This window comes from Streptomyces sp. NPDC000878 (genome assembly GCF_053599695.1).
This window is the reverse complement of the sequence record NZ_JBSFMT010000003.1, coordinates 111,282-339,604: the sequence shown is the minus strand read 5'-3', so window position 1 is coordinate 339,604 and position 228,323 is coordinate 111,282. Positions and strand designations below refer to the sequence as shown.

At 70.6% G+C, this 228,323-nt stretch carries 189 protein-coding genes and 9 pseudogenes (2 of these 198 cut by a window edge); 80 read left to right on the top strand and 118 right to left on the bottom strand.

All coding sequences use genetic code 11. From position 1 onward, the window contains the following. The 5 genes from ACWDR4_RS05095 to ACWDR4_RS05075 all read right to left on the bottom strand — a co-directional run. Positions 1-1,505, bottom strand: partial view of a nickel-dependent hydrogenase large subunit gene (locus ACWDR4_RS05095; protein ID WP_450404006.1) — the 5' portion only. 280 nt of this gene lie to the left of the window's left edge; the window shows 1,505 of its 1,785 coding nt (coding positions 1-1,505); its start codon is at positions 1,503-1,505; its stop codon lies beyond the left edge, outside the window. 91 nt (positions 1,506-1,596) lie between these two features. After that, on the bottom strand, positions 1,597-2,670 hold the full coding sequence (locus ACWDR4_RS05090) for an NADH-quinone oxidoreductase subunit B family protein (protein WP_450404003.1): 1,074 nt from the start codon (positions 2,668-2,670) through the stop codon (positions 1,597-1,599). Between the two features lie 63 nt (positions 2,671-2,733). After that, positions 2,734-4,506: an enoyl-CoA hydratase-related protein gene (locus ACWDR4_RS05085; protein WP_450404000.1), complete on the bottom strand. Its 1,773-nt coding sequence runs from the start codon at positions 4,504-4,506 to the stop codon at positions 2,734-2,736. Between the two features lie 193 nt (positions 4,507-4,699). Continuing rightward, positions 4,700-4,957: a hypothetical protein gene (locus ACWDR4_RS05080; protein WP_450403997.1), complete on the bottom strand. Its 258-nt coding sequence runs from the start codon at positions 4,955-4,957 to the stop codon at positions 4,700-4,702. Continuing rightward, positions 4,944-5,258: a DUF6400 family protein gene (locus tag ACWDR4_RS05075; protein ID WP_450403994.1), complete on the bottom strand. Its 315-nt coding sequence runs from the start codon at positions 5,256-5,258 to the stop codon at positions 4,944-4,946. Before ACWDR4_RS05075 ends, ACWDR4_RS05080 begins: the two co-directional genes overlap by 14 nt. 674 nt (positions 5,259-5,932) lie before the next feature. Here ACWDR4_RS05075 and ACWDR4_RS05070 point away from each other — a divergent pair. The 5 genes and pseudogenes from ACWDR4_RS05070 to ACWDR4_RS05050 form a co-directional block, all read left to right on the top strand. Continuing rightward, a pseudogene (locus tag ACWDR4_RS05070) lies at positions 5,933-6,409 on the top strand (barstar family protein); the annotation flags it as partial. A gap of 184 nt (positions 6,410-6,593) precedes the next feature. Beyond that, entirely contained in the window at positions 6,594-8,090 is a 1,497-nt protein-coding gene (locus ACWDR4_RS05065; protein WP_450403992.1) for an APC family permease, read from the top strand. A 2-nt stretch (positions 8,091-8,092) separates the two neighbouring features. Beyond that, positions 8,093-8,509, top strand: a complete 417-nt coding sequence (locus ACWDR4_RS05060) for a universal stress protein (protein ID WP_450403989.1) — start codon at positions 8,093-8,095, stop codon at positions 8,507-8,509. Between the two features lie 383 nt (positions 8,510-8,892). After that, entirely contained in the window at positions 8,893-10,578 is a 1,686-nt protein-coding gene (locus ACWDR4_RS05055; protein WP_450403987.1) for a ribonuclease J, read from the top strand. A gap of 137 nt (positions 10,579-10,715) precedes the next feature. Further along, positions 10,716-11,444: a spermidine synthase gene (locus tag ACWDR4_RS05050; protein ID WP_450403984.1), complete on the top strand. Its 729-nt coding sequence runs from the start codon at positions 10,716-10,718 to the stop codon at positions 11,442-11,444. 96 nt (positions 11,445-11,540) lie between these two features. Here ACWDR4_RS05050 and ACWDR4_RS05045 read toward each other — a convergent pair whose 3' ends face one another. The 9 genes from ACWDR4_RS05045 to ACWDR4_RS05005 form a co-directional block, all read right to left on the bottom strand. Continuing rightward, positions 11,541-14,528: an esterase-like activity of phytase family protein gene (locus ACWDR4_RS05045; protein ID WP_450403982.1), complete on the bottom strand. Its 2,988-nt coding sequence runs from the start codon at positions 14,526-14,528 to the stop codon at positions 11,541-11,543. A 135-nt stretch (positions 14,529-14,663) separates the two neighbouring features. After that, entirely contained in the window at positions 14,664-15,599 is a 936-nt protein-coding gene (locus ACWDR4_RS05040) for an ABC transporter permease (protein WP_450403979.1), read from the bottom strand. Further along, positions 15,596-16,717: an ABC transporter permease gene (locus ACWDR4_RS05035; RefSeq protein WP_450403977.1), complete on the bottom strand. Its 1,122-nt coding sequence runs from the start codon at positions 16,715-16,717 to the stop codon at positions 15,596-15,598. The genes ACWDR4_RS05040 and ACWDR4_RS05035 overlap by 4 nt, the downstream gene beginning before the upstream one ends. Continuing rightward, the gene (locus tag ACWDR4_RS05030) at positions 16,714-18,300 is read right to left on the bottom strand and encodes an ABC transporter ATP-binding protein (protein WP_450403974.1); all 1,587 of its coding nucleotides are present in this window, start codon (positions 18,298-18,300) and stop codon (positions 16,714-16,716) included. Before ACWDR4_RS05030 ends, ACWDR4_RS05035 begins: the two co-directional genes overlap by 4 nt. A 16-nt stretch (positions 18,301-18,316) precedes the next feature. Further along, entirely contained in the window at positions 18,317-19,408 is a 1,092-nt protein-coding gene (locus tag ACWDR4_RS05025; protein ID WP_450403972.1) for a BMP family lipoprotein, read from the bottom strand. A 112-nt stretch (positions 19,409-19,520) separates the two neighbouring features. Then, positions 19,521-20,270 (bottom strand): purine-nucleoside phosphorylase, encoded by a 750-nt coding sequence (gene deoD / locus ACWDR4_RS05020; protein WP_450403969.1) that lies wholly within the window; start codon positions 20,268-20,270, stop codon positions 19,521-19,523. Next, entirely contained in the window at positions 20,270-21,019 is a 750-nt protein-coding gene (locus ACWDR4_RS05015; protein WP_450403967.1) for a glutamine amidotransferase, read from the bottom strand. The genes deoD and ACWDR4_RS05015 overlap by 1 nt, the downstream gene beginning before the upstream one ends. Before the next feature lie 84 nt (positions 21,020-21,103). Continuing rightward, positions 21,104-22,144 carry a LacI family DNA-binding transcriptional regulator gene (locus ACWDR4_RS05010; protein ID WP_450403966.1) on the bottom strand — a complete coding sequence of 347 codons (1,041 nt, stop codon included), beginning with the start codon at positions 22,142-22,144 and terminating at the stop codon, positions 21,104-21,106. Then, on the bottom strand, positions 22,134-23,501 hold the full coding sequence (locus ACWDR4_RS05005; RefSeq protein WP_450403964.1) for an amidohydrolase: 1,368 nt from the start codon (positions 23,499-23,501) through the stop codon (positions 22,134-22,136). The genes ACWDR4_RS05010 and ACWDR4_RS05005 overlap by 11 nt, the downstream gene beginning before the upstream one ends. 210 nt (positions 23,502-23,711) lie before the next feature. Between ACWDR4_RS05005 and ACWDR4_RS05000 the strand changes: the two genes are divergently transcribed. Next, complete coding sequence (locus ACWDR4_RS05000) at positions 23,712-23,903, top strand: DUF6381 family protein (protein ID WP_450403961.1); 192 nt, start codon at positions 23,712-23,714, stop codon at positions 23,901-23,903. Between the two features lie 320 nt (positions 23,904-24,223). Continuing rightward, a pseudogene (locus ACWDR4_RS04995) lies at positions 24,224-24,532 on the top strand (transposase); the annotation flags it as partial. A gap of 468 nt (positions 24,533-25,000) precedes the next feature. On the opposite strand, the gene ACWDR4_RS04990 reads toward ACWDR4_RS04995, so the two are convergent. Continuing rightward, positions 25,001-25,906 carry an AraC family transcriptional regulator gene (locus ACWDR4_RS04990; RefSeq protein WP_450403959.1) on the bottom strand — a complete coding sequence of 302 codons (906 nt, stop codon included), beginning with the start codon at positions 25,904-25,906 and terminating at the stop codon, positions 25,001-25,003. Between the two features lie 143 nt (positions 25,907-26,049). Between ACWDR4_RS04990 and ACWDR4_RS04985 the strand changes: the two genes are divergently transcribed. From ACWDR4_RS04985 to ACWDR4_RS04975, 3 genes are all read left to right on the top strand, one after another. Further along, positions 26,050-26,367 carry a putative quinol monooxygenase gene (locus ACWDR4_RS04985; protein WP_450403956.1) on the top strand — a complete coding sequence of 106 codons (318 nt, stop codon included), beginning with the start codon at positions 26,050-26,052 and terminating at the stop codon, positions 26,365-26,367. 119 nt (positions 26,368-26,486) lie between these two features. Next, a complete protein-coding gene (locus ACWDR4_RS04980; RefSeq protein ID WP_450403954.1) occupies positions 26,487-27,455 on the top strand; it encodes an alpha/beta hydrolase in 969 nt (322 codons plus the stop codon). 57 nt (positions 27,456-27,512) lie between these two features. Beyond that, a complete protein-coding gene (locus ACWDR4_RS04975; protein ID WP_450403952.1) occupies positions 27,513-28,274 on the top strand; it encodes an SDR family NAD(P)-dependent oxidoreductase in 762 nt (253 codons plus the stop codon). A gap of 128 nt (positions 28,275-28,402) precedes the next feature. On the opposite strand, the gene ACWDR4_RS04970 is transcribed toward ACWDR4_RS04975, so the two are convergent. Further along, entirely contained in the window at positions 28,403-28,570 is a 168-nt protein-coding gene (locus tag ACWDR4_RS04970; RefSeq protein ID WP_450403949.1) for a hypothetical protein, read from the bottom strand. 67 nt (positions 28,571-28,637) lie between these two features. Next, positions 28,638-29,063, bottom strand: a complete 426-nt coding sequence (locus ACWDR4_RS04965; protein WP_450403947.1) for a TIGR03618 family F420-dependent PPOX class oxidoreductase — start codon at positions 29,061-29,063, stop codon at positions 28,638-28,640. A gap of 135 nt (positions 29,064-29,198) precedes the next feature. On the opposite strand from ACWDR4_RS04965, the gene ACWDR4_RS04960 reads away from it, so the two are divergent. Further along, positions 29,199-29,765, top strand: coding sequence for a TetR/AcrR family transcriptional regulator (locus ACWDR4_RS04960; RefSeq protein WP_450403944.1), 567 nt, complete (start codon positions 29,199-29,201; stop codon positions 29,763-29,765). A 77-nt stretch (positions 29,766-29,842) separates the two neighbouring features. On the opposite strand, the gene ACWDR4_RS04955 is transcribed toward ACWDR4_RS04960, so the two are convergent. Then, the gene (locus ACWDR4_RS04955) at positions 29,843-31,183 is read right to left on the bottom strand and encodes a mucin-1 (protein ID WP_450403942.1); all 1,341 of its coding nucleotides are present in this window, start codon (positions 31,181-31,183) and stop codon (positions 29,843-29,845) included. Between the two features lie 180 nt (positions 31,184-31,363). Between ACWDR4_RS04955 and ACWDR4_RS04950 the strand changes: the two genes are divergently transcribed. The 5 genes from ACWDR4_RS04950 to ACWDR4_RS04930 all read left to right on the top strand — a co-directional run bounded on the left by ACWDR4_RS04950 (position 31,364) and on the right by ACWDR4_RS04930 (position 36,678). After that, positions 31,364-32,383 (top strand): LacI family DNA-binding transcriptional regulator, encoded by a 1,020-nt coding sequence (locus tag ACWDR4_RS04950; protein ID WP_450403940.1) that lies wholly within the window; start codon positions 31,364-31,366, stop codon positions 32,381-32,383. A 95-nt stretch (positions 32,384-32,478) separates the two neighbouring features. Then, positions 32,479-33,822, top strand: coding sequence for an ABC transporter substrate-binding protein (locus ACWDR4_RS04945; protein ID WP_450403937.1), 1,344 nt, complete (start codon positions 32,479-32,481; stop codon positions 33,820-33,822). 64 nt (positions 33,823-33,886) lie between these two features. Beyond that, positions 33,887-34,894: a carbohydrate ABC transporter permease gene (locus ACWDR4_RS04940; RefSeq protein ID WP_450403934.1), complete on the top strand. Its 1,008-nt coding sequence runs from the start codon at positions 33,887-33,889 to the stop codon at positions 34,892-34,894. Positions 34,895-34,902: 8 nt separating this feature from the next. Further along, on the top strand, positions 34,903-35,754 hold the full coding sequence (locus ACWDR4_RS04935) for a carbohydrate ABC transporter permease (RefSeq protein WP_450403931.1): 852 nt from the start codon (positions 34,903-34,905) through the stop codon (positions 35,752-35,754). Between the two features lie 180 nt (positions 35,755-35,934). Next, positions 35,935-36,678 carry a phosphotransferase family protein gene (locus tag ACWDR4_RS04930; protein WP_450403929.1) on the top strand — a complete coding sequence of 248 codons (744 nt, stop codon included), beginning with the start codon at positions 35,935-35,937 and terminating at the stop codon, positions 36,676-36,678. Here the strand turns inward: ACWDR4_RS04930 and ACWDR4_RS04925 are convergent. Further along, positions 36,635-37,543 (bottom strand): helix-turn-helix domain-containing protein, encoded by a 909-nt coding sequence (locus ACWDR4_RS04925; protein ID WP_450403927.1) that lies wholly within the window; start codon positions 37,541-37,543, stop codon positions 36,635-36,637. The genes ACWDR4_RS04930 and ACWDR4_RS04925 overlap by 44 nt on opposite strands. A 180-nt stretch (positions 37,544-37,723) precedes the next feature. Between ACWDR4_RS04925 and ACWDR4_RS04920 the strand changes: the two genes are divergently transcribed. Both ACWDR4_RS04920 and ACWDR4_RS04915 read left to right on the top strand, forming a co-directional pair. Continuing rightward, positions 37,724-38,647: an alpha/beta hydrolase gene (locus tag ACWDR4_RS04920; protein WP_450403925.1), complete on the top strand. Its 924-nt coding sequence runs from the start codon at positions 37,724-37,726 to the stop codon at positions 38,645-38,647. Positions 38,648-38,829: 182 nt separating this feature from the next. Further along, positions 38,830-39,540, top strand: coding sequence for an alpha/beta fold hydrolase (locus tag ACWDR4_RS04915; RefSeq protein WP_450403923.1), 711 nt, complete (start codon positions 38,830-38,832; stop codon positions 39,538-39,540). 20 nt (positions 39,541-39,560) lie between these two features. Here the strand turns inward: ACWDR4_RS04915 and ACWDR4_RS04910 are convergent, their stop codons facing one another. The 12 genes from ACWDR4_RS04910 to ACWDR4_RS04855 form a co-directional block, all read right to left on the bottom strand. Then, positions 39,561-40,613, bottom strand: coding sequence for an LLM class flavin-dependent oxidoreductase (locus ACWDR4_RS04910; protein WP_450403921.1), 1,053 nt, complete (start codon positions 40,611-40,613; stop codon positions 39,561-39,563). Between the two features lie 102 nt (positions 40,614-40,715). Continuing rightward, a complete protein-coding gene (locus ACWDR4_RS04905; protein WP_450403918.1) occupies positions 40,716-41,912 on the bottom strand; it encodes a MalY/PatB family protein in 1,197 nt (398 codons plus the stop codon). A 64-nt stretch (positions 41,913-41,976) separates the two neighbouring features. Continuing rightward, a complete protein-coding gene (locus tag ACWDR4_RS04900) occupies positions 41,977-43,749 on the bottom strand; it encodes an MOSC domain-containing protein (protein ID WP_450403916.1) in 1,773 nt (590 codons plus the stop codon). Further along, a complete protein-coding gene (locus ACWDR4_RS04895) occupies positions 43,734-44,834 on the bottom strand; it encodes a C45 family autoproteolytic acyltransferase/hydolase (protein ID WP_450403913.1) in 1,101 nt (366 codons plus the stop codon). Before ACWDR4_RS04895 ends, ACWDR4_RS04900 begins: the two co-directional genes overlap by 16 nt. Further along, positions 44,804-45,838, bottom strand: coding sequence for a P1 family peptidase (locus tag ACWDR4_RS04890; RefSeq protein WP_450403910.1), 1,035 nt, complete (start codon positions 45,836-45,838; stop codon positions 44,804-44,806). Before ACWDR4_RS04890 ends, ACWDR4_RS04895 begins: the two co-directional genes overlap by 31 nt. Next, positions 45,835-46,557, bottom strand: a complete 723-nt coding sequence (locus tag ACWDR4_RS04885) for an ABC transporter ATP-binding protein (protein ID WP_450403908.1) — start codon at positions 46,555-46,557, stop codon at positions 45,835-45,837. Before ACWDR4_RS04885 ends, ACWDR4_RS04890 begins: the two co-directional genes overlap by 4 nt. Beyond that, on the bottom strand, positions 46,554-47,522 hold the full coding sequence (locus tag ACWDR4_RS04880; protein ID WP_450403906.1) for an ABC transporter ATP-binding protein: 969 nt from the start codon (positions 47,520-47,522) through the stop codon (positions 46,554-46,556). Before ACWDR4_RS04880 ends, ACWDR4_RS04885 begins: the two co-directional genes overlap by 4 nt. Further along, a complete protein-coding gene (locus tag ACWDR4_RS04875; RefSeq protein ID WP_450403904.1) occupies positions 47,519-48,547 on the bottom strand; it encodes an ABC transporter permease in 1,029 nt (342 codons plus the stop codon). The genes ACWDR4_RS04880 and ACWDR4_RS04875 overlap by 4 nt, the downstream gene beginning before the upstream one ends. Beyond that, complete coding sequence (locus tag ACWDR4_RS04870; protein ID WP_450403902.1) at positions 48,544-49,515, bottom strand: ABC transporter permease; 972 nt, start codon at positions 49,513-49,515, stop codon at positions 48,544-48,546. Before ACWDR4_RS04870 ends, ACWDR4_RS04875 begins: the two co-directional genes overlap by 4 nt. 6 nt (positions 49,516-49,521) lie before the next feature. Next, entirely contained in the window at positions 49,522-51,120 is a 1,599-nt protein-coding gene (locus ACWDR4_RS04865) for an ABC transporter substrate-binding protein (RefSeq protein WP_450403901.1), read from the bottom strand. A gap of 200 nt (positions 51,121-51,320) precedes the next feature. Further along, a complete protein-coding gene (locus ACWDR4_RS04860; RefSeq protein ID WP_450403899.1) occupies positions 51,321-52,343 on the bottom strand; it encodes a LacI family DNA-binding transcriptional regulator in 1,023 nt (340 codons plus the stop codon). A gap of 6 nt (positions 52,344-52,349) precedes the next feature. Continuing rightward, positions 52,350-55,268, bottom strand: a complete 2,919-nt coding sequence (locus ACWDR4_RS04855; protein WP_450403897.1) for an aminotransferase — start codon at positions 55,266-55,268, stop codon at positions 52,350-52,352. 216 nt (positions 55,269-55,484) lie between these two features. Here ACWDR4_RS04855 and ACWDR4_RS04850 point away from each other — a divergent pair, with 216 nt between their 5' ends. From ACWDR4_RS04850 to ACWDR4_RS04835, 4 genes are all read left to right on the top strand, one after another. Then, complete coding sequence (locus ACWDR4_RS04850) at positions 55,485-56,531, top strand: iron-siderophore ABC transporter substrate-binding protein (protein ID WP_450403896.1); 1,047 nt, start codon at positions 55,485-55,487, stop codon at positions 56,529-56,531. A 68-nt stretch (positions 56,532-56,599) separates the two neighbouring features. Further along, entirely contained in the window at positions 56,600-57,523 is a 924-nt protein-coding gene (locus tag ACWDR4_RS04845; RefSeq protein WP_450404061.1) for a FecCD family ABC transporter permease, read from the top strand. Continuing rightward, positions 57,520-58,584: a FecCD family ABC transporter permease gene (locus ACWDR4_RS04840; protein WP_450403893.1), complete on the top strand. Its 1,065-nt coding sequence runs from the start codon at positions 57,520-57,522 to the stop codon at positions 58,582-58,584. Before ACWDR4_RS04845 ends, ACWDR4_RS04840 begins: the two co-directional genes overlap by 4 nt. Beyond that, a complete protein-coding gene (locus ACWDR4_RS04835; protein ID WP_450403891.1) occupies positions 58,581-59,387 on the top strand; it encodes an ABC transporter ATP-binding protein in 807 nt (268 codons plus the stop codon). Before ACWDR4_RS04840 ends, ACWDR4_RS04835 begins: the two co-directional genes overlap by 4 nt. On the opposite strand, the gene ACWDR4_RS04830 is transcribed toward ACWDR4_RS04835, so the two are convergent. After that, entirely contained in the window at positions 59,384-59,911 is a 528-nt protein-coding gene (locus ACWDR4_RS04830; RefSeq protein WP_450403889.1) for a GbsR/MarR family transcriptional regulator, read from the bottom strand. The two genes, ACWDR4_RS04835 and ACWDR4_RS04830, sit on opposite strands and share 4 nt — an antisense overlap. Before the next feature lie 182 nt (positions 59,912-60,093). Continuing rightward, the gene (locus ACWDR4_RS04825) at positions 60,094-60,417 is read right to left on the bottom strand and encodes a putative PEP-binding protein (protein WP_450403886.1); all 324 of its coding nucleotides are present in this window, start codon (positions 60,415-60,417) and stop codon (positions 60,094-60,096) included. A gap of 207 nt (positions 60,418-60,624) precedes the next feature. Here ACWDR4_RS04825 and ACWDR4_RS04820 point away from each other — a divergent pair, with 207 nt between their 5' ends. The 3 genes from ACWDR4_RS04820 (at position 60,625) to ACWDR4_RS04810 (ending at position 63,413) form a co-directional block, all read left to right on the top strand. Then, positions 60,625-60,894 carry a PTS transporter subunit EIIB gene (locus ACWDR4_RS04820; protein WP_450403884.1) on the top strand — a complete coding sequence of 90 codons (270 nt, stop codon included), beginning with the start codon at positions 60,625-60,627 and terminating at the stop codon, positions 60,892-60,894. 475 nt (positions 60,895-61,369) lie between these two features. Then, positions 61,370-62,233 (top strand): helix-turn-helix transcriptional regulator, encoded by an 864-nt coding sequence (locus ACWDR4_RS04815; protein WP_450403883.1) that lies wholly within the window; start codon positions 61,370-61,372, stop codon positions 62,231-62,233. Between the two features lie 274 nt (positions 62,234-62,507). Next, on the top strand, positions 62,508-63,413 hold the full coding sequence (locus ACWDR4_RS04810) for a hypothetical protein (protein WP_450403881.1): 906 nt from the start codon (positions 62,508-62,510) through the stop codon (positions 63,411-63,413). Between the two features lie 127 nt (positions 63,414-63,540). On the opposite strand, the gene ACWDR4_RS04805 is transcribed toward ACWDR4_RS04810, so the two are convergent. From ACWDR4_RS04805 to ACWDR4_RS04790, 4 genes are all read right to left on the bottom strand, one after another. Further along, a complete protein-coding gene (locus ACWDR4_RS04805; RefSeq protein WP_450403879.1) occupies positions 63,541-64,332 on the bottom strand; it encodes an ABC transporter permease subunit in 792 nt (263 codons plus the stop codon). Continuing rightward, positions 64,329-65,246: an ABC transporter ATP-binding protein gene (locus ACWDR4_RS04800; RefSeq protein ID WP_450403876.1), complete on the bottom strand. Its 918-nt coding sequence runs from the start codon at positions 65,244-65,246 to the stop codon at positions 64,329-64,331. The genes ACWDR4_RS04805 and ACWDR4_RS04800 overlap by 4 nt, the downstream gene beginning before the upstream one ends. Positions 65,247-65,368: 122 nt before the next feature. Continuing rightward, a complete protein-coding gene (locus ACWDR4_RS04795; RefSeq protein ID WP_450403875.1) occupies positions 65,369-66,037 on the bottom strand; it encodes a response regulator in 669 nt (222 codons plus the stop codon). Further along, positions 66,034-67,224 (bottom strand): sensor histidine kinase, encoded by a 1,191-nt coding sequence (locus tag ACWDR4_RS04790; RefSeq protein WP_450403873.1) that lies wholly within the window; start codon positions 67,222-67,224, stop codon positions 66,034-66,036. The genes ACWDR4_RS04795 and ACWDR4_RS04790 overlap by 4 nt, the downstream gene beginning before the upstream one ends. Before the next feature lie 138 nt (positions 67,225-67,362). On the opposite strand from ACWDR4_RS04790, the gene ACWDR4_RS04785 reads away from it, so the two are divergent. After that, positions 67,363-67,926: a dihydrofolate reductase family protein gene (locus ACWDR4_RS04785; RefSeq protein ID WP_450403870.1), complete on the top strand. Its 564-nt coding sequence runs from the start codon at positions 67,363-67,365 to the stop codon at positions 67,924-67,926. A gap of 74 nt (positions 67,927-68,000) precedes the next feature. Here the strand turns inward: ACWDR4_RS04785 and ACWDR4_RS04780 are convergent, their stop codons facing one another. The 4 genes from ACWDR4_RS04780 to ACWDR4_RS04765 form a co-directional block, all read right to left on the bottom strand. After that, positions 68,001-68,714, bottom strand: coding sequence for an anti-sigma factor family protein (locus ACWDR4_RS04780; RefSeq protein WP_450403868.1), 714 nt, complete (start codon positions 68,712-68,714; stop codon positions 68,001-68,003). Further along, entirely contained in the window at positions 68,711-69,286 is a 576-nt protein-coding gene (locus ACWDR4_RS04775) for a sigma-70 family RNA polymerase sigma factor (RefSeq protein ID WP_450403865.1), read from the bottom strand. Before ACWDR4_RS04775 ends, ACWDR4_RS04780 begins: the two co-directional genes overlap by 4 nt. Before the next feature lie 76 nt (positions 69,287-69,362). Then, positions 69,363-70,298: a DUF1996 domain-containing protein gene (locus ACWDR4_RS04770; RefSeq protein ID WP_450403864.1), complete on the bottom strand. Its 936-nt coding sequence runs from the start codon at positions 70,296-70,298 to the stop codon at positions 69,363-69,365. A gap of 174 nt (positions 70,299-70,472) precedes the next feature. Then, positions 70,473-71,450 (bottom strand): CHRD domain-containing protein, encoded by a 978-nt coding sequence (locus tag ACWDR4_RS04765; protein WP_450403861.1) that lies wholly within the window; start codon positions 71,448-71,450, stop codon positions 70,473-70,475. Positions 71,451-71,621: 171 nt separating this feature from the next. Between ACWDR4_RS04765 and ACWDR4_RS04760 the strand changes: the two genes are divergently transcribed. From ACWDR4_RS04760 to ACWDR4_RS04750, 3 genes are all read left to right on the top strand, one after another. Continuing rightward, positions 71,622-72,104 carry a COG4315 family predicted lipoprotein gene (locus tag ACWDR4_RS04760; protein WP_450403859.1) on the top strand — a complete coding sequence of 161 codons (483 nt, stop codon included), beginning with the start codon at positions 71,622-71,624 and terminating at the stop codon, positions 72,102-72,104. Positions 72,105-72,365: 261 nt separating this feature from the next. Further along, positions 72,366-73,364, top strand: a complete 999-nt coding sequence (locus ACWDR4_RS04755; RefSeq protein ID WP_450403856.1) for an SCO0930 family lipoprotein — start codon at positions 72,366-72,368, stop codon at positions 73,362-73,364. A gap of 175 nt (positions 73,365-73,539) precedes the next feature. Further along, entirely contained in the window at positions 73,540-74,571 is a 1,032-nt protein-coding gene (locus tag ACWDR4_RS04750; RefSeq protein ID WP_450404059.1) for a threonine ammonia-lyase, read from the top strand. Between the two features lie 303 nt (positions 74,572-74,874). Here ACWDR4_RS04750 and ACWDR4_RS04745 read toward each other — a convergent pair. From ACWDR4_RS04745 to ACWDR4_RS04735, 3 pseudogenes are all read right to left on the bottom strand, one after another. Next, positions 74,875-75,036, bottom strand: a pseudogene (locus tag ACWDR4_RS04745) (polyketide synthase); the annotation flags it as partial. 31 nt (positions 75,037-75,067) lie between these two features. After that, positions 75,068-75,313: pseudogene (locus ACWDR4_RS04740) on the bottom strand (thioesterase II family protein); the annotation flags it as partial. A 46-nt stretch (positions 75,314-75,359) separates the two neighbouring features. Continuing rightward, positions 75,360-76,482, bottom strand: a pseudogene (locus ACWDR4_RS04735) (IS256 family transposase). A gap of 374 nt (positions 76,483-76,856) precedes the next feature. Between ACWDR4_RS04735 and ACWDR4_RS04730 the strand changes: the two are divergent. Beyond that, entirely contained in the window at positions 76,857-78,827 is a 1,971-nt protein-coding gene (locus ACWDR4_RS04730; protein WP_450403855.1) for a potassium transporter Kup, read from the top strand. A gap of 95 nt (positions 78,828-78,922) precedes the next feature. Here the strand turns inward: ACWDR4_RS04730 and ACWDR4_RS04725 are convergent. The 13 genes and pseudogenes from ACWDR4_RS04725 to ACWDR4_RS04665 form a co-directional block, all read right to left on the bottom strand. Next, positions 78,923-79,024 (bottom strand): annotated as a pseudogene (locus ACWDR4_RS04725) (cation transporter); the annotation flags it as partial. A 14-nt stretch (positions 79,025-79,038) separates the two neighbouring features. Next, positions 79,039-79,461, bottom strand: coding sequence for a hypothetical protein (locus ACWDR4_RS04720; RefSeq protein ID WP_450403853.1), 423 nt, complete (start codon positions 79,459-79,461; stop codon positions 79,039-79,041). Continuing rightward, positions 79,458-79,725, bottom strand: a pseudogene (locus ACWDR4_RS04715) (hypothetical protein); the annotation flags it as partial. The gene ACWDR4_RS04720 and the pseudogene ACWDR4_RS04715, both read right to left, overlap by 4 nt. A gap of 225 nt (positions 79,726-79,950) precedes the next feature. After that, a pseudogene (locus tag ACWDR4_RS04710) lies at positions 79,951-80,289 on the bottom strand (aminoglycoside phosphotransferase family protein); the annotation flags it as partial. Positions 80,290-80,354: 65 nt separating this feature from the next. Beyond that, positions 80,355-80,498 (bottom strand): annotated as a pseudogene (locus ACWDR4_RS04705) (NAD(P)-dependent oxidoreductase); the annotation flags it as partial. 109 nt (positions 80,499-80,607) lie between these two features. Continuing rightward, positions 80,608-80,922: a hypothetical protein gene (locus ACWDR4_RS04700; RefSeq protein ID WP_450403851.1), complete on the bottom strand. Its 315-nt coding sequence runs from the start codon at positions 80,920-80,922 to the stop codon at positions 80,608-80,610. After that, positions 80,919-81,590 (bottom strand): sigma-70 family RNA polymerase sigma factor, encoded by a 672-nt coding sequence (locus tag ACWDR4_RS04695; RefSeq protein ID WP_450403849.1) that lies wholly within the window; start codon positions 81,588-81,590, stop codon positions 80,919-80,921. Before ACWDR4_RS04695 ends, ACWDR4_RS04700 begins: the two co-directional genes overlap by 4 nt. Next, positions 81,587-83,179 carry an ATP-binding cassette domain-containing protein gene (locus tag ACWDR4_RS04690; protein WP_450403847.1) on the bottom strand — a complete coding sequence of 531 codons (1,593 nt, stop codon included), beginning with the start codon at positions 83,177-83,179 and terminating at the stop codon, positions 81,587-81,589. Before ACWDR4_RS04690 ends, ACWDR4_RS04695 begins: the two co-directional genes overlap by 4 nt. Further along, positions 83,176-84,909 carry an ABC transporter ATP-binding protein/permease gene (locus ACWDR4_RS04685; protein ID WP_450403845.1) on the bottom strand — a complete coding sequence of 578 codons (1,734 nt, stop codon included), beginning with the start codon at positions 84,907-84,909 and terminating at the stop codon, positions 83,176-83,178. Before ACWDR4_RS04685 ends, ACWDR4_RS04690 begins: the two co-directional genes overlap by 4 nt. After that, a complete protein-coding gene (locus ACWDR4_RS04680) occupies positions 84,896-85,126 on the bottom strand; it encodes a hypothetical protein (RefSeq protein ID WP_450403843.1) in 231 nt (76 codons plus the stop codon). Before ACWDR4_RS04680 ends, ACWDR4_RS04685 begins: the two co-directional genes overlap by 14 nt. Next, positions 85,123-86,124, bottom strand: coding sequence for a cytochrome d ubiquinol oxidase subunit II (locus ACWDR4_RS04675; protein ID WP_450403841.1), 1,002 nt, complete (start codon positions 86,122-86,124; stop codon positions 85,123-85,125). Before ACWDR4_RS04675 ends, ACWDR4_RS04680 begins: the two co-directional genes overlap by 4 nt. Beyond that, positions 86,121-87,539, bottom strand: a complete 1,419-nt coding sequence (locus ACWDR4_RS04670) for a cytochrome ubiquinol oxidase subunit I (protein ID WP_450403839.1) — start codon at positions 87,537-87,539, stop codon at positions 86,121-86,123. Before ACWDR4_RS04670 ends, ACWDR4_RS04675 begins: the two co-directional genes overlap by 4 nt. Before the next feature lie 36 nt (positions 87,540-87,575). Further along, positions 87,576-89,057, bottom strand: coding sequence for an MFS transporter (locus tag ACWDR4_RS04665; RefSeq protein ID WP_450403837.1), 1,482 nt, complete (start codon positions 89,055-89,057; stop codon positions 87,576-87,578). Positions 89,058-89,171: 114 nt separating this feature from the next. On the opposite strand from ACWDR4_RS04665, the gene ACWDR4_RS04660 reads away from it, so the two are divergent. Continuing rightward, positions 89,172-89,681: a MarR family winged helix-turn-helix transcriptional regulator gene (locus ACWDR4_RS04660; protein ID WP_450404056.1), complete on the top strand. Its 510-nt coding sequence runs from the start codon at positions 89,172-89,174 to the stop codon at positions 89,679-89,681. A gap of 676 nt (positions 89,682-90,357) precedes the next feature. On the opposite strand, the gene ACWDR4_RS04655 is transcribed toward ACWDR4_RS04660, so the two are convergent. Next, on the bottom strand, positions 90,358-90,855 hold the full coding sequence (locus tag ACWDR4_RS04655; RefSeq protein ID WP_450403835.1) for a MarR family winged helix-turn-helix transcriptional regulator: 498 nt from the start codon (positions 90,853-90,855) through the stop codon (positions 90,358-90,360). 86 nt (positions 90,856-90,941) lie between these two features. On the opposite strand from ACWDR4_RS04655, the gene ACWDR4_RS04650 reads away from it, so the two are divergent. From ACWDR4_RS04650 to ACWDR4_RS04630, 5 genes are all read left to right on the top strand, one after another. Continuing rightward, entirely contained in the window at positions 90,942-91,517 is a 576-nt protein-coding gene (locus ACWDR4_RS04650; RefSeq protein ID WP_450403834.1) for an NADPH-dependent F420 reductase, read from the top strand. 102 nt (positions 91,518-91,619) lie between these two features. Next, positions 91,620-92,120, top strand: a complete 501-nt coding sequence (locus ACWDR4_RS04645) for a VOC family protein (RefSeq protein WP_450403832.1) — start codon at positions 91,620-91,622, stop codon at positions 92,118-92,120. A 68-nt stretch (positions 92,121-92,188) separates the two neighbouring features. Continuing rightward, complete coding sequence (locus tag ACWDR4_RS04640) at positions 92,189-92,563, top strand: nuclear transport factor 2 family protein (protein WP_450403830.1); 375 nt, start codon at positions 92,189-92,191, stop codon at positions 92,561-92,563. A gap of 30 nt (positions 92,564-92,593) precedes the next feature. Then, positions 92,594-93,613 (top strand): hypothetical protein, encoded by a 1,020-nt coding sequence (locus ACWDR4_RS04635; RefSeq protein WP_450403828.1) that lies wholly within the window; start codon positions 92,594-92,596, stop codon positions 93,611-93,613. Between the two features lie 133 nt (positions 93,614-93,746). Further along, positions 93,747-94,769: a DNA-directed RNA polymerase subunit alpha gene (locus tag ACWDR4_RS04630; RefSeq protein WP_450403827.1), complete on the top strand. Its 1,023-nt coding sequence runs from the start codon at positions 93,747-93,749 to the stop codon at positions 94,767-94,769. A gap of 197 nt (positions 94,770-94,966) precedes the next feature. On the opposite strand, the gene pgm is transcribed toward ACWDR4_RS04630, so the two are convergent. Together pgm and ACWDR4_RS04620 are read right to left on the bottom strand one after the other, a co-directional pair. Then, entirely contained in the window at positions 94,967-96,607 is a 1,641-nt protein-coding gene (gene pgm, locus ACWDR4_RS04625) for a phosphoglucomutase (alpha-D-glucose-1,6-bisphosphate-dependent) (RefSeq protein ID WP_450403826.1), read from the bottom strand. Between the two features lie 109 nt (positions 96,608-96,716). Continuing rightward, a complete protein-coding gene (locus tag ACWDR4_RS04620; protein ID WP_450403824.1) occupies positions 96,717-97,460 on the bottom strand; it encodes a VOC family protein in 744 nt (247 codons plus the stop codon). Positions 97,461-97,656: 196 nt separating this feature from the next. Between ACWDR4_RS04620 and ACWDR4_RS04615 the strand changes: the two genes are divergently transcribed. Further along, a complete protein-coding gene (locus tag ACWDR4_RS04615) occupies positions 97,657-98,469 on the top strand; it encodes an acyl carrier protein (protein WP_450403821.1) in 813 nt (270 codons plus the stop codon). A gap of 124 nt (positions 98,470-98,593) precedes the next feature. On the opposite strand, the gene ACWDR4_RS04610 is transcribed toward ACWDR4_RS04615, so the two are convergent. Then, entirely contained in the window at positions 98,594-99,178 is a 585-nt protein-coding gene (locus ACWDR4_RS04610) for a TIGR03086 family metal-binding protein (protein WP_450403818.1), read from the bottom strand. A 226-nt stretch (positions 99,179-99,404) separates the two neighbouring features. On the opposite strand from ACWDR4_RS04610, the gene ACWDR4_RS04605 reads away from it, so the two are divergent. Further along, positions 99,405-100,583 (top strand): serine hydrolase domain-containing protein, encoded by a 1,179-nt coding sequence (locus ACWDR4_RS04605; RefSeq protein ID WP_450403815.1) that lies wholly within the window; start codon positions 99,405-99,407, stop codon positions 100,581-100,583. 73 nt (positions 100,584-100,656) lie between these two features. On the opposite strand, the gene ACWDR4_RS04600 is transcribed toward ACWDR4_RS04605, so the two are convergent. The 8 genes from ACWDR4_RS04600 to ACWDR4_RS04565 all read right to left on the bottom strand — a co-directional run bounded on the left by ACWDR4_RS04600 (position 100,657) and on the right by ACWDR4_RS04565 (position 125,460). After that, positions 100,657-101,952, bottom strand: coding sequence for a diaminobutyrate--2-oxoglutarate transaminase (locus ACWDR4_RS04600; RefSeq protein ID WP_450403813.1), 1,296 nt, complete (start codon positions 101,950-101,952; stop codon positions 100,657-100,659). Between the two features lie 56 nt (positions 101,953-102,008). Then, the gene (locus tag ACWDR4_RS04595) at positions 102,009-103,010 is read right to left on the bottom strand and encodes a TauD/TfdA family dioxygenase (RefSeq protein ID WP_450403810.1); all 1,002 of its coding nucleotides are present in this window, start codon (positions 103,008-103,010) and stop codon (positions 102,009-102,011) included. Between the two features lie 40 nt (positions 103,011-103,050). Beyond that, complete coding sequence (locus ACWDR4_RS04590) at positions 103,051-103,260, bottom strand: MbtH family protein (protein WP_450403809.1); 210 nt, start codon at positions 103,258-103,260, stop codon at positions 103,051-103,053. A gap of 39 nt (positions 103,261-103,299) precedes the next feature. Continuing rightward, positions 103,300-119,853, bottom strand: a complete 16,554-nt coding sequence (locus tag ACWDR4_RS04585; RefSeq protein WP_450403807.1) for an amino acid adenylation domain-containing protein — start codon at positions 119,851-119,853, stop codon at positions 103,300-103,302. Positions 119,854-119,855: 2 nt separating this feature from the next. Then, positions 119,856-120,140 (bottom strand): acyl carrier protein, encoded by a 285-nt coding sequence (locus ACWDR4_RS04580; protein WP_450403806.1) that lies wholly within the window; start codon positions 120,138-120,140, stop codon positions 119,856-119,858. A gap of 165 nt (positions 120,141-120,305) precedes the next feature. Beyond that, positions 120,306-122,054, bottom strand: coding sequence for an acyl-CoA dehydrogenase (locus ACWDR4_RS04575; RefSeq protein ID WP_450403805.1), 1,749 nt, complete (start codon positions 122,052-122,054; stop codon positions 120,306-120,308). Continuing rightward, on the bottom strand, positions 122,051-123,727 hold the full coding sequence (locus ACWDR4_RS04570) for an acyl-CoA dehydrogenase family protein (RefSeq protein WP_450403802.1): 1,677 nt from the start codon (positions 123,725-123,727) through the stop codon (positions 122,051-122,053). Before ACWDR4_RS04570 ends, ACWDR4_RS04575 begins: the two co-directional genes overlap by 4 nt. Beyond that, the gene (locus ACWDR4_RS04565; RefSeq protein WP_450404054.1) at positions 123,724-125,460 is read right to left on the bottom strand and encodes a fatty acyl-AMP ligase; all 1,737 of its coding nucleotides are present in this window, start codon (positions 125,458-125,460) and stop codon (positions 123,724-123,726) included. The genes ACWDR4_RS04570 and ACWDR4_RS04565 overlap by 4 nt, the downstream gene beginning before the upstream one ends. A 158-nt stretch (positions 125,461-125,618) precedes the next feature. Here ACWDR4_RS04565 and ACWDR4_RS04560 point away from each other — a divergent pair, with 158 nt between their 5' ends. From ACWDR4_RS04560 to ACWDR4_RS04530, 7 genes are all read left to right on the top strand, one after another. Continuing rightward, complete coding sequence (locus ACWDR4_RS04560; RefSeq protein WP_450403800.1) at positions 125,619-126,578, top strand: ABC transporter ATP-binding protein; 960 nt, start codon at positions 125,619-125,621, stop codon at positions 126,576-126,578. Then, a complete protein-coding gene (locus ACWDR4_RS04555; protein ID WP_450403798.1) occupies positions 126,578-127,480 on the top strand; it encodes an ABC transporter permease in 903 nt (300 codons plus the stop codon). The genes ACWDR4_RS04560 and ACWDR4_RS04555 overlap by 1 nt, the downstream gene beginning before the upstream one ends. A gap of 186 nt (positions 127,481-127,666) precedes the next feature. Beyond that, the gene (locus ACWDR4_RS04550; protein WP_450403795.1) at positions 127,667-128,839 is read left to right on the top strand and encodes an LLM class F420-dependent oxidoreductase; all 1,173 of its coding nucleotides are present in this window, start codon (positions 127,667-127,669) and stop codon (positions 128,837-128,839) included. After that, positions 128,826-129,539 (top strand): thioesterase II family protein, encoded by a 714-nt coding sequence (locus tag ACWDR4_RS04545; RefSeq protein WP_450403794.1) that lies wholly within the window; start codon positions 128,826-128,828, stop codon positions 129,537-129,539. The genes ACWDR4_RS04550 and ACWDR4_RS04545 overlap by 14 nt, the downstream gene beginning before the upstream one ends. Before the next feature lie 54 nt (positions 129,540-129,593). Then, a complete protein-coding gene (locus tag ACWDR4_RS04540) occupies positions 129,594-130,418 on the top strand; it encodes an SDR family oxidoreductase (RefSeq protein WP_450403791.1) in 825 nt (274 codons plus the stop codon). 47 nt (positions 130,419-130,465) lie between these two features. Then, a complete protein-coding gene (locus ACWDR4_RS04535; protein WP_450403790.1) occupies positions 130,466-133,075 on the top strand; it encodes a non-ribosomal peptide synthetase in 2,610 nt (869 codons plus the stop codon). Between the two features lie 344 nt (positions 133,076-133,419). Further along, on the top strand, positions 133,420-134,262 hold the full coding sequence (locus tag ACWDR4_RS04530) for a phosphotransferase family protein (protein WP_450403788.1): 843 nt from the start codon (positions 133,420-133,422) through the stop codon (positions 134,260-134,262). Between the two features lie 22 nt (positions 134,263-134,284). On the opposite strand, the gene ACWDR4_RS04525 is transcribed toward ACWDR4_RS04530, so the two are convergent. Then, the gene (locus tag ACWDR4_RS04525; protein ID WP_450403787.1) at positions 134,285-134,719 is read right to left on the bottom strand and encodes an ROK family protein; all 435 of its coding nucleotides are present in this window, start codon (positions 134,717-134,719) and stop codon (positions 134,285-134,287) included. Positions 134,720-134,795: 76 nt separating this feature from the next. Between ACWDR4_RS04525 and ACWDR4_RS04520 the strand changes: the two genes are divergently transcribed. Both ACWDR4_RS04520 and ACWDR4_RS04515 read left to right on the top strand, forming a co-directional pair. After that, positions 134,796-135,581, top strand: a complete 786-nt coding sequence (locus ACWDR4_RS04520; protein WP_450403785.1) for an SDR family NAD(P)-dependent oxidoreductase — start codon at positions 134,796-134,798, stop codon at positions 135,579-135,581. 122 nt (positions 135,582-135,703) lie between these two features. Further along, a complete protein-coding gene (locus ACWDR4_RS04515) occupies positions 135,704-136,546 on the top strand; it encodes a sugar phosphate isomerase/epimerase family protein (protein WP_450403783.1) in 843 nt (280 codons plus the stop codon). Between the two features lie 24 nt (positions 136,547-136,570). On the opposite strand, the gene ACWDR4_RS04510 is transcribed toward ACWDR4_RS04515, so the two are convergent. Continuing rightward, entirely contained in the window at positions 136,571-137,083 is a 513-nt protein-coding gene (locus ACWDR4_RS04510; protein WP_450403781.1) for a HepT-like ribonuclease domain-containing protein, read from the bottom strand. A gap of 266 nt (positions 137,084-137,349) precedes the next feature. Here ACWDR4_RS04510 and ACWDR4_RS04505 point away from each other — a divergent pair, with 266 nt between their 5' ends. Beyond that, positions 137,350-137,904 carry a VOC family protein gene (locus tag ACWDR4_RS04505; protein WP_450403778.1) on the top strand — a complete coding sequence of 185 codons (555 nt, stop codon included), beginning with the start codon at positions 137,350-137,352 and terminating at the stop codon, positions 137,902-137,904. Between the two features lie 83 nt (positions 137,905-137,987). Continuing rightward, positions 137,988-139,577 (top strand): FAD-dependent oxidoreductase, encoded by a 1,590-nt coding sequence (locus tag ACWDR4_RS04500; RefSeq protein ID WP_450403777.1) that lies wholly within the window; start codon positions 137,988-137,990, stop codon positions 139,575-139,577. A gap of 27 nt (positions 139,578-139,604) precedes the next feature. On the opposite strand, the gene ACWDR4_RS04495 is transcribed toward ACWDR4_RS04500, so the two are convergent. Then, on the bottom strand, positions 139,605-140,588 hold the full coding sequence (locus tag ACWDR4_RS04495) for an NAD(P)/FAD-dependent oxidoreductase (protein WP_450403775.1): 984 nt from the start codon (positions 140,586-140,588) through the stop codon (positions 139,605-139,607). 83 nt (positions 140,589-140,671) lie between these two features. Further along, entirely contained in the window at positions 140,672-142,219 is a 1,548-nt protein-coding gene (locus tag ACWDR4_RS04490) for an MFS transporter (protein ID WP_450403773.1), read from the bottom strand. A 273-nt stretch (positions 142,220-142,492) separates the two neighbouring features. Here ACWDR4_RS04490 and ACWDR4_RS04485 point away from each other — a divergent pair, with 273 nt between their 5' ends. Together ACWDR4_RS04485 and ACWDR4_RS04480 are read left to right on the top strand one after the other, a co-directional pair. Continuing rightward, positions 142,493-142,774 carry a ferredoxin gene (locus ACWDR4_RS04485; protein ID WP_450403770.1) on the top strand — a complete coding sequence of 94 codons (282 nt, stop codon included), beginning with the start codon at positions 142,493-142,495 and terminating at the stop codon, positions 142,772-142,774. A 58-nt stretch (positions 142,775-142,832) separates the two neighbouring features. After that, the gene (locus ACWDR4_RS04480) at positions 142,833-144,272 is read left to right on the top strand and encodes an aromatic ring-hydroxylating oxygenase subunit alpha (RefSeq protein ID WP_450403768.1); all 1,440 of its coding nucleotides are present in this window, start codon (positions 142,833-142,835) and stop codon (positions 144,270-144,272) included. A gap of 109 nt (positions 144,273-144,381) precedes the next feature. On the opposite strand, the gene ACWDR4_RS04475 is transcribed toward ACWDR4_RS04480, so the two are convergent. Next, a complete protein-coding gene (locus ACWDR4_RS04475; RefSeq protein WP_450403766.1) occupies positions 144,382-144,852 on the bottom strand; it encodes a cupin domain-containing protein in 471 nt (156 codons plus the stop codon). A gap of 99 nt (positions 144,853-144,951) precedes the next feature. Between ACWDR4_RS04475 and ACWDR4_RS04470 the strand changes: the two genes are divergently transcribed. Further along, positions 144,952-145,413, top strand: a complete 462-nt coding sequence (locus tag ACWDR4_RS04470; RefSeq protein ID WP_450403763.1) for a hypothetical protein — start codon at positions 144,952-144,954, stop codon at positions 145,411-145,413. A gap of 55 nt (positions 145,414-145,468) precedes the next feature. On the opposite strand, the gene ACWDR4_RS04465 is transcribed toward ACWDR4_RS04470, so the two are convergent. After that, complete coding sequence (locus ACWDR4_RS04465) at positions 145,469-146,338, bottom strand: IclR family transcriptional regulator (protein ID WP_450403762.1); 870 nt, start codon at positions 146,336-146,338, stop codon at positions 145,469-145,471. 234 nt (positions 146,339-146,572) lie between these two features. On the opposite strand from ACWDR4_RS04465, the gene ACWDR4_RS04460 reads away from it, so the two are divergent. Then, entirely contained in the window at positions 146,573-147,979 is a 1,407-nt protein-coding gene (locus ACWDR4_RS04460) for a MarR family transcriptional regulator (protein ID WP_450403761.1), read from the top strand. Here the strand turns inward: ACWDR4_RS04460 and ACWDR4_RS04455 are convergent. The 6 genes from ACWDR4_RS04455 to ACWDR4_RS04430 are packed head-to-tail and all read right to left on the bottom strand — an operon-like array spanning position 147,976 to position 155,127. Continuing rightward, positions 147,976-149,430 (bottom strand): glycoside hydrolase family 3 N-terminal domain-containing protein, encoded by a 1,455-nt coding sequence (locus tag ACWDR4_RS04455; RefSeq protein ID WP_450403759.1) that lies wholly within the window; start codon positions 149,428-149,430, stop codon positions 147,976-147,978. The genes ACWDR4_RS04460 and ACWDR4_RS04455 overlap by 4 nt on opposite strands. Then, entirely contained in the window at positions 149,427-150,509 is a 1,083-nt protein-coding gene (locus ACWDR4_RS04450) for an ABC transporter ATP-binding protein (protein ID WP_450403757.1), read from the bottom strand. The genes ACWDR4_RS04455 and ACWDR4_RS04450 overlap by 4 nt, the downstream gene beginning before the upstream one ends. Further along, positions 150,506-151,510, bottom strand: coding sequence for an ABC transporter ATP-binding protein (locus ACWDR4_RS04445; RefSeq protein WP_450403754.1), 1,005 nt, complete (start codon positions 151,508-151,510; stop codon positions 150,506-150,508). Before ACWDR4_RS04445 ends, ACWDR4_RS04450 begins: the two co-directional genes overlap by 4 nt. Then, positions 151,507-152,409 (bottom strand): ABC transporter permease, encoded by a 903-nt coding sequence (locus tag ACWDR4_RS04440; RefSeq protein ID WP_450403752.1) that lies wholly within the window; start codon positions 152,407-152,409, stop codon positions 151,507-151,509. Before ACWDR4_RS04440 ends, ACWDR4_RS04445 begins: the two co-directional genes overlap by 4 nt. After that, the gene (locus ACWDR4_RS04435; RefSeq protein ID WP_450403749.1) at positions 152,406-153,476 is read right to left on the bottom strand and encodes an ABC transporter permease; all 1,071 of its coding nucleotides are present in this window, start codon (positions 153,474-153,476) and stop codon (positions 152,406-152,408) included. The genes ACWDR4_RS04440 and ACWDR4_RS04435 overlap by 4 nt, the downstream gene beginning before the upstream one ends. Positions 153,477-153,513: 37 nt before the next feature. Continuing rightward, the gene (locus ACWDR4_RS04430; RefSeq protein ID WP_450403747.1) at positions 153,514-155,127 is read right to left on the bottom strand and encodes an ABC transporter substrate-binding protein; all 1,614 of its coding nucleotides are present in this window, start codon (positions 155,125-155,127) and stop codon (positions 153,514-153,516) included. Between the two features lie 245 nt (positions 155,128-155,372). Here ACWDR4_RS04430 and ACWDR4_RS04425 point away from each other — a divergent pair, with 245 nt between their 5' ends. From ACWDR4_RS04425 to ACWDR4_RS04410, 4 genes are all read left to right on the top strand, one after another. After that, entirely contained in the window at positions 155,373-156,665 is a 1,293-nt protein-coding gene (locus ACWDR4_RS04425) for an alpha-L-fucosidase (protein WP_450403745.1), read from the top strand. A gap of 169 nt (positions 156,666-156,834) precedes the next feature. After that, positions 156,835-158,058: an MFS transporter gene (locus ACWDR4_RS04420; protein ID WP_450404053.1), complete on the top strand. Its 1,224-nt coding sequence runs from the start codon at positions 156,835-156,837 to the stop codon at positions 158,056-158,058. 247 nt (positions 158,059-158,305) lie between these two features. Next, positions 158,306-158,401: a putative leader peptide gene (locus ACWDR4_RS04415; protein WP_405540124.1), complete on the top strand. Its 96-nt coding sequence runs from the start codon at positions 158,306-158,308 to the stop codon at positions 158,399-158,401. A gap of 158 nt (positions 158,402-158,559) precedes the next feature. Then, entirely contained in the window at positions 158,560-159,384 is an 825-nt protein-coding gene (locus ACWDR4_RS04410; protein WP_450403742.1) for a DUF1684 domain-containing protein, read from the top strand. Positions 159,385-159,431: 47 nt separating this feature from the next. Here ACWDR4_RS04410 and ACWDR4_RS04405 read toward each other — a convergent pair whose 3' ends face one another. Further along, a complete protein-coding gene (locus ACWDR4_RS04405; protein WP_450403740.1) occupies positions 159,432-160,397 on the bottom strand; it encodes a D-2-hydroxyacid dehydrogenase family protein in 966 nt (321 codons plus the stop codon). A 173-nt stretch (positions 160,398-160,570) separates the two neighbouring features. Between ACWDR4_RS04405 and ACWDR4_RS04400 the strand changes: the two genes are divergently transcribed. Further along, on the top strand, positions 160,571-161,326 hold the full coding sequence (locus tag ACWDR4_RS04400) for a dienelactone hydrolase family protein (RefSeq protein ID WP_450403737.1): 756 nt from the start codon (positions 160,571-160,573) through the stop codon (positions 161,324-161,326). Positions 161,327-161,783: 457 nt separating this feature from the next. Here the strand turns inward: ACWDR4_RS04400 and ACWDR4_RS04395 are convergent, their stop codons facing one another. Both ACWDR4_RS04395 and ACWDR4_RS04390 read right to left on the bottom strand, forming a co-directional pair. Then, positions 161,784-163,178: a cryptochrome/photolyase family protein gene (locus tag ACWDR4_RS04395; protein WP_450404051.1), complete on the bottom strand. Its 1,395-nt coding sequence runs from the start codon at positions 163,176-163,178 to the stop codon at positions 161,784-161,786. A gap of 99 nt (positions 163,179-163,277) precedes the next feature. Beyond that, the gene (locus ACWDR4_RS04390) at positions 163,278-165,422 is read right to left on the bottom strand and encodes an alpha-galactosidase (RefSeq protein ID WP_450403734.1); all 2,145 of its coding nucleotides are present in this window, start codon (positions 165,420-165,422) and stop codon (positions 163,278-163,280) included. Between the two features lie 123 nt (positions 165,423-165,545). Here ACWDR4_RS04390 and ACWDR4_RS04385 point away from each other — a divergent pair, with 123 nt between their 5' ends. The 5 genes from ACWDR4_RS04385 to ACWDR4_RS04365 all read left to right on the top strand — a co-directional run bounded on the left by ACWDR4_RS04385 (position 165,546) and on the right by ACWDR4_RS04365 (position 172,427). Then, entirely contained in the window at positions 165,546-166,583 is a 1,038-nt protein-coding gene (locus ACWDR4_RS04385) for a LacI family DNA-binding transcriptional regulator (protein WP_450403731.1), read from the top strand. 114 nt (positions 166,584-166,697) lie between these two features. Next, complete coding sequence (locus ACWDR4_RS04380) at positions 166,698-168,032, top strand: ABC transporter substrate-binding protein (RefSeq protein ID WP_450403728.1); 1,335 nt, start codon at positions 166,698-166,700, stop codon at positions 168,030-168,032. Between the two features lie 33 nt (positions 168,033-168,065). Continuing rightward, on the top strand, positions 168,066-168,989 hold the full coding sequence (locus ACWDR4_RS04375) for a carbohydrate ABC transporter permease (RefSeq protein ID WP_450403727.1): 924 nt from the start codon (positions 168,066-168,068) through the stop codon (positions 168,987-168,989). Positions 168,990-169,021: 32 nt separating this feature from the next. Continuing rightward, the gene (locus ACWDR4_RS04370; RefSeq protein WP_450404049.1) at positions 169,022-169,846 is read left to right on the top strand and encodes a carbohydrate ABC transporter permease; all 825 of its coding nucleotides are present in this window, start codon (positions 169,022-169,024) and stop codon (positions 169,844-169,846) included. A gap of 100 nt (positions 169,847-169,946) precedes the next feature. Next, the gene (locus tag ACWDR4_RS04365; RefSeq protein WP_450404047.1) at positions 169,947-172,427 is read left to right on the top strand and encodes a CBM35 domain-containing protein; all 2,481 of its coding nucleotides are present in this window, start codon (positions 169,947-169,949) and stop codon (positions 172,425-172,427) included. 138 nt (positions 172,428-172,565) lie between these two features. On the opposite strand, the gene ACWDR4_RS04360 is transcribed toward ACWDR4_RS04365, so the two are convergent. The 6 genes from ACWDR4_RS04360 to ACWDR4_RS04335 form a co-directional block, all read right to left on the bottom strand. Then, entirely contained in the window at positions 172,566-173,768 is a 1,203-nt protein-coding gene (locus tag ACWDR4_RS04360; RefSeq protein ID WP_450403725.1) for a cytochrome P450 family protein, read from the bottom strand. 46 nt (positions 173,769-173,814) lie between these two features. Then, complete coding sequence (locus ACWDR4_RS04355; RefSeq protein WP_450403723.1) at positions 173,815-174,648, bottom strand: NAD(P)H-binding protein; 834 nt, start codon at positions 174,646-174,648, stop codon at positions 173,815-173,817. 101 nt (positions 174,649-174,749) lie between these two features. After that, a complete protein-coding gene (locus ACWDR4_RS04350; RefSeq protein WP_450403720.1) occupies positions 174,750-176,138 on the bottom strand; it encodes an acyl-CoA reductase in 1,389 nt (462 codons plus the stop codon). Further along, on the bottom strand, positions 176,135-177,478 hold the full coding sequence (locus ACWDR4_RS04345) for a hypothetical protein (protein WP_450403717.1): 1,344 nt from the start codon (positions 177,476-177,478) through the stop codon (positions 176,135-176,137). The genes ACWDR4_RS04350 and ACWDR4_RS04345 overlap by 4 nt, the downstream gene beginning before the upstream one ends. A 44-nt stretch (positions 177,479-177,522) precedes the next feature. Further along, a complete protein-coding gene (locus tag ACWDR4_RS04340; protein WP_450403716.1) occupies positions 177,523-178,227 on the bottom strand; it encodes an ABC transporter ATP-binding protein in 705 nt (234 codons plus the stop codon). Between the two features lie 47 nt (positions 178,228-178,274). Continuing rightward, positions 178,275-179,516, bottom strand: coding sequence for an ABC transporter substrate-binding protein (locus ACWDR4_RS04335; protein ID WP_450403713.1), 1,242 nt, complete (start codon positions 179,514-179,516; stop codon positions 178,275-178,277). 138 nt (positions 179,517-179,654) lie between these two features. Between ACWDR4_RS04335 and ACWDR4_RS04330 the strand changes: the two genes are divergently transcribed. After that, complete coding sequence (locus tag ACWDR4_RS04330; RefSeq protein WP_450403711.1) at positions 179,655-182,357, top strand: ABC transporter permease subunit; 2,703 nt, start codon at positions 179,655-179,657, stop codon at positions 182,355-182,357. A 54-nt stretch (positions 182,358-182,411) separates the two neighbouring features. Here the strand turns inward: ACWDR4_RS04330 and ACWDR4_RS04325 are convergent, their stop codons facing one another. The 5 genes from ACWDR4_RS04325 to fabG are packed head-to-tail and all read right to left on the bottom strand — an operon-like array spanning position 182,412 to position 187,881. Beyond that, on the bottom strand, positions 182,412-183,206 hold the full coding sequence (locus tag ACWDR4_RS04325; protein WP_450403710.1) for an SDR family NAD(P)-dependent oxidoreductase: 795 nt from the start codon (positions 183,204-183,206) through the stop codon (positions 182,412-182,414). 18 nt (positions 183,207-183,224) lie between these two features. Continuing rightward, entirely contained in the window at positions 183,225-184,433 is a 1,209-nt protein-coding gene (locus ACWDR4_RS04320) for an acetyl-CoA acetyltransferase (protein ID WP_450403707.1), read from the bottom strand. Then, positions 184,430-185,866 carry an OB-fold domain-containing protein gene (locus tag ACWDR4_RS04315; RefSeq protein WP_450403704.1) on the bottom strand — a complete coding sequence of 479 codons (1,437 nt, stop codon included), beginning with the start codon at positions 185,864-185,866 and terminating at the stop codon, positions 184,430-184,432. The genes ACWDR4_RS04320 and ACWDR4_RS04315 overlap by 4 nt, the downstream gene beginning before the upstream one ends. Before the next feature lies 1 nt (position 185,867). Beyond that, positions 185,868-187,112, bottom strand: a complete 1,245-nt coding sequence (locus ACWDR4_RS04310) for an acetyl-CoA C-acetyltransferase (protein ID WP_450403701.1) — start codon at positions 187,110-187,112, stop codon at positions 185,868-185,870. A gap of 22 nt (positions 187,113-187,134) precedes the next feature. After that, complete coding sequence (gene fabG / locus ACWDR4_RS04305; protein ID WP_450403698.1) at positions 187,135-187,881, bottom strand: 3-oxoacyl-ACP reductase FabG; 747 nt, start codon at positions 187,879-187,881, stop codon at positions 187,135-187,137. A 113-nt stretch (positions 187,882-187,994) separates the two neighbouring features. On the opposite strand from fabG, the gene ACWDR4_RS04300 reads away from it, so the two are divergent. Then, positions 187,995-189,212 carry an acyl-CoA dehydrogenase family protein gene (locus ACWDR4_RS04300; RefSeq protein ID WP_450403695.1) on the top strand — a complete coding sequence of 406 codons (1,218 nt, stop codon included), beginning with the start codon at positions 187,995-187,997 and terminating at the stop codon, positions 189,210-189,212. 29 nt (positions 189,213-189,241) lie between these two features. On the opposite strand, the gene ACWDR4_RS04295 is transcribed toward ACWDR4_RS04300, so the two are convergent. The 3 genes from ACWDR4_RS04295 to ACWDR4_RS04285 are packed head-to-tail and all read right to left on the bottom strand — an operon-like array spanning position 189,242 to position 192,406. After that, complete coding sequence (locus tag ACWDR4_RS04295) at positions 189,242-190,075, bottom strand: carbohydrate ABC transporter permease (protein ID WP_450403692.1); 834 nt, start codon at positions 190,073-190,075, stop codon at positions 189,242-189,244. Next, positions 190,072-191,127: an ABC transporter permease subunit gene (locus ACWDR4_RS04290; RefSeq protein WP_450403690.1), complete on the bottom strand. Its 1,056-nt coding sequence runs from the start codon at positions 191,125-191,127 to the stop codon at positions 190,072-190,074. The genes ACWDR4_RS04295 and ACWDR4_RS04290 overlap by 4 nt, the downstream gene beginning before the upstream one ends. A gap of 1 nt (position 191,128) precedes the next feature. Continuing rightward, a complete protein-coding gene (locus ACWDR4_RS04285) occupies positions 191,129-192,406 on the bottom strand; it encodes an extracellular solute-binding protein (RefSeq protein ID WP_450403688.1) in 1,278 nt (425 codons plus the stop codon). Between the two features lie 390 nt (positions 192,407-192,796). Between ACWDR4_RS04285 and ACWDR4_RS04280 the strand changes: the two genes are divergently transcribed. Both ACWDR4_RS04280 and ACWDR4_RS04275 read left to right on the top strand, forming a co-directional pair. After that, a complete protein-coding gene (locus ACWDR4_RS04280) occupies positions 192,797-193,549 on the top strand; it encodes a DeoR/GlpR family DNA-binding transcription regulator (RefSeq protein WP_450403685.1) in 753 nt (250 codons plus the stop codon). Then, positions 193,546-194,907, top strand: coding sequence for a 6-phospho-beta-glucosidase (locus tag ACWDR4_RS04275; protein WP_450403684.1), 1,362 nt, complete (start codon positions 193,546-193,548; stop codon positions 194,905-194,907). The genes ACWDR4_RS04280 and ACWDR4_RS04275 overlap by 4 nt, the downstream gene beginning before the upstream one ends. Here the strand turns inward: ACWDR4_RS04275 and ACWDR4_RS04270 are convergent. Further along, positions 194,892-195,473, bottom strand: coding sequence for a DUF2889 domain-containing protein (locus ACWDR4_RS04270; RefSeq protein ID WP_450403681.1), 582 nt, complete (start codon positions 195,471-195,473; stop codon positions 194,892-194,894). The two genes, ACWDR4_RS04275 and ACWDR4_RS04270, sit on opposite strands and share 16 nt — an antisense overlap. Continuing rightward, positions 195,470-196,336 (bottom strand): enoyl-CoA hydratase-related protein, encoded by an 867-nt coding sequence (locus tag ACWDR4_RS04265; protein ID WP_450403679.1) that lies wholly within the window; start codon positions 196,334-196,336, stop codon positions 195,470-195,472. Before ACWDR4_RS04265 ends, ACWDR4_RS04270 begins: the two co-directional genes overlap by 4 nt. Before the next feature lie 189 nt (positions 196,337-196,525). Here ACWDR4_RS04265 and ACWDR4_RS04260 point away from each other — a divergent pair, with 189 nt between their 5' ends. From ACWDR4_RS04260 to ACWDR4_RS04250, 3 genes are all read left to right on the top strand, one after another. Further along, positions 196,526-197,329 carry a FadR/GntR family transcriptional regulator gene (locus ACWDR4_RS04260; protein ID WP_450403678.1) on the top strand — a complete coding sequence of 268 codons (804 nt, stop codon included), beginning with the start codon at positions 196,526-196,528 and terminating at the stop codon, positions 197,327-197,329. Between the two features lie 104 nt (positions 197,330-197,433). Next, positions 197,434-198,615: an amidohydrolase family protein gene (locus tag ACWDR4_RS04255; protein WP_450403675.1), complete on the top strand. Its 1,182-nt coding sequence runs from the start codon at positions 197,434-197,436 to the stop codon at positions 198,613-198,615. Positions 198,616-198,735: 120 nt separating this feature from the next. After that, complete coding sequence (locus ACWDR4_RS04250) at positions 198,736-199,263, top strand: hypothetical protein (RefSeq protein ID WP_450403673.1); 528 nt, start codon at positions 198,736-198,738, stop codon at positions 199,261-199,263. A gap of 35 nt (positions 199,264-199,298) precedes the next feature. Here ACWDR4_RS04250 and ACWDR4_RS04245 read toward each other — a convergent pair whose 3' ends face one another. Genes ACWDR4_RS04245 through ACWDR4_RS04220 form a run of 6 tightly spaced genes read right to left on the bottom strand, consistent with a single transcriptional unit; the run spans position 199,299 to position 204,154 of the window. Continuing rightward, positions 199,299-200,405 (bottom strand): serine hydrolase domain-containing protein, encoded by a 1,107-nt coding sequence (locus ACWDR4_RS04245; RefSeq protein ID WP_450403671.1) that lies wholly within the window; start codon positions 200,403-200,405, stop codon positions 199,299-199,301. After that, on the bottom strand, positions 200,398-201,861 hold the full coding sequence (locus ACWDR4_RS04240) for a class I adenylate-forming enzyme family protein (protein WP_450403668.1): 1,464 nt from the start codon (positions 201,859-201,861) through the stop codon (positions 200,398-200,400). The genes ACWDR4_RS04245 and ACWDR4_RS04240 overlap by 8 nt, the downstream gene beginning before the upstream one ends. Positions 201,862-201,866: 5 nt before the next feature. Next, positions 201,867-202,289 (bottom strand): MaoC family dehydratase, encoded by a 423-nt coding sequence (locus tag ACWDR4_RS04235; protein WP_450403665.1) that lies wholly within the window; start codon positions 202,287-202,289, stop codon positions 201,867-201,869. Beyond that, positions 202,286-202,741 (bottom strand): FAS1-like dehydratase domain-containing protein, encoded by a 456-nt coding sequence (locus tag ACWDR4_RS04230; protein ID WP_450403662.1) that lies wholly within the window; start codon positions 202,739-202,741, stop codon positions 202,286-202,288. The genes ACWDR4_RS04235 and ACWDR4_RS04230 overlap by 4 nt, the downstream gene beginning before the upstream one ends. Positions 202,742-202,782: 41 nt before the next feature. Beyond that, positions 202,783-203,643 carry an enoyl-CoA hydratase-related protein gene (locus ACWDR4_RS04225; protein WP_450403660.1) on the bottom strand — a complete coding sequence of 287 codons (861 nt, stop codon included), beginning with the start codon at positions 203,641-203,643 and terminating at the stop codon, positions 202,783-202,785. Between the two features lie 4 nt (positions 203,644-203,647). Beyond that, positions 203,648-204,154 carry a PaaI family thioesterase gene (locus tag ACWDR4_RS04220; protein WP_450403658.1) on the bottom strand — a complete coding sequence of 169 codons (507 nt, stop codon included), beginning with the start codon at positions 204,152-204,154 and terminating at the stop codon, positions 203,648-203,650. A 147-nt stretch (positions 204,155-204,301) separates the two neighbouring features. Here ACWDR4_RS04220 and ACWDR4_RS04215 point away from each other — a divergent pair, with 147 nt between their 5' ends. Then, positions 204,302-205,522, top strand: a complete 1,221-nt coding sequence (locus tag ACWDR4_RS04215) for a CaiB/BaiF CoA transferase family protein (protein WP_450403657.1) — start codon at positions 204,302-204,304, stop codon at positions 205,520-205,522. A 248-nt stretch (positions 205,523-205,770) separates the two neighbouring features. On the opposite strand, the gene ACWDR4_RS04210 is transcribed toward ACWDR4_RS04215, so the two are convergent. Genes ACWDR4_RS04210 through ACWDR4_RS04195 form a run of 4 tightly spaced genes read right to left on the bottom strand, consistent with a single transcriptional unit; the run spans position 205,771 to position 209,381 of the window. Then, on the bottom strand, positions 205,771-206,526 hold the full coding sequence (locus ACWDR4_RS04210; RefSeq protein ID WP_450403655.1) for an SDR family NAD(P)-dependent oxidoreductase: 756 nt from the start codon (positions 206,524-206,526) through the stop codon (positions 205,771-205,773). After that, entirely contained in the window at positions 206,526-207,050 is a 525-nt protein-coding gene (locus ACWDR4_RS04205; RefSeq protein ID WP_450403653.1) for a nuclear transport factor 2 family protein, read from the bottom strand. The genes ACWDR4_RS04210 and ACWDR4_RS04205 overlap by 1 nt, the downstream gene beginning before the upstream one ends. Beyond that, positions 207,047-208,228, bottom strand: coding sequence for an acyl-CoA dehydrogenase family protein (locus ACWDR4_RS04200; protein ID WP_450403651.1), 1,182 nt, complete (start codon positions 208,226-208,228; stop codon positions 207,047-207,049). Before ACWDR4_RS04200 ends, ACWDR4_RS04205 begins: the two co-directional genes overlap by 4 nt. Before the next feature lie 28 nt (positions 208,229-208,256). Continuing rightward, positions 208,257-209,381: an acyl-CoA dehydrogenase family protein gene (locus tag ACWDR4_RS04195; protein WP_450403648.1), complete on the bottom strand. Its 1,125-nt coding sequence runs from the start codon at positions 209,379-209,381 to the stop codon at positions 208,257-208,259. 139 nt (positions 209,382-209,520) lie between these two features. Between ACWDR4_RS04195 and ACWDR4_RS04190 the strand changes: the two genes are divergently transcribed. Both ACWDR4_RS04190 and ACWDR4_RS04185 read left to right on the top strand, forming a co-directional pair. Continuing rightward, positions 209,521-210,342, top strand: a complete 822-nt coding sequence (locus ACWDR4_RS04190) for an enoyl-CoA hydratase/isomerase family protein (RefSeq protein WP_450403647.1) — start codon at positions 209,521-209,523, stop codon at positions 210,340-210,342. Positions 210,343-210,379: 37 nt separating this feature from the next. Continuing rightward, positions 210,380-210,880 carry a MaoC family dehydratase gene (locus ACWDR4_RS04185; protein ID WP_450403644.1) on the top strand — a complete coding sequence of 167 codons (501 nt, stop codon included), beginning with the start codon at positions 210,380-210,382 and terminating at the stop codon, positions 210,878-210,880. Here the strand turns inward: ACWDR4_RS04185 and ACWDR4_RS04180 are convergent. Then, on the bottom strand, positions 210,859-212,274 hold the full coding sequence (locus ACWDR4_RS04180; protein ID WP_450403641.1) for a family 1 glycosylhydrolase: 1,416 nt from the start codon (positions 212,272-212,274) through the stop codon (positions 210,859-210,861). The genes ACWDR4_RS04185 and ACWDR4_RS04180 overlap by 22 nt on opposite strands. 108 nt (positions 212,275-212,382) lie before the next feature. Next, the gene (locus tag ACWDR4_RS04175) at positions 212,383-213,249 is read right to left on the bottom strand and encodes a crotonase/enoyl-CoA hydratase family protein (protein WP_450403640.1); all 867 of its coding nucleotides are present in this window, start codon (positions 213,247-213,249) and stop codon (positions 212,383-212,385) included. Positions 213,250-213,388: 139 nt separating this feature from the next. Between ACWDR4_RS04175 and ACWDR4_RS04170 the strand changes: the two genes are divergently transcribed. The 4 genes from ACWDR4_RS04170 to pepN all read left to right on the top strand — a co-directional run bounded on the left by ACWDR4_RS04170 (position 213,389) and on the right by pepN (position 218,886). After that, positions 213,389-214,174: an enoyl-CoA hydratase/isomerase family protein gene (locus ACWDR4_RS04170; protein WP_450403637.1), complete on the top strand. Its 786-nt coding sequence runs from the start codon at positions 213,389-213,391 to the stop codon at positions 214,172-214,174. A gap of 3 nt (positions 214,175-214,177) precedes the next feature. Further along, positions 214,178-215,320, top strand: a complete 1,143-nt coding sequence (locus tag ACWDR4_RS04165; RefSeq protein ID WP_450403636.1) for an acyl-CoA dehydrogenase family protein — start codon at positions 214,178-214,180, stop codon at positions 215,318-215,320. Continuing rightward, positions 215,317-216,339: a TIGR03617 family F420-dependent LLM class oxidoreductase gene (locus ACWDR4_RS04160; protein WP_450403634.1), complete on the top strand. Its 1,023-nt coding sequence runs from the start codon at positions 215,317-215,319 to the stop codon at positions 216,337-216,339. The genes ACWDR4_RS04165 and ACWDR4_RS04160 overlap by 4 nt, the downstream gene beginning before the upstream one ends. Before the next feature lie 108 nt (positions 216,340-216,447). Beyond that, positions 216,448-218,886: an aminopeptidase N gene (gene pepN / locus ACWDR4_RS04155; protein WP_450403632.1), complete on the top strand. Its 2,439-nt coding sequence runs from the start codon at positions 216,448-216,450 to the stop codon at positions 218,884-218,886. Between the two features lie 25 nt (positions 218,887-218,911). On the opposite strand, the gene ACWDR4_RS04150 is transcribed toward pepN, so the two are convergent. The 6 genes from ACWDR4_RS04150 to ACWDR4_RS04125 form a co-directional block, all read right to left on the bottom strand. Beyond that, on the bottom strand, positions 218,912-219,670 hold the full coding sequence (locus ACWDR4_RS04150) for a FadR/GntR family transcriptional regulator (RefSeq protein ID WP_450403630.1): 759 nt from the start codon (positions 219,668-219,670) through the stop codon (positions 218,912-218,914). A 5-nt stretch (positions 219,671-219,675) separates the two neighbouring features. After that, complete coding sequence (locus ACWDR4_RS04145) at positions 219,676-220,077, bottom strand: Zn-ribbon domain-containing OB-fold protein (protein ID WP_450403627.1); 402 nt, start codon at positions 220,075-220,077, stop codon at positions 219,676-219,678. After that, on the bottom strand, positions 220,074-221,225 hold the full coding sequence (locus ACWDR4_RS04140; RefSeq protein ID WP_450403625.1) for a thiolase family protein: 1,152 nt from the start codon (positions 221,223-221,225) through the stop codon (positions 220,074-220,076). The genes ACWDR4_RS04145 and ACWDR4_RS04140 overlap by 4 nt, the downstream gene beginning before the upstream one ends. Positions 221,226-221,229: 4 nt before the next feature. After that, positions 221,230-222,819, bottom strand: a complete 1,590-nt coding sequence (locus ACWDR4_RS04135) for an AMP-binding protein (protein WP_450403623.1) — start codon at positions 222,817-222,819, stop codon at positions 221,230-221,232. Positions 222,820-222,847: 28 nt separating this feature from the next. After that, positions 222,848-224,338, bottom strand: coding sequence for an aldehyde dehydrogenase family protein (locus ACWDR4_RS04130; protein WP_450403620.1), 1,491 nt, complete (start codon positions 224,336-224,338; stop codon positions 222,848-222,850). Between the two features lie 110 nt (positions 224,339-224,448). Then, complete coding sequence (locus ACWDR4_RS04125; protein WP_450403618.1) at positions 224,449-225,591, bottom strand: acyl-CoA dehydrogenase family protein; 1,143 nt, start codon at positions 225,589-225,591, stop codon at positions 224,449-224,451. Positions 225,592-225,676: 85 nt separating this feature from the next. Between ACWDR4_RS04125 and ACWDR4_RS04120 the strand changes: the two genes are divergently transcribed. The 3 genes in view from ACWDR4_RS04120 to ACWDR4_RS04110 are tightly spaced (at most 31 nt apart) and all read left to right on the top strand, a layout consistent with a single transcriptional unit that may run on beyond the window. Further along, positions 225,677-226,432 (top strand): SDR family NAD(P)-dependent oxidoreductase, encoded by a 756-nt coding sequence (locus tag ACWDR4_RS04120; RefSeq protein ID WP_450403616.1) that lies wholly within the window; start codon positions 225,677-225,679, stop codon positions 226,430-226,432. A gap of 1 nt (position 226,433) precedes the next feature. Beyond that, positions 226,434-227,213: an enoyl-CoA hydratase/isomerase family protein gene (locus tag ACWDR4_RS04115; RefSeq protein ID WP_450403614.1), complete on the top strand. Its 780-nt coding sequence runs from the start codon at positions 226,434-226,436 to the stop codon at positions 227,211-227,213. 31 nt (positions 227,214-227,244) lie between these two features. Next, positions 227,245-228,323 carry the 5' portion of a CaiB/BaiF CoA transferase family protein gene (locus tag ACWDR4_RS04110; RefSeq protein ID WP_450403612.1) on the top strand. The gene runs 76 nt beyond the window's last position, so only the first 1,079 of its 1,155 coding nucleotides appear in the window; it begins with the start codon at positions 227,245-227,247; its stop codon lies off the right edge, out of view.

Here is a 228,323-nt window from a genome sequence, read left to right as displayed (position 1 = left end):
ATCACCATGTGGTGGGAGAGGACACCGCGGACCGCCTCGGTGAAGCCGACGCCGAGCCCCTCGTCCGGGACCTCGAACTTCTCCCAGGTCTGGGTGCGTCCGGCGCGGACCTCCGCGAGGCCCTTCTCGGCGCAGTGCAGGGCGACGGCGGCGGCGTACGCCTGGAAGTAGGTGCGGGCGCGGTTGCGCTCCAGCGCGTTGGACCACTTCGGGATCTTCCACTCGAAGGTGGTCTCGGGCTTGGTCATGGTGCGCGGCAGGTTGATGACCACGCTGTGGCCGGTCGCCTTGACGTACCCGATGTCGACGAGGCCGGACAGCGCGGTCGACCACAGGCGGGCGATGGGGCCGCCGCCGGTGTCCAGGGCGAGGTGGTCCTTGCCGTCGAACCAGCGCGGGGACATGACCCAGCTGTACTTGTCGTCGAAGTCGCGCTTCTGCGGGGCGGGGATGGTGTGCTGGTTCCACGGGTGGCGCGGGTCCACCGGGTTGCCGAGCGGGTCGTGGGTGACGAACTGCTCCTGCCCCTGCCAGTCCTCGTAGTAGGAGCTGCCCAGCAGGATGCGGATGCCGAGGTTGATGTCGGTGAGGTCGTTGGTGACCAGCTTGCCGTCGACGATGACACCGGGCGTGACGAACATACGCCGGCCCCAGTCGGTCATGTTGGCGTAGGTGAAGTCGCAGTACTCGGGGTCGTTGAGCGCGCCCCAGCAGCCGAGGAGTACCCGGCGGCGGCCCACTTCCTCGTATCCCGGCAGCGCCTCGTAGAAGAAGTCGAACAGGTCGTCGTGCAGGGGCACGACGCGCTTCATGAACTCCACGTAGCGCATCAGGCGGCTGAGGTAGTCCGTGAAGAGCTGTACGGAGGCGATGGTGCCGACGCCGCCCGGGTAGAGCGTGGAGGGGTGCACATGGCGGCCCTCCATCAGGCAGAACATCTCGCGCGTGTAGCGGCTGACCTGGAGGGCCTCGCGGTAGAACTCCCCTTCGAGGGGGTTCAGCGAGCGCATGATGTCGGCGATCGTGCGGTAGCCGTGCTCGGCCGCGTGGGGGGCCTCGGTGCGCTCGGCGAGTTCGAGGACACCGGGGTTGGTCTCCTTGACCATCTTCTCGCAGTAGTCGACCCCGACCAGGTTCTCCTGGAAGATGTTGTGGTCGAACATGTACTCCGCGGACTCACCGAGGTTGATGATCCACTCAGCGAGGTGCGGGGGCTTCACGCCGTACGCCATGTTCTGCGCGTACACCGAGCAGGTGGCGTGGTTGTCCCCGCAGATGCCGCAGATCCGGCTGGTGATGAAGTGGGCGTCGCGGGGGTCCTTGCCGCGCATGAAGACGCTGTAGCCGCGGAAGACCGACGACGTGCTGTAGCACTCCGCGACCCGCTTCTGCTTGAAGTCGATCTTCGTGTGGATGCCCAGGGAGCCCACGATCCGGGTGATCGGGTCCCAGGCCATCTCCACCAGGCCGCTGCCGTCGCCGGCCGCCTTCGTCTTCGGTGCCATCTGTGTGCCGTGCCCTTCGTTGCGCGGGAGGTTGATGTGGGGGGGTGCACGAAGCGGGGAGCGGATTACTCGCGTCACTCGCGGCGGATGCTCACCACGGGGGTCGGTAGCCGGTGGTGATCTTGTCTCCGGCGCGGCGCCACTTGGGCTCCTTGTCCACCGTCCTGGCAGTGATCGACCGCAACCTGCGGACCACGGCGCCGTACGCCCCGCTGGCGCTGCTGGACAGCTTGGCGCCGGGGGGCTCGTCCATGAACGGCATGAACTTGTCGGGGAACCCGGGCATGGTGCAGGCGATGCAGATGCCGCCGACGTTGGGGCAGCCGCCGATCCCGTTCATCCAGCCGCGCTTGGGCACATTGCACTTGACGACCGGGCCCCAGCAGCCGAGCTTGACCAGGCACGTCGGCGAGTCGTACGACAGCGCGAACTGGCCCTGTTCGTAGTAGCCCGCGCGGTCGCAGCCCTCGTGCACGGTGGCCCCGAACAGCCAGGTGGGACGCAGCTTGTCGTCCAACGGGATCATCGGGGCGGAGCCGGCCGCCTGGTAGAGCAGATAGGTGAGCGTCTCGGAGAAGTTGTCGGGCTGGATCGGACAACCAGGGACGCACACGATGGGGATGCCGGCGTGGGACTTCCAGTCCCAGCCGAGGTAGTCCGGCACGCCCATGGCGCCGGTCGGGTTGCCCGCCATGGCGTGGATACCGCCGTAGGCGGCGCAGGTGCCGATGGCGACGACCGCCAGTGCCTTCGGGGCGAGCCGGTCGATCCACTCGCTGGTGGTGATCGGCTGGCCGGTCTCCGGGTTGTCGCCGAAGCCGCACCAGTAGCCCTCGGGCTTGATCGCCTCATTGGGAATGGAGCCCTCGACGACCAGGACGAACGGGTCGATCTCGCCCCGCTCCCCCTTGAAGAACCACTCGATGAACGTGTCCGAACCACCGACCGGACCGCACTCGAAGTCGATGAGCGGCCAATGGACGGCGATCTTGGGAAGACCCGGCAGCGCACCCAGCACGATCTCCTCGATGCTGGGCTGCATCGCCGCCGTCAACGCGACCGAGTCGCCGTCGCAGCTCAGCCCCGCGTTGATCCAGAGAATGTGGATCGTGGGTGTCTCGTCGGCGGGCGCAGCGCCGACCGTCTTCGTCGTCGCCTCAGTCATGGGACCGCCTCCTGGGGAGGTAAGGGATGAAAGCCTGCATTTCGGCCGTCGTTCTTCTTCGTATCAGCCGTTCGGCCGTGACGAGACACCTTCGAGGGCCGTTCCGGTGACATCCGCGGCAGAGGGGGTCGGACCGGATTGCGCAACCGCGGACGGACCGAGGTGCGGCGGGGTGCACGCCGGCCGCTCCTTGTGGACGAAGGAACGGCGCAGGGCGTGGTACGGGGCGTCCGGGTCGTCGAAGGTCCGGCGCATCCGGGCCAGCTCCCGCTCACGGAAGCCGGCCAGCGGGGTCGCGCTCTCCAGCCGGTCCAGCTCCGTCTTCTTCGCGGTGATCCGTGATGCCGTCGCCGGAAGTGACGCCAGGCGCGCCGCCAGGCCACCGATCTCCCGCGCGAACTCATCAGGATCGCAGTCGACCACCCGGTCGACGAGCCCGAGGCGCAGTGCGCTCGCCGAACTCACCGGGAGGGCCTCATGCATGAGCCGTTCGGCGGTCGCGGGCCCCACCCTGCGCGGCAGGGTGTGGGTCCAGTACTCGGAGCCGTACAGGCCCATCAGACGGTAGTGCGGGTTCAGCACGGCGCCCGAGCGGCACCAGACCTCGTCGACCGCCAGGGCGAGCATCACTCCGCCCGCCGCGGCGTTGCCCGCGACCGCCGAGACCACCAGGCGGTCCGTCGTCGTCAGGACCGCCTCGACCAGATCGTCGATGGCGTTGATGTTCGCCCAGGACTCGGCGCCGGGGTCTTCGGCGGCCTCGATGACGTTGAGGTGGATCCCGTTGGAGAAGAAGTCCCGTTCGCCGCCCAGCACCAGCACCGACGTGGGCCGCGCGCACGCTTCCCGGTAGGCGTCCAGCAGACGTCGGCACTGCTCCGTGCTCATGGCGCCACCGGGGAAGGAGAACGACAGGAAGCCCACGTTCCCGTCCTCCCGGTAGCGGATGTCCGTCCAGGTGGGGTGCCGCACCTCGGGCAACAGGGGCAGGGGGTTCTCGGGCAGCGGGGGCAGCCGGTCGCCCAGGGCCCGCGCAGCGGGCAGTTTGAACGTGGGCGGCTGCCCGGGCCCGCGCCGGGGCCGCAGTTCGGGGATCCACACGGCACCGTCCCTGGTGGCCCGGCAGACGGCCCCGGCCCGGGTGGCCAGCAGCTCGCCCGGGCGGCCCCGCAACACGCTCTCGGGATGACCGCCGTGCAGATACCACTCACCGCCGAGCAGCACGTCCAGCACACCGGGCTGAGAGTCGGCCGCCCTCAGCTTGCGCAGCACGGTCCGCGTGGAGTCCTCGGCCCAGTCGATCCGCCGGACGCTCTGGTCGAGGTAGGGACGCGAGCGCGTACGGGCACCCGTCGCGTCCTGCTTGCGCGGTACGTGGGTTCCCCCGGCGAAGCGCTCCACCGCGAGCATGACGGCTTCGATCGCGGCGTCGGCGATCTCACCCCGGTACAGCTCGCTCTTGGGCACCTGAGGGATCCGACACTCGACGGAGGCCCACACGTCACCGGCGTCCATCTCCCCGTCGGCCTGCAGGACGGTGACGCCCCACTGATCGACGCCCTCGTGAATCGCCCAGTCCAGGGAGGACGGTCCTCGGTCGCCCACGGGCCCCGGATGGACGACGAGGCACGTGTGCGCCGCCCACACCTCTTCGGGAATCTCCGTCTTCAGCATCGGCGCCACGATGAGCTGCGGCGCGTGCCGCCGCACGGCTTCCGGCAACGGGCTGCCGGGCAGGGCCAGTTCCACCGCCACGGTGTGGCCGCGGTCGCGCAGTTCGGCGTGGGCGCGCTGGGTGAGGCTGTTGAACGCGCTGGCCAGGATCAGGATGTGCACGGCTGCCTCCGGGCGGACGAACGGCAGGCAGGGATGACCGCCGACCGCGATCCTCGGCCAAGGCGGCCTGCCGTTCCCGACGGCAGACGGTGAGGTCATCCGAAAGCGGGCGCCGATCCGCCGTCCGGCCTCACCGGCCATGGCCCGCGGCGACACCGGCGACCCGGCTCACCGAATCAGCCGTTGTCAGTGATCACTGTCGTCGCAGGCCGCTGGTAATGCGCTCCCACGGGGAGCGGGTGGCACCGAAACGGGTCTCGTGCGTCCAGATGTGGGTGCACGACCGGCACTGCAGGTGGAGCAGGCTGCCGACGTTGGAGAGCAGGTAGCGCCAGTGCTCGGAGCAGGTGCGCCCCTGCTCGCAGGTGCCGCACCCGCGACGGTCGTCGCAGCTCGGGCAGGCCACCCAGGCACGACGCCCGATGTCGGCCTGCGGGTCAAGCGGCAGCATGGCCGTCCCCTCTCCGCGGAAGAACACCGGCGGAGACCAGCTCGTCGTACACCCGCTGCTGCTCCGCGCCGAGGCCGGAATACAGCAGCTCGTACGCCGCTGCCTCGCCGTGCAGTGCGGCGACGGGGTCCCAGTCGGAGCCGAGAGCGTCCAGGACATGAGCGCGCCGGAGCAGTTCGTGTGAGCTCAGGTCTACGGCGAAGTCGACCGTGGGGAGGGCGCCAGGTCGGTCCGCCGCAGGCATGCTCGTCTCAGCGGGTTCGTCCGGTTCGCCAGGAAGGCCACGGCCATGGGAGGACATGCGACCGAACGTAGGTAAGCGTTCCTCGCCCCGGCAAGAGCAGGTGGGAGAAGTCACACCAGGTCCGGGGTCCCGGGGCGTCCGGAGGCGGACCCCGCATCGGCCGGATCTGAGGATCAAGATCCGGACCATTCACGGGCCGGCCGCCCCGCCCACGGCAGCTCCAGGCATCATTCGTGCCGGCCAATGGCAGTGCGGCGCGGGTGAGGCGATTGGTCTTGGCGTCGAGTAGCGGCTCTGTGCCCTGGTATGTCAGTGGCACCGATGATGTTGCTGAGCATGACAAGTTGGATCAACTGCGGCGTCATAGCGGGGATGAAGAGGCCGGTACGGGGACGTCCAGACCTACGCCGCCCAGGCCAACGGCACCATGCACCTGTACAACATCAACGGGGACCGTTCCCATCTGGACCGAGGTCTGCGGTCGCTCGGCCATCTCCGACAGGAACAACCAGGACTCCATGTCACCCTTCGGCGGGTCCGGCGGGTTCAGTAAGAAGATGCGCCTCATGGCCAAGGACGCCTACCGGCTGACACCCGGAACCCAGCCGCAGCTGTGCGTGGGGCCGCCCCTTCCCGGGGCGGCTCCACAGAGGTCACTCTTCACGCCATCCGAGAGACCCGTCCTCCACCAGTGCGCGCTGAACGTCCCAACTGCCGCGGTCCATTCCGTCATGCATGAGGACGAAGACGATCGCGGGCGGGCACGATACACGCTGACCGGGACGGAGCACGGCCATGCCTGGGGCGTCTACGCCGAGGCGGAGGGGCTGTTCGGGGAACCCCGGCGTGGGACATACGAGCTGTTCGGCTGGGCCGACGAAGGAGCCGAGGTGCGCGGCTGGGCCTGCAGCCGGGTGTGGTTGGTGCCGGAGGACGAGGCACTCGGTCCTTGGCTGCTGGAGGACGCGGAGAGCGGAGGGCAACTGCTCGCGACAGACAGCCTCGTGCTCACCGGTCTGGACGACTACGAAGGTCCGCCCGAGGGGCACAGGGGTCCCGTCCGAGTGCACGACGGGCACCGGTGGCTGGGCTCCTGCCGGGAATTCGCCCGTGTTCTGCCACCCGAGCAGGTGGCGCCCCCGCTCGTCCTGCAGGGGCTCGCCCAGGATGATCGCCTCCGAGGCCTGGCACGGCAGCGGAGTGCTCGGCCCTGAGGCACTACTTCCCCGGCCGTTCCTCGACCTCGACCTGCTGACGGAGTACGGCCCACCGTGGTCCATGCGCGAAGACGTTCCCGCACACGAGTGATAGATACACCGGAATCACACTAATAACACAGAAAGTGTATTTTCAGCTGTTTGATGGGGTCACGCACGATCAAAGCGAGGCACCATGGCCAGCGACACCCCGGACACACACCCGCCCGACGGCTTGAAAGCCAATGCGATCGGGTTCGTCGACGCACTCGTCATCGGGCTCAACGCCACCTCCCCGGCGTACTCGCTGGCTGCGGCCATCGGCCCGGTCGTGGCGCTCGTGGGCATCTACGCCCCCGGCGTGATGGTCGCCTCATTCGTACCGATGCTGCTGATCGCATCGGCGTTCTACTACCTCAACAAGGTCGACCAGGACTGCGGGACGACCTTCTCGTGGGTCACCCGGGCGATGGGCCCCTGGACCGGATGGCTCGGCGGATGGGCCATCGCGATGACCGGAGTCCTCGTGGTCGGATCACTGGCGGACGTGGCGGTGACCTTCGCCCTCCTCGCCTTCGGCCTCGACAGCTGGGTGGACAACGACCTCGTACGCCAGTCGCTCACGGTGCTGCTCATCCTTGTGATGACGGCCGTGTGCGTCATCGGCACCGAGGTGTCGGCCAGGGTGCAGAACATGCTCATCCTCGCGCAGGTCGCCTGTCTGCTCGCCTTCGCCGTGGTGGCGCTTTACCGCGTGTACGCCGGAACCAGCACTCTCGACTCCACCGACCCGTCGATCAGATGGCTGGACCCCTTCGGTGCCGGAGGCGCCTCGCTGACCGGGGCCCTGCTGCTGGGCGTGTTCATCTACTGGGGCTGGGAGTCGGCGGTCAACCTCACCGAGGAGGTCGAGAACTCCGCCACCGCTCCCGGCAAGGCGGCCGTCTGGTCGACGGTCATCCTGCTGGTGACCTACGTGTCGGTCGCCTTCGCGGTCGTTGCCTACGCCGGTACGGCGTTCCTGGCCGAGAACGCCGAGGAAGAGGAGTTCGTCTTCGCCCTGCTCGCCGAGGAGGCGATGGGAGGCTGGGACTGGGTCGTGCTGCTGGCGGTCTCGACCTCCGGGCTGGCATCGACGCAGACGACGATCATCCCCGCCTCGCGCACGGCGCTGTCCATGGCACGTCGTCGCGCGCTGCCGGCGCACTTCGATCACATCCACACACGGTTCCGCACCCCCGACGTGAGTACGTGGTGGGTCGCCGGCATCGCCATCGCCTGGTACCTGGTCGTCCGCCAGATCAGCGAGAACGCCCTGTTCGACTCGCTGACCGCACTGTCCCTGCTGATCGCGTTCTACTACGCGCTCACGGGCGTCGCGTGCGCGGTCTACTACCGCCGCCATCTGACCGAGAGCCTGCGCCACTTCGTACTCATCGGCCTCGGTCCGCTGGTCGGCGCCGGACTGCTGGCCTGGCTGCTGGTGGAATCGGTCGCCGACATGTCCGATCCCGCGAACTCCTACAGCGGCGTCTCGTGGTTCGGGCTCGGTCCTCCGCTGGTCATCGGTATCGGCATCTCCCTCACGGGTGTGGTCCTCATGGTCGTGTGGCGCGTGGTGTCGCCCGCCTTCTGGTCGGAACGCCCCGGAGTGGCCGACCCCGAACTCGTCCACGGCGACAAGGAGCTGTGAAGATGTCGGTCGTCCTCGGATACGACGAGTCCCCCGGGGCGGTCCGCGCGCTGCGCGTCGCCATCGAGGTGTCGTCCGCGTTCGGTGAACCGCTCGTGGTGGTCTACGGCGCCGCGGCACCAGGCGCCGTCGGCGAGGAGTACACCGCTCACAGCGAGGCCGTGCACGAGGCCGGACGCGTGGCGCTCGGTCACGCCGTCAGGGTGGCCGACGAGGCCGGAGTGCGGACCACCGTGGAACTCGTCGACCGGAAGCCGGCGGAGGCGCTGATCGACGCCGCCTCGCGCCATGCGGCAAGATTCATCGTGGTCGGCAGCTGGGGCGAGAGCCCCCTTCGCGGAGCGCTGCTGGGCTCGACGCCCCACAAACTGCTGCACCTGTCCCCCACTCCGGTCCTGTGCGTGCCCACCGAGCCGTGAGCCACCCCAGCCGTCATCGCGTCCAGGACGACGCCGCGTCACCAGCGCACCGCGACCGACGGGCCCACCACAGAACTTGACCAGCCCCCGGCAGCGGGTGACGTCGCCACAAGAGATCCCGCGCCCGGAACTTCAGGTCGCGTTCACGGCTCTGGCAAGATTTTCGTAGGCGGATGTCATCTGGGTGCCGTGGTCGGCCGGTCCGCGTAACGGGCAGCCTTTGGGTGTGCTCTGTTGAACTGCCTGCCTCGCGCGCGCTGTCCCGTCCGCTGCCGTAGCAGCCCCCGCTCCACCCACTGACCGCGCCTCGGCCGCGCCGTGTTGAACCGGCTGGTGGGGCAGTCAGTGGATCACCTCGGCAGACTCTCCGGTAACGTCGGAATATGAGTCATCCGCATCCCGAACTGAAAACCGCCCCTCCCCTGCCTGAAGGAGGGCTGAGGGTCACCGCCCTGGGCGGTCTGGGCGAGATCGGCCGCAACATGACCGTCTTCGAGCATGCCGGCAAGCTGCTCATCGTCGACTGCGGCGTGCTGTTCCCCGAAGAGACCCAGCCCGGCGTGGACGTGATCCTCCCGGACTTCACCTCGATCCGCGATCGTCTGGACGACATCGTGGCCGTGGTGCTCACCCATGGCCACGAGGACCACATCGGTGCCGTGCCGTACCTCCTGCGAGAGCGCTCCGACATCCCTGTCGTGGGCTCGAAGCTGACACTGGCGTTCCTTGAGGCCAAGCTCAAGGAGCACGGAATCCGGCCGCGCGCGGTGCGGGTACGTGAGGGCGACCGGCGCGGTTTCGGCCCCTTCAACTGCGAGTTCGTGGCGGTGAACCACTCCATCCCGGACAGCCTCGCGGTCGCCATCCGTACCGGGGCCGGGATGGTGCTGCACACGGGCGACTTCAAGATGGACCAGTTCCCGCTCGACGACCGGATCACCGACCTGCGCGCCTTCGCCCGCCTCGGCGAGGAGGGCGTCGATCTCTTCCTCACCGACTCCACCAACGCCGAGGTCCCCGGCTTCACCACGTCCGAGCGCGAGCTGAACCCCGCGATCGAGCAGGTGATGCGTACCGCCCCGCGCCGGGTGATCGTCTCCAGTTTCGCCAGCCACGTGCACCGCATCCAGCAGGTCCTGGACGCCGCGCACCAGCACGGCCGCAAGGTCGCCTTCGTGGGCCGCTCCATGGTCCGCAACATGGGCATCGCCCGCGACCTCGGGTATCTGAAGGTTCCCAGCGGCCTGGTCGTGAGTACCAAGGAAATGGAGAAGCTGGCGGACCACAAGATCGCCCTGGTGTGCACCGGATCCCAGGGCGAGCCGATGGCAGCTCTGTCCCGGATGGCCAACCGCGACCATGTGATCCGCATCGGCAAGGGCGACACCGTCCTGCTCGCCAGCTCCCTGATCCCCGGCAACGAGAACGCCATCTACCGGGTGATCAACGGGCTGACCCGGTGGGGCGCCCATGTCGTCCACAAGGGCAACGCCAAGGTGCACGTCTCCGGACACGCCAGCGCCGGTGAGCTCGTGTACTGCTACAACATCGTCAAGCCCCGCAATGTCATGCCCGTGCACGGCGAATGGCGTCACCTGCGGGCCAACGCAGACCTGGCCATCCGTACGGGGGTCGATCCCGAGCGAGTGGTCATCGCCGAGGACGGCGTCGTCGTCGACCTCGTGGACGGGCGTGCGTCGATCACCGGCAAGGTGCCCGCGGGCAACGTCTATGTGGACGGCATGGAGGTCGGCGGAGCCACCGAGGCGTCTCTGAAGGACCGCGTCACCCTCGCGGAGGAAGGTGTGGTCACCGTGGTGGCGATCGTCGACGCCGACACGGGCGCGCTCGCCGAGACTCCCGACTTCCTGGCCCGCGGGTTCGTCCATGACGACACCACTTTCGAACCGGTCATCCCCGTCATCGAGAAGACTCTGGCGACCGCGGCCCAGGAAGGCGTCGGCGACGCACACCAGTTGGAACAGCTCATCGCCCGTGCCGTGGCGAACTGGGCCTTCCGTACCCACCGCCGCAGGCCCCTCATCATCCCCGTCATCATCGACGCCTGACCGGCGGCCCCCTTCCCCTCTCCGTCCCTGCCCTGTCGGCAGGGCGGAGACAGTTTCGCGCCTGCGTCCACACCTGCGCAGAGCGACGTTCCAGGCGCCGGCTTCGAGCACCGACGGTGCGTCAGAAAGGTAGACGGATGAGCGCGCGTTTCGAGGAGATCGACTGGCGCCCGACAGCCATGGGCGACATCAGCCTGCGGCGCCGACGCGACCCGGCATCGGACACCGATGTGTACGAGGTGAAGCTCGGCGACGAGTTCCTGATGTCCAGCCTCTTCACAGCCGGCGAGATCGCGCTCGCGGAACTCGGACTGGCGAAACTGCCCGGCACCGAACTGGACGTCGCCGTCGGCGGACTCGGACTCGGGTACACCGCCGTTGCCGTGCTGGACGACCCCCGGGTGCGCTCGCTGGCCGTGATCGACACGCTCGCCGAAGTCATCGACTGGCATCAGCGGGGCCTGGTCCCTCTCGGCGCCCGGCTGACTTCGGACGCCCGCTGCCGCCTGGTCCAAGGCGACTTCTTCGCGATGGCGGCTGATTCGGGCGGTCTGGACCCGAGGGAGCCGGGCCGCCGCTTCGACGCCATTCTGTTGGATGTCGACCATTCACCGCGCCATGTGCTCCACCCGCGCCACGCGGCGCTCTACCAGCCTGCCGGGCTCCGGGCTCTCACCGAACACCTCCGCCCGGGCGGGGTCTTCGCCCTGTGGTCGAACGACCCGCCGGACAAACAGTTCACCTCCGCACTCACAGAGGTCTTTCCGCAATCAGCGGCCCACGTCGTCGACTTCGACAATCCCCTGCAAGGCGGCACCTCGACCAACACGGTCTACGTGGCCAGGACAGAACCGGGCCAGCCGTAGGCAGACAATTCGGCCGGATCCGGGCCGGTCATCGCCGTCACCGCATACGAGGGCCGCATCAGGTGGAGGTGCGGCCCGGGCAGGCCGGGGCCGTGGTCAGGGCAGTTCGGTCACTCGGTCGGTGCCGGGTGGGGTGACCGGGCTGTGGGCGGTGAGGTGGTCGGTGAGGGCCGCTATGTCGTCCCCGCCGCCGACGGGGTCGGTGCCCTCGGCGAAGGTGGTGAATCCGTCGCCGCCCGCGGCGAGGAAGGTGTTCGCGGTCACCCGGTAGGTGGCGTCCGGCTTCAGTGGTTCGCCGTTGAGCGTGATCGACGTCGGGTCGATGCGGTCGCCGACCGGGGCGCCACGCGAGAAGGAGTACGTCAGGCCCTTGGAGACGCCGAGCATGAGGGTGGGTGCCCGGGTACCGGAGTCGTTGAACTGCTCCTCCAGGATCTTCTCGATCTGGGCCCCCGTCAGGTTCACGGAGACCAGGGATCCGGCGAAGGGCTGTACGGCGTAGGCCTCCGCGTAGGTGATCTCGCCGGGCGCCTCGCCGCCCGTCGATGATGCGTGCACCAGGTCCGCCCGTACCCCGCCCGGGTTCATCAGGGCGATCTGGGCCCCGCCGCGCTCCGGTGCCGAGGTCGCGGCCAGTTGGGCGTCGGCGATCAGGTTCGCCAGGTCGGACTCGGCGTCGCGGGTCTCGGAGCGGGTGATGTCGGCGGTGACGCTGCCGACGATCCGGTTGGCCAGTGGCGCCGACAGTGCCTTCCACTTGTCGATGACGGCGGTCTGGTCGGTGTCCTTGGCGCCGGTGCGGGTGACGAGGTGGTTCATCGCGGCGACCTGGTCCCGTACGACATCTCCGGTGCGGCGATCCACCGGCAGCCGTGTCTCGGTGATCACCCGGCCGAACGACGACGCGGAGGTGACCAGGCGGGGACGGCCGGCCGGGTCGGGCAGGGAGCAGATGTACGGCTGGTGTGTGTGCCCGGTCACCACGGTGTCGATCGCCGGGTCGAGGTTCTTGGCGATGTCGACGATCGGCCCTGAGATGCCGTCGCACTGGCCGTACGACCCGGCCTGCACGCCCCCTTCGTGGAGCAGCACGACGATCGCCTCCACGCCCTGGCGGCGCAGTGCGCGGGCGGAGGCGTTGGCGGTCTGCACCTCGTCGAGGAAGCGTACGGAGGTGATGCCGGACTGGCCGGTGACCTCGGGGGTGCCCTCCAGGGTCATGCCGATGAAGCCGACCTTCACCCCGTCCACCCGCTTGACCCAGGTGGGCGCCAGGAGAGGCTTGCCGGAAGCGCGGTCGATGACGTTGGCGGCCAGCCAGGGGAACTCGGCGCCGTCGTACGGCTCGTCCTTGATGAAGCAGCCGTCCTCGGGGTGGCAGCCCCCGTGCTGCATGCGCAGCAGTTCGTCGGTGCCCTCGTCGAACTCGTGGTTGCCGACGCTGGTGACGTCCAGGTGCAGCTTCTCCATGGATTCGACGGTGGGTTCGTCGTGGAAGAGGCCGGACAGGAAGGGGCTGGCGCCGATGATGTCGCCCGCGGCGACGGTCAGCGAGGTGTCGGTGCCCTGCCTCAGCTGGCCCAGCCGGGCCGCGAGGTATTCCGCGCCGCCGACCGGCGTGGACTTCGGGTCGAGCTTCGAGCCGAGGTTGGCGTCGCGGCCGGTGGGCGGTTCCAGGTTTCCGTGGAAGTCGTTGAAGGACAGCAACTGGACGTCGACGGTGGACGGCGGTTTCTGGGTGGTGGGAAAGGCGCGGGTGTACGAGATCCACAGGCGGACGTCGGCGGCGTCCGTACGGCCGTTGCCGTCGAGGTCTCCGGCCGGGCCGGCGGTCGGGACGGCCGCCAGGTCCTTGGCGCTGACGGCGCCGTCGCCGTTGACGTCCGGTGTGCGGTGCGCCAACAGCCCCGAACGCACCGACAGCAGATGGAACTTGGTGACGCTGCCGTTGAAGCCGAAGTTGTCGTCGGCGACGAGGACGAGCGAGCGGGAGCCGTCGGGCAGTCGCGGCCCCCAGGTGATGCCCTCGACGTTGTCGGCGTCGGTGCCGGAGGTGGTGAAGTCGTACAGCAGCTTCTTCGGCATGGGCTTCTCGGTGCCGGACAGGGCGTCCTTGCCGTTGACGTCGGTCGCGCCGATGGTGCTGGTCCAGTAGAGGCGGATGGAGAAGCCGACACCGGAGGCGAAGGACCGTTCGACGGTGAGGTAGTCGGTCTCGTTGATCGCGAGGATCTCGGAGACGCCCCGGTCCGCCGAGTAGGTGCCGACCGGGGCGGGCAGGGGTGCGGTGGGCGCGTCGGAGATCGGGTCGACCTCGTAGACGTGCTCGGCCTCCGGCTTCCCTGTACGACGGTCCATCAGCAGCAGGCGGGAGGGGCTCTTGGCCGTCAGCCCGGCCGCCGGGCCGTCCTGGACGAGGGCGTTCTCGGTGATGGTGGTCACCGTGCGCCCGTCCGGGGAGAGGGTGAGCCCCTCCAGGGCCTGGTTGTTGCGCACCCCGGCGGTGAGGGTGCCCGAGGCCGATCGGACGGGGGCGTACGCCTTGGGGAGCGGCAGTTCGCGGACGTACCCACCGGACGTGGCAGCCTCGCGGACGAAGGCGGGCTGACCGGCGGAGGAGGCTCCCTCGCTGGTCCAGAGCAGGCTCTTGCCGCCCGGGGTCCAGCGGATCGCCTCGGGGTCGACCGCCTTGGGGGCGAAGGGTTCACCGGTGGTGTCGGCGAGCACGGTCAGGCCGTCGAGGGCGGGCTTGTCGTCGGCGAAGGCCGCCCCGTCGAGCGGCAGTCGGAGGGTGTAGAAGCGGGCCTTGCCGTTCTCCGAGCGGTCGTCGCTGAGGGCGACGTACTCGCCGGACCGCGGGTCGTAGTCGATGCCGGACAACCCGCCGAACGGCATGCCGAACTCGGTCGTTCCGGCGGGCACCGTGAGGGTGTCGAGGAGCCGCACGTCCTGCGGCTTTCCCGAGTAGTCCGCCCCGGATCGCGCCGCGAACCCGTTCGTGAGCCCGAGGCTGCCGAGGAGGCCGGCCGTGGCAAGGCAGCTGAGAAGCGCGCGTCTGCGGCGCGCTGGAGATCTGTGGCGCATGGGTGTCCTTCGGAAGGGGAGGCGAAGGGAGCGTGCGGGCATGGCTCGCCGCCCCGTTCGCTCGGCGAATCGCGGGTGGTGGGAGAGCTCTGTGGTTGAGGGAAGAGTTGAGGGAAGAGGGGTGTGGCCGAGGCGTCAGAGTGAGGCAGCGGCCGGCACTGCACGGCCCCGGCGCTTGCGGCGCCAGGCGTACAGCGCGAGCGCGACCAGCGTCATCACGTACGGGATCGTCGACACCAGCTGCGGCGGTACGTCGAGCGTGCCGAGCTGCACGGCCAGTGCCTCCGCCGCTCCGAAACCGAGTGCGGCGAGGAAGACACCCCACGGCCGCAGGCCGCCGAGGAACACGGCGGCGAGGGCGATGAAGCCGCGGCCGGCCGTCATGTCCCGTACGAAGAAGGAGACGTAGCCCATGCTGAGGAAGACGCCGGCAAGTCCGGCGAGTGCCCCGCTGAGGGCGAGTCCGGTGTACTGGACACGCCGTACCGCGATCCCCACGGACTCGGCTGCGTCGGGCATCTCGCCGACCGCGCGCAGGTGGAAGCCGAAGCGGGTGCGGTAGAACAGCCAGGCGACGAACGGCGCGGCCAGGAAGGCCAGCCAGGTGACCATGTTCTGGCCGCTCAGCACATCACCGAGCACCGGCACGTTCTCGATGCCCGGCAGGGTGACCGTCGGCAGGCTGCCGCTCTTCAGGCCGGAGGTGCCGCCCTTGTCGTCGAGGAGGCTGTAGACGGCGTAGGCGGTGCCGCCGGAGGCGAGGAGGTTGAGGCCGATGCCCGCGATGATCGCGTCGGCGCCCAGTTCCAGCCGCAGCGCGGCGAGCAGCACACCCAGCAGGGTCGCCATCGCGACGCCGCTGACCGCGCCCAGTGCGACGGAGCCGCTGTAGCCGGCGACCAGCGCCCCGGTGCAGGCGGCGGAGAGCATCTGGCCCTCCAGGGCGATGTTGCTGATCCCGGCGCGTTCGGCGACCAGCCCGCCGAACGCGGCGAGCAGATACGGCGTGGCGATCCGCAGCACGGCCGCCAGGAAGGCGCTGCTGAGGACGACGTCGAACACGGAACTCATCGGACACCCACCTGCCTGCGCGCGATGCGCCGCTTGAGCAGGTTCGGCAGGGCCTGGGCGGTGACCAGCAGCACGATGACCGCCTGGATGACCACCACGATCTCGGTGCCGACGTCCGTCTGCTGTTCCATGATGTCGCCCCCGGCGCGCAGGTAGGAGTAGAAGAGTCCGGCGACCACGACGACCAGCGGGTTGTTCCTGGCCAGCAACGCGACCACGATCCCTTCGAAGGCGAGGCTGCCGGCGAGCCCCGGTTCCAGTCGCCCGTACACGCCCTGGATGAGATGGGCACCGGCCAGGCCCGCGACGGCGCCGCCGATGACGAAGCTCCACTCGATGACGCGGGGCACGCGGATACCGCCGTACGCCGCGAAGTCGGGGTTGGCCCCGGTCATCCGGATGCGGTAGCCGAGCGGGGTGCGGGTGATGAGCAGCCACAGCGCGACGGCGGTCAGCAGCATCACCCCGAAACCGATGTTGGCGCGGCCCAGCGGGACGCCGAACCAGTCGCTCAGCGGAGTGAGCGCGGAGTCCTGCTGGATGGACTTCGAGTGCACGGCGCTGCTGCCCGACTCCTTCAGCGGGCCGTTGACCAGGTAGTCGTAGACACGCACGACGATGGCGTTGAGCATCAGCGTGGCCACGATCTCGTTGGCACCGAGGCGTGCCTTCATCGTGCCGGGCACCAGGCCCATTCCGGCGCCCGCGGCGGCAGCCGCGGCCATCGGCACGATCACGGCGACGACGGGCGGCAGCGGCACGAAGATCGCGACAGTCGCCGCCGCCAACGCACCGGCGTAGACCTGGCTTTCGGCGCCGAGGCTGATCTGCCGGGCGCGGAAGGGGATCGCGACCGACAGCCCGAGCAGGGTGAGCGTGGTGGCGTCCTCCAGCCAGCGGCCGACGCGGAAGGAGCGTTCCAGCGGGCCGGTGAGCATCACCTCGTAGGCCCGGATCGGGTCGTTGCCGGTGGCGAGCATGACGAGGAAGCCGATGGCCAGGGCGGCCAGGATGGTGGCCAGGGCCATGCTGAGGTCGACGGCGAAGTCGCGGCGCCGGGTCGTTCGGTACTGGCGCCGGTCTTCGGTCTCGATCGCTGTCAGGGGGGTGGTGGTCACGGGGCCTCCTCCCCCAGGTCTTCCAGGCCGGCCGTGAGCCGGTCCCGGTCGTGCTGCTCGACGCCGAGCATGTAGAGGCCGACCCGCTTCTCGGTGAGGCCGGCTGTGTCGTCGAACCGGGCGACCAGGCGGCCGTCCTTGAGGACGAGCAACCGGTCGGACAGCGCGAGGAGTTCGGTGAGGTCGGCGGAGATCAACAGGACGGCGGCGCCCGCGTCACGCGCGGCGACCAGGCGCTCGTACATGAACCGCATCGCGCCGATGTCCACCCCGCGCGTGACCTGCGAGGCGATCAACAGGCGTGGCCCGGCGGAGAGTTCGCGGGCGACGATCACCTTCTGCATGTTGCCGCCGGACAGTGCGCGCACCGGGACCGACGGGTCGGGGGTACGGATCGCGTACTGGTCGATCAGCCGCTCGGCATGGGCGCGTACGGCACCCGGGCGCAGGACGCCACGGCGGGCGAGGGGCGGTCGGTCGTGACGGTCGACGACGAGGTTGTCGGCGATCGACGCGTCGAGGGCGGCGCCGTTGTGCAGCCGGTCCTCCGGTACGTAGCCGATGCCGGCCCTGCGGTGTCCTGCCACGTCGAGACCGGCCGTGTCGGTGCCGTCGATGTGGACGGTGCCCTCGGTGCCGCGGCGCAACCCGGCCAGGATGTCGGCGAGTTCACTCTGGCCGTTGCCCTCGATGCCGGCCACGCCGACGATCTCCCCGGCGGCGACGTCGAAGGCGAGGCCGTTCAGGGACTGGCCGGTCGGGGCCTCGTAGCCGAGGCCCCGTACCCGCAGGGTGGTCTCCCCGGGTCGGGCGGGGGTGCGGTCCACGTCCAGGGACATGTCGCGGCCGACCATCATGGAGGCGAGTGAGCGTTCGGTGGCGTCGGCGGTGACGACCGTGCCCACCAGGGAGCCGGCGCGCATCACGCTCACCTTGTCGCTGATCTCCCGTACCTCGCGCAGCTTGTGCGAGATGAACAGCACGGTCATCCCGTTGTCGCGCAGCCGGCGCACGGCGCCGAACAGGTCCTCGGTCTCCTGTGGGGTGAGCACGGCGGTCGGCTCGTCGAGGATCAGCACGCGGGCCCGCCGGTGGAGTGCCTTGAGGATCTCGGTGCGCTGCCGCATCCCGACCGACACCTCGTCGACGCGCGCCCTGGGGTCGACGACAAGTCCGGACTCCTCGGCGAGCCGAGCGGTCGTCTCCACGGCCGCCTTCGGGTCGACCAGACCGCGCCGGCCCGGCTCGACGCCGAGGACGACGTTCTGGGCGACGGTGAAGGACGGCACCAGCATGAGGTTCTGGTGCACCATGCCCACGCCCAGCGCGATCGCCGAGGCCGGACCCCGCAGCACGCGGGGCCGTCCGCCGACCAGGATCTCGCCCGCGCTGGGCTGTTCGAGGCCGTAGAACATCTTCATCAGCGTGGACTTGCCCGCGCCGTTCTCACCGACGACCGCCCGGATCTCGCCCGGCGGGACCTCCAGGTCCACGGCGCGCACCGCCCGGACCCCGTTGGCGTAGGTCTTGGTGACCTGGCGGGCGGCGACGGCCGGTCCGTCCTTGCCCCATGGCTCGTTCATCGTCAAGGCCGTTCGGCTAGAGGGCGCTGGGCACCGTGACGGAGCCGGACTTGACCTCGTCGGCGGCTTCCTGGACCTCGGTACGGATCTTCTCGGGCACCAGCTCCTTGAAGTGGTCGTCGTTCACATAGCCGACGGCGTCCTCGGCGAGGCCGACGGTGGAGACCGAGCCGTACTTCAGGGAGCCCTTCTGGTCGTTCTGCGCGGCCTCGTACAGGGCGTTGCCGACGTTCTTGAGGATGGAGGTGACGACGATGTCCTTCTGCGCCTGGTCGGCGAGGGTCTGGTACTGGTCGGAGTCGACGCCGAACGCGTACCGCTGAGCGCCGACGGCCGACTCGAAAGTGCCGAGCCCGGAGAGCCCGGCGACCGGCCACACCAGCGCGGCGCCCTGGCCGTACATGGCGGTGCTGATCTCCTTGCCCTTGGCCGGGTCGCCGAACGGCTTGTCGCCTCCCACGTACTGCACGAGGACGTCGGAGTTCTTTCCGCCGGCGGCCTGGAAACCCGACTTGAATCCGACGACGAAGTCCTCGATCAACGGGATCTTCACGCCGCCCATGACGCCGACCTTCTTCAGCGATTCGGTTCCCTTGAGCGCTTTCGCAGCCACCAGCTTCTCCGCCAGGAATCCCGCGAGATAACCGCCCTCGTTCTGTTTGAACGTGACGGAGTAGACGTTCTCGCACTTGTTGGAACAGGCGCCGTTCTTGCCGCTGTAGTCGACCGGGGCGTCGAAGACCCAGAACTTCTTGTCCGGGAATTCCGGGGCGAGTTTGCCGATGTAGTCGGTGACGTCGAAGGTACCGGCGGCAAGGATGTCGTAGTCGTCGGCCGAGGCGGCGTCCTCGAAGCCGGGCTCCCACTTGGTCCGGTCGGAGCCGAGCTCCACCACCTTGAGCTCGTAGCCGAGATCCTTCTCGGCCTTCTGCAGACCCGCGTAGGCGGAGTCGAAGAACGACTTGTCACCCAGCCCGCCATTGAGCACCAATTTGATGCGCGGCTTGCCGGAGGACGACGCTCCGGAATCGTCCCCGCCCGATCCCCCGCACGCGGTCAGCACGAGCATCCCTGTCGCCACGACGGCGGCGCTTCTTCCGTATCGCATCATCGACCTCCTGATCATTGTGTTGCTGAGTGAGCGGCTGCGTTGACAGTAGAAAGTGCAAAACGTTTTGGCTACGTTGCCCGGTTTCGATTTGATTTCCAGTGCGGGAATTTCAGACATCGGTCAGCAGCGCGGTCGCGGCGATGCGCAGCGTCCGGTCGAAGTCCGTCTCGCGTTCCTCGGCGGTGAGCGCGTCACCGGTGCGGAGGTGGTCGGACACGGTCAGCACGGCGAGGGCCTCGCCGCCCTCCGCGCAGGCCACGGCGTACAGTCCGGCCGCCTCCATCTCGACCGCGAGGGTGCCCCGGCGCTCCAGGGCGTCGAAGAGGGCGGGGCGCTCGAGGTAGAAGTGGTCGCTGCTGAACACCGGTCCGATGTGCACTGCCTCACCGCCGGAGAGTTCCCGCTCGGCGGCGTCCTCGGCGGCACGCAGCATCCGGTAGGAGGGAGCGAGGGAGAGGGTCACGCCGTCCACGAGGACGCGGCTGAGGCTGGAGTCGGTGTGCGCGGCGGAGGCGATCACCACGTCCCGTACGGACACCGAGGCGGGGATCGCACCGGCCGTGCCGACCCGGACGATCCTGCGCACACCGTAGTGGCGGAACAGCTCCGTCGCGTAGATCGTCACGGACGGGATGCCCATGCCGGAGGCGAGCACCGACATCGGCACGCCCCGGTGGCTTCCGGTGTAGCCGAGGATGCCGCGTACGTCGGTGACCTGCCGCGCGTCCTGAAGGAACGTCTCGGCGATCCGCCGGGCGCGGCGCGGGTCGCCCGGCATCAGCACGAGTGGCGCGAAGTCGCCCGGCCGAGCCGCGATGTGCGGTGTGCCGGTGACGGACGTACTCACGTGCGGGGCCATCACAGCTCCGCTCCGGCGAGCCAGCGCACCAGCCGGTCCCACAGCTCGGAGTAGCCCTCCCAGGCAAGGAACGGTGGCGGCGCCCAGTGCGGTGCCACGTCGGACGTGAACGCCCCCGATCTGCCCGCGCCGTGGCCGCCGACGACGAGCAGTGGGTGCCCGGCACACTCGGCGAGCAGCGACGCGTCCGGCCGGGCCGTGACCTCGTTGAGGCCCAGCAGCGCGGGCCAGGACCGCTCAAGACCCCGTACGACCGCGTGCTCGCCCACCACTTCGGGGACGGCACCGGCCGAGAGCTCCACCCGGTCGTCGCGGTCCAGCATCGTCACCGGCAGGGCGGCGGCGAGCGGGGAGCGCCCCCATCGCGCGCGGGCGTCGATGCCGCTGAAGGTCAGATAGCCGCCGATCATCAGCACCCCGCCGCCCCGCTCCACGAAGTCGCGCACCAGCTCGGACCGGTCGGGCGCGGGGACGGAGTGGTTGAAGGTCTCTGGCGGGAGCTGGAAGCTGTTGGCGCCCACATCGCTGATGACGACGACGTCGTACGCGTCGAAGCCGTCGGCGGAGGCCGGTACCCGGGTCGGGATCTCGTGCGAGGGCACGTAGGTCACCTCGTGGCCGCGCGAGCGGAGCGCGTCCAGGAAGGCACCTCCGCCCTCGGTGTACTCGGAGGTGTGGAAGGCGTCGAAGCCTTTCTGATGGACCGTGTAGGTGAACCAGGACTCGCCCACAACGAGCACTCTGGGCATGGCGAACCGCCTTTCGAGGGAGGGGGTGTTGCCGCGCGGCACGGCAACTCCGTGCGGCGCGTGGGAAGTCGGGTCGGGTGAGGGTCAGCGGGCGGCGGGTGCCGTGCTGCCGCGGACCTTGAGTTCGACGGGAAGGGTGTGCCGGGAGGCGGGTGGGACCTCGCCGCGGGTGACGTACTGGAGGAGTTGGGCGGTGGCGGTGCGGCCGACGTCGTAGGCGGGCTGGTGGACGGTGGTCAGGGGCGGATGCGCCAGCGTGGCCGCCCGGATGTCGTCGAAGCCGACCACCGAGACGTCGTCCGGCACCGACAGTCCCGCCTCGCGGAGGGCGGTGAGGGCGCCGAACGCCATGAGGTCGTTGGCCGCGAAGACGGCCGTGCAGTCGTCGGGGAGACCGCCCTCCTGGAGGAGTTCGGCGACGAGGCCGTATCCGGAGGTCTCCTTGAAGTCGCCGACGCGTTCGACGACCTCGCCCCGGAAGGCCCGTACGAATCCGTTCGCCCGGGCGTTGCTGCTCTTCAGGGCACGCGGGCCGGTCAGCATGAGGGCGCGACGGTGGCCGAGCGCCCAGAGGTGCTCACCGACCAGCCGTCCGCCCGCCTCGTGGTCGGCGGTGGCGATGAGAGCGCCTTCGAGGCCCTCGACCTCCTCGTCGGCGAGCGCGATGGGGAACTTGCCCATCAGGGCCTCCAGTCTCCGCCGGGACGGCGGGGATCCCGAGGCGTACACCATGCCGTCGATGAACCGGCTGCGGATCATGCCGAGGTAGCGGTCCTCGCGGTCGGCGTCGAACTCGGTGTTGCACAGGATCAGGCCGTAGCCGAGGTCGTGGGCGGCGTCCTCGGCACCCTTGGCGAGTTCGGCGAAGAAGGTGTTGCTGATGTCCGGGATCAGCAGGCCGATCACCGAGGTGGAGCCGGCCTGGAGGCTGCGGGCCAGCGACGCCGGGACGTAGCCGAGCCGGTTGACGACACTTCGGACGCGGGCGGCGGTGTGCTCGTTGACCGGCCGGTTGCCGCTGAGGACATGGGAGACGGTGGTGGCGCTCACTCCGGCCGCCGCGGCCACATCTTTGATGGACGCGGGGCGCCGGACCGCCGCCCGCGCATACGGCTCAGGGGTCATAGTGCTGCACCGCCCTGCCGTGGGAGGTGTCGAGGATCCGGGCCACCCGGGCGTCGGCCTCGGCCACCAGCGCCGGCACGTCCACGGTGAGCAGCCGGCCGTCGCGCATCAGGACCCGGCCGTCCACGACGACCGTGCGTACGTCACTGGCGCGGGCGCTGTAGACCAGTGCGGCGCGCGGATCGTGCAGCGGACGGCAGTGCAGCCCCGACAGGTCGGTCAGGACGAGGTCGGCGCGCATGCCCGGCTCCAGCGCCCCGATCTCCTTCTGCAGGCCGAGGGCCCGGGCCCCGCCGCGCATGGCCAGGCGCAGGGTGTCGGAGACGGTCATCCAGGTGGCGTCCCGCACGGCCTGCTTCTGGGTGAGGGCGACCAGCCGCAGCGCCTCCCACACGTCCAGCGTGTTGTGGCCGGCGGCGCCGTCCGTGCCGACCGCGACCGCGACTCCGGCGCTGAGCAGGTCGCGGATCGGGGTGAGCGGGGACAGGGCGTGCTTGAGATACACCTTGGGGCAGCAGGCGACGGCGGCCGTGCCCGCGTACTCGGCCAGCAGCGGCAGGTCGTCCTTGACGATCCCGCAGCCGTGCGCGATCAGTGCCCCGGCGTCCAGTACGCCGGTCTCGTGCAGCACCCGGATCGGGGTGACGCCACGCCGCTCCAGGCTGGACTGCGTCTGCTCCAGGTGCTCGGCGGCGTGGATGTGCACCCGCAGGCCGAGCCGCCGGGCGTGCCCGGCGAGGGTCCGCAGGTCGCCGTCGTCGACCGTGTACGGGGCGTGCGGCCCGAGCGAGACGGTCACCCGGCCGCCGGCACGGCCGTGCCACGCTTCGGCGAACCTCACCGTGCCCTCCAGGGCTTCCTCGCCCCGGCTGCTGAAGTACGTGGGCGCGATATCGGCCCGCAGACCGGTCTCGACGACCGCCTCGGCGATCTGCTCGGGGAAGAAATAGTGGTCGGCGAAGGTGGTGACGCCGGAGCGGATCATCTCGGCGCAGGCCAGCCTGGCGCCGATCCGTACGTCGGCGGGGGTGAGGTTGGACTCCATCGGCCAGACGCGGTCGTTGAACCAGCCCTCGACCGTCACGTCCTCGGCCGCGCCGCGCATCAGGGTCATGGGGCTGTGCGTGTGCGCGTTGATCAGGCCGGGTACGGCCAGCAGTCCGCGCCCGTCGATCACGTCAGCCGCGGGGCCCGGACCGAAGGGGCCCCCGGTCGGTCGTACGTCCTCGATGAGGCCGTCCGCCACCACGATGTCCTGCGCCCGCAGGATCTCGCACTCGCCCTGCGTCGGGACACGCAGCACATCGCAGCCGCTCACCAGGAGGCGGCCGGTCGGCGGAGACGTTCTGTCGCTCATGGCGCACAAGCTAGATATCCAAAACGTTTTGCACAACCATGAGTTTTCACCGGGACGGACGGTGCAGCTCCCTGTCGGGGGTGCACGGCCGCATGGGCGCGCACGGCCGGGGCTGCGCGGATAACGGTGAGTGAGCGTTCGAGATGCTCGGTGGCGGGGGCGCTGTTTTGCTGGTGTGGCCCGCTCTTCCCCGTCACACAAGGAGTGATCATGAGCGTTGCAGGCGAGTCCGGCGGCCGTGCCAAGGAGATGCGCCAGAAGGCGCAAGAGATGGAACAGGCCGCAGAGCGTGCCACCGACCCGGACGAGCGTCAGCGGCTGAAGGAGAAGGCCCGCCAGCTCAAGGAGCAGAGCGAGCGGCAGGGCGGCACGGGCAGCAGGGACACCGACCCCATGGTGTAACAGCCCCATGCGCACCGGCCGGTGGCCGTCCCCGCGACCTTCCGCGCGCGAGGCCACCGGCCGGTCATTCATGTCTCCGTTACCGCGGCGCGGTCGGAGACCGGCGCCAGTGCGACGTGGCCCACGATCGTGCCCCGCCTGTCGGCGAGAACGCCGCACAGCACGATCGCCGCCTCCAGTTCAGCACCAGCCCCGTCGAGCGTGACGGGCCGTGGCCACACAAGGGATCGCGTCCCATGAAGTGGTGTAGCCGGGCAGGGTCCCGGAACGCGGGGGTGTCTGCCCGGGGTGTGCATCCGCTGGCGGTGCATGCTCCCTAACGCCGGCGGCGGATCGACCGGGCGTTGTTCGCCGTGGTGATGGAGGCATACGTGCACGGGGTCTCGACCCGCTCGGTCGATGACCTGGTCAGAGCACTTGGTGCGGACAGCGGGATCTCCAAGTCCGAGATCTCCCGCATCTGCGGCGAACTGGACGAGGAACTGACCGCGTTCAAGGAACGGCCGCTGGATCACACCGTCTTCCCGTACGTCTTCCTGGACGCCACCTACTGCAAGGCCCGGGTCAACCACCGGATCGCCTCGCAGGCCGTGGTCATCGCGGCCGGGATCTCCGCCACCGGGCACCGCGCCAAGCGGGTCTTCCCGATGCCCGGCTCTCCGGTGATCTCCACGACCGAGCCCCGGCCGTCGCCCAACGCGTTCACGATCCGTGCGAGTACGGCGAGTTCGGTCTCCCGCCCGACGGGGCGCTCTCCGGCAGCCGGTACTTCCACTGCGGTCATGAGCGCCGTTGCCCCTCGCAGGTGCCGTCGGGCGCGTATCCGGGGCGGCCTGGCCGCGGGGCGCCGTCACCGTTCGAATTCCTGCGGCGCAGCGGCGGGGTAGCGCCGGTCCCGGGCGCGGCGAGCCGGTCGGTGGCCTGACGAAGGTTCCCCTGGTGGATGTGGGGCCCCCAATGCTGGTTCCGTGCCCGCGCGGCACAGTCGGTCCGGCGACGACCCGGAAGAGCTCGGCTCCCGCACCTCCGGTGTCGATCGCCCTGCCCACGTCATCCTCGCCGGCCCGTGCGCGATCCTCCTGCGGGGCCCGGCCGGCTCAAGGGAGGACACCTGCCGGGGTGCGTACGGCCTGACGCAGGCGGGCGGCGTCCTGGCTGGGTGGCGCGCCGAACTGGCGGCGGTACTCCCGGCTGAACTGTGACGGGTTGTCGTAGCCGACGCGGTGGCCGACCCCGGTGACGTCGCCCGGGTGGGTGGCAAGCAGCAGCCGGGCCTCCTGGAGCCGGATCTGCTTCTGGAACTGGATGGGGCTCATCGCGGTCACCGCCTGGAAGTTGCGGTAGAAGGCGGAAACGCTCATCCCGGACAGCCGCGCCACGTCCTCGACCCGGAAGGGCTGGGCGTAGTGCTCGCGGATCCAGCGCACGGCCCGGGAGACGTGGCTGAGGCTGCTGTCGGCCAGGCCGAGCTGACGAACCGTCGCGCCTTGCTCGCCGGTGATCACACGCCACAGGATCTCGCGCTTGACCAGCGGGGCCAGGACGGCCCGGTCGCGGGGCTCGTCGAGCAGGCGCAGCAGCCGTACCCCCGCGTCGAGCAGCGCGGCCGGAGCGTTACTGACGGCGATGCCCGACGGCGCGCCTCCGCTGGTGCGGGGGATGTCTGCGGGTCCGGCCTGCAGCAGCAGTTCGGCAACGGCGGACGGTTCCAGTACGAGACCGAATCCGAGCGCCGGTTCCTCGGGGTCGGCCTGGGTGAACTGTCCGGTGACGGGCAGATCGACGGATGCGACCAGGTACTGCCCGGGCCCGTACTCGTACACCCGCTCGCCGAGGGCGAGTCGTTTGGCACCCTGCGCGATGACCGCCAGCACCGTGCCCGACATCGAGGGTGACGGCGGATCGGGCCGGTCGACCTTCGAGATGAGGACGCCGTCGATGGCGGTGGTCCAGTCGGGGCGGGCATGCCGGGCCAGCAGGGTGCGCAGCTCTTCGAGGTACATACGTCCATTGCAGCACCGCTCCACGCTGTGGCTCCCGCGTTCGCGAGGATCGTGCAAGTAGGAGCGAGCATCGTTCTAACGTTTTCGCAGGTCAGGTCGGTTGAATGGAATCACCTCACTCCATCACCGTGAAAGAGGCAGCCATGACCGTCAATTACGGTTTCAACGCCACCCTGACCGCCAAGCCCGGAATGGGCGACCAACTGGTCGACCTGCTGCTGACCGGCCTGAACGAGGGCAGCCCCGGCGCGGGCGAACACTGCGTCGTCTACCTCGTCTCCCGCTCCGCGTCCGACCCCGACATCGTCCATGTCACCGAGGGGTGGACCAGCGAGGAGGACCACCACCGGATCTTCGCCGGCGAGGCCGCCCAGACCATCGTGGCGCAGATCGACGGCCTGCTGGCCAAGGAGTCCGAGTACACCGACTACGTCCCGGTCCGCGGCAAGGCCGCCTTCTGACCCGCCGATCGCCCCGTACCCCGGCCCTCTCGGCCCTGCTGCCTCGGTGCCTCGACGCCTCCCGAGTCGGCCCTCTCCTCGCCCGACCGTCCGCCACCACCCCGCGAAAGGCCGCGACCATGACCACGGCACGACCCACCCTGGACCCCGAACTGCGTGAGCTGCTCGCCGACATGCCCCTCATGTCCCGGCTCAGCCCAGAGATCCTCGCGCAACTGCGCCGGCTCCCGTCGACGCCCGTCGAGCCCCTCCTCGCCCACCGGCAGGTCGACCGGCGCGAAGTCACCGTGCCCGCCAAGGACGGTGCCCCGATCCCTCTGTCGGTCTTCAGCCCCGCGAACACCGATCGCACCGCCGCCGCACCCTGCGTCTACTGGATGCACGGCGGCGGGATGGTCATGGGCGACCGCTTCTCGCAGATCGACATCCCCCTGGAGTGGCTCGACGAGTTCGGCGCGGTCGTCGTCTCCGTGGACTACCGGCTCGCGCCCGAGGCCACCGGCACCGCCCTGGTCGACGACTGCTACCAGGGCCTGCTGTGGGTCGCCGAACACTCCGCCGAACTGGGCATCGACCCCGCCCGGATCATCGTCGCGGGCGCCAGCGCGGGCGGCGGCCTCGCCGCCGGCGTCACCCTGCTGGCCCGCGACCTCGGCACCCCCGCGATCGCCGCGCAAATGCTGATCTGCCCCATGCTCGACCACCGCAACACCAGCACGTCCAGCCGTCAGTACTCCGGCGGGCCCGGCGTGTGGACCCGCGAGATGAACGAGTTCGGATGGCGTGCCGTCCTCGGCGAACTCACCGACCAGGAGATACCCGAGTACGTCTCACCCGCGCTGGCCGACGATCTCTCCGGCCTGCCGACCACCTACATCGACACCGGCTCCGCCGAAGTCTTCCGCGACGAGGACACCGACTACGCCACCCGCATCTGGGCGGCCGGCGGCCAGGCCGAACTCCACGTCTGGGCGGGCGGTTTCCACGGCTTCGACGCCCTGTACCCGCAGGCACGCATCTCCGCCGCAGCCCGCCGGACCCGCACCGCCTGGCTCACCCGGCTCCTGCTGCCGGACTCCGCCGCATAGCGCCACCGGCGCACCCACACACCACCCATGCACCACACGCACACCAGGAGGAACACCATGAAGGTCGCCGTCGTCACGGGCGCCAGCTCCGGCATAGGACGAAGCGCCGCGATCGAGATCGCGAAAGGCGGAAACGGAGTCATCCTCACCTACAGCAGCAACCCGCGAGGAGGGCTGGAGACGGCCGCCACCATCGAGAAGGAGGGCGGCACGGCCGTCGCACTCCCGCTGGACGTCAGCGAAGCAGGCACCTTCACGGCCTTCCGCGACACCGTGACCGACGTGCTGCACGACACCTGGCAGCGCGACACCTTCGACTACCTGGTCAACAACGCCGGTTTCGCACAGACGTCGTTGATCGAGGACACGACCGAGGAGATGTTCGACAGGCTCATGCGCGTCCTCCTGAAGGGCCCGTACTTCCTGACGCAGAAATTGCTGCCCCTGATGGCGGACGGCGGGGCCGTCGTCAATACGAGCAGCAACTCGGCGACGGCGGTGACCGGCCTGGAGCCCGGCTACTCCGCCTACGCCTCGATGAAGGGTGGACTGGATGTGCTGACCCGGTACATGGCCAAGGAATTCAGCACACGTGGCATCCGCGTCAACGCCGTCTCGCCGGGGTCGACCCGCACGCGGATCGCCGACGACGCCTTCAGCCGGTTCCCCGAGGTCGTCCCGGCCCTCGCTGCGAAGACCGCGCTCGGCCGGGTCGGCGAACCCGACGACATCGGCGCGATGATCGCCACACTGGTCTCCGACGAGAGCCGCTGGGTCACCGCTCAGAACATCGAGGTGTCGGGCGGCTACAACCTCTAGCGGAAGGCTACGGAAAGTCTTGGTGCAGGGGCGTCTGGCCGTCGGCTGGGCGCCCGTCCTCATGCGGTGTCCTCGCGAGCGGGTGACGAGGTGTTGCTGGCAGCCGCCCCACGAATACCGCAGCGGCGTCACTGGCCGTCGGAGCCACGGGCGGCCTCCTCGGTCACCGCGGTCAGCGTCTCCACCTCCGCCAGGCCCGCGGTCTCGACGCGGAGAAGCCCGTCGTCGGCGCCGGTGACTTCGAGGCGCCGGGAGATGGAGATTCCGACGGGCACGTACGTGGCCCGGTGCTCCATGATCCGAAGAGCCCGGCCGATGCGGTACGCCCGGGTGATCGTCTGGCTGAAGGTGTTGCTCGGCCGGCTATCCTCCGGCCGACCAGGACACGATGTGGTCCGGGATGATCGTGACGATGGTGCGCAGTTCCGACCAGCGGGCAACGTAGTCCTCGACGTCCTCGGGGGCGAGGTAGCGGCGGGCGATGGCCCGAATCTGCTCGACCGTGGCGGCGTCATGTGCCGTGGCGACCACGGCCTCTCCGCGCATCATGACTGCCGGGTAGGGCTCCTCGAAGGTCTGGACGGAGAAGGCGACCCTCGGGTCGCGCAGCAGGTTGCGCACCCAGACGCGTGTTTCGGTCGTCCAGATCGTCACGGCGCCCGAGTTCCACCGGAACCAGACCGGGACGGCGTGCGGTGATCCGTCACGACGCAGAGTCGCGATGACGCCGAGCGGGGTGGGGAAGGTCTGGGCGAGAAATGTTTCCAGTTCCGTCTCGTCCATGCTCATGATCCCGCACCTCGCAAGGTGCACGACAGTACCCGGGCCGAGCCCATGACCCACCTCCTGTGTAGCGACCGCTACGAATGTAGCGGTCGCTACACTCTGCCTCAACGGGGCTCGACAGGACAAGGAGGCCGCCACATGGTCCGAAACACCGCGCGCCGTGAGGAGTTGGCCGCGCTGGCGACCGACTATGTCCTCGACCACGGTCTGATCGGCCTCAGCCTGCGCCCCCTCGCCGCAGCGATCGGCACCAGCGACCGGATGCTGCTCTACCACTTCGCCGACAAGGACGACCTCGTCGCCACTGTGCTCCGGACGTCCAACGACCGGTCGGTGGAAGCCGTCCAGGCGCTGCCGAGGGCCCGGAGCGTGCGTACGGCGGTCCTGGACCTGTGGCGGGTCAACACCTCGGAGGCGTCCGACCGCTGCCACCGGGTGTACGTCGAGGCCGCCGCCCTGGGGCTGCTCGGGCGTGAGCCCTACGTGTCGGTGGTCCGCGAGGCCAACGGGCGCTGGGTGAAGGCCCTCGCCGACCACCTGGTCGCCGCGGGGTGCACGCGGGCACGGGCGGGGCGCGCGGTTGCCCTGCTGGACGCCACGTTCATGGGCCTGCAGTTGGACCTGCCGCTCGACCCGAACGAGTCCCACCACAAGCGCGTGGTCAGCGACCTCGCGGACGCGATCGCCGCGATCGCGGGAGGCTGACCGGCACGGGCCGCGTCGAAGGCCGGAGCACCCCGGTCCGCGGCCGGAAGCCGAAGCCGTTTCCGTGGCGGAATCCCTCAACTCGTCGCCGGACCCGGCCAGACAGCGGAGGCGTCGTCCCGGTCGGGGTCGGGCAGCCGGACCGGGCGGACGGGGATGGTGCGGGTGTGTCCTTCCGCCAGCGCCGTCCACGGGGCTGGGTGACCCGAGTAGCACAGGGTGGTCAGAACGAAGACGTCGTCGGCGTAGACCTCGACGTACTCGCCGATGGTGAGGATCCGCAGGGTCCTGGCCGGTTCGGTCAGGACCGTCTTGCCCAGTGGTGCGTCGGCGGGGCCGGTGATCCAGAGGTTCTTGCTGTCGCAGCCGACCAGCAAGGCGGGGCCGTCGTCCCCGGCTCGTAGGGTGATCTCGACTCGGCCGGAGACATCGAGATCGCCGACCGCGTGCAACGTCGGCTCCTCCGTCTCCCCGCCCAGCCAGCCGTCAAGGCCCGGCCACCACTCCAGGCGGGGCGGCGAATCGGCCGGTACGACGAGGGACTTGGGCTGGGCCAGCATGCCACGGCAGCGTTCACCGGCGTCGGTCAGGTCGACGCGGCGGGGCGTGGTGTGCAGGACGACACGGGAGCCGTCGGGAGCGGCGATGACGCGAGGGGCGTACGAGCCGGTCGGGCCCAGCGGACCACGGCGGGTCCACGGTCCCCTCAGGCGTGGCGCGGTCCATGCCTCGAAGCCGCGCGTCGCTCCGATCGAACCGATCAGCAACCAGCTGCCGTCGTCGAGGCGTTCGAGGACCGGGCACTCCAACTCGTCCACGTCACCGGGTGAGATGAGCGGCGGGTGGACCGTCCAGTGCTCCAGGTCGCTCGAAGTCGCCCACGCGACGCAGCCGCTGACCTCCACCGGCAGGGTCGTGTCGGCCGCGCAGACGACCATCACCCAGCCGTCCGACTCGTCGTCGCGCACGACGAACGGATCGCGCCAGCCCATGCGTTCGCCCGTGCGGTACCAGCGGGCGTCCGCCTCGGCCACGGGCACGGAGCCGTGGCGGCGCCAGCCCGTGCCGTCGGTGCGGTCGGAGTACGCGAGGCCGACCGACTGCAACGGCCAGCCGTCTTCCGTCAGTCCGCTCACGCCCGTGTAGAACATCGCCATTCCGTCGCCGTACGGGACGGGATGCATGGTCCACACCGCCTGCTGGTCGAAGCGGCCGGGCAGGCCGTTGCCGAAGGCGGTGCCCTCGGGCCGCCAGTCGACCAGGTCGGTGGAGGTGGCCCGGCCGTAGGAGGTCTCCATCCTCAGGTGGTCGAACTCGGCCGTCCACGGGCCCTGAAGGTGCAGCACCGCGTAGGTGCCGTCGGCGTCGCGGAGCAGGGCGAAGTCGTTCACGCAGAGGCCGGGCGGGGCGTATCGCATGCACAGTTCCTGTCGGCTCGCAGCGCTCAAACGCGTGCGCTGACCATTGACCTGGAAGGTCTCGCTTGAGAATCGGCCCAAGTAAAACTGAACGCAAACGCTTGCGCAACAACGAGGCCGGGTTTACGGTCTCGTCACCCCCAGATCACACCGATGTGAAACCGACGGGAGAAAAGCGCTGTGACCGTCAGCATCACCGATGTCGCCCGCGCCGCCGGAGTCTCGGCGTCCACCGTGTCCCGCGCCCTGCGCGGACAGCCGGGCGTCTCCGACGAGGTGCGCGATCGGATCACGGCCGTCGCCGCACAACTCGGCTATACGGCGTCCCGCTCGGCGTCCAGTCTGGCGAGCGGGCGCACCTTCACGATCGGGGTCGTGGTCCCGTACGTGGGCCGCTGGTTCTTCGGCACCGTGCTGGACGCCGCCGAGCACGTGTTCAGCGCCGCCGGATACGACGTACTGCTGTACAACCTGGGCTCGCCGGAGACACGCAAGCGTTTCTTCACCAAGATGCCGGTCCGCAAGCGGGTCGACGCCGTGCTGTCGCTGCTGATCCCCGACGAGGAGGAGTCCGCCGCGCTGCGGTCGCTCGGGGTGCCGCTGGCCAGCACGGTCGGCGGTGCCCGGCCCGGCTTCATCGTGGTCGGCATCGACGACCGGGCCGGCACGGAGAGCGCCGTACGGCATCTGGTGAACCTCGGCCATCGCCGGATCGGCATGATCAGCGGGTCGAGCGGGCCGCAGCACTGGACGACACCCGTCGCGCGCCGCCAGGCGTATCTGGATGTGCTGGCCGACGCCGGGATCGCGCACGATCCGGCGCTGGAGGCGGACGGCGACTACACCGTCGAGGGCGGCGAGCGGGCCATGACCGAACTGCTGGCCGCCTCCCGGCCGCCGACGGCCGTGTTCGCCCAGTCCGACGAGATGGCGATGGGCGCCCTGCGTGCCCTGCGGCGGCACCGGCTGAAGGTGCCGGACGACGTGTCCGTCGTCGGCTTCGACGACCACGAACTCGCCGACGTGATCGGGCTGACCACCGTCGCCCAGCCGGTTGCCGGGCAGGGCGCCGAGGCCGCCCGGCTGCTGCTGCGACAGCTCGACGAACCGGGCTCCGGGACACCCGGGCATGTGGAGATGCCCATCCGTCTCGTCCTGCGCGAGACGACCGCTCCGCCTCGCCCGCGCGGACCCCAGTAACCCCTCAGCCCCTCCATGGCCGTCAAGGCCCCACTCCCCCACGCCGCACACCACCAGCGCACGTCGAAACCCTCGCAACGCACGGAGGCACAGTCATGAGCTCGACCAGCAGAAGGTACCGCCGTACAGCCTGTACGGGCCTCGCCCTCGCCCTGCCCCTCGCGGCGCTGGCCGCCTGTGGCGGCGGCAGCGGCGGCAACGCCTCCGCGGAGGCGGGCAGCGGCAAGGGCACCATCAGCGTCTGGGCCCACCAGGGTCAGAAGAGCGAGGCCAGTGCGCTGCAGAACGCGGTGAAGTCCTTCAACTCCTCGCAGAGCGCGATCAAGGTCGACCTGAAGCTGATCCCCGAGGCCGACTACACCAAGACCATCACCGCGACCAGCGCCTCCGATCTGCCGGACGTGATGGAGTTCGACGGCCCGACGATGGCGAACTTCGTCTACAACAAGAAGCTCGCCCCGATCGACGACTACGTCTCCTCCAAGACCATGGGCAACGCCACCGACGCGAGCAAGGCGCAGGGCGAGATCGACGGCAAGCACTACGGCCTGGGCATGTTCGACTCCGGGCTCGGTATCTACGGCAACAAGAAGCTGCTGAACGCCGCCGGGGTGAAGTACCCCACCGGTCTGTCCGACGACTGGACGGCCGCCGAGTTCACGGCCGCGCTGAAGACGCTCGAGGCGAAGGACTCCGACGGCAAGACCCTCGACGTGCAGGAGAACAACGGCTTCGCCACCGAGTGGGGCACCTACGGCTTCGCTCCGATCGTCTGGTCGGCCGGCGGCTCGCTGCTCAAGGACGGCAAGGCGGAGGGCGTGCTCGACTCCTCAGCCGTGGTCTCGGCGCTGAAGACCTTCCAGTCGTGGAAGACGTACGTCGACCCGAACACCGACGGCAACGCCTTCGCCAAGGACAGGGTGGCGCTGAGCTGGGTCGGACACTGGATGTACCCGGCCTACAGCGAGGCCCTCGGCGACGACATGGTCGTGCTGCCGCTGCCCGACTTCGGCAACGGCCCCAAGACCGGCCAGGGTTCGTGGGCCTGGGGTATAGGCGCCGACAGCAAGAACGCGAAGGCCGCCGGCACGTTCCTGGACACCCTCCTGGACGACACCAACGTCACCGCGATGACGACGGCCAACGGAGCGGTGCCCGCGACGAAGACGGCGCTGGCGACGAGCGAGCTGTACAAGCAGGGCGGCCCGCTCCAGCTCTACGCCGACCAGCTCGCCAAGCCCTGCGGTGACAGCGAGATCACCGCGTCCTGTGTCGCCGTGACCCGTCCGGTCACCGCCGGATATCCCACGGTCACCGCCAAGTTCAGCGAAGCCCTGAACTCGATCTACGGCGGCGCCGACCCGAAGAGCGCCCTGGAGAAGGCCGCCCGCGCCATCGACCAGGACTTCTCCGACAACGCCGGTTACCAGATCCCGTAGGACCGTGTCGGCCGCGGCGGGCACGCACAGACGCTGCCCGCCGCGCCGGGAACAGGACCCGCCCGTGAGAACAGTGGAACCCGCAGAACCCGCGTCCGACGCGGCCCCCGACCGGGAGCAGAGCCCGCCCATGACCGCCGTGAAAACCGTCCGCCCGACGCGTTCCGGGCCCAGGAACCGCGACTGGTTGCACGGACTGCTGATGTCCACCCCCGCCGTCGCCGGGCTCATCGCGTTCGTCGGCATCCCGTTCGGCTACGCCGTCGTCCTCTCCTTCTACAACGTGCGCCTCGGCTCGCCCCTGGCCCCCTCCTTCTTCGGCCTGGAGCAGTACCGGCGCCTGTTCACCGACCCGGACCTGTCCGGCCCGTTCCTGCGGGCGCTGCTGAACAACCTGACCTTCGCCGTGGTCGTCGTACCGCTCCAGACAGGCCTGGCGCTGTCCCTGGCGATCCTGCTCAACCGCAAGCTGAAGGCGATCGGCCTGTTCCGGTCGCTGTTCTTCATGCCGGTCGTCTTCCCGATGACTCTGGTCGCCGTGATCTGGCGGCTCATCCTGGCCCGCAGTGACCAGGGCCTGCTCAACTCCGCGCTGGACGCGGTGAGTTTCGGCAACTGGGGTGCCTTCGACTGGCTCGGCGAGACGGCCACCGCTATGGCCTCGGTGATCGTGCTGTCGGTGTGGCAGGGCGTCGGCTTCCAGATGGTCATCCTGCTGGCCGGCCTCCAGCAGATCCCCGGCGAGCTGTACGAGGCCGCCGAGCTGGACCGCGCCACCCCCTGGCAGCAGTTCCGGCATGTCACGCTGCCCGGCATCCGCGGCACGCTCGTCTTCGTCGCCCTGCTCACCTCGGTGCTGTCCTTCCGGGTCTTCGACCAGGTGTACGTCCTCATCCACGGCGGCGGTCTCGACGAGGACGCCACCCGCACGGTCATGTACCAGGCCGTCAGCACCGCCTTCGACCAGAACAACATCGGCCAGGCGTCCGCGATCACCGTCGTCTTCTTCCTGATCGTCGTCGCCCTGACCCTCATCCAGCGCCGCGTCGTCCGGCCCGACAGCGAGGACTGACCCCCACCATGGCCACGACCCACGCGCCACACCGCCGCCTGCGCCGCTTCACCGACTACGCCGTCCTCAGTGTGCTGGCCTTCGTCTTCGTCCTGCCCGTGCTGTACCTGCTCCTGGGCAGCCTCAAGCCCTCCGACGAAGTGCTGAACGGTCTGTCCGGCTTCCTCCCCACCCACCTCTCCTTCGACAACTACGCGCACGTCCTCGACGCCCTCAACTCCGACAGCACCGGCTACTTCTGGCGCTTCATGGGCATCTCGCTGCTCGTCGCGTTCGTAGTGGTGACCGGCGGCCTGTTCGTCAACTCGATGGCCGCGTACGGCATGTCACGGCTGAAGTGGCGTGGCCGGGAAGCCGTGTTCACGCTCGTCCTGCTGCTGATGCTGGTCCCGTTCGAGTCGGTTGCCGTGCCGCTCTTCTACATGTTCAACGGCCAGCGCAACACCCTCTACATCCAGGCGGTCCCGTTCATCGCCAACGCCTTCTCGATCTACCAGTTCCACACGTTCTTCCGCTCGATCCCGCCAAGCATCGAGGAGGCGGCCCGGCTGGACGGCGCGGGCCCCTGGCGCACCTTCTTCGCGATCATCGTGCCGATGTCGAAGCCGGCGTTCGCCTCGGTCGCGATCCTCACCTTCCTCACCCAGTGGGGCTCCTTCCTCTGGCCGGTCCTGATGGTCTCCGACCCCTCCGTCCGCCCGCTCCCCCTCGAAATGAGCGTCTTCCAGGGCCAACAGCCCCCGGACTGGGGCCAGATCCTCGCCTTCGGCGTCCTCCTCGTCCTGCCCGTCCTGATCGTCTTCGCCTTCTTCCAGCGCTGGTTCGTCCAGGGCGTCGCCAGCTCCGCCGTCAAGGGCTGAGCACGGGCAGGAGCAACCACGTACCCACCCCTTGGGACTCCTGACAAAAGTGCTGGGCTCGGCCTGGTCAGCGGTCGGTGTCGGGCACGAGGCCGCCGGGTGGCAGGACGCGGTCAGCCGCGCGATCGCCCGCGACAAACCCGGCGACGCGGACGACCGTCCCCGGGATACTGGTCGCCCATGGATGAGGTCCAAGTCGTCGTCGCCCATTCCGAGCGCGCGACCCTACGCGTCGGCGATGTGTTCCTGAAGGTGGACGCCGATCAGGCGCGCCTCGACGTCGAGGTCGAGGCGATGACCCTGGCGCCGGTCCCGTCCCCGGAGGTCCTGTGGCGCAAGCCGCCCGTGCTCGCGCTCGCCGCACTCCCGGGGACGGCGCTCGGCCTCCTCGGCGAGCCGTCGACCGCGTCCCCGGCGGCGTGGGCCGCGGCGGGTGCCGCCATCCGGAAGTTGCACGACGCGCCGTTGCCGCCCTGGCCCAGCCGGGGAAGGAGCCTCGACGAGTTGGCGGCGGATCTCGACGGCGAGTGCGAGCGGCTCGTGACCAGCGGCGTCCTGCCCGGCGACCTGGTCAGCCGCAACCGCCAGGTCGCCGAGGCCGCGCTCCGGCCGTGGACTCCGGCGTTCACGCACGGCGACCTGCAGATCACTCACGTCTTCGTCGAAGGTGACGAGATCACCGGCATCATCGACTGGTCCGAGGCGGGCCCGGGTGATCCCCTGTACGACCTCGCCACCCTCACGCTCGGACACGAGGAGCACCTCGGTGACGTCGTCGCCGGCTACGGCACCGACGTCGACCTGGACGTGATCCGCGCGTGGTGGTCGCTACGAAGCCTGCTGGCGGTTCGCTGGCTGGCCGGGCACGGCTTCGATCCGTTCATGGCGGGCTGTGAGGTCGACGTGCTGAGATCCCGGATGTGAGACCGCGCGGGCCCGCTGCCACAAGAGCGCGCGCGGAGGAGATGAGGATGCGCAGCGCGTCGTGCGAGGTCGAGCCGGGTTCCGCGGTGAGGACCATGAGGCGTTGGCCGGAGCCGTCGGGGCTGTCCCAGGTGTCGCAGTCGAGGGTGAGGTCCCCGACGGCCGGGTGCCGGTAGTGCTTGGTGCCGTAGCCGGCGGAGTTCACACGGTGTTCGGCCCACCACGTACGGAAGTCGGTGTCCTGCACGGAGAGTTCGCCCACGAGCCGGGCGAGGGCAGGGTCATCGGGGTCTTTGGCTGCTTCCATGCGGAGGGCGGCGACCGCGTCACGGGCGTCGTGCTCCCACTCCAGGTGCATGCCGCGGAAGGCGGGGTCGGTGAACAGCAGGTACACGTAGTTGCGCCGTGCGGCGGGGATGCCTGCGAAGTCGGTGTAGAGCGCGGTGGCGGCGTGGTTCCAGGCAAGGATGTCCATGCGTGTGCCGAGAACGAGGACGGGGGTCTCGGTGAGCTGCTCAAGGAGGCGACCGGCAGCCGGCCGTACGCGCTGGGCGGCACGCCGGCGACGCGGTCTCGCGTCGGTCCTGCCCGCGATCTCATAGAGGTAGGTCTGCTGGTCGTCATCGAGGCGCAGCGCACGCGCGAGCGTGGCGAGCACGGATGCCGACGCCTGGACCCGACCCTGCTCCAGTCGGGTGTAGTAGTCGACACTGATCGCGGCGAGCCGGGCGACTTCCTCACGGCGCAGCCCCGCGACCTTGCGATGGCTGTCGGCTTCGGGCAGACCGACTTCGTGTGGGGTCAGCTGGGCCCGGCGAGCCTTGAGGAAGGCGCCGACCTCGCCAGGTTCGGAGGACGGAGTCATATGTCCATTCTGGACGCTGTCTCGTGCCTGCTGAGGGGGCAGACTTCTTCCCGGGCAGGATTGTGTCTCTTTTGCCCGCACGGGAGCAGGGCGACGGTGGGACCACGCCGCGGCACGGTGCCCGGCCAGAACCCCTCTCGCAGTGGGTTCTGCCCCGACAGCGCAACGGAGCTCCTCGCGATGCGAACCGACGTCACTTTCGACAGCGCCGGCATCACCCTCGCCGGCCACCTGTACACCCCGCCGTCCGCCAACGTGGGCACTCGTCCGGCGATCGTCGTCGGCCACCCCGGCAGCGGGGTCAAGGAACAGACGGCCGGGCTCTACGCGAGCCGGCTCGCCGAGCGAGGTTTCGTCACCCTTGCCTTCGATGCCGCCTACCAGGGCGAGAGCGGGGGGACCCCGCGTGGTCTGGAGGACCCGGCCCACCGCGTCGAGGACCTCAAGGCCGCCGTCTCCTACCTCACCACCCGCCCCGGGGTGGACGCCGACCGGATCGGCGCGCTCGGTATCTGTGCCTCCGGCGGCTACGTCCTGCCCGCCACGGGCAGCGACCACCGGATCAAGGCCGTCGCCACCGTGAGCGCGGTGGACATCGCCCGACAGTTCCGCCTCGGCGCCGACGGCACACAGGACCCGGCGGTGTTCCAGAGCATGCTGGACGCGGCAGCGAACGCCCGCACCACCACGGCCCGCGGTGAGAAACCGCCGACACTCACCCTGTTCCCCGAGTCGATCGAGCAGGCCCGTGCGCTGGGCGGCGAGCACGGCGCCGAGGGTTTCGCGTACTACCGCACCCCGCGCGCCCAGCACCCGCGCTCGGCGTCGTTCTTCGACTGGGCCGGCATCGACAGGATGGCCACCTTCGACGCCTTCGCGCTCATGCCGCTCATCGGTCGGCGCCCGCTGCTGATGGTCGTCGGAACTCGTGCGGTGACTGCGTGGATGAGCGTTGAGGCGTTTCAGCAGGCGGTCGGCCCCAAGGAGATCCACTGGGTGGAGGGGGCGAGCCACGTCGACCTCTACGACAAGGAGCAGTACGTCGGCCCCGTCGTGGAGAAGCTGACCGACTTCTTCGCCGCAAAACTCGGCCAGGCCGTCTGAGACTCAAGCCGCTGCTGTGCCTGCGCCGCCGTCCCCTGTTCACCGGCTCGAACCGCGCACCGCAATCCATACACACGGTCGAGAATGGCAATCTCAATCATGCCTATCATGGTTCTCGCCGACGTGCTTGGATGAGGGCGCCCGGGCGATTGTCCGTTGTTCGACGGGGAGCGAGGGCAGAGATGGCGACGTACGTCCTGGTACATGGTGGCGGACACGGCGGCTGGTGCTGGCAGCGGCTCACACCCCTGCTACGGGCGGCCGGGCACGAGGTGTACGCACCGACGCTGACCGGCCTGGGCGAGCGTGCCCATCTGCTGCACCCGGACATCGACCTGGACACCCACATCACGGACGTCGTGGGTGTCCTGCGGTACGAGAACTGCACCGATGTCGTCCTGGTGGGGCACAGCTACGGCGGGATGGTCATCACCGGAGTCGCCGACCGGGCAGCCGAGCGGATCGCTCATCTCTTCTACCTAGACGCCGCGATTCCCGAGAACGAGCAGTCTCTCGTCCAGGTGGCCGGCGAACTCATGGCCGTGGCCCGGGCCGGGTCCCGGGTGGTGGACGGTGTGGAACTGGTGCTGCGGCCCGACTCCGACGCCGTCAAGTACTACGGGATCACCGAGCCCGAGGACGTCGAGTGGATGTGGGACAGGCTCACGCCGCATCCGTGGAAGTGCTTCGAGCAGCCACTGCGGCTGAAGGACCCCGCGGCCCTGTCCCGGATCCCCCGCACCGAGGTCCACACCACGTCGTCCCTGTCCATGGCCCCGCCCGGCACCGCGGAGGCACTGGCCGGCAACGAGCGGACGTGGGTGGTCGATTCCGGTCACGACCTGATGGTGACGGCGCCGACGGCGGTGGCCGAGATCCTGTTGCGGCTCTGACGTCGTCGATCGGCGGGCGCTCAGGTGAGGAGTTCGGCGAGTTGGGCCATCTCGGTGGGCGGGTCGATCACCGGTTGGATGAGGAGTTCGTCGACGCCTGCCTGTTCCAGGGCGGTGATGCGGGTGCGGAGGTCGTCGCTGGTGCCGACGAGGGCCACGCGGTTCATCAGCGAGGGCAGGACCAGGTCCCGGTCGTGCGGTGCGATGCGTCCGAGGTAGTTGGGGTAGAGCTTGGTGTACCGGTCAGGCGCGGTGGCGGTGGTGCCACGCCGGTCGAGGAGTTGTCGCACCGCCTCGCGTTCGTCGGGGCCGAGTTGCCCGGCGAAGGCGGGTTTGTCGGCGGCGAAGCCCAGCAGCGACAGGACGACGTGACCTGTCGTGTCCCGGGCCGCGTCGCTGTCGGAGTCCTCGTTGCCGCGCAGCAGGTGGAGCGCGGTGACCACGTAGGAGTCCGCGGAGGGGTCGGGGTCGCGGAGCGTGCCGTGGGCGGCGTGACGGCGGGCGTCGTGCAGCGCGTGCCAGGCGGTGGGGTCGAGCAGGCCGAAGGAGATGAGGCCGACGCCGCGGCGGCCGGCGACGGCGGCGGCTTCGGGCCCGAGCGCGGCCACGACGAACTCGATCGGATCGGTGGTGTTCACGTGCGCCCCGGCGTGCAGGAACCGGATGTCGCGGACCCGGTCTCCTTCGCGGTACTCGGTCGAGCGCCCGGCACACAGATCCTGCAGTGCCGCGGTGAAGTTCTCCAGCTCGACCGCCGTGGTCGGCTCCATGCCCAGGGTGCGCCGGGCGGTGTTTCCGGTGCCGACCCCGCAGATGATCCGGCCCGGTGCCAGGGCATTGAGGCTCGCGAACCCGCTCGCCGCGGCGGGGGCCGAGCGCAACGCCGGTGAGGTCACGCCGATCCCGAGCCGGATGCGACGGGTGGCCTTCGCGCACAGGCTCAAGGCGACGAAGGGGTCACCGTGGACCATCGGGGTGTCGTTGACCCAGAAGCTGCGCAAGCCCAACTCCTCGGCCCGCACGGCGAGTTCCTCCACGCCGGGGTGTGCCGCGACCACGACGCCTGCACGCATCAAACCTCCACAGTACGAGGATCGGACCGACCTTGCTCATGCCGACAGGTCGGAATCCCTGGGATGGTCGTCCGACCGTCCCGCCGCAGCGTGAGCCCCTGCTCACCGCCCATGATCGAGGAGGGCCACGGTCATCCGGCGGACCGCCTCCGTGATCACCTCGGGGGAGGTCGCCAGGTTCATGCGTACGAAGCCCGCGCCTCCGGTGCCGAAGTCCGTCCCCGAGCTGAGGGCGACCCGGCCGCGCTCCAGGAAGACGGTCGCCGGGTCTCCGGACACGTCCAGCGCTCGGCAGTCCAGCCACGCCAGATACGTGCCCTGGGCCGGTTCGTAGCGCACGGCCGGGAGATGCTCGGTCAGCAGGTCGGCCAGCAGACGGCGGTTGTCGTCGAGGGCCGCGAGCAGGGCGTCGAGCCAGTCCCCTCCGTCCCGCAGGGCGGCCGTGTGGGCGATGACGCCGACATGGCTGGGGCCGTGGCTGACCTCCTCGGGAATGCGGGCCAGGTCGTCCGACGCGCCGGGGCCGGCGACGGCAACGGCGGCCTTGAGACCCGCGAGGTTCCAGCCCTTCGACGCCGACATCAGCGACAGGCCGTTCTCGGCACCCGGCACGGTCAGGTACGGGACGAACCGCACGCCTCCGGCCAGGACCGGGGCGTGGATCTCGTCCGCCACGACGCGCACACCGTACGTCCGGGCCAGTCGCGCGGCATCCGCCAGCTCGGTGGCGGTGTGCACGGTGCCGGTCGGGTTGTGGGGGCTGCAGAGCAGGTACACGGGCCGCCCATCACCCTGCACGGCACGCCCGAACGCTTCCTCCAGCGCCTCGAAGTCGATCCGGAACTCCGGGCCCAACGGGGCTTCCACGACCGGCCTGCCCATGTTCCCCACGAACTGGTAGAACGGCGGATACACAGGCGAGTTGACGATCACCGGATCGCCCGGACCCGAGACCAGCTTGAGCATCTCGACGATTCCCAGCATCACGTCGGGCACGATCGCCGTACGCTCCACCGCGAGGCCGTCCCAGCCCCACCGTTTGCCCGCGAACTCCGCGAGCGCCTCGGCGTATCCCGTGCCGGCCGGATATCCGGTGTCTCCGAGTGCCACCGCGTCCGTGATCGCCCGCGCGACCGGCTCGGCCAGCGGCACGTCCATCTCGGCCACCCACAACGGCAACACGTCGTCCGGGTAGGTACGCCACTTCATGCTCGTCCGCTTCCTCAGCTGGTCCAGGGAGAGGCGGCGCAACGGATTCGAGTCGTCGGGGACAGGAGCTTCTCGTGGAGAGGTGTCCATGCGGCCAAAATACGCGAAGAAGCCTCAATGAAATCTGCCTCTGCTGATCCCCACCCGCTCGCGCTCACGCATGCACCTCCACGTCTCCGACCGGCACGGCACAGCACAGCAGCGCCTGATCGGTGTCCAGTCGTACAGCCGGTTCGCTGAGGTGCGCGACCTCGCCGGTGATCCGCTGGCGGCAGCTTCCGCAGGCTCCCGCGCGGCAGGCCGAAGGCAACTTGAGGCCCGCGGCCTCGGCCGTGTCGAGGAGCGTGCCGCTGTCCGCGGTCCAGGTGGCGCGCGTGCCGCTCGCCGTGTAGTCCACGGTGAACGGGCCGGGCTCGGGCGGTGGCCGTTCGTCGAGGGCCACCGGGCGCGGCGACAGGAAGCGCTCGTCGGTGACGGCGTCGCCGGGGACGCCTGCGGACAGCAGTGCCGTACGCACCATGCCGACGAAGCCGGGCGGCCCGCAGAGGTACGCCTCCACCGTCCCGTCCGCCGCCAGTTCACGCAGGTCCGCGGTGGTCGGACGGCCGGGTCGCGCGCCGTACGGCAGCTCGGCCCCGGGGTCGGTGACGTGCAGCCGTGCCGTGGCGTTCGGGAGTTTCGCGAGGAGTTCGAGCACCGGTTCCCACAGCGGGGTCTCGGCGCCGGTGCGGACGACGTTCAGCACGGTGACCGGGCACTCGGGGGCGGTGTCCAGCAGGGTGCGCAGGACGGGGAGCACGGGGGTGATGCCGATGCCCGCCACCGCGAGCAGGAGCGGGCGGGCGGGGGCGGGAGAAGTCGGCTCGTCGCCGTAGGGGCCGGACAGGAGCACGCGGGAGCCGAGCTGCAGGGCGTGCAGCCAGGGTGACATGCGGCCGTCCGCGATCCGCTTGACGCTGATGCGCAGTTCGGTCTCGGCCGCCCCCGTGAGGGTGTAGCACCGCCACAACGGGCCTTCGTCGTCGGTGAGATGGAGGCGGAGGTGCTGGCCGGGGCGGCACCTGGCACCGGCGGGGTCGCGGAAGGCGAAGGTGGTGACGGTGGGGCTCTCCTCGGTCCGCCCGATCAGTTCGGCCCGCCGGGGGCGGCCGGGTTCGGCCAGCCGGGCGGCGTACCGAGGCATCGCGGGTGCGCTCCCCCGGTGCACAAGCCGGTCCCCGACCGCGATCCGGCCCCCGCGCACGACCCGGGCGTACACCCCGCAGTACAGGTGCCCGAAGCGGGAGGCCAGCAGCGCCGGGACGTTCAGGTCGCGTACCCCCGTTCCGGGGCGGACTGTGGTGGCACGGCAGCGCTCGGTGGGGAAGGTGAACTCCAGCTCCGCCGCCCCCAGTTGGACCCGTTGTCCGGGCAACTCCAGCTCGCGCCAGGCGCCGAGGCCGGAGAGGTGGAGGTTGGCCCGGAAGCGGAGGGGGTCGACCGGGACTCCGGCCGCCTGTGAAAGTGCCTCCACCGTGTCGAGGTTGATGACGGACAAGGGTGCGTCGGGCCAGTCCCACAGCCCGGCGCCGGGGCGCTCCAGGCGGACCGGCCCGAGCAGGTCACGGATCCGCTCGTCGGTCTCCCTCAGGTCGCCGCCGTCCAGGGCGATCCGCAGCTCACGGCCGGCGGGGGCGGTGAGCCGCACGGCGTCCGGCTCCGACGTCAGCCCGTAGGAGCCGAGTTCGGCATGCTTGCGCAGCCGCAGCAGGACCTCGCTGGAGATCCAGCCGTTCGCGTTGGCCTCGGCTCCCGCCGCGCCCTCGGAGAGTCCGAAGACACGGTCCAGCGGGAGTCCCTGACCTGCCGTCAGCTCGGCGTGGGGCAGCGACTGGCCCGGCAGCCCCTTCACGGGGTACTGGTACACGGCCGTCAGAAGTGCTCCCACGCCGACTCCTCCCCCGCCGTGCAGGGACCGCCGTCGTGGCAGCTCAGCCGCCCCTCCGCCAGGTCCAGCCGGACCGTGAGGAGCGTGCGCCACCGCTGGTGGAACGGCAGTCCCGGCTGCGGGTGGCAGCACACGGGGGCGCCGTCGCTCTCGTGCGCGTGCAGCAGCTCGGTCCAGCGGGCCGGGTCGGGCGAGGCGAGCAACTTCCGCCGGGCGGCGAGGTGTTCGAGCCGGGCGTAGGTCCCGGCGGCGGGCGCGGCCAGCTCCCCGGCGGCGAGGCGGGGATCGAGGAAGTGGTTGGTGTGCAGGAGGTAACCGTCGCTGTCCGGGAGGAGTACGGCGGTTCCGGCCGGGCTGAGTTCGACGCACACGGCGTCGCCGTGCCGTCCGTCGTGGGCGACGACCGTCAGCACGGTGGACGCCGAGACGTCCGCCGACCGGGCGATGTCGACGGCCTCGGCGAGGGTGGCGGCCTCGTCGAGGATCCTGCGGGCCACGATGTGCACCGGGACGCCGATGCGCGCCCCGTCGGCGGTGTGGCTGAGGATGTTGAAGTGCAGCCCGAGACCTGCCGAGTTGAGGCCGATCTTGCCGAGGATGCCGGCCTCGGTGAAGGTCCGCACCTCACCGGTCCGGCCGGTCCGGTGCCGGACCAGGTTCTTGGTGTCGGTGAACTCCTCGTGCCAGTCCCAGGTCTGGATGGTGTGCGGGGCGCCGGGGCCGCCGACGTACACGGCGGTGGTGCACTCGCCGTCGGCGGTGGCGCCGACGGTCGCGAGGATCTCGGTGCGGGAGTTGAGCATCCCGAGCTGCCACAGGTCCACGCCCGCGCCCCGGGCCAGGGCGACGAGTTCGGAGTGCAGGGCGGGCGCCCAGCGCCGTATCTCCTCGGTGGCCTGTTCACCGTACGACGGGAGGACGGCCGGATCGACCTGTACGGCCTCGAAGAGCCGCCGGTACTCGGTGATGCTCCTGCGTATGCGGGCCCGGTCGGCGGTGCCGACGGTGTGGCCGCGTTCCGCCGGGTCGGCGGTGTCGGTGAGGTGGCGGGCGATCACCGGGCGCTGCTCAGGATCGCGTCCCACATCACCTCGGCCGCGATGGCGCCCAGGCCCACGGAGTTGATGGCGTGGGCGCCGACCCGGGAGGGGGTCGTCGGCAGGTCGACCTCGTCGGTGGTGAGGGTGAAGAGGGTGTCGCCGTCGAGGTTGGTGTGGAAGGGCTGGATGCCCCGGTGCATGGAGCCGTGCACCTGTCTGCCGAACTGTTCCAGGGCCCGGTCGTCGAGCCGTACGTTGGTGATCAGCGCGGAGATGGTGGTGTTGCCGTGCGCGGTGCTGGGGCCGTCGCCGGCGAAGGCGGCCTCATAGTCGAGGTGGGGCAGGCGGCGGGTGCCGGTGGCGGGGTCGTAGTTGCCGCGGATCACGGTGCCGTCGCGGTCGACGATCACGCCGACGGCGTTGACCACGGTCACGGCGAGGATCCTGATGTCGCCGATCTGCCGGAAGGCGGCGCCCTGGCCCGAGAACTCGCAGCGGGACCAGTCGATCTTGCCGACGGAGGCGCTGATCCCGGCCCCGGCCCGGCCGACGGGGACCCGGTCCGCCGAGGCCATACGCAGGGCGGCCCGGCCGAGGACCGCGTCGGGGACCACGGCATTCCCGCGGGCCGCGAAGTCGTAGATGATCGCGCCCGACACGCATTTGAGGGCGTCCCAGCCGACCTCGTGGTCCACGCGGGCCCGCAGCTCGTCGGCGACCCCGGCGCAGGCGCCGAGCCCGTAGAGCGAGCCGCCGGACAGGCAGATGGCGTGGGCGTACTGCTTGTCGCCGTAGGAGAGGCCGATGGCGCCGCCGCGTTCGTCGATGAACATGCGGGCGCCGGCCGGGACATGGACGACGGTGGTGCCGGTGGGGCCCTCCGTGTACTGGGCGGTGCCGACCTCGACGCCCGGGAAGTCGAACTCGACGGTGCCGCGGCCGGGGCTGGGCTGCGGGACGAGGTCGAAGTCGTCGTTGCTCTTGGCCGGGCCGAAGGACGGTGGCGGGATGACCCGGGCGGCCGGTGCCGTGTGCTCGGTGAGCGTCATAGCGTCTCCAGGAGCTGTCGTGAGTAGGGGTGCTGCGGGGTGGCGTAGAAGCGGTGGGCGTCGGCGAGTTCGACGATCTCCCCGGCGCGCATCACCGCGACGCGGTGGGCGAGGTAGCGCACGGCGGCGAGGTCGTGGGAGATGAACAGGGCGCCGAAGCCGTGCTCGGTCTGGAGGTCGTGGACCAGGTTGAGGATCTGCGCCTGTACGGAGACGTCGAGGGCGCTGACGGCCTCGTCGAGGACGATGAACTTGGGGTGGGTGATCAACGCGCGGGCGATGGCGACGCGTTGGCGCTGACCGCCCGAGAGTTCGTGCGGGAGCCGTTCGGCGAAGGAGGCGGGCAGGCCGACCTGGTCGAGGATGCGCAGGACCGCCGGGTGGTGGGTGCGCAGTCGGCCGCCCTGGGCGGCGGCGAGGGGCTCGGCGACCGAATCGGCCACCGTCAGGCGGGGGTTGAGGGACCAGTGGGGGTTCTGGAGGACGGCCTGGACCTCTCCGGCGCGGGTACGGCGTCCGCCGTACGGGAAGCGGACCGTGCCGGAGGTGGGCCGCCGAAGGCCGAGGGCGACGGAGCCGGTGGTGGTCTTGCCGGAGCCGGACTCGCCGACCAGGCCGAGGGTCTCGCCGGCGGCGATACGGAAGCTGACGTCCTTCACCGCGGTGAGCCTCTTGAACACGACGGACACGGAGTCCAGTTCGAGGACCGGTTCGCTCATCGGGCCCCCTCCTTCTCCAGCGGTGCCGCGGCCGGGTGGTGGCACAGCAGCGTCCGGTCCTCGACCGTGCGGGGTGCCGGGCGGGTCGTACGGCAGTCGTCGGCGGCCGACGGACAGCGCGGGCAGAAGACGCAGCCGGGGGTGTCCTCGGTGAGGACCGGTGGGGTGCCGCCGATGGTGAGGAGCCTGGTGCCGTCCTTCGCGCGGGCGGGGTCGGCGGCGGACAGGGCTGCGGTGTACGGGTGCCGGGGTGCGGTGAGGACCTGGGCGGTGGCTCCGTCCTCGACGATGCGACCGCCGTACATGACCGCGATGCGCCCGCACCGGCGGGCGACTCCGCCGAGGTCGTGGCTGAGCCACAGCACGGTGGTGCCGTTCTCGGCGGCGAGCCCGAACAGCAGCCGCAGCACTTCCTCGCGGACCTGGGTGTCCAGGGCAGCGGTCGGTTCGTCGGCGATCAGCAGGTCCGGTTTGCGGGCCATGGCCATGGCGACGACGACGCGTTGGGCCATGCCGCCGGAGATCTCGTGCGGGTAGAGGCGCAGGACACGTTCGGGGTCGTTGATGCGGACGCCTTCGAGGAGGGCGACCGGGTCTGCCTCGGTGGCCCGCAGGGCCAGCCGCAGCTGGCGGCCGATGCGCAGGGTCGGGTCGAGGGCGCCGACGGGGTCCTGCGGGACGAAGGCCAGGCGTTCGCGGCGGAGTTGGGCGAGGCGGTCGGCGGGCAGGTCGAGCACCGACTCGCCGTCGAGCAGGACCCGGCCGCGCGGGAACTCGGTGGCCTTCGGCAGCAGGCGTCCGACGAGCAGTCCGAGGGTGGACTTGCCGGAGCCGGACTCGCCGACGATGCCGACGGTCTCGCCGCGGCCGACGGTCAGGGAGGCGCCGTCGAGGGCACGGACGACGCGTTTGCCGGTGCGGTACTCGGCGACGACGTCCTCGATCTCCAGCAACGGTGTCGTCATACCAGCGACCTCGTCTCTCGGGGTTCGAAGCGGTCGCGCAGGCTGTCCCCGATGAGGTTGACGGCCATGATGGCGGCGATCAGGACGACTCCGGGGGCGACGATCAGCCAGGGGGCGCCGACCATGTAGAGGCCGCCCTCCTGGATGAGCAACCCCAGGGAGGCGTCCGGGAGTTGGACGCCGTAGCCGAGGAAGCTGAGGCCGCCCTCGACGAGGATGCCGACGGACAGGGCGTAGGTGCCCTGGACGGCGACGGTGCCGGCGACGTTGGGCAGGATGTGCCGGAGCATGATCGTCGGAGCGCGGACGCCGCTGATCCGGGCGGCGGTGACGAACTCGCGGCGGGCGACCGCGCGGGCGGCGATGCCGACCATGCGGGTCATCAGCGGGACGGTCACCAGGACGATCGCGGCGAGGGCCGCCGTACGGCCAGGGCCGAGGACCGCGGCGACCAGGACGGCGAGGACGATGGCGGGGAAGGCGTACAGCACGTCCCCGATCCGCAGGATCACCTCGGCGGTACGGCCGCCCCGGTAGCCGGCGAGAACGCCGAGAGCCGTGCTGATGACGGCCGTGCAGGTGACGGCGAGGGCGGACAGCAGCAGGGTGGTGCCGACGCCCTGGAGCAGTCGGGGCAGCAGGGAGCGGCCGAGGTTGTCGGTGCCGAGGGGCCAACTCGCGGCCGGGGGTGACAGACGCGGGCCGACGATGGCGTCGGGGCGTCCGCCGAGGCCGGCGAGTTGTCCGATCAGGGTGACGAGGACGAGGGCGACGAGCACCCGTACGGCGGCGCGGAAGAGGCCGTCGTAGCCGCGCATGGCTGCCGCGCGGCGGATACGGCGAGGGAGGGATCCACCCGCAGCGGTCACGCCGGACTTCGGTGCGGCCGACTCGGGGTCCGGGGCCGTCGGGTCGGCGTTCGGTGCGGCCGGCTCGGCGCCCGGAGTCGCCGTCCCGGCGGTCCGCGCGGCCGGGCCGGCCTCCGGGTTCCGGGTCGGCCGGGGCCGGAGTTCCTTCCTCCTCATCCCGTCGCCCCCTTTCCGGCCGTGCCGATCCTCGGGTCGATCAGCCCGCTGACCAGGTCCACCAGCAGGTTGGTGGTGATGAACACGGTCGCCGCCAGGAGCACGCCCGCCTGGATCACCGCGTAGTCGCGGCGGTCGAGGCCGTCGACGAGGTACGAGCCGAGGCCGGGAACGTTGAAGAGGCGCTCCACGATGACCGTGCCGCCGAGGAGGTAGGCGCTGAGGGTGGCCACCAGGGTGAGGACGGGGACCGCGGCGTTGCGCAGGACGTGGTGGCGCACGATGAATCCCTTCGGTTCGCCACGGGCGACCGCCGCCGCGATGTGGGGTTCGACCAGGACGCCGAGCACCGCGTCACGGGTGGTGCGGGCGGTCGCGGCGACGCAGAACACGGCGAGGACGCAGGCGGGCAGGGTCAGGGAGCCGACGGAGCCGAGCGGATCCTGGGACCAGGGGACGTACGTCCCGACGGTCAGGCCCAGGCTGTAGCGGGTGAACAGGAACACCACGAGGCTGCCGAGGACGAACTCCGGCAGGCTCATGCCGAAGGCGCTGACCAGCCGGCCCGGCGCTCCCCCGCGTCCGCCGCCGTCCCGGGTGCCGGTGTACACGCCGAGCGGGACGCCGACGGCGACGGTGAGCAGGAGGGCGAGGACGGTGAGGGTGACGGTGACCGGCAGGCGGTCGCCGAACTCGGCGGCGACCGGGGTGCGGGCGGCGAGCGAGGTACCGAAGTCGCCCTGGACGGCGTTGCGCAGCCAGTACCCGTACTGCTCGACGACCGGCCGGTCGAGTCCGAAGCGGGCCGCGGCCTCCGCCTTCTCTGCGCGGCTCGCGAGCGGCCCGAGGACGAGGTCGGTGTAGCTGCCGGGCATGGCGCGGACCGCCGCGAAGATCAGCACCGAGGCGCCGAAGAGGGTGAGGGCGGCGGTGGCGGTACGGCCGAGGAGCCAGCGGATGTGGTCCATGGCCGGCTACTTCGCGCCCGGGAGCGTGTAGGAGGTGAGGTCGCGCAGGAAGTTGCCGTAGCCCTCGGCGGCGCGCAGGGTGGGGCTGACCTGGTCGGTGCGGTAGCCGATGACGGAGGGGCGGGTCACCAGGGGCAGCATCTGGGCGGCGGTGTCGACGCGGGCGCACAGGTCGGCGAGGGTCTTGGTGCGGGCGCTGCCGTCGGGCTGGCTCGCGGCCTTGTCGATGAGAGCGTCGAGGGTCTTGTCGTCGTTGAGGAAGGTGCCGGAGAAGCCGGCGATGACGGGGTTCCACCAGCGGGACACCATGGAGGCGTCGACGTATCCGGCGAACCAGCCGATGGCGAGGTCGAAGTCGGGCTTCGCGCCGAACACCTTGGCGCCGTAGGTGGTGTCGTCGTACTTCTGGATCCTGACGGAGACACCGGCCTCGGCGAGCTGCTGCTGGATGACCTGGGCGATCTGACCGACGGCGGGCTCGGACGTGTAGACGGCGAGGCGCAGGGTGCCGATGTTCTTCAGGGGAGCGGTGTCGCCGGTCTCGGCGGGGAGCTTCGCGGGGTCGCAGGCGCCGGGCAGGACGCTCGGGGTGACGCCGGTGGGCTGGGCCTGGCCGCCGAGGGCGACGGAGGCGATCTCCTCGCGGTTCAGGGCGCTGTCGAGGGCGAATCTGATCTTCTCGTCGGCGAGTGGTGAGTCGGGGTTCTTCGAGTTCTGGATCAGGTAATAGAAGTCGCTGTTGGTCTGGCTGACGACCTTTGCGTTCTTCGTGCCGGTCAACTGGTCCATGGAGTCGACGTTGTTGAAGTTCACGAAGGCCGCGCTGCCATTGCGCAGGGCGGCGAGCCGGGCGGCTTCCTGCGGCACGATCTCGATCTTCAGATCGCTGATGCGGACGTTTTTCGTGTCGCGGTAGGACGAGTTGCGGGTGAAGTTCCAGTACTGGTCCTGCTTGTGGTTCCTCACCACGAACGGGCCGGTGCCCAGCATTTCCTTCTGCGGGTCGAGCGAGCCGTTGTCGATCTCCTTCATGGGGAGGATCGCGGCGGGGGTGTTGGCGAGCGCGGCGAGGAACGGGGTGTAGGCCTTGGTGAGTTCGACGGTCACCTGGTCCGTGCCCGTGGCCTTCACGGACTTCACCGGGCCGAGCTGGGCGGCGTAGGCGGCCTTGGACTTCAGCAGCCGCTGGATGCTGCCGACGACGTCGGCGGGGGTGAGCGCGCGGCCGTTGGAGAAGGTCACGCCCTTGCGGAGGGTGAAGACGTAGGTGGTGGCGTCGGGCTGTCTCCAGGAGCTGGCCAGCAGGGGCTCGATGCCGAACTTGGGGTCGACGGTCACCAGGGGCTCGTAGACGAGGGACTCGATCGACCAGGAGCGGGCGGTGGCGGCGGTCTGCGGGTCGAGACCGCCGGCCTCCACGGAGTCGTAGTCGAGCTGGACGGTGAGCGGCCCGGAGCCCTTCAGGGAAGTGTCGGACTCCGCGAGGTAACCGGACTTCGACGCCTTGCCGGCGGCGTCGGCATCGGTCGTGGCGGGTGCGGAACAGGATGTCATGGCGGCCGAAAGAGCGACGGAACACCCGATGACGACAGCTGATCTTCGCATTCCCGCTCCTCCTTTCCGGAGAGTTTGCCGGATCGTTCCGGCATGTGCAGTGAAGTTAGTCCCGGCGATTATCCGCGTCAATGAATTGCGGGGAACTAAATCTGACCGAAACAAAGGCTGCCAAGCTGCAATTACAGCAGGGCAGGGGGTAATTGCCAAACACCCACTGGATGTTCGGAAATCACCTGTTCATCGAGCTATTACGGGCGCGTGGACGCCCGGACGTGCATCTCGACGGGAAGGGGACGCACGGTCCCCCGCGGTGTCTCGCCGGCGAGGATCTCGCAGAGCAGCCGGGCGCACTCGGCGCCCATGGTCCGCGGCCGTAGGTCGACCGCGGTGATCGGGGGTTCCGCCGTGCGCATGGCGGAGCTGTCGACGCAGGAGGCGAGGAGCAGGTCCTGGCCCACCGTGCGTCCGGCGGCGCGCAGTTCGGGCAGTACGGCCGCGGCGGCGCCGTCCGCGGCGCACACGATCGCGTCGATGTCCGGCGTCCGCGCGAGCAGTTGCCGTACGGCGGCTTGCAGCACGTCGGGCGGGGAGCCGAACGGCTCCTTGCTGACGAGTTCGGGCAGGCCGCGCTCGGCGCACCAGCGGGCGTGGGTCCGCTGGAGGGTGAGGGCCCAGTCGCCGGTGGTGTCCGACGCGACGAACGCCGGGCGGCGGGCGCCGGACGCGTAGAGATGGTCGAGGAGTTCGGTCATCGACGCGTCGTGGTCGGACCGTACGACCCCGGTGGGCTCACGGTCGCCGACGTACCGCTCGGCCGTGACGACCGGCAGTCCGCTGCTCATCAGCTGCTCGACGAACGGGTCCTCGGCCATCGGGTCGCACAGCACCAGGCCGTCGACCTGCGGGATCGCACCACGTCGGTGCGGGAGGTGTCCGGAGGACAGCAAGGTGACGTTGAGTCCGGCGCGGGCCGCCTGTTCGGCGACGCCGAAGACGAACGACATGTAGTACTCGGCGCTGGTCAGGAACTCGGGGATGTGCAGCGCGATGGTCTCGGTCACCGAGGTGCGCAGGCTGCGGGCGGTGCGGTTGGGCGCGTAGCCGAGCCGCTCGGCCGCCTCCAGGACCGCCCTGCGGGTGGGTCCCGACACTCGGCCGTGTCCTCGAAGCGCGTCCGACGCGGTGGTCTTGGAGACCGCCGCCTCCCGGGCCACGTCGGCGATGGTGGGCGCGTCGGGTCCGGGTGGCAGGTCAGGAATCCTGGTCGGCATGGCGGGTCACCAACCGTGGGTGAGGACGTCGTCGAGGGCGGCGGCGAACACGTCCGCGCTGTCCCGGGTCAGGCACAGCGGCGGCTTGATCTTCAGCACGCACTGCCGGTCGGAGGTCGGCTGCATGATCACGCCGAGTTCACGCAGCCGCTCGCAGATCGCGGCCGTCTCCTCGGTCGCGGGTTCCAGGGTCGTACGGTCGCGCACGAACTCCACGCCCAGGTAGAGGCCCGAGCCGTGCACGGCGCCGATCAGCGGGTGCCGGTCGGCGAGTTCGACGAGCCGTTCCTTCAAGTAGCCGCCCACGTCACGGGCGTTGGCCTGGAGGTCCTCGTCGCGAAGGACGTCGAGGACGGTCAGGCCGACGACCGAGCTGACGGGGCTGCCGCCGGAGGAGGAGAAGAAGTAGCCCTGGGTGCGGTAGGCGTCAGCGATCTCGCGTCGGGTGATCACCGCACCGAGCGGGTGTCCGTTGCCCATGGCCTTGGCCACGGTCACAACGTCCGGTACGGCGCCCTGCTGCTCGAAGCCCCAGAAGTGGGTGCCGAGCCGGCCGTAGCCGACCTGCACCTCGTCGGCGATGCAGAGGCCGCCGACGGCGCGGGTGGCTTCGTAGACCTGCTTCAGGTAGCCGTCGGGGAGGGCCATCCCACCGGCGTTGCCGTAGTACGGCTCGCACACGAAGGCAGCGGGTGCGCGGCCCTCGGCGGCGAGTTCGGTGATCCGGGCGGCGGCCTCGGGGCCGTAGCGCCAGGCCTCCTCGCCCCGGTAGCGGCCCCGGTAGGTGTTGGGCGCCGCGACCGTGTGCACCCAATCGGGGCGTGAGGAAAGGGCGCCCGGGTTGTCGGCGACGGACGTCGAGACGGCGTCGCTCGCGAAGGTCCAGCCATGGTAGGCCTCCTCCACGGCGACGACGTCCTGCCGTCCGGTGGTCGCCCAGGCGAGCCTGAGCGCGAGGTCGACCGCCTCGGAGCCGCTGTTCACCAGGAACACGGTGTCGAGTTCGGCGGGGAGCAGTTCGGTGAGCCGTTCGGAGAGTTCGACCACCGAGGCGTAGTGGAAGCGGGAGTTGGTGTTGAGCCGTTGCCACTGGCGGTGGACGGCGTCGCTCAGGGCGGGGTGGCCGTGGCCGAGGACGGTCACGTTGTTGAGCATGTCGAGGTAGCCGCGGGCCTCAGTGTCGACCAGGTACTGGCGCCAGCCGCGCTCGATGCGGGGCGGTGCCTCGTAGTAGTGCTCCTGGACGGTGGCGAGGGAGTTGTTGCGGCGCTCCAGCAACTCCGGTTCTTCGCTTGATGGTTCGGGAGCGGCGGTGAACAGGAGTGCGGTGGGGTCCGGGCAGACATCGAGCCAACCGGCGGCGAGGTCGGGGGTGGCGAAGCGGGGCGGGCGCAGGCCGGGAAGCCGGGAGAGTTGGACGTGCAACCGGTGGCCGCCGTCGTCGGCGGCGATCGTGCCGAGCAACTGGCCGGGCTTGACGGGACCGGAGGGCAGGGGGCCGGTGTCGAGGCCGTCCAGGATCAGGTCCGGGCCGATATCCTGACGGAGTGTCACCACCCGGTCGGCGTCCCGGGTGAGCGTGCCCTCCCAGGGCGCGCAGACCTCCAGCGGGCCGGTGACGTACAGCTCCACGCCGAGTGCGCAGGTCCCGGGCAGGGTCCCGGTGTCGACGGTCGTGCGGGTCAGCCGGTACTCGCCGTGCCGGGTCCGTACGGCCTGATGGTCCGTCAACATCGCGGAGGCGAGGGCGTGTTCGACGTCGGCGTCCTGCCAGCGGCCGGTGTGCAGCTCGTCGGCGAGCACCGAGAGGTCGAGGGCGGGTACGGCGTCGGGGAGGGCGGGCAGCAGGCGGTCGCCGGTGAGCGGTGCGGAGGTCGCCGACAGGCCCAGCGCGTCCCGGAGTTGTGCCGTCATCACCTGCGCCGGGACGTCGGTCGCGACCTCGAACATCGTCCACTCGCGGTCCAGCGCGGCCGAGGCGTAGCCGTTGTCCGGGTCGAGCCTCACGTCGTACTGGCCGCTGACCACCAGGACTGCCGCGCGCAGCACGATCAGCGGCCAGAGCACGGCGATCTCGTCGTCGCCGAGCGGGCGTTCCATGTGAAAAGCGCGTACGGCGGGCAGTACGGACGCCGGGCCCGCCCCGTGGTGGTGCAGGACAGAGGTGCAGGCGACGGCCAGTTCCGCGACTGTCCAGCCGAGGCCCAGGTCACCGAAGTCGATCACGCCGACGGGCAGGGGGCGGCCGTCGGGGGCGGTCTCGCAGACCACGTTGTTGTCGGTGATGTCGCCGTGGACGACCTGGGTCGGCAGTCGGTCGGCGTACGGCTCGACCAGGGCGTGCGCGGCGCGTGCGGCTCGGAGCACCCGCTGGGCGCGGAGTTGGTCGGGCAGGTGCGGGGCGAGGGTCTCGACCACCGGGAGCGCGTTGCGCAGGTCCCACAGCCGGACCCGGTCCGGTTCGGCGGCGTCGAGACCGGCCAGGGCGGCGGCGACCTGTCCGGCGATGCCACCCAGCCGGGCGACGACCGACGGGGCGAGGTAGCGGCTGTCCATGATCGGCTCGCCGGGGACGAAGTCCAGGAGCAGACAGGCGAGTTCGGAGCCGTCGGCGCTGAGCGACTGGAGCTGGTCACCGTCCACCCCGGGCCGGGCCCGCGGGAGCCTCAACTCCGGGAGCGCCGTAGCCAGTTCGTCGATGGCCACGCACTGTGCGCGCAGCGCGGCGGGGGCGGTGGCCGGGTTGGCGATCTTCAGGACGTGTTCACCGGTGGCGGTGCGCACCCGGTAGTTCTGGTCCTGCTGGCTGCCCAGCGGCTGGAGCGTGCCCCGCACCCCGAACCGCTCGGCGAGCAGCGCGAGCACGTCGGCCTCGTCGACCTGGGCGATCGGCTCGACGAGCCAGTCGGCGGAGGGAAGACCCATGGGTGGCACCGCTTCTCCTGCGTATGTCTCTTGCCTGCGGCTCTATGCCTTGCGCGTCTCCGGCATGCCGGAACGTTCCGGCAAACGTAGATCCGACATCCCGGCGCGTCAATGGCATCGGAGACATTTCAAAAAAATTGAAAGTTCGGGGTTGGTAAGGCTACCCTCACCTCGCCCCCGCCGCTCAGCGGCCACTCGTACCTCCTGGATGGCGTCATGAGAGTCCCCTCCCTCAGAAGAACCCTGGCTGCCTGCACAGCCTCCGCCCTGCTCGTACTGACGGGCTGTGCGGACTCCGACTCCGACTCCGCCGGTTCGTCGGAGTCCTCCTCCTCGGCGTCCGCCGCCGCCTTCCCCGTGAGCATCGAGCACGCCTTCGGTACGACGGTGATCGAGAAGAAGCCGGCGCGCGTCGCCACGATCGTGTGGAGCAACCACGACGCCGCGCTCGCTCTGGGCGTCGTCCCCGTCGGCATACCGAAGCAGACGTACGGCGACCAGGACGGCGACGGCGTCCTGTCGTGGACCACGAAGAAGCTCACGGAGCTGAAGGCCGACACCCCGGTGTTGTTCGACGAGTCCGACGGCCTGGACTTCGAGGCGATAGCCGACACCCGCCCGGACGTGATCCTCGCCGCCCACTCCGGCCTCTCCAAGGCCGACTACACCACCCTCAGCGAGATCGCCCCGACCGTCTCCTACCCCGACACCGCGTACGGCACGACCTGGCGGGACACCGTCCGGCTCGACGCCGAGGCGCTGGGCCTCGCCTCGGAGGGCGACGCGCTCGTCGCGAGCCTGGAGAAGTCGATCGACGAGGCGGCCGCGAGCCACCCCACGATCGCGGGCCGTACCGCGCTGGTCGGCTATGTCGACCCCAAGGACTTCAGCAGCGTCGGCTATTACACCACCCACGACGCCCGGAACCAGTTCTCCGTCGACCTCGGCATGAAGTACCCGGACAGCCTGACGGAACTGTCCGCGAAGACCGACGAGTTCTACGCCACCCTCAGCGCGGAGAAGGCCGACGTCTTCGACGACGTCGACATCTTCGTCACCTACGGCGACGACAAGCTCCTGGGCAGGCTCCAGAAGGACCCGCTGCTCGGCAAGATCCCGGCGATCGCCAAGGGCGCCGTCGTCATCCTGGAGGACAACTCCGAGCTGGCCGCCGCACTCTCCCCGCCCACCGCGCTCACCATCCCGGCCACCACCGACGAGTACGCCGGTCTGCTCGCCTACGCGGCGGCCAACCTCAAGTGAGAGAACGCCCGTCGCTGTGGCTGCCGGCCTGTGTGCTGCTGGTCGCCGTGGCCGCCGTGCTGTCCGTCATGTTCGGCGCCCGGACGGTCTCCCCCGGCGACGCGCTGTCCGCCCTCGTGCACGGCGACGACGGCTCCCTCGCCCGGGCCGCCGTCCGGCAGCGTGTCCCCCGTACGGGGCTCGCGCTGCTGGTCGGGGCGGCGCTGGGCACGGCCGGCGCGGTGATGCAGAGCCTGACCCGCAATCCGCTGGCCGACCCGGGGATCCTCGGCGTCAACGCCGGTGCCGCGCTGGCGGTCGTCTGCGGCATCGCGTACCTCGGCATCAGCGCACCGGAGCAGTACGTGTGGCTGGCGGTCGGCGGGGCGGGGGCGGCAGCCGTGCTCGTGTACGTCATCGGCTCGCGTGGGCGGGGCGGTGCGACGCCGGTCAAGCTGGCGCTGGTCGGGACGATGGTCACGGCCGCGCTGTCCTCACTGGTCAGCGCGGTGCTGCTGCCACGTCTCGACGTGGTGGACACCTTCCGGTTCTGGCAGATCGGCGGGGTGGGCGGCGCGTCGGCGGACGGCATCCTCCAGGTGCTGCCGCTGCTGGGCGTCGGTTTCGTCCTCAGCCTCGCTTCCGCGCGCGGCCTCAACGCGCTCGCCCTCGGCGACGACCTGGCCACCGGCCTGGGTCAACACGTCGCCCGTACCCGCCTGTTGGCGGCCCTCGGGGCGGTCCTGCTGTGCGGGGCGGCGACCGCGGCGGCGGGCCCCATCGGCTTCGTCGGGCTGGTCGTCCCGCACATGGTCCGGCTGCTGACCGGCCCCGACAACCGCTGGGTCCTGCCCCTGTCCGCCCTCACCGGTGCGGCCCTGGTGACCCTCGCCGATGTGACGGGCCGTCTGGTGGCCCGGCCCCAGGACATGGAGGTCGGCATCGTGACGGCGGTCATCGGGGCGCCGGTGTTCATCGCCGTCGCCCGACGGCAGAAGGTACGGGAGCTGTGAGCGAGACCATCAAGGCCGCCTCCGTCGAGGTGATCCGTCGCGGCCGACGGCGCCGGGTCCGCCGTAGACGAACGGTCGTCGTGTGCCTGGCCGCGGTGCTCGCCGCACTGTTCCTCACCAGCCTGTGCGTCGGTCACACCGTCTACTCCCCCTACGACGCCCTGCGCGTCGTCCTCGGCGAGACCGTGCCCGGCGCCTCCTTCACGGTGGGGCGGCTGCGGCTGCCGCGGGCGCTCACCGGGGCGCTGGCCGGGTTCGCGTTCGGGCTGGCCGGGGCGACCTTCCAGACACTGCTGCGGAACATGCTGGCCAGTCCCGACGTCATCGGCATCACGTCGGGGGCGAGTGCCGCGGCCGTTTTCGCGATCATCGTGCTGGGGCTCGGCGGCACGGCGGTTTTCGTGGTCGCCGTACCGGCGGGAGTCCTGGTCGCCCTCGTCATCTACCTGCTCACCTACCGTCAAGGGGTGCTCGGCGCGCGGCTCGTGCTCGTGGGCATCGGGATGGGCGCGCTCCTCAACAGCGTGACCTCGTATCTGCTGCTGCGGGCGCCGGCCTGGGACGTGCAGGAGGCGATGCGCTGGCTGACCGGGAGCCTCGGCTCGGCGTTCTGGGACGGGGTGGGCCCGCTGGCCGCAGGAGTGGTGCCGCTGACGGCCGTACTGCTGGCGCTGGAGCGCCCGCTGACGGCGCTTCAGCTCGGTGACGACAGCGCCCGCGCGCTCGGCACCCGGGTGGAGACCGTACGGCTGGCCCTCGTGCTCGGCGCGGTCGGGCTGACCGCGCTCGCCACCGCGGCGACCGGCCCCATCGCGTTCGTCGCCTTCCTCTCCGGGCCCGTCGCCCAACGGCTGACCGGCGGCAACGGCTCACCGCTGCTGCCGGCCGCACTCACCGGCGCGGTCCTCGTCCTGGCCGCCGACCTCGTCGGCCAGTTCGCCTTCGACACCCGCTTCCCCGTCGGTGTCGTCACCGGAGCCCTGGGCGCGCCCTGCCTGCTGTGGCTGCTGGCCCGGCCGGGCCGTACACGTCTCGCTCGTCGTGCCGAAGGAGTCCTGTGAGCGCCACCCGTACCCTCACCGTCGAGGCCGCCCGCTTCGGCTACGCCGGACGGATCGTCGTCGACGGCCTCGACCTGCGGATCCCGCCGGGCGCGGTGACCGTGATCGTCGGCGCGAACGCCTGCGGCAAGTCCACGCTGCTGCGCGGGATGGCCCGGCTGCTGGCCCCCGAGCGCGGGTCGGTGCTGCTCGACGGCAAGGACATCCATCGCACGCCCACCCGCCAGGTGGCCCGTGCGCTGGGTCTGCTCCCCCAGTCCCCCACGGCGCCCGAGGGCATCGCGGTGGCCGACCTGGTGGCGCGTGGCCGCACCCCGCACCACGGACTGCTGGGCCGCTGGACACCGGCCGACGACGAGGCGGTGGCGCGCGCCCTGACGGCGACGGGTGTGCTGGACCTCGCCGACCGTCCCGTCGACGAGCTCTCCGGCGGACAGCGCCAACGGGTGTGGATCGCGACCGCCCTCGCCCAGGAGACCGACGTCCTGCTGCTCGACGAGCCGACCACCTACCTCGACGTCACCCACCAGGTGGAGGTCCTCGACCTGCTCACCGACCTCAACCGGGACCGGGGCACGACCGTCGTCATGGTCCTGCACGACCTCAACCTCGCCGCCCGGTACGCCGATCACCTCGTCGCCGTGAAGGACGGCGCCCTGTACGCGACGGGCGCCGCGACCGAGGTGGTGACCCCGCGGACCGTGGCGGACGTGTTCGGCCTGCGCGCCGAGGTCATCGAGGATCCGGTGTCGGGCGCCCCACTGGTCCTGCCCGTGGGCAGGCACCACACGCGGGGCGCCTAACTCTCCTTCTCCTGGCCGTCCCGCTCCGCCTTGTACCTGCGCCAGGCGGCGGGCAGTTGCTGTACCTCCAGCAGCCAGCCCAGATAGTCCCGCATGTTGCGGATGCGCTGGTGGGCGGGACCGCCGGGGGCGGTCCCGGCCAGTGCTCGCGCGGCGAGGTCGCGCTGACTGCGGAGATAACCCTGTTCCTTGTCCAGGAAGCCGCCCCAGACGTCCTCGTCCATGACGTAGTAGTGGGCACGGTCGTCGGGGCGCCGCACCCGGCGGACGAATCCCGCCGCGATGAGACTGCGGGTGTACGTCGACACCGAACCGCGGCTGGCTCCGGCCACCTCGGCCAGCTCCTCCGCCGACACGCCCTCGGCCGCGTCACTGACCATCAGATACGCGGCGATACGCCCTTCGATGCGCGAGGACCCCATGCTCTGCCAGTAGTCCGCGAAGCTCTCGATGAACCAGTCCGGGAACGTCTCCCCGGTCCGCTCGTCCATCTCGCCCTTCGGCCCGCCGTCCTGCGGTTCCACTGCTCTGCCTCCCCGGCGCATGATCTTCCGGGGAGCCTAGGGAACATGCCACGACGGAGCAAACGTCGGACGGACCGCCGACGGCCGTCACGGATGCCGAAGCCCTCGCCGGCCTGCCTCTGACGTACCACGGCCGGTGGCGCCGAGTCCGAGCAGCGCCGCCACCTCCGCGTCGGCGAGGGTCAGGGCGGCCCGGTGGGCCTGTGCGGCGGTCGGTGCGGACAGGGCCGCCTCGGCGATCGCCCGGCACCGGACGACGGTGTGGTGACGGAGAGCCATTCCCCGCACACCTCGACCGGCTTGCGCGCGGCGGCCCCGGCGCAGGCGGTCGCCACGACGAGGTCCGGCACTGCGGGCTGCCAGGGGTCCAGCAGATCCGCTGGTTCGCCGCTGACGCGGTCGGCCGCCATCGTGTACTGGGCCAGGTCGTTGGTACCGATGGAGACGAAGTCCACCTCGGCGAGGATCGAGGAGGCCCGGAGCGCGGCGGCCGGTACCTCGAGCATCGCTCCGACGGTCTGCTACACCGTGGGCGCGGGCGAGGCGGGCAAAAGTGCGGGCCGCGTCGCCGGTGGAGATCATCGCAGCCATCACCCAGACGCGGGGGCGGTCCCCCGGCGGCAGCGGGCGGGTGGCCTCGCCCAGGGCCGCGAGCTGCTCTTCGAGGAGTTCGGGCAGCGTACGGACGAGCCGGTGGCCGCGTACGGGGACCCATGCCGGCGCCTAGCGGCAAGCAGGACGCGGGCGCGATTCTTCGTGGCGTCGGGGGCCGGGAGAACGTCAGTCGGCTGACGCACTGCTTCGTCCGGCTTCGATTCCGGCTTCGTGATCCGGCAGCCGCCGACCTCGATGCTCTCCGAGCCCATCCCCTGGTCGCCTTCGCCGTGTGGCAGGCGGACGAGTTGCACGTCTCGCCCCGGCGTGAACTCTTCCGGCTGTTCGCGGAACTCAGCGACGAACTCGGCGACACCGGCACCCCCTGAAGCGATGCCCGGCCGGGCGGGCCGGGTGTCCCCGGCAACGCACCCCGCGCGCACTTGTCGACTGGAGCTACGACCTGTGCCCCCGGCCGAGGTCGTCCACACGGACGCCAGCCGATCCGCTGACGACGCGGATGTCTCCGATGCCACCGCGGAGGGAATCGCGGACGACTGGTACGGACCCGACCAGGAGGAAGGCCTGGCCCGGTTGCGCGCCGAACACGGCAACCTGCGTGCGGCACTTGAGCACAGCGACCCACAGACCACGCGGCCCCTGGACCACGCTGTTCCAGGGCGACCGTCCGGCGGCGAGGCCGAGGTGTCGGCCCGCGCACCACTCGCCGCTGACCGGAGCCCGTCCGCAGGACCGCGATCCATCGTGACGGGTCAGGGCCGTCCTGTTGCGATGCGGTCGTTCGCCTTTTCCTGGGACTGGCAGACCCACCCTCACGAGTCGCGTCGGCGGCATACTGGCGCCGTGACCGACACCCCCCTCGCCATGAGCGACGATCCCCGCCGCGAACTCGCCGAGTTCCTGCGAACCCGCCGAACCCGACTGCGTCCGCAGGACGTCGGCCTGGAGCCGGGCCCGAGGCGGCGCGTCGCCGGGCTGCGGCGGGAGGAGTTGGCCCTGCTGGCCGGGGTGAGTTCGGACTACTACCAGCGCATGGAGCAGGGACGCGACGTACGGCCCTCCGAGCAGGTTCTCGACGCCCTCGCGCGGGCCCTCAACTTCTCCGCCGAGGAGTCCCGGCACCTGCACGGCCTCGCCGCCGCCGCGCGTACCCCGGACCGCCGCCCGCGTCCGTACGAGCCGGAGGAGGTGCCCGACACCACGCTGCGACTGCTGCGCACCATGACCTCGCCCGCCCTGGTGGTCGGCCGTTTCCTGGACGTGCTGGCCTGGAGCCCGCTGGCCGGTGCCCTGCTGGGCGAGTTCACCCAGCAGTCCCAGGAGCAGCGCAACCTGCTGTCGCTGCTCCTGCACCCCGAGGCCGACCAGGCCTGTCCGGAGCGGGCGGCCACGGTCGCAGAACTGATCGGGATGCTGCGGACGCAGGTCGCCGCCGATCCGGGTCACCCGCGCGCCGTCGAACTGGTGGGTGAACTCGCGGTCGGCAGCGACGAGTTCGCTGCCCTGTGGGCCCGCCACGACGTGGAGGAACCGACCCGCGGCCGGATGCGCGTCAACCACCCCCTGGTCGGCGAACTCAACCTGGACTGGGACGCCTACCCGCTGCCGGGCGCTCCCGGCCCCGTCCTCATCATCTGCACCGCCGCCGAACACAGCCCCGACGCCGAGCGACTCCAACTGCTCGCCGGCCTGCTGGGCGCCCGCTGACCCAAGACGGGCCGATGAATGGCGCTGTTTCCCGGCGCCCTGGCCTGCCGTGGACCCACGGGGCTGATCTTGAAGTATCAAGGTTTACTCGGCAGTTGGGACAAATGACTCTGGTGCCGGAAGTGCGCCTCCTCCGAGTATGTGGCCTGTGGGGTTGCTGTGGTCCGAGAGGCTGGTGCAACAAGGCCTGTACACGTCCCCTACCTCTCCAGGGTCCAGTCGGAGGCAATTCCCACGGTCAAAAGGATCACGATCCAGGGAGCAGGCAATGGAAATGACCCCACCCCTCGGCGCTGGACGGGCGTCCGGCGTACGTGCGCACAAGCGCCGTTCCCGATGGCTCAGCGGGAAGTTCCTGGCGCTCTTCCTCGCCGTGGCGACACTGCTGGGCGGCGGAACGTGGTTTGTCTCGTCCCAGGGGCAGCGGGCGAGCGCCGCCGTCGACGACGGCAAGTCCTTCCAGTTCCCGACGGAGAAACTGGATACCGCGATCGCCTACTGGATGAGCCGGGGCTTCCCCTTCGGCAGGCGGACCGACCGCATCGACATGACCGACCCCAACGACCCCACGAACTCGGCAACGAACAGGGTCGGCTTCATCATGCGCGGAGGTTTCTTCCTCGACGCGGCCTCCGGAGATCTGACCGAGTTCATCCGGAACACCCCCGGGACGCAGGAGCCGCAGCTCCTTGAGTACGACATCGACATCCGGCCGACCCGGGGCACGAATCGCGGTGACGAGCGGATCGTCCGGGACAACGTCAACGGCTTCATTTTCTACACCCCCAACCACTACACGGATTTCCACCTCTACCAGTACCTGGAGGGCCCCAACGCATCGGACGTGACCATGCCCGTGCCCGCCCCCGTGTGCCGGGAGAGTGGAGGGGCCATCACCTGCCCCAACCCCACGGCGGGCGCCGCCGATCTGCAGGTCACGGAGGAGACGCCCACCGCCGAGGAACTGGCCGACCAGCCCGCCGAAGGGCCGACGACCCCCGGTCCCGACAGCAACGACGCCCCCGTCAACAATCCGGAGTTCGAATCAACGAACAGTGACCTCCTGGGGATAGCGCAGCAGAGGGGCGACAACCAGGCGTCGGAGTGGGCGGTCCTCATCACCGCCCTCTGGAAGCTGTTCCTGGACCCCAGTAACAGCAGCCCCAAGACCGAGCTGTGAGCCCCGGCCCGATCGTTTCACCCGGGCCTTTGGGCCCGGAGACCGAGGTGCCGACCGACTTCCACCTCACCCACCTGGCCGGCCGGGCAGCCCGGCGGGCGCATCACCCCCTCAGAAAGCTGTGGGATCAGGCATCCCGCCTGCGCAAGGCCATGGCGGCCGGCACGAGCAACGCCGTCGTGCAGCCCGCGACGAGCAGCAGGGACGGCCAGGGGCCGAGGCTGCCGACGGTCTCCGGGGTCGCGTCCGAGGTCTGGGTGAGTTTCTGCAGGGCGGCCGTCGGTGAGAGGCCCGCGACCCAGCGCTGGGCGTCGCCGAAGAGCGGCCCGAGGAGGGACGGGAGGAGCAGCAGGCCGATGACGGCGGTGACGGCGCCCGCCGAGTGGCGTACGAGGGTGCCGACCGCCAGACCGAGCAGCGCGGCCACCGCGAAGGAGGCGGCGACGCCGAACAGGGCGGGCAGCGGCTCCCCTTGGGCGTACGTGCCGTCTTCGAGCATCGCGTCGCCGACGAGGTAGGCGAGTGTGCAGGAGGCCAGTGCCAGGACGTAGGTCAGGCCCGTGAGCAGCGTCGCCTTCGCGGCCAGCACGGTGGCGCGGCGCGGGGTGGCGGCGAAGGTGGTGCGGATGCTGCCGCTGCCGTACTCGCCGGTGATCAGCAGTGCGCCGACGACCGCGGCGAGCACCTGGGCGATGACCGAGAGGGTCAGGCCGGCGCCGAGCACCGTGTCGTCCGGCCGCAGGCTCCCCGTCACCGCGACGAACACCGCGCCCAGCACGGGAACGACGGCGGTGGCGACGGTCGTCCAGACCAGGGAGCGCACGCTGCGGAACTTGATCCACTCGTGCGCGAGCGCCTGCGGAAGACCGGCCCGTGTCTGCATGGGGATGGGGGTGGGGGTGGCAATGGGGGTGGTCATCGGACAGCCTCCTGCTGTGTCCGGTACTCGGTCGAGTCGCGGGAGAGGGTCGTGTAGACCTCCTCCAAGGAGGAGTGCGCGGGGGCGAGTTCGTGAACGGCGAGGCTGTGATCGCGAGCCAGGTCGCCGATGGCGGCGGCGTCGAGGCCGTCCACGCGCCAGCCGCCCCGGGCGTCGGGGCGTACGGTCGCACCCCTGGCCTCCATCAGGTCCCGGAGCCGTCCCGGTTCCGGGGAGCGGACGAGCACGTGAGCGCGGGAGTTGGCCTCGATGAAGTCCCGCACACTCGTGTCGGCCAGGAGTCGGCCCCGGCCGATCACGATCAGGTGGTCGGCGGTCAGCTCCATCTCGCTCATCAGATGGCTGGAGAGGAAGACCGTACGGCCTTGTGCGGAAAGGGACTTCAGCAGCGTGCGGATCCAGCGGACGCCCTCGGTGTCGAGGCCGTTGACGGGCTCGTCGAGGATCAGCACCTCCGGGTCGCCGAGCAGTGCGGCGGCGATGCCGAGCCGCTGGCCCATCCCGAGCGAGAAGCCCTTGACCCGCCGCCCGGCCACCTCGGTCAGACCGGTCAGGTCCAGGACCTCGGCGACCCGGCGGCGCGGGATGCGGTTGCTCGCCGCCAGTCCGGTCAGGTGCTGGTGAGCCGTGCGTCCGCCGTGCACGCCCTTGGCGTCCAGCAGCGCGCCGACCGTGCGCAGGGGCGCGGGCAGTTCGGCGTACCGTCGGCCCGCCACGGTCACGGTGCCCGCGGTGGGCGCGTCGAGGCCGAGGACGAGGCGCAGGGTGGTGGACTTTCCGGCGCCGTTCGGGCCGAGGAAGCCGGTCACCCGGCCGGGCCGGACGGTGAATGTCAGTCGGTCGACGGCGGTCCGGCCGCCGTAACGTTTCGTGAGGTCGCGTGCTTCGATCATGCCGACGACGATAGGAAGCCCGGACGATCCGGACATCCACCGCCGGGAGTCGGCCGCTACTCCCACGGGAGTAGCCATCGTCGGCCCCGGTCGAAGGACGCCGAGGGGCCGCGCTCACCCGCTCAGCCTTCCCCCGGCCTGACCAGTCCCGTCTCGTACGCCAGTACCACCAGCTGCGCCCGGTCCCGTGCCCGGAGCTTGGTCATCGCGCGGCTCACATGGGTTTTCGCGGTGAGCGGGCTCATCAGCAGCTCCCGGCCGATCTCCTCGTTGCTCAGTCCGGCCGCGACCAGCGCCATCACCTCGCGCTCCCGGTCGGTGAGCACGGCCAGCCGCTCGGCACCCGCCGCCTCGGGGCCCTTCAGCCGGGCGAACTCCTCGACCACCGAGCGGGTCACGGCCGGGGCGAGGAGGCTCTGTCCGGCGGCGACCGTACGGATCGCCGCCCGCAGTTCGTCCGGCTCGATGTCCTTCAGCAGAAACCCGGCCGCCCCGTACCGCAGCGCCTCGAAGACGTAACCGTCGACCTGGTACGTGGTGAGCATGACCACGCGTACGCCGTCCAGGGCGGGGTCGGCGGCGATGCGACGCGTGGCCTCGATGCCGTCGACGCCGGGCATGCGGATGTCCATCAGGACGACGTCGGGCCGGGTCAGCCGCACCGCTTCCACGGCCTGCCGCCCGTCGGCCGCCTCCGCGACCACCACCAGGTCGTCGGTCAGGTCGAGCAGAGCGCGGAAGCCCGCCCGTACGACGGTCTGGTCATCCGCAAGCACCACCCGCACCTTCATGATCGCTCCCCTCCGTCGCCGCCGCTGGCCGGCAGTTCGGCCCGCACCCGGAACCCGCCGCCGGGCACCGACCCGTAGTCGATCGTGCCTCCGGCTGCCGCTGCCCGCTCCCGCATCCCCACCAGCCCGAAGCCACCGCCGGTCGGTGACGGTGACGGTGACGGCGGGCCGTCGTCGACGACCTCCACCATCAGCCGGCCGTCCCGCCGGACGACGGACACCGTCGCGTGCCGGGCACCGGAATGCTTGACCACGTTCGTCAGCGCCTCCTGCACGATCCGGTACACCGCCAGCCCCACCACCGACGGCACCCCGTCCGGCTCTCCCTCCCGCCGGAGCGTGATCTCCACATCGCCGCCGGCGAACCGGTCGATCAGCTCGGCGAGCCGCTCGAGCCCCGGCGCCGGTTCCACCGGGTCATCCTCCGGCGCGCGCAACACGGTGAGGGTGGCCCGTAGCTCCCGTACCGCCTCCTTGCCCGCCTCCCGTACCTGCCGCATCGCCGCCCGGGCCACCTCGGGCCGCACGTCGAACGCGTCCAGCGCGACGCCCGCCTGCACGGTCATCGCCGTGACCGTGTGCGCGACGACGTCGTGCAGCTCGCGGGCGATCCGCACCCGCTCCTCGTGCACCCGGCGGGCCGCCTCCCGCTCCCGGTCCTCCTCCGCGCGGGCGGCCCGGGCGGCGTACTCGTCCTGCAACTGCCGCCGCGTACGCACCACTTCACCCAGGAGCAACGGCACCAACGGCCACAGCATCTCCAGCACCGCCAGACCCTGCGGGTTGACCACGTCGTTGCCCACCCAGAGCGCGACCGCGCCCGACGTGAGGGAGGCGATCAGCCCGGTCCGCACCGTTCGGCGACGGTCGCCCCGTACCGCGACCGAGTACAGCGCCACGATCACCGGCAGGTTCAGCAACTCCCCGATGTGCCCGTACAGCGCCCAGCCGGCGCAGGCCGCACCCGTCACCACCGCGACCGCCACCGGCCACCGCCGCCGCCACACCAGGGCAATGAGCGAGACCGCCAGCAGCAGCCAGGTGAACCAGTCCGCCTGGCGGTACTCCGGGTCGTTCGACCACGCGTCCAGCCCGGTGAACCAGGCGACCACGGCCACCACGAGCAGATCCACGGACCTGGGCGAAAGGTCCCGCATCCGGGCGGCGAGGCGGTCGAAGGACGTCACCTGCACACCGTACGAGCGGCAGTGCCCGAGCGCGTACGACAGCGGGAGTACCCGCGTCCAGGGGATTCCGCGAGTCGCGATGAGTTCTGCGGCGCCGGGCGGTCGTACTGTCGAACCCGTTACCGAGGAGGACCTCTGATGCGCAGCGTGACCTATTCGATGAGCGTTTCACTTGACGGCTACATCGTCGGGCCGGACGGCGGCTTCGACTGGGCGATGCCCGACAAGGAGGTCTTTCGCTTCTGGATCGACGAGATCCGAGACGTCGGCGTCCACCTGATGGGACGACGGCTGTACGAGACGATGCTGTACTGGGAGACCGCCGACCAGGATCCCTCGCTCGGCGAGGCGGAACTCGAGTGGATCGCGCTCTGGAATCCGCTCCCGAAGGTGGTGTTCTCCACCACGCTGTCGGCGGTGCAGGGAAACGCACGCCTGGCCTCCGGCAGCGTCGCGGAGGAGATCGCGCGGTTGCGGGCCGAGCCGGGGGAGGGCGAGATCGCGATCGGCGGGGCGACTCTCGCCGCGGAGGCTGCCGCGTCGGGTCTGATCGACGAGTACCGGACCATGGTCTACCCGGTCCTGGTCGGCGGCGGCATTCCCTACTTTCCCCGGCACGAGCGCCGGGTGGACCTCGAACTCGTCGAGACCCGCACCTTCAACTCGAAAGTCGTCTATCTCCGCCACCGCGTGACGCGCTAGGTGAAGTGGTTACCGGGATGACGGTCAGGTAGGCGGGGCGTGCGGCGGGATCCGTCTCCGGATCCCGCCGTGTCTCAGAGTTCGACCGCCACGTACTCCTTGCCCCGGTCGTTCTCGACCACGACCTTCGCGACGTCGTCGACCCGTACGGCCGCGGAGCCGTCGAGGTTGGCGCCCTTGGCCTCGTCGGCGACGAGCCAGCTGCCGGCGACTTCGCGGGTGCCGTCCTTGGCCACCACGATCAGGCGGCACCGCTCCCCCGCCGGGATGCCCTTGACGGAGGCGTTGACCCTGACCCAGGCGGCGGCCGGGGTCACCCGCACCGTCATCCGGCTCCCGGTGGCGGCGCTGGTCGCCGAGCCCACCTCGGTACCGGCGGGCGGTGCGGCCGGGACGGAGGCCGAAGGCGGAGCCGGCACCGCCTCCGAAGTCGTCCCGCCGCCGAGGGACTGGCCGATCAGTACGCCGCCACCCAGCACGGCCGCCGCCGCGACGGCCGCCACCGCGGACAGCACCACCCGTCGTCGCCGCTCCACACCCGTGCGTTCACTGCGAGCCTGTCGCAGCGTGCGCTGCAGCAACAGGTCCCCGCCCTCCGGCGGACCGTCGAGGAACGCCTCCGGCGGCACCTCACCCAGCGCGGCCTGCATCTCACGCAACCCGTCCAGTTCGTCCCCGCAACGCGGGCACGACTCCACATGCTCGTCGATGGCCCGCACCTCCCGCTCGTCGAGCGTGCCGAGGACGTAGGCACCGAGCAATTCGCTGTCGTGCTGCCGAACGCTCATACCGCCACCTCCTTCAGTGCGACGAGCTTCGCTGTTCTTGGTTTGTCCCTGTACATGTCCCGTAATGCTTTCAGGGCGTAGTGCGACCGGGACTTGACGGTCCCGGGCGGTATCCCCAGAGTCTCGGCCGCCTCGTTGACGCTCCTGCCCTGGAAGTAGATCTCCCTCAGCACGTCCTGGTGATCCGGTGAGAGCCGGTCGAGGGCTTCCATGACGAGCATCGAGTTCACCACGGCCTCCGCGTGGTCCTCCTCAACCGGCGTGGTGGTGACGGACTCGGCGACCTCCGTCGGGCGCGAGGCCTTCGCCCGGTGCCGGTCCGTGACGATGTTGCGGGCCACGGTGAGCAGCCAGCCGCGCACCGAGCCCTTGCCGTTGACCAGCACGTCCGGATGCTTCCACGCCCGGATCAGCGTCTCCTGGACCACGTCCTCCGCTGCCGCGTGATCGCCGGTCAAGCGTTGCGCGTAGGCGAGGAGGGCTCTGCCGTGTTCCTCGTACAGCGCCCGGATCAGTGCCTCGTCACTTGCTCTCTGCTTGTTCCGAGTGCGGGACCACAGTGCCGCCGCCATCCACTTACTCCCGTCCTCTCCCTGACTGACACGTCCAACACGCATCCCCGAGGAGGTTGGTTCAATGTGGTCTGCGTCACTCGGGCCGGCAGTGGCGGCCCTCGTTGACGCAGGACACGAGCTGCTCCATCCGACGGTCCGTCATGACGTTGACGAACAGACCGTGGTCGGTGACCGGATCGCGCTTCTGCTCGGGGAAGGAGTCCACGGCGTAGCGCACATCGTGCGGGACGTCGTACGTGAGGGTGATCCTCAGCTGCGGTACGGCGAACGTGGCCCGTGGGCAGACACCGTTGGCGGCGGGGAACACCACGTGCGAGCGGTGGTCGGCGCTGTCGGTGGACAGGCCGTCCCAGCAGCTCGGGAAGTCCAGCGTGCGGGTCGGTCCGCTGCCCTCGGGGCACAGCGTGTACTGCACGGTGAAACGCTCCGCGTAGCCGGAGCAGCCCCACTGCGCATGCACGCGGCCGGGTTCGTTCACGGTCGCCGCCACCGGGTCCCCGGTCACCATCCGCAGGAACCGGGGCATGGCGACCACCTTGCTCGTCGGGCTGCCGCGGAACTCCACCCGGACCGAGGACGCCAGCAGGATCTCGCCGGTATTCCCGTCGATCCCGCCCCCTACGGCGTGCGCGTCGTCTCCGGTCCGGTCCAGCCGTCGCAGAACCGGCCAGTAGTACGTGGACCGGTCACCGCCCGCACAGGTGGTGGAGGCCGCGGCCAGACCCTCGTTGGTCGACAGGGCGTCGGTCACCACGTTCCCGACGTAGTCGTGCACGTGGTGGGCTCCGCCCGTCAGTCCCGGGGAGATCACGAGGTTGTCGGCGTTGCGATGACCGTTCTCGTTGCGTCCGCAGTCCTCGGTGAAGGATCCCTCGGAGGCGTCCGGTCCGTCGGCCGGGACGGCGGTGGCAGGAACCGCCTCGATGTCCACGTACCGGTCGGCCGACGGTGACGCGGGTGCCGACGCGGTGTGGCCGCCGGGGCCGAAGACCCCCACGGCCAGAGCCACGCACACACCGAGCACCACAGGCACAACTACCTGTAAGAACCGGCCTCTTGAGCGGAGGAATCGAATCCACACGCGATGAGCGTCCCAGCAACGTCCAGACCAATCAAGCCTGCCCTTGAGCCGTGAGGTCTTGTTGGCGGTTCCGGTTCCTGACCGGTCGTCAGGAGCCGGCGGTCAGTGGAAGAGCTGGCCGCGCACCGCCCCGTCGGGGAACTCGGCGGTGTGCAGATTGGCGTAGAACCCGGTCGGGCGCTTCTTGAGCTGCTTGAGGACCGCGGTGTCCGCCACCGTGACGGAGCCCGAGAGGGCGAAGATGTTCTGCGGCACGGGTGTCGTGAACAGCGGCACCTTCACGGCGCCGTTCTTCCCCAGCACGCCTTCGTGGATGTGGCCCGCGACCGGAGCCGCGATGTTCACCCAGGCCAGGGAGTAGCCCACCGAGCGACGTCCGGGGTGCAGGAACGCCACCGCGTGACCGTCCCGGTCGCCCACCGCCTTCGGGTCCTCGGCCGGGACCTCCTGGCTGCCGTCGGCGAGGGCGCGCAGGCTGCCGCCCCTGATGATGGCGAGCGGGTTGATCGCCCGGCCCGTCGGCTTCAGCTGGCCGCGCACCGCTCCGCCGGGGAACTCCGCGCTGTGCAGGTTGACGTAGAAGCTGCCCGGGTCGGTGCGCAGCCGCTCGGCCAGCGCGGCGTCGTCGACGGAGGTCTGGCCCGCCGCCGAGTCCACCCCGGCGGGCATGGCGGTGGTGAACAGTCCCGTCCTGACGGCCCCGTTGACGCCGGCCCCGCCCTCGTGGACGTGACCGAGCGTCGGCGCGCCGATGCCCTGCCAGCTCAGCGCGAAGGTGACCCGGTCGCCCTTGACCTTGACGAGGGCGACGGCCTGACCGTCCTGGTCGCCGACCGCCGGGCCACCCTGCGTGGGCACTTCCTGTGCGCCGTCCAGCCGCGCCACCAGCGATACGGTCCGGGCCTTCGCCGAGACCGCCGACAGGGTTTTCGTGGCCGGGGTGGAGGCGGAGCCGGTGTGCCCGGTATGACCCGTGTGGCTGTCGTGTGCGGCGGCCGGGACGGTGGCGGCACCGGCGAGCGTACCCGCGGCCAGTACGACGGCCGAGGCGGCCGAGACGAGGGCGGAATTCCTGCGCATTTTCTTGGACCTTTCCGAGTGCGGGTGTTGCTTCGAGCACCCAGCACACGGCCACGGCGGTACGGAGGTTCAGAGAAATTCCGATTGAACCCGTCACGCCGGATGCACGTGTGGGAATCCGCGACGCCCTTTCACGGGGCAGCCACGACGACGACAAGGACGGTCGACATCATGCGCGCACGGATCACTCTGGCGGCGATTCCCCTGACCCTGCTGGCCCTGACCGCCTGCGGCGGAAACACGGAGGGCGCGGCGTCGGACACGCCCGCGAGCCCCTCCCCCCAGGGTTCCGGGCAGACCGTGAAGGTGACCGGCTCCGACCTCGGCGACATCCTGGTCGACCAGGACGGCCGTACGCTCTACGCCTTCACCAAGGACAAGGCGGGCACCAGCAACTGCGACGCCGACTGCATCGCCGTCTGGCCCGCGCTGACGGGCTCGGCCAAGGTGGCCGCAGGTCCCGGCGCCGACACGAAGCTGCTGGCCACGGCCGCCAGCGCCGGTGGCGCGGTGCAGGCCAGCTACGGCGAATGGCCGCTCTACTACTACGTCGGCGACGCCTCCCCCGGTGACGTCAACGGGCAGGGCCTGGACAGTGAGTGGTTCGTGCTGGGCGCGGACGGCAAGCTCGTCCGTGAGGGCGCCGGGCAGTAGGAGCAGGGCCGCGCCTGGTGCGCGGCGGCTGAAAAAATCTTCGAGAGAACCTTCAGGGGATTGAACCCCCTTCCCGCACAGGCCGTGTTGACGGCAGCAGCGGAAGACCGACTGACCGACCGCGCCGGATGCGCCGTCGGAATTGCACCGCTGAAGCGGATGTCCGTCGACGGGGCGGATGTTCCGCAATTCGCGGAAACCCACGAAAACGGGAGCGCGCTCCGCCGCGCCGAAATTCAGAAACGGAAGAGGGAAACAGTCATGCGCAAGTGGCAGGGAATTTCGGTGGCGGTGACGGTGTCGGCGGCGGCGATCGTGTTCACGGCCGGCTGCGGGCCCCAGCAGGACGACGCGGCCAAGCCCGCGGCTGCCGCGCTGAGCGCCTCCCCGAGCACAGGCGCGAAGGCTCCAGCGGGGGCGGCCGACGGCCTGGCGCAGCTGCAGGCTTCGGCGCCGGGCAAGCTCGGCATCTTGGACAACGACACGTTGGGCCAGGTTCTCACCGACAGTGCGGGCTTCACCTTCTACCGCTTCGACAACGACACGGCCAAGCCCTCGCGGTCCACGTGCGACGGGGACTGCGCCAAGACCTGGCCGCCGGTCCCGGCAGGCGACGCCTCGGCGGCCGAGGGCATGGACCCGGCGCTGCTGGGCGAGGTCACCCGCACCGACGGAACCAAGCAACTCACCGTCGCGGGCTGGCCGATGTACCGGTACGTCAAGGACACCCAACCGCGCCAGGCCAACGGCCAGGGCGTGGGCGGCACTTGGTTCGCCGCGGCTCCCGACGGCACGAAGGCTGCCGCCGCGGGCGCGGATGCGGATGCGGATGCGGGTACGGGCACGGGCACGGGCACGGGGGATGGCTACGGCAGTGGCGCCGGTGCCGAGCAGACCGAGGCGCTCCCGCCGCTGTCCACCGTCGGCAACGCCGAGTTGGGCGACATCGTCCGCGACGGCAAGGGCCGTACCCTGTACCGCTTCACCAAGGACACCGACTGGCCGATGAAGTCCAACTGCGTCGACGCCTGCCTGGACAAGTGGAAGCCCGCCAAGCCGGTCGACGTCAACTCCGTCGAGGGCATCGACCCCAAGCTCCTGAGCACGTACACCCGCCCCGACGGAGGAACCAAGCAGCTGGCCCTCGACTGCTGGCCGCTGTACTGGTTCACCGGCGACCAGACCCCCGGTGACACCAACGGCCAGGGCGTGGGCGGCACTTGGTTCGCGGTCAAGGCGGACGGCAGCCTCGCGAAGTAGCGGTACCCGCATCGGACGACAAGGGGTGGTTCCCACCGGGAGCCACCCCCAGCCGTGCCCCCTCGCGGCGCGGCGGCTACACGAGCGTGGTGCAGGCCGGCGCGCCGGTGTCATGGCCGGGGCCGATCCGGTCGTCCCGGTCCACGCCGACGAGCGCGATCCAGGCCCGGCCGTCATGGACGACGCACCAGCACTGGTGGCGCTACGCTGCTGTGTCGTGCAGGAGACGCGTCTCGACACCGCTCGGATCCGGGCGGCCCGCCGGCTGATCGACCCGGTCTTTCTCAACACTCCGTTCTACCGCTGCGAGGCGCTGGAGCCCGACCTCGGGTGCGCGGTCAGCATCAAGCTCGAAACGGCGAACCCGGTCCGCAGCTTCAAGGCCCGTGGCACCGAGGTGATCGCGAGCCTGCTTGCCGACAAGGGCTCGCGAGCCGTGGTGTGCGCGAGCGCGGGCAATCTTGGGCAGGCCCTCGCGTGGTCCGGTCGCGGCCGGGGGCTCGATGTCACCGTCGTGGCATCCCGTTTCGCGACCCGGGCCAAGCTTGACCGTATCCGCGCGTTGGGCGCCGGGCTGGAGTTGGTGGACGGCGACCACGAGCTGGCTCGCGAGCGGGCGGCGGCGATCGCACGGCACGAGGGCATCCGGCTGGTCGAGGACAGCCTGGACATCGAGACCTGCGAAGGTGCGGCGACCATCGGCCTGGAACTGGTGGACCCAGTGGGCATGGCGCCGACGTTCGACACCGTCCTGATCGCTCTCGGCGGCGGGGCACTGGCCACCGGCGTGGGTCATGTGGTGAAGGCCCTGGCACCCGAGGTCGAGGTGATCTGCGTCCAGCCGCTGGGCGCACCGGCACTGACACACTCGTGGCACCAGCGCCGTGTCGTCACCACCGACTCGACCGACACGATCGCCGACGGCGTCGCCGGCCGGTATCCCATCCCGGCCGTCCTGGACGACCTCCTGCTGGTCGCCGACGACGCCGTCCTGGTCCAGGAGGCGTCGATCATCGCCGGAATGCGGATGCTCCTCGACCACACCGGCCTCGTCGTCGAACCCTCGGCCGCGCTCGGCATCGCGGCGGTCCTCGAAGACCGTGACCGCTTCGCCGGCCGACACGTCGCCACCGTCGTGTGCGGCAGCAACGTCGACCTGGACGCCTACCAGCGCTGGATCGGCACGGCCCCCGTCCACAGGCCCTGACAACGACTCGCCGCCGACGCCGTCCTCCGCTCGCCGGGGCTCTGCCACCCATATCCTGCCCCGCTCGCGAGGACACGTGACGACCGGATCGCCGGACCGGCACGCTGGTAGCGGGGCGTTTCCAGAAGCTGGAGAGCGTCGGCCGGCGCTACGACGAGGTTCCTCGCGCCTGCCCGCTGCCCCACGTACCCCTGATCGCTGGAGCCGCCCCGGCGCCGTTCCGCGAGCGATCCAGGATCTGCTCGACACCTGACGGGCAGGCGTCGGAGCGCTGGAGGCCGATTCGTACCCGCCCGTCAAGCCCGACCAGTCCACCGCAGGCGAAGGCGCATCCACATGGAGCGTGCGGGGCAGCAGCTCGTGCCGCATCGCCATCACCATCTTGATCACACCCGCCACACCTGCAGCCGCCTGCGTATGCCCCAGATTCGACTTCACCGCCCCCAACCACAACGCACGCCCATCCCAGGGAGATTGCGCCCCGCCCGGAGACGAACAGGGCGCTCGGCCCCCGCAGTCCGTGCCGCTCGAATCTGCGGAACAGCTCGAAAGCGACGACCGCACCCATGCTGTGGCCGAACACGGCCAGTGGTGCATCGTCGGCGGCCGTGGGGCGCAGTGCCTCGAAGACATGGTCCGTGAGCAGGTTGAGATCGGTCATCGCCGGTTCCCGCAACCGGTCCTGGCGGCCGGGGTACCGCACCCCCACCACCTCGATGTCGGGACTCAGCAGAGCCTGCAGCGGCCGGATATACCCGGCGGCGATGGTGTCCCGCCGAGTGGTGTAGTCACTGGCCGAGCTGATCCGGTTGCTGTTCTGGAGGTAGCCGGCGTTCGCTGTCGGCCGGTTTGGTGGTGAGGAGTTCGGCCATGGAAGCTTCGGAGAGGTAGCGGCGGTCGAAGACCTGCCATTCGTCGTGGAGTTCGGCCAGGACCGCGGCGGCGAGACGGTCCAATGCGGCGGGGTTGGGGAAGACCTGGACGACGCGGCCCTGCGTTTGACCTCCCGGTTCAGCCGTTCCAGGGGGTTGGTGGACCAGATCTTCTTCCAGTGCGCCGGCGGGAAGTCCGCGAACGCGGTGATATCTGTCGCGGCGTCCAGCAGCATGTGCTTGACCTGGGGAAATTGGCGTCCGAGCATGTCGGCGACCACGTTCAGCTGGGTGCGGACGGCTTCGCCGGTGGTCTGCGCGAAGATGGTGCGGATGGTGGCTGCGACCATCTCTCCCGAAGCCTTTTCGATCACGCCGAAGACGTCTCGGACGAAGTGAACTCGACACCTTTGCCAGGCCGAGCCGAGGAAGACGGTGCGGATCGCGGCCACCAGTCCGCTGTGGCTGTCGGAGATGACCAGTTGGACGTTGTCCAGGCCGCGGGCTCGCAGCGAGCGCAGGAACTTTGTCCAGAACGGCTTCGATTCGCTGTCGCCGACCATCACTCCGAGGATCTCGCGGTGTCCGGTGGCGGAGATGCCGGTCGCGATGACCACGGCCTGCGAGACGATCCGGTGGTTGACGCGGGCCCGGTGTCGGCGCCGAGTGCGTTGACCAGGTCGTCGACCGAGCGGGTGGAGACGCCGTGCACGTATGCCTCCATCACCACGGCGAACAGGGCCCGGTCGATGCGCCGGCGCCGCTCCAGCAGCGAGGGGAAGGACGACCCGGTCCGCACTTTGGGGATCTTCAGGTCGAGGTCGCCTGCCTGGGTGGTCAGCAGCCGCTCGCGGTGCCCGTTGCGCCAGGTGGTGCGCGTCTCGGAGTGCTCGCCCCGGGCGGTACCGATGGCTTCGGTCGCCTCGGCCTCGATGAGTTCTTGCAGGATGCGCTCGCACAGCATCCTGATCGTCTCAACTCCGTCGGCCGTACGTAGTGACTGAAGCAGCTGCATCAGGCCAGACTGGGACAAGGCCATCGTGCGCTCCTCCGGTTGAACTGCCCGTTCACCAGGGAGACTTGCGCGATGGCCTGCTCTTGTTCAGGGAGCACTCACCCACAGCCGATGCACGCCCCGGGCGGACACCCGCGCGTTCACGACCCTTGACGGACTGCACCACTCGGCGGGACACCATCCCGGCGGCCCCGCCCACGAACGGCAGACACACCAACCTGACCCGGCATCGCCCATACCCACGGCATCCCGTTCACCGCGAGCGTCACGTCGTGGGTGTCCTGACGCCACTCAGAACGAAACAGCACCCCCTACAGGTGGTCACGCCAGGGGGTCGGTATCGTCCGCCCCTATGCCCCTGGTCCGCAGCTCAGCGGACGGCACGGAGGAGGAGCACCATGGCCGGTCGACGGCAGGGAACCGAGTCGGACGACGGATCCGCGCCGCGGGCACCGGAGACCCGTCCGACGAGCACGCACGACTCGGTGCGCCTCGCGGTGATCATCGGTGCTCTCGGTGTGGTCTTCGGCGACATCGGCACCAGCCCGATCTACACCCTGCAGACGGTGTTCAACCCCGACGACCCGCACCCCGTCCCAGTCACCACGGACAACGTGTACGGGGTGGTGTCGCTGGTGTTCTGGTCGGTGATGATCATCGTCACGGTCACCTATGTGCTGCTGGCGATGCGCGCCGACAACGACGGTGAGGGCGGCATCATGGCGCTGATCACCCTGTTGCGGCGGTGGAGTTCACAGCGTGGGCGTCGAGGCGCCGTCGTCCTGACCGCGCTCGGCATCTTCGGCGCGTCCCTGTTCTTCGGTGACAGCATGATCACCCCGGCGATCTCGGTGCTGTCCGCGGTGGAAGGACTCAAGATCGTCGAGCCGTCACTGGACAGCGCGGTCGTGCCGATCACCGCGGTGATCATCGTGGGGCTGTTCCTGGTGCAGCGCCGGGGAACCGCGGCGGTGGGCAGGGTGTTCGGGCCGGTCATGATCGTCTGGTTCGTGGCCATCGGCGCGTGCGGTGTCGCCGGCATCGCCGACCGTCCGGGCATCCTCAGGGCACTGTCACCGACGTACGCGCTGAGCTTCCTGTTCGGCCATTGGGGCACCGCCTTCTTCGCCCTGGCCGCGATCGTGCTCGCGGTCACCGGCGCCGAGGCGCTCTACGCCGACATGGGGCACTTCGGCCGCCGGGCGATCACCCGGGGCTGGCTGTTCCTCGTACTGCCCGCCTGCGTTCTGAGCTACCTGGGCCAGGGCGCGCTGATTCTCGACGATCCGGACAACGTCAGCAGCCCGTTCTTCCTGCTCGTGCACGGCTGGGGGCGCTGGCCGATGGTCATCCTGGCGACGGCGGCGACCGTGATCGCCTCCCAGGCGGTGATCACCGGCGCGTACTCGGTCGCCTCCCAGGCGGCCCAGCTCGGCTATCTGCCGAGGCTGCGCATCGCGCACACCTCCGAGTCCACCATCGGTCAGATCTACGTCCCCTGGATCAACTGGCTGCTGATGGTCTCGGTGCTCACCCTGGTCTTCGCCTTCCGCACCTCCGCCGCGCTGGCCTACGCGTTCGGCATGGCGGTCACCGGGACCATCACCATCACCACCCTGCTGTTCTTCTATGTCGCCCGTGCCAAGTGGGGTACACCCCGGTGGCTGCTCGTCGTCGGCGGTGGCGTGCTCCTCCTGGTGGACCTGCTGTTCGTGGCGGCCAACATGACCAAGCTCGTCCACGGCGCGTGGCTGCCGCTGCTGATCGGCGTCACCGCGTTCACCGTCATGACGACCTGGCAGCGCGGCCGCGACATCGTCACCGCGGAACGAGCGCGCCAGGAGGGCCCGCTGCCCGAGTTCATCGACCATCTCCGCGCGGGGCAGGAGCCGACGCTCCGGGCGCCCGGCACGGCCGTCTTCCTGAACCGGGACAAGGAGACCGCACCGCTGGCCATGCGGGCCAACGCCAAGCACAACCACGTGCGGCACGACCAGGTCGTGATCCTGTCCATCGGGACCGAGCCGGTGCCCCGCGTCCCGGCCGAGGAGCGGATCGTCGTCGACGACCTCGGGTGCGCCGACGACGGGATCATCCACGTCACCGCTCGGTTCGGCTACATGGAGATCCCGGACGTGCCCGGCACACTGGCCATGCTCGACCCGGCCCAGACCGAGGGGCCGCTGCAACTCGACCAGGCGTCCTACTTCCTGTCGAAGATCGAGCTGCGTCGCGGGAAGGCCCCGACGATGGCGCCCTGGCGCAAGCGGCTGTTCATCGCCACCTCCTACATCACGGCCGACGCCGCCGAGTACTTCAGCCTGCCCCGCGACCGCACGGTCATCATGGGCTCGCACATCGAGGTGTAGGCGCACCGGACACCGAGGGGCGGGTACGAAGTCGGACGACACCCGCACCCAAAGCACCTCCGTCGGCAGCGGGCCCGTTCGGTGTGCGTGGACGGTCAGTCGCAGCCGGGGCCGCAGCCGCCCGCCCCGCTGCCGACGGCTGCGGTCGTGGCGGGCGGGGCACAGCAGCCCTTGCCCTGCCAGGCGTCGCGGCCTTCTCCCGGAGACCTGATCAGAGCTTCAGCGGCCCGTATGTGCCGTCCTGGAAGGTGAAGATCGTCGGCTCGGCGTCGCACTCTTCGCGAAAGTATCCGCCGAAACCGGGTTCTTCGACGTGGGGTGCGAGCAGATCCAGGATGGTGACGAGCTCTCCCATCTCGTCATCGAGCCAGTAGTTGCGGCTGAACAGTCCCCATACGTGGATTTCGCCGCCCGCCACGAAGCCTCGGGACTGGCGCCGCAGGGAGGCGAAGTCTCCTCCGGGCAGGCGGCCGTCCGGGTCCGGAGCGAGCAATGGACAGGTGTGCTCCTCGGCGCCAAGCCCCGCCGGGCGCTCGGGGGCCAGCCCGAGGTGCCATCGCAGGGCTTCCAGGACTGTGTCGGGCGTGTCGTCCCGAAGAAAGCACGTGAAGACAACTTCGAAGTGCAGGCTCACGGGGCCGTATTCTGCCCGGTGCCACTGACAGGCCCGGGATCGCTTCGTTGTGGTCTTGCTTGGTCGCGTTCGGCGATGGTCTCGGATCGTCTGACGGTTTTGCCCACGTCGTTGTGGTTGGCGGGGCGCTTGCTCTTCGAGCCGCCGGGCGGCCTACCCGGGCCGGGCTTGGTGGGTTTGGGCGCATGGACAGGACAGGCAGGTGAGGGCGGAGGTTCCTGAACCCTCGGCGGACCCGGCGGGGGTGAGTCGGCCGACCTCGGCACCGTAAGGAACACGCTTAGTTCCTGTGCTGAAAACCCTTGCTGCTCGTCGGCACGTCGGCCGGGGCTCCCAGTCGACACACCGGACGTACTCCTCGGCCAGCACCCGGGCGGACCGCAGGAGATCGGCACGGCTCCCCGGCACCACCGGGCTCTTGAGGAGCAGATGGTCGACGCAGAAGGCGAGGTCGAAGGCCGGGTCGCCGTACCAGGCGCACTCGGCGTCCAGCAGCACCGGCCCGGACCGTCCGACGAGGATGTTCTTGGGACTGACGTCACCGTGCACCAGGGCCAGGTGTGTCGTGGCCGTGCGGGCGGCCAGGCCCTGGAGGGTGGTGCTCAGTCCGGGGTGCGCGGCAGCGGTGGCCAGCAGGTACGGCTCGATGCGCAGCGCGTGGAAGTTGTCGTCGGTGGCGAACTCCGCGGCAAGGGCGGGTTCGCCCGCGCTCGCCGCGTGCAGGATGCAGAGCAGCTCCCCAACGGCCGCCGCGGTCTCCACCCGCCCCTCGCCGTCCAGCAACCGCGCCTTCCACACGGGGTAGTGCTCGGGCGGCAGGAACGCCATCGCGAAGACGCCGGCTCGGGGTCGTGGGCCAGGATCCGGCAGTCGAACGCGCCGAGCTTGCGCACGGTGGCGCGTCCGATGCGGCCGTGTCCGACGACGCCGCAGGTCAGCGTCGACAGGCGGCGCAGCCGGGCGCCGGCGGGGTTCCAACGGCCAGCGCGGACTTCCCGGTCGGACACGGCCAGCCCCCACGTCCAGGCCAGCACCATGCCGACGGTGTGGTCGGAGACCTCCTCGACGCAGGAGTCCGGCACGTTGGTCGCCCACACACCACGCTCGGTGGCGGTGACCACGAGGGCGATCCGGCGCAGCCGCCGATCAGCGGCCCCCGCCGGCCGAGGTTGTCGCTGACGGGCCGATGACGATCTGGCCGACGACCACGCCCACCGGGAAGGCCGTGAGCGTCGGCTGAATGGCGGGGCTGCTGGTGTGCAGCGCGCGGCTCATCGCCGGGAAACCGGGTATGTACATGTCGATGGCGAGCGGGCCCACGGCCGTCAGGCAGGCGAGCACCGCGAGGAGACCCCGTGCACGCCGGGCCTGCCGAGGTGTGGATCGGGCATGGTTTCCCGCCGGGTCGGCCACGGACGCGGAACCCGTGGCGCCGCGAGGGAGGATCTTCCGGATGGTCATGCGTGGCCACATCGCTTCCGCTCACCGCTCCCGAAGCGGCCCGCCGGGACGAGCCGGTGCTCACGGGCATAGCCCTCCAGCAGCGAGCGCAACCGACCGCGCCCCCGGTGCAGCCGGGACAGCACGGTGCCGACGGGGGTCCGCATGATGTCGGCGATCTCCCGAACGGTGAAGCCCTCGACGTCGAAGAGGTACACGACGATGCGGAAGTTCTCGGGGATGGCCCTCAGCGCTACCTCGACGTCCGCGTCGGGAAGGTGGTCGAGCGCCTCGGATTCGGCCGTACGCAGGCCGGTGGAGGTGTGCGACTCGGCACGGGCCAGCTGCCAGTCCGCTGGCTCCGCCGTGCCGTCGTACTGCGGCCGACGCCGTTGGCTGCGACGGGAGTTGAGGAAGGTGGTCGTGAGGATGCGGTACAGCCACGCCTTGAGATTCGTGCCCTCGCGGAACTGGTGGAACGAGGTGTAGGCCTTGGCGTACGTCTCCTGGACGAGGTCCTCGGCGTCGGCCGGATGGCCGGTCATGCGCAGGGCGGCCGAATAGAGCCCGCCGAGGAACGCGAGGGCGGGTTCAAAGCGGGCCTGGTGCTCCGCATCGGAGCGCGTCGGGACCTGTGCCCCTCGGACAGTGTTCTGGGCGGCTCCGGAGAGGGCTCGGATTGTGGTCATGACGCCTCCTGGGAGGTGTGGTCGAGCGGCAGCCGGGTCAGGTGTCCGGTCGGCTCGATGCAGGCCGGTATGTCGTGCAGGGCGAGGACGACGGTGGTGTCGGGCAGGTTCGTGAGGATGCCGAGTACATGTCGGGCGGTCCGGTCGTCCAGGCCCGTGGTGGGTTCGTCGACGATCAGTACGTGCGGGTGGCGGGCCAGGGCCCGGCCCAGGTAGACCCGGCGCAGCTCCCCGCCCGAGAGCTGTCTCCCACCAGGTCCGACGGGAGTTGTGGCGGTCAGTCCGCTGTCGTTCAGCCGCAGTTCGGCGAGGCGTTCGTCGATCTCGTCGTCGGTCAGGGCGGCGTCGGCGAGGCGCCAGTTGGATCCGAGGCTGCCGGTGAAGAGGTGGTCGTCCGCGGCGACGGCCACGACGGCGGGCCTGCCGTCGCGGCCTTCGGTCGCTTGCCGCAGCGATGAGGCGAGGGCTCGGAGCAGAGTGCTCTTGCCGCTGCCGGAGCGGCCGGTGACGACGAGCATCGCGCCCCGGGGCACGGTGGCGCCGAGGACACGCCCGGGCCGGAGAGCCATCGGCGGAAGAGGGTAGCCCGCGAAGCCGATGCCGTCCTCGGTGGACCATGACCGCATCTCCGGAACGGCGGTGTCGCTCGCGCTGTTCGGCGCGCTTGCCGTGAGCCTGTGGTGTGCGGCCTTCGCGGTGGCTCGGGCTTCGGTGGCGGTCGCCAGTTGCTCGGCCTGGACCAGCACGCCGAGGGACAGCAGGGCAACGAACACGAACGTGGGGGCGTCCGGTGCGCTGCCGGCGGCGGCCGTGGCGGTCAACGTGGCCGTGCCGATCAGGCCGGTGGCCAGCGTGGTCCGGTGCCTGCGCCTGCCGGAGACTTCCCGCGCGATGTCGAGTCGGGTGAACCTCGCCGTCGTACGCGCCGCCAACTGCTCGGCGGCGCCGAGCGATGCCAGCTCCGTCCAGGCGTCGACGGCGGTGACGAGTTCGGCGCGCAGCGCCTTGCGGGTGTGCTGCTCGACTTCACGCGCGGTGCCGGGCGTACGGTGGGCGATCACCGCCATGACGACGACACCGGCCGCGAGTACGGCGGCCGGCACGACGGACATGGACACCGCGACGGCGAGGACGGTGCCGGCGGTCAGTGCGGTGGTGACGGCGACGGGGGTCGTGACCTCGATCAGTGCCATCCCGGCGCTGTCGGCGTCAGCCATGCTGCGGTCGAGCAGTTCTCCCGACCACAGGCCATCCGCCTGTGCCCGGTCGGCGCCTGCGGCACGGTCGAAGAGGCCGGCCCGAGCGGTGGCGACCCGGCGCAGAGCGGCGGCGTGCAGGACCAGGCGCTTGCTGTAGTTGCCGGCGACGCGGGCCAGGGCGAACGCGCGCACACCGCCGCTGGGAGCGATGTAGGAGAAGGAGCTGACGGTGGCCGCCCCGGCGACGGCGCAGGCGCTGATGAACCAGCCCGAGAGCCCGAGCAGTCCGACGGAGGACAGTTCGGCGACGACCGCGAGCACCAACCCGCCCGCCGCAAGGGAACGCGCCCTCCCACCACGGTTGTTCGGGCTACGGCTGCTGCTGCTCATCGCGCGATCACCGGCCTCGCGTCGTGCAGGAGGCCGTCGTCGATCGCGAGCACGGTGTCGGCCGCTGCGGCCAGCGGGAAGGAGTGCGTGGCGATGACGACGGTGCAGCCGTCGGTGGCACGTCGCAGGGCCTCGACGACCTCGCGTTCGCTGTCCGCGTCGAGGTGGGCGGTCGGCTCGTCGAGCAGCCAGAGCCGGGCTCCGCGCAGAAAGGCGCGGGCGATGGCGATCCGGCGGGCCTCACCCGTCGACACACCCCAACCGCCCTCACCAAGACGGGTGTTCAGCCCCTCGGGGAGGCCCTCGACCACGGCGCCCAGTCCGGTGGCATCGACGGCCCGCCGGATCTGCTGCTCGGTGGCCTCCGGGCGGCCGAGGCGGATGTTGTCGCGGACGGTCGCGTCGAGTAGCACGGTCTGCTGTCCGACCCAGGCGCATCCGCCGAGCGCCGGCGCCTGCCGTACGGACGAGGTCTGCCACCGGACCGAGCCGGCCGACGGCCTACGCAGGCCGGCCATCAACGACAGCAGTGTGCTCTTTCCGGAGCCGGAAGCACCGGTGATCACGGTCCAGGTGCCCGGTGCGAACTCGGCGTCGGCACTGACGGTGTCGTGGTCGGCGTCGCCGTAGCGGAACCGGACGTCTGTCAGCGACACGCCGACCGGCTCGGTCAGCGGCGGACGGGCCGCCGGGATCACCTCGGCGGGGGTGTCCTGGACGATGCCGCGAATGACGCCGGCCGCGACCGTCGCGCGTTCCCGCTGGTGGAAGGCGGAGGCCCTGGCGCGCATCGGGGCGAAGTACATCGGACACACGAGCAGCACCAGCAGACCGGTGAACAGGTCGAGGCGTGGGGCGTGCGGCACCTGCACATAGCCGAGCAGCGACAGGCCGATGTAGGTGGCGTTCACCGCGATGGAGAACGTGATGACGATGTCCATGATCATCCCGGACAGGAAGGCGCGGCGCAGCACGCTCATCGTCGCCTTGTTCAGCTGCTCGGCGGCCGTGGTCAGGGTTCGGCCGCGTCGGCCGACCGCGCCCAGCTCGCGCAGGGTCCGCATGCCGCGGAAGCTGTCGAGGACGACGGCGTTCAGGCGCCGGGTCTCGGCCGACTGCCGGTCCGCGCCGTGCTGGGCGAACAGGCCCGCCAGGCGCATGTTGAGGGGCAGCAGCGCGGTGGTCAGGACGAGCACGATCGCGGCCGGCCAGTGCACCGCGGCCGTGACCGCCAGTGCGGCGAGCATGGACAGCGGTGCCGACCGGCGCAGTGGTGTGGTCTGCGCGTGGAAGTCGGCGACGTCGTCGGCGAGATCGACCATCGCCCACGCGGCCTCGGCCGGGCCGGTTTCGCTGATCCGCCCGGCGGTCGGCAGCAGAGCGCCCGTCAACTGCCGCCGCAGACCGGCCGCGACGGCACGTGCGCCCCGCTCGGCGAGCGTGTCGGCCGTCCAGCCCGCGGCCACCGCCGGCACGCTCGTGACGGCGAAAGCCACGAGGCCCCACGTCTCGTGCGCCGCGGCCCGGTCCATCACTGCCTGGGCCGTCCATGCCAGGGCGCCCCAGCGGGTGATCGTGAACAGCGTCTCCAGTGTCCGGAGGGTGCCCGACAGGCGGAACCACTGCCGTCCCGGCGCGGCGCATGCGGTGAGCCACGCGTCGTCGTCCTGCGGCATTCCGGCGGCGCCCGGCTCACTCGGCCCGTTCCCGTACATCTCATTCGTCGTCATGGGGGCGCCGCTCGTCGACGATCCACGCGATACCACCGGTCAGAGCGATCGCGATCATGCCCAGGGTGGTCAGCAGCTGCGAGTGGACCTGCGCGTAGCCACCGAACATCCCCTGGCAGACGAAGTAGGCGAACAGACCCAGCACGGTCCAGACGACCGCGGCGAGCAGGCGCAGCACGACGCGGACCGGCGTGGGGAGCGAGCTTCGGGTGGTCATGAGTGCGCTCCTGCGGTGTCGTGCTTTCCGGCGAAGGCCCGATGGGCGAACACGTTGTAGGCCAGCACCAGCGGCATGTTCAGGCCGATGCCCACGAGGATGAAGACCATCGTGGAGTGCGGGCCGACCGCGCTGTCGACAGTGAGGCCCAGTGGTAGGAGCACCGGGTAGCGGGCGACGCCCAGGGCGAGGAACACGGACACCGTCGCGATCACGAGCCCGCCGAGCGGCAGGGTGTCCGCCGCCCCGGACTGCCGCTTCCACGGAAACGTGACGAGTGAGGCGGCCGCTCCCCCGGCGGCGAACAACAGCAGGACGGCGAACGCGAAGGCGCGCCCCGGGCTGTCGAGGTTCAGCGGTGCCGCGGTGGTGTCGACAGTGACGAGGACGAGAACCAGCAGCACTCCCCCGGCCACCGTGGCGACCGCACCCCGTCGTCCCGCCGACTCCCGCAGCGACCCGGACGACTTGTGCTTGGTGTAGGCGTAGCCGAGAGCGGTGTACGCGGCCGTGACCGCGAGCCCTGACAGCACGCAGAACCAGCTGAAGGCCCCGAAGGCCGTCCCGGTGGACACGTCACCCCGCAGATGTACCGCGGAGGTCAGCGTCCCCAGGGCGAAGCCCTGCGCGAACGCGGCCAGCAGCGACGCCACGCCGAAGGCGGTGGTCCAGCGGGGAGCGGGCGGCGCCTGGGACGCCATCTCGACACTCACGCCGCGCACGACGAGAGAGAACAGCACCACGGTCATCGGCAGGTAGGCGTGCGGGAGGATCGTTCCGAAGGCCAGGGGGAAGCCCGCCCAGAGCGCGACGCCGAGCAGGATGAGCCAGGTCTCGTTGCCGTCCCAGCCCACCGCGACGGACTCCAGCATGTGCCGCCGGTGTGCGGGGTCGCGTTCGAAGAGCGTGGCGACGCCGACTCCGAGGTCGTAGCCGTCGAGCACGACGTACATCAGGAGACAGACGAGGACGGTCGCCGCCCAGAGAGTGGTGGTCATCGCGCCGCCACCTCCCGGGAGCCGATCTGTGCGGGAAGCTCCAGCGGTACGCCGTCCCTGGCAAGGCCGGTGTCCGGCAGGTTCTCCGGTGGAGCTTCCCGCCCGGGGTCGTCGCGTTCCGGGCCGATGCGCATGGTGCGGACGATGTAGGCGACGTAGGCGACCAGCATGATCAGGTAGAGCACGGAGAAGCCGATCACCGAGAACAGGACTTCGCCGGGTGCCAGCCGGGACACCGCGGCCGAGGTGCGGAGCTGCCCGAACACGATCCACGGTTGCCGTCCCGCCTCGGCGGTGACCCAGCCGCCGAGGATGGCGAGGATCCCCACCGGTGTCGTCCAGAGGACGAACCGGTGGAAGCGACGCGCGCTCCACAGGCGGTTACGCATGCGCAGGACCGTGGCGGCGAACGCCGTGCCGAACATCAGCACGGCCGCCAGGAACATGACGCGGAACCCCCAGAAGGTCGCGGCCATGTCGGGCCGGTCGGCTGCCGGGGTGAGCTTCAGGCCGGGCATGGCCGTCTTGCAGGTGAGGTCCTTGGCGATGTAGCTGCCGAGGCAGGGGATGTCGAGCTCGGCGATGTTCCGCGCGGCCTGCTGGTCCGGGACGGAGAACAGGACGAAGCCGGTGTTCCCGTTGTCCCAGTTGCCTTCGATCGCCTCCAACTTCGAGAGCTGGTACGGCAGTTCATGCCCGGCCACACCGTCGCCGAGGTAGAGCTGGACGGGCATCAGCAGCGCGGCAGTCCCGAGCGCGATCGACATCGAGCGGCGGGCGAAGCCCTTCGCGCGCCCCTTGACCAGGTACCAGGCCGAGATCCCGGCGACGAAGAAGCTCGCCGAGATCAGCACAGCGGCCAGCATGTGCGGCCAGCGCCAGATGAACGACGGGTTGAAGAGGACGCGCACCCAGTCCGTGGGCTCGAACTGGCCGTGGACGACCTTGAATCCGGCGGGTGTCTGCATCCACGAGTTCGCCGCGATGATCCACGTGGACGACAACACAGTGCCGACCGACACCATCACGGTGGACACGAACATCGTGCCCTTGCGGACGCGGCCGTCGCCGTAGAGCAGGACTCCGATGAAGCCTGCCTCGACGAAGAAGGCCGTCACGACCTCCATGCCGATGATCGGCCCGATGATGGGGCCCGTCTTCGCGCCGTACACGCCCCAGTTGAGGCCCATCTGGAAGGTGATGACAGCGCCGGCGACCACGCCTATCGCGAAGCCGACGGCGAAGATACGCCGCCAGAACCGGAACATCTGCAGGTAGACCGCCCTGTCCGTACGCCAGTACAGGCCGTAGACGACCGACAGGAAGATCGAGAGTCCGACCGTGATCGCCGGGAAGGTCATGTGGAACATCACGGTGATGGCGAACTGCCATCGCGACAAGTCGAGAAGACTCATCACTGCTCCCTTACGAGGGGTTCGAGAGGGCCGGGTTCAGGCGTCGAGGACGGGAGTGGCGGCCGACGTGGACTTGTTGAAGCGCGGCAGGGCGGCGGCGCCGACCGCGAGGAGGGCGACGATGCCCATCTGCACGTACTCGACTCCGGCAAAGGCGTGGGCGACGTTGTGCGGTGCCAGGGCCAGATAGAGGGTGCCGAGGGTGGCCACCCCGAGGGCGAGTCCGCTCTGCTGCAGGGTGATCAGTACGCCGCTGCCGATACCGGCCAGGTGCGTGGGGACGTCGGCGAGCACGCTGCGGAAGAGGCCGGCGAACAGCATCGACTGTCCGGCACCGACCAGGGCCAGCGGTACGGCCATGGCCCACAGGCTGACGTGCGGCCAGTTCTCCAGCAGGACCGTCACCAGTGAGACCAGTCCGGCGAGTTGTACGACGGCGCCGGCGGACAGCGCCGCCCGGCCGAAGCGTGTGATCAGGCGGGGTGCGACCAGTGAACCGGCGAAGAAGAGCAGAGCCATCGGCAGGATCGCCAGCCCGCTGTGCAGGGCGTCGGCGTGCAGGCCGTTCTGGACGGTGAGGGCGAAAACGAACATGAAGGCGCCGAAGCCGATGCTGAAGGCGAACACCATGGCCAGTCCGCGGGACATCGACGGCAGGCGCAGCAGGGACGGCGGCAGCAGCGGGACCTCGCCGCGCCGCTCGGTGCGCTTCTCCACGAGGTAGGTGGCGGCGCCCAGGACTACCGCGGCGGCGAGCAGCACCCAGGTCCACCACGGCCAGCCCAGGGAGTGCCCCTCGGTCAGCGGAACCAGCAGGGCGGTAAGCGTGGCGGCGAACAGGACGGTGCCGGGCAGGTCGATGCCGACCGGGTGGTGCGAGCGGGTGTCGGGCACGATCCGGGCCGCCACGAACAGCACGACCACGCCGATGGGCACGTTGACCAGGAAGATCGGCCGCCAGGAAGTACCTGCGATGTCGGCACTCACCAGCAGGCCGCCGACCAGTTGTCCGACCACGGCGGCGATACCGGAGGTGGCCCCGTACAGGGCCACGGCACGGGACTTGCGCTCTCCTTCGAGGACATGGTGGAAGGTCGCCAGCACCTGCGGGATGAGCAGGGCGGCGGTGGCGCCCTGGACGATGCGGGCCGCGATCAGCGCCCCCACACTCGGGGCGACGCCGCAGGCCAAGGAGGCCAGCACGAAGCCCACGAGCGCCCCGAGGAAGATACGCCGACGGCCGAAGCGGTCGCCTAGACGGCCCCCGAGGACCAACAGGGTCGCGTACGCGACGCCGTACCCGGCGATCACCAGCTCCAGCGACGACGCGGAGGCGTGCAGTGAGGCGTCGATGCTGGGCAGGGCCACGTTGGTGATGAAGAAGTCCATGATCGGGAGGAACGCGCCGGCCAGCAGGATGAACACCCCGACCGGGTGCAGGCCGCCGGCGCGGGCCGTGGCATGGGGCGAGAGCGTCGTTGCTCCGGCATGCCGGGAGGAGGAAGTGGTTGTCGTCATGACAGCCCCCAGGAAGAGGAAGTTGCGCAGGAAAGTTATGTGCTCATAACTATGACCACATAACGAGTATGCCCCCATAACTACATGGCGGCAACCCCGTACTCTGGAGCCGTGATGGAGGAGCAAGCGCAGCAGACGGGCCCGACAGCAGGGCCGGACCTCGAGGAGCGGTGGGCGGAACTGGCCGACCTCGTACTGATCATCAGCCGGGAGATCCAGTTCCGTCGCTACACGGACGAGCGGGCCGTCCACCTGTCGCAGTCCGAGGGCATGGTGATGCGCTATCTGAAGAGCGACCCCGCCACCACGCCCAGCCGCATCGCCACCGCAACCGGGCTCCAGCGCACCAACCTCTCAACCGTCCTGCGCGGACTGGAGGAGAAGGGCTTCATCGAGCGGCGCGCCCACTCGGACGACGGTCGCGGGGTGACGGTCCACTCCACCGAGCGCGGACGCAGCAACACCGTCCTCGTCCGCCAGGAATGGGCCACGACCGTCTCCGATGCCGCGGGCCACGACACCGAACACCTCGACGCCGCCCTCGCCCTGCTCAGCGCCGTCGAGACCGGACTGGCCAGGACCCGACCACGGAACCGCGCCACGCCCCCGGCAACGGAGACCTGACCTTCCGGCATCCGCCCCACCACCGAGCCCGGAGGACATCGCGTGCGACAGAGCGGCCGACGCCCGCAACCCATCAGCGGGCCGGCACACCGCATCGGACGCGTCCCGACCGCGGCCTTCTTCCTGCGGAGAATCCGGGGAGCATGGACGACCCCGGGGCGTCGAAACATCCGGTCAAGGGCTGATCCGCGCAGGGATGCCCGCTGTACCCGTCGTTGGTGAAGCAGCAGTCCGGCTCCAGTTGGCAGTGCCAGACCCCGCCCCGCCGCCGGCATCGCGAACGCAACGCCGCGTGGCGGCAAGAGCCGACGCGCCGCCTCGCCATGCTCAGGGCGAGAAGACGTGGATGACCGGCGATTTGCCGGACAGCCGGTGATCAAGGTCGCGCGGGTCACAAACGTAGTGGAACCCGTCGCCTGTCTCACCGGAGAAGCACCAGCCTTGAGCCGACGACCGGCTCACCGTGATCTCCAGCAGCCGCCACATGGGCATAGCGGCGGAATCCGCCGCGCACCAGCCCCCGGGCCCGGCATCGACCACTGGCCGGTCCGCGACACCGAACCCATCACCGTCGTACGCCTCACCCGGGTGGCGAGGCCCCTGGTCGCGATCGAACTGCTCACGCCCCTGTACCGCAGCGACCGACCAGGCCAGATGGCGAGCCGCTACCGGAGTACTAGTCGACCGCGTCGTACCACCGGTACATTCCGGCCCGGCTGTCGTCGGGGTCGAGCCTGTCCAGGATGGCCTGGCTGATGTCGGTGAGCTGGGTGATCTGTTCGGGCGTGAGTGCGTCGATGACGTTGTCCCGGACGAAGGACACATGGCCCGGAGCGGCGTCCCGCACCTTCTGCCAGCCGGCCTCGGTGAGGCGGGCGTTGGTGGCACGCCGGTCCGTCGGGCAGGGGAAGCGCTCCAGCAAGCCGCGGGCTTCCAGGCGCTGCACCACGTGGGAGAGCCGGGCGAGGGTGGCGATGGTGCCTGCGGCGAGCCTCGTCATCCGCATAGTGCGGTCGGGTGCCTCGGAGAGCATGGCGAGCACCTGGTAGTCGAAGTGGGTCAACTGGGCGTCGCGTCGCAGCTGGCTGTCCAGGGCCGTCGGCAGCAGTTCCAGTACGGCGGCCATCCGTAGCCATGCCGACAGTTGCTCCCGCGTGAGCCATCGCGTTTCCACGTCCGCATTATGTCAGCACCGAAATAGTTGTTGCTACAACCCAGCTCGGCATGCCATGGTTGTAGCTACAACCAATGGAGGTCGTCATGGCGCACATCAGCATCATCGGCAGCGGGAACATGGGGCAGGCCATCGCCGGCCTCGTCGGCAAGAGCGGCGAGACCGTGGAAGTCCTCGGCAGCTCCGACGCGGAGCGGGTGGTCACGGGCGACATCGTGGTGCTCGCCGTGCCGTACCCGGCCGTCGGGCAGATCATCGCCCAGCGTGGCGCGCAGTTGGCCGGCAAGGTCGTCGTCGACATCACGAACCCGCTGGACTTCGAGACCTTCGACTCGCTGGTCGTCCCGGCCGACAGCTCCGCCACCGCCGAGATCGCCGCCGCGCTGCCCGAGTCGCGGGTGATCAAGGCGTTCAACACCAACTTCGCCGCCACGCTGGCCACCGGCACGGTGAACGGGCGGCCGACCACCGTGCTGCTCGCCGGTGACGACGCGGACGCCAAGACGGCGCTCGCCCTCGTGATCAGCGCCGCCGGGCTGCGAGCCGTGGACGCGGGCGACCTCAGGCGGGCCCGGGAGCTGGAGGCGGTCGGCTTCCTCCAGCTCACCCTCGCCGTCGGCGAGAAGACCTCCTGGACCGGCGGATTCGCCCTCGCCGACTGACACCACCGTTCCCGAACCAACAGGCAGTCCCACCGCCCGGGCCGACGCGGGTATCCGAGGCCGGCACCACCTCTGAGCGGTCACAACACAAGGAGAACTCCGATGGGAATCGGTCCGGTGCGGCTCAACCACGCCGTCCTGTTCGTCGCCGATCTCGCACGATCCGAGCGGTTCTACACCGAGGTCTTCAGCATGGACGTCGTCCTGCGCGAACCCCGGGCCAACGCGGCGTTTCTGCGGTTGCCACGTTCCGTCCACGATCACGATCTCGGCCTCATGGGCGTCGGCCGGTCCGCGCCGCCCAGGCTGCACGGCGGGGTCGGGCTCTATCACCTGGCCTGGCAGGTCGACACCATCGACGAACTCCAGGACATCCGCAAGGTGTTGGCCGAGGCCGGCGCGTACACCGGAGAGTCCAGTCACGGCGGCACGACCAAGAGCGTCTACGGCACCGATCCCGACGGCAACGAGTTCGAGATCATGTGGATGCTCCCTCGCGACCAGTGGAGCGCGTACGCGACCAACGCGCCCGTCGAACGCCTGGACCTGGCAGCCGAGGTCAGCCACTGGAGCGGCATACGCACCGCCGGTGAAATCCGCTGATCAACACCCCGGCCCACACACGACCGACCGGACCCGACCATCACCGGCAAACAGCCAGGAGCGACCCCATGACCGACCTCGACCCCACCCCCGTCCTCGAACTGGACCGGGCCCGCCGCGAAGCCATGATCCGCGCCGACATTCCCGCCCTCACCGCCATGTTCGCCGACGACATGGTGTGGATCCACGGCAACGGCGGAGTGGACACCAAGCAGGGCCTGTTGGGCAGCATCGGCTCGGGAAGGACCAAGTACCTCGCCATCGACTGCGCCGACGAGACGATCCGATTCCACGGCGACCTCGCCTTCCTCGGCGGAATCACGGCCGTCAAGGCCGATCTCGGCGGGCACCTCCTCGAAACCCGGAGCCGCTACACGGTCGTGTGGGCACCGGACGGCGACGACTGGAGGGTCGTCGGCTGGCAGTCCACCCTCCTCCGCTGACCGAACGATCCGCGATTCGAAAGGTATGTGATGGAACGCAACGTACAGATACCGAACCAGAAGTCACGACGTGCGCTGCTGCGTGGTGCCGTGCTCGGCGGGACCGGCATTGCCGCGGCCTCCCTGACTTCCCCCGGAAGTGCGGCGGCCGACGGCTCCGGCGACGGGCTCGTGTTCCCCGGAGTCGATGTCGTCATCGACTCCTCGCACGCCACCAGAGAGGTGGCCGTACTGCTCCAGCGCTATTTCGCCCGCAAGAGCGCGCACGACCTGGACGGGTGGATGTCCTTCTTCTCGCGTGATCCCCTCACCTATATCGATGCGGTCGTGAGCGCGGGCTACTTCACCTGGGACGCACTGCACGACGGGTTGTCGCAATTTGTTCCCACCTGGCCCAGCGACGGCAAGTCGTACCCCACGCGGATTCTGGGCGACGCGACCAGCGCCCTCGTGTTCTTCACCGACACCGCCGGTCTGTTCGGGCCCTCCGAGATCCGCGCGGCCGGCGTTGTCAACTTTCACCGTCATAAGATCACCCGGCAGATCGACTACTGGGACGGCCGGCATTTCGGCATAGCCAACACGGCGGCCCTCGCGGCATACGGGTCCGGGCACCTGCCGGACTTCGGGGAATCCACCGTCGGAGAAACCGCGGCGCCCGCCATGAAGCACGTCGTGAGCAAGCTCACGCGGGCCCTGCGTGATGGCGATGGCGCCGCCGCCGCTGAACTCTTCGCGCCCGGCGCCGTCTTCGAGGACATGACGGCCCACCTGCACCTTGTCGGCCCCCGAAGCATTGGCACCTACCTGACCGACGCCGTCACCCCGCTGCCCTACGCCGGTGGTGGCACGGCGGTTCGCCACGTCGTCGGCAGCGCGGTGGGCGGGGGATACGAATGGACGGCGTCCGACAGCGCGGTTACCCGGGGTATCGTCGGCCTTGAGGTGGACCGCTGGAGCAAGATCACCCGCTTCACCGCACTGTGGGACGGCTCACTCGTGGACGACGCCACGTTGATCTCACTGGGCCGCACGGCGATCGAACGGTAGAAAAGCCACCTCTCCGGAGTGGGAAGACCGGCGATTCGGCCCCTGCGGCGACCGTACCGCCCGTATCGCCCGTACCCTTCGTGGTGTCTACGGCGTCAGATAGAGGGCGCCAAACCACTGGAGGCAACACCCCGTGCTGATTGCTCAGCGTCCGTCCCTTACCGAAGAAGTCGTCGACGAGTTCCGCTCCCGGTTCGTCATCGAGCCGCTGGAGCCGGGCTTCGGCTACACCCTCGGCAACTCCCTGCGTCGCACGCTCCTCTCCTCGATCCCGGGTGCGGCGGTCACGTCCATCCGCGTCGACGGTGTCCTGCACGAGTTCACCACCGTGCCGGGTGTCAAGGAGGACGTCACCGACCTCATCCTCAACATCAAGCAGCTCGTCGTCAGCAGCGAGCAGGACGAGCCCGTGGTGATGTACCTGCGCAAGCAGGGCCCGGGTCTCGTCACCGCCGCCGACATCGCGCCGCCGGCCGGTGTCGAGGTGCACAACCCCGACCTCGTCCTCGCCACGCTCAACGGCAAGGGCAAGCTGGAGATCGAGCTGACCGTCGAGCGCGGTCGCGGCTACGTCTCCGCCGTGCAGAACAAGCAGATCGGGCAGGAGATCGGCCGTATCCCGGTCGACTCCATCTACTCGCCGGTTCTCAAGGTCACGTACAAGGTCGAGGCGACCCGTGTCGAGCAGCGCACCGACTTCGACAAGCTGATCGTCGACATCGAGACCAAGCAGGCCATGCGTCCGCGTGACGCCATGGCGTCGGCCGGTAAGACGCTCGTCGAGCTGTTCGGGCTCGCCCGTGAGCTGAACATCGACGCCGAGGGCATCGACATGGGTCCGTCCCCGACGGACGCCGCGCTCGCCGCCGACCTGGTACTGCCGATCGAGGACCTCGACCTCACCGTCCGGTCGTACAACTGCCTCAAGCGTGAGGGCGTCCACTCTGTGGGCGAACTCGTCGCCCGCTCCGAGGCCGACCTGCTCGACATCCGCAACTTCGGTGCGAAGTCGATCGACGAGGTCAAGGCGAAGCTGGCCGACATGGGCCTGGCCCTCAAGGACAGCCCGCCCGGATTCAACCCGACCGCCGCCGCGGACACCTTCGGCGCGGACAACGACGCGGACGGGAGTTTCGTGGAGACCGAGCAGTACTGATCGCTGCGCCGACCCGCCGGGGCGTGGAGACGCTTCCGCGTCCCGGCGTGGGCAGGAGAACCTCCACACCTTTCCCTGCCCGCTCGGCGACCCCGGCCGGCTGCCGCTGCCCGCGCGATCACTGGCTGCGGCAGCCGGCGGCAGAACAGCGCTCCGGTGCCTGACGTACGACCCGCTGCTCGGTCAGCCGGCGGGCGTCAGGCACCCAGGGCCGCGAGCACCACGGACCTGGCCTCCTCCTGGACCTGGCTCAGGTGGTCCGCGCCGAGGAACGACTCCCCGTAGATCTTGTAGACGTCCTCGGTGCCCGAGGGGCGGGCCGCGAACCAGGCGTTGGCGGTGGCTACCTTGATGCCGCCGAGGGCGGCGCCGTTGCCGGGGGCCTCGGTGAGGACCGTGGTGACGGGCTCTCCGGCGAGGGTGTCGGCGGTGACCTGGCTCGGGGACAGCTTGGCGAGCAGGGCCTTCTCCTCGCGGGAGGCCGGGGCGTCGACGCGGGCGTAGGCGGGGGCGCCGAAGCGGTCGGTGAGCTTGGCGTAGTGCTGCGACGGGGTCTCGCCCGTGACCGCCGTGATCTCGGAGGCGAGCAGGGCCAGGGTGATGCCGTCCTTGTCGGTGGTCCACACCGAGCCGTCGCGGCGCAGGAAGGACGCGCCCGCCGACTCCTCGCCGCCGAAGCCGAGAGATCCGTCGGACAGGCCGTCCACGAACCACTTGAAGCCGACGGGGACCTCGACCAGCGGGCGGCCGACGTCCGCCGCGACCCGGTCGATCATGCTCGACGACACCAGGGTCTTGCCGATCCCGGCCCCCGCGGGCCACTGCTCCCGGTGCGAGAACAGGTACGAGATCGCCACGGCCAGATAGTGGTTGGGGTTCATGAGGCCCCCGTCCGGCGTGACAATGCCGTGCCGGTCGGCGTCAGCGTCGTTGCCGGTGGCGATGTCGAACCGGTCGCGCCGCTCGATGAGCGAGGCCATGGCGTACGGCGAGGAGCAGTCCATACGGATCTTGCCGTCCCAGTCCAGCGTCATGAAGCGCCAGGTGGGGTCGGCGAGCGGGTTGACGACTGTCAGGTCGAGCCGGTGCTGTTCGGCGATCCGGCCCCAGTACGCGACCGACGCACCGCCCAGCGGGTCGGCGCCGATGCGCACGCCGGCGGCGCGGATCGCGTCCAGGTCCAGCACGTTCGGCAGGTCGGCCACATAGGCGCCGAGGAAGTCGTGGCGGCCGGTGCCGGGTGCGGCCAGGGCGCGAGTGTAGGGGATGCGGCGTACGTCCTTCAGGCCGCCGGTGATGATCTCGTTGGCGCGGTCCTGGATCCAGGAGGTCGCTTCGGATCCGGCGGGGCCGCCGTTCGGCGGGTTGTACTTGAAGCCGCCGTCGGCGGGCGGGTTGTGCGAGGGGGTGACGACGACTCCGTCGGCGAGGCCGGACGTGCGCTTGCGGTTGTGGGCGAGGATGGCGTGCGAGACCGCCGGGGTGGGCGTGTAGCCGTCGGTCTGGTCGATGAGGACGGTCACGTCGTTGGCGGCGAACACCTCCAGTGCCGTGACCCTCGCGGGCTCCGACAGCGCGTGGGTGTCGGCGCCGAGGAAGAGGGGGCCGTCGGTGCCCTGGGCGGCGCGGTACTCGCAGATGGCCTGGCTGGTGGCCGCGATGTGGTCCTCGTTGAACGCCACCGCGAGGGACGAGCCACGGTGCCCCGAGGTGCCGAACGCCACCCGCTGCCCGGGCTCGGCCGGGTCGGGGTGCAGCGCGTAGTACGCCGTGACCAGACGGGCCACATCGATGAGGTCCTCGGGCCCTGCGACCTGCCCCGCTCGCGCGTCCTGCATTTCCCGCTCCTCCGCAAGGGTCGACCGTTGGTACGGCCCCCATTCTTCCCTGCCCGGCCCGCCGGGACGCACACCGGGCGGTGTTGTGACACGGGGTCGAAGCTCTGCGTCAGGGCAGGGCGAGGACGCAGAACTCGTGGCCCTCCGGGTCGGCCAGGCACGTCCACGGGACGTCGCCTTGGCCGAGGTCGAGGTCGGTGGCGCCGAGCGCCCGCAGCCGGGCCACCTCCGCTGCCTTGTCGTCACCGGGGTACGGCAGCAGGTCGAGATGGACACGGTCCGGCACGGTCTTCGCGCCGGGCTTGCGGAGGAACTCCAGATACGGGCCGACTCCCTTGGCGGAGCGCAGCACCGCATGCTCGTCTGTGACCTCGTGCAGGGTCCAGTCCGTCGCCTCACCCCAGAACCGGGCCATGGCCCGCGGATCCTCAGAGTCGACGACCACCGCCGCGATCGGCCCGGTGTCCCGGTAGACCTCCCGGGGCTCCAGCACGCAGAACTCGTTGCCCTCCGGGTCGGCGAGGACCGTCCACGGCACGTCGTCGCCCTGGCCCACGTCGGCGGGCGTCGCGCCGAGAGCCCGGAGGCGCGCGATCAGCTCCGTCTGGTGGGCCGTGGAGGTGGTCGCGAGGTCGAGGTGTGTGCGGTTCTTTGTCGTCGTCTTGGGTTCCGGGACGGGGACCACGGCGATGCCGACGGTGCCCGGGTCCGGCCAGACGAAGTCACCCACGGGTCCGACATAGGTCGTCATACCGGGGTTGTAGGCACTCCAGCCGAGGGCCTCCGCCCAGAACCGGCCGACCGCCGAGTGATCAAGAGCCTTGATGTTCACCTGAACAGGTCGCAGCGCCATGCGGGCGATCCTAGGCGCCGCCCGCTCCGCCACCCGTACGAAACCGCCTCTGCCACAGCCCTGTAACAGTGACCGCACAGGTACAACTCCCGCCCCACCCCGCCGGTCGAACCTGCTGTGTCGCACACCTGTGCCGCGGCGGAACCGGTGCCGCCCGGCGCAACTCCTCAAGTCCCGACCAAACTTGGAGTTGACCGTGCCCGGAAAGTCCCTGTCGACGCGGCTTGCCGCCACCGTCGCGTTCCTGCTCGCCGCAGGTGCCCTGTCCGCGCCCGCCGCCTCGGCGGAGCCCCCGGACGCCGACCCCGGCGACGCCTACGTGCTGACCGTGAGCACCAACCCGACCAGCACCAATTACGACAACCGCTACGTCGACGTCACCGGCACCGTCACCACGGCCGACGGCACCCCGGCGCCCAACATCCCCGTCACCGTCCAGGAGGTCGTCCGCTTCACCACCTGGAATCCGTGGGGCGACCCGATCGACCCCACCTACTACGACCCGCGCGACCTGGGCACGCCGGTCACCGACGCCACCGGGAAGTTCAGCATCCCCGACGTCAACATCGACCACATGTCCGGCAACAGCCTGCTCAACGTCCAGCGGGAGGTGCAGATCACGGCCTCCTACGACGAGGACGGTGACCTCAACACCCCGCAGGACGGCTACTTCACGGACACCACCGTGGCCACCACGGCCAAGTCCAGCTCCGTCAGTTACAAGGTCAACAAGAAGAGGGTGAAGGCGGGCGACATCCTCACCGTCCAGGGCAAGGTCACCCTTCCCAAGGGCGTCGAGGAGACGGGCACCGAGGTCTTCCTGCAGACCTACTGGGAGAGCGAGTACGACGTGAAGACGACAGCCGAGGAGGACGGCTTCTTCGTGATGTCCGTACGTGTCTCCGACTACGACGACACGTTCGCGCTGCGCACGGCTCCGACGGACCTCTACGTGGCGGGCACCCACCAGCCGCTGCCGATCACCAACACCTCGCTCCCCCGCACGTAGCCCTTCAGAGGCGGTCGGGCTTCGGCCTTGGGGGGCCGTAGCCCGGCAGCAGGGGGACCGGGTCACCCTCGCACGAGCGGGGGTGACATCGCCCCCGAGGGCGTCCACGATCGCGGAGTGGCCTCTAGGCCTTCCAGCCCGGGTCGCGGCCGCTCAGGCCGACCGCGCGGTCGAGCAGGGGCTCGTCGTCGGGCACCGGGACCACGGGGCCGAAGATGTCGCCGCGGGTCGGGTCCTCGGCCGAGGCTGCGAGGAAGTCGTACGCCGCTCGCAGCGCGGCCGGGTCCGGTTCGTACTGTTGGCCGGTGGCCCTCGCCAGGTCCCAGGCGTGGACGACCAGCTCGTCCGCCGCCACCATTCCGGCGATCGCGCCCGGCAGCGTGATGCCGCCCGCCCGGGTCTCGCCGGTCCAGGCCGTCGGGTCGCGCCAGGCCTCGGCGAGTTCGTCGAGCACCTTCGGCAGGGTTTCGCGCCAGCCGGGCCCGATGTCGGGCACCGCGGTGTCCGGACCGGTGTCGGTCGTGGCGCCGAGGTCCTTGCGTCCCGCGTCACGGAAGGCGGTGGCCAGCCCGGCCAGGTGTCCGAGCATGTGGTGCACCGCGTACTCCGGACAGGGGGTCGCGCCGTCGAGTTGCCCGTCGGTCACTCCGGCCGCGAGGCGGGCCACGATCAGGGCCTGCGGCCCGAGGTCGAGAGTCGTCTCAGGCATCGGCTTCTCCTCAGCTTCTCGAAAACTCACTGCTGGGTAGACCGGGCACGCACCCGAAACTCATCGCTCCCCGTGGGAGACGCCGTCGCCCACTGCGAACGACCCGTGCGAACGACCCGCTCGGCCGTATGCAGCAGCGGCACAGGCAGCCGGGCGCCGTCCGGCCGATGCTGGGCGTGCCCCGGCCTCCCGGTCCCCCCGGTCCCAGCCCGCCCAAGGAGATCCCATGCCGCTGCCCCGTCTCCCCCGCCGTCTGCGTCCGCCGGTCGGCGCCGTGCTGGCCGGTGCCTGTCTGGCGGCCCTGGTGTCCGCACCCGCCGAAGCCGACCCGCCCGGCTCCGCCACGGACCGCGCACTGCAGAGCCAGCTCGAACAGCTGGTCCGCGCTCCGGGCGGCCCGCCCGGCGTCATCGTCGTGCTCCAGCGAGGCGAGTCACGGCGGATCCTGCGGGCCGGAACCGCCGACCTCGACACCGGCAGGCCGGTCGAACCGACCGACCACATGCGTATCGCCAGTACGGCGAAGGCGTTCAGCGGCGCCGTGGCCCTGCGGCTCGTGGACCGGGGCGCGCTCGGACTCGACGACACCATCGGCCGGCGGCTGCCCTCGCTCCCCCGGGCCTGGCGCGCGGTGACCCTGCGCCAGCTCCTGACCCACACCAGCGGCCTGCCGGACTACAGCCGGAGTCCGGAGTTCCTCAGGATCCTGCTGGCCGATCCGCATCACCGGTTCGACTCCCGGCGGCTGCTCGACTTCGTGGCCCGCGAGCGGCTGCTGTTCCGCCCGGGCTCGCGGTACCAGTACTCCAACTCGGACAACATCGCCGTGGCCCTGATGGCCGAGGCGACGACCGGGCAACGCTACGAGGAGCTGCTGCGGCGGCTGGTCTACCGTCCGCTCGGCCTGCACGACACAAGCCTGCCGCAGGGCTTCGAGATGCCGGAACCGTACATGCGCGGCTACGACGTCCCGGTGCAGCCGCCGGCCACGCCGGAGGACGTCAGTGAGCTGGTCGGCGCCTCGGGCGTGTGGGCGTCGGGCGGGATCATCTCCACTCCGCGGGACATGACCAGGTTCGTCCGCGGTTACGCGGGCGGCGCGCTGATCTCCCGGGCGACCCTGCGCGAGCAGCGCCGCTGGGTCGCCGGCGCCTCGGAACCGGCGGGCCCGGGCACGAACAAGGCCGGAGCGGCGATCTTCCGCTACACCACCAGGTGCGGGGTCGTCCTCGGCCACACCGGGAACACGCCCGGCTACACCCAGCTGATCGCGGCGACCCCGGACGGCGAGCGGTCGCTGACGTTCTCCCTCACCACGCAGGTGAACGAGGCGACGAAGCCGCAACTGCTGAAGGAGCTGCGCGAGGTCGAGGAGAACTTCGTGTGCGCGCTGCTCCGCGACTGACCGCTGCTCCACAACTCAGCGACTCAGCAACTCGCTCAACTTGCCGGGGCAGCCGGGAGGATGAAGGCCGGGCTCAGGGCGCAGTCCGTCCCTCCGCAGTGGGTGCGGCGGATGCGGGGACACCCGACGCCGTGGTGAGAACCGTGTCGCCGAGTACGTCCGCCACCTCCTTCCAGTCGGTGAGTGACATGGTCAGCGGCGGCAGCAGCTTCAGTACGTGTCCCTGCCCGGAGGTCTCGGCCACGATCCCGGCGCGGAACAGGGCCCGCCGTACCCCGTCGGCGGTTTCGGCCTCGGCGAAACGCAGTCCGCTCATGGCCCCCTTGCCCACGACTTCGGCGGCCCGCGTCGGGAGGGCCGCGACGATGCTCGCGAGGCTGGTGCGAATCTCGGTGGCCAGTTCGGCGGCGCGGTCGGTGAAATCGGGGTCGGTCCAGTGGTCCAGGGCCGCGGAGCCTGCCACGAAGGCGAGGTTGTGGCCCCGGAAGGTGCCGTTGTGCTCGCCGGGCGCCCACCGGTCGAACTCGCGCCGGATCAGCAGGGCCGCCATCGGCAGCCCCATACCGCTGAGCGACTTCGACAGACACACCAGGTCGGGGCGGAGTGCGGGGGCGTCCTCGAAGCTGAAGAAGGTGCCGGTGCGTCCGCAGCCCGCCTGGATGTCGTCCACGATCACCAACGCGCCCACCGCGTCGGCCAGTTCGCGGATCCGGGCCAGCCAGGGACGAGGCGCCGTGTGCAGTCCGCCCTCACCCTGGACCGTCTCCAGCAGGATCGCGGCCGGCGGAGGCGTCCGCGCCTCCGCGCCGAGGGCTTGTTCCAGGGCGGCGGCGTCACCGTACGGGAGGATCGTGACGTCGGTCAGGGGTACCCCCGCTCCCCCGCGCAGCAGCGGGGAGGTCGTGGCGGCCAGTGCCCCCAGGGACGCGCCGTGGAAACCTCCGGTGAAGGCGATCACGTCGGTGCGCCCGGTGACCTTGCGGGCCAGCTTCAGGGCGGCCTCCACCGCGAGCGTCCCGGCCGGCCCGGGGAACTGCACCACGAAGTCGCCCAGCCCGCGGGGCTCCAGGACGAGGCCGGTGAGGCGTTCCAGGAAGTCGGCCTTGGCCGCGGTGTGCAGGTCCAGCGACTGCACCGGTCCACCGGCCGCGAGGTAGGACGTCACCCGCTCGACGATCGCGGGCGGGTTGTGGCCGTAGTTGAGCGATCCGGCCCCGCAGAGCAGGTCCACGTAGCGGCGCCCGGAGGTGTCCCACAGATGGTGTCCGGCGGCTCGTTCGAACACCACCGGGAAGTCGCGGCAATAGCTGCGTACGTTCGACTCATGACGCTCGAACACCGTGAGGGGCGTCCGGTCGGTCTCGGTCATGTCAGCACGTACCTTTCATCGGTTCATCGATTCTCGTAACCCGTGTGAGGACGGGGTCACTTGACCAGGACCGTTCCGTCGCCGGGGCGGTGGTCGCGGGAGCGGCGGAGGTCGCTGAACGCGAACGTCCGCTGGAGCCAGCGGTCACGGCCGTCGTAGCGCGGGTTGAACGCCGAACGGCCGTGCAGGGTGACCCGGTTGTCGACGACGGCCAGGTCACCGGGGCGCAGGCGCACCGCGGTGTACGTCCGGTGGACCACCTCGCCGAGTTCGGCGAGGGCCGCCCGGGCCTCGGGGGTCACGCCCCGGGTGGCCGCCTCGTCGACGCACCAGTCGGGGTCGTCCGGGTCACCGGTGAGCACGGCGTGCGCGGTGCCCCCGCCGGCCGGGCCGAAGGACGGCGGTGCCTCGGTGACGTACTCGGGGCGGCCGAGCGCCTCCCGGGTGCCGGGCTTCAGCAGCGGCAGGACCCGGCGTACGCAGCTGGTGCGCAGTTCGGCGGTGCCCTCGTGGTCGGGGCGCAGGCACAGCAGCATCACGTAGTCGGGGCGGTGGGGGTGGAAGGCGTTCTCGGTGTGGAAGGTGAGTTCCACCGAGCCGACGTTGCCCTGGACCTCCTCCTGACCGGGCACCGGCACCACGTCCTGGACCAGGGCCCCGGACTTCTCCGCCGCGAACGCGGCCGGGTCGCCGAGCCCCGCCGCGAACAGCAGCAGTATCGCCGCCGGCAGGGACGGCATGTGCTGGACGGAGCCCTTCACCATGGGGGTCGGGGGCAGGTCCCGGGCACTGATGGGGAGCCGCCTGAGGACGAGGCTGCCGTCGGGTCCGGAGTGCCTGCGGAACTCCCGTACGGTGCGCCGTACTTGGGTGGGGCCGTCCTCCCAGGCGTGGCGGGCGTGGTCCACCCAGGCCGGGTCGTCGACCCGGTCCCCCGCCTGGTCCAGCAGGTCCGACACCACCTGGCCCAGCCGCGCCAGGGTGGGGGTGTCGTACCGCACGGTGCCGTCGGCGGTCGCCGGGGTGTGCGGTGCCTGCGTCATGTCGACGCTGCTCACGTGCGGGTTCCCTTTCGCTCGCTCATTTCTCCCGGTCCACTCATTCGCCCATGGCCTGGACGAGGCTCTTGGGTCGCAGGTCGGTCCATTCGCGCTCGATGTACTCCAGGCAGGCGGTGCGGCTGTCGGGGCCGAAGACGGTGGTCCAGCCGGCCGGTACGGCCACGAAGTCGGGCCACAGGGAGTGCTGGTCCTCGTCGTTGGTCAGGACCCGGTAGGTGCCGTCGGGGTTCTCGAAGGGGTTGCTCATGGCGGATCGGTTCCTTTTCAGGTCGTCTGCGGGTGGTTTTCAGGTCGTCTGCGGGTCGTTGTCGGTGCGCAGGAGTGCGGCCACGCTCCGGCCGATGGATTCGGCGGACCGGCCGAGCAGCAGGTCGAGGTGGGCGACGTCGACGTCGTGGACGTCGATCCGTCCGGTCACATGGGGCTGCCAGTCGGCGGGGTCGAGCAGGGGCTCGCCGGGCGCGCTGGGGCGCAGGGCGTGGAAGAGCACGACGTCGCCGTCGTAGGTGCGGGGTACGTGCCGGAGCGTGAGCCGCCGGATGTGGGCGCCGACCCGGACTAGGTCCGCCCGCAGCTCCTGCGTGAGCAGCACGGGCCCGTCCTCCGGGATCGGTACGTGGTCCCGCAGTTCCTGCTCGGTCGGCTCGACTCCTTCGTGGTCGACGTGCGGGAGGTGGGTGTCGAGCAGGATCACCGCTTCGACGGTCTGCCCGGCCTCCCTCAGCTGTACGGCCACCTCGTGGGCGAGCAGCCCGCCCATCGAGCAGCCGAGCAGCCGGTACGGTCCTGACGGCCAGGCCTCGCGGATGAGTTCGACGTACGCCTCGGCCATCTCGGCGATGCTGCCCGGCAGTTCGTCGCCGCCGTCGAGTCCGGCGGCCTGGACGGCGTACAGGGGCGTGTCCTCGTCGACGTGCGGGCCGAGTACCGCGTAGCACCAGCCGATCCCGTCCACGTGGTGCAGGCAGAACAGCGGGGTGCCGGAGGCCGAGGTGTTCCGCAGCGGCAGCAGCGGGGCCAGCGCGTCCGTGTCGCCGCCCTCGGTGGGCGGGGCGTCCAGCCGTTCGGTGAACGCCGCCGGGGTGGATGCCTCGAACAGGGTCCGTACCGAGACGCGGGCGCCCAGTTCGGCGCGGACCCGGGCGATGAGCCGGGTGCCGAGGAGGGAGTGGCCGCCGAGGGCGAAGAAGTCGTCGTCGGCGGAGACCTCGGGCACGCCCAGCACCTCGGCGAACAGCCCGCACAGCAGCGCCTCGCGCGGGGTGCGCGGCGCCCGGCCGGTGCCGGCGGCGGAGTCCGGCGGGGCGGGCAGGGCCCTGCGGTCGAGCTTGCCGTTGGCGTTCAGCGGGATCGCGTCGACCTCGACGAACGCGGAGGGTATGAGGTAGGCGGGGAGCGTCGCGGTGAGCCGCGCCCGTAGGTCGTCGGCGTCGAGTGGCGCCGGGCGTTCCGCTGGTTGGGCCGGTCGTTCCCTGCGGGCCGGTGTGGGCTGGTCGCGCAGTTCCCCGCGCCCCTGACGGGGCACGACGTACGCCACGAGTCGCCGGTCCCCCGGACGGTCCTCGCGGGCGATCACTGCGGCTCGGGCGACCCCGTCGAGCGCGGTCAACGCGGCCTCGATCTCGCCGGGTTCGATCCGGTAACCCCGGACCTTGACCTGGTCGTCGACGCGTCCGGCGTACTCCAGCACCCCTGCGCGGTTCCAGCGGGCCCGGTCGCCCACCCGGTACATCCGGGCGCCGGGCGGGCCGTACGGGTCGGCGACGAACCGCTCGGCACTCTGGCCGGGCCGTCCGGCGTAGCCGCGGGCGAGTCCGGCGCCGGCGAGGTACAGCTCGCCCCACACACCGTCGGGGACGGGCTGGAGGTGCTCGTCGAGCACGTACACGCGGGCGTTGCCGATGGGGCGGCCGATGGGCACCGGTCCTGCTGCGAGGTCGTCGTGCGGTTCGAGCCGGTGGACGACACAGCCGACGGTCGCCTCGGTCGGTCCGTACTCGTTGATCACCACGGCCTCGGGGTGCCGGTCGCGCCACGCCTGCAACGCCGTGCCGTCGAGCGCCTCGCCGCCGATGACCAGGTTCCGGGCGTCGCTGACGCGGTCCGGCAGTGACTCCAGCAGCCGCAGATGGCTCGGGGTGACCTTGAGCAGGGCGGGGGTCGGCGTGTCCTCGTCCAGGTCGGCGAACCGCACCCGGCCGCCCGTGACCAGCGGTGTGAACAGCGTGGTCACCGGCATGTCGAAGGCGAGGGAGGTGTGCACCAGGGACTCGCCGGTCGCGGCCGGGTACATCGCCGCGGCCTCGGTCAGATAGGCGGCGAGCGAACCGTGTTCGACGACCACTCCCTTCGGGCGGCCGGTCGATCCGGAGGTGTAGATCAGGTAGGCGGCCTGGTGGGGGTGGACGGGCAGGCCCAGGTCGCTGTCGGGGAGATGGTCCAGGCCGGCCGGGAAGGTCTCCTCGTCGAGCACGATCCGCGCCCCCGCGTCGGCGACCAGGGCGGCGATGCGCGCCTGCGGGTTGACCGGGTCGACCGGCAGATAGGCCGCCCCGGTCTTCAGTACCGCGAGCAGCGCCACGACCGCCTCGGGACCGCGCGGCAGCACCACGGCGACGACGGTCTCCGCTCCGGCGCCGAGCGCGATCAGGTGCCGGGCGAGCCGGTTGGCGCGACGGTTCAGCTCGTCGTACGTCAGCTGCGTACCGTCCGCGCCATCCTTGCCGTCCGAGAGGGCCGCCACGGCGTGCGGGGTGCGCGCCGTCTGTGCCTCGAACATCTCGGGCAGCGATGCCTGCGGCAGCGTCCGTGCGGTGTCGTTGCGACGGACGAGCACGTCCTCGCGTTCGGCGGGGGTGAGTACGGGCAGGGCGTGCAGGGGGCGTGCCGGGTCGGCGGTGACCTCCTCCAGCAGGCGCAGGTAGCGGGCGGCGACGGTCTCGGCGGTGGCGTGGTCGAACAGGTCCGAGGCGTACTCGACCGATCCGGACCAGCCGCCCTCGTGGCTCTCGGTGAGCGTCAGCGACAGGTCGAACTTGGCGTGGTCGCCGTGCACGTCCCCGACGGTCACCTCAAGTCCGGGCAGTGTGGGTGCGATCGCCTCCTGATTGACCGTCAGCATGACCTGGAACAGGGGGTGCCGGGAGCGTGAGCGCACCGGGTTGAGGGCCTCGACCAGCTGCTCGAACGGCACGTCGGTGTGGTCGTACGCCGCGACGTCCGCCGCTCGCACCCGGTCGAGCAGTTCCTCGAACGTGGGGTCGCCGGAGGTGTCGGCGCGCAGCACCAGGGTGTTGGCGAACAGTCCGACCAGGTCTTCGAGCGCTGTGTCCGGGCGGCCCTCCACGGGCGTTCCGATCACGATGTCGTCGCCGGCGCCCAGCCGGGTCAGCAGGGTGACGAGCGTGGCGTGCAGCACCATGAAGGCGCTGGCGCCCCGCCCGCGGCCGAGCGCGTCGACGCGGTCGCGGAGTCCGGCCGGCACCGTGAAGGGCACCGTGCCACCGCGCTGGGACGCGACGGCGGGCCGGGGCCGGTCGGTGGGCAGCTCGGTCTGGTCGGGGATCCCGGCCAGCTCCGTCGTCCAGAAGTCGAGCCGGTCGGCGGGCAGTTCGCGCTCCCACAGCGCGTAGTCGGCGTACTGGAGGGGCAGCGGAGCCCAGTCGGGGGCGCGGCCGGCGAGGTGGGCGGCGTAGGCCGTGGAGAGGTCCTCGGCGAGGGGCCGCATGGACGCGCCGTCGCCCGCGATGTGGTGCAGGAGCAGCAGCAGGGCGTGTTCGCGCTCGCCGTCGGTGAACAGCACGGCGCGGATGGGCAGTTGGTGGTCCAGGGAGAACGGCATCCGGGCGGCTTCCGCCACCCCGGCGTCGAATTCGGCCGGGTCGAACGACCGGACCGCGAAGCGCGGCTCCGTGTCGACGACGACCTGGTGGGGCCCCTCCGGTCCCTCGGCGATCACTGTCCGCAGCACCTCGTGCCGTCGCACCAGGTCGCCGAAGGCGGCCCGCAGGGCGTCCCGGTCGAGGGTGCCGGTCATCCGCAGGACGACGGGGATGGTGTACGTCTGTGCCGGGCCGTCGAGCCGGTCGAGGAACCACATCCGCCGCTGCGCCGCCGACAGGGGCACCCGCTCGGGCCGTTCGCGCCGGACCAGCGAGGGCCGGGATGCCTCCGCCGACCGGCCCGCCAGCAGTTCCGCGAGTCCGGCGACGGTCGTGTGCTCGAAGACCTCCCGGATGGACAGTTCCGCTCCGAGGTCGGCGCGGATCCGGTTGACCAGCCGGGCGACGAGCAGGGAGTGGCCGCCGAGGCGGAAGAAGTCGTCGTCGGCGCCCACCGCTGGCACACCGAGGACGGCGGCGAAGAGGTCCGCCACCCGCCGCTCCGTGCCCTCGGCGGGCGGCCTGCCCGAGCCCTCGGCGGTGCGGTCGGGGGCGGGCAGCGCCTTGCGGGCGATCTTGCCGTTGGCGGTCAGGGGCAGGGTCTCCAGGACGACGAACGCGGCCGGGACCATGTAGTCGGGCAGGGCCCGCGCGGCTGCGGCACGCAGGGCGGCCGGGTCCGCCGAGTGGTCCGGCTCCGGCACCACGTACGCGACGAGGCGCTTGTCGCCGGGGGTGTCCTCGCGGACGACCACGGCGGCGGCGTCGATGCCCGGCCGGGCCGTGAGGACGGCCTCCACCTCGCCGAGTTCGATGCGGAAACCGCGGATCTTCACCTGGTCGTCCACGCGGCTGACGAACTCCAGCCGCCCGGCGGCCGTCCAGCGGGCCAGGTCGCCCGTGCGGTACATCCGTGATCCGGGCGGGCCGAAGGGGCTCGCGACGAAGCGTCCGGCGGTCAGGCCGGGGCGGCCGTGGTAGCCGCGGGTGACGAGATCGCCCGCGACGTACAGTTCGCCGGCGGTGCCGACGGGGGCCGGGCGCAGCAGCGCGTCCAGGACGTACATCTGCGTGTTCCAGGCGGGGGTGCCGATGGTGATGACGCCGGGCGGGACGGGGTCGCCGGGTTCGATACGGAACAGGCTGCAGCCGATGGTGGTCTCGGTCGGGCCGTACTCGTTGAGGACGGTCACCCCGGGGTGCCGGGCGCGCCAGGCGTCCAGCACGTCGCCGAGCAACGACTCACCACCCAGGACGAGTTGTCCGCCTGGCGAGTACTCCTCGGGCACCGCACCCAGCAGATGCAGATGACTCGGCGTGGCCTTGACGAAGTCGGGCCGGGTGACGTGGGCGTCCGGGTCAGGGCCGCTCGCGGTCCAGCGGACCAGCTCCACGGTGCCGCCGGAGATCAGCGGGCCGAACATGCCGGTCGCGGTGAGGTCGAAGGAGACCGGCGAGTGCACCAGGACGCGCTGACGCAGACTCTCGTACTCGTGGGTCGCCCAGGCCAAGTAGGCGACCAGTGAACGGTGTTCGACGACGACCGCCTTGGGCCGTCCGGTGGAGCCCGAGGTGAAGATGACGAACGCGGCGTGTTCGGGCCGCCGGATCACTGTGGTGAGCGGGCCGGACGGCCGTTCCGCGATCGCGGGGTCGTCCGTCAGCACGACGGGTGTGTCCGTCAACGAGCGGACGGTGTCGGCGAGTTCGGGCGTGGTGACCACGGCGGCCGGCGCGATGTCCTTCAGCATGAAGGCGAGCCGGTCGGCCGGGTGGGCCGGGTCGAGCGGCAGGTAGCCGGCGCCGGTCTTCAGGGCGGCCAGCTGCGTCACCGGGATGTGCTCGGAGACCGGCATCAGCACGGCGACGTAGCGCTCCGGACCGGCGCCCAGGTCGGTCAGGTGCCGGGCCAACCGGTTGGCGCGGGCGTCGAGTTCGGCGTACGACAGCTCTGTGGTGCCGAAGACGACGGCGGGCTCGTCCGGGGTGCGGGCGGTCTGGGCCTCGATCAGGTCGGTGAGGGTCTGTGACGGCACCTCGTGTCCGGTGGTGTTCCACTCGGTGAGCAGCAGCCGCCGTTCGTCGGCGTCCACGACGTCGAACTCCCCCACCGGGCGGCCGGGTTCGGCGATGACGTCGGTGAGCAGCCGGGTGAAGCGCTCGGCGATACGGGCGGCCGAGTCGTGGTCGAACAGGTCGGTGGCGTACTCCAGGAGCCCGTGCACCCCGCCCTCGGGCCGTTCGGTGAGGAAGAACGACAGGTCGAACTTGGCGGCGGGCGAGGCGACCGGCCGTACCCGCGCGGTGAGGCCGGGCAGGTCGACGGCGAGGTCGAGGGCCGCCTGCTGGAAGGCGTTGTTGAAGTTCAGGCCGGTCTGGAACAGCGGGTGCCGCGCGGTGGAGCGCGTCGGGTTGACCGCCTCCACGATCCGCTCGAAGGGCACGTCCTGGTTCGCATAGGCGGCCAGGTCGGCGGCCCGCACCCGGCGCAGCACCTCGGTGAAGGCGGGATCGCCGGTCAGGTCGGTGCGCAGCACGAGGTTGTTGGCGAAGAAGCCGACCAGGGGTGTCAGGGCGTCGTCGGTGCGGTTGGCGACCGGTGAGCCGATCACGATGTCGTCTCCCGCGCCGAGCCGGTGGAGAAGGGTGGCCAAGGCGGCGTGCACGACCATGAAGACGGTCGTGTGGTGCTCGCGGGCGAGCCGGACCAGGGCCTCGTGGACCTCGGGCTCGACGGCGAACGGCACTGTGTCGCCGCGGTGGGTGGGCACGGCGGGCCGGGGCCGGTCGAAGGGCAGCTCCAGCTGCTCGGGCAGCCCGGTGAGCGTCGTCCGCCAGTGGTCGAGCTGGCGGGATAGGGCGCTGTCCGGATCGTCGGCCTCGCCCAGTGCCTGCCGCTGCCACACCGCGAAGTCGGCGTACTGGACGGGGAGTTGGGCCCAGTCGGGCTCCGCTCCCCGGGTCCGGGCCGTGTACGCGGTGGTGAGGTCGTGGGCGAGCGGGGCCATGGAGGCGCCGTCGCCGGCGATGTGGTGCAGGACGAGGAGCAGCACGTGCTCGTCCGCGCCGAGGTCGAACAGGGTGGCGCGCAGCGGGGGTTGGGCGGTGAGGTCGAACGGCGTACGGACGGCGTACGCCAGCCTCTCGGAGAGCCCCTCCTCGCCGACGCCGACGACGGTCAGCGGCGGCACGGACGGCAGGACCACCTGGTGGGGGCCGTGCCCGTCCTCGGCGAAGACCGTACGCAGTGCCTCGTGCCGCCGCGCCAGGTCGTCCAGGGCGGCGGTGAGCGCGGCCACGTCGAGGTCGCCGGTCAGCCGCAGCGCGACGGGCAGGTTGTACGTCGGGGACGGACCCTCGAAGCGGTGCAGGAACCACAGCCGTTCCTGCGCGTACGACAGCGGCAGGCGCCCCTCGCGCGGTTGTGCCGTGACGCCGGAGCGGCGCGGTCCGCCGCTGGTGAGCCGGGAGGCGAGCTTCGCCACGGTGGTCGCCTCGAACAGCACCGACAGTTCGATGTCGGTGTCGAGGGCCGCGCGGATACGGCTCGCCAGCCGGGTCACCAGCAGGGAGTGGCCGCCGAGCCCGAAGAAGTCGTCGTCGACCGAGACCTCGGGTACGCCGAGGACCTCGGCGTACAGGCCGCACAGGATCTCCTCCTGCGGGGTGCGCGGCGCGCGCCCGGCGGTGTGCGAGATCTCGGGGACCGGCAGGGCCTTACGGTCGAGCTTGCCGTTCGGGGTGAGCGGCAGCACGTCCAGGGTGACGATCTGGGCCGGGACCATGTACTCGGGCAGGCGGGCCGCGAGCCGGTCGCGCAGGTCGTCCGCCTCGACGGGGGCGGCAGGGGCTGCGGGGACCACGTATCCGACGAGCCACTGCCCGTGCACGGCCGCCGCGGCCTGGGCGACGGCCGGATGGTCGGCGAGGGCGTCCTCGATCTCGCCGAGTTCGACGCGGAAGCCGCGCAGCTTGACCTGGTTGTCGGCGCGCCCGAGGTACTCCAGCTCGCCGTCCGCCGTCCAGCGCGCCACGTCCCCGGTGCGGTACATCCGCGCTCCGGGCGGCCCGTACGGGCTCGCGACGAAACGTTCGGCGGTCAGCGCGGGCCGGTCGAGGTAGCCGCGGGCGAGCTGGACGCCTTCGACGTACAGCTCGCCGGGTACGCCGGGGGCGACCGGCGCCAGCGTCGAATCGAGTACGTACGCGCGGGTGTTGGCGACGGGCCCGCCGATCAGCACGGTCTCGGTGTCCGCTGGCGCGGCCCAGGCGGTGACGTCGACGGCGGCCTCGGTCGGGCCGTAGGCGTTGAGGAGTACGGCGTTCGAGTCGTCGTGGAAGCGGCGGACCAGCTCGGCGGGCAGAGCCTCGTCGCCGGAGACGACCAGGCGGACGGAGCCCGGCAGCCGGGTCTCGGCCAGGTAGGCGCCGAGCATGGACGCGCTGAGGTGGACGACGGCGACGGACTCCTCGCGCATCAGCCGCTCCAGGTGGAGCGGGTCGCGGTGGCCGTCGGGCCTGGCCACGACGAGGGTGCCGCCGTACATCAGGGTCCAGAAGACCTCCCACACCGACACGTCGAAGCTGACCGGGGTGGACTGCAACACCCGCTCCCCCGGGGCGAGTCGGTGGTCGCGCTGCATCCACCACAGCCGGTTCGCCATGCCCGCGTACGTGTTGACCGTGCCCTTGGGACGGCCGGTGGAGCCCGAGGTGTAGATGACGTACGCGGCGTTGTCGCCGTGGGCCGTCACCCCCGGGTTCTCCGCGGGCCCCTCGGCGTCGGGTGCGATCCGCTCGAAGCCGTCCGCGTCCCGGTCGGAGATCAGCAGCCGGGCGCCGGAGTCGGCGAGGATGTACGCGATCCGGTCGGCCGGGTAGCCGGTGTCGATCGGCACGTATGCGGCGCCCGCCTTGAGCACCGCCCACAGCGCCACTATCAGGTCGACCGAGCGCGGCAGCATCACGGCGACCCGTGACTCGGGTCCGACGCCCCGCTCGCGCAGGGCGTGTGCGAGCCGGTTCACCCGGGCGTTGAACTCGCCGTATGCGACCCCCTCGCCCTCGAAGCGGACCGCCTCGGCGTCGGGGTGGCGGAGTGCGTGCGCCTCAAGCAGGGCGACCGCCGAGCGCTCGCCGTCGAACGCCACAGCGGTGTCGTTCCAGCCGTGCAGCACCAAGGCTCGGTCGTCGACGCCGAGGACGTCCACCTCAGACAGACGCTGTCCGGGGTCGGCGGTGACGCGCTCCAGGACGCGGACGAAGCGGGTCGCGAAGCTCTCGGCCGTACGGCGGTCGTACAGGTCGGTGGCGTACTCCAGGCGGCACAGCAGGCCGCCGGACTCGTGGACGTGGCAGTCGAAGTGGACGTCGAACTTGGCGGTGCCGCTGGTCACGGGGCCGGGGTCGGCGGTGACGCCGGGCAGTTCGAAGCGGGCCTCGGTGAGGTCCAGCCAGGCCAGCATCACCTGGAAGAAGGCGTGCCGGGAGCGGGAGCGCTCCGGGTTCAGCTCCTCCACCAGGCGTTCGAAGGGGACGCCCTGGTGGGCGTAGGCGGCCAGACCCGTCTCCCGGACGCGGACCAGCAGCTCCTCGAAGCTCGGGTCGCCGGAGGTGTCCATGCGGTAGACGAGGGTGTTGATGAACACGCCGACCACGTCGTCGAGCACCGAGTCGGGCCGGTCGGCGATCACCCCGCCGAGCGGGATGTCCTCACCGGCGCCGAGCCGGGTCAGCAGCAGCGACACGGCGGCCTGGAGGACCATGAACGGGGTCGTGCGGGTCCGGCCGGCCAGGTCCAGCATCCGCTGGTACAGCTCCGGGCCGACGGGGAACTCGACGTGGTCGCCGCGGTGGGTGGCCACCGCCGGGCGTGGCCTGTCGCCGGGGAAGGTGACCTCGGGCGGGAGGCCGTCGAGGTGCTGCTTCCAGTGGTCGATCTGGCGGGGCAGGTCCGCGGCGAGCGTCTCGCGCTGCCAGATCGCGAAGTCCGGGTACTGGACGGCCAGTTCGGGGAAGCGGGCGGTCTCGTCGCCGGTCCGGGCACGGTAGCCGGTGGTGATGTCCTCGGCGATCGGGCGCAGCGAGGCGCCGTCCGCGGCGATGTGGTGCACGACCAGCAGCAGGACGTAGGTGTCGGCGCCGGTCTCGTACAGCGTCGTCCGCAGGGGCACGTCGCAGGTCAGGTCGAAGGGGCGGGCCGCGTCGGCGGCGAGGTCGGGGGCGGCGTCCCGTACGAACTCCGTGGTGTAGGGCGTCTCGGGCGGCAGGACGACCTGGTGGGGGCCGTCGGCGTCCTCCGGGTAGACCGTGCGCAGCGCCTCGTGGCGGGCGACGAGGTCGGCCAGCGCGCCGCCGAGGGCGTCCGCGTCGAGGGTGCCGGTGAGCCGGATCGCGAGGGGGATGTTGTACGTGCCGGTGGTGCCCTGGAGGCGTTGCAGGAACCACATGCGTTCCTGGGCGAACGACAGCGGGACACGGCCGGGCCGTTCCTCCGCGGTGATGCGCTTGGCCTGCGGGGCCAGGTGGGTCAGCCGTTCGGCGACACCGGCGACGGTCGGGGCGGCGAAGAGGTCGCGCAGCGACACGTCGACACCGAACTCGTCCCGCACCCGGTGGACCAGACGGATCATCAGGATCGAGGTGCCGCCGAGCGCGAAGAACTCGTCGTCGACGCCGACCCGTTCGACGCCGAGGACCTCGGCGACGATGGCGCACAGCGACGCCTCCTCGGGTGAGGGAGGCTCGCCGCCGCCAACCGGGGCGGTCGGGGCGGTCGGGGCGGAGCTGGTCTCGGCAGGCGCGGCGCCCATGACGAGCAACCGGTCCGCTTCGCTCACCGCAGTCAACTCACCGGCCGGTACGTCGAGTTCGGCAGCCGCGCCGCCGAGCAGTTCGGCCAGGAGGGTGGCGAGGCGGGTGACGGCCGTCGCGTCGAAGGCTCCGGCGAGGTAGGAGAACTTCAGCCGCAGCCGTGCGCCAGGGAAGACGGACAGGGTGACCGGGTAGTGGGTGCGCTCGGCGAGTTCGGCGTGGGCGAGGCGCAGGCCGCCGGCCTCGATGCCGTCGTCCATCGGGTAGTTCTCGAAGGCGACGACGGTGTCGAACAGCGCGTCGAAGCCGGACGCCCGGGTCAACTCCGCCAGCGAGGCGTGCTGGTGGACGTGGAGGGACTGCTGCTCGTGCTGGAGCCGGGCCAGCAGCGCGGCCAGCGTCTCGTCCCGGTCGATCCGCACCCGGACCGGCAGCGTGTTGACGAACAGTCCGAGCATCGTCTCGGCGCCGGGCAGCTCGGGCGGGCGCCCGGAGACGGTCGCGCCGAACACGACGTCGTCGCGGCCGGTGAAGGCGCCGAGCAGCAGCCCCCACAGGCCCTGCACGACGGTGTTGAGGGTGAGCCGGTGCGCACGGGTCGTCGAGGAGAGGGCGTCGGTAAGCGCTCGGGACAGCACCAGCTCGTGGACGTCGTGTCCGTCGGAGGCGCGGTCGGCCCGGGCGAGCAGGGTGGGCGCGGCCAGACCGGCGAGCCGCTCCCGCCACACCTCGGCGGAGGCCTCGCGGTCCTGCCGGTCGAGCCAGGCCAGGTAGTCGCGGTACGGGGCGGCGGCCGGGGGCAACTCGGTGTCGCCGTACAGGGTGAACAGTTCGCGGACCAGCAGGGGCAGGGACCAGCCGTCCAACAGCAGGTGGTGGTGGGTCAGGACGAGGTGGCGGTCACCGAGGGCGGTGAACCGCAGCAGGGGCGGCCGGACGACGCTGAAGCCACGGGCGCGGTCACGGGCGAGGAACGCCTCCAGGTCGCCCTCGGCGCGCTCCTCCCAGGGCACCTTGACGTCGGCCGGGACGACCTGCACGGGGGCGCCCGTCGAGCGGCTGCGGAAGGCGGCGCGCAGGTTCGGGTGGCGGTGCAGCAGGGCGGTGGCGGCGGCCCGCATCCGCTCGGAGTCGAAGCCGCCGTCGATCTCCAGGACGAGTTGGCCGACGTACGGGTCGTCGGGCTCGTACAGGGCGAGGAAGAGCAGGCCCTCCTGGAGCGGGGAGAGGGGCAGTACGTCGGTCGCGCCCCGGAACCTGTCCAGTTCCTCCTGGGTGATCCGGACGAGGGGCACGTCCGAGACGGTGAGTCCGCCTCGCGTGTGCGCGGTGAGTTCGGCCAGGGCTTCCGTCCACGCCTCGGCGAGGGCGCGTACGTCGGTCTCCGTGAGGACGCCCGAGGGGTAGGTCCACTCGGCGGTCAGCTCGCCGTCGCGGACGTGGGCGTCGATCTGGAGGGCGTGGGTGAGCGCCAGGCCGTCGTCGGCGAGCAGTTCCACGGAGGCCTCGCCGTCGGCGAGGTGCCAGCCGCCGAGGTCGTGGGCGTCCAGGCGGCCCAGGTAGTTGAAGGAGATCTGGGGTGCCGGCAGTCCGGTGAGCCGGTCGTGCAGCAGGTCGTGGCCGCGACCGCCGTACGGGATCGCGCGCAGTTCCTCCTTGGTGCGCTTGATCAGGTGGGCGCCGGTGTCGGTGCCGGGGCCCAGCCGCACCGGGTGGATGCGGGTGAACCAGCCGACGGTGGTTGACAGGTCCATCCCTTGCGGAAGGTGGTCGCGGCCGTGGCCCTCCAGGTCGACCAGGACCGGTCCCTCACCCCGGTGGCGTTGTACGGCCGCCGACAGCGCGGCGAGCAGGATGTCGTCCGGGGTCGCCCGGTAGGCGGCGGGCAGGGTGGCCAGCAGGGTGGCGGTGAGGTCGGCCGGGACGGTGACGGTGACCGAGCGGGCGGTGCCGTGGACGTCCTGGGCGGGGTCGAGGGGGCGGGTGCCCAGCACGGGTTCCTGGGTGGACAACAGGTCGGTCCACAGCGGGAGTTCGTCGAGGGGGGCGCGGAGGTGCGCGGCCCAGCGGCGCAACGAGGTGCCGGGCGGGGAGAGTTCGGTGCCGGTCAGTGCTTCCGCCAGGTCGGTCAGCAGAATGCGCCAGGACACGCCGTCTACGACCAGGTGGTGGAGGACGAGCAGCAGTTGGCCGGACGACGCGAACCACACCGCCCGGACCATCACACCGTCGTCCGGCGACAGCGCGCGGCGCGCGGCCTCCTTCTGCCCGGCCACGTCCTCGTTCCGGGCCCGGGTCAAGCAGTCCTCGGCCCGTACGGCGCCCACGGGCCGGATGTGCCGGCTGCGCATACGCAGGGCGTCGTGGCGGTCGAGCACCTTCTGCAGGGCGGCGGCGAGCCGGTCGTAGGACAGTCCGGGCTCGGCGGCCAGCAAGAGGGACTGAGCGAAGCCGACCGTGGGGCCGCCGCGTTCAGCGAGGCGCCGGGCCATCGCCGTCTCGGGGAGTGCGCCGACCGGGTCGTCCTCGGCGGACGAGGTGGTCGGGGCCGTCGGTGCGGTCGTGGTGACGGTGGCGAGGCGGGCGACGGTCGGGTGGTCGAAGACGTCCTGGGGGGTGAGGTGGAGGCCCTGGCGGCGGGCGCGGCTGACGAGCTGGATGGCGTGGATGCTGTCCGCGCCGAGGGCGAACAGGTCGTCGTCCACGCCCAGTTCGGGGCGGCCGAGGAGGGCGGCGGCAAGGGTGTGCAGGGTGCGCTCGGTGGCGGTCACGGGGACACGCCCGCTCACCGGCCCGGCCGGCGCGGGCAGGGCACGGCGATCGATCTTGCCGTTGGGGGTGACCGGGATCGACGGCAGCACGAACACGCTCACCGGCACCATGTGGGCGGGCAGCCGCTCCGCGAGGTGGGCACGCGGGTCGGTGTCCGGGGTGCCGGTGACGTAGCCGACGAGCTGCCGGGCGCCCGCGGCGGAGTCGTGGACGAGGACCACGGCCTGTTCGACGCCGGGCACCGACGCCAGGACGGCCTCGACCTCGGCGGGTTCGACCCGCTGACCGTTGATCTTGATCTGGTCGTCGGCGCGTCCGACGAACTCCAGGTCGCCGTCGGCCCGTCGGCGTACGAGGTCGCCGGTGCGGTACATGCGGGTGCCGGCCGGGCCGTGGGGGTCGGCGACGAACCGCTCGGCGGTCTGGGCGGGACGGTCGAGGTAGCCGCGTGCGAGCTGGACGCCCGCGAGGTACAGCTCGCCGGTGACGCCGTCCGGCACGGGTTGGAGGGCCGGATCGAGTACGTGGGCACGGGAGTTGTGGGTGGGCGTGCCGATGGTGACGGGCTCGCCGGGTGCGCAGGCGTGGGAGGTGGCGGTCACCGAGAACTCGGTGGGGCCGTAGGAGTTGTGCAGCTGGGCGCCGCACACGCGGTGGAAGCGGTCGGCGAGTCCGGCGGGCAGCGCCTCGCCGCCACAGCTGACCATGCGCAGGGAGGACGTTGGGACGTATTCGTCGAGGAAGGGGCCGAGCATGGCGGGGACGAAGTGGATGACGGTGACGCGCTCGTCGCGGACCAGTCGGGCCAGGTAGGCAGGGTCGCGGTGACCGTCGGGGCGGGCGACGACGAGGGTCGCGCCCCGGGTGAGGGTCCAGAACACCTCCCACACCGACACGTCGAAGCCGACAGGCGTCTTGTGCACGACCCGGTCGGCGGGGGTGAGCCGGTACTCGTCCTGCATCCAGGCGAGCATGTTGGCGATGCCGGCGTGGGTGACGACGGTGCCCTTGGGGCGGCCGGTGGTGCCCGAGGTGTGGATGACGTACGCGGCGTTGTCCCCCCGCGGGACGACGCCGGGGTTCGTGTCGGGCTCGCCCTCGCCTTCGCCGAGGGAGCGGACATTGTCCTCGTCGATCACGAATGTCACGCGGGAGTCGGCGACGACGTACGCGATCCGGTCGGCCGGGTACCCGGTGTCGACGGGCACGTACGCGGCGCCGGTCTTCAGCACCGCCCACAGCGCGACGATCAGGTCGGGCGAGCGGGGCAGTTGCACCGCCACCCGTGACTCCGGTCCCACACCCCGCCCGCGCAGGGCGTGCGCGAGACGGTTCGCACGGGCGTTGAGTTCGCCGTACGTCAGCCGCTCGCCCTCGAAGACGACGGCCTCGGCGGCCGGGTCCTGGGCCTCGAAGAGTTCGACCAGTGAGCGGGGGTCGGTCGCGTGGCCGGTGTCGTTGCGGGCGTGGAAGCGCTCCCGCTCCGCGTCGTCGAGCAGGTCGAGGGCGCCGATGGGCAGGTCGGGGTGTGCGGTGGCGGTGGTGAGGAGGCGGGTGTAGCGGTCGCGGTGGGCGGCGGCGGTCTCTGGGGTGAAGCGGCCGGGGTGGGCGTTGACGGTCAGCTGGATGCCGTCGCCCGCCTCGGGATCGCCGAACGCGTGCAGCGCGAGGTCGCGTACCGGGCCGGAGGCCAGCTGGTGCGCCTCCGCCTCGGCGGGGCCGAACGGCAGGCGGGCGGAGGCGAAGGAGAGGACGTTCACGGACGGGCCGCTCAGGGTGTCCGGGTGGGCCGAGGCGGAGAGGTCGCGGCGGAGTTCGTCGTGCGGGTAGCGCTGGTGACGGGTCGCCTCGGCCAGACGGGCGGCGACGCGGTCCAGCAACTCGGCGAACGTGGTGGAGCCGTCGACGCGGATGCGCAGCGGGACGTCGTTGACGAGCATGGCGGGCGTGGCCAGGGCCTGCGGGCTGAGCCTGGCGGCCATGAACACGCGGACGATCACGTCGTGGGCACCGGTGACACGGTGGGTGTGGGCGGCCATGGCGGCGATCACCGGCAGGGACCAGCGGGACCCGGCGAACCCGCGTATCCGCTGGGCGGTGTCCTCGGGGAGGCGGCCGGTGGCACTGGGGAGGCTGGGGGCGAGTCCGGTGGCGGCGGAGCCGAGGCGGGTGGCACCGGAGGCAAGGGCCGGGGCGGCGGAGCCAGGGCCGGTGGCGCCGGAGCCAAGGCCGGGGACTCCGGTAGCGAGGCTGGTGGTGCCAGAGGCGAGGCCGGGGACAGCCGAACCAGGGCCGGTGTTGGCGGAGCCAAGCCCGGTGGCGCCGGAGCCGGGTGCCGGGACAGCAGAAACGAGGCCGGGGACGACCGAACCAAGGCCGGTGTTGGCAGAGCCAAGCCCGCTGGCGTCGGAGCCAAGTGCCGGGACAGCGGAAGCGAGGCCGCTGGCACCAGAGCCGACTGCCAGGACAGCGGAGGCAAGGCCGCTGGCACCGGAAGCGGAGCCGGGGATGGCGTCGCCACGACCGGGGGCACCGGAGGCGAGGGCGGTGACAGCCGAGCCAACGCCGGGGGCGCCGGAGCCGACTGCCGGGACGGCCGAGCCGACGCCGGCCGTGCCGGAGTCAAGGCCAGTGGTGTCAGAGACGAGTGCCGGGACAGCCGAGCCAACGCCGGGGGTGTCGGCGGCCAGGCCAGTGGTGGCTGGGGCCCGGCCGGGGGCGCCGGAGCCGAGGGCGGTGGCGGCTGAGCCGAGTTCTGTGGACTCCGGCAGGTCTGCGAACTCGCCGCGCCAGTAGGCGGCGTCGCGCTCCCGGCGGGCGGAGGCGAGGTAGGTGTTCTCCTCGGCCAGGACCTGGGACAGGGTGCCGAAGCCGCTCGCGGGCGGCTGCTCGTCCGCCGCCAGTGCCGTGTAGATCTCCAGCAGGCGGCGGCAGTGCAGGACCTGTCCGTAGCCGTCGAGGAGGATGTGGTGGTAGCGGAAGTGGAACCAGTGCCGTTCGGGGCCGAGCCGCAGCAGGGTGTGCCGGAACAACCGGTCGCCGGTGAGCGGCACCGGCCGGGCCAGGTCGGTGTCGATCCAGGCACGGGCGGCGCCGGCCGGATCCGCCTCGCCGCTCAGGTCGAGGTACTCCAACTCCCCTTGGACTGACGGGTCGACCGTCTGACGGACCGTCTCCCCGTCGTCGTGGAAGCGGACCCGCAGTGCCTCGGTCTCGGCCACGGCCCGCTCCACGGCACGGGTCAGCAGGCCGCGGTCCACCGGTCCGGGGACGTCGTAGTAGATGCCGCACGTGTACAGGGGGCTGTCGGGAGCGAGGCGCTGGGCGACCCACACCCCGTGCTGGGCCGCCGTCAGGGGCAGTGCTGTGTTCATCGTCAGACCTGCTTCTCGCTCGTGCCCGCCGCTTCCGGCTGCCCGCCGAGCAGCCCGGACAGAGCCGCGCTCAGCGCGTCCACCGTCGGGTGGTCCCAGGTCAGCGCGTCGTCGACGGTCACCTCGAACTCGTCCTCGATGTCGGCGGTGATGGCCAGCGCCGTCAGGGAGTCCAGGCCGTAGTCGGCCAGCGGTACGGACGTGTCGATGTCCTGCGGCGAACGGCGCAGGTATGTCGCCACACGCTCGGTCAGCCAGGTGCGCACGTCTCGGTTGCCAGCGGTCATGAGGGGGATCTCTTTCTGAGCGGGTGGGAGGAGCGAGTGCCGGAGCGCTCGGCGGTGAGGCCCGGGCGCGGCAAGCCGACCGAGGATCTACGGCGACACGGGACCGCCCGTCACGGGGCGAGCGGTCACCCGGACGACGCACGGCCTTCGGGCGGCCGGCGGTCGTCAGACGGCCAGGGGTCTTCCGGCGAGGCCGAAGGAGCGGCCGGTGGCCCTGCGGCCCAGGAGTTCGGCGAAGAGCACGGCCTCGACCGGGGCGGGCAGCGGGCCGGGCCCGTGCGGGACCGAGGACGATCGGTGCAGGGCCGCGCGCAGCCAGGCGGGGTCGGCCAGGAAGTCCCCCGGGTGGGCGTGCCGCCAGACCTGGACGCAGGTGGTCCGGGACAGCAGGCGCACATACCGGGTGACGAGGTCGTAGTGCTCGGGGCGGGCGTCGACGCCGAGGTCCACCGGCGACAACTGGCCGCACACGGCTGCCAGTTCCGCCAGTTCGGTGCGGTCGTCGCCGACCGTCGTACGCAGGTCCGCGTGCTCGGGCGCCCAGGGCGTGTCGGCCAGGGCGTGGAGGGATGCGGCGATGGGGTCGCGGCCCCCGGCGTGCAGGGCCAGCCGGTCGTAGCGCAGGGGCGGCAGCTCCTCCGTGAGCGCGAACAGGGCGCCGGGTGGCTCGGTGCCGGGGCGGTCCCAGGTGCGGCGGGCCAGCAGCGGCAGCTGGGACAGCAGGCTCATCTGGCAGGCGGCGCGGGCGATGTGCCCGAAGCCGACGGGCGCGAGGTCGCGCAGCAGCTTCTGGAACAGCGCGGTCGGCCCTTCGCGCAGGTAGAAGTGGGCGCCGAGGAGTTCCGCGAGCCGGTCCATGGCCTCCAGCAGCAGCCGGGACACCTCGAACTTGACCGCGGAGGCGTACACGCTTGCCGCGCCGGGCACCAGGTGCAGCGCGCGGGCGCCGACCGCGCCGATCGCCTCGGCGCGCAGCAGGTCGGCGAAGACGCCGGCCAGCACCGAGCGGACGTGCGGCATGTCGGTCGCGGGGCCGCCGTACAGCCGCCGCTTCGTCAGGTGGTCCACGGCGATGCGCAGTCCGGTGTCGAGGATGCCCGTGGCCATCGTGGGCAGGACGGTGCGGGTGATCTGGAGGGCCTTCAGCGCGGTCTCCAGGCCGGAGCCGACCGGGCCGAGGATCGCGGAGGAGGGCACCGGCAGTTCGTCGAAGCACAGGCCGCCGAGCTGGACTCCCCGCATCCCTACCGTGCCGAAGCGAGGCAGGTCGGTCAGGCGCGCGGGGTCGGCGTTCGCGCGGTCGACGAGGACCAGGGAGTGGCTGCGCGGGCCGGGCCGGGGGTCGGTGCGGGCGAGCACGACCATGGCGTCTGCACGCCGGATGTTGGTGACGACCTCCTTGCGGCCGCTCAGTCGCAGCAAGCCGTCGGCCTCGGTGGTCGCGGTGCCGTCGGTCGTCGTGATGGCGTCGGTGGTCGCGGTGAACTCCGTGCCCGCCATGTCGTTGCCGTGCGCCAGCTCGTGGAAGGCGATGGCGATGCGCCGGCCGTCCAGGAGGAGGCGGGCGGCGTGCTCGGTCTGCCGTTCGTCGCCGGCGGTCCACAGGGTGACTGCGGCGATGAGCGAGCTGGCCCCGTAGCCGAGGCCGAGCGCGGGGTCGCGTCGGTAGAGGGCGCGCATGACCTCGGCGATGTGGTCGGCCCGTTCCAGACGGCCGCCCAGTTCGGGTGGTACGAACTCGGCGTTCAGCCCGTAGGAGTGCAGCGCCGATTCCCCGGCGGTGAGCATTTCCGCTCGCTCGTCGGCGGCGAGGATCGCGGTCGCACCGGTGGGGTTGGCCGGGTCGGAGAGGCTGCCGAGCAGGTGCTCCAGTTCGTCGGCGCGTTTGGGGGCGAGGCCCTTGGCGGTGGTCATGCGGCACCTCCCAGCAGCGTGAACTCGTGTGCGGGCGCGCCGAGGACGACCTCGGCCAGGGCGTCGAGGACATCGCTGTCATCCGCGTCGTCCGCGCCGAGCAGGACGGTCAGGCAGGCCCGCAGCCACAGGCCGTCGTCGCCGAGGCGTCCCGTGCGCAGGGGCGGGTTCTCCAGCCACAGCAGCAGGCAGGCGGCTGCGGCGTAGGCACGTTCGTATGCCTCGGCGAGGCAGAACGCGGTGCTGGGCAGGCCCCCGGCCACCGGTACGAAGTCCGCCGACTCCGTTTCCAGGCGGGCCAGTTCGGCGAGCAGCCGGTCGAGGAGCGGGCCCGTCTCCGGTGGCCCCTCCCGCCGTACGCGTGCCGCCAGGTCGGGCAGGGCCTGCACGGCGCTGCATCCCGTGACGGACAGCAGCGTCAGCCGGTCCGGGGCGAACGGGGGCAGGGGGGCGGTGAGATCGGCGGCGGCGAGCAGTCCTTCGGTGTCGGTCCGGCAGCGGCTCAACTGGCGTGCCAGGCGCGGCATCTGGTTGAGGAGGGCCACGCGGTTGACGACCGTGCTGCCGTCGAAGATCGCGCAGATACGGTGGTCGCGCTCCAGCTTGGCGAAGCCGCCGCCCGGCGGTGAGGTGAGGAAGCCTCGTACACCGAGCAGTTCGCCGAGCGAGCCGAGTGTCTCCTGGGTCAGCGTCGGGACGTACGCCTTGGTGATCGCGGAGACCGCGCTCAGTTCCCCGGGCAGGGTGTGCACCGAGCGGGCGGAGAGCACACTCACCGCCTCGGCCGTCAGCGCGGCGGCTGCCGCCCGGCCCAGGATGCGGCGTACGTGCGGGACGTCGGCGAGGCGACGGCCGTACAGTTCGCGTCCGGTCGCGAAGTCCCGGGCCAGTCGCAGGGCGTGGTCGGCCGCGCCGAGGGAGAGCGCGGTGCAGGTGACGCGGGTGAGCTGAAGGGTCTTGAGGACCGCGGGAATCCCGTCGCCCTCCTTTCCGACGAGCGCGTCTGCGGGGACGGGTGCGTCGTCCAGGACGAAGCCGCTGATGTCCGCGCCACGGATGCCGTGCGTACGGACCTTCGGCAGGTTCCGCCAGGCCCCTGCGGGCAGTTGGCGCTTGTCCACGAGGAAGAGGCTGAAGCCGCGTGCACCGCCCGCCGGGTCGGTGCGGGCGAGGACGCAGGCGAGGGTGGAACGGGTGGCGTTGTTGATGAGCCACTTCTCGCCGGTGAGCCGCCAGCCGACACCGGGGTCGGCAGCGACACCGTTGTCGGCGTCGGCCACCGCCGCGAACTCACCCGCGAGCAGGTCGGCGCCGTGGTCGCGCTCGGTCAGGCCCCAGCAGACCGGTTCGCCGGCGCGTACGTGCTCGGCGAGCCGGGCGGTCTGCTCCGGGGTGCCGGCCACCCACACCGGTGCCGCCCCGAGGAACGTCTTGCCGTGGGCGATGGCCACGGTCAGATCGCGGCGGGCGACCGCGCGCAGCAGCCGTACCGTCTCGCCGAGGTCGCCGTCCGGGGGCAGTACGTAGTGGGCGGGCAGCCCGGCGTCGTCGAGGACGCGAACGGCCCTGTCGGGGAACTCCTCCCGGTCGTCGAGCCCGGCGAGCGCGTCGGGCGAGAAGGCGTCGTCCTCGTGGGCGGTGAGCAGGGTCTCCAGGTCGGCCGTGGCGGTCATCGCTCGGTCACCCGCCGGTGTTCGGCCAGGGCGGCGGTGAGCAGCTGGTCCTCGCCGAGGTGGAGGGTGTCCAGTTCACCGGCGAGGTAGAGGGCGCGCATCGCCGCGCGCTGCACCTTGCCGCTCGTGGTACGCCGGACGCCGCCGGGCCGGACCAGGGCGACCGCCGCGACGGGGACGCCGAACTCCCGGGCCACGGTCTGCTTCATGTCGACGGCGATCTGCCCCAGCCGCTCCGCACCCCAGTGCGCGCGGATCTCATGGACGGCCACGACCGAGGGGGCGATGTCCGCTCCGTCGTCGTCGCCGACCATGAAGACGGCGCCGTGCAGGCCCTCCAACTCCTCGTGCTGGGAGCGTAGTTCGTACTCGATGTCCGAGGGGTGCAGATTGCGCCCGTGCAGGACGAGGACGTCCTTGCTGCGGCCGGTGATGTAGAGATCGCCGTCGAACAGGGCTCCGAGGTCGCCGGTGCGCAGGAACGGTCCGCGTCCGTCGCCGGTGTGTGCCCGGAACGTGGCGTCGGTGGCACGCTCGTTCTCCCAGTAGCCCGCGGTGACGCACGGGCCGCTGAGCCAGATCTCGCCGATGCGGCCGTCGGGCTGGGCCTCCCCGGTGCCGGGGTCGACGATCAGCACGTCGGACCCGGTCGGCGCTCCGCAGCCGACGAGCACACGGGACGGTTCCGTGCCGGTGGCCGTCCTGAGCACCCGGTTCTCGAGTGCCGTCGCGTCGGCCGTGGTCCGCAGCGGTGGCCGCCCGCTGGTGCCCGACGCCATCAGGGTCGCCTCGGCCAGGCCGTACACCGGTATGAGCGCGTCGGGCCGCAGTCCCGCGGCGGTGAACCGCTTGTTGAAGGCGGCGACCACGTCGGCGCGGACCGGTTCCGAGCCGTCGGCGAACTTGACCCGGGAGAGGTCGAGCGTGGCGAGCTGCTCGTCGGTGACGCGTCGGACGCACATCTCGTAGCCGAAGTCGGGCGCTGCGGTGAATCCGATGTCGCAGGCGTCCAGCATCCGCAGCCAGTGGTAGGGGCGGCGCAGGAAGGACATGGGGTCCATCTGCACATAGCCGTTCCCGCACAGGATGCCGGGCAGCATCAGGCCGATCAGGCCCATGTCGTGGTAGAGCGGAATCCAGCCGCCGTACGTCGTGTCGCTGTCGTTGCCGAAGGCGTCCACCATCCGCTCGACGTTGGCGACCAGGTTCCCGTGGGTGACCATGACGCCCTTGGGGTCGCCGGTCGATCCCGAGGTGTACTGGAGCAATGCCAGGGTTTCGGGCGACACCTCGGGGGCGGTCCAGGCGTCCGGGTTTCCTTCGCCGGTGTCCGTGGTGTGGCAGACCGCGCCGACGATGCCCTCCTCGGCCACCCATTTCTCGACGTCCGGCAGATCTCCGCGCTGCGTCAGGATGACGCGCACCCCCGCGTCCCGGGCGATGGCGGCGAGTCGACGCCGTTCATGCCGGTAGCGGCCGGGCAACGGGGCCGGCACGGCGATGACTCCGGCGTACACACAGGCGGAGAAGGCGGTGGTGAATTCGATCCCCGGGGAATACAGGAGAAGCGCCCGGGCACCTGGGGAAAAACTCTCCTGGAGCCAGGATGCGATACGTCGGGAATGCAGATCGAGTTCCGCACGACTGCGTACCGCGCCACCGATTTCGTTGAATTCAGAAACTAATGTCACGGCAGGCTGCTGCGGATTACGCGCTGCCCGCCCTCTCAACATCGTGAGTAATTCTCGCACGACAGGAACCGTACGTGATCTTGAGTCCCGAACCCATACTAAAAGCTTCAAGTACGTCCCAAGCAAGGCTATCGAACGTACAAGAAACCTTGACACTTCCATGATCGACCGAGGTCGGAAGTAGGCGTAGAAACGGTTCCGTGCATACGTCAACCGCGTCGGCCATCATCATTGATGACCTCCACAAGAAATACCGGACAAACCATGCGTTACGAGGCGTTGGACTGGAGGTAAGAGCTGGCGAGGTCATGGGCCTGCTGGGGCCCAACGGGGCTGGTAAAACCACTTTGGTAAGGATTCTCACCACACTTCTCAGGCCGGATTCCGGACACGCTTTCGTGAATGGCTGGAATGTGTCCACGGAGCCGGAGAACGTACGGTCGACAATCGGCATGGCTGGCCAGTATTCGACGGTCGACGGGATGCTGACCGGCTTCGAGAATCTGTACCTCATCGCAAAACTGCGTGGTGTGGGCCGCCGTACGGCTCGCCGTGTCGCCGACGATCTGCTGTCCCGGTTCCGGCTCACCGCTGTGGCGGGGCGTCCGGCCGGCACCTATTCCGGCGGTATGCGCCGGCGGCTGGATCTGGCCGCCGCTCTGGTCGGTTCCCCGCCCCTGGTCGTTCTGGACGAGCCCACCACCGGACTCGATCCGGAGAGCAGGCTGGACACCTGGGAGGCGGTCGGTGAACTCGTGGCCGGCGGCACCACGATTCTGCTGACGACCCAGTATCTGGAGGAGGCCGACCGCCTCGCCGACCGGATCACTGTGATCGACCGGGGCCAGGTGGTGGCCGAGGGCACCAGCGACGAGCTGAAGGCAGCCGCCGGGAACCGGCTCGTCGTGTGCGTGGCCGGTGACCACCAGCTCGACGCCGCCGCCCGCGCCGCCGCCCAGGCGACCGGCACGGTCCCGACGGTGGACCGCCGCGCCCGACGCGTGGAGGCGGCCGCCGGCGACGGCCGGGCCGCACTCGGCCGCGCCCTCGCCGCGCTGGAGAGCGAGGAGATCGAGGTGCTGGAGATCGGCCTCAGCCGGTGCACCCTCGACGACGTGTTCCTCGGTCTGACCGGCAACGCCCGGCGGGAGGCCGTCTGATGGCCGCCCCCGTACACACCCCGGACACCGCCACTCCCCCGCACCGGGCCGACCTCACCCCGGGCCCGGCCGCCGGCGCACTCCGCCCGGCCGGCGCGCGCCGGAACCCCGTGATCCGGGTCGCCGCGGAGAGCGCGGACCTCGCCCTGCGCAATCTGCTGCATCTGCGGCGCAGCCCCGGCCTGCTCATCTCCTGCCTCGTCGAGCCGGTCGTGTACGCCCTGCTCATCGGGTACGTCTTCGGCAACAGCCTGGGCGGCCCGGCCTACCGCTCGTACATGATGGGCGGCCTGATCGCCCAGACGGTGGCCTTCACCACCACCTTCACCACGGTCGGGCTCTCCAGGGACCTGGAGCAGGGCATGGTCGACCGCTTCCGCGCCCTGCCTGTCTCCCGCGTGGCCCTGCTCCTGGGCCGGACGACCTCCGACCTCACCACCTGCCTGGCGAGTGTCGCCGTCACCACCACCTGCGGCCTGCTGATGGGCTGGCGCGCACACACCGGACCCGTCGAGGTCGCCGCCGGGGTCCTGCTGGTGCTGCTGTTCTCCTTCGCGATGTCGTGGATCGGCGTGTTCGTCGCTCTCATCGCACCCAACGCCCAGGTGGCCGGAAGTCTGGGGCTGATCTGGCTGTTCCCGGCGACGTTCATCTCCTCCGGGTTCGTCTCCGGCTCGACCCTCCCGGGCCCGCTGTCCACCGTGGCCGCCTGGAACCCGATCACCTCGCTGGCGAACGCCCTGCGCCGCCTGTTCGGCAACACTCCCCCGCCGGGCTTCCCCGTGCAGCACGACTGGCCCGCCCAGCACCCCGCGCTGTACACCGCGGGCTGCTCGGGCCTGCTCATCGCACTCTTCATCACCCTGTCGACATGGCGTTACCGCACGCGTACCAGCCGCTGACGCGGTTGCGGCAACAGCTGATCCCGGTACGGGTGCGGCAGCGCCTGACGCGGGTGCAGCCACGACCGGGCCCAGGGCCGCACCCGTCACGACAGCCCGGCGCCGGGCCCCGACAGCCCCGCACGCAGGCCGCATGCCATCCCCCCGTGCCCGCACCGGAGTCCCCACACCCGGACAGGAGTTCCCATGACCGTCCCCGCCCTGCGTCTCGGCCTCAATCTCGGCTACTGGGTCGGCGGCAACGACGCCTCCAACCTCTCCCTCGCCTCCCTGGCCGAGAACCTCGGCTACTCGGCGGTGTGGGTCTCGGAGGCCTATGGATCCGACGCCGTCACCGTGCTGTCCTGGATCGCCGCCCGCACCTCCCGCATCGACGTCGGCAGCGCGGTCCTGCAGATCCCCGCCCGCTCGCCCGCGATGACGGCGATGACCGCCGCCACCCTCGACACCCTCTCCGGCGGCCGGCTCAGGCTCGGCCTCGGTGTGTCCGGCCCCCAGGTCTCGGAGGGCTGGCACGGTGTCAGGTTCGCCTCGCCGCTGGGCCGTACGCGCGAATACGTCGGTCTCGTGCGCCAGGCACTGCGCCGGGAACCCCTCGCCCACGAGGGCCGCCACTTCACGCTCCCGCTGCCGGACGGCCCCGGCAAGGCGCTCGCCCTGACCATCCGGCCGCCCCGCGAACGGATACCGGTCTACCTCGCCGCCCTGGGCCCGAGAAACCTGGAACTGACCGGGGAGATCGCCGACGGCTGGCTCCCGGTGTTCTTCTCCCCGGCCCACGCCGCCCAGCAGCTTCAGCCCCTCAAGGCCGGCCTCGCCAAGTCGGGGCGCACCCTCGACGGGTTCGACATCGCCCCCGGAGTCCCCCTGGTGACCGGCGCCGACTGGCGGACCTGCGCCCGTCGGGTACGGGGGTACGCCGCGCTGTACCTCGGCGGCATGGGCGGCAGGGAGGACAACCACTACACCCAGCTGGCCGAGCGGATGGGTTTCGGGGCCGAGGCCCGTACCGTCCAGGAGAGGTTCCTGGCCGGTGACTACCCCGGCGCCATGGCCGCCGTACCGCTCGAATTCCTCGACGCGACCTCGCTGCTCGGGCCACGGGAGCGGATCGCCGAGCGGATGACGGCGTTCGCCGAGGCCGGCGCCACCACGCTCAACCTCATGCCGGTGGGCCCCGGGCTGCCCGGCCCGGACCGCGCCGCCGACGCGCTGCGTATCGCCGTCGAGGCGGCGGAACTCACCGGCCTGTTCACGGCCGCCGCCCCCGTCTCTCACGGCCCCGGCTCTCAGGTCGCGCAGGGCTCACACGACTCACATGACTCGCAAGGAGATGTCCGCGCCCATGACCACGCATGACACGACCAAGCTGATCTGCCTGCCCTACGCCGGGGCGGGGGCCTCGTTCTACCGTCCCTGGACGGCCCTCGCCGGGGACGCGTTGGAGATCGTTCCTCTGCAACTGCCGGGCCGCGAGCGGCTGATCGACGAGGAGCCGTACCGGGACGCGCACCAGGCCGTCGACGGGCTCCTGACCCAACTGCGGGAACAACTCGGCGGCGGCGACGGCCACCAGGTCGCCCTCTTCGGGCACAGCCTCGGCGCGGTGCTCGCGTACGAACTCGCCCACCGGCTGGTCGAGGAGCCGGGCGTCGAACTGCGCCATGTCTTCGTCAGCGGTTCGCCGGAACCGGCCCGGGGACGCGAGCGGCGGGCCACGGGACTGTCGGACGAGGAGTTCCTCGCCCGGGTCGGCGACTTCGCCGGTTACCACCATCCCGCGCTGGACGACCCGGAGATGCGCGAGATGATCCTGCCCGCACTGCGCGCGGACGTCGAGATGCACGAGAGCTACGAGCCCTCCACCGACTCTCCGCTGGACGCGCCCGTCACGGTCGTCCGGGGCGAGGACGACGACCTGGTCGGCTACGACGACGCCGAGTCCTGGAGCAAGGTCGCCGGCCGCGACTTCGAGCACGTCGAGGTCCCCGGGGGCCATATGTACCTCACCGACGCCGCTCCCGCACTGGTCCGGCTGGTCGTCTCGACGGTGCTGTAGCGCCGTTCTCCCTTCCCTCTCCCCCAACGCGCCTGATTCTTCAAGGAGTTCCCGATGCGTCTGCACGGCAAGTCGGTCCTCGTCACCGGTGCCGCCCGTGGACTCGGCCGGGCGGCCGCGGTCGCCTGTGCCGCCGAGGGCGCCGACCTCACCCTGCTGGACCTCTGCGCCGACCTGCCCGGTGTGCCCTACCCCCTGGGCACACCCGGCCAGTTGGAGCACACCGCCGCGCTCTGCCGGGAGGCAGGCTCCGCCGTCCTCACCACCGTCGCCGACATCCGCGACCTCCGCGCCGTACGGGAAGCGGTCACCCGGGCCGAGGACCGCTTCGGCCGGATCGACGTCGCCGTCAACAACGCCGGCATCGCCGCGCCCTCCGGCAAACCCGTCCACGAGATCAGCGAGGACGAGTGGTCCCTCATGATCGACGTGGACCTCTCCGGAGCCTGGCGCGTGATCCGCGAGGTCGGCAAAGCGATGAGCGCCCGACGCGCAGGCAGCATCATCAACGTCGCCTCCACCGCCGGGCTCGTCGGCTACCGGCACTTCGCCGGATACGTCGCCGCCAAACACGCCGTCATCGGCCTCACCAAGGCCGCCGCCCTCGACTACGCCCCGACGAAAGTCCGCGTCAACGCCGTCTGCCCGGGGTCCGTGCGTGACGACACCCAGGCCGAGGGCCGCATGCTCGCCGAGATCGCCAGGGCGCTGGATGTGCCGGTTCACGAGCACGAGAAGACCTTCGTCGAGGCACAGCCCATGAACGCGCTGATCGAACCCGAGGACGTCGCCGCCGCGATCGTCTTCCTCGCCTCCGACGAATCCCGCCAGATCACCGGCTCGGTCCTCACCGTGGACGGCGGCTTCAGCGCCCGCTGAGCCCGCGTACGCCGTCCGCCATCCCTGAACGACAAGGAGTACCCCCCGTGTCAGGCTCCCTCCACCCCGCCGCCCGCTGCCACGCGGTGCGTGTCCGCTCGGACCGCTCCCCGGGCCCGGCGGCACTTCCGGGGCTGTGGATCGAGGACGTACCCGTGCCGGCCGCCGACCCGCTCGCCGAGCGCCGCCGCCACGCCGAACTCGCCCGCCCGGCCGACGTACCGCGCAAGGTCCTCCTGCGGTACGCCGACGGCCCCTGCGATCTGATCGTCGTGGCCCCGCGCGACCAGTGGGACCGAACGGCTCTCCAGCGGCTGGCAGCCGGTGAGTCCGTCGGACCGCGTACCGCCTGCCCCACCATCACCACGACTGCGTCCGCGCCCGTATGGGGGCTGGGTGACGACGGCCCCACGGTTCCCCACCTCTTCTCCCTGGCCGACGGGGGCGAGGAGGCGTCCTGGCTCGCCGCCCTCGCCGTCACCCTGCGCCGCTACGACCCCGAGAGCACGACCGTCATCGGCACGGACCACGGCTCCTTCACCGTCGAGGAAGCACCCACGCTCGGTGAGCTGAAGCCCTCCCCCGCCGACGGTCCCGTGCTCGTCGGCCTCCTCTTCGACGAGACGGAGGTCCCCGGCGAGTACGTGCCCTGCCTGGCGCCGCCGTTTCCGCTCACCCTGTCGGTCTTCCAGGACGCCGACGGGTGGCGGCTGCGCTGCGACCACGTCGGCACCCACATCTCCACGGAGATCGCCGCGCAGTTCACACGACACCTCGTACGAGTGCGGGAGCGCATCCTCGACGCGCCCCGGACCCGGGTCGACGACGTCGATCTGCTGGACGAGGCCGACTGTGACCGTGTCGCGGCGCTCGGCCGCCCGCCCCGCCCCCTGGTCACCACGCCGATCAGCGTGCCCGAGGCGTTCGCGCGGGTCGCGGAGGCGACGCCGGGCCGCATCGCTCTGACCGACCGCGGCGCGGACCTGACCTGTCGCGAACTCGACGAGCGGGCCGCTCTCCTGGCCCACGGTCTGCGCGAACGCGGCGTCACCGTCGGGGACCGGGTGGGTGTATGTCTGGAGCGCACCGCCGAACTGGTCGTCGCTCTGCTCGCCGTGCTCAAGGCCGGCGCGGCCTACGTGCCCGTCGACCCCGCCTACCCGGCGGACCGCATCGCCCACACCGCGCGGGACGCGGGGCTGGGCGTGGTGATCACCCGGCTGCCCGAGTTCCCGGACGTGGCGGGCTGCGTACCCATGACACCGGACGAACTGTTCGACGCGGCGGCGGGGCCCGGGGACACCTCCGCCCTGCCCGCCGTGACCCCCGACGCCGCCGCCTACGTCATCTACACCTCCGGCTCCACCGGCCGCCCCAAGGGCGTCGAGGTGCCCCACCGGAACGTCGTCGCGCTCATCGACGCGACCCGCGACGAGTACGGGTTCGGGACCGACGACGTGTGGACCTGGTTCCACTCCAGCGCCTTCGACTTCTCCGTGTGGGAGATCTGGGGCTGCCTGCTGACCGGCGGACGGCTGGTCGTGGTGCCGTACTTCGTCTCCCGGGAGCCCGACAGCTTCCGCGACCTGCTGGTGTCCGAGCAGGTCACCGTACTGAGCCAGACCCCGTCCGCCTTCGCACAGTTGCTGGACGTCGACCACGCCCGGGTCGGGGTCCGGCTGGTCGTGTTCGGCGGTGAGCCGCTCGATGCACGGATGCTGCTGCCCTGGTTCGACCGGCACCCCGAGTCGGTGTGCCGGATGGTGAACATGTTCGGGATCACCGAGACCACGGTCCATGTCACCGAGCAGACCCTCACCCGGAAACTGGCACTCGCCGCCACCCGCTCCGTCGGGCGCGCCCTGCCCGGCTGGCACCTGTACGTGACCGACGACGCGGGACGGCTGCTGCCGCCGGGGGTGGCCGGTGAGATCTGTGTCGGCGGCGCCGGCGTCGCCCTCGGGTACCTCGGCCAGGAGGAACTGACCGCCCGGCGGTTCGTGCCGGACCCGTTCACCGGCGGCACCATGTACCGCAGCGGCGACCTGGGGCGGCTTCGCCCTGACGGGCGGCTCGAACACCTCGGGCGGATCGACAGCCAGGTCAAGATCCGCGGCTTCCGGATCGAACTCGACGAGATCCGCGCGGTGCTGCTGGAGGACCCGGACGTACGGTCCGCGGCTGTCGTCGTACGCCGCGACGACCCGGATGACGCCGCCTCCGCCAGGATCGACGCCTATGCGGTCCTCTCCGGCGGCGATCCGTCCACGGTCCGCAAGCGGGCCGCCGGCATCCTGCCCGACCACATGCTCCCCACCACGGTCACCGCCCTGGACACGCTCCCGCTGACGGCCAACGGCAAACTCGACACCGCACGGCTCCCCGCACCAGTGGCCCCCGTAGCGCCGGAGCATGACACCGAGCCGGTCACGGACGACGACCTCACCGATCAGCTGCGGGAGATCTGGAGCGAGGTCCTCGGCAGGTCCGTCGGCCTCGACGACGACTTCTTCGAACTCGGCGGCAACTCCCTGTTCGCCATCCGGATCGGCGCGGCACTGCGCGCGCGTGGCCTGCCGTCACTGCGGCTGCGGGAGCTGTACCGCCATCCGACCATCCGGGAGACCGTCGGAAACCTCACTCCGTCGAACAGCTGACCCGTGCTGCCACCGGTGGCCAGGAGTTCGCGGCGGGCGCGTTCGGCGAAAGCGCCCGGCGCAGTGCTGGCGCGGCTGCATCGATGCTGGACAAGCGCATGACGATCTTCCCCGATCCCGGTGCTCTGATCCGCCGGGACCAGCTCATGGTGCGCCGGGCCCCGGCTCAGTGACCCAGCCACCGTTGTCCAGGGCCGGTGCCGGGCGCGCCCGTGGAAACCCGGGTGTACCCCCGGGGGATCCATGGCCCCCTCGTCCTGACCCCGGTGCAAAAGCGGTGTCTCCGGCCGTCCCCGGACGGGTATGTTGCGCCGACTCGACAATCAGGGATGAGGGAAGCCGGTATGGAGCCGTGGGAACTTCGCCGCGCGGTCGAGGCGGGACGGGCGACCGCTTCGGAGCTGAGCCTTGAGGTCGACGAGGTGGTCGTCATCCACGACTCGGACCGCGTCGCGCTGCGCCTGCTCCCTTGCGATGTGCTGGCTCGGGTGGCGCCTGCGGCGCAGCTGGCCGATTCCGAGTTCGAAGTGGAGGTTGCCCGCCGTCTCGCCGACGTCGACGCTCCGGTGGCCGAACTCGACCCTCGGGTCGCCCCCCGGGTCCATGTGCGTGATGCCTTCGCCGTCTCGCTCTGGACCTACTACGAACCGGTGGGGTCGGAGATCGCGCCGGCCGACTGCGCGGACGTGTTCCTGCGGCACCATGCCGCCCTGCGCCGGATCGACCTGGACGCACCGCATTTCACCGAGCGAGTCGCCTCAGCGCTCAGGGAGGTGAACGACCGGGAGCGGTCCCCCGAGCTGTCCGATTCCGACCGGGAGTTTCTCAGCGACACACTCGGTGGACTGAGCGCCAGAATCACCGTCGAGTCGGCCGGCGAACAGCTGCTGCACGGCGAGCCTCATCCGGGGAATCTCCTCAATACGAGGAGAGGGCCGCTTTTCATCGACCTCGCCACGTGTTGCCGTGGGCCGGTCGAGTTCGACCTCGCCCATGCGCCCGAAGAGGTGGGAGAGCACTATGCGGGGGCCGACCAGGCCCTGATTCACCGGTGCCGTGCCCTGAACTGGGCGATGTTCTCGGCCTGGCGCTGGCGCCGGGACGACCAGATGCCCGACCGGGACCACTGGAGAGCGGCGGGACTGAACCATGTTCGTGCCGCACTCGATCGCGCCGGACTGGGCTGAACCTGAGAGACGCCCACCGCCGTCAGGCGACTCCCGCGTCGTCGACCAGCATCCGGGCGATGCCCTGTTCGTTGAAAACGTCCCGCAGGGCGAGGGCGACGCTGCCGTGGATCGCGGAGTTCTCGCCGGGCTGAGTCGTGGTGATGGTCAACTTGCGGGTGGCCAGGGGCAGGGCACGTACGGCTGACGGGTCGTTGTTCGCGACGCGCTCCGCCAGCGTGTGGGTGCCGTACAGCGGGTCGTCCTCGGTCGGCTCGGGGATGCCCAGGCCGCGCAGGACGGCCCGGTGGGAGGCGAGCGCCCCCGCACAGCCGACGTTGCCGCAGGCACACAGGACAGCCCCGCCGCCAACGGCCCTGATGTGGCCGACCTGATCGAGTTGGCGAAGCCGGCGCCAGGCCGTTCTGAATTGGGTATACGTAATTGGCTGGCCGCGGATAGAGTGTGCTCCGGCCACTGGGGTCACGGCGCGACAAGGGAGTGCGGACGTGGTGGAAGCAACGGCACAGCCGGCGGCGTTTCGAGGTGGCGTCGTGAGCGGCTCCGCCGAAGCCGCATCGGCGGGCCTCCCGCTCGCCGGTCGGCGCGCGGTGGTGACCGGCGCGGCCAGTGGAATCGGTGCGGCGGCCGTGACGTCGTTCCTCGCAGCCGGGGCGGATGTCGTCGGCCTGTTCCACACGACGCCACCGCCGGACGACCTCAAGGAACGGTGCGAGTGGGTCGCGTGCGACGTGCGTGCCCGTGGTTCGGTCGATGCCGCCTTCGATCAGGCCGCGTCGACGCTGGGCGGTATCGACGTCCTGCTGCACGCGGCGGGCGGCTGGCGACCGGCCACACCCGAGTCGCTGTCCGACGACGAGTTCGACCTGGTCATCGATGCCAATCTCCGGTCGACGATCCTCACCAACCAGGCGGCGTTCGAGCGTATGCGGCACAGCGGCGGACAGATCATCAACCTCGGGTCGGCAGAGGGAGTCCGCGGGAATCCCATGGCGCCGCACTACGCGGTGGCGAAGGCCGGTGTCCACGCGTGGACCCGGTCCGTGGCTGCCGCCTGGGGGAAGTCCGGGGTCACGGTCAACGCCCTGGCACCGGCGGTCAGCACGAAGGGCGCCGAACGGCTGTGGGAGCACCTGGGCCAGGAGGCCGCCACGATGTTCAAGGAGCACTTGCGCACGCGCATGCCGCTTCGGGGCGAACTCGGTGATCCGGACACGGATCTCGGGCCGGTCATGGTGTTCCTGGCCAGTACCGGGGCGCTGTTCATGACAGGCCAACTGATCGCCGTAGACGGTGGGCTGCACATGCTCGGCGCCTGACCGCGTCGTCGCCCGCCCAGGCGGCCGGAGGCCGGACGAAGACTCGATTTCAGTATCCTCTTCTTGACGTCCGAGCGAACGGGCCACGGCGTAGCGGCCCGCCCTACTGGATGAAGGTGCGGATGGATCACCTGAGCGTGGAGGAAGGGCATCACCCACCGGTCGGTCTGGAGCACCTGACCTTCCGCGAGGAGCCGTTGCCCGTTTTCGTCACCGCCGCGGTCGCCGGTGGCGCCAAGACCGTCTGTATGAGCGTCAATCATCCCGGCGTCCATGACCGAAGGGTGTTGCGTGAGTCTCTCGCTCGGCTCAAGGCGTCGGACATCTCGATCTCGATGGGTGACGGGTTCGTCATCTCGCCGAAAGCGGGCCTGGACGCCCTCCGGCGCCGACTCGACGTTCTCGCGGAATTCGGTACGCCTTTCGCCAATGCCTGCGCATTCGAGCCCGACGCGGATCTTCGGCGTGACCCGGATTACGTCGAGGACATCCTGGGAGAGTTCTGTCAGCTTGCCCGAAGCGTTGAGGTGGACGTGCTCCTCGAGTTCACACCGCTCTCCCATGTGCCATCCCTCGCGGCGGCTGCGGGGCTGGTGAAAAGGCTCGACCAGCCGAATCTCAGGATTCTCGTCGACACGCTCCATCTCGCACGGGCCGGAGAGGGGCCGGACGACATCCGGAGGGTGGATCAGCGGCTCATCGGTTACTGCCAGCTGAGCGACGGCCCCCGCGCGTCCGAAAGCCCTTCGGCCTACCTGGACGAAGCCAATCACGAGCGCGCCATTCCCGGGCAAGGGGAGTTTCCGTTGGAGGAGATCCTGTCGCTTCTCCCCCCGGACATCACCATCAGCGCCGAGGTTCCGTTGCGCAGCCTCAAGCAGGCCGGAGTCCCGCCGGAGGACCGCGCTCGGCGGATTCTCGACGGCAGTCGCCGTGTGCTGGCTCGCGCCCGGCTCCTGCGGTAACCGGGTCGCCGTACCGGGTGGGTGTCAGCGCTCCGGGGCCTGGTCCGCGGTCCAGTGGGCCACCTGCCGTACGTACTCCTCGTATCCGGACAGCGCGGCGGACACGACCGCGGCGACCGCTTCGGGTTCGGTGTCCAGGTACAGCTGCAGCAGGATGTGGTGCGGGCCGTCCGGCGGTACCAGGGCGGTCGCCAGCTCCGCGTCGATCATCCCGGTCCGCTCGGCCGCGGCGAACGAGGCGTCGGACGTCTGCGGCACATCGCCGAGCACCGCGGCGGAGACATGACTGTTGATCGCGAAGGCCAGGTCGACCAGGAGTGCCAGGATCCGCTCGACGACGAGCCCGGCCGCCGGATCGCTCTCCAGGCGCGTGCGATCCATCGGCCCGAAGGAGTCGAGCTGCCCGACCGCCTTGCGCATCGTGATCAGCCGGTGGTCGACCGATCCCCGGTCCAGGTGCGGGGTCACCGGTCGGTCGTCGTCGGGTCGAGGCACGGGCCGTCGCAGCCGCGTCGGTTCCTCGCTCGATCCGGTCATCCACGCATCGTCCCACACCGGTGATCCGTGACCCGGTGATCCGTGAACCACGCGCAGCCGCCGGGCCGTTGACCATGGCGTGCCGGAGCCGAACCGTCACCGATGTCTCCCTTGATCCCGTCTTGGTTCCGCCTTGATTCCGCCTGATGGGATCCGCGGTGGACGACCGTGGCTGCCGGGCGGAGAGTCGTTTCCCGCACTGGTCCGCAGCGAGTGGCACAGGGCAATGACTCGCGGCGACCACCGCCGGGACAAGGGAGTCCGAAATGCGGTCGTTGAGTGACCTCTTCCGCAATTTCATGCAGCTCGGATACGTGACGGACGACATCGACGCCGCGGCGTCCTTCCTCGAGTCGAGGTTGGGGACGGTGGAGTGCGTCAGGCACTACAAGTCGTCTCTGGGCGGCGGCCTGCCTCCGACCGGTGCCGGAGACCCGAGGACCCCCTTCGTGGTGGTGGACGGTGAACCGGCTGCCGAATGGGTCATCGATGTCGCCCTCGTCAACGCGGGTCCGACCAATCTGGAGATCATCCGCCCGGTGGCCGGCGCGGTCGGCCTCTATCGGGGCGCCATCAGGCCCGGGGTGCCGGCGACGTTGCATCACCTGGGCTTCCGCGTCGACGACTTCGACGAGGCGTCCGCGGTCGTCGCCGCGAGCGGCAGAACCTGGAAGCAGTTCGGGGACAGCGGTGGCATCCGCTTCGGGTACCTCGACATGACGGCCGAACTGGGCCACTTCGTCGAGGTCATGGAGCTCGACGAGGCAAGCGCCCAGGGGTTCGCGCATCTCGAAGCGGCCTCGAACGCGGTCCGGGGCTGAAGCGCCGGCCTTCCGGTACGGCGTTCTCCGTGGTGAGTTCGGCCGGCCCGTCCCATGCTCGACACATCGTGAGGGGAACCGTCATGAGCGGCGCAGGCACGGCTGATTCGTACGATGTCATCGTCGTCGGCTCGGGGGCGGGTCTGGTCGGCGCGTACGCCGCGGCGTCTCGCGGACTGCGCACGCTGGTCATCGAGAAGACGGAGTTCGTCGGCGGGACGACGGCCCACTCCGGTGCCGGGATCTGGCTCCCCGGCAACGCCGCCGAGCAGCGCGCCGGGATAGAGGACGGTCCCGATATCGCACGTCCTTATCTCGACGCGATCGTCGGCGACGACTCGCCGGCCTCCTTGCGGGAGGCCTTCCTCCAGGCGGGGCCTCGCATGATCGACGAGTTGGAGAGCAATCCGCGGTTCGGCCGGTTCGTCTGGCAGGGTGTACCCGACTACTTCGCCGGACGGCCGGGAAGCCTGCCGCAGGGGCGCACCATCTTCCCTCCGGACCTCGACCGTTCCGAACTCGGTGATCTGGAGCCCCTGGTGCGCAGGCCGCTCTGGACGGAGCGCTGGGGTGTCGATCCCGGCCCGGTGATGATCGGCGGGCAGGCCCTCATCGGTCGCGCGTTGCTCGCGTTCACGGAGACGGGCAACGGCACGGTGCTGACGAACACCGCGCTGGAGCGCCTTCTCGTCGAGGACGGCGTGGTCGTCGGGGTGGAGGCCGTGCGCGAGGGCGAGCCGGTGACGTTCCGCGCCGGCCGGGGCGTACTCCTCGCGGCGGGCGGATACGAGCGCAACGCCGCGCTCCGTCAGCGGTTCCAGCCCGGCCTCACCGACGAATGGACCCAGGGCTGCCCGGGAAACACCGGCGACGCCCTCACCGCGGGCATGGCCATCGGGGCGGCGACCGACCTGCTCGACGAGTCGTGGCTCGCGCCGGGCCTCGTCGTACCCCGTACGCGTCCGGTGTTCTACACGTCGGTGTGGAGCGGCATCTGGGTCAACGCCGCCGGGCAGCGCTACATGAACGAGCGTCTCCCGTACGACCGGGCCGGTCACGAGATGCTCCGGGCGCACCGGGCCTCGGGCGTGTCACACCTTCCCACGCACTGGGTGTTCGACCAGCGGCAGATCGACAACGAGCGGGCTTTCGCGGGGCTGCCCGTCGCCCCGCAGGTCCCGGGCTGGTTCGACGTCGACGAGTTCGTCGAGGTGGGTGTTCTGCAACGGGCCGGGACACTCGAGGAGCTGGCGGCGCTGATCGGCGTACCCGGAGGTGCGCTGACCGAGAGCGTCGAGCGGTTCAACGGCTTTGCCCGCGGCGGCAAGGACGAGCAGTTCGGCCGGGGCGAGGATCCCTGGGATCTCATGATCACGGGGATGGCGGGGGCCCACACCGACGGCCCCAATCCCTGCCTGGGTGTGATCGACAAGCCGCCGTTCTACGCGGCGACGATCGTGCTCTCCGACCTGGGGACCAAGGGCGGCCTCAGGACGGACGACCACGCGCGCGTCGTACGGCCCGACGGCTCGGTGATCACCGGCCTGTACGCGTCGGGGAACACGATGGCTCCGATGTCCGGCCGGATCTATCCCGGCGCGGGAGGCCCTGTGGGCTCGTCGATGGCGTTCTCCTACGTCGCCGCCCTCGCCATGGCCGGCGAGGCCCCGTAGGAACCGGGCCCCGCTCGACCCGGTCGGTCAGGCGGATTCGGTCGAGTGACCGGGAAACAGTGACAGCGCGGGGTCCAGGGCGACCGCGGCGTTGTTGACCGCGGTCGCGACCTCCCCGAAGCCGACGGACATCAGGCGGACCTTGCCGGGGTACGCGGTGACGTCGCCGGCGGCGTAGACCCGGTCGACGGCGGTACGCATCCGGGTGTCGACGACGATCGCGCGTCGCTCCAGTTCCACGCCCCAGTCGGCGAGCGGCCCGAGGTTGCTGATGAAGCCGAGCGCGGCCACGACCGCGTCGACCTTCAGCACCCGGACCTCATCCTCGCCGTCGACCCGGAGATGGGCCTGGCGCAGCCGGTCGTCGCCGGACAGGGCCTCCACCTGGGCGTTGGTGACGATCTCGACGCCGCATTCGCTCACGTCGCGCACGCTCGCCGCGTGGGCGCGGAACGTGCCGCGGCGGTGCACGAGGGTCACCGAGCGGGCGATCGGGTGCAGGGCGAGCGCCCAGTCGACCGCGCTGTCCCCGCCGCCGACGACGAGGACGTCACGGTCGGCGTACTCCGCCGGGGACGGGACGAAGTAGCTGAGCCCGCGGCCCAGGAAGTCCTCCCCGGCCGGGAGGGTTCGCGGGGTGAACGCGCCGATCCCGGCGGTCAGGACGACCGCGCCGGCGTCGACCACGGTGCCGTCGGAGAGGGTGACCTGCGGGCGTCCGTCCCAGGAGTGGGTGAGCCGGACCGCCTGGCGGCCGAGCAGATAGGTCGGGCCGAACGCGTCGGCCTGGTCCTTGAGGGCGGTGACGACGTCACGTCCACGGGCACCGGGGACGGCCGCGATGTCACGGATCTCCTTCTCCGGGTAGAGCGCGGTGATCTGGCCGCCGCACTGCGGCAACGCGTCGACCAGGACGGTCCGCAGCCCGCGGAAGCCCGCGCAGTAGGCGCCGAAGAGCCCGACCGGGCCGGCGCCGACGATAAGCATGTCTGTGGTCACTGTCTCGCCCACGGGCCGACCTCCTGGGAGTGGTGAGGGGGTGGGTTGTGGGGCGCCCCGCCCGTCGCCGGGCGGGGCGCCGCGTCAACCGGTGTTCAGGTCTTGGGTGTTCCGACCGGCGCGGTGGGTGTGGTCGTCATGGCCCCGTCCCCGGCTGACACCGTCGCGGGCACGCGCGTGTCGACGGTGAACTCCTCCACCGCCTCGTCGCGGCGCTCCCGCAGCAGCGTCACCACGATGAGGAGCACCCCGACCGCCAGCACGGTCGAGATCAGCAGCCACTTGCGGAAGCCCTCCTCCGCGTAGACCACACCGCCCCCGGGCATGAGCGTCGCGTACGGCGCGAGCACCGCGAACATGACGACGGGCAGGACGGCCGAGAACCCGGTCTGGGTGAGCTGGACGGTGCCGGCGGTCGAGCCCTGGTCGCCGACGGGCGTCGCGCGCATCACGAGACCGGGCACGGCCGCCGTCGTCAGACCGCCGCCGACCCCGACGATCAGGGCACAGACGACGAGTTCGCCGAAGGTGTCGTTGCGGAAGGCGAGCAGTGTCGTGCCGATCGCCCACGCGCCGAGGCCGAGCGTCATGAAGAGCCGGGGGTTGCGCCCACGGGCGGCCAGGAAGCCGACCAGCAGACCGCAGGCGACCGTCGCCAGCGCCTTCGGGGTCTCCAGGGAGGCGTATCCCAGTGTGGTCAGCCCGAGCCCGTACGTCTGTCCGGCCACCCGTGGGGTCATCGCCATCATGGGGATGATCTGGAAGACCGACGCGGAGACGGCGTACGCGGTCGCACCCGCGACGGAGACGTACAGCAGTTGTTTCCGGCGGAACAGGGAGAGGTTGACGATCGGTTCCGGCGTACGGCGTGCACGCCAGAAGAACAGCGCCAGCAGTACGAGCCCGGCCACCAGCAGGGTTACGCCGGTCCCGGCTCCCCAGCCCCAGGAGTTGCCCCAGCTGACGTAGAGCAGCACCCCGAGGACACCCGCGGCCAGCAGGGTGGCGCCGACCACGTCCGGGCGGGCGGTGCGGCGCAGCGTCGACTCCGGCGTGGTCAGCCGTATCGCCGCGCACAGGGCGAACGTCCAGACCGCGTCGAACCAGAACATCCCCCGGAAGCCCACGGCCTCGATGAGCCATCCGATGAGCAGGGGCGAGAACAGCGAGAGCGCCCCCATCCCGGTGATGGTGATACTGGCCGCGAAGGCGGCCTGCCGGGGCGGATAGACGTCCCGGATGAGGGAGGGGATCAGCGAGAGCGTCGCCAGGATGGGGCCCTGAAGTGTCCGGCCGACCACCATGACGGCGAAGTTGGGTGCCAGTGCGCAGACGACGGCGCCGGCACCCGAGACGAGCATGGTGAGCAGCAGTACCCGTCGTTTGCCGTAGAGGTCCGCCGCCTTGCCGAGCAGCGGGGCGCAGACCGCGCCGGCCAGGAAGTAGACGGTTGTCAGCCAACCGCCCTGGGTCGTCGGGAACTCCTTGAGGATGCTCGGGAGCCCGATCGCGACCATGGCGGCGCCGAGGCCCAACGCCTCCAGAACCATGGCCAGGAAGACCGTCGACCAGACGAGCCTGGGGGTCCAGCCCGGGCCGGCGGTGGGTCCGATTCCGTTCGCTGCGTGAGGTATTGCCGTCATGGGAATCCTCCGGCGGGAAAGGGGGGTGAGCGGAAATACGTGTGACGTGTGACGTGCGAGGAGCGGCGTCCGGCGCGACGGCGTCCAGGGCTCCAGTGGCGGGTGGCCGGTCGAGCGTATGGCGGGGCCAAGGCCCTGCGTGAGCGCGGATTCCGCTTGGTGGGACGGGCGGTGGACGGCCGGAGACACCCCGGGGAGAGTCGTTTTCAGCCCCGCTGCGGTGGCGACCGACGGCGACACCGGAGCGTGCCGCGGAGGAGGAGGCCGAGACTCATGAGCGATGACGTACGGGTGTGGATCGATCAGAAGCTGTGCACCGGTGACGGTCTGTGCACCCAGTACGCGCCCGATGTCTTCGAGTTCGGCGGCGACGGGCTGGCCTACGTCAAGAACGCCGCCGACGGTGAACTGCTGATGCCGGAAGGCTCGCAGGCCGATGTGGCGGAGAAGCTGCGCCTGGACGTGATCGACGCCGCCGACGGGTGCCCGGGCAACTGCATCCACGTGGTGCGGAGCGCCGACGGGACCGAGATCGCCGGCCCCGACGCGGGCTGACATCGCCCGGTGCGCGCCCGCAGGCGTACGCGTACGACGAGTGGAGGAGTGGTTTCTGGTGTCTGTGGAAGTCGAGCCCCGGCTGGACCGTCGCGTTCCCTGGTTCGAGGGCGATGTCCCCGCCGAGAAGGTCCCGGAGAAGTACCGGCTCTCCCGGGCGTTCGTGCCCAAGGGCCGGTATCTGGACCCTGAGTTCCTCAAGCTGGAGCTGGAGAAGGTGTTCACGCGGGCGTGGCTCATGGCCTGTCGCGTCGAGGAACTGCCGGGTGTCGGATGTTTCGTCGAGTACGAGATCGGTGGTCATTCGATCCTGATCGTGCGGGAGGCCAAGGACTCGATCCGCGCCTACTTCAACGCCTGCCGGCATCGCGGTACCCGCCTCGCGCGGGGACGGGGTCGCGTCGGTTCGCTCATCTGCCCGTTCCACGGCTGGCGTTGGAATCTGGACGGCTCGATCAGGCTCGTACTGGACCGTGAGGAGTTCGTGCCCCGCTCCGACGACGACCTGGGTCTGGTCCGGGTACGGGCGGAGCTGTGGGGCGGGTTCGTGTTCATCAACATGGACCCCGATGCCAAGCCGCTGCTCGAATACCTCGACCCGATCCCGAGGATCTTCGAGCCGTTCCAGTTCGAGCACATGCGGTACCGGTGGTTCAAGAGCGTGCTGCTGCCGTGCAACTGGAAGACCGCACTGGACGGATTCCTTGAGGCGTACCACGTGGCAGGGACGCATCCGCAGCTCTACCGCTTCGACAAGTCGAACACGAACATCGCCTCGATGAAGGAACTCGAGTCGCGGATCTGGGCGCCCACGACCGTGTACGAGCGGCACGCCCACTACTCAAGTGTCGGCGAGAAGAGGAACACGGCTTCCGGTGATGCCGCCAAGGACCCGAGCAACCGGGGCACGGGGGGTGTGACCGACGAGCGGCTCAGCGTCGCACTGAGCGTGCAGTACATCGCCGACGACATGCGCGGCCTGGAGAACGAGCGGAGCTGGCGCGCCGCCGAGGCGCTCAAGACCGCGGACGTACCGGAGGGGATGACCGCCGGTCAGTACTACCTCCGGCTGTACCGGGAGCTGTCGCTCGCCGAGGGCTACGACTGGCCGGTCATCACCCCGCAGCAGTGGGCGGATGCCGGTACGGCGTGGAACGTGTTCCCGAACACGATCCTGCTGCCCAACCAGGGGTCGGTGTTCGGTTACCGGGCGCGCCCCAATGGCCTCGACCCGGACAGCTGCCTCTTCGAGATCTTCAGCCTGGACCAGGTCCCCGTCGCCGACTACGACAAGAAGCGCGACTTCCAGCCGCAGTTCTTCGAGGACTTCCGCGAGGCCGACCTCGGCGAGATCTTCACCCAGGACCTGATGAACGCCAAGGAGGTCACGGTGGGCATGCACTCCCCGAGCTTCGACGGGCACCGGCTCAGCGAGGAGCAGGAGATGACCATCTACAACCACCACCGGGTCGCCGACCGGTTCCTCTGGACCGACTGATCCGGGATCAGCGTCGCCCGCCCCGTCGGCACACCGGCCTGTCCGGCAGTGCCGACGGTCCGGTCGCGCATGGCGGCCGGCGGCGGGGGAGAACCGGCGTCACCGCGACTCAGCGGTGGATCCAGCCGACGTCGTGCCAGTACGTCTCCAGGTAGGTCACGGGCTTCGGCCAGGTCTCGATGTACGTGACGCCCTCGGGGCCGGCCGTCATCGTGTACGGCGTGTCGGCGCGGCTGAGGAAGAAGTCGCCCGGCCCCACCCGCACCGTCTGCGGCTCGCCCGTCTCGTAGTGCTCGATGCTGTACTCGCCCGCGAGGACGAAGAGCATCTCGTCCACGTTGTGATGGTGGCGGGGCACCGTGAAGTGCGGTCGCACGCGCAGCGGGTTGCGGTTGAAGCGCGGCATGTCGATCGGCTTGGTGGTGACCCACATCGCCCCGTCGAACGTCGCCCGGAAGTCCACCGGCGCATCGCTCAGCAGACCACCGTCCTTCCAGAAGTAATTCGGATTCTGCTGCTGGTCGAGGTCCATCGGGATCCAGTCCGCGTCGTCCACCAGATCATCGAAAACAAGTCCCATGCCGCAACCGTACGTACGGCCGGTGGTCGTGTCGTCGGCCCGTCCCGTCCAACGGGATCGACGAATGACACACCTGGCCCCGTTCAGCAGAATCGGGGCATGGCAATCGAATTCTTCAGTCTGCTGTCCGATGAGGGTTGGATCGAGTTGCCGGTCGATCAAGCCGCTCCCATGTACCTCTGGGACGAAGGTGGCCTCCTCGCCGATGCTCCGGTCGATATGCAGAAGACCTTCGAGGGCAATATGTGGCTCTCGACCAAGGTGGACGGGTCGTTCAATCTGAACGGGCTGCGGTGCGCGCCGAATTTCTCCGTGCCCCGCCATCACCACAACCTCGATGAGCTGATCATCGTGTTCGGCGGCCAATTCCACGTGACTTGGGGCAAGGACGGGGAGGAGGGCAGCAGGACCGTCGGTCCGGGCGAGTTCTGGATCAGCACTGCCGGAACCCCCTATCTCATGACGGCCGGACCCGAGGGCGTCACCTACGCCGAGACCTGGCCCGAGCCGATGGAGAAGCTCCGGACGTACTGGCACGACGCGGGCTGGATCCATCGCTGACCCGACACCCGAGCGGCGGCCCGTCTCCTCACGACGACTGCCTGGGAAGCGGGCGCTACATCCGGGCGCCCGCGCTCCCGAACCTGAAGCTCGCGTTCCAGATCGCGGCGGCCGTGCTGTGCACGGCCTCGGTTGCCATACGCCATCTCATCCGACCGGCCGGTCCGGTGACGGACACCGCCCCGATCGCGCGCCCCGAGTCGCGGATCGGCGCGGCGACGCACACGAGTTCCTCGTAGGCCTCGCTGCGGTCGAGCGCTATGCCGACCTTGCGAATCTGGTCGAGTTCCGTCCACAGGGCGAAGGATTCCGTGATCGTGTTCGCCGTCCTTCTCGGCATCGGCGAGGAGACCACCGCGCGCATGGCCTCGCCGTCGAACGCCGCCATCGCCTTGCCCAACGCGGTGCAGTAGGCGGGCTGGCGTCCACCGCGCCGAGTCGGCAGCCGGACCGGGCCCACCACGATACGTTCGAGATACACGACCTCGGTCCGGTCGAGGATGCCGAGTTGCGCGGACATCCCGGTCTTGGCCGCGAGGGCCTGGAGGTACGGGAACGCTGTTTCCTGCAGCCGATGTCCTTCGACGGCGAGGCTCCCCAGTTCGAACAGCCGCATACCGACGCGGTAGCCGCCCGGATCGCGTTCCAACCACCCGACCTGGCACAGCTGATCGGCCAGGCGGTGCAGGGTCGACTTCGGAAGTCCCGTGCGGTCGCTGAGATCACCGAGACTCAGCACCTGCTGACCGCCGTTGAACACCTCCATGATGGAGGCGACCCGTCCCAGGACGGTACGTTCCGGGCTGCGCCGGTCGCCGGTCTCCTTGCCGTGGCCGCTGCCCATCGAGACCATGCATTCACGCAGAGGCTCGATGATCGATTCCACCGGCGTAGCCGACACACCTCGTACCGAACTCGACGACACGGCCATCACCTTCCCGTTGAGGGCACCATTACCCTCTCCGAGTCCACCATCTACTGGACTTTTTACCTGACCACGCCAAATTCGTCCTGTAATGAGTATCCTCTACTAAGAATCACCCTCCCGATCTCCGCCCGTCAAGGGTCGTGCACCTCCCGGCGGCGGCAAGACCGTCCCTCCGTGTACCGTCTTCCGCCAAGAGCAGCCCAGGACCACGTTCCTGATGGGTGGTACATCGTGAGTTTGTCGATCGGACTTGTCGTTCACGCAAGCCGGCGTGGGGTCTTCGAGGAGGCCGTCGAGCCGCTGTCCGGAATCTCGCTGAAGTGGGTCACGTACGGGCACGAGCACGAGATCCGGCCCCGTGTGCAGAGCCTCGTCGACGGGCACGCGCTGGACGGACTGCTGGTGGGGGCCGTTCCGTATCGCGCGTGCCGTGACGTCCTCTCCCCCGGCCTTCCTGTCGCGGTCACCCGCAGTTCGGCCCTCGATCTGGCGCTGGCGTTGTCCCAGGCGCAGGCCCGTGGCTGGCAGCCGGTTCCGGTCAGCATCGACACCTTCGACCACGAGGTGGTCTCCGAGGTGACGGAGGCGCTGCACATCGACCGCACCCGGGTCGCGTGTCTGCCGTACGCCGACGACCGGTCCGTCGAGGAGATCTGTGCCTTCCACCAGCGTTCCCTCCGGGAGGGCGGCGGGTACGTCATCACCGCGCGGACCGCTGTTCTGCGGCAGTTGCGCGGCAGCCTGCGCGTACTGAACGGCTCGCCCGTGCCGTCCAGCATCCGCGCGGAGCTGCACGAGCTGGTGCTGCGCATCCGGTCCGAGCAGGCGGGCGCCGCCGGGTTCGCCGCCGGCGTGTTCTGTGTCAACAGGCGTGGTGGTCCAGGCGACTTGGAGCGTGGCCGCATGGGTCTGTTGCAGCTGCTGCGGGCCACGCCCGAACTCAGCGACGCCTGGATCGAGAACCGTGGCCGGCGCGGTGTGGTGGTTCTCGGGCGCCGGACGGTGTTCGAGCGGCTCAGCCGCAACTGGCTCATCGTTCCGGTGCTGGAGCAGGCCCAGGAGTCACTCGGTGTGGGGGTGGCCGCCGGGTTCGGCGTGGGGCCCTCGGCACGTTCCTCGGTGATGCTCGCCGAACGGGCCGCCGCCCGCGCGGAGTCGGAGAACCGGCCGTGCGGCTATCTGATGGAGGACGGCGGGCTCGTGATCGGGCCGCTGGGGCCGGGCGGACCGCCGCAGCCCCGGTCCGCCCAGGAGCAGGACGACCGGATGCGGTCCCTCGCCCGGACCGTCGGGCTCAGTCCGGCAACGTTGTCACGGCTCGCCGCGATCGAGCGCGACCTGGCCGGACGGACCGTCACGCCGAGCGAGTTGGCCGACGCCATGGCCGTCACCGATCCCAGCGGGCGACGCCTGGTCCGCAAGCTCCACGCCCACGGCCTGGTCACCGCCGAGGGCTTGGCCCAGACCCGTCGAAAGGGCCGGCCGACCGGGCTGTACCGCCTGGCGATAGTCGCGGCCCTGACCGGCCGCCCCGCCGACCACCACCCACTCCCCACCGACACTCCCCCTCTCTCCGCCGACGCCCACCCGCTCCCCACTGGCACTCGCCCTCGCTCCACCGTCCCGGCCGCGCCCTAGAGCAGCGCCTCGGCCACGGCTCGCAGGTTCGCCCGGCCCCGTCCGTACGCGCACAGCCCGTCGGCCGCCTCCGTCTCCGCGTCCGGCATGCCGGTGGCGACGAGGAGGGCGTCGGGGCGGGCGGTGAACAGGGCGGTGCGGGCCTCGGACTGCCAGGGGTGCAGGTCCGCGTCCTCGGTGGCGATCAGCAGTGGCCGCCCCTGGGCGTGCCGCAGGATGCCGGGCACGTCGACGGGGCCTTCGCTCGTCACGACGCCGTCGGTGGCGGGCATGACCTCCCGCAGGAGGGTGAGGAGGTCCGTACGGTCCCATTCCAGCGCGGGGTTGGGGCGGCGGTGCAGGTCGACGACGTACGGATCGACGACGGGGCCGGGCAGGGGCTTCCAGCGGATGGCGCGGCGGGCGGCCAGCAGCCCCACGTCCTCCGGGGCGGGGCCGCCGGTCGTGGTCGGTGGCTGGGCGAACCGGTCGGCCAGGGCGTCGACGCGGCGGGCTGCGTCGACGACCCGGGCGGGGTCGAGCGTGCCGCCCACCATGGCGTCGAGCAGGGCGTCCCGGCAGCGCAGCCACAGTTGCGGGTCGGGGCGGGCGATGATCAGCTGGTCGGCTCCCGCGGCGATCGCCGCGACGGCCGCGGCCGGTTCGCCGACCGTGTCGGAGATCGCCTTCATCTCCAGGGCGTCGGTCACGATGACGCCCTCGAAGCCGAGTTCGGTGCGCAGGAGGTCGGTGAGGATGCGGCGGCTGAGGGTGGCGGGGGCGGTCGCGTCGAGGGCCGGGTAGACGACGTGGGCCGTCATGACGAGCGGGACGCCCGCAGCGATGGCGGCCCGGAAGAGCGGCAGGTCGATCTCGCGGAGGGCCTGCTCGTCCCTGGTGTCGACGGCGGTGCCCAGGTGGCTGTCGACGGTGGTCGAGCCGTGGCCCGGGAAGTGCTTGGCGCACGGGGCGATGCCGGCGGCCAGCGTGGCCTTCGTCCAGGCCGTGACGTGCCGGGCGGCCTGGCCGGGGTCGGCGCCGAAGGAGCGGGTGCGCACGATGGGGTTGGCGACGTCCCGGTGCACGTCGGCCACGGGGGCGTAGCTGACGGCGACTCCGCACTCGGCCAGGTGCCGGGCGAGCGCGTCGGCGACGGCGGCGGTCAGCTCGGTGTCGTCGGCGACGCCGAGCGCCCAGGCGCCCGGGGTTTCGGGTGCCCCGGCCCTGGCGAGATGGCTGATGCTTCCGCCCTCCTGGTCGACGGTGACCAGGAGTCCGGGGCGCAGGGAGCGCAACTCGTCGGTGAGGCGGCGCAGTTGGGCTTGTCCGGCGACGTTGCGGGTGTGCAGGATGACGCCGCCGAGTCCGGTGTCCGCCAGCCGTCTCAGGTCGCCGGGGACGGTCGTACCGTCGAAGCCGAGGACGAGGCAGCGGTGGGCGGCCTCGATCAGGTCGTCCGGGAGGGTGGTCACGGGGTCAGCTCCGCGGTGGTCGTGTCACGGGCGGCGTCCGGTTGCGCCAGCAGGACGCAGCGGGCCCAGTGACGGTCGGTCAGCTCGACGTGCGGGGGCCGCTCGGTGCGGCATGCGGCGCGGGCCAGGGGGCAGCGCGGGTGGAAGCGGCAGCCGGACGGAGGGTGGACGAGGTCCGGGGGTTCGCCGTAGTCGTCCCCGGTGGCGTCAGGTTCGCCGTCCGTGCGGTTGGTGCGGCCCGCCAGGAACTCCATCCGGTCCGGGTCCGGGGTCGAGTCCAGGAGCAGTCGGGTGTACGGGTGGGCCGGGGTCTGGGTGACGTCTTCCGCCGTGCCGTACTCGACGATCTCCCCCGCGTACATCACCGCGATCTCGTCGGCGAAGTAGCGGGCACCGGCGATGTCGTGGGTGATGTAGAGCATGGCCAGGTGTTCCTCGTCGCGCAGGGCGGCGAGGAGGTTGAGGATCTCCAGGCGGATGGAGACGTCCAGCATGCTCACCAGCTCGTCACCCAGGAGCACTTCGGGTTCGACGGCGAGCGCGCGGGCGATCGCGACGCGCTGGCGCTGGCCGCCGGACAGCTCGTGCGGGAAGGCGTCCAGGAAGCGCTCGGGCGGGGTGAGCCGCACCCGTTCCAGCAAGGCTCGCAGGCGCCGTTCCAGGTCCTCGCGGCCGGTGACGGAGCCGTGCAGCCGCAGCGGCCGTTCGAGCAGGTAGCGCACGCGGTGCAGGGGGTTGAGGGAGGCGAAGGGATCCTGGAGCACCATCTGGACCCGGCGGGCGTAGGCGCGGCGGGCCCGGCGGCCGCGTGCCGAGGCGGGTTTCCCGTTCAGCAGGACGCTGCCGCTGGTGGGGGTCTGGGCGAGGGCGAGAGTCCGGGCGAAGGTGGACTTACCGCTGCCGCTCTCGCCGACGAGGGCCACGGTGCGGCCCGGGATCAGGCGCAGGGAGGCGTTCTCCAGCGCGTGCACACTCTCGCCACGGGAGCGGTGCACCGGGTAGTGGACGGTGACGTCCACCGCCTCGAGTACGGGAGCCGGTTCGGCCCGCTTGCGCGCCGGGGCCTGCTCGTCGGTCATGCTCGCCCTCCGGCGGTCGGCGCGGGCAGGTCGTCGGCGTGGATGCAGGCCACGGCGCGCTCTGTGCCGTACGTGGTGAGCGCGGGAGGTGCCGCCTCGCACTCGGGCGTCGCGTGTGGGCAGCGTGGCTGGAAGGGGCAGCCGGGTGGGAGGCCGCGCAGGTCGGGCGGGTTGCCGGGGATGCCGCTCAGGCGGCGCATCGATCCGCGCAGCGGCGGGAAGGAGTCGCGCAGTCCACGGGTGTACGGGTGTCTCGGGTCCCGGTACAGATCGCCGGCCGGGCCGCTCTCCACGATCCGTCCGCCGTACATGACGGCGATACGGTCGGCGATCTCCAGGAGCAGCGACAGGTCATGCGTGATGAAGACGACGGAGAAGCCCAACTCCCGCTGCAACCGGATGACTTGGCGCAGGATCTGCCGCTGCATCACCACGTCCACAGCCGTCGTCGGCTCGTCCATCACCAGCAGGTCGGGGTCGCAGACCAGGGCGAGCGCGATGGTGGCCCGCTGGCGCATTCCGCCGGAGAGTTCGTGCGGAAAGCTGTCCAGGCGGGTGGCGGGGATGCCGACGAGTCCGAGCATGTGCGCGGCGCGTTCGCGGGCCTGTGATCTGGTCATACGGCGGTGGGCGTGCAGGGTGTCGGTGAACTGGGCGCCGAGTCTGGCGACGGGGTTGAGGGCGTTCATGGCGCTCTGGAAGACGACTGCCGTGTGTTCCCAGCGGGTCCTGCGCAGTTCGCGTGCGTCGGCGTGGAGCAGATCGACGGGGTCGCCCGAGCGCGGGTGGAGCGTGGCGCTGCCCGTGCGGACGACTGCGGGTGGGCGCAGCAGCCGTAGCAGGGCGTTGATCAGGGTGGTCTTGCCGCTGCCGCTCTCGCCGGCGATGCCGAGGATCTCGCCGCGGCGCAGTTCCAAGGACACTTGGGACACTGCGGGCAGGGGTTCGGCGGCCGTGCCGTAGTCGACGCTGAGGTTCCTGACGTCCAGCAACAGGCTCACTGTGCCCCCTTCTTGCGGCGGGCGCCGCGCAGTCGCGGGTTGGTCAGTTCGTCGATGCCGAAGTTGACGAGCCCGGCGGCGGCGCCGAGCACCGTGATGGCGACTCCGGGCGGTACGAACCACCACCACGCGCCGGAGACCATCGCCTGCCGCTGCTGGGCGAAATAGAGCATGGTGCCCCAGCTGACGGTGTTGATGTCGCCGATGCCGAGGAAGTCCAGGCCGGAGACGGCGAGGATGGAGGTGACGAGGGAGAGCATCAGCGTCGCGGAGATCACCGGCAGCAGATTGGGCAGCACCTCGACGAGCATGATCCGCGGATTGCTCTCCCCCAGCAGCCGGGCGCCGAGGACGAAGTCCCTGTTGCGCAGGGACAGGGTCTGTACGCGCTTGGAGCGGGCGCCCCAGGCCCAGCCGGTCAGGCCGATGACCAGCGCGACCGCGAACGGCCCACCCCGACCCCGCAGATATCCGGCGAGGATGATGACCAGCGGCAGCCCGGGCAGCACGAGGAAGACGTTGGTGAGGGCGCCGAGCACCGAGTCGACCGTGCCGCCGTAGTAGCCGCCGATCAGCCCGACGGCCACCGACAGCGTGGTGGAGACGACGGCCGCGACGGCGCCCACGAGCAGCGAGGTCCGGGTGCCGACGACGAGTTGGGCGAGGACGTCGGTGCCGTCCTGCGTGGTGCCCAACGGGTGGTCCATGGAGGGAGGTTGGAGGACGGCCCCGGTGAGTTCCGTGGGCGACAGTCCCATCACCGACTGCACGATCCACGGACCCGCGGCGGCCACGAGGACGTACCCGGCGATGATCGCGAGTCCGACGCGGGCCTTGCGGTTGGCGGGGACCAGCTTGTGCCACGCGGTGCGCCAGGTGAGCGGCGCGGCGGTCGTCATGCGTCCTCCCGGGTGCGCGGGTCGAGCAGGACGTAGACGGAGTCGGCGATGAAGTTGGCCACCAGTACGGACAGCGAGATGATCAGGAACAGCGCCTGCATCAGCGGATAGTCGAGGTTCACCACGGCCTGGTAGAAGAGGTAGCCGATGCCGGGGTAGGCGAAGACCGCCTCGGCGAGGAGCGAGCCGCCGACCACGGTGCCGATCGAGATGGCCAGGCCCGCCACCTGCGGCAGCATCGCGTTGCGGGCGGCGTACGCCAGCATGATCCGCCAGCGGCTGAGCCCCTTGGCCTCGGCGAGGCTGACGTAGTCCTCGGCCACGGTGGTGATCATCATGTTGCGCATACCGAGCAGCCAGCCGCCGACCGAGGAGAGGACGATCGTCAGCGCGGGCAGGAAGCCGTGCGCGATCACGCTGCTGACGAAGGCGAAGTCGAGGCCCGGTTCGAGGTTGAGGTCGTAGCCGTTCTGGGAGGGGAAGACCGGCAGGCTCACGGACAGCAGAAGCAGGAGCATGGTGGCGACCCAGAAGTACGGCATCGAGCCGAGGAAGGTCGCGAGCGGTGCCAGCACGCTGTCCAGGCGGCTGCCGGGCCTGGCCCCGGAGACGATGCCGAGTCCGGTGCCGAGGAGGAACGCCAGGACGGTGGTCAGGCTGACCAGGCCCAGTGTCCAGGGCAGGCCCTGGGAGATCATCTCGCCCACGGGCTGCGGGAAGTAGGCGGTGGAGATCCCGAAGTCGAGGTGGGCGAGCTGGGAGAGGTAGTGCAGGTACTGCTCCCCCAGGTTCTGGTCGGGGACGCCGAACAACGCCTGGATGGACTTCTCGGTGGCCGCGTTGACCTGTGACCTCTGGGCCAGCTTGTTCAGGATGACGGAGGCCGGGTCGCCCGGCATGAGGCGGGGGATGACAAAGTTCAGGGTGACGGCCACGGCGGCGGTCGCGAGGTAGAAGCCGAGGCGGCGCAGCAGGACCCGGGCCCGGCCGCCGCGTCGGCGACGGCGTGCGGGGCCGTCCGCCGTCGGCGGCTCGGTGTGCGGCGCCGGAAGTGTCGTCGCCGTCATCGGGCGAACTCCCTGGGCACGCCCATCACTTCACCCATCACTTCACCGGCTTCAGCTGGGCGAGGACGTTCTCGAACGCCGGTCCGCCGTTCCAGGGCGCGCAGATGGCGTACGGATTGCTCTTGTCGGGGAATCCGGTCCAGTTGCGGGCGCTCCACGCGCAGCCGGCGGTGATGTTCGACAGTGTCACGAAGGGCACCTGGTCGACGATGATCTTCTCCAGCTTCCGGGTGAGCTGGATCTGTGTCTGTTCGTCGCCGGAGTTCGCGAGCTGGTTCAGCAGATCGTCGGTGCTCGGGTCGCGCCAGCGCAGGTAGTTGTTGGTCTGCGCCTTGCCGCCCTTCTCGGTGCCGGCGAACTGGCTGCTGAGCAGCGGGTTGTAGACCTGCCAGGGCACGGCGCCGTACGCGAGTCCGTACGAGGCGAGGTCGAAGTCGCCCTTGGCGCGGGTGTCGGTGTAGGTGCCGCTGGCCAGGGGCTGCACATTCACCTTGATGCCGATCTTGCCGAGCTGGTCGGCGATGATCCGGGCCCGCTGCACGGAGTCCGCGAACTCGGCGACCTCGATGTAGTCGAGCGTGAGCTGCTTGCCGTCCTTCACCGCCTTGCCGTCGCTGAGGGTGTAACCGGCCTGCTGGAGCTGGGACTTGGCGGCTGCGAGGTCGGTCTGGACGGCGTCCTTGTAGGCGGGGTCGAGCCATTTGCCCTGGGTCGCCGCGTCCAGGCCGGTCTGGCTGATGGGGGTCGCGCCGAGCTGGGTGACGAGCTGGATGAGCTGCGGACGGTCGATGGCCAGCTCGACCGCCTTGCGCAGGTGAAGATCCTTCAACGCGCCCCGGTCGTGGTTGAAGACCAGGACCAGCGACCCGTACGTCGGATAGAAGTAACCGTTCTTCGCCGGGTCCTTGTCGACGTACTGCTTCTCCAGGTTGGGTATCGCGCCGCCGCTCAGGTCCTCCTGACCGCTGGTCAGCTGGGAGATCTCGGTGGCGGAGTTCACCACGGGCAGCCGGATCTGCTTGACCTGGATCCTGCTGCGCCAGTAGTCGTTCCGGAGGGTGAGGCTGATCTGCTGCGGGTCGAACCGCTTGAGGGTGTACGGGCCGCTGCCCACGGGGTCGGGGTTGGTGAAGGTGACCGGGTCCTTCTGATTCGCCCAGTACTTCTCCGGCACGATGTACTGCTGGAGAATCGAGGCGACCTGGGTGAAAGCGGGCTTGTCGAATTGGAAGACGACCGTCTTCTGCCCCTGCGCGGTCACCGAGGAGAACGAGACACCGGACGAGTTGAGTGCGGGTGTTCTCTTCACCAGCTCGAAGGTGAACACCACGTCGGCGGCGGTGACCGGTGTCCCGTCGCTCCAGGTGGCTTTCTTCTCGATGTCCACGGTCAGTGTACGGCCGTCCGCCGACAGTTTCTGCGCGGAAGCGAGCCATGGTTCGAATTCGCCGCCCTTGAGGACATTCACCCCCATGAGCGACTGGTACATGTAGATCCTGGTTCCCGGAGAAGCGTCACCTGTGCTGGTCAGCGGATTGAAGTTCCGCTGGAGCACGGTTTTTCCGGAAGCGTAATTGATCATCAGTGAGCCACTGCTCGAATTCGCCGAACCGCTGTCCTGGCAGGCGGTGAGCGCCAGGCTCAGCACCACGGCGACCACTGCAGGACCGGTTCTCAAGGAACGCCTGAGCCGCACGGCTGACCTCCCATCTCGGTTGCCGAATTCTGCGGACGGAAATCACCGGGTGTCAAGCAGGCATTGGTAGTCACCCATAAACGAACCTGGTCCCAAATGAAAAAGGAACCAGGTTCGTATGTCGGCGGCGTGTTTGACGGGATGCCATGGAAGGGGAGGATTGCCCCTCAGTCGATCCTGAGGAATTGCGAGGAAATGAATTGCCCCAGACGCGTGACACACCCGCGGCGACCGGTTGGATGCGGGAGGCGAGGTTCGGCCTCTTCGTCCACTTCGGCGTCTACAGCATGGCCGCACGGCACGAATGGGTGCGCAGCTACGAGGAGATCGACGATGCCACGTACCAGCGATACGTCGACCGCTTCGACCCCGATCTGTTCGACGCCGCCGACATCGCCCGCGCGGCGCGCGCGGCCGGCATGCGGTACGCCGTACTGACCACCAAGCACCACGACGGCTTCTGCCTCTGGGACTCGGCGGTCACGGACTACACCTCGGCCCGCGTCTGCGGCCGGGACCTGGTCGCCGAGTTCGTGGACGCCGTACGCGCCGAAGGACTGAAGGTCGGTTTCTACCACTCGCTCCTCGACTGGCATCATCCCGACTACGTGATCGACGGCGTGCACCCGCTGCGCAACGCGCCGGACGTGGCGGCCCTCAACTCCGGCCGCGACATGGGCAGATACCGCGCCTACCTGCACGCCCAGGTCAAGGAGCTGCTCACCTCGTACGGCCAGGTCGACCTGATGTTCTACGACTTCACGTTTCCCTGGGACCGCGGTGGGATGCCGGGCAAGGGACCGGAGGACTGGGACTCGGCGGAACTCCTCGCGACGACCCGCGCCCTCCAGCCGGGCATCGTGGTCAACAACCGCCTCGGCATCCCGGGCGACTACGTGACGCCCGAGCAGTACCAGCCGGACCGTCCGCTCGTCGAGGACGGCGTCGAGATCATGTGGGAGGCGTGCCAGACCCTCAACGGCTCCTGGGGGTACCACCGGGACAATCTGGAGTTCAAGGAGCCCGGTGACCTGGTGCGCATGCTCGTCCAGTCCGTGTCGAACAACGGCAACATGATCCTCAACATCGGTCCCGACGGCCGCGGGAACATCGAGCCGCGCGCCCGTGCCGCCCTGGGTTCCCTGGCGGACTGGATGCGGCTGCACGCCCGCGCGATCCACGGCGCCGGCCCCGCTCCGTTCACGCCGCCCGCCCACGGCGTGTACACCCTGCGCGGCGACCGTCTCTACCTCCACCTGTTCTCCTGGCCGTTCAGACATGTGCACCTGCCCGGGCTGGCCGGCCGGGTGGAGTACGCCCAACTCCTGGGCGACGGCAGCGAAGTCGGGCTCGACGTCCTCGACAGCACGCCGCAACCGCACGCCCACCTCTCCCCCATGCCCCAGCCCGAGGGCACTCTGACGCTGACGCTTCCGGTCACCCGGCCCGATGTGCTCGTGCCGGTCGTCGAGCTGTTCCTGACGGAGGCGTGAGGGGTTTCGGCGGCTCTCAGGGGAGGCCGTTCTCGGGGAGGGCGGTTCCTCGCGTTCGTCCAAGCGTGGTCGATCTTTGTCCATGGACGGGTCCGCCGTCAGGGGTGAGGGTCTGGACATGAGCGAATTCGGGGGCGGGGAGGCGGACTTCGGGGGCGGCGAGCGCCGGATGCCGGGCGGGCTCGTCGCGTTGGCGCTGGGCGGTTTCGGGATCGGTCTGACCGAGTTCCTGATCGCCGGGCTGCTGCCGCAGGTGGCGTCGAGTTTCGCGGTGTCCGAGGCCGCCGCGGGCCGACTGATCTCCGGGTACGCGTTGAGTGTCGCGGTCGGTGCGATCGTCCTGACGGCGGCGACGGCACGGCTGCCCCGCAAGCAGGTCCTGGTCGGCCTGGTGGCGTTGTTCGTCGTCGGCAACCTGTTGTCCGCCGTCGCGCCGGACTACCGGGTGATGCTGCTCGGGCGGATCGTCGCGGCGTTGTGCCACGGCTCGTTCTTCGGTATCGGCTCGCTGGTCGCGCGCAGTCTCGTCGCGCCGGAGCGGAAGTCCCGCGCGGTGGCGGTGATGTTCGCCGGGCTGACGCTGGCGAACGTGCTGGGCGTGCCGTTCGGCGCGCTGGTCGGTGAGCGCTGGGGCTGGCGGGCGGCCTTCTGGGCGGTCACCGCGATCGGCGTACTCGCGCTGGCGGGGATCGTCGCCCTCGTCCCCGGCCGGGCGGGAGAGACACGGTCGCTGACGAAGGCAGGCGGCTCGGACTCGGCGGAACCCGCCGGCCTACGGGCCCAGTTGCGGGAGTTCCGGTCCTGGCAGGTGTGGCTGACCCTGACGGCGACCGCGCTCGGGTACGGCGGGATGTTCGGCGCGTTCAGCTATATCGCCTACACGTACACCGAGGTCGGCGACTTCTCGTCGGCGCAGGTCGCCTGGCTGCTGATGGTGTACGGCGTCGGCCTGGTCGTGGGGAACCTGGTCGGCGGACGAGCGGCCGACCGCGACCGTGACCGCGCCCTGATCCTGGCCCTGCTCGGACTCACCGTCACTCTGACGGCATTCGGTCTGCTGGCCGCCAACGCCACCGCATCGGTCGTACTGACCTTCCTGATGGGCGTGTTCGGGTTCGCGGGCGTACCCGGCATGATCACCCGCGTCACCGACTACGCCCACGGCGCGGCCCTGGCCGCCAGTGCCAACGTGTCCGCGTCCAACCTCGGCAACGCCCTCGGCGCCTGGCTCGGGGGCCTGGCCATCACCGCGGGCCTCGGCTACACCGCACCGCTCTACGTCGGCGCGGGCATCGTCCTGACGTCGGTCGTCGTCATGGCGGTTGCCGCGCACCAGGCCAGGAACAGGAATCCACTGTCGGGGATGTCCGGCAGCGGACCGTCCACCGGGTAGTCGCTCAGGTCGAGATCGCCGATGTTGTCCTGGACGAGCCGACGGGCGACGTCGTCGTGGATGAGGTCCTGGAGTTCGGCGAGCCGGTGCCGCGCGTCCGCCTCGGTGGCCGCGACGATCGGGGAGTCGCTCGCCTAGGATGCGCAAGCTTTCCGCAACACGGCCGCAATGCCGCCGTCGGACCGACAAGCCGCCCCGGCCCGGCGGCTGTTGACCATCCCAGACGAGCACTGTCATTCTGCTCGGTGTGAGCCAGGACCCGCGCCTCGTGTCCCGCCGGCACGTCGACCTCTGTCGACAGGCCAGCGCGATCTGTGCCGTCCGGCCACTGACCCGCCGCTGACTTCTCTGCCGGGTCTCCTCTTCCGCCCCGCGCGTCTCCGCACCCGCCCTCCGAGCGCTTCTCGGCCGCGACCACACGTACCGACAATCGCGCACCGGGCCGTCGTGACCCGCGCCGGCCGCATCCCAGCCCCTCCCCCCGTAAGCGAAGGAACACGCATGACCGTTCAGGACACCACCACGGACCTGGCCGCCTTCACCCACGACTGGCAGGAGTGGCACACCGGACAGGAGGCACGGCTCGCCGACCCGCACGGGTTTCTCGCCATCACCAGCCTGAACTGGCTCAGCACCGAGCCGCAGCGCCTCCCGGACGCTCCGGGCGCCTGGTCGAGCGGCGCCGACGGGGTCGTCGTGGTCCTCGACGAGGGGGAGGAACTGGTCGTGGACGGAACCCCCGTCCACGGCGAGCACCGCTTCGGGGTGCTCCCTGAGCGCGGCGGAGTCGACGCGGTCTGGGGCGACGCCGTCATCGAGGTGGCCAAGCGCGGCGGACACGACATCGTCCGCCCCCGGCACCCGGACACACCCCTGCGCACCGCGTTCACCGGTACGCCCGCCTACGCCCCGCACCCCCGCTGGACGGTGACCGGCCGCTACACGCCCTTCGACGAGCCCCGGCCGACGACCGTGGGCGCGGCGGTGGAGGGCCTTGAGCATGTGTACGACGCGCCGGGCCGGGTCGAGTTCGAGCTGGACGGACGCCCGCTGGCACTCACCGCGTTCGCCGGACGCGCACCGGGCAGCCTGATGGTGCTGTTCACCGACGCGACCTCCGGGGTCACCACCTACGCGGCGAACCGCGCCCTGGCCATCGCCCCGCCCGCCGCCGACGGCACGGTCGTCCTGGACTTCAACCGGGCGACGAACCTGCCGTGCGCCTACACCGACCTCGCCACCTGCCCGCTCCCGCCGGCCGAGAACCGGCTGCCCGTGGCGATCGAGGCCGGGGAGAGGATCCCGCGCGAGCGGGGCGGGTCCTGAGCACCGGGCAAGCCGCGTGATCGTCCCGTTCGACGGAGCGGGCGATCTCAGGCGCCCGTCAGCCGACGGACCGGCGTACCGGCCAGGAACTCGGCGATGTCCTCCACCGCCTCCGCGTAGAAGGTGCGGTAGTTCCGCTCGGTGACATAGCCGAGGTGCGGGGTGGCGAGCACGTTCGGCAGGGAGCGCAGGGGGTCGTCGGCGGGGAGGGGTTCGGTGTCGAAGACGTCGAGGCCCGCCCCGGCGATCCAGCCCTCCCTCAGGGCGCGTACGAGTGCCGTTCGGTCGACGATGGCGGCGCGGGACGTGTTGACCAGGTATGCGTGCGGGCGCATGGCACGCAGTTCCGGCTCGCCCAGCAGGCCGCGCGTGCGCTCGGACAGGACCAGATGGACGGACACGAAGTCGCTGCGGCGCAGCAAGTCCTCCTTGCTGTCCGCCAGTTGGACCCCCGCGTCGGCCGCTCGCTGGGCGGTGAGGTTCTCGCTCCAGGCGAGAACCTCCATGCCGAAGGCGATGGCGACGCGCGCCACCAGGGTGCCGGTCTTGCCGAGCCCGAGCAGGCCCAGAGTACGGCCGTGCAGGTCCTGGCCGACGGTGGACTGCCAGGGGCCGCCCTCGCGCAGAGCCCGGTTCTCGACGGTGATGTGACGGGCGAGGCCGAGGAGAAGCGCCCAGGTCAGTTCGACGGGCGGGGTGGAACTGCTCGCCGTACCGCACACGGTCACGCCCTGGGCGTGCGCCGCGGCGAGGTCGATGGAGGCGTTGCGCATACCGGTGGTCACCAGCAGGCGCAGCCTGGGCAGTCGGCGCAGGAGATCGGCGTCGAAGGGGGTGCGCTCCCGCATGACCACGACGATCTCGCAGTCGGCCAGCTCGGCCACGAGCCTGTCCCGGTCGGTGAGGTGTTCCCGGAGTGTGCGCACCTCGACCTGCTCGGCGAGGGGGCTCCAGTCCGCCATGGTCAGGGCGGCGCCCTGGTAGTCGTCCAGCACAACGCAGTGGAGGGTCATACGGGCAGTCTGCCTTTCGTCCTTTCGTCGCTCCGTGTGTCGGGGCGGGTGAGGTTGTCGACGTTAAGACTGCTCTTGCCTTACGGCCGTACCATCCGGCGCGAAGTCACGACCGGACCCGGCGTCCACACCGGCTGAACGGTCGGCCCGGCAAGCGAGGAAGAGAGTTCCGCATGACCGCCGTACGTGGCACCACCGTCGACATCCCCACCCAGGACGGCACCGCCGACGCCTACTTCGCGTACCCGGACGACGGCGCCGCCCATCCCGCCGTCCTGTTCTACATGGACGCCTTCGGTCTGCGCCCACAGCTGAGGGCGATGGCGGACCGGCTCGCCGAAGCCGGCTACACGGTGCTGGTCCCGAACCTCTTCCACCGGCACGGCAGCGCACCCGTGGTGCCGCTGCCCGAGTTCATCGGTGACGCCGACCGGCCGGCCCTCTTCGGGCGGATCGTCCCGCTGATGGGCGACCTGACCGGAGAGGCCATGGTGCGCGACTCCGCCGCGTATCTGGACTGGCTGGCCGCCTGCCCCGAGGCCGTCGCGGGTCCCGTCGGGGTCTCCGGCTACTGCCTGGGCGCCCGGCTGGCCCTGGTCACCGCGGGCAGTCACCCCGAGAGGGTCGCCGCCGCTGCCGGTTTCCACGGCGCGAATCTGGCCACCGACGCTCCCGACAGCCCCCATCTGCTGGCCGACCGGATCACCGCGGAGCTGTACTTCGGCCACGCCGACAACGACCCCTCGATGCCGCCCGAGCAGATCGAGCGCCTCGACAAGGCCCTCACCGAGGCGGGCGTCCGGCATCGCTCCGACGTCTACGCCGGTGCCGAACACGGCTACACCATGGCCGACACCGACCGCTACGACGCCGAGGCCGCCGAACGCCACTGGACCGCGCTGCTGGAGCTGTTCGGCCGCGCCCTCTGACGCTCACAGGTACGGACGCGGGCAGGCCGCCGGCGAGGGGCAACTGGAGGCCGAGCAGGCGTAGTTCGTACCACGGATCCAGGTAGAGAACGGACCAGGCGGCGAGGTTCTCCTCTTCGGCCGTCGCGTGACCGCCGCCCCCTGTTTTCCCGTAGTCGGGGACCGAAACGCCGCCCAGGCGGGCGCGGGCGCCTTCGGGCGGGCCCCACAGGCAGCCCCTGACCTCGATCTCGGGGCGCTCGGCGCCGACCCGCGCCGCGATCCGTTCCAGGGTCGCGAGATAGGCCGCGGTCCGCACACCGGCGCCGTGGACAAACACTACAGAACGCCGCATTTCAGCCTTCTGAGCAAGTCAGCACACCCTCGACCCGCAACTCCCCCACACGTACACATGGTTGGAACCAGGCTCCCCGCAGCCACTAACGTGACACCACGAAACGGTCTGGTCCGGAGTCCCTCAGGGGGCCGAGGCAGCGGCCCGGTCGAGGCCGCGGGCCCGTTTGAAACGGTCGAGCCCGTCGGACAGGTCGACGATCGGGTCCGGGTAATCGAGGGCGGCGCGGTCCGGACCGCGCAGTTTCCACGGCTCGTGCACCACCGACCCGCCCAGCAGCCGCAGTTCGGGCACCCAGCGGCGTACGTACACGCCGTCGGGGTCGTATCTCCTGGCCTGGGTGACGGGGTTGAGGACCCGGTTGGGCCGTGAGTCGGTTCCGGTACCGGCCGTCCACTGCCAGTTGAGCTGATTGTTGGCGATGTCGCCGTCCACCAGCAGGTCCAGGAAGTGCCGGGCGCCGACCCGCCAGTCGACGTACAGCGTCTTGGTGAGGAAGCTCGCGGTCAGCAGGCGCCCCCGGTTGTGCATCCAGCCCTCGTGCCGCAACTGGCGCATCGCCGCGTCGACGATCGGATAGCCGGTGCGGCCCTCCTTCCACGCCTCGACGTCCTCGCGCGCCTGCGGCCCGGACCGCCAACTGTCGTGCCGGGTGCGGTAGTCGGAGGCGGCGGCGGCCGGGCGGGCGGCGAGCACCTGACGGTGGAAGTCGCGCCAGGCGAGCTGCTGTACGAAGGCATCGGCGCCCGGACCGCCCGCCCGGCGGGCCCGGTGGACGAGTTCGACGGCGGAGAGCGTGCCGAAGTGCAGATGCGGGGAGAGCCGGGAGGTGGCGTCGCCGGCCAGGTCGTCATGACCGTCCTCGTACGACGTCACCCCGCCGCGCAGCCATGCGGTGAGCCGCGCGCGGCCCTCGGTCTCGCCGCCGGAGGCGAGCCCCTCCGAGAGTCCCCGCAGGTCGCTCCGGGAAGGCAGGGGCTCGGAGTCGACACCGTCCGGGACGCGGACTGTCCGTGGAGCCGGGAGTGGATTCCGCAGCGGCTGCCGTGACCAGTGCCGGAAGTACGGTGTGAAGACGGCGAAGTGGTCCGAGGCGGCCGGGACCACGACCCCCGGGGCGACGGCGGCGGTCACCGTGTCGTGCACGTGCAGCCGTACGCCGTCCACCGCCAGGGCGCGGTGCAACCGGTCCTCGCGGCGGCGTGCGTGGCCGCTGACGTCGGCCGCCATGTGCACCTCGTCGGCTCCCGCCTCGGCGACGACCCGGCACACCTCACCGACGAGATCGCCGCTGCGCACGACCAGCCGCCCGCCCCGCTCACACAGACCGGTGTCGAGATCGCGCAGACAGTCGGCGAGGAAGGCCAGCCGGTTGGGTACGGCGAACCCGGCGCCGTCCACAGCCCGGTCCCGCACGAACAGCGGGACGACGGCGCGTCCGCCGTCCAAGGCGGCCCGCAGCGGCGGATGGTCGTGCAGCCGCAGATCGGAGGTGAACAGGACGACCGAGACGTTCATGACACGCATTCCGGGTAGTTCATGTCAGCATAAATACCCCAACACGCCTGACTCCCCGAAGCGGACGCTCCGCCCCTCCCCCCTCCCCCTCCCCCTCGGCTAGGCGTCCGAAGTCAGCCGGATCAGCACAACAGCCGGCGTGCGCGGCAGCGACACCCTCAGCCCGTCCCCGTCCCAGACCGCCGAGCCGCCGCCCGGAGCGGACGGGTGCAGGATCTCCGTACGGACCTCCCGGCCCGCCAAGTGCCCTACCGGCAGGCGGAGTTCATTCCCTCCGCCACGACGCCAGACCGAGAGGTAGGACGTGCGGTCGTCGGGCGCCCGCATGCCCAGGGCCAGCCACTCGTCCTTCCACCCCGGCAGACCGATCGGCCAGAACGGCACGGCTTCCGCGAGGTCGCCGCGGAGTGTCTTGTAGACGGCCACCGCGTCCCGTACGAGGGCCAGTTGGTGTTCCGACATCCGGTCCAGATGGCCCGACAGATGGATGCGGCCGAGCAGCGCGCCGCCGAGGGTGAAGGTGATCAGGTCGTCGTCGTACCCGGGCTGCGGGTAGGCCCAGACGGCGCCCTGTTCGGGCGGGACCGCTGTCGGCGCGGCGGCGGCGATCGGCGGGAACAGCAGCGGGTCCTGTTGGTCGCTGGTGGACTGGAGCTGGGTGACGGCGAGGGTGGCGCCGTCCATTCTCATTCCGCCCGAGGCGCAGTTCTCGATCACCAGGCCGGGGTGGCGGTCCAGTACCTCGGCGAGCCAGGCCAGGTACGCCTGGGCGTGGCCGAGCAGGCCGGCTCCGGGGGCGATGTCCCCGGGGGCGCAGGTCCCCGGGTCGACCACGATGTTGTAGTCCAGCTTGAGATAGCCGACGCCCCAGTCGCCGACGATGCGGTCGACGGTCTTGTCGAGGTGCGCCCGGGCGGCGGGGTGGCGCAGGTCGAGCTGGTGGCGGCCCTGTTCGGTGATGCGTACGCCGTCCCGCTGGAAGAAGGCCTCCGGCGGGAGTTCGGACGCGACCGGGCTGCGTACCCCCACGACCTCCGGCTCCAGCCACAGCCCTGCCACCATGCCGCGCTCCCTGATCCGGTCCAGGACCGCCCGGATTCCGCCGTCGGGGAAGCGGCGCGCCGAGGGCAGCCACTCGCCGACGCTGTCCCACCAGCCCTCGGTGCTGTCGTCGTACCAGCCGGAGTCGACGCAGAAGTACTCCGCCCCGGCCTGGGCGGCGGCGTCGATCAGCGGGAGCAGCTTCTCCGTCGTCGGGTCGCCCATCAGGGTGTTCATGTAGTCGTTGAAGACGACGGGCAGGGTGGTGTGGTCCGGGTGCGGGCGGCGTACGGCACGGCGGTACGAGGTGAGGGCGGCGAAGGCGTCGTCCAGCCCGGAACCGAGGGCCAGGACGCCGGGCACGGTGGTGAGTTCGGCGCCGGGCGCCAGCCGGACCCGCCACTGGTGTTCCGCGTCCGTGGGGCCGTTCAGTGCCAGAGACGTGCCGTGGTCGCGTTCGCCCAGGTCCCAGCGCCAGCCCGCCGGGGACTCGATCTGCCACAACCAGGCCCGGCCACCGTCGCGTTCGGTCAGGGCGCCCATCGCAAGGTGCCCGTCGGTGGGCCAACTGCCGCGTCCGGTCAGGGTCAGTGCCGCCCGGCTGTCGTGCTGGTGGACGTCGACATGGATGTCGGCGACGGTGTCGCGCAGCGGCCCGGTGTACCAACGGCACTCCGCCAGCCAGTCGTTGCGGGCGCGGTGGATGTCGAGGCCGTCGGGCGAGGGGAGGCTGCCGAGCAGCAGGCTGCTGACGGACTGGACGACGAGGGGCTCCTCCCCGTCGTTGCGGAGACGGACGCGGGAGCGCAGCACGGGCAGCCCGATGGGCGAGGACAGTTCGACGAGAGCGGTCAACCCGGTGCGGGGGTCGTGGAGTTCGACGGTCAGGTGCGTCCAGCCGTCGTGTTCGTGGGTGGTGTGGGCCCGGTGGCGCAGCCGGGCGCCGAGTGCCGTGCCCGTGAAGCGGGGGCCCGACCAGCCGCTGCCGTGGCCGAGTGCGGTCACCTCCACGAGGTGGAGGGGGGCGTCCGGGCCAGGGGCGGACGCCGGGTCGCCGCCGGCCGTGCTCCCGCCCGAGTCCAGGCGGGCCAGCCGCAGGGTCCCGTCGCCGCCGGGGGCAAACTCGAACTCGGCCTCCAGAGCAGGGTGCCCCCAGACGAACGTCCGCCGAGTGGTGCCCGCCGAATCCGACGTACCGGTCAACGTCTTCCCCTCCCGATGCCGCCTGGGCCGACGGTCCGCTGCTGCTTCCGCATCTGCTTCCGCCGCGTGAATCGAAGGTTACGGTCTCTTGACGACCCCCATGTGACCGGTCACAATCCTGGCATGAATGTGACCGGTCACACAAGACGCTCAGTGAGCATCCGGGATGTCGCGAGCGCGGCCGGAGTCTCGTACCAGACCGTCTCCCGGGTGATCAACGACAGCCCCAGCGTCAAGCCGTCCACCCGCGACAGGGTGCTCGCCGTCATTGACGAACTGGGGTTCCGGCGCAGCTCCGCCGCGCTCGCCCTGGCCAGCGGACGCAGTCGCGCCGTGACCGTGCTCACCTCCAACACCACGCACTACGGCTACGCCTCGATCCTCCAGGGCATCGAGGAGGCCGCCCGCGCCGCCTCGTACGCCGTCGGGGTCGGCGTCCTCGAATCGGCCGACGAGACCGCTGTCGCCGCCCAGGTGCGGCGGGCGGCGGACACGGGCGGCGGGCTGATCGTGATCGCATACGACCCGGCCGGTGTACGGGCCCTGGGTGCCGTCCCCGCCGAACTGCCGGTCGTCGGCGTGGTGGAGACTCCCGCGAGCCCGCCCGGCGGCAACCGCCCGTGGGTGTGGACCGACGACCGCGAGGCCGCGTACGAGGCGACCCGCCATCTGCTCTCCCTGGGCCACGAGACCGTGCACTACGTCGCCATCCCGTCCAGCACCCGGCGCACCAGCGCCCGGACGACCGGCTGGCGGCAGGCACTGAGGGAGGCGGGGGCGCCGGAACCCCGTCCCGTACAAGGGAGTTGGGGCCCGGCGGGCGGTCACGCGGCGGGCCTGAAGCTGGCGAAGGACGCCGGTGTCACCGCGATCCTGTGCGGCAACGACGATCTCGCCCTCGGGGTGATCCGCGCCCTGCACGAGACAGGCCGCGCGGTCCCCGGTGAGGTGAGCGTGGCCGGGTTCGACGACGCCCCGCACTCCGCCTATCTCACCCCGTCGCTGACGACCGTACGCCTGGACTTCACCGGTCTCGGGCGGTCCGCGTTCGCCCTGCTGCACGGCGTACTGGAGGAGTCCGCGCAGATCGCCCCGCATCCCGTCTCCGTACCGGAACTGCTGGTGCGGGAAAGCTCGGGGCCGCCGCCCGGGCACGGATGAACTCCCTCCCCCTTTGGCTCACTTGCTCCGCCCGATCGCACCTCCTCAGCCGGACCGCCGGACCGACCGCTTGACCGATCCGCCCATCTGAGCCCGTTCGCGAAAGGCACCTCAATGTCGAGAAGAGCCCTCCCCGCACTGGCGTTCATATGCGCCGCCGCCCTGTCCGCCACCGCGTGCAGTGACCCGACCGTCGGCGACTCCGGTTCGTCCGCCGAGTCGGGCGGCACGCAGCCGAAGGTCGACCCGACCGCGCGTCTGGACGGCGTGAAGCTGACCATGTGGACCGCGCAGAACACGCTCAACGCGCCCAAGCAGGTCATCGACGCCTTCGAGAAGGCCACCGGAGCCGAGGTCGAGACGCAGGCGATCCCCGATCTGTACGAGCAGAACGTGCCGACCAAGCTCGCCTCGGGCGACCGGCCCGACCTCATGTTCTGGCAGCCGTCCATCTCCACGCTCCCTTTCATCCAGCCGAAGCAGAACCTCCTCACCCTCGACGGGGAGGAGTGGGTGTCGAAACTGGGCGGCACCGAGAGGTCGCTCGGTCTGATCGACGGCAAGCGGTACGCGGCGATCGTCACCAGCCCCGCCATGCTCGGCGTCTACTACAACAAGGACGTCTTCAAGGAGGCCGGGCTGAGCGAGGCCGACTTCCCCAAGTCGTACGACGAGTTGCTGGCCCTCGGTAAGACCATCACGGACAAGACGGACGCGGCCGGCTTCTACGAGGCCGGTGGTGACAAGTGGCCGCTCCAGTGGCAGATGCAGCTCCAGCTCACCGACCTCGACAAGCAGTGGTGGGCCGATCTCAACCGGAACAAGGAGAAGTGGACCGACCCGGTCGTCGTCGACGCCATCAAGAAGTACAAGGAGAAGTTGCTCGACGCGGGGCTCGCGCAGAAGAACTACAAGACGGGCACCTTCACCGGGCAGGCCGACGCGCTGTGGAAGGGCGAGGCCGGTCTGGTCCTCAACGTCACCTCGTACCAGAGCCAGTTGCAGGCCAAGTACTCCACGGCCGAGATCGACCAGAGGATCGGCTGGTTCCCGATCGCCAACTCCTCGGCCACCGGCCTGTACTCCCCCGACCAGACCAACGGGGTGGTCGCCTTCAAGACGGGTGACGAGAAGCGGCAGAACGCCTCCCGGCAGTTCCTGGCCTTCTGGCTCGGCCCTGACTACGCCGACTACATCAAGGCGATGAAGATCCCGTCCGTGCAGCCGTCCGTGCCCACTCCTGACGGCCTTCCGCAGGCATCCGTGGCCCAGGTCGCGGCGCTTCCCACGGCCATCGGCGTCTTCCAGGCCAAGGCGATCGTCGCGCCCGACACGCACCTCTACCTCGCCGACATGCTCTACGGCAAGAAGAGTCCCCAGCAGGTCGCGCAGGCGATCCAGGACCAGTTCGCGCAGGTGGCCAAGGCCCAGGCGGCGCCCGGCTTCTAGCCGGGAGAGAGACAGGGGAGAGACGGGCTTCCGATGGCGGACACGGCCGTACGTACGCGTGACAAGGCACCGACGAGAGGCGCATCCCGGCGGGTGGGGCGGCTGCCGCGCGCCGCCGTCCATCACCCCTGGTGGTTCGCGCTCCCCGCGATCGCCGTCTTCGCGGCCTTCTTCCTGGTGCCGAACCTGCTCAACTTCTACTACCCGTTCACCAATTGGTCCTCGTACCACCCGGACATCGCCTTCACCGGCCTCGACAACTTCACCACCATCGCCGACGACGGCTCCCTGCTGCGGGCGATCCGCACGACCCTGCTCTACGCCCTGCTGGCGGCGGTCTTCCAGAACGGCTTCGGGCTGGGGCTGGCGCTGCTCCTTGAGGCGGACACCCGGTTCAACCGGTTCTTCCGCGCAGTCTTCTTCCTGCCCGTGCTCATCTCCGCGCTCGCCACCGGCTATGTCTTCCAGTCCCTGTTCAACCAGGACGGCGCCGTCAACGGCCTGCTCGGTACGGACATCCCGTGGCTGGGCTCGACGAACTGGACGCTGGTCCTGGTCACGGTCGTCCACGGCTGGAAGTGGATGGGCCTGTCGATGCTGATCTATCTCGCCGGTCTCAAGGGCATCCCCGGCGAGATGCTGGAGGCCGCGAAGTGCGACGGCGCCGGGCCGTGGCGCACCTTCTGGTCGGTGCGCTGGCCCCTCCTCGCGCCCGCCCTCACCTTCAACGTCACCACGGCGCTTATCGGTTCGATGAACACCTTCGACATCGTGCAGGCCACGACGGGCGGCGGGCCCGCGGGCTCCACGGAGGTCTTCAACATCTACATGTTCCGGATCTTCGGCCAGGGCCTGTACGCCCAGGCCTCCGCGATGAGCCTCGTCCTCTTCCTGGTCGTGGTCGCCGTCGCGATCCCCCTCGTCATCGGACTGCGCCGAAGGGAGCAACTGCTGTGAGTACCGCATCCGTTGTGCGTCGCGCGTCCGCCGTGCACCCCGTCTGGCGGTACGGCCGTCCGGCGCTCGTCCTGCTGCTCGCCGGGCTGACCGTCGGCGTACCGCTGTGGCTGGTCGTCGTCACCTCCGCCAAGCCGCAGGCCGAGGCGATCACGCCGAACCTCGACCTGCCGCGGCACTGGCAGCCGGGCGGGAACTACGAAGAGGCCGTCAGCCAGGGCGAGATGCTGCGCGGTTTCCTCAACTCCCTGCTCGTCGTGGTGCCTTCGGTCGCCCTGGTGCTGATCCTGGGGGCCGGTGCCGCCTGGGTCTTCGCCCGCCGCAAGTCGAGGCTGGTCTCGGCGGCGTACGCGCTCTGCATCAGCGGACTGCTGCTGCCGCCCGCCGTCATCACCGTTGTCATGGAGCTGCGGCAGCTCGGGCTCGCGGGCACCCGGCCCGGGATGATCGCCGTCTACACCGGGATGTACCTCTCCACGTCGATCTTCTTCATGACCGGCTTCATCCGGGCCATCCCGGTGGAGCTGGAGGAGGCGGCCCGGATGGACGGCGCGAAGCCGTCACGGATCTTCCTGCGGATCATCCTTCCGCTGCTCAGGCCGGTCATCGCCACCGCGACGATCATGGTGATGCTCTACGCCTGGAGCGACATCTTCTACGCCTTCTTCGTCCTCGGCGGCGGCGAGAAGGCGACCCTGCCGCTCAACCTCTACAAGGTCGCCAGCGCCCAGCTCTACCTCAACAACTGGCATCTCGTCTTCGCGTACGTCGTGGTGATGAGCCTGCCGATGGTCGCCGTCTTCCTGGTGGCCCAGCGAAGGATCGTGTCCGGAATCACCAGTGGAGCCGTCAAATAACTGGAGGTCCAACAGCGTGAGCACGCCCACCCGCACCGGATCGCGCACCCTGTCCCGTACCAGAACCGCCCTGATCACAGCCGTACTTGGAGTCACCGCCATGGCAGGCACCCTTCCCGCGGCCCAGTCCGCGACCGCAGCGGACGCAGCCGCCGACCCGCAGCGCGTCACCGTCGACCTCGCCGCGTCCGAGGGCCCCGTGATGCGCGGCGCCAACGGCACCCTGTACGGGCTCAGCGACGACGGCGTGCCCAGCGACGCCATCCTGGCGCCCCTGAAGATCACCAGCGTCTCGCAGAAACCGGAGGGCGGCGCCCAGCATCCCAACGGGGACGCGCTCACCGTCTCCTCGTCGTTCTTCCGCAACGGCGGCGGCGAGATCAACGTGATGATGCAGGACATCTACGCCAAGTGGCCGTACGAGGATCTCGGCATCGAGGACTACCTCCCCAAGGTCGACAAGATCGTCACGGAGGTGGCGGCGGACCCGAACAGCGAGCGCTTCGTCTACATCCCCTTCAACGAGCCCGACCAGATCTGGTACAACCTCGGCACCTCCAACCAGGCGCAGTACGAGGTCAATCGGGACCGGTTCCTCAAGGACTGGAAGACGGTGTACGAGCGCATCCGCGCGATCGACCCGGACGCCAGGATCGCCGGCCCGAACGAGTCCGGCTACCACACCCGCCTGCTGCGGGACTTCCTCGCCTTCGCCAAGCGCGAGAACGTCCTGCCCCAGGTGATGACCTGGCACGAGTTGGACTCCAGCTCGCTGCGCAACTTCCAGGGGAACTACGACAGTTACCGAGCGATCGAGCGTGAACTCGGCATCGCGCCTCTGAAGATCAACATCGACGAGTACGCCAACCGCCGTGACCTGTCCGTGCCGGGCCAACTCGCCCAGTGGGTGGCGATGTTCGAGCGGAACAAGGTGTACGCCAACCAGGCCTACTGGGACGCGGCAGGCAACCTCGACGGCAATGTCGTACGCTCCAACATCCCCAACGGCGGCTGGTGGTACTTCCGTTGGTACGCCGGACTGACCGGCGACACGGTCAAGGTGACCCCGCCGCAGGCCAACACCGTCGACACCCTCCAGGGTCTGGCTTCCTACGACAAGAAGCGCCGCCAGGCGCAGGTCCTGCTCGGCGGCTCGGCCGGTGACGCCGACGTCGTCGTCCAGAACGTCTCCCGGTCCGTCTTCGGGCGCACGGTCACCGCGACCGTCGCCGAGGCCGCATGGTCCGGCTACGAGGGACAGCACGCGACGCCCCGCGTCCTCGCCCGTACGAAGGTGAAGGTCGCGGCCGACGGCACGGTGAGTGTTCCGCTGCGCGGGCTGCACAAGATGTCGGCGTACCGGATCGTCCTCACTCCGGGCGGCACCGGCACCCCGACCGCCGCTTCCGTCCCCTGGTCGGCGTCGTACGAGGCCGAGGACGCGGCCATCACCGACGGCAAGGTCTACACCCAGGGCACGGTCAGCAACGCCAACGGCTACGCGGCCTCCGGCACGAAGGACGTCGGCTCGCTCAACACGCCTTCCAGCAAGGTCGACTTCACGGTGGACGTGCCTGTCGCGGGTACGTATGACCTGGCGATTCTGTACGGCAACCAGTCCGGGGCACCCGCCACGCAGAAGCTCTCGGTCGACGGCCAGGCCCCGGTCACGGTCACCTATCCCTCCACCGAGAACTGGACCTACCGCGCCAAGAAGGACGTCACCGTCGATCTCCCGGCCGGACAGCATGTGCTGACGCTGGCCAAGGGCGACGCCGAGGTCACCCTCGACCGGATCGACCTGACCGCGCGTACCTCCGCCGCGCCCTCGGCGTCGTACGAGGCCACGCTCGCGGACATCAGCGGTCGGCCGTCGTACGACTACTCCTCGTCCGCCGGGGTCGGCACGGGTGCGCTCGTTCTGCGCTCCGGTGACAAGGCGGTGTTCGACGTCTACGCACCGCGCGACGGCTACTACACGGTGGTGGCGCGAGCCTCGGCGGCGGTGAACCTGGAGCTGCACGGCCAGAAGGTGACGGCCGCGCCCGGCAAGGGGCTGCGGCTGTATCTGGTGGCGGGCAACAACCGCGTCGCGGTGACGGCCAAGGGTGCCTCCGTCCGCTCCCTCGCTGTCTCGGGGGCCGGCTCGACGTCCGGCACCCTCTCCTACGAGGGCGCCTCGGCCACCCTCGCAGGCGGTGCCAAGCTCGTCGACTCCGCCCATGCCTCCGGCGGTTCCTACATCGGCTGGCTCGGCAACAGCGCGTCCAGCACGGCCGAGTTCACGGTGGACGCGCCCAAGTCGGGGCGCTATCTGCTGGTCGTCCACTACGCGCACAACGACCGGCGCGACAACGGTCACGCGTACAACACGGACATCATGTCCCGTACGGCGGATATCGCGGTGGGGGCGGGGGCGGCGCGGACGGTGACCTTCAAGAACACGTGGAGTTGGGACGACTACTGGACGGTGGGGGTTCCTGTTGACCTGCGGGCGGGCGCCAACAAGGTGACGTTCGGGAATGTGGGTGCGTGGGCTCCGAACATCGATCGGATCGAGTTGGGGCGGGTCGTCGGTTAGGCCCGCCCCGCTGGATAGGCAGTTCCTTCACCGCGGCCCGGTGGGGGCTGGTCGCGCAGTTCCCCGCGCCCCTGTCGGGGCGCGGGTCCGCGGCCCCGCCCCCGCCTCGCCCCCGCGATGGCAGTAGCAATGGCGGAGTCAGAAGTGCACGGGGAGACTCAGCAGGCCTCGTGATCGCATCGACGGCCTCCAGCGCAGTTCGTGTGGCTCTACGTCCAGGGCTAGGTGGGGGAAGCGGTCGAGGAGGGCCGCCAGGGCGATCTCCGTCTCCATGCGGGCCAGGGGTGCGCCCAGGCAGTAGTGGATGCCGTGGCCGAGGGCCAGGTGGCCGGTGGCGTCGCGGGTGAGGTCGAGCCGGTCGGGGTCGGGGAAGCGGCGTGGGTCGCGGTGGGCGGCGGCCAGGGACAGCAGGACAGTCTCGCCGGCCGGGATGGCGACCCCGCCGATGGTGATGTCCTCGGTGGGGAACCGGCGGATGGCCAGGGGTACGGGGCCGTCGTAGCGGGCCAGTTCCTCGACCGCGCCGCCCAGCAGGCCGGGATCGGCGCGGAGCGCGGCCAGTTGGCCGGGGTTGGTGAGCAGGGCCAGGGTCGCGTTGCCGATCAAGTGAACGGTGTTCTCGTACCCGGCGAACAGGATCAGGAAGGCCAGGGACATCAACTCGTCCTCGGTCAGCCGGTCCTGGTCGTCGCGTACGGCGATCATCGCGGAGAGCAGGTCGTCGGTCGGGGCGGCCCGCTTGTCGGAGATGAGCTGGGTGAAGAAGGCCAGGATGGCCCCGACGGCCTCCTTCGCCTTGGCCGGCTGGGCGGGGTCGGGGGCCACCAGGGTGTCGGTCCAGGTCCGGAAGTCCCGCCGGTCGTGCGGGGGCACGCCCAGCAGTTCGCAGATCACGGTGATCGGCAACGGGGCGGCGTAGGAGGCGATCAGGTCGGCGCGGCCGTGCGGTTCGACGGTGTCGAGGAGTTGGTCGGCGGTCCTCCTGACGGGTTCGCGCAGAAGGGCGATACGGCGCGGGGTGAACGCCTGGGACACCAGGCGCCGGATGCGGGTGTGGTCCGGCGGGTCCATGTTCAGCAGGTTCGCGTCCAGCGCCGGCGGCAGCGCGAGCCCGTGGTAGCCGCCGGGTTTCGCGTTGCGTTTGTCGAGGGAGAGCCGGGGGTCGGCGACGGCCTGGCGTACGTCGTCGTAGCGCGTGACCAGCCAGGCCGGAAGCCCGTCCGTCCCGGTGACGCGGTGGACGGGCCCGGCCTCGCGAAGTCGCGCGTACACCTCGTAGGGGTGGGCGATCAGCTCCGCGGGGTCGACGACGGGCGGCTCAGCAGCGGGTAACGATGGCATGGGCTCCACCCTAGAGCGGGCGTCGCGGCACATCGATCTCGTTCCGTCAGCGGAACAGGTCGGCGTTCTCCTCGGCCCACTGGCGGAACGGTCTCGCCGGGGAGCCGGTGACCCGCGTGACCGTGTCACGTACCGCCAGCAGTTCGTCGTTGACGTCTCCGCCCGTGACGTCGAGCACCGCGTCCGCCGCCTCCTCGCCGAAGACCTCGGCCATCCGGGCGTACGCCTCCCCGCGGCTGATCTCGGTGAAGGGCACATCCCGCCCGAGTGCCGCCGCGATGACCTCGACCTGCTGCCGGGCCGTCACCGGTCCGGGGCCGGTCAGGGCGTACGTCCGTCCCTGGTGGCCGGGTTCGGTCAGCGCCACCCGTGCCACCGACGCGATGTCCGCGGGGTGGATCGTGGGCAGCCCGGTGTCCGCGTACGGCGCCCGGACGGGCTCGCGGTCGCGGATCGACGCCGCCCACATCAGGGCGTTCGAGGCGAACTGGGTGGGCCGCAGGATCGTCCAGGCCATGCCGCTGCCCTTGAGGAGCCGCTCGACCGCCAGGTTCTCGTCGGCGGGGCCCAGATGGGGATGGGTCTGGACGGTGATCGATGACACGAGCACTACGTGTTCCACTCCCGCCGACCGGGCGGCTCCGATGATGTCGGCGTCCGGACCCAGCCGGGACAGGAGGAACAGCGAGCGCACCCCCTGGAGAGCGGTCACCCATGACTCCGGCTTCGCCAAGTCACCCTCGACGGCCTCGACCGTCTCGGGGAACGCGGCGCGGGCGGCGTCACGGGCCAGGCCTCTCAGCGGGCCCGCGCCTCGGGCGTGCAACTCCCCCAGCAGGGCCCTTCCTATGTTTCCGGTGGCCCCGGTCACGAGGATCATCAGCGTTTCCCCTCCTGTCAGTTGATCGACTTGGGGACACGCTAGAAGCTCAATCGCGCTTCAGGTCAAGGCGGTTCGTGGCCCTCCCGGGCGGCGGGCGGTCACTCGTCGTTGACCCAGCGCATGAGGCGTTGCAGGGGGTAGAAGCCGTCGTGGGAGAGGCCCGGTGGCATACCGCCCGCCCCGCCGAGGGAGACCACGCGCTGGACGCCGGCGCAGGCGAGGGCGTCGCGGAGTTCCGCCTTGCGGGTGTCGGGATACACGCCGACCGTCTGGGTGCCGACTCCAGCGTGTGTCACGGCGTCGGTCAGCCCGGTCACCGGCACGACGTTGACGATCTTTCCGTCGGGGTGGAAGTCCACCGGCTCGGGCGAGCGGATGACCAGGCCCCGGCCGTCGTAGCCGCCCCACACCCGGTACTCGGGCGCCAGCGAACGCAGCACGTCGATCTCCTCACGGAGTTCCCCGGCGACGCGCGGGCCGTCGGCGGAGCTGAACTCCCTTGCCACGCCGAGGCGTTCGCACAGCAGGGCGGCGTAGCGGTCGGCGTCGTCCCAGGAACCCTCGACGAACTGGAAGCGGCTGGCCACACACGCCTGCTGATTGAAGAACGTGGCGTCGGCAGCGCCCGCGTCGGCGGCCCGGGCCAGGGATTCGGGGGACTCGAAGGCCTCGCGGCCGATCAGGGAGATGGAGGTCTTGGGGTCGAAGGAGACGAGTTCGAGGCCCGGGCCGACATACCGCAGCGCGCCTCGGATCGTGGCCTCGCCGCCCCAGGCGACCAGTTTGTCGAAGAACTGGGGGCGGAAGAGCACGCTCTCCACCGTCTCGTCGCCGCCGCGCCAGTACACCGCCGAGAACGAGCGCACGACGGGGTGGCCGGGTGCCACCGCCGCCATCGTGCGCAGGATCGCGGTCGCGGTGAACAGGTCGTTCGAGGGCAGCTTCAGCAGGTTGACTCCCTTGGTGAGAGCGCCGCGCACGACGGACATCGCCGCGACGCCGGGGGCGTTCCCGGCGATGATGTGCACCAGGCGCGGCGGGAAGGCGCGGGTGGCCGCGATCCGGCCCTCGGGCAGCCGGACCTCGCGCCAGCCGTCGAGGACGTCCGCTCCGCCGAGTTCGTGGTCGATCTGGGCGTACAGGCCGGGCCGTCGGAAGCTGCGCCACAGGACGGCGTAGGCGCGTTCGAGGACTTCCGGGGGCAGGGGGCTGACCCGGACCATCCGGTCCAGGGCTTCGGCGAGCAGGCCTTCGCGGTCCGCCTTGAGGGCCTCGCCGGTCTCCACCAGGAGGTCGACGATCTCCGCGACGGGCACGTGGAAGGCGGGGCCTGGTTCGGTGCGGGGCCACACGAGGCGGTCCAGGTCGAGTGCCGGGGCGGTGAAGCGGCCGAGGTCGAGGCGTGGTCCCTCGTCGACCTCGCCGCGGATCAGGTGGACGACGGCCACGGACTCCGCCGCGGTGCCGTCGAGCGTCGTGGCGCTCATCCGTGGATCATCCCCCGGACATAGGAGTCGAGTGTCGCCGCGCAGGTGATCTTGTCGTCGCCGCCGAGGTCGCCGTAGCGCTGGATGTCCGGCAGGACGGTCGGTCCCGGTCTGCCGCAGGCGCAGGGCGAGAAGTTCACGAAGACCCGGTCGCCACTGATCAGTCCGCCCCAGCGGCCCTGGAGGGAGACGTCCAGGAACGCGAACCGGCCCTCCACGACGCCGTGTTCGGCGCTGAGGAGCTTCTCGCCCGCCTCGTCCAGGAGCAGCGGGATCACCCACGGCGGCACGTGGTAGTCGCCGTTCTCGCAGGCGAGGCAGGAGCCCTGGAGTTCCGTCATGCCGTAGCTGCGGACCCGCCGTACGCCGTCGTAGAAGGCGGCGAACCGCTCCTGGTAGTCGTCGGGCAGCGCGCGGCCCTTGTTGCCGCCGCCGCTGAGCACCAGCGTGTCCGGGTGGAGGCTGCCATCGGCCACGCCACGGGCGCGCAGGGCCTCTATCAGCGTGAACTGCTGGTTGTTCATCCCGGCGATCAGCAGCGGCTCGTCGCGGTGGGCGGCGATGTCGTCGACGATCCGGTCCATGGCCGCGCCCAGCTCCTGCTCGCGGGACTCCGACACGGTCTCGAAGGAGCTGATCTCCTGCGGGGTCGCGGTGCCCTCCGCCATCCGGCGGCGCAGCAGGGCGCTGCTCATCAGGTCGGAGACCCGCATCGGGTCCTCGGTCAGCAGCCGGGTCTCCCCGGGCCGGGCGAAGACCTCCGCGTGCCACCGGTAGCCGTCGATGGAGCGCATCGGGCCGCTCGCGGGTGCGAGGAGGTAGCCGCGGCGGGTCGGCTTCGGCGGGAGGGGGTCCGGCCAGCAGGTGAGGTGTTCCAGGATGTCGTGCAGGAAACCCAGGTCGCTCGCGTCGCAGTTGAGGAAGGAGACCTTCCCGGAGGTGCCGCTGGTGATGTACGGGCGGTGGCCGGCGGCGGTGATGCGGTCGGTCCACTCGTCGATGTCGCGGACGCCGTCCATGTCGACGTCGCCCCGCTCGATCACCGACACGGTCGTGTACCAGTGCAGCAGCCGGTCCCACCGGCCGGCGGTGAGAAGGGAGAGGGGATACGACTTGTAGCTGGTGTGCGAGAACAGCAGCGGGACGAGGTCGTCGGGGCTGGTGATCTCGTGAACGCCGGTCTCCTCGGCCCGGGTGCGCAGCAGCGGGATCCGCTCGCGCTGGGCGGTGAAGGCCTCCCGTGCGGCTTCGAGCTGCAACTCCCGCAGTTCTGGGGCAGGTTGGTCGAAGGTTTCGCCGGACAGGACCAGTGATCGGATCTGCTCGCGTGCGCCGCACACGGCAGTCACCTCCATCGGTTGGGGAGTCGCGTCAGGGAGTCGCGTCAGGGAGTCGCGTTCTTCGCGAGGTACGAGGACTCGATCGCGTCGAGGTTTCCGCGCAGTTCCTCCGGGGTGCCGGTCATGGTGACCCGGCCGCGGTGCAGGACGTACACGCGGTCCGCGATGTCCAGCACCTTGCGCACGTGCTGTTCGACGAGCAGCGCCCCCAGGCCCTGGTCGGCCGCCTCGCGCACGGCGCGCAGCAGGCGGTCGACGACGAGCGGGGCGAGGCCGAGGGACAGTTCGTCCGCGAGGAGCAGCTTGGGGGTGCGGCACAGGGCGCGGGCCAGCGACAGCATCTGCTGCTCGCCGCCGGAGAGCATGCCCGCGCCGACCTTGAGGCGTTTGTCGAGTTCGGGGAAGAGTTCGACGGCCCGGTCCGGTGTCACCCGGCCGACCCGCAGGTTGTCGGTGGTGTCGAGCCGGGTGAAGACGGCCCGTTCACCGACGTAGGCGAGTCCCTCGCGGGCGCGCCGGTGCAGGGGTGCGTGGCCGGTGGTGCCCAGCCAGCTGACCTCCCCGCCCATCGGGGCCAGGTCGCCGGAGAGTGCCCTGAGTGTCGTGGTCTTGCCCGCGCCGTTGGGGCCGAGCAGGGCGACGACCTCACCGGGGCGGACCTGGATGTCGAGGTCGCGTACGACGGGGCGGGTGCCGTATCCGGCGGACAGGGCGCGGGTCTCGATCAGGGGCGTGTCGATGTCGTGCACGGGCTTGCTCCTCAGCCGGATCAGCCGGATCAACCAGGTCGGCCGGGTCAGCCGGACGACATGGCCGTCAGCACCTTGCGGACGTCGACGAAGGTCGACCCGGACTTGGCCCACTCGATCTTCCCGTCGCGGATGGTCAGTTCGGTGGCGGTGGTGTTGTGGATGCGGTTGAGGCCCTTGATCGGCAGGGCGGTCGACTCGCTCCAGGTCAGCGGCGGGGTCAGGCCGCCGGTGTCGATGCCGGAGGTGGTGTCGAGTTCCTGCACCAGGGCCTTGGCGGAGATCGTCGGCAGCTTCTTGACCGCCTCGGTGAAGACCTTGAAGGCCACCCAGGTCGTCCCGTTGGCGCCGTTGGTGGGGTCGATGTCCTTCTCGCCCTTGGTGGCTTCGAGGAAGTCCTTCCAGGCCGGGTCGGAGGTCGGCGGGTAGTAGCCGGTGATCGCGGAACCCTCCAGGGGACTGCTGCTCCCGCCGGTGCTCTCGGCCAGCTGCGGGGTGAGGTTGCCGACGACGCTGCCGAGCTTCGTCTTCGCGCCGGACTGCACGTACGACGTCACGAACAGGTCGGAGTGGGTGCCGAGGATGACGTCCACGCAGTCGCTGCCCTGGGTCGCGGCGGCGACCTGCGGGGCGAGGTCGGTGGCGGTGACCGGCACCTTGAGGTCCTTGGGGGCCGCTCCTCCGGCGGCGGTCACGCCGAGTGCGAGGAACCGCGCGACGGTCTCGGCGGCGGCGACGTCGTACCGTACGCCGGAGATCTTCTTGCAGCCCTGCTCCACGAGCTGCTCGCCGTGGGCCGCGAACACCACGGGGGTGCCGCCGTTGACCGGGAACGACAGCGGGTTGGAGAACTCCGCGGCCGAGACGCCGGTGCCGCCGAGGTAGGGGATGCCGGCCTTCTCCAGGATGGGCATGTAGCGGTCGCCCGCGAGGCTGTACGAGCCGACGACCGCGACCACCTTCTCGGCGACCGCCTGCTGGGCGCACTTCTCGGCCTCGTCGGGGTCGTTCTTCTCGTTGCAGGTCAGCACCTTGAGCGGGCCGCCCTTGATCCCGCCGTTGGCGTTGATCCACTTCTCGTAGGCCTGGGCGGTGAGCCGGACCCCGGGTTGGGCGCTGCCCTGGGTGTCCTCCGGCGTCCACACCATCACCTTGACCGGGGTGCCCTTCAGGGAGGTGGTCTCCGTCGAGCTACTGGCGGCCTCTCCCCCGCAGCCCGCGGCGAGCAGGGCTCCGGTCACCGCGAGACAGCTCGCTGCGGCTGTTCTGCGTCGGCGTGAGTCGTTCATGGTTCCTCCGCGGGGCTCGTCGTCGAGATGCGAACAGCATGGGGTGCGTTTTGGAGTTAGTGAAGTACTCTCGGCACAATTATTTAACTGAATGTGCTGTCTCGTTCCGCTCCCGTCCTGCCTCTGGGAGGTTCCCCGATGGACGACATCCTCAGGTTCGCGCTGCTCGGCCTGGGTCTGGGCGCGCTCTACACGCTCACCGCGCACGGCATCGTGCTGGTCTACCGGGGCTCCGGCGTCCTGAACTTCGCGCACGGCGCGATCGGGATGGCCGGCGCCTACGTCCAGTGGGAGCTGGCCGTAGAGCACGGTGTGCCGTACTGGCCGGCCGTCGCGTGCGGGGTGCTCGGCTCCGCGCTGCTGGGCGTGCTCACCCATCTGCTGGTGCTGCGCCCGCTGCGCCGGGCGTCCTCGCTGGCCCGGCTGGTCGGCACCCTGGCGGTGTTCATCGTGCTCACCGCGATCGCCGTCAAGCGCTACGGCGACAGCCTGCAGCTGGTGCCGGGCAAGCTGCCCACCCGGCTGCTGACGATCGCCGGGGCGACGGTGACCGAGGACCGCGTCTGGCTGCTCGCCATCGCGGTCGTCGTGACCGCCGCCCTCCATCTCCTCTACAAGCACACCCTGTTCGGCCTGGGCACCACCGCGGTCGCGGAGAACGAGGGCGCCGCCGCCTCGCTCGGCTGGTCCCCGGACCTGATCGCCACCGGCAACTGGGCGCTGGGCTCGGCGCTCGCGGGCCTGACGGGCATCCTGATCGTGCCGGTCATCGGTCTGTCGGTGACCGGGCTGACCACGCTGCTGCTGAGCGCGCTGGCCGCCGCCCTGGTCGGCAGGTTCTCGTCGTTCCCCGTCACCCTGGCGGGCGGTCTGGTCATCGGCGTCGTCCAGTCCGAGCTGACCCGCTTCGGCTCCGACGTCACCGGGCTCGCCTCGTCGGTGCCGTTCCTCGTCATCGCGCTGGTGCTGGTGGCCCGCGGCCGGGCGCTGCCGCTGCGCGGCACGTTCCTGGACCGGCTGCCCGCCCTGGGCTCCGGCCGGGTGCGGCCCGTGCCGCTGGCTGTCGCCGTCGCAGTGGGGCTACTGCTGGTGAGCCTGGCGACTCCACTCTGGGCCGACGCGATCACCACCACCCTGGTGATGTCGCTGATCATCCTGTCGATCGTCGTGGTCACCGGTTACGCGGGACAGGTCTCCCTGGCGGCCTACGCCCTCGCCGGAACCGGCGCCTTCATCGCCGGGCACGCGGCGGCCGACTGGGACTGGCCGTTCGAACTCGCCCTGCTGGCAGGCGTGTTGGGCACAGTGCCGATCGGCCTCCTCTTCGCACTCCCGGCGGTCCGCACCCGTGGCGTCAACCTCGCGATCATCACCCTCGGGCTCGGCACCACGCTGGAGGCGATGGTCTTCCAGAACACCGACCTCTCGACGACCCCCGGGAGCGACGGCATCGCCGTGGGCAAGCAGACCCTCTTCGGGATCAGCATCTCCGGAGTCGACCATCCGCAGCGGTACGCCGGTGTGGTGCTCGTGATGTTCGTCGCCGCCACGCTCGTGGTCGCCAACGTGCGGCGCAGCCGGACCGGCCGCCGTCTGATCGCCGTACGGGCGAACGAACGGGCCGCAGCCGCCCTCGGCATCGACGTCCGCGGCGCCAAGCTCTACGCCTTCGGCCTCTCCGCCGCCATCGCCGCGCTCGCCGGCGTCCTCACCGGCTTCCGCTCGACCTCGGTGGTCTTCTCCGACTTCGCCAGCTTCGAGTCCATCACCGCGCTCGGGCTCGCCGTCATCGGCGGAGTCGGCTTCCTCGTCGGCCCGTTGTTCGGCGCGACCTTCGCGGCGGGCACGGTGGGCGCCCGGTTCGGGGACCTGGTGCTGCCCGGGCTGAGCGAGTGGATGCCGCTGATCGGCGGAATCATCCTGGTGCTGACGCTGGTGGGCAACCAGGACGGCATCGGCAAGGACATCGGCAAGCAGGCGGCGGGTATGCGGCGCAGACTGTCCGCCAAGCGCCCCGCGCTCGTGCCGGAGACCGTGCGCGAGGAGGCGGCGGCTGAAGCGGTCCCCCGCGCCACACCACTCCCCCTCCACGTCCGGGACCTGACCGTGCGTTACGGCGGTGTCGTGGCCGTCGACGGGCTCTCGCTGGACGTGGAGCCGGGCCGGGTCGTCGGTCTCATCGGGCCCAACGGCGCGGGCAAGACCTCCGCGATCGACGCCGTCACCGGTTTCACCCGGGCCGCGTCCGGCAGTGTGCGCCTCGGCGACCGGGACGCGACCAGGCTGCCGGTGCACCGGCGGGCCGCCGCCGGGCTCAGCCGGTCCTTCCAGTCGCTGGAGCTGTTCGAGGACATGACCGTCCTGGACAACCTGTACGCGGCCTGCGACCGGCCCGGCCGTTGGACGTACCTCACGGACCTGATCCGCCCCGGCAGCCGTCCGCTGCCCGCCCATGTGCTGGTCGCCGTACGGGAGTTCGGCCTCCAGGACAGTCTGGACCGGCCGGTGGGCGATCTGTCGTACGGGGAGCGGCGGCTGCTGGCCATCGCCCGTGCGGTGGCCGCCTCGCCGTCCGTGCTGCTCCTCGACGAACCGGCGGCGGGGCTGTCGGACGACGAGACACGGGAGCTGGCCCACCTGGTGCGACGGCTCGCCGAGGACTGGGGCATGGGGGTGCTGCTCGTCGAGCACGACGTCGACATGGTGATGAGCGTCTGCGACCAGGTCGTCGTCCTGGACTTCGGCCGCCGGATCTGCGCCGGTACACCGGAGGAGGTGCGCCGCGATCCGGCGGTGCGGGCGGCCTACCTGGGCGACCTGGAGCCGGAGACCCTGGCCTGAAACGGGTCGGAGGCGCTCCCCCGCGTACGGGGAGCGCCTCCGGCCCGCGCTTGTTCAGGCGTCGCGCAGGTCCGCGACGTACGGCTGATGGGACAGCAGCCCGCCGTCCACGCGCAGGGTGTGCCCGGTCATGAAGGCGGACTCGTCGGAGGCGAGGAAGACGACCGCCGAGGCGACGTCCTCCGGGAGCCCCAGGCGCGGGGTGAGGTGGTGGCGCAGCATCGCCTCCCTGATCGCCCCGTGCGCCGAGCCGGAGCTGGCCGGCGTGACGATGAAGCCGGGCGCGATGGCGTTGCAGCGCACGCCCTGTTTGCCGTACTGGGTGGCGACGTACTGCGTGAGGTTGATGAGGGCGGCCTTGGAGGCGCCGTACGCCGGGTTGCGCAGATCGCCCGCGAGGCCGGCGCCGGACGAGGTGTTGACGATCGAGCCCCCACCCCGCGCGATCATGTGCGGCACTGCGGCCTGGATGGCGACCATCGTCCCGCGCAGGTTGATGCGCATCGTGTCGTCCCAGACCGCCGGGTCGGCATCGACGACGGCGAGGTCCAGGCGGGCGGCCAGATGGGTGGCCGCCGCGTTGTTGTGCAGCACGTCGAGACCGCCGTACGTCTCGACGGCCGTGGCCACCAAGGCCCGTACGCTCTCCACGTCACCCAGGTCGACCGCGACCGCCGTCGCGGAGCCCCCGGCGGCGCGGATCTCCTCCGTCACCGTCTTGGCGCCGTCGAGGTTCAGGTCGGCGACGACCGTGTGCGCGCCCTCGGCGGCCAGGCGTCGTGCGGTGGCGGCGCCGATGCCGGACGCGGCCCCGGTGACGATGGCGATCTTTTCGTCGAGTCGTCCCATGTTCCCGAACCGTCCTTCCTAGTCGGTGAGTTGGCTGCCGACGACCGACACGAACGAGACGCATTCGCCGGGTCCGCCGCCGAGGTTGTGGGTCAGGGCGAGCGAGCGGCCCTCGGCCACGGATGTGACCGTCCGCTCGGGCGGGGCCTCGCCGCGCAGTTGGAGCCAGGCCTCGAACATCATGCGCAGGCCGGAGGCGCCGATGGGGTGGCCGAAGGCCTTCAGGCCGCCGTCGGGATTGACCGGCAGCGAGCCGTCCAGGTCGAACGCCCCGCTGGTGACGTCCTTCCACGCCTGACCGCGCGCCGAGAAGCCCAGATCCTCCATCAGCACCAACTCCGTGGGTGTGAAGCAGTCGTGGACCTCGGCGAGGGCGAGTTCGGCGCGCGGGTCGGTGATGCCGGCCTGCCGGTAGGCCTCCTGGGCGGAGGCGACGACCTCGGGGAAGGTGGTGAAGTCGTACGCCGGGTCGAGGAGCCCGTCCGCCGGACCGGCGACGAAGGACAGCGCCTTCACGAAGATCGGCCTGTCGGTGTACTTGTAGGCGTCCTCGGCGCGTACGACGATCGCCGCCGCCGAGCCGTCCGAGACACCCGAGCAGTCGAAGACGCCGAGCATGCCCGCGACGATCGGGGCCGACCGGATGCGCTCGGGCGACACCTCCTTGCGGAACTGGGCGCGGGGGTTGCGGGCGCCGTTGACGTGGTTCTTCCAGGCGATGCGGGTGATGACGTCCTTCATCTCCTCGTCGGCCAGACCGTACTTGGCGGCGTAGGCGGGCGCGAGGAGGGAGAAGTTGGCGGGGGCGGTGATCTCGCCCCGGCTGTCGTCGCCCGCGCCCGGGATGGCGGTGCCGGACAGCCCGGACATGCCGGAGTCCTTGAGTTTCTCCACCCCGACCGCCATGGCCATGTCGTACGCGCCGGAGGCCACGGCGTAACAGGCGTTGCGCAGGGCCTCGGAGCCGGTCGCGCACATGTTCTCGACACGCGTGACCGGCTTGTTGGGCAGGTGGAGCGCCCGGCTCAGGGTCAGTCCGGACACGCCGGAGGCCTGGGTGCCGAACCAGAAGGCGTCGATGTCGTCGAGGGTGACGCCGGCCGAGGTGACCGCCTCGCCGACGGCGTCGATCAGCAGGTCGTCCGCCGAGCGGGTCCAGTGCTCGCCGAAGGGCGTGCAGCCCATGCCGACGATCGCGACGCGGTCCCGGATTCCGTGCGAGCTCATCGGCCTGTCTCCTCTTCGTCGATCCGCACCGGCCGGGCCTTCCAGAAGTAGTTGTGGACGCCGGACGCCGTGACCGTGCGCCGGAAGGTCATCTCCACCCGGGCGCCGATGACGGCGTCGGCCTCGGTGGCGTCGGTGAGCTGGCAGCGGAACCGGCCGCCGCCGTCGTAGTCGACGACCACGACGAGCATCGGCGGACTCGGCGTGTGCGCCAGCCGGTCCACGGTGAACGTGGCGACCGTGCCGCGTACGTGTTCCATCGGCTCGTCGGTCATGGCGTCGACGCTCCGGCAGGAGGTGCACACCCGGTCCGGCGGCAGATGCCGGGTACCGCACTTCTCGCACCGGGAGGCGACGAAACCGTACTTCCAGGCGGTACGGCGGTGGGCGGGCGGTGCGTAGGGCGGCTCGGGGTCCGGGCGGCGGGGTGGTTCGCGGTCGAGGAGGCCGCGCCAGGTGAGGTAGGTGGCGTACGGGATCGGGGCGCTCCCCGCCGCGACCTGGGCGGCGACCGGGCGAGGGCTGCGGTGGGCGGGGAGCGCGTCGGTGGTGCGCAGGAGGAGGACTCCGGCGCCGTCGCCGAGGACGACGAGCGCGATGACCTCGCCGGGGCGGGCCCGGTCGAGGACGTCGGCGAGGAGCAGACCGGGCTGGGCGGTGCCGGCGTTGCCGATCGCCGCGGCGAGGTCCGGGGTCGCCGCCTCGGGTCGTACGCCCGCTGTCCGTCGTACCGCCGCGCACGCGCGCGCGTGCAGGCCCGCGACCACGAAGTGGTCGATCGCTCCGATGTCGAGGGCCGCGTGGTCGAGGGCCGCGGTGAGCGCCTTGTCCGCCAGGGACACGTAGATCTCCTCGGCGAAGCGCTCCTCCCAGACCCGGGAGGTGGGTGCGCCGGGCAGCCGCCAGCGGTCGAGGATCTCGTCGCTGACCGTGTCGTGGGCGAGCAGTTCCGCGATGACGGGGGCGCCGTTGCGGTGGCCGCCGAACATGAACGCCGCCGCGCCGTCGCCGCCCGAGGTCTCGTCCGCGCCTCCGGGCAGGCCGGTGCGCAGGTCGGACAGGACGGCCAGCGTCGGGACCGGGGAACGGGCGGCGGTGACCAGCGCGCCGAGGCCGGAGCGGACCGAGCCGGCCATGTCGGCGGCGAGGACGTGCTCGTCGAGGCCGAGCGCCGCGTGGACGGCGGTCGCGTTGGTCTTGTCGAGGTAGGCGGGCGCGGCGGTGGCGAGGAAGAGCTGGCCGATGCGGGCGCGCAGCCCGTCGCGGGCCAGGGCGACACGGGACGCCTCGACGGCCAGGGAGGTGGTGTCCTCGTCGTAGCCCGCGACCGCGCGGGTGCCCTTCCCCGCTCCGGTGCCGAGTACGGCGGCCACGTCCGCGCGGGCGAGGCGGTGGTACGGCACATAGGCGCCGTAGGCGATCAGTCCGGCCATCTCAGCGTCCTCCGGAAGTGTCGTTGCGGGGCCGTTCGAAGACTGCGGCGAGGCCCTGGCCGCCGCCGAGGCACATGGTCTCCAGGCCGTAGCGGGCCTGGCGGCGGTCGAGTTCGCGCAGCAGGGTGGCGAGGATGCGTCCGCCGGTGGCGCCGACGGGGTGGCCCAGCGAGATGCCGGAGCCGTTGACGTTGAACCGCTCGAAGTCGGTCCCGGTCAGGCCCCATTCGCGGGTGCAGGCCAGGACCTGGGCGGCGAAGGCCTCGTTGAGTTCGATCAGGTCGATGTCGGCGAGCTTCAGCCCGGCCCGCTCCAGGGCCCTTGCCGTGGCGGGCACCGGGCCGATGCCCATCGTCTCGGGCGGTACGCCGACGACGGCCCAGGAGACCAGGCGGCCCAGCGGGCGAAGGCCGAGTTCGGCGGCGCGCTCGGGGTGGGTCACGATGCACAGCGCGGCGCCGTCGTTCTGCCCGCTGGCGTTACCGGCGGTGACGGTCGCTTCCGGGTCCTGGCGGCCGAGGACGGGGCGCAGCTTCCCGAGCTTCTCCAACGAGGAGTCGGGGCGCGGGTGTTCGTCGATGTCGACGACGGTCTCGCCCTTGCGGGTCCGTACCGTGACCGGCACGATCTCGTCGGCGAACCGGCCCTCCCGCTGGGCCGCGAGGGCCTTCTCGTGCGAGCGCAGGGCGAGTCGGTCCTGCTCCTCTCGCGGGATGCCGTACTCGCGGCGCAGGTTCTCGGCAGTCTCCAACATGCCGCCCGCGACAGGGTGGTTGACGCCTCCCGACGTGACCCGGCCGCGCGCCAGCCGGTCGTGGAGCGTGGTCCCGGGGCCTCGTACCCCCCAGCGGACGTCGGTCGTGTAGAACTCGGCCTGGCTCATGGACTCCACTCCCCCGGCCAGGACGAGGTCGCTCGCGCCGGTCTGCACCTGCATCGCCGCGGTGATGACCGCCTGGAGTCCGGAGCCGCAGCGGCGGTCGATCTGGAGTCCCGGCACCTCCACGGGCAGGCCCGCGTCCAGGGCGGCCACCCGGCCGATGGCGGGGGCCTCGCCGTTCGGGTAGCACTGGCCCAGGAGGATGTCGTCGACGGCGGCGGGCGGGATACCGGTGCGGTCCAGGACGGCGCGTACGACCGTGGCGGCCAGCTCGGTCGCCGCCACGTCGCGGAAGACGCCTCCGTAGCCACCGACAGGTGTACGCACGGGTTCGCAGATCACCGCGTCACGCAGAAGGGCGGGCATCAGGCATGCCTTTCGTGAGTGGTCACATGTACCGGCCGCCGGTCACCTCGACCACGGCTCCGGTGACGTAGCTGGCCAGGTCGGAGGCGAGGAAGAGGACGACCTGGGCGACTTCGGCGGGTTCGCCCGCGCGGCCCAGGGGGATCTCCGCGAGCTTGGCGTCCCAGGCGGCCGGGGGCATCGCCTCGGTCATGGCGGTGCGGATCAGGCCGGGCTGTACGGCGTTGACGCGGATGCCCGCCTTCGCCAGCTCCTTGGCGGAGGCCTTGGTGAGGCCGACGAGGCCGGCCTTGGCGGCGCTGTAGTTCGTCTGGCCGAAGTTGCCGACCTTGCCGGCGATGGAGGAGATGTTGACGATGCTGCCGCCGTGTCCGTGCGCGCGCATCGCCTCGGCGGCGAAGCGGGTGCCGTTCCAGGCGCCGGTGAGGTGGACGTCGACGACGGCACGGAAGTCGGTGACGGCCATCTTGCGCAGGGTCGCGTCCCGGGTGATCCCGGCGTTGTTGACCATGACGCCGACCGGTCCGAAGGTGTCGGCGCAGTGGGTGACCAGGGCGGCGACCTCGTCCTCGTCGGTGACGTCGCAGCGCAGCGAGGTGGCGGCGACGCCGTTCTTGGCGAGGCGTTCGGCGGCCTCCGCGGCGGCGTCCTCGTTGATGTCGCCGAGGACGATCGACGCGCCCTCGCCGCCGAGGACGGCGGCGATCTCGAAGCCGATGCCCTGTGCGCCGCCGGTGATCACCGCGTGTCTGCCGTCCAGCAGTCCCATGTCAGCCCGCCTCCGGCTCGACGCTATTCCTCTCAAATAGATAACCTATTATGCTCAAACAATCAATACAGCGATGAGCTGTGCGAGCGGGGCCGGACGAGGAGAGAAGCCAGGTGGACATCAGCTATCCCCCGGAGACCGAGGCGTTCCGCACCGAGGTCAGGGAGTTCCTCTCCGAGACGCTGCCGCCGGGCTGGACGGGCATCGGCGCTCTGGACGAGGAGGCGGCCTGGATCTTCGCCCGGGACTGGCGCCGACGGCTCGCCGAGCGCCGGTATCTCTCCCTCACCTGGCCCGAGGAGTACGGCGGACGCGCTCTGTCCAAGCTCCACCAGGTCGTCCTGATGGAGGAACTGGCCCTGGCCGGGGTGCCGTTCGGGCTGCCGCAGGACACCTTCGGCGTGAAGATGCTGGCGAACACGCTGCTGCGGTGGGGCACGGAGGAGCAGAAGGCGCACTTCCTCCCCCGCATCCTGAGCGGCGAGGACACCTGGTGCCAGGGCTACTCGGAGCCGGACGCGGGTTCGGACCTGGCGTCGCTGAGGACCCGCGCCGTGCGGGACGGCGAGGAGTGGGTGATCGACGGCCAGAAGGTGTGGACGTCCGGCGCCCACCACAGCGACTGGATCTTCGTCCTGGCCCGGACCGACCAGGACGCGTCCCGGCACCGCGGGATCTCCTTCCTCCTCGTCCCGCTGGACCAGCCCGGCGTGGAGGTGCGGCCGTTCCGCATGATGAGCGGGCAGCTGCATTTCAACGAGGTGTTCTTCAACGGCGCCCGCACCCGCGCCGATCTCGTCGTCGGCGGCGTCGACAACGGCTGGACGGTCGCCCAGAGCCTGCTGGGCGTGGAGCGCGGCGAGGAGGCGGCGACGAACCCCCTCCTCTTCAAGGCGGAGGTCGAACGGCTCGTCGAGCTGGCCCGGCTGTACGGCAAGGACCAGGACCCCGTCGTCCGGCAGCGCATCGCCTGGTGCTGGTCCAAGGTCGAGATCATGCGCTACCTCGGCTACCGGATCCTCACCGGCTGGCTCAAGGGCGCCGAGCCCGGCCCCGAGTCGTCGATCGCCAAGCTGTACTGGAGCGAGTACCACACCGAGGTCACCGACCTGGCGATGGACATCATGGGCCTGCACGGCCAGGTACCGGTCGGACGCCAGCCCCTGCGCACCTACCGCGCCGACGACCCGGGCGCCGCGAACTCCTCGGCGTCCTGGTCGACGACGTACCTCATCGCCCGCTCGGGCACGATCTACGCGGGCACCTCCCAGGTGCAGCGGAACATCCTCGCGGAGAAGGTGCTGGGCCTGCCGCGCGAACCGAGAGCCTGATCACCTGCTGTCGAACACGCCGGCCGCCGTCAGCGCAGGGCACCCTTGGTGGCGTCGGCGATGAACCCGCGGGCGAAGAAGGTGAACACCAGCACCAGCGGGATGACCGACAGCAGCACCCCGGCCATCACCATGCTGTAGTCGGTGGAGTGACCGGCGTACAGCTGGGCCAGCGCCACCTGAAGGGTGAGCTTGTCCGGGTTGACCAGCATCACCAACGGCAGGATGTAGTCGTTCCAGGCGGCGATGAATGTGTAGATGCCGAGGAACGCCAGGGCCGGGCGGACACACGGCAGGACCACGTGCCAGTACAGCCGGAAGAACCCGGCGCCCTCCATCCGGGCGGCGTCCAGCAGTTCGTCGGGGACGCTGGTGGTGGTGTACTGGCGCATCCAGAAGATGCCGAACGCGTTGGCGGCGGCTGGCACGATCAGCGCCTTGAGGGTACCGAGCCAGCCCAGCTGCACCATGATCTCGTACTGCGGGATGATCGCCAGCTGGGTCGGCAGGATGTACATCGACAGCAGCACGCCGAAGAGGAACTTCTTGCCGGGGAAGTCGTACTTGGCGAAGGCGAACGCGGCCAGCGAGTCGAAGAACAGCACCAGGACCGTCGTACAGACCGCGACGATCATCGTGTTGGACAGCGCTCCGAAGAAGTCCATCCTGTCGAACAGGTGCTGGATGTTGGTCAGCAGGTTGCCGCCGAACCACAGCTTCGGCGGGTAGCTGTAGATGTCCTGCGAGGTGTTCGTCGCCATGACGACGATCCAGTAGAACGGGAACACCGAGACGACCACGCCGAGCATCAGGATGACGTGGACGCTCAGGCCCCGGACGCGTTTGCGGTTCAGGCCGTTCATGGCCGTGGCTCCTTACGCTGCACCAGACGCCAGTTGATGAGGACGATGAGCAGGATCAGCAGGAAGAAGGCCCAGACGATGGCGGCGGCGTAGCCGAAGTCGTTGTTGTCGAAGGCCTGGTGGTAGAAGTACAGCAACGTGGTCAGACCGGCCTGGCCCGGTCCGCCGGAGTTGGGATTGGTGGCCGCCTCGCTGCCGAAGAGGACCTGCGGTTCGGTGAAGCTCTGCAGACCGGTGACGGTGGAGACCACCACGGTGAACAGGATGATGGGCCGCAGCAGCGGGATCGTGATGGAGAAGAAGATCCGCACCGGGCCGGCCCCGTCCATCCGGGCCGCCTCGTACAGCTCCGAGGGGATCGCCTGGAGACCGGCCAGATAGATGATCGCGTTGTAGCCGGTCCACTGCCAGGTCATCAGCGTCGCGATCACCAGTTTGATCGTCCACTCGTTGCTCATCCAGGGCACTGCCGAGACGTGCAGCGACTTGAGGATGGCGTTGATCAGGCCGAAGTTGTTGCTGAAGACCGCGCCGAAGAAGATCGCGATGGCCACCAGCGAGGTGATGCTGGGGATGAACAGGGCGACCCGGTAGAAGGCCGTGAAGCGCTTGGTGGAGTTCACCAGCACCGCGAGCACCAGCGCCAGGAAGAGCATCGGGACGGTCGACAGCACCCAGATGACCAGGGTGTTGCGGACGGACATCCAGAAGATCGGGTCGTCCCACAGGAAGCGGAACTGCTGGAACCCGACGAACTGCATGTCCCCGATGCCGTCCCACTTCTGGAACGCCAGGTACACGGTGTAGAGCACCGGGAAGAGCATGAAGACGGAGAAGATCAGGTAGTACGGCGAGATGGCCACGTACTGCGGCCAGTGCCTGGCGACCCGCCGCCGGGGCCCGGGCCGGGACCCGGCCGACACCGGCCGGATCCGTGGGGCGCGCCGCCCCGGACCGCGTGAACGGTCCGGGGACGGCTGCCCGGCGGGGCCGCTGTCGGATCCGGAGGTCGGTCCGGTGGGTGCCGGGCCGGCTACCGGGGTTGACGACATGTCACTTCACTCCCTGACGCTCGGCGATCTGCTTGGCCTGGCTGACCGCGTCCTTCCAGGCCTCGTCGGGGTCCTTGCCCTTGGCCTCGATGCTGGTCAGCTCGCTGTAGAAGGGCGCGGAGACCGCCGCGTCGGCCGGTGCCTCGTAGGCGGAGGGGATCTTCTCGGCCGCCGGGCCGAAGATCTCGATGGTCTTCTGGCCGCCGAAGAAGGCGTCGCCGCCGGTCAGCGCCGGCAGCTTGTAGGCGGCCGGGGCGGTCGGGAACAGGGCCGCGTCGGTGAAGCCGCGGGCCTGGTTCTCCGGGCTGAGGATCCAGCTGATGATCTTGAAGGCTTCCTCGGGGTTGCCGCTGGTCGCGGGGATCGCCAGGAAGGACCCGCCGAGGTTGGACGGCCCGCCCGGCAGGCTCGCCACCCGCCACTTCCCCTTGGTGCCCGGGGCGGCGTTGCTGATGTCCAGCGCGTGCCAGGCGGCGCCGATCTCGGTGCCCAGGGCGCCGTTGCTGATCGCGGCGTTCCAGGTGTTGTCGTTGATCTTGGCGTCGATGCCGAGCGTGTAGGGCTTCACGGCGGTGGTCCAGGCGGTGCGGATGTGGTCCTGGTCGCCGATGAACTTGTTGTCCTCGTCGATGAACCGCTGGGTGCCCTGGCCGATGATCATGCCGAACACCGCGCCGATGTTGTTGACCAGGAAGGTCTTGGGGACGGCCTTGTGCAACTCGACGCCGGCCGCGAAGTAGTCGTCCCAGGTGGACAGTTGGGCGGAGACCTTGGCGGGGTCGGTGGGCAGTCCGGCCTGCGCGAAGAGGTCCTCGCGGTAGAACGTGGCGCAGGGGCCGATGTCGATCGGGAAGCCGATGAGCTTGCCGTCCTGCGTGGTGGCCTGCTTGAGCTTCCACGCCAGGTAGTCCGGGACCAGCTTGTCCGCACCGACGGTCTTCAGGTCGATGAACCGGTCGGCGTTCGGGAGGAAGGAGGCGATGTCCTCGCCCTTGACGCCGGTGATGTCCGGGGCGGCCTGCGCCGAGCGCAGACCGGTGAGCAGCTTGGTCTTGAAGTCGCCGCCGACCACGGAGGTCTTCAGCGTGATGTCGGAGAAGTGCGTCTTGGCGTCCGCGACGACCTTGTCGCTCAGGCCCCCCGACCAGTACCAGAGGGCCAGGTCCTTGCTGTCCTTGCTGCCGCTCGACCCCGATCCGCCGCCGCACGCGGCGGTGGCGCCGGCCGCGGCGGCCGTCAGTACGGCGGCTTGGAGGAATCGTCTGCGGGAAAGGTCCACGGTCTTCTCCTAGATTTCGGCGAGTCCGGATGTCCGGCATGTCCGACAGGACGTGTGGGTCGGGTGCGTCATGTGCTGCGTCATGTGCGTCGTGTGCCGTGGTGGGGACGCGGCGGGAGGGCCGGGTGGCTGAAGAGCATCGGCGTGGGTGGGCAACCCTTCAGCCACCCGGGGTGTGTGTCCTGGTCCTCTCAGACGGTGCCGACGCGTCCGTGACGGCGGAATATGCCGTTCATCCGCTTCGGCCGACCGGAGTGGGGTCCGGACCTGGCTCCGAATTACGCAAGAGAGTGCACCCGGTGCGCGGGTTTGACAAGGGTCAAGCAGATATCGAGACATTCATGCGCGACTTTGCTTGAGTTTGGAGCGTTCGCGAGTATGGTCTGCCGCATGCTCCCTGACCGAAGACATCAGCTGATCCTGCGCGCCCTGCGCACGGACGGGCCCACGTCGGTGGTCGCCCTGGCCGAGAAGGTCGGGGCGAGTGAGGCCACGATCCGGCGCGACCTCGCACAACTGGAGGACGAGGGCCTGCTCAAGAGGGTCTACGGCGGTGCTGCCCCCGTCGTGGGCGAGGACGATCCGTTCGCCGACGTGGCCGGCATCCGGGTCGAGGCGAAGGACGCCCTGGCCGCCTGGTGCGCAAACCTCGTCAGGGACGGCGAGACCGTGCTGCTCGACATTGGCACCACCGCCCACCGGGTGGCCCGCCAACTGCACGGCCGGTCCCTGACCGTGATCACCAGCAATCTGGCCGTCTACGAGGAACTCCAGGACGACAAGGACGTCCAGCTGATCCTGCTGGGCGGTGTGGTGCGGCGCGACTACCGTTCGCTGGTCGGTTTCCTCACCGAGGACAACCTGCGCCAGGTCCATGCCGACCGGCTGTTCCTCGGCACCAGCGGAGTCCGCCCCGACGGCCAGGTGCTGGACACCACCGCCGTCGAAGTGCCCGTCAAACGGGCGATGATCGCCGCCAGCGCCCAGGTCGTCCTGGTCGCGGACACCGGAAAGTTCCCCGGCACCGGAATGGCCCGGGTGTGCGGTCCGGAGGAACTCGACGTCGTGGTGACCAACGCGCCGGGCGACGAGAAAACCTGTAATCGGCTGCGCGAGGCGGGAGTTGAGGTGGTCGAAGTATGAGACTCACGATCCTGGGCGGCGGGGGCTTCCGCGTCCCGCTGGTCTACCGGGCACTGCTGGGCGACCGAGGCGAAGGGCGCGTCACCGACGTGACCCTGTACGACCTGGACGCCTCCCGGCTCGCGACGATCCGCAGGGTCCTCGCCGACCAGGCGGCCGGACACCCCGACCCTCCGACGGTCACCGCCACCACCGACCTGGACGAGGCGATCACCGGAGCGGACTTCGTGTTCTCCGCGATCCGCGTCGGCGGGCTCGCGGGCCGGGCGGCGGACGAACGCATCGCGCTGGCCGAGGGTGTTCTGGGCCAGGAGACCGTCGGCGCGGGCGGTATCTCCTTCGGGCTGCGCACGGTCCCGGTGGCGGTCGCGATCGCCCGCCGCATCGCCGCCCTGGCGCCCGACGCCTGGGTCATCAACTTCACCAATCCCGCCGGTCTGGTCACCGAGGCGATGACCGCGCACCTGGGCGACCGGGTGATCGGGATCTGTGACTCCCCGGTGGGCCTGGGCCGCCGCGTGGCCGGGGCGCTCGGCGTCGATCCGGCGCGCGTCAGCCTCGACTACGTGGGCCTGAACCACCTGGGCTGGCTGCGCGGCCTGTACGCCGACGGCCGGGACCTGCTGCCGTCGCTGTTCGAGGACGAGGCCGCGCTGACCTCCTTCGAGGAGGGCAAGCTCTTCGGCGCCGACCTGCTGCGCACCCTCGGCGCGCTGCCCAACGAGTACCTGCACTACTACTACTTCAGCCGTGAGTCGGTGCGCTCGGCGGGGGCCGCCGAGCAGACCCGGGGCGCCTTCCTGCACTCCCAGCAGCAGCGCTTCTACGACTCCCTGGAAGCCGCCGACAGCTCCGCACCGGCGCCCCGCACTGCCTGGAACGCCTGGGACGCCACCCGACTGGAGCGCGAGGTCACCTACATGGCGGAGAACCGCGACGCCGTCGGCATGGGCGACCGCGACTCCTGCGACCTGGAGTCCGGCGGCTACGAGCAGGTGGCTCTCGCCCTCATGCGGGCCATCGCCCGGGACGAGCGGGCATCCCTCATCCTCAACGTCCGCAACCGCGGCCGGATCCCCGTCCTCGACGACGACGCCGTCATCGAGGTCCCCTGCCACGTCGACGGCAACGGCGCCCACCCCATCGCCGGAGCCGCGCTGCCCGAACACGGCACGGGTCTGGTGTGCTCGGTCAAGGCCGTCGAACGCGCGGTGATCCGGGCGGCCACCACCAGTGATCGCGCACATGCTGTCAAGGCTCTGACGATCCATCCCCTGATCGACTCGTACGCCGTCGCCAAACGCCTGCTGGACGCCTACCAGGGGCACTTCCCCGAGCTGGCCTACCTGGGCCGCTGACGCTCGAAGGTCTCGACCGGCGGGACCGGACGCGGCCCGCTCCCCGGGCGCCAGCCCGCGTCGAGCTTGCGCAGACCCACCCCGTCCGGCGCCCAGATGTGACAGCTGTCGAGCACACCGGCGGTGGGGCTCGGACCGACCGAGGGGTCACCGCCGTCACGGCGCCGTACGTAGGCGGACAGGGACGCCTGGACGACCGCGGGGCCGAGCACGCGAGTCAGTTCGTACAGGTGGGTGCATCCGGAGACACCCCGGAACCGCTCCTGGATCGCCCGGTTGTACCCGGCGGCGACGCCGAGCCCGACGAGACCGTCGAAGACAGGCGTGATGCGCGGGCACTCGGCGTGCGGAAAGCTCCGCATGTCGGCTTCGGCGGCCACGATCACCATGTCCGCGAGACGGACGCGCACGGCCAGCACCATCCGGTGCACGACGGCGGCCGACGGCTCGGCCCACGGCCGCTCGTCACGCAGCTCCGCCTCGACCGAGATCTCGTCACCGCCCTCCTCCGCGTAGGCGGTGACGGCGACGGTACGGCGGTGCAGCGGGACTTCGGCGCGGGTCATGACGAGATCTCCGCCGGCTCCGAGGTCCCCACCGGCTCTGCCCCGTCCTCGCCCGGCTCCGGCACGGGCTCCCCCAGCCCCGCGAACTCGGGCTGCCGGCGCTCGATGAAGCTGCGCACACCCTCGCGGTAGTCCGGGGCACGCTTCGCCGTGGCCAGGAGGGCGGCGGCATGGTCGCGGCTCTCGGTGAAGGACCTGGCCTGGTCGTCGGCGAGCTGCCGCTTGATGAGGGACATGGCGTACGGGCTGGCCGAGCGGGCCAGTTCGGTCGCGTACGCGAGTGCCGCCGGGAGCAGGTCCTCCGGCTCGGCCAGGCGGTTGACCAGGCCCAACGCCAGAGCCTCCGTCCCGGTGATCCGGCGCGAGGACAGCAGCAGATCGACGGCGTTGCCGTAGCCGACCAGCCGGGGCAGGATCCAGGACACACCGTCCTCGGCCACCAGGCCGCGCGCGCTGAAGGCGGCGGCGAACTTGGCCTGCGGGACGGCGAAGCGGACGTCGCACATCAGCGCCTGGTTGAACCCGATGCCCGCGCAGGCACCGTTGATCGCCGCCACGACGGGCTTGGGGAAGGACATGGGACGGGTACGCGGGGGCAACTGGTCCGTCGGCCACGGGCGGGCGCCGGACGACGCCCCGTCGAGCACGCTCATGTCCATCCCCGGACAGAAACTGCGCCCGGCGCCGGTGAGCACCACGGCCCGTACCCCTGGATCCTGCTCCGCCCGGTCGAACAGCTCGTTGTAGAGCAGCTCCATCTCCAGCGTCCAGGCGTTGTGCCGCTCGGGCCGGTTCAGGGTGAGGAGCATGACCCCGTCGGCGGTGTGCTCGGTGAGGATCACCGGGGTCGGCTGCTCGGTCATCGAGGTCACTCCCACGGGCCCGTTGGCTTTGCAGCCAAGCTTTATAGCTAGATGAATCATCTATATACCAAGGACGGGCCGGGCGCCAGATCAGCTGCCGCGAAGGGAAGATCACCCAACCCTTGACCTGGTACCCTCGATGCACTAAGACGATTCATTTTGCTATATCCGAAACAAGGAGCGCCCACTGTGGCCGAGGCAGCCCGCGCAGCAGAAACGGCGGCCGTGCCCGCCACGACCCGCACCCGCGTCGGACGCCAGGTGCGGGTCCCGAAGACCGCCGAGCTGGTCGCCGCGCATCTGCGCCGCCAGATCGTCCGGGGCGAGCTGAACCCCGGCGACGCGCTGCCGCCGGAGTCGGGCCTGATGGAGCAGTTCGGCATCTCGCGGCCGACCCTGCGCGAGGCGTTCCGTGTGCTGGAGTCGGAGTCCCTGATCACCGTGCGGCGCGGCGCCCACGGCGGCGCCCGGGTGAGCGCGCCGGACTCGGACGTCGCCGCCCGCTACGCCGGTCTGATCCTGGAGTACCGCGGCGCCACCCTGGGTGACATCTACCGCGCGGCGGCCCTCATCGAGCCGCCCTGCGCCCGCCAGCTGGCCGTCAAGCACACGGCGGAGGACATCAAGCGCCTGCGTGACGCGGTGGCGAACGAGAAGGCCGCCCTCGACGACCCGCTCTCCCTGGTCGAGGCGCAGGACGCCTTCCACGCCCTGCTCATCGAACTCACCGGCAACCAGACCCTGATCCTGCTGTGCGGCATGCTCCGCAACATCATCGACCGGGCCAACGCCTCGTACACCGCCGCTGCCACCGACGCCGAGGCCCAGAAGGCCCAGGCCCTCAAGGGGCACCGCGCACATGTGCGGCTGGTCGGTCTGATCGAGTCCGGCAAGGCGGACGAGGCCGAGAAGCTCTGGCAGCGGCACATCTCCAGCGCCGACGACGTGGTCAACGCGGCCGGACCCAAGACGGTCCTCGAACTCATCGACTGACCCCACCCCCGTCATCATTCCGGACCCACCCCTTGCCTCCTGGAAACAGTTAGATAATTATAGGAGGCGTACTGAATAGATCCTGGGGTCCGGAGGCGACGGCCATGGCCGAACAGCGCAAGCGCATCTTCGACTGCGACCAGCACATGTACGAGGAGCGGGACTCCTTCACCCGCTACCTTCCGAAGGAGTTCCTCGGTGCGGCGGTCGCACCGGTGACGCTGCCGGACGGGCGGGAGGTGATCCTCGCCGGTGACCGGATCGTCGTATGCCTTGAGCCGGAGTTCGGTCAGGTCTACCGTCCCGGCTCACTGAAGGAGATGCTCAAGGCGATGGCCTCGGGCAATCCGGAGGAGACCTACCAGTTCGAGCCGATGCACGAGTCGTACCAGAACCGCGAGGCCCGGCTGCGGGTCATGGACGAGCAGGGCCTGGACCAGACGATCATGTACCCGGGCGGCTGGGCACTGGTCGCCGAGGAGTACGTGAAGGGCGTCGAGCCGCTCTACGCCAACTACCACTCGTTCAACCGCTACATGAACGAGGTGTGGGGCTTCAACCACCAGAACCGCATCTACGCCCCCGCGCTGCTCTCGCTGCGCGATCTGCCCAGCGCGGTCAAGGAGTTGGAGTACGTCCTGGAGCAGGGCGCCCGCTTCATCCTGCTGCCCACGGGGCCGGTGTACGGCCGCTCGCCGGGCGACCCGTACTTCGACCCGTTCTGGAAACTGGTCAACGAGGCCAAGGCGAGCGTCTGTTACCACATCAGCGAGTTCTACTACAACTCGCAGGTGGCGCCCTCGTGGGGCTTCGACCCCCACCCGATCCACTTCCGGATGTCGGCCTGGCAGTGGCAGAACACCTACGGTCAGCGTCCCGTCGAGGAGACGCTGTCCGCACTGATCTTCGACAACCTCTTCGGCCGGTTCCCCGACATCAACGTCCTGGTGTCCGAGTTCGGCGCCGAGTGGGTGCCGCACTTCGTGCGCCACATGGACAAGAGCCGGGGCATGGGCCGCAACGGCCCCTGGATCGGCGGGCAGTTGGACGAGCGGCCCAGCCAGGTCTTCCGCAAGCACATCCGCGTGGTGCCCTACCCCGAGGACGACACCGTGGCCCTGGTCAAGCGCCTCGGCTACCACGAGTCCATCGTCATGGGCTCCGACTTCCCGCACGCCGAGGGGCTGGCCAACCCGGCCGACTTCCGCAAGCTGATCTCGGAGCTGGACGAGTCCGTCCAGGACGACATCATGTACAACAACGCTCAGCAGCTGATCAGCCGCTGAGCATCGCAGTCCGGTCGAACAGCCCGGTACCGGTATCTGTACCGGGCTCAGCCATTTCCCACCTGGGCGCTCTGGCACGCCAGGCAGCCCTGCGATCTAATCGTGGCTGTGGATGGGAGCGTGGCAGCCGTCATCGGTGCGGCAGTCGGGGCGCTGGGAGGACTTGGCGGCGGCTGGCTCTCGGTGATGGGACAGTCCCGGCACCATCGTGAGCAACGGCGTGCCGAGCGTGAGCGTTGGCGCGATGAGATGAGGCGCGATGCGTACACCGCATTCTTGGCGGCTACGCGCCAACTGAACGCGGCATTGTGGAAGGCCGCCGACCAACTGTCCGCGCAGGCCGCCCCGCCGGCCGAATGGCAGGCGGCCCTGTCGGAGACGCACGATGCCTGGGCCCGGTTCAGTACGGCTTCGTCCGCGGTGGCCGTGGTGGGCCCGGCGGCGGTGGCCGCGACTGCGGCAGACTTGCACCGGGCCATGCGAGAGTGGGAAATGATCGGCGTGAAATGGATACGCGCGGCGATCAGAGACGGCGAGCCGCACGTGGACGACTATCGCGCTCGATTCGCTGCGACTGCCGGTGCCAAGCAGATCCCCCTGGCATCCTTTCAACAGGCCGCCCGCGAAGCACTCCAGACCGAGCACTGAACCCGCGGGAGGTTCAGGAACACCCGGGGAGAAGCTCAGTCCGTCAGGCTCGCCGCCAAATTCGCGATGTCGGCAAGAAGGGCGGTCCCGCGCGGGGTGTGGTCGTAGCCGGCGAGCGGGTAGCCGTTGCTGAGGCAGGCGAAGGACAGGCCCGACTCCGGGTCCATGAAGCCGAGTTGGTAGGCGGCTCCGGCGCTGCCGAAGAGCGCGGGCGAGCCGGTGGACGGCAGGTTGCTGCCCGCGTCGGGTCCGGCCACGGTGACGAACAGCCCCATGCTGGTACGGCGGTTGCCGCCACCGCCGTAGATCTGTTCGCCGTACGGCTGCTCCGTGAACCGGATCCGGGTGCCCTCCGCGACCGCGGCCGGCTTCCACAGGCCCGAGTGCTCCAGCGCCTGGAAGTAGAGCGCGACATCGGCGGCGGTGGCGACCAGGGCGTGGCTGGGCTCACCGGCCGCGAGCACGCGCGGGTCGGACAGGTACCAGGGGCCCCAAGGGTCGGCCTCCTGGTCGTCGCTCGTGCGGTCGGTGGCGAGCATCGGGGCGACCGTGCCGGGCTGACGGTCGACCGGCACTCCGAGTTCGATCGACGACAGGCCAAGCGGCCGTACGACCTTCTCGTGCAGGTAGTCGGCGAAGGCCAGGCCCGTGCGTCGCTCGACGATCTCGGCGATCAGCCAGGCGGCCGAGGTGAGGTGGTACTGGAAGCGGGTGCCCGGCGGGTAGTCCAGCCGCCAGCGGCCGAAGGCGGCCAGTCGCTGTTCGCGGTCCAGCATCTTGGGGAGGCCTAGGGGCGCGAAGGGGAAGCCGGCGGTGTGCGTGAGCACCTGCTCGACGGTCACCGTCTCCTTCCCGTTCGGCGCGAACTCCGGGATGATCGCGGCGACTTGCTCGCCCACGGACAGCAGCCCCTCGCCGATCAGCTTCCACACCACGCCCGCGACGATCGACCGTCCGACGGACTGCAGCACGTACCGGGTGGCGGGGCCCGCGTCACCGTAGGTCTCGAAGGCCAGCAGCCGGCCGCCCCGGGCGACGGCGACCTGCGCGGACGGCAGGGGGCCGTGTTCGACCTCCCTGCGGATCCGGCTCAGCAGCGTGTCGAGCCGCTGCGGGTCCAACTCGTCGACATCATCAGGCACTTGCTCCTCCTTCGTACGGCTCGCGCAGCCGACGGCGTACGACCTTGCCGTTGGCGTTGCGCGGCAGGTCGTCCACGAACCACCAGCGGACGGGGACCTTGAACCCGGACAGCCGGGCGCGGGTGTAGTGCCGGAGGGCCTCCGGCCTGGGCGGATCGCCGGGGTCGGCCGGCACGACGAAGGCGACGACGGTCTGGCCGAGCCGCTCGTCGGGCACGCCGGTGACCGCCACGTCCGCCACGCCGGGGTGGGCCGCGAGGAGCGTCTCGACCTCCAGGGGGTGGACGTTCTCACCGCCACGGATGATCATGTCGGTGCCCCGGCCGTAGAGGTAGAGGTAGCCGTCCTCGGCCACGCGCCCCAGGTCACCGCTGTGCAGCCAGCCTTCGGCGTCGATCCGGAAGAAATGGTCGGCGCGGCCGTGGATCTCGCCGATACCGTCCGGACCGGCGCCATGGACCCTCACCTCGACTCCGGGGGCGGCTCGCCCCACCGACCGCAGCAGCTCGGTGCGTCCGGCGACCGCCTCCCGGTGGTCCTCCGGCGTCAGCACGCTGATCGGCGAACCCTCCGTCTGCCCGAACATGTTGAGCATGCGGACGCCGGGCATCGCCTCGTACGTCCGGCGCAGGGTGCCGGGGCGGACGGGTGCGCCGCCGTACTGGAGGGTGCGCAGCGTCTCGTGGCGTGCCTCGCCCGCCGCCAGCAGGGTCTCCAGCATCGCCGGGACCATGCTGGTGTGCGTGGTGCCGAGGTCCCGCAGCAGGGTCCAGCCCTCGACGGTGAACCGGGGCAGGCCGGTGATCAGGGCTCCGGCGGCGAGGGCGACGGCGATGTTGCCGAGGCCGGCGATGTGGTGGAAGGGGGCGCTGCCGCCGTAGAAGCTGTCGGGGTCGAGTCCGCAGAGCTGTCCGTTGACGCGGGCGCGGGCCGCCAAGCGTCGTTGGGTCATGGGGACCGGTTTGGGCAGGCCGGTGGTCCCGGAGGTGTGCAGGACGGCTGCGAGTTCGTCGGGTACGGCCGTCAACTCCCGTGCACTGGTGCGCAGTTCGGGGACGACGGCGACCCGTCGGCCGGACAGCTCGGCTACCTGTCCGCCGAGGGTGGCGAACTCGGGCTGCGCCAGGAGGATTTGGGAGTCGGTGCCCTTGACGACCGCCGCGAGTTCGTACGGGGTCATGCGGACGCCGAGCGGTGCGAGCGGATGCCCGGAACCGGCGCCGCCGATCACCAGGGCGAGCGCGTCGGCGGAGGTGGCGGCCAACGCCGGTACCGGTGCGCCGGGTTCGAGGCCGAGCGTGTCCAGCCAGTCGGCCGCGCCGGCGGCCCGGTCGAGGAGTTCGCGTCCGGTCCAGGTCAGGTCGCCGAAGCGGACGGCGGGGCGGGCGTGGTCGTAGGCGCGGCTCACCATGGCGGTCCAGGTGGCCGCCAGTTCGGGCTCCTGCGCGCCGCCCATCGGCTTCACTGCTCCAGGCGGGCCGCCGCGGTGCCGGTGACCACCTCGGCGCCGTCCTGGTTGAGGGTGCGCAGGGAGAAGTGCGCGACCGGGCCGGACGCCGTCTCCTCGATCGACTCGACGGTGGCCGTGGCGGTGAGGGTGTCGCCGGGCCAGACCTGGGCCTTGAAACGCACACCGAAGCGGAGCAGCGACTCCACGCCGACCCAGTCGGTGAGAACCCGGCCGGTCATGCCCATCGTCAGCATGCCGTGGGCGAAGACCCCGGGGTATCCGGCGGCGTCGACGGCGAACCTCTCGTCGGTGTGCAGCGGGTTGAAGTCTCCGGACGCGCCCGCGTACTGCACGATCCGGGTGCGCTTGAGGTCGTCGACGAGGACGCTCTCGCGCGTCTCGCCGACCTTGATGTCGTCCGGGCTCAGGCTCATCGGGCGTCCTCCTTACGGGTGGCGGGGCCCTCGGGCACGACGGCGACCGTCTTGGCGCTGACGACCGGCTCGCCGTCCGCGTCCCGGTACTCGGTGATGCGCTCGCTGAAGAGCAGCCGGCCGCTGCGGCCCTGCCTCTCCCAGCTGCGTCCGAGGGTGAAGTGGGCGTACAGGGTCTCGCCGGCGCGGACCGGGCGGTGGTACTCGAAGTGCTGCTCGGCATGCAGCCCGCCGCCGCCCTCGGCCATCACCCCGGGCCCCGCACCGGACCCGAACCACTCCTCACCGGGCTTGGGCCGCAGGTGGTAGTCGGGGTCGTGGTGGGCGCTCGCCATGGTGAAGGTGGGCGGGGCGAGCGGGGCGTCGCCCTGGTACGCGGGGTTCTCGTCGCCGATGGCGCGGGCGAACATCAAGATGTGCCCGGCCTCGACCGGGAACGGCTGCCCTGTCATGGTCGCGTACTCCTACTCATCGGTCAGTCCGGTCGGTTCGGTCAGTACGGCAGGAACGCGTCGCGGGTGGCCTCGTCCGGGTCGAAGTCCGGCGGGAGTCCCTCGAACTTCGGCTCCCGCTTTTCGACGAAGCTCGCCACGCCCTCACGGAAGTCCGGCGAGCCCGCGAAGAACTCCATCGCGGAGTAGGAACGGGCGAGGGCGTCGGTGAAGGTGCGGTCGAGATCGCCGTAGACCTGGTGGCGTACGACGGCCATGGCGCGCGGGGAGCAGTTGCGGGCGATGTCCCGGGCGTAGGCACGGGCGGCGTCGAGCAGGTCCTCGGGTTCCACGACACGGCTGACCAGGCCGAGGGCCTTGGCCTCGTCGGCGTCGAAGACCCGGCCGGACAGCAGCAGGTCGAGGGCGTTCTCCAGGCCGACGACGCGCGGCAGGACGTACGGCAGGTTGTACTCTCCGGCCAGGCCGCGGCGGGTGAAGGCGGTGGTGAAGCGGGCGCCTCGGGCGGCGAAGCGGATGTCGCAGATGAGCGCCTGGACCAGGCCGATGCCGGCGCAGGCGCCGTTGACGGCGGCGATGAGCGGCTTCGGCATGTCACGCCTGCTGTACATGGGGACGCGGGCCTGGAGGTTGAGGGACTGGCCCGGCTGGGCGTTCTGTTCCAGACGCTGGACGTCCATGCCGGGGCAGAAGGCCCTGCCCGCACCCGTGACGATCACGGCACGGACGGCCGGGTCGTGGGCGGCCTCGTCGAGGAGCGCGAAGAAGCGGCGCTCCATGGGGAGGCTCCAGGCGTTCTTGCGCTCGGGCCGGTTGAGGGTGACGGTGGCGACGCCGTCCTCGTCGACCTCGTACAGCACCAGGTCCAGGTCCTGTGGCGGAACCACGGGTTCCTCAGGCATCACGTCACTCCTCGTCCAGTGGTTCGAGGTCCAGTGGTTGGATGGGGTCGCCGACGCCCGGCCGTTCCCCGGAGATGGTCACCACCACCTGTCCGCGCGCGCAGATGCGGCCGTCGGTCATCACGTCGACATCGGCGAAGTGCAGCCTGCCTCCGCGCCGCACGCAGCGCGCGTAGGCGACGGCCTCCCGGCCCCGGGCGGGTGCGAGGTACTGCACCGACATCGACACGGTGCTGAGCAGACTCCCCTTCGTGAAGTCGTGCCCGGCGATGACGGCTCCGGCGCCCGCGGTGTCGATGAGTGCCGAGATGACTCCGCCGTGGAAGACGCCCTCGTGGGCGGAGAGGGACTCGGCGTAGGGAAGCAGCACCTCGACGGCGTCCGGGTCCCAGCGTGTCACGCGGATGCGGCAGAGGCGGTTGAAGGCGACCCCGCGCTCCCAGCGGGCCCGGAACCAGGTCCGGCGTTCGCGCTGCTCCTGGTCGGTGAGGGTTCTCGCCGCGACGGTCATCAGCACGCCCTCCGGTCTCGGCCTGTCGGCCGATCGATATAGTTACATGAATCAGCTAGTTGAGGCAATCGTACGGGTCAACCAGGAGGGCCGTATGTATTATTTATCTAACTCATTCTGCTGTTAGTCGCACAGGGAGGCGCCTCGATGCCGTCGACCGCACTGGCCGGGATCCGTGTCCTCGATCTGTCCCGCATCCTCGCCGCACCGCTGGCCACCCAGATGCTGGCCGACCTGGGCGCCGAGGTGATCAAGGTCGAACGGCCCGGAACGGGGGACGACTCACGGACTTACGGCCCGCCCTTCGCGCCCGGGCCCGAGGGCGAGGGCGACCGGACGGACACCGCCGCCTTCTACCTCGCCTGCAACCGCAACAAGCGGTCGGTGACCGTCAATCACGCAACCGCCGAGGGGCAGGAGCTGATCCGTGCGCTCGCCGCGCGGTCGGACGTGGTGGTCGAGAACTTCCGGGCGGGGACGCTGGCGAAGTACGGGCTGGACCAGGAGAGCCTGCGGGAGGTGAACCCTCGGCTGGTGTACCTGTCGGTGACCGGCTTCGGCCAGACCGGGCCGTACGCGTCCCGTCCCGGGTACGACGGGATCTTCCAGGCCATGTCCGGGATGATGAGCGTCTCCGGGCATCCCGAGGAGCCGATGAAGGTCGGCATCAGCATGGTCGACATCCTCACCGGGCTGTACGCCTCCACGGCCGTGCTCGCCGCCCTGCGGCACCGGGACGTCACCGGCGAGGGCCAGTACATCGACCTGTCCCTGCTGGACTGCGGCCTGGCCTCGTTGTCGCACTTCGCGATGAACTACCTGGTCTCCGGGGAGGTTCCGAAGCGGCGCGGCAACGGTGGGTACGGGGGGATTCCGTCCCAGGCATTCCAGTGCGCGGACAAGCCACTGTTCCTCGTCGCGGGCAACGACAAGCAGTTCGCCGGGTTCTGCGCGGCGGCCGGGCGCACCGACCTGCTCCAGGATCCGCGGTTCGCGACGACGTCCGCGCGGATTGCCCATCGCGAGGAGATTCTGCCGGTGCTGGCGGCGGTCCTGCGGACGCGAACGCGGGACGAGTGGCTCGCCGTTCTCGACGAGCACGACGTCCCCGCAGGCCCGTTCAACGAACTGCCGGATGTCTTCGCCGATCCGCAGATACGGCATCGGGGGATGCTGGTCGAGGTCGAGGATCCGGTGTCGGGGCAACGCCTGCCGATGCTCGCGAATCCGATCCGGTTGACGGGGACTCCCGTGGAGGGGTACGTGGCGCCGCCTGCGTTGGGTGAACATACGGCCGAAGTCCTGGGCGAGCTGGCCGGGGTGACGGAGGGTCAGCTTCTGGGGCTGCGGGGTCGGGGGGTCGTGTAGGCGGTTTTTTTCGCCCCCGCCGCCCCTACCCATTCCCATCCCTGGGGGCTGCGCCCCCAGACCCCGCTACGGCCCTGAACGGGCCTTGTCCTCAAACGCCGGACGGGCTGGATGGTGCCGGCTGGCGCTTGGGTTTTTAGCCCGTCCGGCGTTTGAGGACGAGCGCGTTCAGCGCGATACGGGGGTTCGGGGGGCGGAGCCCCCGAGGATGGGACGGGTAGGGGCGGCGGGGGCGAGAACACACCGCCTCAGCCGAGCAGCGTTCGCCCGCCCTCCAACATCAGCGTCGCCCCCGTCAGATACCCCATGTCATCACTCACCAACGCCACCACCGCCCGCCCGATATCCCTCTCCGGATCCCCCATCCGACCCAAGGGAATCCCGGCGATCACACCCCTCTCCTTCTCCGGGTGATCCCCGAAATACGCCTCCGCCGCCGGACTCAGCGCCGCCGGGCAGACGACGTTCACGCGGATCCCGTACGCCCCCCACTCCCGCGCAGCCACCCGCGTCAGCCCCCGGACGGCCTCCTTGGCCATGGCGTACGCCGCGAACGTCACCTCACCCTGCACCGCCGCCGACGACCCGAGGTTCACGACACTCCCACGGCTCGCCCGGAGATACGGCAGGGCCGCCTGCATCGCGTGGAACGTGGCCAACGGACCGCTGCGGTAGGTGAGTTCGACGTCGTCGTACGACGTCTGCTCCAGCCTCCGCTGGACCGACGACTGCGCGTTGTTGACCAGTACGTCCAGCCCGCCGAACTCCCGCACCGTCTCCGCCACCATCCGGTCGACGTCCGCCCGCTCCCCCACGTCCCCGACAACGGTATGCACCCGACCGCCGCGCCCGGCGATCTCGTCGGCCGTGTCCTTCAGCTTGCCCTCCGTGCGGCCGGTGATCACCACGGACGCTCCCTCGGCGGCCAGCGCCAGCGCGATACCGCGTCCCACGCCCTGCCCTCCACCGGTGATCAGTGCCGTCTTGCCAGACAACCGCGCCATTACGTCGTCTCCTTCCAGAAAGGCGCCCAGGAGGGGAACGCCCCGGGCAACGCTGGTTCTCCGGCTCCCTCCCAGCCGTTGAAGCCCACCGCCTGGGGGCGTTCCGTCACGTCCGCCGCGTACCAGTGCTGTTCGCGGCGCCGGGAGAAATACCACTCGCCGTCCACGCGCGCGTAGTCGTCCCGGTAGCAGATCGCCATCACGATCCACCGGTCTCCCACCTCGTGCTCGGCCCGGCAGTAGACCGCACCGGTCGCCGTGTCCCGGCCGGTGAACTCGACGCGGTGGCCGCAGATCTGGTGGACGGACCGGTGGAAGCCACGCACCAGGGGTTCGATGTGCCGGCGCAGGACCTGCCGGCCGCGACCGTGGCGTCCCATGTCGACGTCGGGCCGGAAGCAGCCGACCCAGGCGTCGAGGTCCCGGGAGTCGACGGCGAGCGCGTAGCGGATGGGCAGTTGCTGGATCGCCAGCTGCGACTCGACGCGGTCCAGCCGCTCCTCGATGGAGGCTGTGGAGGTCATGGGCGGGGCTCCTTCGGTAGGCCCAGCAATTGCTCGCCGATGATGTTGCGCTGGATCTCGCTCGATCCGCCGTAGATCGTCTCCGCGAGGGAGAGCAGGAACGAGCGTTGCCGGGTGTCCAGGCCGTAGTCCTCGCCGACGATCTGTGCGGCCGGGCCTGCCAACTCCATGGCCAGGTGGCCCAGTTGCTGATGCCGCGTCGACGCGTACAGCTTCGCCGTGACCGCCTGCGCGCCCGGAGTGCGGCCCGCGGTCAGTTCGGCGAGGGTCCGCAGGTTGGTGGTGCGCATGATGCGTACGGAGATCCAGGCGTCCACGATCCGGCGGCGCAACATCGGATCGTCGAGTGCGCCCCGGGCCCGGGCGAGGTCGATCAGCGCCTCGGCCTCCCGTTCGAAGGTGAGCTGCTGGGGCAGGAGCGTGGTGCCGCGTTCGATGCCGAGGGTGGCCATCGCCGTGCGCCAGCCCTGGCCGGCCTCGCCCACGACCATGTCAGCGCCGGTACGCGCATCCGAGAGGAACACCTCGGCGAACTCGTCCTGGCCGGCGAGGTTGCGGATCGGGCAGATCTCCACGCCCGGCTGGTCGGTGGGCAGGAGCAGCAGGGTCAGTCCCTTGTGGCGGACGGAATCCGGGTCGGTGCGGGCAAGGACGTACAGCCAGTCGGCGTGGACGCCGAACGACGTCCACACCTTCTGTCCGCTGACCACCCACTCTCCCCCGTCGTCGCGTTCCGCCCGAGTACGGACCGACGCGAGGTCGGAGCCGGCGCCCGGCTCGCTGAAGCCCTGGCCCCACAACTCCTCGACGGCGAGGATCGGCGGCAGGAAGCGTTTCCGCTGCTCCTCGCTGCCCACCTTCAGCAGCATCGGGCCCAGCAGGTCGAGGGCGTTGACGGTGGCCCGGTAGGGGGCGTTCGCACGGGCGTACTCGTACTCGAAGACGATCTCCTCCAGGAGGCTGAGGCCTCTGCCCCCGTACTCCTGCGGCCAGCCGACGCCCAGCCACCGGCCTGCGGACAGCTCGCGGTCCCAGGCGAGGCGGACCTCCCAGGCCTCGCCGTCCGTCGGGCCGCCCACGCCCCGGTGATCAGCGAACTCCCCCACGAGATGGTCGGCCAGCCAGTCCCGCACCTCGTCGCGGAAGTCGCGTACGGCGGGCCCGAAGTCCAGTTCCATGGCCTCTCCTCTGCTCCTCTGCCGATGATCAGATGCCGAGCCGCGCGGCCAGCAGTTCGCGGTGGTACGACGGTGTGCCGAGAAGCACCTCACTGCTCTTGGCGCGCTTGAAGTACAGGTGCGCGGGGTGCTCCCAGGTGAAGCCGATTCCGCCGTGGACCTGGATGTTGTCGCCGGCCACCCTGGTGAACGCCTCCGAGCAGAAGGCCTGCGCGAGGGCCGCCGCGATGGCGATCTCCGTCTCGTCGCCCGCGTCCAGCGCCCACAATCCGCCGTACGCGGCCGAACGGGCGCACTCGATCTCCATGAGCATGTCGGCGCACTTGTGCTTGATCCCCTGGAACGAGCCGATGGGCCGGCCGTACTGCTCGCGGATCTTCGCGTACTCCACGGCCGCGTCCAGGGCCGCCGCCGCTCCCCCGACCTGTTCGGCGGCCAGCAGGACGGAGGCTGTGGCCAGGGTGCGTTCGAGGCCCGGCCATGCCGCGCCCTCGGTGCCGAGCAGCCGGGCCGGGGTGTCCGTGAACTCCAGCCTCGCCTGTTTGCGGGTCTGGTCGAGGGTGGGGAGGGAGGTGCGGGTGAGGCCCTGCGCCTCGGCGTCCTCCACCGCGAAGAGGCTGATGCCGGGCGACTCGGTGCGCGCGGCGACCAGGAGCAGGTCGGCCAGGTGTCCGTCGGGGACGTACGTCTTCGCGCCCGTCAGCCGCCATCCGTTCGTCGTCTCGTGTGCGGTTAGCCGGATGCCTCGCTCGTCCCAGCGGCCGTTGTCCTCGGTGAGCGCGAGCGTGGCCACCGTGTCGCCCGAGGCGATGCCCGGGAGCAGCTCGGCGCGGGCGGGCTCGTCGGCGCAGCGCAGGAGTGCCTCGGCGGCCAGGGCGACGGTGGCGAAGTACGGGCCGCACAGCAGCGCGCGGCCCGCCTCCTCGAAGACGATGCCGAGGTCGACGTAACCGAAGCCGGAGCCGCCGTACTCCTCCGGTACGGCGAGTCCCTGGAGCCCGAGTTCGCCGGCCATCCGCCGCCAGACGACAGGTTCGTGGCCCCCCGGGTCGGCGGCCGGTCGGCGTACCTCCGTCTCGTCGGAGTGCTTGGCGAGGAACGAGCGTACGACCTTGCGGAGTTCGTCCTGTTCCTCGCTGAAGGTGAGATCCATGCCGAGCTTCCCGTCCTCGGTGCGGCGTTCCCCGGTGCAGTGCTTCCCGGTGCGATGTCACATGCGGGCTGCTTGCCGCCCACCCCCCGATACAGTTAGATAATTATAGTATCCGCACTGAATACACCAGGAGCGCGACGTGACCGATCTCTACGCCCCGTTCACGAGCCTGACCTTCGAGCGGCCCGCGCCCGGCGTGCTCCGGATCGTGCTCGACGCACCGAACCTCAATGCCGTGGATCCCCGGATGCACAGCGAGCTGGCCGAGATCTGGCCGGTGGTCGACCGGGACGAGCAGACCCGTGCGGTGCTGGTCCAGGGGGCGGGCAGGGCCTTCTCGGCGGGCGGCACCTTCGACTCCATCGAGGCCATGACCGAGGAGTACGCGGTGCGTGCCCGCGTGATGCGCGAGGCCCGGGACATGGTCTACGGCGTCATCAACTGTTCGAAGCCGGTGGTATCCGCGATCCATGGCCCGGCGGTCGGTGCGGGGCTGGTCATCGGCATGCTGGCGGACATCTCCATCGCCGCCCGTACGGCGAAGATCGTCGACGGGCACACGCGACTCGGGGTCGCCGCCGGCGACCATGCCGCCATCTGCTGGCCGCTGCTGTGCGGTATGGCCAAGGCCAAGTACTACCTGCTGACCTGCGAGACGCTCACCGGCGAGGAGGCCGAGCGGATCGGGCTGGTGTCGAAGTGCGTGGACGACGCGGACGTGCACACGGAGGGCCTGCGGGTGGCGACCGCGCTGGCCGCCGGGCCGGCCAGCGCCATCAGCTGGACCAAGCGGTCCCTCAACCACTGGTACCGCACCGCGCAGCCGATTTTCGAGGCCTCGCTCGGGCTGGAGTTCTTCGGTTTCGCGGGCCACGAGGTCGTCGAGGGGCTGGGCGCCCACCGCGACAAGCGCAGCCCGGACTTCGAGGGCGTGGCCGGCAAGCATCCCCTCGACCTGTGACCACCACCCGCGACCACCCGTACGAGAGGAACCGTTCATGTCGCCGGAGCAGACCATCACCGAAGTCCCCCCGCTGGTACGGGGGTTGACATACGAGGAGATGCCGGTGGGCCAGGTCTTCAGGACCGCCCGCCGTACCGTCACGGAGACGGATCTCGTCAACTTCGTCACCTGGGGCGGCTTCAACGAGCCCCTTTTCTGGGACGCCTCGCACGCGGCGGACGGCGGCTACACCGGGCGGCTCGTCCCGGGGGCGCTCACGTACGCCATGGCCGAGGGGCTCGTCCTCCAGACGAACGTGCTGCACGGCACGGGACTTGCCTTCCTGCACATGGAACTCACGGTCCAGGGGCCGGTGTACGTCGGCGACACCCTGTACGCCGTCGTCGAGACCACCGGCTCCCGGCCCTCCAGCAGGCCCGGCCGGGGCGTGGTGACCAGCCGGATCAGCGTGCGCAACCAGCGGGACGACGAAGTGCTCGTGTACACGCCGGTCCGGCTGATCCGCGGCAGGGACTACGAGGCCCCGGCGCCCTGAGCCCCGGGCTCGGCCGGCACCAGACGCAGCCCGGCCGCCCGGCCCGACTCGGGTACGGCGGCGTCGGCGAAGGCGCCGTCGTGCAGCCAGTCGGCGGGCATCGGGGGGCGCGGCCCGGGCTCGTGGTCCGGGACCGCCATCGCGTACAGGCGGGTGTAGCGGAACTTGGCCTCCAGGTTGTCGAGGACCGACCAGTACTCGTAGCCGCACACCTCCACCCCGGCCGCGACGAGTCCCGCGAGCCAGGAGAGCCGGGCGCGCAGCAGGGTCCGGCGGCGGGTGTCGTCGCTGTGTCCGGTGCCGTCGACGAGGTCGAGGTCGCCCATGCCGTTGTCCACGACGGAGAGCGGCGGCAGCAGGTCGCCGTAGAGGTCGTAGAGGCCCGCGACGGCGTCGGCGAGCCCTTCGGGGATGATCGGCCAGCCGTAGGCGGTGGTCTCCACGTCCTCGAAGGGGACGATCGCGAAGCCCAGGCCCATGAGCAGGCGGTTCACCTCGTTGAGGGCGCTGCGGCAGTGCGTGGTCGGCAGCACTCGGGGCAGGTTCTCGGGTGCGGTGACACGGAACGGGGTGTGCCAGGACAGGCACAGCAGGTCCTGCGCGGTGGCGATGACGTCCAGGTCGCCGGGGCGTACGCAGCCGGTTGCGGTCACCGGTGAGATGTCGTCCTCGGTCACCATGTGCTCGCCGAGCAGCAGGGGGTCGAGGAAGAGGCGGTTGGTCCAGCTCTCCAGGCGTTCCAGGGCGAGCCGGTCGTAGGGGTCGTCGGTGGCCGCGTAGCCGCCGACGAGGGTGACCGTGGTGCCGATCCGGCCGCTCGCGCCGACGGCCCTGAGGGCCTGGGTGGCGAGGGCGTTGGCGAGCAGGATGTGATGGACGGCGGCCAGGCCCGCGCGGCCGACTCCCCGGCCCGGTGTGTACATTCCGGCCACATGGTCGGCGAGGGTGGGTCCGGCCAGGTCGGTCGAGGTGATCCAGCGATCCACGCGGTCGCCGAAGCGCCGGCCCAGTTCGGCGGCGTACGCGGCGAAGTGCTCGGCGGTGTCGCGGGCGAGCCAGCCGCCTGTGGCGTCCAGCCAGGGCGGCAGGGAGCGGTCGAACAGGGTGAGGCTCGGCCGAGTGCCATGCGCGAGGAGGGAGTCGAGCGCGCGGTCGCAGCGGTCCAGGGCGGCGCGGTCCCAGCTGCCGGGGCCGTCAGGCTGGAGCTGCGGCCATCCCGCGGCCATGCGGTGCGTGTCGGCGGTGACGCCGGTCAGGTGCCGGATGTCGTCGGTCCACTGCCGGAAGTGACCGGTCTGCTCGGCAGGGTGAGGCGGTGGGGCCGCGAGGGTGTCCGCGGTGGCGACCCCCCAGTCGACATCGCGGAGGGATTCGTGCAGGAAACCATCGCTCATGGTTACCGTCCAGCGGTGAATGGTTCAGCGCATTCAACTGAATGCCCGCCGGGCGGACGCTAACACTTCACGCACACTACGACAATGTTTCGGCCAGATCTCGCGAACCTAGGACTCCAGTGGCCGGAACTCTTCCTCCTGCCACCAGGGGTAGACGGGCGGCATGTCCTCGCTGACCCGGCCAGGGAAGGCGGGCGGGCGCTTGGCGAGGAACGACTCGACGCCCTCCACGGGGTCGGGGCCGCCGCCGATCTGGCTCATGATCCGCGAGTCGAGCCGGTGCGCGGCCATCGGGTGGGGTTCGCCGAGCATCCGCCACATCATCTGGCGGGAGAGGGCGACCGAGACCGCGGAGGTGTTCTCGGCGATCTCCCGGGCGAGTGCGTACGCGGCCGGCAGCAGTTCCTCGGGCGGGTGCACGGAGCGGACGAGCCCGGCCGCGAGGGCCTCGTCGGGGCCGAAGACCCGGCCGGTCGCCACCCATTCCATGGCCCGCTGCATGCCCACGGCCCGTGGCAGGAACCAGCTCGCCGCGGACTCCGGCACGATGCCGCGGCGCGCGAAGACGAAGCCGAACTTCGCCGAGGTCGACGCCAGCCGGATGTCCATGGGCAGGGTCATGCTGGCCCCGACACCCGCCGCCGGGCCGTTGACGGCCGCGATGACCGGCTTGGTGCTGGAGAAGATCCGCAGCGCGACCCGGCCACCGGTGTCCCGGTGCCAGGCGCCGGCCTTGCGGTGGTCGAAGGACGTGCCGCCGGAGCTGACGTCGGCGCCCGCGCAGAATCCGCGCCCGGCGCCGGTCACCACGATCACCCGTACGCCGTCGTCGGCGTCGGCCGCGTCCAGGACGTCGAGCAGGTCGGCCATCATGCGCGGGTTGAACGCGTTGAGCTTCTCGGGACGGTTCAGCGTGACGGTGAGGACCCGGTCCGCCACCTCGGCCCGCACGGTCTCGTACTCCTGCTCCGGCATTCGTGCCCTCCGTCGTCAGCCTCGTCGTCCTGCGACCGGTTCCCCGCAAGCGTCCCCTGCCGGCGTTCCCTGCCAGCCGAATTAGTTATACCATTCAACTCTACTGACTCATTCTGGGATTGCGGCGGTGGGTGTGGACATGGCGGATCTGGTGGTGACGTCCCATGGACCGGTCCGGCTGATCGAGCTGAACCGGCCGGACCAATTCAACTCGATGAGCGAGGAGTTGCACTCCGGACTCGCGTCGGTGTGGGAGACGGTCGCCGACGATCCCGAGGCACGGGTGGTCGTGCTCACCGGGCGCGGGCGGGCGTTCAGCGCGGGCGGCAACTTCGACATCATGACCCGGGTCCAGCGCGACCGTGCTTTCCGGGAGCGGAACGTCGACGAGGCCCGGCGGATCATCACCGGCATGGTCCGCTGCCCGCTGCCGGTGATCTCGGCGGTCAACGGCCCCGCAGTAGGCCTCGGCTGCAGCCTGGCCCTGCTCAGCGACCTCGTACTGATCGCCGACGACGCCTACATCGCCGACCCGCATGTCCAGGTCGGGCTCGTCGCGGGCGACGGCGGGGCCCTCGTACTGCCCCTGCTGGTCGGACTGACCCGGGCGAAGGAGCTGCTGTTCCTCGGCGACCGGGTGAGCGCCGAGGACGCGGTCCGGCTGGGCATCGCCAACCGCGCCGTACCGAAGGACAAGCTCCTTGACGAGGCCATGGACCTCGCCGGACGGCTGGCCGCACTGCCCGCGCAGGCGCTGCGCGAGACCAAGCGCGCGGTGAACCTGCATCTGGAGCAGGCGCTCGCGACCGTACTGGAACCCGCGCTGCTCGCCGAGCGGGACAGCATGCACTCCCCGGACCACATAGCCGTGGTCGAGAAGATCATCGCGTCCCGTGCCGGTCGCCGAGCCGGTGGGGAGGGCTGAGGAATGGACTTCGCGTTCAGCGAGGAGCAAGCCGAACTGGGGCGCACGGTACGGGCGTTCCTGGCGGACACCTCGCCGGAGACCGAGGTACGGCGGCTGATGGAGACCCCCGAGGGCTTCGACCCGGCACTGTGGCGCCGGATGGGGGCCGAGCTGGGGCTTCAGGGGCTGGCCGTCCCGGAGGAGTACGGCGGTGCCGGCTGCGGGCCGGTCGAAGTGGGCGTGGTGATGGAGGAGATGGGCCGTGCGCTGCTGTGCGCGCCGTTCCTGTCCTCGGCCGTGCTCGCGACGACCACGCTGCTGCGCTCCGCCGACGAGGACGCCCGCAAGAGCCTGCTGCCGGGCCTGGCCTCCGGTGAACTCGTCGGAACGCTGGCCCTGAACGAGGACTCCGCCCGCTGGGATGCGGCGGGGGTCGGCCTCACCGCCCGGGAGAGCAACGGGAGTTGGCTGCTGACCGGACACAAGATGTTCGTCCTCGACGGCGCCACCGCCGATGTCGTCCTGACCGTCGCCCGTACCGATGACGGCATCGGCGTCTTCGTCGTGGACGGCGACGCGACCGGTCTGACCCGTGAGCCGCTGCCCACGATGGACCCGACCCGCAGGCAGGCGCGCCTCGACTATCACGACGTACCGGCGACCCGGCTGCGTACGCACGGCGACGGCTGGGACCTGGTCGCCGAGGTGCTCGACCGGGCCGCGGTGGCGCTGGCCGCCGAACAGGTCGGCGTGGCCTCCCGGGCGCTCGACATGGCGGTGGAGTACGCCAAGGTGCGGCACCAGTTCGGGCGGCCCATCGGCTCCTTCCAGGCCGTGAAGCACCTGCTGGCCGATGTCCTGCTGGAGGTGGAGTCGGCCCGCGCCGCCGCGCACTACGCGCTGCTCGCCGCCCAGAACGAGGCCCCGGAGCTGCCCGCCGTGGCGAGCCTGGCCAAGGCGTTCTGCTCCGACGCCTGTCTGCAGGCGGCGGCGGAGAACATCCAGGTCCACGGCGGTATCGGCTTCACCTGGGAGCACCCGGCCCATCTGTATCTGAAGCGGGCCAAGACATCACAGTTGCTGTTCGGCGATCCCGCGTTCCATCGGGAGCTGCTGGCGCGACGCATCGGCATGAGCACAGAAGCAGGAGAGGGAGCGGCATGAAGGTCGACGGCAAGCTCAACGTCTGGGGCACCGCCGAGGTGGTCGAGGAGGCCCGGCACCACGAGAAGGCCGGGTACGACGGTCTGTGGGCGTCGGAGTCCAAGCACGACCCCTTCCTGCCGCTGGTCCTGGCGGCCGAGCACACCGACCGGCTGGAGGTCGGCACCGCCATCGCGGTGGCCTTCGCCCGCTCCCCCATGCAACTCGCGTACACCGCCCACGACTTGCAGACCTACGCCGGTGGACGGTTCTCGCTCGGCCTCGGCAGCCAGATCAAACCGCACATCGAGCGGCGCTTCGACATGCCGTGGAGCCGGCCCGCAGCGCGTATGCGGGAGTACGTGAGCGCGCTGCACGCCATCTGGGCCGCCTGGAACGAGGGCGAGAAGCTCAACTTCCGCGGCGACTTCTACTCGCACACCCTGATGTCCCCGTTCTTCTCTCCCCCGCCCGCGCCCGGCGGTCCGCCCAAGGTGTTCGTGGCGGCGGTCGGCGAGGCGATGACCCGGGTGGCGGGCGAGGTCGCCGACGGGCTCCTCGCGCACGGCTTCACCACCGAGCGGTATCTGCGGGAGGTGACCCTGCCGACCGTCGAGGCGGGGCTGGCCGCGTCCGGCCGTACCCGGGGCGACTTCTCCGTCTCCCATCTGCTGCTGACCGCGACCGGCCGTACGGAGGAGGAGATGGCCCGCGCGATCGACGGCACCCGTGCCCAGATCGCCTTCTACGGCAGCACTCCCGCCTATCGCGGGGTGCTGGAGCTGCACGGGTGGGGTGAACTCGGCGACGAGTTGCACGCGTTGTCCACGTCCCGGCGCGAGGACAAGTGGGAGGTGATGAGTGGGCTTGTGGATGAGGAGGTGCTCCGCACGTTTGCGGTGGTGGCGGAGCCGGAGGGGGTCGCGGGGGAAATTCGGCGCCGGTACGGGGCACTGGTCGACCGGGTGTCCTTCTACACGGCGTACGAGATCGACGCCAGGGTGTGGGAGCCGATCGTGCGGGAGCTGCGCGACAACTGAATCCTCGTACAGCCGCATGGGGCATCAAGCAGCCTTGTGAATTGCCTCCGTTCATTGGCGATCTCCGTCGTACGCTGACGTCCGATGTCTGCTGACGAAGGACGACGCATGGGGATCCGGAGCCTGACCCGTACCGAAGCCGAACGCCGGGCCGGGCTGTTGGCGGTCGAACGGTACGACGTGGACATCGACCTCACCGGCCTGGCGGAAGGGCCGGAGGTCCGGTGCGTCTCGACGGTGACGTTCACGTGCGCCGAGCCGGGTGCGGAGACCTTCGTGGACTGCGCGGCACAGATCCGCAGCGCCACGCTGAACGGCGTCTCCCTCGCCGCCACCGGTGACGGCGGCCGTATCCCCCTCCCCGGCCTGGCCTCGCACAACGTGCTGCGCGTGGAGAGTGTCCAGGCCGACACGGCCACGGGCGAGGGTGTGCACAAGGCGATCGACCCCGCGGACGGCGAGGTCTACGTCTGGATGAGCTTCGAACCGGACGAGGCCCGGTTCGTGTGGGCGTGCTTCGACCAGCCCGACCTGAAGGCCCCGCACGCCTTCACCGTCACGGCCCCGACCGCGTGGACCGTCACCAGCAACTCGGGCGACGCGCACATCGAGGAGCTGGACTCGGCCCGCCGCTGGACCTTCCCGGACACCCCGCCCCTGTCGGTGTACAACACCGTCGTCAACGCGGGCCCCTTCCACGAGATCCGCCGCGAGGCCGACGGGCACGACCTCGGCCTGTACGCCCGCCGTTCGCTGGCCGAGGTCCTCGACCACGACGCCGACGAGATCTTCACCCTCACCCGCCAGGGCCTCGCCTTCTATGGCGAGGTCTTCGCGATGCCGTTCCCGCAGCGCCGGTACGACCAGGTATTCATGCCCGAGTTCGGCGGGGCGATGGAGAACTACGGCTGCGTGACCTGGTCGGACGCCTACCTGCGGCGGGCCGTACCGACGCCCGCCGAGCGCGAGCTTTTCGCCAAGGTGCTGCTGCACGAGATGGCGCACATGTGGTTCGGCAACATCGTCACGATGCGTTGGTGGGACGACCTCTGGCTGAACGAGGCGTTCGCGGAGTTCGCCTGCCACTGGGCGGCCGAGCGCGCCACGCGGTACACCGACGCCTGGGCGGGCCATCTGGTGGGCGGCAAGCTCACTGCGTATCTGTCCGACCAGGGACCCGTCTCCCACTCGATCCACCAGCCGATTCACGATGTCGCCCAGGCCGCGTCGATCTTCGACAACATCACCTACCCCAAGGGCGCCTCCGTTCTCCAGCAGCTCATGACGTACGTCGGCGAAGAGAGATTCAGGGCCGGCATGGCCGCCTACTTCGCCCGCCACGCATGGGGCAACACCACGCTCCAGGACCTGATCGTCGCCCTCTCCAAGGCCAGTGGGCGCGACCTCGACGCCTGGCGGACGGCCTGGCTGGAGACGGCGGGCACCGACCGCTTCCTGCTGGAGCGTGACGGCGAGTCGGTCACCCTGGTGGCGGTCGGCACGCCGCGTCCGCAGGTGCTGGCGGTGGGGGCGTACGACAGGAACGGCGAGGCGCTGGAACGCAGCGCCCTGGTGCGGGTCGAGGTGACACAGGCCCGCACCCCGGTCGTCGGCCTCCCGCCGACGGCGGACCTCCTGCTGGTCAACGACGACGACCTGACCTTCGCCACGACCCGGCCGGATCCCACGACCAGGGACGCGCTGCTGCGTGCTGCCGCGGAGCTGCCCACGGCCATCTCCCGGGGCGCGGCCGGGGCCACCGTGTGGGACATGCTGACGACCGGCGAGGCCACGGCAGCGGAAGCCGGGCGCTGCATGACCGCGGTCCTGGCGACCGAGACCTCCGACGCTGTCATCGAGCCGTATCTGAACCTCGCCGGGAACATCGCCGAACTGTGGGCGCCGCCCGCCGAACGCGCCGGTCTGACGGCGGAGGTGGCGGCGGCCTGTCGGCGTCTCGCCGCGGATCCCGGCCGTCGTCAGGTCGCGCTGCGCGGTCTGGCCCGTACCGCGACGGACGCCGACGACCTGGCCTGGCTCCGTGAACAGGCGGGCGACGACGTGGACTTGCGCTGGCGTGCGCTGGTCCGTGAGGCGGAACTGGGCGGGGACGTCTCGTCCGAGACCGCCCGCCTGCTCGAACGTGACCCGGACCCGGACGCCTGGGTCCGCGTCCTCACGGTACGAGCCGCCTTGCCCGACCCCTCGGCGAAGGCGGAGGTCTGGCAGCAACTGGCCGTGGACCGCACCGTGCCCGTCAGCTCGGTCCACCATGTGGCCGCGGCCTTCTGGCGCCCCGCCCAGGAGACCCTGCTGGCACCCTACGCACACGAATACCTGGGGTTGATCACCGAACTCCACCGGGGCGGAATGATCCCCGCGATGACCTTCACCAGGCAACTCTTCCCACTGCACGGCATCGACCCCGCGTACATCGAGACGGCCCAGAAGGCGTCCCAGGAGGCAGCCCCGGTGGTCCGCACCACGCTGCTGGAGCGCTCGGACGCGGTCAGCCGTATGCTCCGCGCCCGCACCCGGAGCTCCTGACCGGGAGCCGCGGGCCCTGGCCGGGTCAGCCGAGCAGGTCCAGGACGGTGGTCATGGATCTGTTCTGTAGGAGGTAGTCCTCGGCCTCCTGGAGGTGTACGCGCCACAGTTCCTCGGCGGCCTCCGTGCGGCGGGCGGCCACCAGGTCGACGAGGGCGCCGTGGGCGCGGAAGCCGCGGCGGTTGGCGCGGATGTTTTCGGGGCTGCCGGCGTCGAGGTCGACGTGGGACCAGTTCGCCTGGTCGATGATGTGGCGGACCATGCCGTTGAGGACGCTGAGGGTCTCGTTGCCGGCCAGTTCCACGACGAGGGCGTGGAACTCCATGTGGGCGCGGATGAACGCCGACGGGTCGTCCATGAGCGCCTCGGCCTCGGCGACGGCGGCGCGCAGCCGCTCCAGGTCGTCGTCCGTGCGCCGCTCGGCCAGCAGACCGGCGCACGGGGCCTCGATCACCGTACGGGCGTCGTACACGTCCTTGAGGGTCGTACCCCGGTATTCGAGGACGACCCCGGCGTAGCGGGCGGCGACCGTGCCTTCCGGCGTCTGCACGCGTGCCCCGCCCCGGGCGCCCCTGCGCACGCTGATCAGCGACTCCGACTCCAGTACCCGGAACGCCTCGCGCAGCGTGGGCCGGGACACGGCGAACTCCGCCATCAGTGCCGTCTCGGCGGGCAGCGCCTCCCCTTCGGCCAGTTCGCCGCGCACGATCTTGCGGCGCAGCTGTGCCGCGACCAGCTCGGCCATCTTGGGGACCCGTACCGGCGTGTTCGCCACTGCGTCCATCTCCCTCAGTCACCCGCGTCCGGTACGAAGTACGGCAGTGCGATCTCGTCGGTGAGCGCCCGGAAGTCCACGCGGACCCGCATGCCGATGACCACGCGGTCCGGGTCGCCCGCGTCGACGTGGGACAGCAGGGTGCCTCCGTCGTCCAGGTCGATCACCGCCAGCGCGAAGGGCGTGTCGAACCCGGGCCCCGGCACACGGTGGACGACGGTCACCGAGTAGACGGTCCCCCGGCCCGCGCTCGGCGCGTACCGCCAGTCCCGTGCCATGCAGCCCGGACAGGCCGGCTCGGGCACGAAGAAGCGCAGTCCGCAGCCCGGGCAGTGCGGGACGACCAGGTCACCGCGCCGGGCCGCGTCCCAGAAGGACCGGGACAGCTCGGTGGGGACGGGTACGGGCCGGCTCATCGCATCCTCCCGAGGACGCTCATCTCGTAGTGCTGCGCCCCGGATCCGGCGTTGCCGACGACGGCCAGCTCCGCGCCCTCGACCTGGTGCACGGCGGTGCCGCGCAACTGCCGTACGGCCTCGACGACTTTGAGCGTCATCTGCTGGGTGCCGTTCCAGGCGTACGCCAGACAGCCGCCGTCCGGATTGACGGGATGCTTGCCGCCGACGGCGATGGCACCGGAGGCGGCCAACGGCCCTCCCTCGCCCTCCTCGCACAGCCCGAGGGCCTCCAACTGCCGTATGACTTCGAAGGAGTTGGGGTCGTAGAGGGAGAAGACGTCCACGTCGTGGGGACCGACGTCGGCCATGGCGTAGGCGCGGGTCGCCGCGTCCCGGCCGAGTTGTCCGACCTCCCGGTGGAGAGCCGGGTTGGCGTACGCGGCCTGGTGGTACTCCATGCCGCCGCCGAGTACGGCGACGGGCGGGTGCGGGAGGTCGCGGGCGCGTTCGGCGGTCGTGACCACGAGGGCGGCGCCGCCCTCGCCGACGATGCAGCAGTCCAGCAGATGGAACGGTGTGGCCACCATGCGGGAGGCGAGCACGTCGTCGGCGGTGTACGGGCCGCGCCCGAACATCATCGCCTCCGGGTTGGTGGTGCCGTTGTTGCGGATGGTGGCGGCGACCTCCGCGAGCTGGCGGGAGGTCGTCCCGTACTCGTGCATGTGCCGGGCCGCGACCAGCGCGAACTGGGCGACGACATAGCTGCCCCACACATCGGCGAACTCCAGCGGCACCCCGGCCCCGACCGGACCGGCGCCGCGCGCGACCAGCTTGCAGCCACCGACGACGACGGTGTCCGCGAAGCCTGCCCGGACGGCTGCCGCCGCCTTCAGCAGCCCGCGGGAGCCCGCGTTGTCGAGCATCGAGTCGCTGGTCCAGCGCAGGTCACGGCCGAGCATGCGCGCCCAGGAACTGCCCTCGCCGGGTACGCCCCCGGGGCCTGGCCAGTCGACCTGGGCGCCGTCGACGTCCGCCGGGGTCAGCCCGGCGTCCGCGATCGCGCCGCTCACCGCTTCGAGGGCGAGGTCCATGGCGTCGCGGTCGGGGAGGGTCAGCGCCTGTTCGGTGGCGTGGATGCCGACGACGACGGGTTGACGGGCGTTCACGGCGTCACCGTCCCGCGCCGAGCGTGTCGCCGCCGGGATAGCCGCCACCGCCGAAGCGCTCGTCGAGCGTCTCGTAGTCCTTGGCGAAGTCCTTCGTACGCGGCAGCGCCTCGACGAACTCGACCGTCTTCGGCTTCTTGTACGAGGCGATCCGCGCCCGGCAGTGTTCGATGACGTCCGCCGCCGTGACCCCGCCGCCGGTGTCCGGGTGGAGCACGACGACGGCCTTGACGTCCTGGGCCCAGCGCTCGTTGGGGACGCCGATCACGGCGGCCTCCTTCACCCCGGGATGGGACTCGATGCAGTTCTCGACCTCGGCGGGGAAGATGTTCTCGGCCGCCGACTTGAGCATGCGGGTCGTCGTCCCGAGGAAGCTGATCGTGCCGTCGGGCTCGCGCCGCCCGAGGTCGGTGGTGTGCCACCAACCGAAGCGGAAACGCTCCTCGTTGATCTCCGGCCGGTTCCAGTAGCCGAGGTGCACGAGGTCGCCACGGACGCAGATCTCGCCGGCCTCGCCGACCGCGCATTCCTCGCCGCTGCCGTCGAGGATGCGTACGGCGGTGAAGGGACCGGGGCGTCCCGCGTTGCCGGTGCCCGTGCCGCCGTAGGCGCCGGTCACGGCGAAGCCGGTCACCTCGGTCTGCCCGTAGCCTCGCCCCTCGCCGCCGCCGTTGCGGGTGAAGCGGCTGGTGTCGGTGGGGACCGTACCCTGCCACAGGGCGGCGGCGACGCTGGCGCGCAGATGGGAGAGGTCGTGGCCCGCTTCCCGGTTGAGGGCGACGAGTTGGGCGATGGTCGGCGGCATCAGATACGCGTGGGTGCACTGCTCGCCCGCCAGCAGCGGGAGCAGTTCCTCGGCGACCACGCGGCGGACGATCACGTTCTTGCCGCCGTGGACGAAGGCGGGGACGCCCCAGAACTGGTAGTTGCCGATGTGGAACATGGGTCCGGCGCCGAGGAAGGCGGTCTCCGTGCCGATGTCGCCCATCCAGGCGGCGCTCGCGCCCATGGCGAGCAGATTGCGGTGCGAGAGCATCGAGCCGGACTGCCGTCCGGTGATCGCGGCGGTGTAGATGACCAGGAGCGCGGAGTCGGGGTCGACAGCCACGTCCTCGGCGGCGGCCGGGTCCTCGGTCGCGCCTGAGGCCAGGAAGGCTTCGTACGAGTCCGGCCCCTCGGTGTCGTGCCGGAGCCACAACGCCCGTTGGTCGCTGCCCAGTTCGGCCCGTGCCTTGCCGACCGTCTCGCCGATCTCCTCGTCCTGCCAGACGACGACCTTGGGGTCGAAGTCCTCGACGGCGAACGCCATCTCGGGGGCGGCCCAGCGCCAGTAGCCGGGGCAGACCATGGCACCGATCTTCGCGGCGGCGCCGAGCAGCTCCCAGATCCGGAAGGAGTTCTGGCCCAGCCACAGGACGCGGTCGCCGGGGCCGACTCCCGCCTGGGCGAGGGCGTTCGCGAGACGGTTGGTGCGCTCGTCCAACTGTGGCCAGGTGAGCCGGACTTCGCCGTCCACGAGAGCGGTGCCGTCGGGGAAGGACCTTCGGTGTTCACGGATGAGGTCGCCGAACGTCAGGCGGCGGGCTGGGTGCATGCTCTTGGCTCCAGAAAGTGAGGGTTCGTCAGGCACGGCCGACACCCACGCCCTTGACGTTGATGAACTCGTCCAGACCGGCCCTGCCGCCCTCCCGGCCGAACCCGCTGAGGCCCACGCCGCCGAAGGGGGTCGCGGGCGAAGTGATCGGGTTCGGGCCCGGGTTGACGTAGACCGTCCCGGCCTTCAGGCGCGGCACCAGGCGGTTGACGCGCGCGATGTCACGGGACTGGATGTAGGCGGACAGGCCGTACTCGGTGTCGTTGGCGAGGGCGACGGCCTCGTCCTCCGTGTCGAAGGGCGTGATGGCCAGGACCGGGCCGAAGACCTCCTGCTGGGCGAGGTCGCTGCGGTTGTCGACGTCGGCGAAGACGGTCGGGGAGACGAAGTAGCCGTCGGCGTCGATGCGTTCACCGCCGAACACGAGCCGTCCCGCACCGTCTGCGACCGCCTTGTCGATCATGCCCTGGACGCGGTCGCGGGCGGCTTCGCTGACGAGGGGTCCGATGTACGTCGCCGGGTCGAGGGGGTCGCCGACGGGCAGGTGGGCCACGACACCGGTGACGCGGGCGACGACCTCGTCGTAGACCGGGCGCTCGACCAGCAGCCGGGTGGGCAGTGCGCAGCCCTGTCCGCTGTTGCTCATGGCGAAGGCCGCGCAGTACGGGACGACGGTGTCCAGGTCGGTGTCGGCGAAGAGCAGGTCGGCGGACTTGCCGCCGAGTTCGAACACGACGGGCTTGAGGGTCTGTGCCGCGTCGGCCATGATGCGGCGGGCGGTGGCGGGACCGCCGGTGAAGGAGATCTTGTCGACGCCGGGGTGTTTGACCAGGGCCGATCCGGCGTCGCCGAGTCCGGTGACGACGTTGATGACACCTTCGGGGAGGCCGGCCTCGCGCGCCAGGTCGGCGAAGAGCAGCGCGGAGAACGGCGTGGACTCGGCCGGTTTGATGACGACGGTGTTCCCGGCGGCGAGCGACGGAGGGACCTTCATCGCCAGTGAGAGAGCGGGCGAGTTCCAGGTGATGATGTGGCCGATGACGCCGTACGGCTCGGCGATGGTGTACTCGACGTTCTCGTGCGGGCTGTAGGCCGCGCCGACCATGCCCTCGATCTTGTCGGCCCAGCCGGCGTAGTACTCGGTCCACTCGGCGACGTGCGGCCCGACGTTGTCCGCCCAGCCGCCGACGCACACGCCGTTCTCCAGCGGGCAGATCGCCGCGAAGTCGGGGATGTGGTCGCGGAGGAGCCCGGCGAAGCGGGTGAGGAGCCGGCGCCGCTCGGCGGGGCGCATGGCACCCCACACCTCGAAGGCCTGACGTGCGGCGGCGACTGCCTGGTCCACCTCGGTGGGGCCCGCGAGCGGGATGTGCGCCTGGATCAGACCGGTCGCCGGGTTGCGGTGCTCGTGGAGTCCGCCGCTCGCGTCGGTGACGTCCTTGCCGCCGATGACCAGCCGGGGCTGCGGCAGGTCTCGCTCGGCTCTCTCCTGGTGCAGCTTCACATCGACCGTGACCACGGTGCCTCCTGGAGCCCGCTGCCCTCACATCCGTACAGCTTAAATAGATAACCTATTTAGCCGAACCAATCAATGCCTGCCACAGTCCTCCCCCTGCCGCAGCCCCCCTGTCACAGTCCCAGCGACCGCCCGATGATCTCCTGCATGATCTCCGAGGTCCCGCCGAAGACCCGCTGCACGCGGCTGTCGCGCCAGATGCGGGCGATCTCGTACTCGTTGACGTAGCCGTAGCCGCCGAACAGCTGCATACAGCGGTCGATGACCTCCCAGCCGGTCTCCGAGGTCCAGTACTTGGCCGCGGCGGCCTCCTCGGGCGTCAACTCACCCTGGAACAGGGCCATGATGCAGCCGTCGACGTAGACCCGGGCGACGCTCAGCTTCGCCCTGATGTCGGCCAGCGCGAACCTGTTCGCCTGGAACTGCCCGATCGGCTGCCCGAAGGCCGTACGGGTCCTGGCGTACTCAAGGGCCAGTTCGTAGGCCCGTTCGGCCGCCGCCAGCGAGGAGACCGCGATGGCGAGGCGCTCGGTCGGGAGGTTGCCCATCATGTGGTAGAAACCGCGCCCCTCCTGCCCGATGAGGTTCTCGGCGGGGACACGGACCTCGTGGAAGAAGAGTTCGGCGGTGTCCTGGGCCTTCATCCCGACCTTGTCGAGCTTGCGTCCGCGCTCGAAGCCCTCGGCGCCGCGCTCGACGACGATCAGGCTGATGCCCTTGTGGCCGGCGTCCGGATCGGTCTTGCAGGCGACGATGACCAGGTCGGCGAGGATGCCATTGGTGATGAAGGTCTTGGAGCCGTCGATCACCCACTCGTCGCCGTCCCGGCGGGCGGTGGTGCGGATGCCCTTGAGGTCTGACCCGGCGGACGGCTCCGACAGCGCGAGCGCGCAGATCGTCTCGCCGCCGATCACCCCTGGCAGCCAACGGGCCTTCTGCTCCGGGGTGGTGAGGTGCATGAGATAGGGCGGGACGACGTCGTTCTGCAGGCCGAGCCCGATGCCGACCGAGCTGGTGGCCGCCATCTCCTCCGCCATGATCGCGTTGTAGCGGAAGTCCCAGATCCCCTGCCCGCCGTACTCCTCCGGGAACTGCCAGCCGATGAGCCCGGCCTTGCCCGCCGCCGCCCAGGCGGCACGGCTCACCTGCCCGTCCCGCTCCCACTGCTCGGTGTGCGGGGCGCATTCGCGCAGGTAGAAGGTGCGGGCGGTGTCCCGGAACTGCTCGTGGTCCGCGGTGAAGATCGTCCGGCGCATACTCGACTCCGCTCAGGCATCTCGCTTATTTAGCACAAGTAGTTATACGATAGCGCTGTATCGGGGACTGGGCGAGGGAGGGCGCGTGAGCGTACGGGACAAGGTGGCACTCGTCACCGGAGCGGGACGCGGCATCGGCGAGGCGATCGCCGACGCGCTGGCCGCCGCCGGAGCCTCGGTCGCGGTCTGCGACCTGGACGCCGAGGCCGCCGCGAAGGTCGCGGCCCGGCTCACCGAGCGGTACGGAGTGCGGGCCGCCGGAGTCGGCGCGGACATCTCCGACAGCGCGGCCGTACAGGCCGCCGTGGAGCGGGTGAGCGCCGAACTCGGTCCGGTGGACGTCCTGGTCAACAACGCGGCCATCGACGTCATCGGGCGGTTCGTCGACAGTACCGAGGACACCTGGGACCGGATCATCGCCGTCAATCTGCGCGGCACGATCACGGTGACCCGGGCCGTGCTCGACCCGATGATCGAGCGCGGCGGCGGCCGGATCGTCCACATCGCCTCGGACGCCGGCCGGGTCGGTTCCTCCGGCGAGGCCGTGTACTCCGCGACGAAGGGCGGAGTCATCGCCTTCGGCAAGGCGCTCGCCCGTGAGGTCGCCCGGCACGGCATCACCGTGAACAGCGTCTGCCCGGGTCCGACCGAGACCGCGCTGCTCGGGCAGGTCGCCGAGTACAGCCAGAAGATGTACGACGCGACCCTGCGGGCGATCCCGCTGCGCCGTGTCGCCCAGCCGGGCGAGATCGCCGGTGTGGTGGCCTTCCTCGCGTCCGACGACGCCGCCTATGTGACCGGGCAGACGCTCTCGGTCAGCGGCGGCCTCACGATGGTCTGAGGTGAGCACCGTGCTGCGTGTCGAACTCCGCGACAGAATCGCCGTGTTGACCCTCGACCGGCCCCGGCAGCTCAATGCCGTCGGCTCGGAGACCGTGGAGCGGCTGAAGCAAGCCCTCGACGCCGTACGCGACAACGACGACGTACGCGCCCTGGTGGTGACCGGGGCGGGCCGGGCCTTCTCGGCCGGTGCCGACCTCGGGGAGATCGAGTCGTTCACCTCGCCCGGGCAGTTCCGTGCCTTCGTGGGCCGTCTGACGGAGGCGTTCGCGCTTCTCGACGAGTTCCCCAAGCCCTCGGTCGCCGCCGTGCACGGGTTCGCCTTCGGCGGCGGTCTGGAGCTGGCGCTCGCCTGCGATCTACGGGTGGTGGAGCGGGGCGCCCGGCTCGGATTGCCGGAGATGAAGCTCGGTGTCCTGCCGGGTGCGGGCGGGACCCAGCGGCTGCCGCGGCTGCTGCCGCCGGCGATCGCGAAGCAGATGATCCTCACCGGCGAGCCGATCGACGCGGAGCGGGCTCACGCGCTCGGGCTGGTCAACGAACTGGCCGAACCCGGTGAGGTGTTGAGGGTCGCCGAGACACTGGCCGCCACGCTGGCCGCCGGTGCTCCGCTGGCACTCGCGGCAGGCAAGCGGCTGATCGGGCACGGGCTCGGCATGGACCTGGAGGCGGCGATCGCCTACGAGCGCGAGACCGTCTCGGTGCTGTTCTCCACCGAGGACCGGGCCGAGGGACTCAAGGCCTTCCGGGAGCGCCGCCCCGGCGACTTCCGAGGCGTGTAGCAGGCGTACCGGAGAGACAGGGAGGTGGGTCGTGCGGCCACTGGAAGGCATTGCCGTCGTCGAGCTGGGCATGTGGGTGGCGGCTCCGGCCGCGGCCACCATGCTCGCGGACTGGGGCGCGGACGTGGTGAAGGTCGAGGCGCCGACCGGGGATCCCAACCGGTACACGCTCAAGCACGTCGGTCAGGACATCGACAGCGCGCCCCCGTTCGAGACCGACAACCGCGGCAAGCGCGGGATCGTCCTCGACCTGCGCTCCGAGGACGGCAAGGAAGCGCTGGAGCGGCTGCTGGAGCGCGCCGACGTGTTCGTCACGAACCTGCGCCCCGGCGCCCTGGAACGGCTGGGCCTGGCACCGGACGAGCTGCGCATCCGCCATCCCCGGCTGGTCGTCGGCACGTTGACCGGGTACGGCTGGACGGGCGCCGAGCGCGACCGGGCCGGGTACGACGTCTCCGCGTTCTGGGCCCGTCCCGGCATCGCCGCGATGCTCAACCCGGCCGGTGAGCCACCGCCCGGCATCCGGCCCGGCCTCGGTGACCGTACGGCCGCTTCCAACCTGGTCGCGGGGGTGCTGGCCGCGCTGCTGCGCCGGGAGCGCACCGGCGAGGGCGGTGTGGTCGACGTGTCCCTGCTGCGTTCCGGGACGTACGCCAACGGCAACGACCTCGCCCTGCAGAACTTCTTCGGCAAGCGCGGCCGGACCCGTCCCCGCACCGAACACGAGTCCCCGCTCTACAACAGCTACCGGACCGCCGACGACCGCTGGTTCTGGCTCGTCGGTCTGGAGGGCAACCGGCACTGGCCCGGAGTCGTCAAGGCACTCGGCCGCGCGGACCTGGAGACGGACGAGCGGTTCGCGACCGGCAGGGCCCGGCGTGGGCACGTACGCGAGCTGATCGCCGAGTTCGACGCGGAGTTCGCGCGGCGGACGCTGGCCGAGTGGGCGGAGCGGTTCGACGCCGAGGGTGTGTGGTGGGCGCCCGTACAGACGCTGGCGGAGGTGGCGGCCGATCCGCAGGCGGAGGCGGTCGGGGCGTTCGTGGAGCAGCCCGGCATGGGTGATGCACCACCGCTGCGGACGGTCTCGACTCCCGTCAGTTTCTGGGG

Excerpts from the sequence above, each read along its gene's own strand:
- ACWDR4_RS04360 (WP_450403725.1), bottom strand. The coding sequence starts at position 173,768 with ATGCCATCGTTACCCGCTGCTGAGCCGCCCGTCGTCGACCCCGCGGAG.
- ACWDR4_RS04865 (WP_450403901.1), bottom strand. The coding sequence starts at position 51,120 with ATGCGAAGATCAGCTGTCGTCATCGGGTGTTCCGTCGCTCTTTCGGCC.
- ACWDR4_RS04935 (WP_450403931.1), top strand. The coding sequence starts at position 34,903 with ATGGCCACGACCCACGCGCCACACCGCCGCCTGCGCCGCTTCACCGAC.
- ACWDR4_RS04855 (WP_450403897.1), bottom strand. The coding sequence starts at position 55,268 with ATGGGTCTTCCCTCCGCCGACTGGCTCGTCGAGCCGATCGCCCAGGTC.
- ACWDR4_RS04545 (WP_450403794.1), top strand. The coding sequence starts at position 128,826 with ATGACCACGCATGACACGACCAAGCTGATCTGCCTGCCCTACGCCGGG.
- ACWDR4_RS04870 (WP_450403902.1), bottom strand. The coding sequence starts at position 49,515 with ATGGACCACATCCGCTGGCTCCTCGGCCGTACCGCCACCGCCGCCCTC.
- ACWDR4_RS04135 (WP_450403623.1), bottom strand. The coding sequence starts at position 222,819 with ATGCACCCAGCCCGCCGCCTGACGTTCGGCGACCTCATCCGTGAACAC.
- ACWDR4_RS05060 (WP_450403989.1), top strand. The coding sequence starts at position 8,093 with ATGTCGGTCGTCCTCGGATACGACGAGTCCCCCGGGGCGGTCCGCGCG.
- ACWDR4_RS04290 (WP_450403690.1), bottom strand. The coding sequence starts at position 191,127 with ATGTCGTCAACCCCGGTAGCCGGCCCGGCACCCACCGGACCGACCTCC.
- ACWDR4_RS04575 (WP_450403805.1), bottom strand. The coding sequence starts at position 122,054 with ATGACCACCGCCAAGGGCCTCGCCCCCAAACGCGCCGACGAACTGGAG.
- ACWDR4_RS04645 (WP_450403832.1), top strand. The coding sequence starts at position 91,620 with ATGGGAATCGGTCCGGTGCGGCTCAACCACGCCGTCCTGTTCGTCGCC.
- ACWDR4_RS04160 (WP_450403634.1), top strand. The coding sequence starts at position 215,317 with ATGAAGGTCGACGGCAAGCTCAACGTCTGGGGCACCGCCGAGGTGGTC.
- ACWDR4_RS04990 (WP_450403959.1), bottom strand. The coding sequence starts at position 25,906 with ATGTACCTCGAAGAGCTGCGCACCCTGCTGGCCCGGCATGCCCGCCCC.
- ACWDR4_RS05065 (WP_450403992.1), top strand. The coding sequence starts at position 6,594 with ATGGCCAGCGACACCCCGGACACACACCCGCCCGACGGCTTGAAAGCC.
- ACWDR4_RS04880 (WP_450403906.1), bottom strand. The coding sequence starts at position 47,522 with ATGACGACACCGTTGCTGGAGATCGAGGACGTCGTCGCCGAGTACCGC.
- ACWDR4_RS04235 (WP_450403665.1), bottom strand. The coding sequence starts at position 202,289 with ATGAGCCTGAGCCCGGACGACATCAAGGTCGGCGAGACGCGCGAGAGC.
- pgm (WP_450403826.1), bottom strand. The coding sequence starts at position 96,607 with ATGCAGGACGCGCGAGCGGGGCAGGTCGCAGGGCCCGAGGACCTCATC.
- ACWDR4_RS04600 (WP_450403813.1), bottom strand. The coding sequence starts at position 101,952 with ATGACCGAGACCGACCGGACGCCCCTCACGGTGTTCGAGCGTCATGAG.
- pepN (WP_450403632.1), top strand. The coding sequence starts at position 216,448 with ATGGGGATCCGGAGCCTGACCCGTACCGAAGCCGAACGCCGGGCCGGG.
- ACWDR4_RS04500 (WP_450403777.1), top strand. The coding sequence starts at position 137,988 with ATGAGCGGCGCAGGCACGGCTGATTCGTACGATGTCATCGTCGTCGGC.
- ACWDR4_RS04875 (WP_450403904.1), bottom strand. The coding sequence starts at position 48,547 with ATGAGGAGGAAGGAACTCCGGCCCCGGCCGACCCGGAACCCGGAGGCC.
- ACWDR4_RS05075 (WP_450403994.1), bottom strand. The coding sequence starts at position 5,258 with ATGTCCTCCCATGGCCGTGGCCTTCCTGGCGAACCGGACGAACCCGCT.
- ACWDR4_RS04975 (WP_450403952.1), top strand. The coding sequence starts at position 27,513 with ATGAAGGTCGCCGTCGTCACGGGCGCCAGCTCCGGCATAGGACGAAGC.
- ACWDR4_RS05055 (WP_450403987.1), top strand. The coding sequence starts at position 8,893 with ATGAGTCATCCGCATCCCGAACTGAAAACCGCCCCTCCCCTGCCTGAA.
- ACWDR4_RS04355 (WP_450403723.1), bottom strand. The coding sequence starts at position 174,648 with ATGATCCTCGTGACCGGGGCCACCGGAAACATAGGAAGGGCCCTGCTG.
- ACWDR4_RS04910 (WP_450403921.1), bottom strand. The coding sequence starts at position 40,613 with ATGCGTGCAGGCGTCGTGGTCGCGGCACACCCCGGCGTGGAGGAACTC.
- ACWDR4_RS04680 (WP_450403843.1), bottom strand. The coding sequence starts at position 85,126 with ATGACCACCCGAAGCTCGCTCCCCACGCCGGTCCGCGTCGTGCTGCGC.
- ACWDR4_RS04580 (WP_450403806.1), bottom strand. The coding sequence starts at position 120,140 with ATGACCGCTGGCAACCGAGACGTGCGCACCTGGCTGACCGAGCGTGTG.
- ACWDR4_RS04955 (WP_450403942.1), bottom strand. The coding sequence starts at position 31,183 with ATGCGATACGCCCCGCCCGGCCTCTGCGTGAACGACTTCGCCCTGCTC.
- ACWDR4_RS04165 (WP_450403636.1), top strand. The coding sequence starts at position 214,178 with ATGGACTTCGCGTTCAGCGAGGAGCAAGCCGAACTGGGGCGCACGGTA.
- ACWDR4_RS04420 (WP_450404053.1), top strand. The coding sequence starts at position 156,835 with ATGCCGGGCGGGCTCGTCGCGTTGGCGCTGGGCGGTTTCGGGATCGGT.
- ACWDR4_RS04825 (WP_450403886.1), bottom strand. The coding sequence starts at position 60,417 with ATGCTCGAGGTACCGGCCGCCGCGCTCCGGGCCTCCTCGATCCTCGCC.
- ACWDR4_RS04730 (WP_450403855.1), top strand. The coding sequence starts at position 76,857 with ATGGCCGGTCGACGGCAGGGAACCGAGTCGGACGACGGATCCGCGCCG.
- ACWDR4_RS04860 (WP_450403899.1), bottom strand. The coding sequence starts at position 52,343 with ATGCCGACCAGGATTCCTGACCTGCCACCCGGACCCGACGCGCCCACC.
- ACWDR4_RS04965 (WP_450403947.1), bottom strand. The coding sequence starts at position 29,063 with ATGAGCATGGACGAGACGGAACTGGAAACATTTCTCGCCCAGACCTTC.
- ACWDR4_RS04440 (WP_450403752.1), bottom strand. The coding sequence starts at position 152,409 with ATGACGACCGCCGCGCCGCTCACCTGGCGCACCGCGTGGCACAAGCTG.
- ACWDR4_RS04395 (WP_450404051.1), bottom strand. The coding sequence starts at position 163,178 with ATGAACGTCTCGGTCGTCCTGTTCACCTCCGATCTGCGGCTGCACGAC.
- ACWDR4_RS04960 (WP_450403944.1), top strand. The coding sequence starts at position 29,199 with ATGGTCCGAAACACCGCGCGCCGTGAGGAGTTGGCCGCGCTGGCGACC.
- ACWDR4_RS04490 (WP_450403773.1), bottom strand. The coding sequence starts at position 142,219 with ATGACGGCAATACCTCACGCAGCGAACGGAATCGGACCCACCGCCGGC.
- ACWDR4_RS04335 (WP_450403713.1), bottom strand. The coding sequence starts at position 179,516 with ATGAACGACTCACGCCGACGCAGAACAGCCGCAGCGAGCTGTCTCGCG.
- ACWDR4_RS05015 (WP_450403967.1), bottom strand. The coding sequence starts at position 21,019 with ATGCCCAGAGTGCTCGTTGTGGGCGAGTCCTGGTTCACCTACACGGTC.
- ACWDR4_RS04780 (WP_450403868.1), bottom strand. The coding sequence starts at position 68,714 with ATGAGCGTTCGGCAGCACGACAGCGAATTGCTCGGTGCCTACGTCCTC.
- ACWDR4_RS04930 (WP_450403929.1), top strand. The coding sequence starts at position 35,935 with ATGGATGAGGTCCAAGTCGTCGTCGCCCATTCCGAGCGCGCGACCCTA.
- ACWDR4_RS04850 (WP_450403896.1), top strand. The coding sequence starts at position 55,485 with ATGAGAGTCCCCTCCCTCAGAAGAACCCTGGCTGCCTGCACAGCCTCC.
- ACWDR4_RS04765 (WP_450403861.1), bottom strand. The coding sequence starts at position 71,450 with ATGCGCAGGAATTCCGCCCTCGTCTCGGCCGCCTCGGCCGTCGTACTG.
- ACWDR4_RS04640 (WP_450403830.1), top strand. The coding sequence starts at position 92,189 with ATGACCGACCTCGACCCCACCCCCGTCCTCGAACTGGACCGGGCCCGC.
- ACWDR4_RS04240 (WP_450403668.1), bottom strand. The coding sequence starts at position 201,861 with ATGGGCGGCGCGCAGGAGCCCGAACTGGCGGCCACCTGGACCGCCATG.
- ACWDR4_RS04920 (WP_450403925.1), top strand. The coding sequence starts at position 37,724 with ATGCGAACCGACGTCACTTTCGACAGCGCCGGCATCACCCTCGCCGGC.
- ACWDR4_RS04255 (WP_450403675.1), top strand. The coding sequence starts at position 197,434 with ATGGCCGAACAGCGCAAGCGCATCTTCGACTGCGACCAGCACATGTAC.
- ACWDR4_RS04515 (WP_450403783.1), top strand. The coding sequence starts at position 135,704 with ATGGATCACCTGAGCGTGGAGGAAGGGCATCACCCACCGGTCGGTCTG.
- ACWDR4_RS04215 (WP_450403657.1), top strand. The coding sequence starts at position 204,302 with ATGCCGTCGACCGCACTGGCCGGGATCCGTGTCCTCGATCTGTCCCGC.
- ACWDR4_RS04265 (WP_450403679.1), bottom strand. The coding sequence starts at position 196,336 with ATGACCGAGCAGCCGACCCCGGTGATCCTCACCGAGCACACCGCCGAC.
- ACWDR4_RS04565 (WP_450404054.1), bottom strand. The coding sequence starts at position 125,460 with ATGTTGAGAGGGCGGGCAGCGCGTAATCCGCAGCAGCCTGCCGTGACA.
- ACWDR4_RS04505 (WP_450403778.1), top strand. The coding sequence starts at position 137,350 with ATGCGGTCGTTGAGTGACCTCTTCCGCAATTTCATGCAGCTCGGATAC.
- ACWDR4_RS04315 (WP_450403704.1), bottom strand. The coding sequence starts at position 185,866 with ATGGCCGGACTGATCGCCTACGGCGCCTATGTGCCGTACCACCGCCTC.
- ACWDR4_RS04200 (WP_450403651.1), bottom strand. The coding sequence starts at position 208,228 with ATGGAACTGGACTTCGGGCCCGCCGTACGCGACTTCCGCGACGAGGTG.
- ACWDR4_RS04845 (WP_450404061.1), top strand. The coding sequence starts at position 56,600 with ATGTTCGGCGCCCGGACGGTCTCCCCCGGCGACGCGCTGTCCGCCCTC.
- ACWDR4_RS04220 (WP_450403658.1), bottom strand. The coding sequence starts at position 204,154 with ATGACCGTCGCGGCGAGAACCCTCACCGACCAGGAGCAGCGCGAACGC.
- deoD (WP_450403969.1), bottom strand. The coding sequence starts at position 20,270 with ATGGCCCCGCACGTGAGTACGTCCGTCACCGGCACACCGCACATCGCG.
- ACWDR4_RS04675 (WP_450403841.1), bottom strand. The coding sequence starts at position 86,124 with ATGACCACCACTCTCTGGGCGGCGACCGTCCTCGTCTGTCTCCTGATG.
- ACWDR4_RS05090 (WP_450404003.1), bottom strand. The coding sequence starts at position 2,670 with ATGACTGAGGCGACGACGAAGACGGTCGGCGCTGCGCCCGCCGACGAG.
- ACWDR4_RS04820 (WP_450403884.1), top strand. The coding sequence starts at position 60,625 with ATGCCGGCGCCTAGCGGCAAGCAGGACGCGGGCGCGATTCTTCGTGGC.
- ACWDR4_RS04650 (WP_450403834.1), top strand. The coding sequence starts at position 90,942 with ATGGCGCACATCAGCATCATCGGCAGCGGGAACATGGGGCAGGCCATC.
- ACWDR4_RS04810 (WP_450403881.1), top strand. The coding sequence starts at position 62,508 with ATGACCCCACCCCTCGGCGCTGGACGGGCGTCCGGCGTACGTGCGCAC.
- ACWDR4_RS05050 (WP_450403984.1), top strand. The coding sequence starts at position 10,716 with ATGAGCGCGCGTTTCGAGGAGATCGACTGGCGCCCGACAGCCATGGGC.
- ACWDR4_RS04175 (WP_450403640.1), bottom strand. The coding sequence starts at position 213,249 with ATGCCGGAGCAGGAGTACGAGACCGTGCGGGCCGAGGTGGCGGACCGG.
- ACWDR4_RS04295 (WP_450403692.1), bottom strand. The coding sequence starts at position 190,075 with ATGAACGGCCTGAACCGCAAACGCGTCCGGGGCCTGAGCGTCCACGTC.
- ACWDR4_RS04470 (WP_450403763.1), top strand. The coding sequence starts at position 144,952 with ATGGCAATCGAATTCTTCAGTCTGCTGTCCGATGAGGGTTGGATCGAG.
- ACWDR4_RS04970 (WP_450403949.1), bottom strand. The coding sequence starts at position 28,570 with ATGGAGCACCGGGCCACGTACGTGCCCGTCGGAATCTCCATCTCCCGG.
- ACWDR4_RS04905 (WP_450403918.1), bottom strand. The coding sequence starts at position 41,912 with ATGGACACCTCTCCACGAGAAGCTCCTGTCCCCGACGACTCGAATCCG.
- ACWDR4_RS04985 (WP_450403956.1), top strand. The coding sequence starts at position 26,050 with ATGACCGTCAATTACGGTTTCAACGCCACCCTGACCGCCAAGCCCGGA.
- ACWDR4_RS05000 (WP_450403961.1), top strand. The coding sequence starts at position 23,712 with ATGAGCGTTGCAGGCGAGTCCGGCGGCCGTGCCAAGGAGATGCGCCAG.
- ACWDR4_RS04915 (WP_450403923.1), top strand. The coding sequence starts at position 38,830 with ATGGCGACGTACGTCCTGGTACATGGTGGCGGACACGGCGGCTGGTGC.
- ACWDR4_RS04350 (WP_450403720.1), bottom strand. The coding sequence starts at position 176,138 with ATGAGCGCCACGACGCTCGACGGCACCGCGGCGGAGTCCGTGGCCGTC.
- ACWDR4_RS04760 (WP_450403859.1), top strand. The coding sequence starts at position 71,622 with ATGCGCGCACGGATCACTCTGGCGGCGATTCCCCTGACCCTGCTGGCC.
- ACWDR4_RS04150 (WP_450403630.1), bottom strand. The coding sequence starts at position 219,670 with ATGGACGCAGTGGCGAACACGCCGGTACGGGTCCCCAAGATGGCCGAG.
- ACWDR4_RS04700 (WP_450403851.1), bottom strand. The coding sequence starts at position 80,922 with ATGACCATCCGGAAGATCCTCCCTCGCGGCGCCACGGGTTCCGCGTCC.
- ACWDR4_RS04980 (WP_450403954.1), top strand. The coding sequence starts at position 26,487 with ATGACCACGGCACGACCCACCCTGGACCCCGAACTGCGTGAGCTGCTC.
- ACWDR4_RS04530 (WP_450403788.1), top strand. The coding sequence starts at position 133,420 with ATGGAGCCGTGGGAACTTCGCCGCGCGGTCGAGGCGGGACGGGCGACC.
- ACWDR4_RS04230 (WP_450403662.1), bottom strand. The coding sequence starts at position 202,741 with ATGACAGGGCAGCCGTTCCCGGTCGAGGCCGGGCACATCTTGATGTTC.
- ACWDR4_RS05040 (WP_450403979.1), bottom strand. The coding sequence starts at position 15,599 with ATGAGTTCCGTGTTCGACGTCGTCCTCAGCAGCGCCTTCCTGGCGGCC.
- ACWDR4_RS04475 (WP_450403766.1), bottom strand. The coding sequence starts at position 144,852 with ATGGGACTTGTTTTCGATGATCTGGTGGACGACGCGGACTGGATCCCG.
- ACWDR4_RS04380 (WP_450403728.1), top strand. The coding sequence starts at position 166,698 with ATGTCGAGAAGAGCCCTCCCCGCACTGGCGTTCATATGCGCCGCCGCC.
- ACWDR4_RS04385 (WP_450403731.1), top strand. The coding sequence starts at position 165,546 with ATGAATGTGACCGGTCACACAAGACGCTCAGTGAGCATCCGGGATGTC.
- ACWDR4_RS04665 (WP_450403837.1), bottom strand. The coding sequence starts at position 89,057 with ATGACGACAACCACTTCCTCCTCCCGGCATGCCGGAGCAACGACGCTC.
- ACWDR4_RS04410 (WP_450403742.1), top strand. The coding sequence starts at position 158,560 with ATGACCGTTCAGGACACCACCACGGACCTGGCCGCCTTCACCCACGAC.
- ACWDR4_RS05025 (WP_450403972.1), bottom strand. The coding sequence starts at position 19,408 with ATGCGATACGGAAGAAGCGCCGCCGTCGTGGCGACAGGGATGCTCGTG.
- ACWDR4_RS04450 (WP_450403757.1), bottom strand. The coding sequence starts at position 150,509 with ATGACCGACGAGCAGGCCCCGGCGCGCAAGCGGGCCGAACCGGCTCCC.
- ACWDR4_RS04405 (WP_450403740.1), bottom strand. The coding sequence starts at position 160,397 with ATGACCCTCCACTGCGTTGTGCTGGACGACTACCAGGGCGCCGCCCTG.
- ACWDR4_RS04185 (WP_450403644.1), top strand. The coding sequence starts at position 210,380 with ATGTCGCCGGAGCAGACCATCACCGAAGTCCCCCCGCTGGTACGGGGG.
- ACWDR4_RS04755 (WP_450403856.1), top strand. The coding sequence starts at position 72,366 with ATGCGCAAGTGGCAGGGAATTTCGGTGGCGGTGACGGTGTCGGCGGCG.
- ACWDR4_RS04690 (WP_450403847.1), bottom strand. The coding sequence starts at position 83,179 with ATGAGCAGCAGCAGCCGTAGCCCGAACAACCGTGGTGGGAGGGCGCGT.
- ACWDR4_RS04885 (WP_450403908.1), bottom strand. The coding sequence starts at position 46,557 with ATGAGCGAACCGGTCCTCGAACTGGACTCCGTGTCCGTCGTGTTCAAG.
- ACWDR4_RS05005 (WP_450403964.1), bottom strand. The coding sequence starts at position 23,501 with ATGAGCGACAGAACGTCTCCGCCGACCGGCCGCCTCCTGGTGAGCGGC.
- ACWDR4_RS04435 (WP_450403749.1), bottom strand. The coding sequence starts at position 153,476 with ATGACGGCGACGACACTTCCGGCGCCGCACACCGAGCCGCCGACGGCG.
- ACWDR4_RS04145 (WP_450403627.1), bottom strand. The coding sequence starts at position 220,077 with ATGAGCCGGCCCGTACCCGTCCCCACCGAGCTGTCCCGGTCCTTCTGG.
- ACWDR4_RS04365 (WP_450404047.1), top strand. The coding sequence starts at position 169,947 with ATGGCAGGCACCCTTCCCGCGGCCCAGTCCGCGACCGCAGCGGACGCA.
- ACWDR4_RS04275 (WP_450403684.1), top strand. The coding sequence starts at position 193,546 with ATGAGACTCACGATCCTGGGCGGCGGGGGCTTCCGCGTCCCGCTGGTC.
- ACWDR4_RS04890 (WP_450403910.1), bottom strand. The coding sequence starts at position 45,838 with ATGACGCTCACCGAGCACACGGCACCGGCCGCCCGGGTCATCCCGCCA.
- ACWDR4_RS04585 (WP_450403807.1), bottom strand. The coding sequence starts at position 119,853 with ATGAACACAGCACTGCCCCTGACGGCGGCCCAGCACGGGGTGTGGGTC.
- ACWDR4_RS04695 (WP_450403849.1), bottom strand. The coding sequence starts at position 81,590 with ATGACCACAATCCGAGCCCTCTCCGGAGCCGCCCAGAACACTGTCCGA.
- ACWDR4_RS04925 (WP_450403927.1), bottom strand. The coding sequence starts at position 37,543 with ATGACTCCGTCCTCCGAACCTGGCGAGGTCGGCGCCTTCCTCAAGGCT.
- ACWDR4_RS04195 (WP_450403648.1), bottom strand. The coding sequence starts at position 209,381 with ATGGATCTCACCTTCAGCGAGGAACAGGACGAACTCCGCAAGGTCGTA.
- ACWDR4_RS04610 (WP_450403818.1), bottom strand. The coding sequence starts at position 99,178 with ATGCCTGAGACGACTCTCGACCTCGGGCCGCAGGCCCTGATCGTGGCC.
- ACWDR4_RS04795 (WP_450403875.1), bottom strand. The coding sequence starts at position 66,037 with ATGAAGGTGCGGGTGGTGCTTGCGGATGACCAGACCGTCGTACGGGCG.
- ACWDR4_RS04685 (WP_450403845.1), bottom strand. The coding sequence starts at position 84,909 with ATGACGACGAATGAGATGTACGGGAACGGGCCGAGTGAGCCGGGCGCC.
- ACWDR4_RS04400 (WP_450403737.1), top strand. The coding sequence starts at position 160,571 with ATGACCGCCGTACGTGGCACCACCGTCGACATCCCCACCCAGGACGGC.
- ACWDR4_RS04800 (WP_450403876.1), bottom strand. The coding sequence starts at position 65,246 with ATGATCGAAGCACGCGACCTCACGAAACGTTACGGCGGCCGGACCGCC.
- ACWDR4_RS04785 (WP_450403870.1), top strand. The coding sequence starts at position 67,363 with ATGCGCAGCGTGACCTATTCGATGAGCGTTTCACTTGACGGCTACATC.
- ACWDR4_RS04280 (WP_450403685.1), top strand. The coding sequence starts at position 192,797 with ATGCTCCCTGACCGAAGACATCAGCTGATCCTGCGCGCCCTGCGCACG.
- ACWDR4_RS05080 (WP_450403997.1), bottom strand. The coding sequence starts at position 4,957 with ATGCTGCCGCTTGACCCGCAGGCCGACATCGGGCGTCGTGCCTGGGTG.
- ACWDR4_RS04320 (WP_450403707.1), bottom strand. The coding sequence starts at position 184,433 with ATGAGCTCGCACGGAATCCGGGACCGCGTCGCGATCGTCGGCATGGGC.
- ACWDR4_RS04635 (WP_450403828.1), top strand. The coding sequence starts at position 92,594 with ATGGAACGCAACGTACAGATACCGAACCAGAAGTCACGACGTGCGCTG.
- ACWDR4_RS04570 (WP_450403802.1), bottom strand. The coding sequence starts at position 123,727 with ATGACCGCCACGGCCGACCTGGAGACCCTGCTCACCGCCCACGAGGAC.
- ACWDR4_RS04590 (WP_450403809.1), bottom strand. The coding sequence starts at position 103,260 with ATGAGCAACCCCTTCGAGAACCCCGACGGCACCTACCGGGTCCTGACC.
- ACWDR4_RS04775 (WP_450403865.1), bottom strand. The coding sequence starts at position 69,286 with ATGGCGGCGGCACTGTGGTCCCGCACTCGGAACAAGCAGAGAGCAAGT.
- ACWDR4_RS04270 (WP_450403681.1), bottom strand. The coding sequence starts at position 195,473 with ATGACCCGCGCCGAAGTCCCGCTGCACCGCCGTACCGTCGCCGTCACC.
- ACWDR4_RS04540 (WP_450403791.1), top strand. The coding sequence starts at position 129,594 with ATGCGTCTGCACGGCAAGTCGGTCCTCGTCACCGGTGCCGCCCGTGGA.
- ACWDR4_RS04750 (WP_450404059.1), top strand. The coding sequence starts at position 73,540 with ATGGACGACGCACCAGCACTGGTGGCGCTACGCTGCTGTGTCGTGCAG.
- ACWDR4_RS04555 (WP_450403798.1), top strand. The coding sequence starts at position 126,578 with ATGGCCGCCCCCGTACACACCCCGGACACCGCCACTCCCCCGCACCGG.
- ACWDR4_RS04330 (WP_450403711.1), top strand. The coding sequence starts at position 179,655 with ATGGACGACATCCTCAGGTTCGCGCTGCTCGGCCTGGGTCTGGGCGCG.
- ACWDR4_RS04125 (WP_450403618.1), bottom strand. The coding sequence starts at position 225,591 with ATGCGCCGGACGATCTTCACCGCGGACCACGAGCAGTTCCGGGACACC.
- ACWDR4_RS04180 (WP_450403641.1), bottom strand. The coding sequence starts at position 212,274 with ATGAGCGATGGTTTCCTGCACGAATCCCTCCGCGATGTCGACTGGGGG.
- fabG (WP_450403698.1), bottom strand. The coding sequence starts at position 187,881 with ATGGGACTGCTGGACGGCAGACACGCGGTGATCACCGGCGGCGCACAG.
- ACWDR4_RS04805 (WP_450403879.1), bottom strand. The coding sequence starts at position 64,332 with ATGACCACCCCCATTGCCACCCCCACCCCCATCCCCATGCAGACACGG.
- ACWDR4_RS05045 (WP_450403982.1), bottom strand. The coding sequence starts at position 14,528 with ATGCGCCACAGATCTCCAGCGCGCCGCAGACGCGCGCTTCTCAGCTGC.
- ACWDR4_RS04325 (WP_450403710.1), bottom strand. The coding sequence starts at position 183,206 with ATGGGACGACTCGACGAAAAGATCGCCATCGTCACCGGGGCCGCGTCC.
- ACWDR4_RS04210 (WP_450403655.1), bottom strand. The coding sequence starts at position 206,526 with ATGGCGCGGTTGTCTGGCAAGACGGCACTGATCACCGGTGGAGGGCAG.
- ACWDR4_RS04510 (WP_450403781.1), bottom strand. The coding sequence starts at position 137,083 with ATGACCGGATCGAGCGAGGAACCGACGCGGCTGCGACGGCCCGTGCCT.
- ACWDR4_RS04605 (WP_450403815.1), top strand. The coding sequence starts at position 99,405 with ATGCCGCTGCCCCGTCTCCCCCGCCGTCTGCGTCCGCCGGTCGGCGCC.
- ACWDR4_RS04670 (WP_450403839.1), bottom strand. The coding sequence starts at position 87,539 with ATGAGTCTTCTCGACTTGTCGCGATGGCAGTTCGCCATCACCGTGATG.
- ACWDR4_RS04310 (WP_450403701.1), bottom strand. The coding sequence starts at position 187,112 with ATGCCCGCCCTTCTGCGTGACGCGGTGATCTGCGAACCCGTGCGTACA.
- ACWDR4_RS04550 (WP_450403795.1), top strand. The coding sequence starts at position 127,667 with ATGACCGTCCCCGCCCTGCGTCTCGGCCTCAATCTCGGCTACTGGGTC.
- ACWDR4_RS04205 (WP_450403653.1), bottom strand. The coding sequence starts at position 207,050 with ATGACCTCCACAGCCTCCATCGAGGAGCGGCTGGACCGCGTCGAGTCG.
- ACWDR4_RS05030 (WP_450403974.1), bottom strand. The coding sequence starts at position 18,300 with ATGAACGAGCCATGGGGCAAGGACGGACCGGCCGTCGCCGCCCGCCAG.
- ACWDR4_RS04170 (WP_450403637.1), top strand. The coding sequence starts at position 213,389 with ATGGCGGATCTGGTGGTGACGTCCCATGGACCGGTCCGGCTGATCGAG.
- ACWDR4_RS04945 (WP_450403937.1), top strand. The coding sequence starts at position 32,479 with ATGAGCTCGACCAGCAGAAGGTACCGCCGTACAGCCTGTACGGGCCTC.
- ACWDR4_RS04225 (WP_450403660.1), bottom strand. The coding sequence starts at position 203,643 with ATGCCTGAGGAACCCGTGGTTCCGCCACAGGACCTGGACCTGGTGCTG.
- ACWDR4_RS05010 (WP_450403966.1), bottom strand. The coding sequence starts at position 22,144 with ATGACCCCTGAGCCGTATGCGCGGGCGGCGGTCCGGCGCCCCGCGTCC.
- ACWDR4_RS04375 (WP_450403727.1), top strand. The coding sequence starts at position 168,066 with ATGGCGGACACGGCCGTACGTACGCGTGACAAGGCACCGACGAGAGGC.
- ACWDR4_RS04620 (WP_450403824.1), bottom strand. The coding sequence starts at position 97,460 with ATGGCGCTGCGACCTGTTCAGGTGAACATCAAGGCTCTTGATCACTCG.
- ACWDR4_RS04660 (WP_450404056.1), top strand. The coding sequence starts at position 89,172 with ATGGAGGAGCAAGCGCAGCAGACGGGCCCGACAGCAGGGCCGGACCTC.
- ACWDR4_RS04485 (WP_450403770.1), top strand. The coding sequence starts at position 142,493 with ATGAGCGATGACGTACGGGTGTGGATCGATCAGAAGCTGTGCACCGGT.